A 230,686-nucleotide genomic window follows, 5' to 3' on the forward strand; every position below is an offset into this window, starting at 1 on the left:
AGCGCTATCACTCTTTATCAGTCGGCTTATTTTTTTTAGGCTATCTTTTTGCAAAAAGGGTTGAAAAACCTGTCCCCAGCCTGTAAGTGGATATTTCTTTTGTAAGTATCCATCATCTAAAGTATAATCTGCAACAGTCGAATCGCCGATTAAATAAACCTTAACCGGCCTGGGTTTGGTGATGAAAGACATCAGCAAAAAACCAGTAGCTACAACTGCGATAATAATTTTATGGTGTTTCATTTTTCTGATCGATTATTTAATTGGCTCCACCCTAAACCAATCGTATTCGGCGATTCCCGAATCGTTTGTCTGTGTATCGCGTACAGCAAACAAGCCTAATTTTGCCCCAATCCATTGCCCGGCTGTAGCCTGAAACTCGTCGCCAATTGGATGAAAGCTAATGCCATCTTCGCTGTAGCTAAACCGGCATTTGGCTCCGTTAACAACCTGTACCCTTAACTGCACTGATGCTGATCCGACAGTTGTCGGATTGAGTTTGGCAATTTCCTTTTCATTTTCGGGCTTGCCTTTATCTGCACTCGGGCAAACACCATACATCAGGTACAAGCCATCCTTTTTACGCTTAACGCTAATCTGGGCATAACTTCTCCCCATAATTACCAGGCCGGTGCTTTCATTTTCCAGCTTAGGGTTGGGCTTAAAATTAAGTTTCGTGGTTACCCTAAACTCATCGGCAGGAAACTTCTGCATCAATAAATTGGGTACATCCCAAAGATTTTTAGCCTCATCAGGTATTTTAGATGTATATAATTTTAAAACTCCTTTGCCGGCATCGGTAAACCACCAGGTGGGTTGCGGGTTTGCCTGCCACTGCCATTGTAAGCCTAAATCAACTGTTCCAAATTCATCACTTTCAGCCGGATTTTCGATCGGATATACTTTACCCACATTCGGTTTTTTATAAACTGAAACCGGCTCGCCAATACCATCACCACCTTTATCCACACCAATTACCGGCCAGTTATTAATCCATTTCATGGGCTGTAAGTGCACCACACGGCCATAGGCATCCTTATCCTGAAAGTGTAAAAACCAATCTTCACCGCTTTGTGTATTTACCCATGCACCCTGGTGCGGACCATTAACGGTCGATTTACCCTGATCCATGGCTACTTTTCTTTCGTAAGGTCCGTAAATATTTTTACTCCGCAAGATCAACTGCCAGCCTGTAGAAACACCCCCGGCAGGTGCGAAAAGATAGTAATAACCATTACGTTTATAAAATTTTGGGCCTTCAATAGTCGGATCGAGTTCATGTCCGTCGTAAACAATACGGCCTTTGGCCACTACTTTCAGCCCATCACTGCTTAACGGCATAATGGCCAAAACGCTTTTAATTCCAGACCGGCTGCCTGCATAAGCATAAGCGAGATAAGTTTTTCCGTCTTCATCCCAAAAAGGGCAGGGATCTATTAAACCCTTGCCAGCAGCAACCAATTGTGGTGCAGACCAATCGCCCGTAATCATTTTGGCTTTGGTTACATAAATCCCGAAATCTGGATCGGGGTAATAAATGTAAAATTCGTCATTGTGGTAACGGATAGCAGGTGCCCAAACGCCATTGCCGTGCTGTGTTTTTTCAAAATGATCAAAAGGAAGCTGGCACTTTAAGGCATGGCCAATAATTTTCCAGTTCACCAGATCTTTAGAATGCAAAATCGGTAAGCCCGGAACAGCATCAAAGCTGGAGGCAATCATATAAAAATCGTCGCCTACGCGAATAGCATCCGGATCGGAATAATCGGCATTCACAACCGGATTTTTATAAGTTCCGTTGCCCTGATCCGACACCCAAACTTTAGAAACATATTTATTCGACGGATTTTGTTGCGCAAATGTGCCAGCAACAAAACCTATAATAAGGATCGAACTAAGGAGGTATTTCATTTTACAACGCTGTTTTTCGTAATATTTGGCTAACAATGGCTTACTAACAAGATTAAGCCTTTTTTTATTCCAAGGCAAACAGATATTGTGCAATCGTTCCCGACATCGTTTGCATCTTTTAATTTCGCTAAAACTTCTTTCTGATGGATATTAATGTTTAAAATTGTTCATCATATATTTTAAAACACGGCTGCGTGATGAAGTTCATACTTTTGCGTGGCCGATTTTATTTTATTCCTAACCAAATCGATATGAAAACAATTGCCTTATTCTTTTTAATGGTTATTGCCCTGAAGGCGCACGCGGCAGAGATTAAACCCGATTTTATTGTTGCGGCCGATGGAAGCGGGAATTTTAAAACGGTACAGGAAGCCATCCATGCAGTACCCGATTTCAGAAATAAAACCACTGTAATTTTCATTAAAAAAGGTACTTACAAAGAAAAGCTGATTTTAGCTGCATCAAAGAAAAATGTAAAACTGATTGGTGAAAGCCTTAACGAAACCATTTTAACTTACGATGACTATGCGCAAAAGAAAAATACCTTTGGCGAAGAAAAGGGTACTTCAGGTTCATCCAGCTTTTACATTTACGGCGAAAGCTTTTCGGCAGAAAACATCACTTTCGAAAATTCATCGGGTCCGGTTGGACAGGCCGTAGCGGTTTGGGCAGGTGGCGATAAATCGGTTTTCACGAACTGCAGGCTTTTGGGCTTTCAGGATACACTTTATACCTATGGCGGCAATAACCGCCAGTATTATAAAAACTGCTACATTGAAGGTACTGTCGATTTCATTTTTGGTGCAGCAACCGCCTGGTTCGAAAACTGTACGCTTTATTGCAAAAAGGCAGGTTACATTACAGCAGCATCAACCACCGATACGACCAAATTTGGTTATGTTTTTAACAAGTGTACTGTTAAAGGCGATGCCCAGGTAAATAGCTTCTATTTGGGCAGACCCTGGCGACCTTATGCAAAAGTGGCTTATTTAAACTGCACACTGCCCGATTTGATCCGCCCCGAAGGCTGGAACAATTGGGGCAAAACAAGTAACGAACAAACTGCCTACTATGCTGAATACAAAAGTGTTGGAAAGGGCGCAAATCCAAATGGGAGAGCCAAATGGTCGCACCAATTAACGGATATTGAGTATAGTGTCTATATTTTGGAAAACGTTTTCCGAGGCTGGCTTCCCGAGGGCAAATAAATCAACTAAACAACTGATAATCAAAATACAAGCACCTTAAACAAGGTGCTTTTTGCGTTTGTTTTCCGGCAACGTTTGCATAGATTTCTCTTCTGTTTTAGGCGCAAACAACGTACACTTGTTATACGATTAACCAAATATAATTTAACAGCATCAACAATGAAACATATAGCAGGTAGTTTCTATCGGACAAAAATAGCGCTCACATGTATTTTAATATCGGCTGCATGTTCGGCTATTGCTCAACAAAATCAAGCATTGCCCGTTATTCAGCAGGTTAAATTTAAAAACGATACCACCAGCATTACCAGCTTTGGGGCTAAAGGCGACGGACTTTTTTTAAATACCCAGAGCATTAACAAAACCATTGAGGCTGTAAGTCAAAAAGGTGGTGGTGTAGTGCTCATCCCATCTGGCCTATGGTTAACCGGACCAATTGAATTAAAAAGCAATGTAAACCTACACTTAAAACGCGATGCCATTCTGCAGTTTACTGCCGATTTTAACCAATATAAACTGGTTAAGGGAAACTGGGAAGGACAACCAGCCTGGCGTAACCAAAGCCCTATTTCTGGTGTTAATTTACAAAATATAGCCATTACTGGCGCAGGTATTATTGATGGAAACGGTGGCGCATGGCGCATGGTAAAAAAAGATAAACTCACCGAAACCCAGTGGAAAACGTTAGTAGCGTCTGGCGGTGTGGTAAGGGCCGATGGCAAAATGTGGTACCCATCAGAAAAAACGGTTAAAGGCTCGAACACCAAAAATGCCGGCGTAATTGAAGCGGGTAAAACTGCTGCCGATTACGAAGATATTAAAGATTTTCTTCGACCTAACCTGGTGGTATTAACCGGTTGCAAAAAAGTGCTTTTAGAAGGCGTGACCTTTCAAAACTCACCAGCCTGGAACCTGCACCCCTTGCTTTGCGAAGACCTGACTTTGAGAAACCTACAGGTTAAAAACCCATGGTTTGCACAAAACGGCGATGGTGTTGATGTAGAGTCGTGCAAAAATGTATTGATTGAGGGCAGCACTTTTGATGTAGGCGATGATGGTATCTGCATTAAATCTGGCAGGGACGAAGCTGGCCGCAAACGTGGCGTACCTACAGAAAATGTAATTATCAGAAACAATGTGGTTTACCACGCGCATGGTGGTTTCGTTATCGGAAGCGAAATGAGCGGCGGGACCAAAAATATTTGGGTGTACAATTGTTCTTTCATTGGCACCGATATTGGTCTGCGTTTTAAAACCACACGTGGCCGCGGTGGTGTGGTCGAAAATATTTATGTGAACAACATTAACATGATTGATATCCCCGGTGAAGCCATTTTATTCGACATGTATTATGCAGCTGTTGATCCGGTTCCTTTGGCAGGCGAAAAACGCGAAGCCATTAAAACCGTTACGGTTCCCGTTACCGAAGCAACTCCTCAATTTAAAAATTTCTACATTAAAGATGTAGTAGCCAATGGTGCCGAAAAAGCAATCTTTTTCAGGGGTTTACCCGAAATGAACATCAAGGATATTCACCTCGAAAATGTAACCATTCAATCTAAAAAAGGCATCGAAATTATTGAAGCATCGAATATTTTCCTTAAAAATGTTAAGGTCATTACCAACGATACCAATCCGGTAGTGCACGTACAAAACGGTAGCAACATCAATATCAACGGGCTTCAGTATAAAAATGGTGCTGAACTTCTTTTCGACATTAGCGGCGAAAAAACAAAAGCCCTGAAAATAACAGGAACCGATGTTTCAAAAGCAAAAAAAACATCAGCTTTTGGCACCGAAGTAAATCAATCTGTATTGGAGATTTCAAAATAATTAAGATGAAGCAATCAATCATATACCTTACAGCAACCTTAGCGTTCCTCATTGTTTTCGTACAAAATGGGTTAGCACAAAAGAAATTATCTGAACAGCTAACCTTAACTGCAATGGAAAAACTGTTTCAGGATACCACCTTGCTTAAAGGCGCAAAAGGCCCAAAATGGACCTACGATATGGGTGTAGTTTTAGAAGGTGCAGCAGCAGTTTGGCGCAATACCAGTGATGGAAAATATTTTAAATATGTGCAAAGCTCGATGGATGCCTATCTCGATAAAGAAGGCAACATTAGCACCTATAAAGCTGAAGATTTTAATATCGACAACGTTAAAAACGGTCGGTCGCTGTTGTTACTATACAAAGTTACCGGACAACAGAAATATCTGTTAGCAGCAACCAAACTTTATGATCAGTTGCAGAAACAACCACGCACCAAAGCAGGTGGTTTTTGGCACAAGAAAATTTATCCGAACCAAATGTGGCTCGATGGATTGTACATGGGCGAGCCATTTTATGCAGAGTACGCCAAACTGATGAAAAAAGATGCTGCGTTTGACGATATCGCGACGCAATTTATTCTAATGGAAAAAAACTCGCGTGACAATAAAACAGGTTTATTGTATCATGGCTACGACGAAAGCAGGGCTGAGCAATGGGCCGATAAGACAACTGGTCGTTCACCCAATTTTTGGGCCAGGGCTATGGGCTGGTACATTATGGCATTGGTTGATGTTTTGGATAATTTCCCTGCTAATCACCCTAAAAGAGCTGAGCTGTTAGCAATTTTAAACCGTACAGCGACAGCGGCTGTAAAATACCAGGATCCTAAATCGGGGGTTTGGTTTGATATTTTGGATATGCCCACCAGAAAAGGAAATTACCTGGAAAGCTCGGCCTCAAGCATGTTTGTGTATGGCCTGGCCAAAGGCGTGCGTAAAGGTTGGTTAGCCCCATCTTTTATGGCAGCCGCCAATAAAGGCTATACTGGGTTAAAGAAAGAATTTGTTGAACCTGCAGGCAACGAAAGGATCAATCTAACCAAAACCGTTTCAGTTTCGGGTCTGGGTGGCAAACCCAAATACCGTGATGGCAGTTTTGAATATTACATTAGCGAAAAAGTAATCACCAACGATCCGAAAGGAGTTGGCGCTTTCATCTGCGCCTCGACTGAAATGGAAATTGCAGCGTTGCCTAAAACCGGCAAGGGCTTAACCGTAACTGTCGATAATTTCTTCAACAACGAATACACGACCGGGCCGACGGGCGACAAAATTCCTTTCCATTATGTTTGGGAAGAAGACGACAACAACGGATTCTCGCTATTCGGTAAAATATTTAACGATGCAGGTGCTAAAACTACTACGCTTAAAGCTGCACCAACAACTGCAAATTTAAAGGGAAGCAACATTTATATTATTGTAGATCCGGATACCGAAAAAGAAACGGCCAATCCGAATTACATGAATGCCGATCATGCTAAACAAATAGCGGACTGGGTTAAAGCAGGTGGAGTGTTAGTATTGTTATTAAATGATGTGGGTAATTGCGAAATCAGCAAGTTCAATGTACTGCCAGAAACTTTCGGGCTTAAATTCAATGAAGATAGCCGCAATAAAGTGCAAGGTGCAAACTTTGAACAGGGGCGGTAAAAATCCCTTCAGGAAATACAATTTTTAAAACCGCTAAAAAAGTTTACATCAAAGAAATTTCGACCATTGTGACCAAAGCACCTGCCGTTTCAGCTTTAACCGATAATGGCGATGTACTGATTGCAACGGCTAAATATGGCAAAGGAACCGTTTTTGCAGTCGGCGACCCCTGGTTTTACAACGAATACATTGATGGCAGAAAGTTACCTGCAGATTTTGAAAACTTTAAAGCAACAAACGATCTGGTAAACTGGCTGACTAAGCAGATTCTAGGCAAGAAATAAATGATGGTTGGTGAGGATACCAACCTATAGGTTAAATGGTTCGTGCGGACACGAACCATGGCGCATGGAAAAGAAAAATAATCTGTGTTACTACGTGCCTCTGCGGCAATAAAAACTAACAAGCAAACGATGAAAATAAAAATAGTATTAACCCTGATTTGTAGCACACTGATGCTGTCGTGTTTTGCACAGCAGCCTACAGATTCGACCGCTGAAAAAATGCTGGTTTATCAGCTAGGTAATGGTGGCTGGCCAAAGCAACTGGAAGATAAAAGTGTGGTTAACTATGGTGCAACTTTAACACCTGAGCTTTTGGCCAGGATAAAAGCCACTAAAGATTTACACGCCACATTCGATAACAAAGCCACCAGCAGGGAGGTAGTTTATTTAGTTAAAGCTTATAAAAAAACACAGAACGCAAGCTATTTAAAAGCGGCTGAAAAAGGAATTGATTATATCCTGGAAGCACAGTATGCCAATGGCGGCTGGCCGCAATACTATCCAGATAAAGCGCTTTACCGCTCAGAGATCACCTATAACGATGATGCCATGATTAATGTACTCGATATCCTCGAAGACATTGTAACTAAAAAGAATGATTTTGAAGTCGTGAATACCGCGTATATTCCAAAAGCGGAAAAAGCGGTTTCAAAAGGTATAACCTGCATTTTAAAAACACAGGCAAAACAGAATGGCGTTTTAACCATTTGGGCTGCACAATACGATAAAGACAGCCTGTTGCCAGCAAAAGCACGGAATTTTGAGCCTGCATCTTTAAGCACAAGCGAATCGATGGGCATCACCCGTTTTTTAATGCGTTTTAAAAATCCTTCGCCCGAAATTAAAGCAGCCATAACCGCAGCCTACAATTGGTTTAATACCTACAAAATTACAGGGTTTCGCTTTGAGAGGGGCACAGACCCAAAAACCAAAGAAAAAAGTGCAGCGCTGGTTGCCGATCAGTCATCAGTGGTTTGGGCGCGTTTTTACGACCTCGATAAAAACATCCCGATTTTCGGCGACAGGGACAACAGCATTAAGTTAAAACTGGAAGAACTGATTCCGGAACGTAGAAATGGTTATGCCTGGTACGGTAGCTGGGCCCAAAAATTTATAGAAAAAGATTACTCGAAGTGGCTAGCCACAAACGGTAAATAAAATAATGGTTTAACACGTCATTGCGGCGAACAAAGCAAATGACAGAAAAGACACAGCAATGGTTTTAAACAAAGAAAATTTAAACAGCATCAGCAGCGAAAAGGTTACCAAACCAAACGCTGAAATTTTGGCATTACCAGAAAAAGTAATCCAGTTTGGAACAGGCGTTTTACTGCGTGGTTTACCCGATTATTTCATCGATAAGGCCAATCATCAGGGCATTTTTAATGGTCGCGTGCTGGTCGTTAAATCAACCTCAAAAGGTGGCGCAGATGCTTTCTCGCAACAGGATAACCTGTATACCCTGTGTGTTAAAGGTATTGAAGATGGTGATAACGTTGAAGAAAATACCATCAATTCATCCATCAGTCGTGTACTATCGGCTGCACAGGATTGGGCTGAAATTTTAAAAGCGGCACACCAGCCCGAAATGCAAGTGGTAATTTCGAATACCACCGAAGTAGGTATTGTAAAAAGCGAAGATAAAATTACCGATAACCCACCACAATCTTACCCCGGCAAACTGCTTGCCTTTTTGCACGAACGTTACAACGCCTTTAACGGTTCGGCAGAAAGCGGAATGGTGATTGTACCAACTGAACTCATTAGCGATAATGCTGATAAACTAAAAGAGATTGTACTGAACCTGGCCATCCAGAATAAACTGGGCTGGGATTTCGAAAACTGGTTAAAAACCGCCAATCATTTCTGCAAAACTCTGGTCGATCGTATTGTACCCGGAAAACTACCGGCAGCCGAGCAAAAAGCCATTGAAAACGAATTAGGCTACGAAGATGAATTGATGATCATGGCAGAGCCTTTCAGACTTTGGGCCATCGAATCATCGAGCGAAAAGGTTAAAGAAATCCTATCGTTTGCCAAAGCCGATAAAGGCATTTTCATTGTTCCATCAATCGATAAATTTAAAGAATTAAAACTCCGATTATTGAACGGCACCCACACCATTAGCTGTGGACTAGCCATTTTAGCCGGCTTTAATACGGTAAAAGAGGCCATGGCCAACGAAGAGTTTTCGGCCCACGTACTAAAACTGATGCAGGATGAAATTGCCCCGGTTGTGGTAAACGAAGACATTACTTACGAAGAAGCCCTTGCTTTTGCAAAAAGTGTAATCGACCGTTTCAGTAACCCGGCATTAGAGCACAAGTGGCAGGCCATTACCTTAAACTACACTTCAAAATTGCAGATGCGTAACATGCCTTTAATCAGAAGGTACTACGCTTTAAAAAACGAGGTGCCTCAGCTTACCGCGCTGGGTGTGGCGGCCTATATCCTTTTCATGAATGTAGCTAAAGATGGCGATGCTTTCGTTGCAAAATTAAACGGAAAAACTTACCCTATTGATGATGAATTTGCCGGAATTTTATACGAATACTGGAAAAATCCTGAAACTGTGGTAGACAATACCCTTGGCGACAGACGCCTTTGGGATAAAAACTTAAACAATTACCCCGGCTTTAACGCGGCCGTAAAATCGTACGTTGATTTATTACAAAATAAAGGTGCAAAAGAAACTTTAGGTAACTTGCATTCAGAAAGAACAATATAAAATGGTTACGAGAATTTTAAAAATCCATCCTAACGATAATGTATTGGTTGCGCTTCAAAACCTGGCAAAAGGCGAAACCGTTATCCACGATGGGCAGGACTATATTTTACAGGATGACATTCCGGCCAAGCATAAATTTTTTATGCAGGATATGAACCAGGGCGACCACATTATTATGTACGGTGTATTGGTTGGAAAGGCACAGCATTTCATCCTAAAAGGTGGCTTAATGGATACCGAAAATACCAAACATGCGTCTGATCCTTTCGAATTCCGTCCATACCATTACGAATGGCAGGCACCTGATGTTTCTAAATTTGAAGGCCGTACATTTAATGGTTATATCCGCAGCGATGGCCGTGTGGGAACAGCCAATTACTGGTTGTTCATCCCGACTGTTTTTTGCGAAAACCGTAACCTCGATGTAATTCGCGAAGCCTTGCATAACGAACTGGGTTATGCTGTAACCGACAAATACAAATCGTACGCACACCAGCTGGTAGAAGCTTATAAAAACGGCGAGATTTTAGCAGAGGCTGATCCGGCATCCATCGGGCAGGCCAATCCATCAGCCAACCGTGTTTTTAAAAATGTTGATGGTATAAAGTTCTTAAATCACCAGGGCGGTTGTGGCGGTACCCGTCAGGATGCTGCTGTTTTGAGCAAGTTATTGGCGGCCTATGCTGATCACCCTAATGTGGCCGGTGTTACCGTTTTGAGCCTGGGCTGCCAGAATCTGCAGGTGCACGATTTTATGGAAGACCTGAAACACCGCAGCCCTAATTTCGATAAACCCTTGTTTGTTTTCGAACAGCAACAATCACAAAGTGAAGAACAACTGGTTAAAGAAGCCATTAGAAAAACTTTTATCGGTTTAACCGAAATCAATAAAATAGAACGCCAGCCAGCGCCATTAAACAAATTGGTATTAGGCGTTAAATGTGGCGGTAGCGATGGTTTTAGTGGAATCAGCGCCAATCCTGCGGTGGGTTATACTTCCGATTTATTAGTGGCCTTAGGCGGAACAGTTCTGCTCGCCGAGTTCCCTGAACTATGCGGCGCAGAACAACAACTAATTGACCGTACTAAAGACGAAACTGCTGCACGCAAGTTTATCCAGTTAATGACGGCTTACAACCAATCGGCTGAAAACGTTGGTTCTGGCTTTTTCATGAACCCCTCACCAGGCAACATTAAAGATGGTTTAATTACCGATGCGATAAAAAGCACTGGCGCAGCAAAAAAAGGCGGTACATCGCCGGTTGAAGATGTTTTGGATTATACCGAACCTGCAACCAAACCAGGCCTCAATTTAGTTTGTACACCTGGTAACGATGTTGAAGCCACTACCGGTAAAGCGGCATCGGGCGCAACCCTTATTTTATTTACCACCGGCCTGGGTACGCCTACCGGAAATCCTGTTTGCCCAACCATTAAAGTATCGACCAACAATGCCCTAACCAAACGTATGGGCGATATTATCGATATCAATTGCGGTCCGGTTATCGAAGGCGAAAAAACCATCGAACAAATGGGCGAGGATATTTTGGAATACTGCATTAAAGCCGCAAGTGGCGAGGTTATTCCAAAGGCCGTCTTATTAAATCAAGACGATTTTATTCCTTGGAAACGCGGTGTGAGCCTTTAATTATCAGCCGTGATCAGTGTCCGCACTGACCAGAAGGATTAAACTTAATCCTAATTCCGGCTTGTGGAGACACAAGCCGGTAGAAACAGAATATTAACCAGATATGACCAGAACAACTTTCATATCGTACATCTAACCATAGCATGAAACCTTTTTTAGACGAAAATTTTCTTTTGGAAAGCAAAACTGCAGAGAAACTTTACCACAATTTTGCCAAACCATTACCCATTATAGATTACCACAATCACCTCATCCCGGAGCAAATTGCCAACAACACACAGTTTGCCAACATAAGCCAGGTTTGGCTGGCCGGCGACCATTACAAATGGCGGGCCATGCGTGCCAATGGCGTTGATGAAAAATACATCACCGGCGCAGGTTCTGATTTTGAGAAATTTGAGAAATGGGCAGAAACTGTTCCTTACACTTTGCGTAACCCTTTATACCACTGGACGCATTTAGAACTTCAGCGTTATTTCGGTATTACCGATTTACTTTCGGGCAAAACCGCACAGAAAATTTACGAGGAATGCTCGGCTAAGCTACAAACTCCCGAATATTCGGTACGTGGCTTATTGGCAAAAATGAATGTAGAATCGGTTTGTACCACCGACGATCCTTTAGATAGCCTGAACTTTCACCAGCAATTGACCAGAGAAGGTGCAAACTTAAAAATGTTACCCGCTTTCCGTCCTGATAAGGCCATGAACAGCGATGATATTGAAGGTTTAAACGAATACATTGATAAACTGGAAAGTGTAGTGGATAAAACCATTAGCAGTTTTCAGGATTATATCGATGCGTTGAAAAGCCGTCACGATTATTTTGCAGTTAATGGCTGTTCGGTATCTGATCATGGTTTAGAGCAAATTTATGCCGAAGATTATACCGAAGCCGAAATCAGCGCTATTTTTGATAAAATCCGTAGTAAAAAAGGAATTTCTTACGAAGAGAACCTGAAATTTAAATCAGCAATGCTGGTTTATTTTGCCGAATGGGACCACGAAAAAGGCTGGGTACAGCAATACCATTTGGGTGCACTACGCAACAACAATGCCCGCATGTTAAGACAATTAGGTCCTGATACCGGCTGGGATTCAATTGGCGATTTTAGCCAGGCGCGTATGCTTTCTAAATTCTTAAACCGTTTAGACAATCAGGATAAACTGGCCAAAACTATCATCTATAATCTTAACCCTGCAGATAACGAATTAATCGCCACCATGATTGGCAATTTTAACGATGGCTCGGTAGCAGGTAAAGTACAGTTTGGATCGGCATGGTGGTTTTTAGATCAAAAAGACGGTATGATTAAACAATTAAATGCACTATCGAACATGGGACTTTTAAGCCGCCTGGTGGGTATGCTTACCGATTCGCGCAGTTTCCTTTCTTTCCCACGTCACGAATATTTCAGAAGGATTGTTTGTAACCTGTTTGGGACCGACATTGAAAATGGCGAATTGCCTAACGACCTGGAGTGGGTCGGTAAAATTGTGCAGGATATTTCGTACTTTAACGCAAAAAATTACTTTAAATTTTAACCAAAATCAGGCTTTAACGAAGAATTTCATTGGATTCAACGCATTTCAAACGTTTTACTTCTATTTTCATACCGTTGCAGAAAACAGCATGAAAAAAGCCGATTATCTACAAAAATGAGTACCCAAATATTCGATTCATCAAAAAAAGGAAAAAAAGTTTTAAGCTTTGGTGAAATACTTTTACGCATCTGTCCAGATATGGATGGCCAATGGTTAAAAGAAAACAAACTGCCGTTTTATGTTGGAGGCGCCGAACTAAATGTAGCTACCGCCTTAGCCTTATGGAATGTACCTTCGGCTTACTTGTCGGCTGTGCCCGATAATTCGGTAACCCGCGAAATTGTTGAATATCTTAATGTCCGCAATATCGATACTACGCCAATGGTTTACGATGGCGAGCGTTTGGGCCTCTACTATTTGCCAAAAGGAAAAGACCTTAAAAATGCTGGTGTAATTTACGATCGGGCCAATTCGGCCTATGCTGGTTTAAAAGTTGGACAGATTAATTGGGACGAAGTTTTTGAGGATGTAGCCTGGTTCCATTTCAGCGCCATCTGCCCTGCCATTAACCAAAATATTGCCGATGTATGCCTGGAAGCACTTAAAGCCGCCAGCGCAAAAAACATTACCATCTCTTTAGATTTAAATTATCGCGCCAAACTTTGGAAATACGGTAAGGAGCCGATCGATATTTTACCTGAGCTGGCTAAATATTGTACCCTAATTATGGGCAATGTTTGGGCTGCCAATAAGATGCTGGGCACGGCACTCCACCCCGATTTGCTGCCAACCGAAGGTTATGCAAAAGAAACGTTACTGCAACAAGCAACTGATACTTCTAAAGAAATATTAAGTTTGTTCCCTGCATGTAAAGCCGTAGCCAATACCTTCAGGTTCGATCATGGCAAAGGCATCCGCTATTATACCGCCATTTATACCAACAACGAACTCACCGTTTCAGAAGAATATGTTTCTGAAGAAATTTTAGACAAAGTGGGAAGCGGCGATTGCTTTATGGGCGGATTGATTTATGGTTTCTACAACGGTTTACCAGCTAAAGAAACCTTAAATTTTGCTACCGCAGCCGCATACGATAAATTATACATTGCAAGTGATGCCACAACCAGCACCGTGGCCGATATAGAACAAAGAATTATATAACCATGATCAGTAACAAGCACAAAATTTTAGATGCCATTTTAGAGCAGGGCATGCTACCCCTTTTTTATCAGGATAGCGAAGCAGGAAGTGTAGAAATATTGCGTACCCTGTATAAAGCAGGTGTTCGTGTTTTCGAATACACCAACCGTGGTAAATCAGCCTTGCCTAATTTTAAAAAGCTAAAAGAAATCCGCGATGCAGAAATGCCCGATCTTTATCTGGGTATTGGTACCATTAAAACCCCTGCTGATGCAAATGCTTTTATTGAGGCCGGAACCGATTTTATTGTTGCACCGATTATCAATCCGGCTGTTGCCGAAATTGCGAACAAAATAGGCATGCTGTGGATTCCGGGTTGTATGACCCCAACCGAAATTAGCGTGGCGCAAGAGCACAAAGCTATGCTCATTAAAATCTTCCCAGCTAATATTTTAGGCCCCGAATTTATTTCTTCAATTAAAGATTTATTTGCCGGCCAGCTATTTATGCCAACCGGAGGTGTAGAAATTGATGCCGATAACTTAAAAACCTGGTTTAAAGCTGGTGTTTGTGCCGTTGGTATGGGCAGTAAACTAATCAGTAAAGATGTGATGAGCAAGGGTCTTTACGATGAACTGTACGAAAATACCCAACTGGCACTCGACCTCATTAAACAAAGTAAATAACCCCAATCCCTAACCACACACAACCGAAATGAGCCAAACCAAAATGAGCAAATACAGATGGACGATATGTACACTGTTATTTGTTGCAACCACCATTAACTATTTAGATCGACAGGTACTCTCACTTACATGGAAAGATTATTTTGTTCCCGAATTTCATTGGACAGATAGCGACTATGGAACCATTACGGCGCTGTTCTCTCTTTTTTATGCTGGATCAATGTTGGTTGCAGGACGTTTTGTTGACTGGATGGATACCAAAAAAGGTTTCCTTTGGGCCATCGGAATCTGGTCGGTAGGTGCATGTATCCACGCCTTTTGTGGTATTGCTACTTCAGGGATTATTACCGGTACCTGGGCCATGAGTTTTGCAGGAGCAAAGCAGGCACTTTCTACCGTGGGTAATACGACCTTAATTCTATCAACCAGCCTTTCGTTATTTATTTTTGCCCGTTTTGTACTGGCCCTGGGTGAGGCAGGAAACTTTCCGGCAGCCATTAAAGCTACCGCCGAATATTTCCCTAAAAAAGACCGTGCCTTTGCCACCAGTATTTTCAATGCGGGTGCAACTGTTGGTGCTTTGGCAGCTCCTGTAACCATTCCTTACATTGCCGAGGCTTATGGCTGGGAGATGTCGTTCATTATCATTGGTGCCTTAGGTTTTATCTGGATGTTCTTCTGGATTTTACTTTATGGCAAACCAGAAAACCACCCACGTGTAAGCAAAACTGAGCTGGCTTATATCCAGCAGGATATTGTAGCGCATGAGCAAGTGAGCGAAACGGTTACTGCTGCATCGCCAACAAAAAGGCTATCATTTACCGATTGCCTTAAGTTTAAACAAACCTGGGCCTTTGCCTTTGGTAAGTTTATGACTGATGGTGTTTGGTGGTTCTACCTATTCTGGTCGCCGGCTTACCTGAAAGATATTTACAAAATGAGCGGTACCGAAAGTGCTTTCCCACTGTTTATATTGTACGTAATTACGTTGCTATCGATTATTGGAGGCTGGTTACCATCTTATTTTATCGGCAAGAAAAACATGAACCCTTACGATGGAAGGATGAAATCGATGTTGATTTTTGCCTTCTTCCCGCTATTGGCCTTACTGGCTCAACCTTTAGGACATTACACCTACTGGTTACCGGTAATTATCATTGGTATTGCAGGTGCCGCACACCAGGCCTGGTCTGCAAATATATTTACTACCGTAAGTGATATGTTTCCTCGTCAGGCCATTGCTACGGTAACCGGAATTGGCGGTATGGCCGGAGGTTTAGGCTCATTTTTTATCAACAAGGGCTCAGGAGTACTGTTTACCTATGCTGGCGATACCCAAATGACTTTTATGGGTTTCCAGGGTAAAGAGGCCGGTTATTTTATCGTTTTCTCTTTCTGTGCTATAGCTTATTTAATTGGATGGACAGTGATGAAAGCACTTGTTCCAAAATATAAAGTGATAGAAGTTAAATAATTCAAACCAATAGATTTAGGCACCACAAAAAGTGCCTAAATCTTTAATGTTTTTTTTAAAAACGTTAATCTATACTTAAACTATAGACTAACAATTATAAACCCTAACAACCAAACCAAAATTGAGTACACCGCTAAACCTCGAAAGTATTTTCGTTGAAGAGAGCCAGATTCCAGATGAATTTAGGCTCAAGGAAGAAATCAATCAGAAAGAATTCCTTTCCAATGGTGAAATGAAACCCTGGAACGGACCTTTTAACGAAGTTTTTTCTCCCGTATGTATTAAAACTCCTGAAGGTTTAAAACGAAAACGGATTGGAAGTTTCCCGGTATGTACCGAAAAGGAATCGACAGAAGCTTTGGATGCTGCAGTTGCTGCTTACGATAACGGTCGCGGCCAGTGGCCAACCATGAGCGTTGCTGATCGTATTGCCTGCGTAGAAAACTTTACCCACAAAATGATCGAGCAAAAAGAAATTGTTGCCAAACTGATTATGTGGGAAATTGGTAAATCGTATGCCGACTCGGTAAAAGAGTTCGACCGTACGGTTGAATATATCTATGCTACCATTGATGCGCTAAAAGATATCGACAGACAATCTTCGCGTTTCGAAATAGAGCAGGGTATTGTGGCCCAGGTGCGCCGTTCGCCACTGGGGGTAGTACTTTGTATGGGGCCGTTTAATTATCCTTTAAACGAAACCTTTACCACTTTAATTCCGGCTTTGATTATGGGCAACACGCTTTTATTCAAACCACCTAAACACGGTACATTATTGCACTACCCTTTATTAGAGGCGTTCCGCTCTAGTTTTCCGAAGGGAGTAGTAAACACCATTTACGGCCGCGGTAATACCATTGTTCCGGGTTTAATGAAATCGGGAAAAATTAATGTGCTAACGCTGATCGGTTCGAGCAAGGTGGCCAACGAGCTGAAAAAACTACACCCTAAAGTAAACCGCTTAAGGGCCATTTTAGGGCTTGACGCCAAGAATGCGGCTATTATTACCAAAGATGCAGATCTTGATCTGGCAGTTTCTGAAACAGTATTGGGTTCGCTTTCTTTTAATGGACAGCGTTGTACTGCCATTAAAATTGTTTACGTGCACCGCAGCCTGGCGCAGGAATTCTTAAAACGTTTATCGGCAGAAGTAGAGAAACTAAAGTTTGGTATGCCCTGGGAAAAAGGCGTAAACCTTACCCCACTACCAGAATTAAATAAACCCGAATATTTAAAAGATTGCATTGATGATGCTGCTGAACACGGTGCAAAGGTAATTAACAAAAACGGTGGACAAACCCTCGAAACTTTTGTTTACCCTGCCATTGTTTATCCGGTTAACAGCAACATGAAACTTTACCGCGAAGAGCAGTTTGGCCCGATTGTACCTGTAGTGCCTTTTGATGATTTAGAAGAACCAATCGAGTACTTAATCGGTTCGCCACACGGCCAACAGGTCAGTATTTTCAGTAACAATGCGGCAGTTATTTCTTCGCTAATCGATCCATTGGTTAACCAGGTGAGTCGTGTTAATATCAACTGTCAATGTCAGCGTGGTCCGGATGCATTTCCGTTTACCGGCCGTAAAGATAGTGCCGAAGGTACCCTCTCGGTAGTAGATGCGTTACGTTCGTTCTCAATCAGATCACTTGTAGCCACTAAATTTACCGATAGCAATAAAAAACTATTAAACGAGATTGTTAAAGGAGATGATTCGAACTTCCTGAGTACGAAATACATTTTCTAGTTTGATAGCAAAAAACGCAAATCCATTGATTTGCGTTTTTTTATCCTGTCATTCTGCAAAAAGACGATCGTCATTCCAGTGCATACGGGAACCAAGTAGTGCTCAGCGAAGCTAATCTTAAAACTTATGCATTACGATTCCCAATCAAGTTGGGAATGACGGATTGCCTATACCGTTATTGCAATAGCGAATTCCATGGGGGCTGTCAGTAATTATTATAATAATAGCCAATATCATCTACCAACTGGTTGTAAATCGGCTTGGTAAACTCCAAAAATAAGGTACTTGGTGGTGGTGGAAGCATCTCCCTGCGTTTTGTCATGGCCAGTTGCTGCTTGCTCAACGCACGGTCATCGCCTTTATAACTCGCCCAACTATCTCTCCAAATATAAGTTCCCGGAAATTTTTGCTGACGCACCAGTTTTTTAGTGCTCCAGTCCATAATACTCATATCCAGCAAGCCTGAAGAAGAAATATTCTTTTCAAAAATACTCAGAGTAGCCTTAACCGTACCATAAATGGGTTTTCTTTCGCGGGTTTCGCCAATTACTACACTATCGCGTTTGAGCCTTTCAACCCGCTCTTTTACATAAGTTTGTCCAACCACAAAATCATCGAAATTTAAGTTCAATACCTGATCGGGAACAATTTTTTGATCAGTAGCCTGCTGCTCGCCATAAAAAATCACAAACTTATTCCGCGAATATTGACCAATAAACTGATCAATTTGCCGCTGAAAATAATCGGCACTTAATTTATACATGCTGCTGTTTACAATAATCGGTTGTACAACCACCCGGGTTACCGCAGCCCAGTAGGCATCTTCCATTTTAGCTTTCGCATCCTTGTAATTCGGTTGCAGGTTCAGTGTTTTTTCGAACTCGTAATAAGCCTTTTTTGCTGCTAAACGGTTATTTTCCCTTAAGTAACCCAACCCTGAGTTGTATCTCGCCCCGGCAGCCATGTATTTACTATCTGCAAGCTCATTTATATATTTCGATGGGCTGGGCACTATTGCCAAACAAGCCGGACAGCTGTTAATATCATCTGCCAGCTGGTTTATTTTCTGGTAATCGTACATAATCGATTCCCATCTGAACAAGTCGTTCGATAATTTAGCTTCATCAATTTTCCGCAAATGGCTCTGTAAAGCCAGATCATAAGCAGTTTTAAGCACCTGCATAGCTTCGGTGTTTTTGGGCGAGTTTTGCAACCTGCTAACCGCCTTACTTACCGACGCATCGTAGTCGCCTTTTTGCAGCGCATTCTTTCCTGTGGTACATCCTCCAATAATTATTAAGGATAAATAAATAAAATACCGTAATCTTGAAACGTTTTCCATGGCAGAGGTTTTTGCGTTAATAAACAAATATACTTTTGTAAGGCAATAATTTCCCTATTTATTTAGAAGACGATTGATCATGAAGATTAGTTACAAACAATTTGAACTAGAATTAAAACACCCGTTCTCGATTTCCAAATTTACCCGCACCAGCACGCCTTTAATGTTGCTTAAAATAACTTACGAGGGAATTACAGGTTATGGAGAGGCCTCAATGGTGCCTTACATGGGCGAAAGTTACGAAACGGCCGCAAGCTTTTTAAAACAGGTAGATTTAAGCGCTTTTAAGCACCCTTTCAATTTTGGGGAAATTATTGCCTACCTCGATAGCATTGCACTCGGACAGCCAGCTATAAAAGCAGCCATAGATATTGCATTGAACGATATACAGGGGAAAATTTTAAATAAACCCTGTTACGAAATTTATGGAGCAAACCCAGACCAAATGCCTGTTACCTCTTATACCGTTGGTATTGATACCCCCGAAGTCATCCGCGAAAAACTGAAAGATGCCAGTGCTTTTAAGGTGATAAAAGTTAAACTGGGGAGGGATAACGATCAGGAGATTATCGAAACAATCCGCAGTATGACCAATGTTCCGTTGTATGTAGATGCCAACCAGGGATGGAAAGACCGCATTAAAGCCATCGATCTGATTTACTGGCTGCATAACAATGGTGTGGTTCTAATTGAGCAGCCTATGGATAAAAATGATCTAGCTGGTAACGCCTGGTTAACCGAGCGCAGCCCGATTCCGCTACTGGCCGATGAAGCTGTACAGCGCTTAGCCGATATGGACAGACTGAAAGGAGTTTACCACGGCATTAATGTAAAACTGATGAAAAGCTGTGGCATGTACGAAGGGCATCAGATGATTTTGAAGGCCCGTGCTTTTGGAATGAGGGTTTTAATTGGCTGCATGAGCGAAACCAGCTGCGCAACATTAGCTGCAGCTGCGTTAGCGCCATTGTGCAACTGGGCAGATTTAGATGGTCCATGGTTAACCAAAAACAATCCTTTTACCGCTCCGGCTTTCGAAAATGGCAGGTATATTTTAAAAGATTTACCCGGATTAGGACTTGAAGGTGTTAATGAGCTTATGTGGAATGAATAGCCAAAATGCACATTCCCTCATTCAATCATTCAAAACTCAATCCTTTTATAATTTAGGATCTTTTTCCTTAAAGCTTTTCCTAATGTCTTTGGTTAGCTGATACTTGAAATAAAACAAGCAGCAAGTTACGCCCACTAAAAATCCTGCAGGAAGATATTTCGCGTTGTTGTAACACCAAACCAATCCAAAAATAGAAAGGATAATGGCCAGGTTGTAGAAGATATTTAAAGCAAATTTTTTACCCACAGATAGAGGATTTTGTTTGTAAGAGATTTATGTACAAAGCACCAATTAGCAATAACCAATTTTCAAACCCTATCCGGTGCCAATAACATTTACGCAATCGGTAAAGTTTGAAAATTGATATTTGTTTATATTTAACTTACTCCAATTGACAATTGTACTTTGGTTATTGTTTTTTGATAATTGGTTATTCTAATAAACCGGCATATTCGGATCGTAAGCCTCTTGCCAGGCTAAAATCCCACCTTTTAAATTGTAAAGGTTATCTAATCCGTATTGTTGTTCTAACTGCATTACAGCTGCTGCACTTCTTTTACCACTACGGCACTGAATAATTACTGGTTTATCTTTCGCAACCTTATCAGCCTCAATTAAAATTCCACCTAACGGAATATTTTCACCGTTCAGATTAGAAACTTCATATTCGAATGTTTCACGAACATCAATTAATTGAAAATCTTCATTGTTGTCGATTTTCTCTTTTAGTTCTTGTACCGATATTTCTTTCATTTTATTAAATGTATTTATGCAAATATAAGAAAATCAGCCTTACTGCCTCCATCAAAAAAATGCCATAAAATTTTGCTAAAAACTGTAACAACTTAAACCCTTAGGCGTTTAATTATAAATAGTTACAAATGGACAAACTGAACCGTTTCTTTTGGTTTTGCTCTGGCGCTCATATCCCGACACTGGAAAAATATCCTTCAGAACAAAATAAATATACCGGCATTGGTGCCACCATCTTTTTTACAGGCTTATTTGCAGCCCTTTCTGGCGGTTATGCCATGTATTTTGTATTTAAAGGCGATGACCTGGCGGTAATTTTCGCCATCATTTTTGGCTTTTTGTGGGGTGCTGCCATTTTTAATATGGACCGTTACATCGTATCCAGCATCAATAAAAGCGCAAGTACCAATAAGCAGCTGCTACAAGCAACGCCGCGTATTTTACTCGCCATTATGATCGGGATGGTAATTTCGAGACCAATTGAGCTTAAAATTTTTGATAAAGAGATTAAAGAACGGTTAAAAGTGAGCTACCTTAATGGTCAGCGCGCTAAAATAGATACGCTGAATAAAGCTTTCGAGAAAAAATACCAGGTAGAATTTGGCCGTTTAAACCAGCAAAAAGCTACCCGCGATTCGCTCGAAAAAGGCATCAAATCCGACCGGCAGAAACTTAACTTCGAAATATTCGGGAATAAAACTACCGAAACATCTGGTGTAATGGGTTATGGTCCTTATGCCAAACGCAAGGAAGCCGAAATTGCACAACGCACAGCAGAGCTCGATTCGCTCAAAGCAACCATTAACAAATCGGAAACTTTTGTTGATAAACGCAAAGAATTTGATGGCCTGTTTACTGAAAAACTATATACCAAAAAGCAATTAGACAGCCTCGCCAATATTGCAGGTTTTGCCGACCGTAACTGGGCGCTTGGCCAGCTCAAATTTAACGTAGATGGCAGCCGCGACAATAACACCGCCATTGCAGTAACTTTTATTGGCCTGCTGTTTATCTTCTTCGAATGTTTGCCTGTATTTGTTAAACTGATGAGCGCCCGTGGCCCTTACGATTATGCCATTGCCGACGGAGATGAGGTTTCGATTTACCATTCTAAAAAAGATAAAGATTTTCATTTCGAAGTCGCAGATAATATTCACGAAACCCGGGTCGATTCAGAATCATCCAAACGAAAGGAAATTATTAAAGGAAAAGCCTACCGGGACCTGGAAAAACACGACTGGGACAGCTAGGTTTGAGAGAAGATGGAATAGGAAAGGTGAAAGGTTGGTTAATGGCCCATAGTTGATGGCTTATAGACAATGGTCAGTTCCCGATCTAACTATTAACCAATAGCCAAAAAGGCTACCTTAAAAATCTTCCATTTTTATTAAATTGCCCTCATAATTCCCTTTTTATGAAGAATTTTCTAGGTACCGCAATCGGGAGCCTGCTCTCACTTGCGGCTTTTGCCCAAAACGAAATCAGTTATGCAGTTTCATTTCCAAATGCCATCCACCACGAGGCAGAAATCAGCATGCTTATTCCCAATGTTCCTGCAGGCACGTTAAAGGTGCGCATGAGCCGCTCTTCGCCGGGGCGCTATGCCACACACGAGTTTGGCAAAAACATATACCATTTAAAGGCTTTTGATGGCGCAGGAAAAGCCTTAACGATTAACCAGCCAGCAGGTGATGTATACGAAATCCCCAGCCAAGGTAACAGCGTTAAAATAACCTATACCCTTTTCGGCAATTGGATTGACGGCACCTATGCCGGTTTCGACGAAACCCATGCCCACATGAATATTCCGGCAACCTTTGCTTTCCCCATTGGGATGGACAACCGCCCCAGAAAGGTAAAGTTTAACTACGCCGGTAAACAAAACTGGAAAGTGGCCACCCAGCTTAAACCTGAAGCCGATGGAAGTTATTTTGCACCCAATCTGCAATATTTTATGGATAGCCCTATTGAAATTGCAGACTATAAAACCGCAAGCTGGCAGGTTAAAAATACTGACGGCAAAGTGCAAACCATCCATCTCATTTCACATTCAAACGATGATCAGCAAGCGATCGACAATTATGCAGGAATGCTTAAAAAAATGGTCGATGAGCATTTAGCAGTATGGGGCGAGTTTCCAACCTACGACTTTGGTCATTATTACTTTTTAGAAGATGTTTACCCCGATAATGCAGGAGATGGGATGGAGCACCGGAATTCGACATCCATTGTGCAACGCACCCCCAAAATTGAAGGGTACGAATCCAATTTGCTGGGCACATTTTCGCACGAATTTTTCCACAGCTGGAACGTGGAGCGCTTACGCCCCAAAACCTTAGAACCCTTTAATTTCGAACATGCCAATATGAGCAACGAACTTTGGCTGGCCGAAGGTTTTACCCAGTATTATGGCAACCTGCTGTTAACCCGTGCAGGTTTAAAAACAGAAGATAATGCCATCCAGACTTTTAACGGTTTGGCAAACGCGGTGCTGCTTTCGCCAGGGGCACTCAACTTTTCGCCCATTGAAGCCAGCAGGTACGCGGTATTTGCCGATGCCGGTGTAGCGATAGATCAAACCAACAAAGCCAATATTTTTACTTCCTATTATACTTACGGGGCTGCTACGGCCCTCGCTTTAGACCTCCGTTTAAGAGCCGAATTTAAGCTTACGCTCGATGACTACATGCGGGCACTGTGGAAAGCTTACGGAAAGCCGGAAATTGCTTACACTGTTCCTGATTTAGAAAAAACTTTGGCAAGCTTAACCAAAAACCCAGCCTTTGCTTCCAGTTTCTTTAAAAAGTACATATATGGCACCGAAAAAAATGATTATGCGCAATTGTTACTAAATGCCGGACTGGTACTGCGTAAGGCAAACCCAGGGCAGGCATATACTGGTTTTGGAAATATTGGCTCAATAGACGACAAAATTATTTTATCGCAAACCCTTGTAGGAACTCCAGCGTATAAAGCAGGTCTGGATATTGGTGATATTTTATTAACAATAGATGGAAAAAAAGTGAAGAACGGCCCTGAGGTAATTAAAATTATTGACGATCATAAGCCAGGCGACACAGTCGATATCACTTATCTTTATCGTGGTGTAGAAAAAACAACAAAATTGACCTTAACCGAAAATCCAACCTTAGAAATTGTTAGCATTGAAAAAGCTGGAGGAACCTTAACGCCTGCCATGCAAAATTTCAGAACGAATTGGTTAGGCTCACAAGTTAAATCGAAAACAACTAATTAAACATAAAAAAATGAAGAAAATCGCCCTTTTTGCCTTAGTCGGAATGGCAGGTTTGCAGCTTAAAGCGCAAAACATCGATAAAATTATTACCCGAGAATATACCGACCACCTGATTAAAACTTTAAGTGCCGATGATATGCAGGGAAGGGCTACCTTTACCCCTGGTATTGATAAGGCCGCTACATTTATCGAATCGGAATTCAAAAAAATTGGTTTAAAACCTTTAGAAGGCGAAAAAACTTTTCGCCAAACATTCAATAAATACCGCATAACTAACCAAAACACCAGTGTTAAAATTGATGGGCAGGAGATAGCTTCAGAAAATCTGATTATTTCTGGCGTAGCAACAGAAAACGTTAACCTCGATAAATCGAATGCCACTGTGGTTAAATTAGACCCTGAAAAACCTTTTGTAGCTCAGCTTAGGGCAATGACAGAAGCAGGCAAAAATCAGATTGTTTTGGTTGATAGCAAATTCGTCGATTTGTTTAAGCGTTACAGAAATTATTTTAGCAAACCTGCAACTGTTGATGAAAAAGACATAAAAGCCACTACCAGTGCGGTACAGGTTTTTGTTTTGGGCAAAGATGCAGCAAGCGATTTTTCTGCAACGATTAAAAGCAAAGTAGATAAAATGCCATTGTTTAATGTTGCCGGTGTAATTCCAGGAAAATCAAAAGCTAAAGAAATTGTAGTGTTCTCGGGCCATTACGATCACCTGGGCTTTCTTAAGCCAGTAGATGGCGATAGTATTGCCAACGGAGCAGATGATGATGCCTCGGGCACAACAGCAATGATTGCCCTCGCCAAATACTATAAAGCACAAAAAAACAACGAACGCACACTGATTTTTGTAGCTTTTACTGCTGAAGAAATTGGCGGCTTTGGTGCAAAATATTTCTCAGAAAAATTAAATCCAGACGATGTTGTGGCTATGTTTAACATCGAAATGATTGGAAAAGACTCTAAATTTGGTAAAAACACCGCGTTTATTACAGGTTACGAAAGATCGGATTTTGGCAAAATTTTACAGAAAAACCTGGCCGGGACCGAATTTACTTTTCACCCGGATCCATATCCTGAGCAGAATTTATTTTACAGAAGCGACAACGCTACGCTAGCGGCTTTGGGCGTTCCGGCACATACCATCAGCACCGATAAAATTGATATCGATAAATTGTACCACTCAGTTAAAGATGAATACAGCTCTTTAGATGTAGAAAATATTTTATCAACCATCAAAGCAATTGCGAAGAGTGCAACCAGCATTGTAAATGGAACTGATACACCGACAAGGATACCGAAGCTGAAGCAGTAAGACGAGTTGAACAGACCTCTCAGGCCTTACAGGACCGCCACCCTGAATTTATTTCAGGGTCTCAATAGCACAGGAGGGATGCTGAAATAAATTCAGCATGACGATGGTGATAAAAAACGCGATAGGTAGAACAACTGCCTAAAACAAAAAAGGCTTCCGATTTACATCAGAAGCCTTTTTTTGTTCTTTTATTATTTACTCAAATACATTGATTTGTCTTTGTAAAGCTTGCGGAAGTAAGGATCTTCCAGATCTTTAATGAAGCGGATCGCCTCACCAGTCGATTTCATTTCAGGGCCTAGCTCTTTAGGTACCTCCGGGAATTTCTCGTAAGAGAAAACCGGCTCTTTAATGGCATAACCTTTCAATTTACGTACAATGGTAAAATCTTTCAGTTTTGCTACACCCAGCATAATTTTCGCTGCAATGTTGATGTAAGGCACATCGTATGCTTTCGCAATAAACGGAACCGTACGCGATGCCCTTGGGTTCGCCTCGATTACATATACCTTCTCATCTTTAATGGCAAACTGAATGTTTAGTAAACCACGCACATCTAAAGCTTTTGCAATTTTAACCGAGTATTCTTCCATTGCTTTAGTTACCGTTTCTGATAAGCTAAAAGTTGGCAATACGGCAAATGAATCGCCAGAGTGGATACCTGCAGGCTCGATGTGCTCCATCATACCTACAATGTGAACATCCTCACCATCCGAAATCGAATCCGATTCTGCTTCTTCTGCTCTATCTAAAAAATGATCGATCAATACACGGTTGCCCGGTAAATCGCCCAACAATTTCACTACTGCTTTCTCCAGGTCTTCATCGTTAATTACGATACTCATACCTTGTCCACCCAGTACATAACTCGGACGAACCAACACCGGATAACCTACCTCATTGGCTACAACGATAGCCTCTTCAGCATTTTCAGCAACTCCGTATTTTGGATAAGGGATATTTAACTCTTTTAACAGATCAGAGAAACGACCGCGATCTTCAGCGATATCCATGTTCTCGAAAGAAGTTCCGATAATTTTGATACCTTTTTCAGTTAACTTTTCAGCCATTTTCAAGGCTGTTTGTCCACCAAGCTGAACAATTACACCTACCGGTTTCTCTAACTCGATAATTTCGCGCACATGTTCCCAGAAAACAGGTTCGAAGTAAAGTTTATCGGCCATGTTAAAGTCGGTAGAAACCGTTTCAGGGTTACAGTTAACCATGATGGCTTCGAAACCTGATTCTTTTGCAGCCAGTAAACCGTGTACACAAGAGTAATCGAACTCAATACCCTGACCAATACGGTTAGGACCTGAACCCAATACGATTACTTTTTTACGGTCTGAGGAAACAGATTCGTTTTCCTCTTCAAAAGTTGAATAGTAATATGGTGTTTGCGCCGGGAATTCCGCAGCACAGGTATCAACCATTTTATATACCCTGCGAATGCCTAGCTCTTTTCTACGATCGTAAACTTCATCTTCGGTTACGTTACCCAATAACCAGGCAATCTGCACATCCGAAAATCCTTTTTGTTTTAAGGTAAAGAAGAAATCGCGCGGGATATTATTTAATGAATATCTTTTTAACTCAGTTTCTAAAGCTACAAGCTCCTGAATCTGGTTTAAGAACCATTTATCGATTTTGGTTACCTTACGGATCGACTCCAAAGGAACACCCATCGCCATGGCATCTTTTATTAAGAACAGACGGTTCCATGAAGCATGCTCCAAACCATCCATAATTTCTTCAATATTACGTACTTGTCTGCCATCAGCACCTAAGCCCGAGCGGCCAATTTCCAAACTCTGACAAGCTTTTTGTAAAGCTTCGATGAAAGTACGACCAATTGCCATTACTTCACCTACCGATTTCATTTGTAAACCAAGCTCTTTATTGGCTCCTTTAAATTTATCGAAGTTCCAGCGTGGTACTTTTACGATCACGTAATCTAAAGTAGGTTCGAAATATGCAGAAGTGGTTTTGGTAATCTGGTTTTCAATTTCATCCAGATTGTAACCGATAGCCAGTTTAGCGGCAATTTTTGCAATCGGGTAACCAGTTGCTTTACTTGCCAAAGCTGATGAACGTGATACACGTGGGTTAATTTCGATTGCGATGATTTCGTCATCAGCCGGGTTAACCGAGAACTGAACGTTACAACCGCCGGCAAAGTTTCCGATGGCACGCATCATTTTAATCGCCTGGTTACGCATTTCCTGGTAACAACGGTCAGATAAAGTCATGGCCGGAGCAACAGTAATCGAATCACCAGTGTGGATACCCATCGGGTCGAAGTTTTCGATCGAGCAGATAATGATTACGTTATCGTTGCTATCTCTTAACAACTCTAACTCATACTCTTTCCAGCCTAAAACTGCTTTCTCTACCAAAACCTCGTGTGTTGGCGAAGCTTCTAAACCACGTTTAAGTGCAGCATCGAATTCTTCTTTTCTGTGCACAAAACCACCACCAGAACCACCTAAGGTATATGATGGGCGGATTACCAATGGAAAACCAATTTCCTGAGCGGCTTCTTTACCTTCTAAGAATGAGTTGGCAATTTTCGATTGAGCAACACCTACGCCTATATCAACCATTAACTGGCGGAAGGCTTCGCGGTTTTCTGTTTTCTCGATTGCATCAACATCAACCCCTACAACTTTAACACCGTATCTTTCCCAAACACCGCGTTCTTCTGCTTCTTTACAAAGATTAAGTGCTGTTTGGCCTCCCATAGTTGGTAGCACGGCATCAATTTTAGGTAAACTTGCATCAGCAATATGCTCTTGCAAAATCTCTTCGATCGAATCAACTGTTAACGGACGAAGGTAAACATGGTCGCCGATAACTTTATCCGTCATAATAGTAGCCGGATTAGAGTTGATAATTGATACGGTAATCCCTTCTTCTTTTAAAGATAGGGCCGCTTGAGAACCCGAGTAATCAAATTCACAGGCTTGGCCAATAATAATTGGTCCAGATCCGATAATTAGTACTGAGCGAATGGAAGTGTCTTTAGGCATGATAAAGCTTAAACAATAATTAAAATTCTAAAGTATTGGTTCATTTAAGAACCTTAGAAAGCAACGAGATTTAGTGCTATTGCGAAGAAAAATCCCAACTGTTCTGTCGGGATGCAAAGATACATCTTTAGCGCGATTTTAAGCTGATTTTTTTAAAATAAAAAAGAGGCCTTTATTCGGCCTCTTTTTTATCTTTTCTTTTGTTAAAACACCTACTGTTGTAATTTAATTTCGCCTAAATCTGTAGTAGCACTATCTTTCACTGCCACCTTTTCAATAACAGCATCTTTGTACGGCGCGTTGGCCTGTATCCAAACTGTATAAACGCCTTCTTTAAGGTTAGAAAAGGTGAAAACTCCCTGGCTCAACTGTGCCTTTAAGGTATCGGTTCCGGCTACAAGTGAAACAGAAGCAGCAGCATCTGAAGGAGTGATTTTACCAATAATTCCGCCTAACTTAATATTTGTATAGGCGATTGCCCCCAGGGCAAAAACAATGAGCAGCGCTAATATTGCACATAACTTTTTCATTGGTTTAGTTTTTAATTTTCAACTGTCTAAAATAAATAACACCAATTAGTACAAATAGTTTTAAATAATGAACAGCCAAAATTCAAAACGTACTAATAATTATACACAATAGTAGTGCCGAAATATACAATTGTAATCTGAATGTTAATAAGTGTTAAAATAACACTAAGAAACTGCCCTCAGAAGTCAGAATTAAGTCACGAAGTTGTGATGTTCGCAATATTGGCAATAATGTTGTAATAAGCAGAACATATATGCGTTTTGTATATACTTTAGACAATGATCTAAAGCTTCCTCCGCGGATTAGTTACCCGCCATGAGGATTTCTTCATAAATAGTTTGTTTGGTTTATTATCCGGTTAGAGGAGCCCTCCTCAACCGGATTTTTTCTTTTAAGGCATTTTCTTTTACATTTGAACCTTGTCAGAATACATTTACGTGAATAAAAATATTAAAAAGATCGCCGTTGTTGGTCCCGAGAGTACAGGTAAATCAACACTGTCTCAATTATTGGCCAGGTACTATAAAGTTTCGTGGGTACCTGAGTACGCCCGCTATTATTGCGAAAACCTGGTTACAGATTATACCTTACAGGATGAGGAGAACATGTTTTATGGTCAGGTGGCACTCGAAGATGCTATCCTTGCCGTAACAGAAAGTGATTTTATTATTTGCGATACCACTTTTATAACGGTTAAAATATGGAGCGATGAAGTGCTGGGCAAAACCCCGCAATCGGTTTTGGATACCCTACCCAAAAGGCCCTACGATTTATATCTGTTAATGGATATTGATTTGCCCTGGCAAGATGATCCGCTGCGCGATTTCCCCAACCAACGCGAATACTTTATGGAAGTATGGCATAAAGAACTAAAAGCACTCGATGCAAATTATGTAGTAATTAGTGGCCTGGGCGATGATAGGGTGGCCAATGCTAAAAAAGCAGTTGACGATTTTTTAGCTGGATCAGCATAATAAATTTTCGAATATTGCGATTACGCCGTCAATTTTTTGAACTTTTAGCCCCATAATATCACAATATCCGCCCGAATTGCCAAATATTCCCTACATTTGCACCATCATTAGGGGTGCCTTGTTTAAATAAACACAAAAACAGGCTGAGAACATACCCATTGACTTGAATAACCAAATCAAAATATTCAATTTTCAAAAACTGAACATTGAAATTTGATTATTGGAATTTTAAAGTCATGCACCTGATCCGGGTAATGCCGGCGTAGGGATTGGAGTTATGGAAGTTTAACTAAAAATCGGGGAAACCCCTTTTTCCGGTTGGTTTAACTAAAAACAAGAACATTGAAAAATTTACTATTTGCAGCGCTTGTTGCAATATTGCCTTTCTTTGCATCGGCACAACTTGCTGTTACCGGCAAGGTAACGGACCAAAACCGTAATGCCCTACCTGGGGCCACCGTTAAAATAAAAAATAAGAAAACCATTGTATTGAGCGATGCAGGCGGAAACTTCACCCTATCAAACCTCGCTGATGGAAAATATACCTTTGTAGTGAGTTATGTTGGGTACAAAACTGAAGAAAAAACAGTAACCCTTTCGCAAAACAGTACGATAGATTTCTCTTTAACCGCGCAGAATTTTCTGGCCGATGAAGTGATTGTAAGGGCAACAAGGGCCACCGAAAAATCGGCAACTACTTATAAGAACATTGGCAAAGAAGAAATCCAGCAAAATAACTTTGGCCAGGATTTACCTTTTATTTTACAGAATACTCCAGGTGTGGTAGTTAATTCGGATGCAGGTGCTGGCGTTGGTTATACCGGAATCCGCATACGGGGAAGCGACAATAGCCGCATTAACGTAACGGTTAACGGTATTCCAATTAACGATAGCGAAAGTCAGGGAACATTTTACGTAAACATGCCCGATTTTGCTTCATCAGTTGATAATGTTCAGATTCAGCGAGGAGTAGGTACTTCGACCAATGGAGCCGGTGCTTTTGGTGCCAGCTTAAACATCCAGACTACCGCCAGCGAAACCGAACCTTATGCAGAAGTAAATAGCACTTATGGTAGTTTTGACACCTGGAAAAACACCGTAAAAGTTGGAACAGGCTTAATTAACAACCGTTTTAGTTTCGATGGCCGTTTATCGAGAATCAGTTCTGATGGCTATGTAGATCGTGGTTCATCTTTACTTAAATCTTATTTCCTTTCAGGTGCATACCATGGCAACAAGGATTTATTGCGCGTAAATGTTTTCTCTGGTAACGAAAAAACTTATCAGTCGTGGAATGGCATTCCGCAATCGCGTTTAGAAAATGATGTGGCTGGCATGAATGCCTATATAGCCCGGAATGAGCTTAGCGCGGAAGACGCAGCTAACCTGTTAAACTCAGGAAGAAGATATAACAGTTTCTTATACAATAACCAAACTGATAATTATGTTCAAAACCATTATCAGTTAATTTATGCGAGACAGTTCTCTGATCAGTTCTCTTTTAACGGAGCGCTACACTATACCCAGGGCTCAGGCTACTACGAAGAATACCGTGTGCAGGATCAACTAAAAAATTACGGCTTAAATCCGGTTGTTATTGCCGGTGGTACGCCAATTACCAAAACAGATTTGATTCGCCGCCGCTGGTTAGATAACGACTTTTATGGCGTTACCTATGCGTTTAACTATGTTCCGCAAAAGAACCTCAACTTTACGCTTGGTGGTGCATATAACGAATATAAAGGTGCACACTTTGGACAGGTTATCTGGGCACAATATGCCTCAAACGGCAATATAGACAGGCATTATTATGATAACGATGGCTTTAAAACAGACTTCAACACCTATGCTAAGGTTAACTACAGCCCTATAGAATCGTTAAGCTTGTTTGCTGATTTACAATACCGCCGCGTTTATTACGATATCGCCGGAACTGAAAACAAATTGAATTCACTCGCCATAAATAAAACTTTAAATTTCTTTAATCCTAAGTTTGGCGCTACTTACTTCATCAATCCCGAAAGTAATGTATATGCCTCATTCAGCGTGGCTAACAAAGAACCTAACCGTGATGATTATACCGATGCTTCGGTAGCAGGTATTTCGCCTAAACCAGAACGCTTAAGTGATATAGAATTGGGATACAGATATAAAGACGACAAATTAAACATCGGCGCAAATGCTTATGGTATGTTCTATAAAAACCAGTTGGTGGTTACCGGCCAAATAAATGATGTTGGAGCCAGTTATCGCCAGAATGTTGATAAAAGTTACCGTTTGGGTATAGAGCTGGATGGTGCCTACACCATCAGTAAACAGTTTATATTAAACGCCAACGCTGCATTAAGCCGCAACAAAATCAAGAATTTTACGGAGTATTATGATGATTACGATAATGGCGGCAAGGTAGTAAACAACTACGAACTTCCCGATATTTCGTACTCACCGCGTGCCGTACTTTTTGGCGAACTGGTCTACAAGCCGGTTAGTGGTTTTGCGGTAGCCTTACAAAGCAAATATGTAAGCAAGCAGTATTTAGATAACACCCAAAATAACGATCGTACAATAAATGGTTATTGGGTAAGTAATGCACGTTTAGGTTACGATTTCAAATTTGCCGGGGTTAAGAACATTAATCTGGGTTTATTGGTCAATAATATTTTTGATAAACGCTACGAGAACAATGGTTATACTTATGGCTACCAATTGGGCGGCAGCAGGGTTACCGAAAACTTCTTTTATCCACAGGCAGGAACCAACTTTTTATTAAGCCTGAATGTGAAGTTTTAAGAAAGCCCGAAAGCTGAAAGGCTAAAGCATAAAGACCAAAGTATAAAATCGCCATTGAGGACAAACGCTCAATGGCGATTTTGTTTATATTGCAACCCCGATCCAGAACAATAGTTTAACATGAAATACATCGAAAAGCTCCACTACATCACACACGACATTCCACACCTCTCGCACATAGAGCAGGCACAACTGGCATGCGAAGCAGGAGCAAAGTGGATACAGTACCGTTGCTTGAGCAAAACCGATGAAGCACTTTTGGCCGATATAAATACCATTGCCGAAACCTGCGATGATTGGGGTACTACACTAATCGTTACCAATCACATTCATTTAAATGGCAAGGCCGATATACAGGGCTTTCATATTGAGGATATGGATGCAGATTTCGCTGCTATCCGCAACCAGATTGGCAACGATATTACGCTGGGTGGATCGGCAAATGCGATAGAAAACTTAATTCGTTTAGCTAAGCAGGGCGTAGATTATGCGGGCTTCGGGCCATTTGCTACAACCGAAACCAAGCCAAACAATTTGCCTCTGTTAGGAGTAGAAGGTTATTACAAAGCAGTGCAAGAACTTAAAGCGGCAAACATTCAACTACCCGTTTTGGCGGTAGGCGGCATTAAAATTTACGATGCTGAAGCCTTAATGCAAACCGGTGTTTATGGTATTGCCGTTTCCGGAGCGATAAATTTTGCCGATGATTTTATAGAAGCTTATCAGGATTTTTACACTTCAATTAAAGAAAATGCTGTGAATTAGCTACTTGTAATTTGAATACGCGTTAGATATTTTTTAGTTTTGGGATAAACCGAAACCAATATGTCAGAAAACGCTCTTCAAAACAATGCCCACTGGGGTGTTTTAAAAAAAATCTCTTTTAGGTTCTTCTCCATTTTATTGCCGCTGTTTATTTTCCTGAACAATAACGGGGCTTTTCCTTTTATATCAGGCCTGCTGCAATTGCCAGCGCTGGTCCTTCACAAGTTTATCCCGTGGTTTTCTGAACATGTTATTCATTATAAGTACGATTTTAAAATTTATACCAATGGCAGCGGCGATACATCCTACGATTGGATATTGCTGCTTTTTATATTTCTTGTTTCACTAACGGGCTGTATCATTTGGTCTCTTTTCGACCGCAAGCGCAAGAGTTATAATGCTGCTTATTATTGGCTGGTAGTCCTGATCAGGTTTTACCTGGCTTTTACCCTCGTGCTATACGGCTTAATCAAAGTCATTAAACTCCAGTTTCCCGATCCTTCTTTAAACCGTCTGCTCCAACCTTTTGGCGATGCATCGCCTATGGGCCTGGCATGGACTTTCCTTGGGTTCTCCAAAGGCTACAATATTTTCATGGGCATTATAGAAGTTTCTGCAGTGTTACTCTTATTTCGCCGAACCATAATTGTAGGCGCTTTTCTATCACTTGCAGCAACTGCTCATGTAATGTCGATGAATTACTTCTTCGATGTGCCCGTAAAATTACTCTCTACAGCCCTTGTTGTGATGAGCCTTTTTATATTGGCACCTCATTTCTTAAAATTATACCGTTTCTTTATTCAATATGAAAGTGCGCAATTAGATAAGATGTACAAGCCAGTTTTTAAAAAGCGATGGCTCTACTTTTCGGCTTATGGCATAAAATACCTGTACATAACAGTTTCCTTTGGTACTTTATTGTATACGTTTAACCAGCAAAGAAAAACTTACGGCGGCGATGCACCCAAACCATTTTTATATGGCATTTACAATGTAGAAAGCATGAGGCTTAAAGGCAAAACACTTCAACCTTTAACTACCGATAGCACCCGGTGGAAACAAATGGTGATTAACTATTCTGGTTATGCCCGTATAAAAACAATGAACGACAGTACCTTTAACTTCTCAACAGTGTTTAATACAAAAAAGCGGGAGCTCACATTAGGCTCGGTAGATAAGGAGTCCGCTCAATATATTTTAACTTACCAGCTTATTGGAAAAGACAAACTGATTATTTCTGGCCTAAAAGGCAAAGATTCTATCACAGTTAGTTTTAAAAAGAAGGATCTGAAAGATTTTAGGTTAATTAACAGGGGCTTTCGCTGGGTAAATGAATATCCTTACAACCGTTAACCATTTTACATCTGGTTGATTCTTCGTACACCATACTTAATGTGATTTTTTTATATTCGCAACATGTCATCACATCACATTGTAAAAGAGAAACAAGAACCAGCTTTGTATATCGACGAGCTTGGCAATTTTAACGAAGAGTTTTTAGGACAGCTTTTGGAATGGAGCCCAACACTTTTGGTTAATGGCAACAACTACGACAAAATAGTCTCATTAGGCCTGAAGGTAGATGTTTTGGTAAACGGCACCAATCACGACGTTCAGGAAGATACCAAAGTTGTTCAGGGCCCGGTTGATGCATTAATGGTAGCTATCAACTTCTTATTTGAAGAAAAATATCCGGCAGTTAACGTGATTGCCCAAAAGTTCGACTTAGAAAAATTCGCAGGATTTGAAGATAAAATTAACCTGGTAGTATTTACAGAAAGAGCTAAACACTATCCTATTAAATCGGGCTTTTCTGTTTGGAAACCTGCTGGCAGCGAATTCTTAATTCACGGTAACCGTTACCTGGAGGTAACCAACCTGATGCAAACCGAAGAAGAAGTTTTCGAAGTGGTGAACGATGGCTTTGTAGAATTTACCTTTTCTGGACAACCTATTTTTATTAGCGAACCGATATGATTACCCTTAGAAAAGCAAAAGAACAGGATATAGAAATCATCAGGGATATTGCCGCAGCAACCTGGCCATCAACCTATCTGGATATTATTGGTCAGGCTCAGATTGATTATATGTTAGATAAAATGTACAACCAGGGCGAGCTGCTGAAACAATTGATGGAAGGCCATATTTTTTTGATTGCCGAAGAAGGCGAAAATCAATATGGTTTTGCGGGCTATTCCATTATCGGCCACGAAGAACGTATTTACAAATTACACAAACTATATGTGCTGCCATCAGCTCATGGTAAAGGCGTAGGTAAGATTTTGATTAACGAGGTTTTTAATCAGATAAAAGATGCCGGAGGAACGGCTTTACAGCTTAATGTTAACAAACACAATAAGGCTAAAGACTTTTACTTAAAAGGGGGCTTTACCATTAAAGAATCTGTAAAACTCGATATTGGCGAGGGGTATGTTATGGACGATTATGTAATGGAATATAAATTCTAAATTACTATCTCGGATAGCCGTAAGCAACATAAATACTTTTATACGCCTTTCATGAAAATGAGGGGCGTTTTCAATTAAATTAAAACGAGTTCATTCTCCACTTCCATTAATGCATAGTTTTAAGAAAAAATAATTATTAAATTGGCTCTATAATTTAAATCATGAAATATATATTATCGCTCCTACTAATTTTCGTAACGTTTACTACATTTTCGCAAATACCAAAACCTTTAAAAGACACTTATGTAAATGATTTTGCAAAAGTGCTTTCTAAGTCGGAAATTAAAAAATTAAACGATACCATTAAACAAATCGAAAAAAAATCAGGTGTACAACTTGCACTTGTTATTGTAAATAAAATACCAAAGGAATACGATATTGAAGAATATTCGTTAATTATTGCCCGCAGATGGAAAGTTGGCAATAAAGAGGATGGTTTAGTTTACGTTGCCGCAGTAAAGCAACGAAAGCAACGACTCGAAGTAGCCTATAACCTTGAAACTATTTTTAATGCTGAAACCAGTCAGGATGCACTAGCTAAAACAAAGGCACATTTTCGTCTAAAAGATTATGGAAAGGGCCTCTTTGCATTGGTGTCCGATATTGCTTTTAAACTTGATAGTGCAGGCTATGGCGAACCGCCCGCAGTACAATCTCTTGTGGCTGTTGATAAACAGGAAGCCAAAACTGTTAGCCATCAAAAATCTGACCACAGCTTATCATTGCTTGGTTTTTTTGGGATTGCATTTGCAACAATCGTAGTGATGCTCATTATCAGACTTTTTAGACGAAGACCAAGCGGCCCTCCGCAGGTAGGAGGTGATTATGGAGGCTATAATAACGGTTATGATGGTGGCTACAATGGCGGTCGCAGAAGCGGCATGGGCTCCTTTTTTGCGGGCGCAGCAACTGGTTATTTCGCGAATAGTTTTTTAAACAGGAATAGATATCACAATAATGTTCCCCTCCTCAACAAACACAACAGGAAGAACGTCCAAGCAACGAAAGTAATTTCGGCGATTGGGGATCATCCCGTGATAATTCATCGAACGGTAACAGTTCTTCAAGTGGTGGATTTTCAGGCGGAGGGCTAGCTCAGACTGGTAAAGAACAGCCAATATTATACGCACGATTTATCGCCGTTCACCAAAATGAACGGCGTTTATTTTTATCAATAATTTCTTTTTGCAAAATAGGTGGGTTAATTCTTCATCCTTCCCTGTTCTGCTTCTGTACCAGTAGTGCGGCGGCGTGCAGGCTTGATTTCATTTTTACCAAAACGATAAGTAAAGCTGATCCGTCCAACACGGGTTTCGTTTTTTTGATGCACAGTATAGGTCAAACCTGGATATGCGCTCGATAAGTTATTTTCCGACATATTGAATATATCAGACAGCGCCAGTTTTAAACTTGCCTTTTTGTTAAACAGCGTTTTGCTTAAACCTGCATCGATAGAATAACGGGCTTTTAAGCTAAGGGTACCATAATCAAGAGGCGATTCGTAGTTCCCATTTAGCTCTGCCGTAAAGCCGTTTACAATAGTAAAGGTTTGCTGCGATTTAAACTGGAAAGATGTTTTTCCTGTTTTCAGAGCGCTTCCCGCTAAATCCGGAGCTTCGAAACTCAGATAAAAAACATTCAAATTATTATTGGTTTGCCACCATTTGGTAATCTGAACTGGCACATTTAAGTTGGCATTGTAACTGATATTGGTAGCGATATTGGCATTGGTTTGATAAAGTGCTTTATTTACAGCATCTGGTAAAATCACTTCAGCAATTACATCATTTACCCGGCTATAGCCGATAGATAATATATATTTCTGCAACAGGGTATAGCTGAGTTCAAAATTATGCGTATACTGAGGATTTAAAAAAGGATTTCCTTTGCTGTAAGTATATTGATCGAGATAATAAATAAAAGGGTTTAAAGCATCATAACTCGGCCGGTCTATCCTTCTGCTGTACGAAAAACCCAGCTGATTGTTTTTAGAAAGGTTTTGTTGCACAAATAGTGTTGGGAAAAAATCCCAGTAATTTCGTTTTACCACTGTATTGGTTGTTACTAAATTTCCTTTCGAATTGGTTTGTTCCATCCTTAAACCAATCTGTACACTGGTATTTTTAAACTGCTTGTTTAAGTTGGTATAAGCGGCGTTTACATTTTCATCGTAAATAAACTGATTACTGCGGCGTACATCGTTTTGCCAAACATTATTCACAAATTCCTCAGCCTGCAAGTCATTGTCGGTTTTAACCCAACTACTCTTAACACCAGCTTCGAGTTTAACCGTTTTACTTAACGATACATTATAATCAACCTTAAAGGCTTTAATATCTATAATTGATGGGGTGTTGTTTCTAATGTAACTGATGGGGCGAATCCGGTTTCCATTAGCAAATAAATAATCGTTTGCGTAATCAGAACCATCGTTCCCATTGTATTTAGAATAATCTACATCCGCCGAAATTTCTGAACCAGCAGTATCTAAAACAGATTTATAGTTTAAATTGTAAGAAACGTTGTTGTACTTATTTGTTTGCAGACTGTTTGAAATCAATGTAGAATCAATTTTTTGAAAAGACGGACCGATTAAGGTATTGTTTCCTGCAGCTTCGGTGCCATGGTTAAAATAACCGTTTACCAGTAAACCAATAGTATTTTTCTTATCGATAAAATAATCTAAACCTGCCTTAAAATTATTGTTATACTGTTTCCTGTTACTCTCGCCAACCTGCATAAAGTAAGTATCTGGCGTTCCGTTCGAAATCCGGTCGATTGCGATCAGGTTATCACGCTCAAACTTACCATAGTTATAATTACCAAAAAGATTTAGCTTCTGCGTACGGTGATTCAGGTTTAAACCTGCATTTGCCCTCAGGTTTTTACCATAACCCAGCGAACCATTTACACTACCATTCGTTCCACCGTTTTTATTCTTTTTGGTTTTAATATTAATAATTCCTGAATTACCCGATGCATCGTATTTGGAAGATGGATTGGTAATCAGCTCGATACTTTCTATGTCGGAGCTCTGCATGTTACGCAGCAAGTTGGCTACATCGGCACTGCTCATGTAGGTTTGTTTTCCATCCAGCTGAATCAGTACGCCTTGTTTACCCATCATCGAAATTTTATCATTCTGATCGACCGTTACACCCGGTGCTTTCTGTAAAACCTCTAATGCCGAAGAACCCGTCATGATAGAACTGTTAGAAACATTCATCACAATTTTATCCATCTTTCTTTCAATCAGCGGCTTGGTAACGGCTACGTTTACCTCCTTTAAATTCTGTGCAGTCGCAACCAGCTGAGCTGTGCCGAAATCAATTTTCTGATTGTCTTCAGCTACCGTAACGGTTTTACTTTTAAAGGTTTTATACCCCATGTTGCTGGCTTTGTAAAAGTAACTTCCTTTGCCCGGTACTATAAAGCCAAACGTACCATTTGGATCGGTAAAGGCTGTTTTAACGATACTCGAATCTGCTGCTTTGAAGAGCACTACGGTAACATAATCTGCCGGTTTATTGTTTTCATCCAGAATTACCCCGCTAATATTGGGCTTAGCTGTTGTTTGGGCAAAAAGCTGTGTAGTGGTAAAAAAGAAACTAAGGATGAATGATATTTTGTATAAATTTTTCATTGGTCTGGTTTAAGTATTTTAAAAAAATCGGGCAAAAAAATTTCCATAACGCCTGTACAGGCATTTTCCATTTATTGCAAATCATTTTAAAGTTTAGTTCGGAAACGAAAGGTTTCCATGATTTTGTTATAGATAAGACGACCGTTTTTTTAAAAGGTTACAGGAAATTTGAAAAAGTCTTTAGTCCTAAGTCTGGAGTCGGCACTTCGATGACTAAAATTTTGGTGCATAGAAAAATAAGCATACTACAGTTAACCGATTAACCAGTTTAAACAATTAATACAAATAACCAATTTGCAATTACTAATGACCAGTGAACAAATGAACCAAAAAAAAGCCGCAGAACAACAAGTTTGCACCTGTTGTTCTATGGCCTTTGAATCTCTTAATGAGAAATATTATTTTACCCCCAACACATCAACACCCTGTTCAAAAATAACATCAACCGGGATATTCTTTTTGGTTAAACGATCTAGGTCTGTTTGCAATTCCGGATGGATAATGGCTTTTTCTTTTTGTGCCTTTTCTACTGCAACTTTATCGCCATTGCCCTGAAGCGTAATGATGAATGCACTTAACTCGTTCATGGCAGATGCAAATTTGTCGAAATTTACTTTGTAAGTTCCTTTAGCCGTACGCTCAAAGGCACCTTTTTCCTGAAAGTAATTAAAGCATTGCATATTGGCTTTACCGTGCGCTTCCGAAACGCCAAAGCGTACCGAGCGTAAAATACCAGCCATAAAAGTGGTGTAATAATCTTTTATATCGCCCTGTAATTCACCTTTTTTAAGCAGGCCTGTTACCATATACAAACCTAAAATATCGGCTTTACCTTCTTCCAGCCAGCTGTATTGTTCTTTTAAAGCCGCACGAACGAAGCCTTTACCGGTTATTGTTTTCTTAATACCTAAACCATGCGCAACTTCGTGGAACATTACATTGGCAAAAAAGGCATCGAACTTAATGTATTTTTGTTGCTCGGCATCAATCAGTTCTTTCGAAATAGGGACCAGTATTTTGTCGAATTTTGCCTGCATTGCATTTTTCAGCTGCGAGCGACGGGTGCCTTTTTCCTGCTGTATTTTCTCGTCGTTGGGTAAGTTAACAGCAATTGTTTTCGATCCGGCATTGCAATCGCCGGCATAATAAACCACATCGTATGCATTTAATTCAGAATCCGTTCCCGGTGTTTCGGTTTTGTATTTTGCTTCAACAGGTAAATTTTTCTGCAATTCGGGCAGCATTTTTACATACTTGGCTAAACGCTTGCTCCACTCTTTATCCTTAATCAGAACATAAGCCTCGTAACTGGTGCGCGCATTGAAAAGTTTATCTTCATAATTCTCAATCGGGCCAATAATGATATCCAAACCATTGGTTTTCATATCCAACCAGGCATAATCACTAGCTGTAAAATTATCGGTTACCAAGGCATCAGCCCTTAAATTCAGATATTTTTTTAGGCCGGCATCTTCAGCTATTAAGGCTGCCTGTTTCAATAACGAACTTACTTTCTGCAACTCAGCGGCAAATAAAACATGGTAAGGCACGGTAGATAATTTGCCCGTGCTATCTTTCCTGATAACCGAATAAGCGCCAAACTTATCAGCCAGATCAGATTTTTCTACTGCTTCTTTGGTAATACCATAAGGGTAGAACGTTGCACCTTCAGGCTTTACGCCAACTCCCTGTACAAAAGGCTTATCATTATTTAACCTATCCCACGGACCGTAGTTGATGTTTACAAAATCGCGTGTTTTTTCATCTTTGATGGTAGCCAAAAGACTATCGCGTTGCGGGTATACCTGTTTCCAATACAACTCGTCCATGATTTCTGCCGACTGAATAAGTAGCGGCAATATTTTACGGTCGTTAACGCTTAGCTGGTTAATGTTGGTGGTTAGTTTTACCTTTTCGTAAATCGGCAAACGATCGGCCACATAACTGGTCAGGCTGTCTTTTTGTACAGCTCCGTTTTTATCATCAGCAGGTTTAGAGCCCCCACCGCAAGCAGACAACGCAGCTACAGAAACAGCCAAAACCGGCAAAAGTATAGTTGATTTGTATAAATTCTTCATATTAAAGTATATCGCCGCTAAATTAGTAATTTTTGAAAGCTTTGTATAAAGTTTGATGCATTGGGCGAAGTTTAGCCTAACTTTGTAACTTCATTCTTTTAATCAACATGCCTATGCTGTTTTCTAATTTATACAAAACCTCTATCATAACTGCTTTTTCTCTAACAATGGTTTTAGCCTCATGTACCACGAGCAAGTATGCGGCAACCGAAAAAATTTATAAGGACAAAGCAAAAGGTTTTGCAGAAATTATTGGCACTGTACCTCCAACAGGGCAACTTTATGATTCATTAAATGCAACAAACCAACAGTGGATTGGTTCTGTAAATTTTGGGATACGTAAACCCAATTTTGTAGTGATACACCATACCGCGCAAGATAGCCTGGCACAAACAGTTAAAACCTTTTTTTCAACAAAAGCCGGCACCAGTGCGCACTATGTTGTTAGCCGCGATGGCAAAGTAGTACACATGGTAAACGATTATTTGCGTGCCAACCATGCCGGTATAAGCAAATGGGGCAAAGATACCGATCTGAATTCTTCTTCTATTGGTATCGAACTGGATAATAATGGTTTAACCGATCCATGGCCCGATGCACAAATTAACAGCCTCCTTAAACTATTGGCTACTTTAAAGAAAACTTACGGTATCCCGACTGCCAATTTTATTGGTCATGCCGATATTGCGCCAAAGCGTAAAAATGATCCTAAAAACTTCCCCTGGAAAAAACTGGCCGATAAGGGCTTTGGCTACTGGTACGATGATGTGTTGAAAAACCCACCTACCGATTTTAATACCGAAATGGCTTTAAAATATATCGGTTATGATACCAGCAACCTGCCTGCTGCAATTACCGCTTTCAAAATCCACTTCATTCAAACCGATATTACATCGACACTTACACCTGTAGATATTTTGGTGCTTTATAATGTGTATACGAAATACTAAAAGATGGGAAAAGGATGATGGAAGATGTAAGAGGGGGAATTCATATCATACACTGTTAACCAGTTTAAACAATTAACCGATTAACCCCTATTAACAAGAAAGCACAGACAAACCACGTTAATCCGTGTTCATCTGTGCCTATCTGTGGTTAAAATAGCTAAAACTAATTTGGTTTCTTAAACGTATCTTTTAACGTAACCGTACGGTTAAATACCAGTTTATCGGCTGTCGAATCTTTATCCAAACAGAAATAACCTTTACGGATAAACTGATAACGGCTTTCTAAATTGGCATCGGCCAAAGCTGGTTCAATGTAAGCGTTTGGCAATACCGTTAAGCTCTCGGGATTTAAATAATCTTTAAAGTCGCCTTCTTCTGCATCAGGTGTTTCTGAAGTAAATAAACGCTCATACAAGCGGATTTCAGCAGTTTTGGCATGTTGTGCACTTACCCAGTGTATGGTTCCTTTCACATTTATTCCGCTGGTATCATTTCCGCTCTTCGATTCAGGAATATAAGTACAACGAATTTCGGTAACGTTACCGTTTTCATCTTTCACAAAATCCTCACATTTTACAATGTAAGCAAATTTTAAACGTACCATTGCGCCAGGCGCCAAACGGAACCATTTTTTAGCTGGCACCTCCATAAAATCTTCACGCTCTATCCAAAGTTCGTTGCTGAAAGGAATTACACGGGTACCACCGCCATCTTCTGCTTCCGGGTTATTTTCGCCAATTAAATCTTCCGAATTTTTATCATAATTGGTAATAACCAGTTTAATCGGATCTAAAACCGCCATTACACGGTTAGCGCTTTTATTCAGGTCTTCACGAATACAGAATTCAAGCAAACTCAACTCAATTAAATTTTCGCGTTTAGCAATACCAATACGTTCGCAAAACTCGCGAACACTCTTTGGCGTAAAACCTCTTCTGCGCAAACCCGAAATGGTTGGCATGCGCGGATCGTCCCAACCGTTAACCAAATTTTCGTTAACCAGTTGCAGCAGCTTACGCTTACTCATTACTGTTGAAGTAAGGTTTAAACGTGCAAACTCATATTGTTTGGAAGGGAAAATCTCTAATTTTTCGATAAGCCAATCGTACAGTTCGCGGTGCGAAACATACTCGAGGGTACAAATCGAATGGGTAATGTTTTCAATACTATCGCTTTGCCCGTGTGCAAAATCGTACATAGGGTAAATACACCATTTATTACCGGTACGGTGGTGCTCAGCATGTTTAATGCGATAAATAATCGGATCGCGCATTAACATATTCGGGCTTGCCATATCAATTTTTGCCCTTAAAATATAAGCACCATCAGCAAACTCGCCATTTTTCATTTTCGTAAAAATGGCCAGATTTTCTTCAACACTGCGATTGCGGTATGGGCTATCCTGTCCGGGTTCAGTTGGCGTACCTTTTAGGGACGCAATTTCATCAGCAGAACTTTCATCAACGTAAGCTAAACCTTTTTCAATCAACTTAACGGCAAAACCGTATAACTCATCAAAATAATCCGATGCATACAATTCGTTTTTCCAGTTAAAACCCAGCCATTTAATATCTTCCTGCTGGCTGTTTACGTATTCTGTTTTCTCCGTAACCGGATTGGTATCATCAAAACGCAGGTTGGTATACCCGCCATATTTTTGTGTTAGTCCGAAATTTAAGCATATCGCTTTCGCGTGGCCGATGTGTAAATAACCATTTGGTTCTGGCGGGAAACGCGTAACCAGGGTTTCATACTTACCACTATTTAAGTCGTTCTCAACAATTTCTTCAATAAAGTTCAATGACTTCTCTTCACTCATAAAAACCTGTAAATTAGGAATGCAAATGTAAAAAGATTGAGCGGATTTATACAATGATTAAAGGTTTATTAGCCCACAGTTGTTAGTTAATAGCGCATAAACCTATTACTTACAGATTAAAAGCTAAACAGAGAATTATTTCAGCCCTGCTTACAGCTGTAAACCATTGCGATAACTAATAGACTAGAAACATTTTCTGCAAAGGTCTTATTGCACAATTGCTTAATAAATTCAATACATTTACAACAACTTAATATTCATTATGAGCAAAGTATTAAACCGGCCAATTCGTGTTTTGGTGGCTAAAGTTGGGTTAGATGGCCACGACAGAGGCGCAAAAGTGATTGCAACCTCTTTAAGGGATGCAGGAATGGAGGTGATTTATACAGGCCTTCGTCAAACCCCCGAAATGGTGGTCAACACTGCATTACAGGAAGATGTTGATGCCATTGGTATTTCTATCTTATCGGGTGCCCATATGACAGTTTTTCCTAAGATTATTCAGCTGATGAAAGAAAAACAGTTAGACGATGTGTTGTTAACAGGCGGAGGAATTATTCCAGAAGCCGACCGTTTAAAACTGGCTGATATGGGTGTGGGTTCGCTATTTCCGCCAGGCACAACAATGGTCAGCATTGTGACATATATACAGGATTGGGTTACAGAAAACAGAAATTTTTAAGCTATGGCATACCAGAATTTAATCTCAGAAATAAAAGAACAGGTTTTATACATTACCATTAACCGCGAAAAGGCACTAAATGCGTTAAACAAAGATACTTTAGCCGAACTGGCAGATGTAGTTGCATTTGCAGATCGAACAACAGAAGTAAGAGGTGTGATTATTACCGGTGCCGGCGAAAAGGCATTTGTTGCGGGTGCCGACATTAAAGAGTTTTCTGATTATGATGGCGAACAGGGTGAAGCACTGGCAAAGCAAGGGCAAGATGCTGTTTTTAATGCAATAGAAAATTCTACTAAACCATTTATTGCGGCCATTAATGGTTTTGCGCTGGGCGGCGGATTAGAACTGGCCATGGCGTGCCACATGCGCATAGCTTCCGAAAACGCAAAACTGGGGCTACCCGAAGTTACCTTAGGACTAATACCGGGTTATGGTGGCACACAACGCCTTACACAACTGGTTGGAAAAGGTAAAGCCATAGAAATGATTATTACAGCCAATATGGTTACAGCTACCGATGCATTGCAGTTTGGATTGGTAAATTATGTGGTGCCACAAAGTGAGCTAATCTCTAAAGCAGAAGAAATTTTCAACGCCGTTAAGCAGCGTGCGCCACTAGCGGTTTCTGCCGCTATTAAATCGGTTGTTGCAGCTGTAAACAATAATGATGGGTATGCTACAGAGATTAAAGCGTTTGGAAAATGCTTCGAAACAGCCGATTTTAAAGAAGGAGTAGCTGCATTTGTAGAAAAAAGAAAGGCCGTTTTTAGAGGCGAATAGCCAATTGTAGTATTAATTCGAACTCAATACAACAAAATATTGCAAAAGTTTTTCAATTTAATTTTTTTAAGTAGTTATGCGCTATCTAAATTGTTAATCCAGAGCGCTCCAATAATTAATTGGTTGATTATTTGAAGCTCTTTTTAGCATAAAGAATGCTATTAAAGAAAAATAAAATACTTATAGTAGATAATGAGATAAATATCGGGTTACTGGTTTCAACATTTTTAACCAAAAATGGCTTCGAAGTTTCGAGTACAGGATCCGGTGCAACAGCGCTCTCTGTTTTAAAGGAACAGGCCTTCGATTTGGTATTGTGCGATTACCGGGGCTGGAAGATATTGACGGGAGAGAGATTTTAATAAAAATAAAAGAAAACTACCCAGCCACCAGTGTAACCATTATTACTGGTAACTCGGGTATTAATATTGACGAACTAAATTAAAATTAGGTAAAACAAAACCTGCCAATTTCACATTTAAAGAATACCAAGCATTTAAATTATGTCAGTATTCTCATATAAGCAACGTAACAACATTAACCTTGTTATCATTATTGCCCTCGGGATATTAATTGCCTACTCATTACAAAGTATTTTCAGTGCCATTTTAAGTACACTTGTGCTTTACACCATTATGCGCCCTGCCTATATCCACCTGGCAGAGAGGAAAGGATGGAACAAAAGACTGGTTGCCATTTCGCTAATAGCCATTAGCATAATTTTAATTGTACTGCCATTTTACGCCTTAAGCAGCATGGTAATCAGTAAAATTTCAGAGTTGAGAAATAATGAAATTTTTTTCAAAAACCTGCTCGTTAAATTACAACATCTTATTCCCATAAAAATTAACCAGGATTTAATTCAGGAAGGTATGAACAGGCTGGGCAACTGGGCTACGCAATTATTCCCATCTCTGATTTCGAGTGCAGTAAATATTATTTTAAGTCTGCTGGTGATGTACTTTTTACTCTACTTTATGCTTATTGAGCGCAAAAAATTCGAATTTTCGTTAATTAAATACGCACCGTTCAGAGAACAAAATGCCCTACGCTTTGGTGATGAAATGAGGAACACAACCTATGCCAATGTTTTGGGACAGGGCTTAATTTGTCTGGTTCAAGGCTCATTGGTTAGTCTTTCTTTTCTTATTTTAGGATATAAAGACCCGCTTTTTTGGGGCATAATTACTACTTTTATATCGTTTGTACCGGTTTTGGGACCACCAGTAGTTTTTGTTCCGGCGGCCATTTTGCAGATTGCAAATGGCAATAATTTTGCCGGCTGGGCCATGCTTGTTTTTGGTTTTGTGGTTATTATCAATATCGATAATGTACTGCGCTTTATCATTGCAAAAAAAATTGGCAATATCCACCCAATAATTACTGTAATTGGCGTAATTATTGGTATCCCTTTATTCGGTATATTGGGTCTTGTTTTTGGCCCTTTACTACTATCTTATTTTATACTGCTTGTTAAAATTTACGAAACGAGTACGCTCGCATCAGAGAGATTGGAAAGAATTAAAACAAATAATGAGCATATGGAGTTATAATATAGCTTAACAATAAAATAATGTAGTAGTTTTATATTGTACTTAATTGTTAAACCTTAAAATAGATTAATTATGAATGATAACTCAAAAGTTGTAGTTGCGCTTTTAGCAGGATTAGCTGCAGGTGCAGCGCTAGGAATTTTATTCGCACCAGATAAAGGCGAAGAAACGCGCGACAAATTAAGCCAATCGTTAAAAGATTTAGGCGATTCGATTAAAGATAAAGCTGCTGATGAAATTAATAACCTGGCTAGCTTAAAAGATAAAGTAGTAAGCTCTATCAAAACCAAATTAAGAAGCGTAGAAGAAGAGTATAGCGACGACGTAGAACACGCTTAAGAAATAAACAGGTATAGCCGGGCATTTGCCCCTGTTAAATCTCATCTGAATTATGCAGGAAGAAAATAAAGACAAAAGTATAGAAGATCTGGTAGATGATGCCAAAGGCTTTTTAGAAGCCCGGGTAGAGTACACCAGGCTTTATCTTATAGAAAAAGTATCCAAGGTTTTTGCAGATCTGGTAACAAGCACTGTTGTTATCGTTTGCTTTGTATTGGCCTTTTTGTTCGGTTCTGTTACGCTTGGGCTTTACCTGGGTGAGGTTTTACACAATTATGCCGCTGGCTTTGGCTGTGTATCCTTACTTTACATCTTAATTGCGGTAATTGTATATTTCACAAAAGATAAATACATCGAAAAAGCAATCATCAATATTGCCATAAGAAAGTATTTCGATAAACTAGCAGATAAGGAGGAAGTAGATGAGAAGCTATAAAACCATCAGAAACCTCGAAGACCTGCAGGCTAAAAAACTTGAGCTAAAAGTGGAATATACCCTGAAGCAAAAAATGCTAAAGACAGATGCTAAAGCGTACTTTCACCAATTTACTTTAGGCGCGCTGATTAAAAGATATGCTACACCCAGCAATTTGTTCAAGGCCGATGAAAAGCTGAACATCAGTAGCACAGCCATGTCTTTGCTTTTACCTATGATTATGAATAAAACCATCTTTAGAGGTGCTGGTTTTTTAACTAAAGCAGCTGTAGGATTGGTTTCCGGAAAACTGGGAAAATCGCTTGATGCGGAACACCTTTCTGCCATTTTTAATTCAGTAAAAGGCTGGTTCAGTAAAAAGAAAGAGAAAAAAGAAAAGAAGTTTGTCGATTATGGCATCCCGCCAGATAGTGAAACTTATTAGTTCAATAGTTCATTAAGTCATTAGTGAACCAGGAGCAAAACCATTTAAACAAAAAGCCACAGATTTTAAAATCTGTGGCTTTTTGTATTTAATATCCCTTGTCCTAACGGCTATCAATTAATGAACCAACGAACTATAAATCCGTTTTAATCTTAAGTTCTTTCAATTGCTTATCATCAATTGTACTTGGGCTATCAATCATCACATCGCGCCCTGAATTATTTTTAGGAAAAGCAATTACATCACGGATAGAATCTAAACCTGCAAAAATTGAGGTTAAGCGGTCGAAACCAAAAGCAATACCACCATGCGGAGGTGCACCAAATTCGAAAGCATCCATTAAGAAACCAAATTGCTTTTGTGCTTCTTCTGCACTAAAACCTAAATGTTTAAACATTAAAGCCTGCAATTCGCGGTCGTGAATCCGGATAGAGCCACCGCCAACTTCGGTACCGTTAATTACCATATCGTAAGCATTGGCACGTACATTTTTAGGATCAGTATCTAATAATGTAATATCTTCTGGCTTTGGAGAAGTGAAAGGGTGGTGCATGGCATGGTAACGTTCAGTTTCCTCATCCCACTCTAAAAGCGGGAAATCCAATACCCAAAGGGCAGAAAATGTATTTTTGTCGCGCAAACCTAAACGGTTACCCATTTCTAAACGAAGCTCGTTTAATTGCTTACGTACTTTATCAGTCGAACCTGCTAAAATTAACAATAAATCACCTTTTTCAGTTTCAAAAGCTTCGCTCCATTGTTTAAGATCTGCTTCATTAAAGAATTTATCAACCGACGATTTAATGGTTCCATCGTCGTTATGGCGGGCATAAATTAAACCTGTAGCGCCTATTTGCGGACGTTTAATGAAATCTGTTAGTTCATCCAACTGCTTACGTGTGTAGCTTGCAGCACCTTTTGCATTGATACCCACTACCAGTTCAGCGTTATCAAAAACAGGGAAACCTTTACCTTTAACCAGGTCGTTTAACTCTACAAACTGCATAGCAAAACGGGTATCCGGCTTATCCGATCCGTATAAACGCATGGCATCTGCATATTGCATACGCGGTACTTCCGGTAAATCGTAATTACGCACTTCTTTAAACAAAGTACGGATTAAGCCTTCGAAAGTGTTTAATATATCTTCTTGTTCGATGAACGACATTTCGCAGTCAATCTGGGTAAACTCAGGCTGACGGTCTGCTCTCAAATCTTCATCTCTGAAACATTTTACAATCTGGAAATAACGGTCGAAACCAGAAACCATTAGCAATTGCTTAAAAGTTTGGGGCGATTGAGGCAGAGCATAAAACTCGCCCTCGTTCATACGGCTAGGCACAACGAAATCTCTTGCACCTTCTGGTGTCGACTTAATTAAAACCGGTGTTTCTACCTCGATAAAATCTAAGGCATCTAAGTAACGACGTACCGATTGCGCCATTTTATGACGTAAAACCAGGTTATTACGAACCGGATTACGACGTAAATCCAGGTAGCGGTATTTCATGCGCAACTCATCACCACCATCGGTTTCATCATCAATTAAAAATGGAGGTAGTTTAGCTGCATTTAATATTTCTAATGCCGTAATTTTAATCTCCACATCACCCGTTGGCATTTTTGGATTTTTATTGCTTCGCTCTACTACGGTACCAATGGCTTTAATTACAAACTCGCGACCAAGGCTACGTGCTTTTTCGCAAAGTTCGCGGTTATCGTCCATGTTAAAAACCAATTGGGTAATGCCATAACGATCGCGGATGTCGATAAAAGTCATACCGCCCAAATCTCTCGATTTCTGTACCCAACCACATAAGGCTACACTTTCACCTAAGTTATTCAGGTTTAATGCACCACAAGTTACTGTTCTTAACATATGTTTATCTAAATTGAGCGGCAAAAATACCGATTTTGTTTTAAAGTTTCGAGTAGAAGATTTTATGTTTTTCCTATTAAACAGAAACATCTATAATTGAGATTTCTTTTTGGGTAAGGAATCTACAACAGTGATCTTTTTGAAAAGCATAAATGAAAACAATCTATCATCATGGCTTGGAATACGATAAACACCCTTAGCTTTTAAAATGTATGCAGAAATTGCAGCCATATCCCAGCCATCTACTATATTAGCAGGCCATTTTACATTTAAAAGGCTTTCAAAGCCTCTTTTTATACCATAGGCCCTAACCGTTGCTATATCTTTTTTTACATTTTCTTCTATCGAAGAATTACCCCAGGCCCACAACCATGTATTTGATTTTAACGAAACAGATCCTACTTCCTCATAATCAATAATAACTTTCTGTACACTTTTATCACTAAATATGAGTTTACCGGTCAGTTGGTCGTAATCCCATCGTTCATATTGACCAATTTTATATTTCTCCTGGCAATAGGCTTGCTGTTTTTTTAGGTACTCGCATGAAATTCTGGAGAGCTCTTCAAATGAAACTGTATCTAACACCTCGATCTTTCTCGAAGATTTACTATTGCAACTTGCCAAGTAGACTGCAAGTACTAAACCGTATAACCTTAGTATTCTTATCATTCAAAATGAGCGCTAATACTTTTCTTCTAAAGTAATTTCAACTGCAATTACTTTCCACTCTCCTCTAATATTTTTCCAATGCACCGTTTCTTCAGTTTGGATGGTTTGCTTTTTAGAGAAAAGCAGCAAATTAGGCTTAATAATAATCGATTTCCTGGCAATTTTCTCTGTAAAAACATCGTCCTCGAAAGTAGATTTAATGCGGTAGTAACTGGTTTCGAAACTTTTGATTCCTTTAAAATCCTTTCTTAAATCAATCGAATAATCGCGTTTATTAAGTGCTGCACCACCGGCTGGTGTAAAGGAAAAGCCATCGTCGAGCATAGCAATATATGCATCGGCATCTCTGTTAATCAAAGCCTGGTTTGCTTTTTTATGTATCTCGTTTATTGCTGAAATGATTAAATCGGTTTCCATGGCATGAAGTTAAGCGTTTGTTGCAGGGTTTTCAAATTAATGATGAGCAGTTGGTCAATTTTCCACAAAACAGCACCATCTGCTTAAAGATTTAGTTTTTTGCACCAGCCTACGTTAAGTAAACCCGATTGAACGGACGCCAACTTCTTCAAATTGGCTGGAGGAAAAGCGGGGCTGAAAATGCCAAAAGCACAGAACCGTTCGTTTTCTACCGAATGAGATAAAAAATTTAAATTTTGACAGGCTAATCTTAAAACAGAATTAACATAATTTTAAACTTTTTTATACCTTGATGCAACGTTTTAAAATCTCTCCTGTCTTATAATCAGAATATTCAAAATTTTGGAAGCCGTATACATCGATAAAAACCTAGAGCTAGTAAAAGAATGCATGCAGGGCAGCCGCGCAGCACAGTTTGAATTGTACAAGCTGTATGCCAGGGCGATGTATAACGTGGCATTGCGCATTTTAAATTACGAAGAAGAGGCTGAAGATGTTTTACAGGAAGCATTTTTAGATGCTTTTACCAGAATTGTTGATTTTAGGCAGGAAACCACATTCGGACTTTGGTTAAAGCAGATTGTGATTAACAAATCCATCAATTATCTGCGTAAACGCAAGATGGAATTTGTAAGTACCGACGAAATATCGGAAGTACCTGACGAAGATAGTTTTGATGACAGTGAAGTGCGGTTGCAGGCCGAAGAGATAAGGCAGGCCATTACCGAGTTGCCAGATGGTTATAGGGTAGTGTTAAGTTTATACCTTTTAGAGGGCTACGACCATGAAGAAATTGCACACATTTTAAAAATAAGTGAAAACACCAGCCGCACACAATATATGCGTGCCAAAAAGAAGTTAAAAAGTATTTTAGAACTGAAAGGGATGAGAGATGAATAATAGTAGATTAGAAACCTTTGTAAAAGAAAACCGCAAAGCATTCGATGTAATGGAACCATCGGCAGCGCTTTGGGCCAAAATTGAAAAGGAATTAGACACCAAAAAGAAAAAAAAACCAGTAAAACTGTATTTATGGATGAGTGCAGCGGCAGCTATTGTAGTAGTTATTGGTTTAGCTTTGTTGTACACCGTAAAAATGCAAAACAACGGTTTAGAAATAGCTGATGTTAGCGCTTCGTACGCTAAAAAAGAAGTTCATTTTGCAGGTTTAATTACCGAAAAGAGAGACAGTTTGGCCATTTTCGCTTCGGCCAACCCCGAATTGTATAAAAAATTTACCGCTGATTTGAGAAAGCTTGATGAAGATTACGAAAGGCTAAAATCGGAACTACCAACATCGCCCAACCAAACTTTTGTGGTAAAAGCAATGGTAAAAAACCGCGAAATACAGTTGCAACTTTTAAAACAACAATTACTAATTATAAATCAGGTTGACGATTACAAAAGGGTTAATCAGATATAGAAAGACCAGAGGTTAAAGACCAAAGCTGATAAAAGGTCGGAAGTCGGGAAGTCAGAGGTCCGAAGATAGTTAACTATATAAAACATTAAAATTATCCGCTCGGGAAAAGAACAGTGACGTAATACGCTCACCACATTGAATTGCTTATGCCAGCCGGCAGGTTTTAAGCCATTTAATGTTTAACAATTAACAACATGAAAACAATAAAAATACTTTTGGCCTTTATGGCTTTAATAGCCGTAAAAGCCAATGCTCAGGAGGCAACAGTTAATAGCCCATCAGAAAAAGCGGTTGTAGAAATTTTAGAAAAATCTACTACCCTGGCTGTGGTAAATAATACCAAATACGTTCAAACCGGTAGTGACGCTGAACGTTCCAAATCTTTCAGCAAGAGTTTCAGTGTTGATAACAACGATAAAGTTAACCTCAACAACCAATACGGATCGATTGTGATTAAAACCTGGGACAAAAAAGAAGTTAAGGTTGATATCGACATTAAGGCCTACAGCAATTCGGATAATGATGCCCAAAAGCTAATTGACGGTGTAAGTATTGAGGCCAATAAAACAGGTGATGTGGTATCGATAAAAACCAATTTTGCCGATCGTGGTGGCAATAATTTTATGGGCAGGATAACAAAAAACGGAGTTACTAAACGCCGAGAGCTTAAAATTTCCTACATCATTTATATGCCTGCAGTTAACCCACTTACGGTAATGCAACAGTACGGCAACGTAAATATGGACGATTTTTCTGGTCCAACTTCTTTAAAAGTACAATACGGAAGCTTAACGGCGGGTAACTTAAGCAATGCCAATAACTACATCAATGTGCAATATGGCAAATGTACCATTCAGGACATCAATGCTGCTGTGGTGAAACATAGCTACAACGGGCCTGTAAGCATTGGTAGCGTGGGCACATTAGAACTAGCTGCCGAATATGTAGCCGTTAATGTAAATACCATTCGTAAATCGGCCGATATTAAGGTAGAATATGGAGGTGGTTTAACCGTTGGCAACATTGGCGGTAATTTATTGCTTAATACCGAGTATGCCAAGGTTGACATAAACAGTGTAAAAGGAAATACCGTAATTAAACAAGGTTATGGCAGTTTAAACCTGGCCAGTGTAGGTAAACTTAATTTAAAAACCGAGTATACCAATGTAACGCTGGGCGCATTAAATGGCGATGCATTAATAGATATGGAGTATAACAAGCTAAGTGTGGCCGAAATTACCCCAGCTTGCCACAACTTTACTTTTACCGGCGAATATGTAAGCACTGCATTAGGGTTTAACGATAGATATAATGCAAACTTTAATCTCTCAACATCGTATGCAGGCTTTAAATATGGCTCAAACGTTTCGTCAAGTAAAGTTAGCGATGACGATGAAACCAAAAAATACACAGGCAAAATTGGTTCTGGCGGTGGTGCTACTGTAAACATTAAATCAGAATACGGATCGATCACCTTTAAATAAGAATTTTAGAGACCAAATAAACTATAGTCCTGTCTATTTTATAGGCAGGACTTTTTTATTTACCACTGTCCGATAACGGATATTAAAATGTTCGATTATGAACACCTCCGTAGTTTGTAAGTGCCAATAGATCAATCCAGATAGCCTTTTTCAGTTGGTATAAAAATTGAAAGCCCAAAATCACCGAGATTAAACTAAACAAACTATGAAAAAAATTCTTTTACTGCTTCTATTGCCTTTAACGCTACTCGCGCAATCGAACAAACTAACAAAAGCTGATAAAATTTATGGCTTATCGAAATTTTGGCAGGAGGTAAATTACAATTTTGTTTACCTAAATAAAGTTGACCGTGTTAAATGGGATAGCACTTATAAAGCCTTAATTACCACTATACCAGAAACCAAAACCGATTATGCGTACTACCAGGAAATGCAAAGGTTTTGTGCGATGTTGAAGGACGGACATACCAACATTTACATGCCAGCTGGTAAAGATTTTGAGCCTATGAACACCATGTTCGGCGACTATCGTTTTTTCATCGAAAACGTAGAGAATAAGGCAATTATTACACGTGTTAATTTCAGCAAAAAAGACGAAATTCCTGTCGGAAGTGAAGTTATAGCTGTTAATGGCAAACCCACACCTCAATATATAGCCGAGCATGTTGCTCCATATATTTCATCCTCTACCGATTATGTTTTGCACGATTGGAGCACAAGCAAACTGCTTCAGGGAATTGAAGGAAGCCAGTTTGAAATCAAAATTAAAAAACCGAAAGGTCAAATTGTAACCCTAAACTTAAGCCACAAGCGTACTGAGGAAAAAGAGGTTTTCCCTGCTTTTCCACCAGAATCGGCTTTGCTTGATTTTAAATGGTACCCAAACCATGTGGCCTATGTTGCACTTAACTCTTTTGGCGACGAAAAAATAGATTCTCTTTTTACCACTAAACTGCCAGAGCTGTATAAAGCCAAAGCCATAATTGTTGATTTAAGGAATAATGGAGGCGGAAGTACCGGAATTGGTAGTTATATATTGAAATATTTAACCAACGACAGCCTACTTTATGGATCGCGCTATGCTACCCGGCAACTAACTTCCGCTTTTAAAGCCTGGGGGAAATATACTGCTGCAAAGGATACAGCAAACAGTGAATGGAATAAAAAAGCCCTTTTAACTTATCAGGATAATTATTTTTACAATTTAGATTACTACCCGCTGAAAAATAAACTTTCCGAAAAGCGGATTGTGGTACCTACGGTTTTATTAATTGGCCACAACACTGCCTCAGCAGCAGAAGACTTTTTGATTTACGCAGATAACCAAAAACACATGACCAAAATTGGCAGAAACTCTTTTGGAAGCACTGGCCAGCCTTATCTTTTCGACCTTCCAGGTGGAGGAAGCGCAAGAGTTTGCACCAAAAAGGACACTTACCCGGATGGGCGTGAATTTGTTGGTTACGGTGTAAAACCTGATATCGAAGTAATACCAACCGTAAAAGATTTTATGGCCAACAAGGATGCAACACTAAACACGGCAATTGATTACCTCAATAAAAAGATAAAATAGTCAATCCATTAAGTCTCGTCTAAATTTGGCGAGACTTTTTATATTTAGCCTCGCTATGAAGTTTTATCTTTTCACATTGCTTTTAATTGCAGGCTATGCAAAAGCTCAGGAAACGCCTACTGTAAAATGGGCTACGCAAGAAACTTTCTTTGAAGACTTAACGGGGAAAGATTTACCAGATTTTAAAGGACAAACCACCAGTAAAAAAACGTTTGGTAAAGCTGATTTAAAAAACCAGATAGTAGTGATTAATTTCTGGTTTGAAAAATGCCCGCCCTGCCTGGCCGAAATGCCCGAATTAAATAAACTGGCTACCGAATACCGAAAAAAAGGCATCCGCTTTATTGGCATAACCCACGATACACCAATGCGCGCAAAACTTTTTCAAAAACGCAATGGCTACCAATATGAAATTGTTTCGTTAACGCAGGATGAAATCAGAAAGCTGAATATTAACCATGGCTTCCCTTCCAACATTCTGGTTGGGCGCGATGGTAAAATCATTTACGCTACGGCCAACATTTCTTTCACTGATACAACATATAAAGCCAAATCGGTTTTATTTGAACAAAAACTGAGAACAGAGGTGGATAAAAATTCGATATCATTTAGAAATATCCCGAAGAAATAGATTAACCATAAAAGAGATATGCTTATCTTAGTTTTAAGGCAGGCATATTTTGGCCGACACTTAATAAACAGCTAAAAACCAGGCAATGAAATCTATTAACAGCAAAAACATCTACCTCACTTTAATTACATTAATTGTTTGGTTTTCGCTTGCGCTACAATTTAATTTAAGCTTAGAGCTTTATAAGGGAGCTGTTTGGCCAACCCTTAAGATACTTTTATCTTTCTTTACTGTTTTAACCAATCTTTGCGTAGCCATCTGCTTAGTCTCATTACTGTTGTTTAAGCATACTGCCCTAGGGCATTTTTTTTCAAAGCCCTCTACACAAACAGCTATTGCGGTGTATATATTTTTAGTGGCTTTGGTATATAATATAGCCTTACGTGGTTTAGATCAACCAACGGGCTGGCATAGCCTCAGTAACGAATTGTTGCACGTTATTAATCCATTGCTATTTTTAATTTATTGGATTGCTTTTGTAGATAAAACCAAACTCGAGTACAAACAAACCATTGGCTGGCTGGTTTATCCGCTGCTGTATGTTATTTTTATTGTGATAAGAGGCTATTTAATCAGTCAATACCCTTATCCATTTATTAATGTGGCAAAAATTGGTTACCCCAAAGCTATTTTAAATACCATCATTATTCTGGTTGTATTTTGGATTTTATCTTTAATTTTCGTGTTTACCGGAAAGAAAACTGCTAAAGCTTAAAGCACATACTCATCGTTTATTGGCTTAACGGGCTCCGGAATTTCTTCTTCTTCAAGCATCTGCAAAAGGTTTATTTCTATGGTCCGCGTAATCTGATTAAGCGGTACCCCAGCCGAATTGTTTTCGAAAGGATTAACCAGACTCATGCCATTGATTTGTGTAGATACAAATACAAAACCAATTAACCAGCCCAAAAATATAGCTGCAGGCCCTGCATCCTGACTAATAACCAGGGTAAAGGTTACCACAAACAGCCAAATAAATACCTTGGTTAAATAACTATAGGTGGTTGGAAAAATGGTGTTCTTAATCCTTTCGCTCATCCCCATTGAATCGGAAAAGCGGGTTAGCATTTCATTAATTTCGATAAACCTGAAACCATCAATAGCACCAGTCTTAGAAAGTCTCTGCAAATCTCTCGATTGGATATTCAAAAGAGCATTATGTTTGTTGTTATGCTTTTCCATTTCCAATAAATCTGCTTCAGATAAATATTTGGTGTAAATTTCATCAACAGTACCCCTTAAATTGGCTTTTAAGGCATATAAAAAAGCGATGTGCCTGCAAACCATTCGTTTTACACCTTCGTCGTCATTATCTGCGTAATTAATCAATGCCCGGGCAAAAGAACGCGAATCGTTAACCAATGCGCCCCACACTTTTCGGGCTTCCCACCACCTATCGTATGCCTGGTTATTGTTAAAACCAATAAAAAAGGCAATTGCCGTACCTAAAACCGTTGGAATTATGGATGGAATAGAAAAATGGTGTGCGATTAAATATTCGCGCACGAAGTAAGCTGCTGTACAGGAGGCGATCATAATAAGATCAACCTGCCATGTATTTCTCAAAATTCTACTTAACCTGATATTCTGTACTAAAAGCATATATTCTAAATGGAAAATGAAAATACAAAACTAAAGGCAAAATGTTTCATTATAAACAAATTTAATAGCAGACAGTACAGGTTGCCGATTGCTATTCAAATGTTTATATTGGGAAACCAAATATTCCCGAATTTTTATGAGCGACGCTTTACCTAAGAACAACATTTTTAAAGTTATTGGTGCATCATCACTGGGCACACTGATTGAATGGTACGATTTTTACATTTTTGGCAGCTTAGCCGTAATTATTGGCCACCAGTTATTTCCTGAAGATGCAGGTGCATCGGCTCTGATTAATACACTCGCCATATTTGCCGCTGGCTTTATTGTACGCCCGTTTGGCGCGCTTGTTTTTGGTCGCCTGGGCGATTTAATTGGCCGGAAATATACTTTTCTTTTAACACTGGTGTTAATGGGAGGATCGACCTTTTTTATTGGCCTCATTCCTTCTTATAAAAGCATTGGCTATGCCGCGCCTATCCTGGTGCTCATATTAAGGCTAATTCAGGGTTTGGCGCTAGGTGGCGAATACGGAGGTGCCGCAACCTATGTTGCAGAGCATGCCCCTAAAAATAAACGAGGCTTTTTTACAAGCTGGATTCAAACCACCGCAACATTAGGACTTTTCCTTTCGCTGGGTATTATTGTAATTACCAAAAACATTTTAGGCTCCGAAACTTTTGGCGACTGGGGCTGGCGGATTCCTTTTCTGCTATCGATTGTGCTGGTTGTGGTATCCATTTATATCCGCATGAAAATGCACGAATCGCCCATGTTTTCGAAACTGAAAGCGGAAGGGAATGTTTCAAAAAATCCGTTAAAAGAAAGTTTCAGCAATAAGGCAAACTTTAAAATGGTATTACTGGCATTATTTGGGGCAACTATGGGTCAGGGTGTAATTTGGTATACAGGCCAGTTTTATGCACAATCTTTTTTAGAAAACACCTGTAAGCTGGATTTTAACGATTCGAGATATATTTTACTTTGGGGTATTGCTTTCGCCACCCCATTTTTTGTAGTATTTGGAGCCTGGAGCGATAAGGTGGGCAGAAAATGGATTATGCTTACAGGCATGTTGCTCGGCATTATTTTCTATCGCCCTATTTATCAGATCTTTCTAGATGATACAGATTATACCAAAATTGAACAAGCTGACATTTTATCTTCAACGGCTGCTCCGGCAAGCGCCGTATTGATCCAAAATTCGACTGATAGTTTAAGAACAATAGTAACCAAAGTTGTGCTTAAAAACGGAGCCACTTTTAACCGCGTGCAAACCGATACCGTTACTTTAAGCAATGGCATTTTATCCGCAAAAGAAATCATTAAAGATAAGGTACTGGCAGAGCCCGTATTCTGGAAGTTTGTAGGTTTAATCTTTTTTCAGATTCTGTTGGTTACCATGGTTTACGGGCCGATTGCAGCATTTTTAGTAGAGCTTTTCCCAACCAAGATCAGATATACCTCTATGTCGTTACCGTACCATATTGGCAATGGTGTTTTTGGCGGACTTGTTCCATTTATTGCCACCCTGATCGCCAGTTTTTCGGGATCGACACCACTATCTGGCTTGTGGTATCCGATTGGTATTGCTACGTTGAGTCTGGTTATCGGCACGATTTATTTATCGAACAAAAGAGACGAAAACATTAACGATTAGCAATTAAGAAAATGAATATACTGAAGAAATTTTTAGGCTTAATTTGGATGGTTTTAGGACCGTTGGCCATGACATTTTTGTTTTTACAAGCCATAGATAAAGTAGGTTTAACCCATACCGATATCGAACGTACCAATACCATTTTACAGTGGGGAATTATCCTGTTTATTTTCCTGCCGATAAGCCTTGGACTAATGATTTTTGGCTTCTACGCCTGGAAAGGCGAATACGATAAATTGCCGGAGAACTCGGAAGATGTGTAGCTATTATTTTTCCATTTTCACCGCAGAGACACGAAGGACACAAAGTATAGCTTAAGGATAATCACTATTCGCCGCTCGCGCGCGCTTCTAACGCGTGCGGAAATAACACGTCGTATTTTTTACGACGATAAAGACATATTTTGCCACGGAAACACGGAATACATAGAAAAAAATCCCCGCTAATCTGTGTGGCTAACGAAAGCTACTCGCAAAAAATTAAAGTACCCGCAGCAACAAACCTTTCAGGTATTCGCCTTCCGGGAAAGAAATCCTAACCGGGTGATCTTCCGGCTGACAGAATTGTTTAATAATCTGTACTTCCTTTCCTGCATCGAGCGCTGCCCAAGCAATAATTTGTTTAAAGGTTTCGATATCAACCGCGCCAGAGCAAGAGAAAGTAGCTAAAAGGCCACCCTTTTCTAACAGCAACATGCCTAAACGATTCAAGTCTTTGTAAGCTCTGGCCGCCCGGTCCAAGGCCGAACGAGAGGGAGCATATTTTGGCGGATCGAGCACGATCACATCAAACAGTTCGCCCGATTCTTTAAAAGCCCTTAATTGTTTATTAACATCCGATTGAATGGCAGTAACTTTAGCCTCGTCGAATCGATTAAGGGCTACGTTTTGTTTAAGCGTTTCTACCGCCAGTCCCGAACTATCTACACTGGTAATACTCACAGCACCGTTAGCTAAACTATTTAAGCTAAAACCACCGCTATAGCTAAAGCAATCTAATATCTTTTTACCCTTAGTATAACTGGCTAAAATGCTTCTATTGTCTCGCTGATCACAATAAAAGCCCGATTTTTGTCCTTCTGCGATATTAATGTGGTAGGTGATCCCATTTTCTTTAACCGCTAAAAACTCTGGTGGATTTTCACCCCAAAGCAAGCCATTTTCAACAGGCAAGCCTTCGTGGGTACGGGCAGTAGCATCACTTTTATCAAAAATACCTTTAGGCTGTAGTTCAGTTTTTAAGATTTCTACTATTTCGGCTTTTACCTTTTCAATACCCGAACTTAAAATCTGTAGCGAGAGAAAATCGGCATACTGATCGACAATTAAACCGGGCAGGAAATCGGCTTCGCTAAAAACCAGTCGACAGGTATTGGTTTGCTCACCCAAAATAAATTGGCGCGAAGCAATGGCTTGTTTTAACCGGTTTTGGTACCAGCTAAAATTAATTGTCTGGCTTTCATCCCATTCCAGCAAACGAACGGCCACGCGAGAGTTGCTGTTATAATAACCATAGGCCAGAAATTCCTGATCAAAGGCATATACTTTTACCACATCACCATCTTCAGGTTTTCCCTTAACTTTTTCCAGTGCACCAGAAAATACCCATGGATGTCTTTGTAATGCTGCTTTTTCTTTGCCTTTTTTTAACGTGATTTCTACCATGCTGCAAAGGTAATTAAAAGCGGGCGAATGTTAAATGCAATATGGAAGATGTAAGATTTACCCAATTACAAAAATCGATTCCCGATTGCTTTCTGCATCTTAACCAACTCAGTATCTAAAATTTTGGTTTCGAATTCAGTCACTGGCCTTTTAGCTTCAATCATCGAGATCAACAATTCGGTGGCTACCTGACCCATTTCAAAGGCAGGTTGTTTTACAGATGTTAATGAAGGTGAAAACAGTTCGACCAGGTTTGAGTTGGTAAAACCTGAAATGGCAATATTATGGGCCACCTCCGGGTTGGTTTTCTTCAGCGCCATAATGCAACCTGTAGTTAAACGGTCGCTCGAAATAAAAATCCCATCAGGTTTAAGCGGCAAAAGTTCTTTAACAGCCTGCTCTAGCTCGGCACTATGCATGCCACCATGCTGGCAATACTTAACCAGTTCGGATTTAAATTCAATATGATATTTAGCCAGCGCAGCTTTATAACCTTCCAACCGCTCTTTTGTGATCGACAGGTTTTCTGAATTGGTTAAATGTGCGATGGTTCTTTTTCCGGATAAAATAAGATGCTCGGTAGCATCGAAAGAGCCCTTAAAGTTATTAGCGATTACCTTGTGGGTTTCAAAATCTTCGGGCACCCGGTCAAAAAAAACAATTGGTAAGCCCTTGCTGTATAAATCGCGCAGGTAATCAATATCCTGTGTTTCAGACGACAACGCAATTAAAAGCCCATCGATTGAACGCGAGGCCAAATGCTCTACGTTGAGTTTTTCTTGTTTATAAGATTCGTGGCTTTGTGAAATAATTACATGATAATCTTTATCGTAAGCAATAGATTCGATGCCGTTAATTACCTGCGAAAAGAAATTATTGGCAATTTCGCTCACAATAATGCCAATAGAATAACTGCGGCGTTCTTTAAGACTACGGGCAATAGGATTCGCCCTGTAGTTTACCTTCTCGGCATAAGCCAGAACCAGTTTTTTAGTCTCTTCACTAATTTCGTAACGGTCTCTTAAAGCCCTCGAAACTGTCGATGTAGACAGTCCTAATGCTTTAGCAATATCTTTTATGGTAGATGTTTCAAATCTCATGGCATGTACTTGCGTACAAGTTACAAAAAATATCGCTGATGGCTATTCTACCAAGTATTTTAATAAACGTCGTTTTAACGTTTTTGGGAACGTTTGCACACTTTTTTGGTTAAATTCGGTTTCAAACGGTTTTTAGTTTGTAAAATTGTTACATCAACGTAACCAAATATAAACAAAGCATAACATCCCGAAATTAGAATTATATTCTACATGCAAGCGATTGCAACACATTAAAAAACCAAATCATTTCAAATAATTAAATAACTATGAGCAGAGTTTTACTCTTTTTAGCACTTCTCTCTTTTTTTGGATTATCTGTGGCCCAGGCACAAAACAGGCAATTAACAGGAACCGTAAAGGATAAATCGGATGGGCAGCCCCTGATTGGTGTTAGTGTATCCGTAAAAGATTTGAAAACCGGAGCCAGTACAGATGCCAATGGCGCTTATAAAATTACCATTCCAGGTAAAGGAGCTGTCGTAACCTTCACTTATGTGGGTTACAAAACCAGAACTGTAACGGTTGGTGAGCAGAACAAACTAGACGTTACGCTGGAAGAAGATGCCAACACCTTGCAAGAGGTTACTGTAAACATTGGTTATGGTTCAGTGCGTAAAGAAGCTTTAACCGGTTCGGTTTCTTCTGTTACCGGAAAAGACATTGACCAGTTTCCCGTGAGTACAGCAGCACAGGCATTGGCCGGAAAGCTGGCCGGTGTATCGGTTACCACCACTGAAGGAAGCCCCGGCGCCGAAATCGTGATCAAAGTACGTGGCGGGAGCTCACTTACCGGCGATAACTCTCCGCTTTATATCGTAGATGGAATTCAGGTAGAAAATGCCTTATCTATTTTATCGCCAAACGAAATCCAATCTATTGATGTGCTAAAAGATGTGGCATCAACCTCCATTTATGGTAGCCGAGGCGCCAACGGAGTAGTGATTATCACTACCAAAAGTGGCAAAAAAGGTCGCCCTATTGTATCCTTTGATGCTTATGCAGGTGCCAGGCAGATTGTAAACGAGTTGGATGTAATGAACCCTTACGAGTTTGTTAAATACCAGTACGAACTGTATAACAACAACACCAACCAGGATGTTAAAGATACCTTTACCAAAAAATACGGCACTTTCGAAGATCTTGATATTTACAAAAATATTCCCAATATCGACTGGCAGGATAAGGTTTTTGGTCGCCAGGCCTGGAGCAATACGGAAGTGTTAAACCTGGCTGGCGGAACCGCTAAAACCACCTATAATGTTTCGGTAAACAATACCAAAGAAGATGGTATTATGTTAAACTCGGGCTTTAGAAGAACTTTTGCTTCGATGCGTTTAGACCATAAATTTTCGGATAAATTCAGGGTTGGCCTGAATGCCCGTTACAGCCGTCAACGTGTTGATGGAGTAGGAACAACTTCTACCGGTTCACAAGGCACCAACCGTTTAAGAAATTCTGTACGTTACCAGCCTTATTCAGGTGGATCTGATTCTGGAGATTTATTTGATGCCGATTATTTAACAACAGGATTAACCAACCCGATTACTTTAGCCAACCAGGAGCTGAAATACGACTACCGCAATGATTTAATCACCAGTGGTTATGTACAATATTCAATCCTTAAAAATTTAACGGTTAAAAGTACAGTAGGTTACAACAGAACCAACAGGCATGTAAATGTTTTTAATGGCCCTGTAAGTAATGTGGCCCGTAACAATGCAGGCTTACCTGCCATACAGCTCGATACGGTTTCTCAAAAATCATTCATCAATACCAACACCATTAATTACAAACCCAATTTGGGCAAAGATCACAGCTTAGATTTATTGGTGGGGCAGGAAATCAACATGGTTGATATCGATTCGAGAAGTACCGTACTTAAATTTTTACCAATCGATATCTCAGCAGAAGATGCCTTCATAAGCTCAGCTCCTGCAAATACCATTCAGGATCGGCCTACTTCTTTAATTTCAGGAACCAGACAGTTTTCGATATTCAGCAGGGCTTCTTATGGCTTTAAAAATAAATACCTGGCTACCGTAAATTTCAGAACCGATGCTTCATCACTATTCGCAGCAGGTAAACAATGGGGTTATTTCCCATCTGCACAAGTGGCCTGGAGGGTAACGGAAGAAAAATTTGTGAAAGACCTGAACCTGGACTGGTTAGATAATTTTAAAGTTAGAATGAGTTATGGTGCCGCCGGAAACAACCGTATTGGTCAGGATTTGTTCAGAACCTTGTTTTATCTCAGCTCAACAACTGGCGGTTATGCCGAAACAGATGGGTCGGTTTCAACAGGCTTGATTTCGGGTACAGCTACAGGCAATATCCTGTCTAACCCGAACATTACCTGGGAAACTAATATTTCTAAAAACCTGGGTATTGATATCGACTTATTCAAAAACAAACTTTCACTTAATTTAGATTATTACGATAACCGCACCAAAAACCTACTTTTAAATGCTAACGTGCCGCAAACTACGGGCTATTCTACCCAACAGCAAAACGTGGGTAAAACCCAAAATACAGGTTTCGAGCTGCAGTTAAACTACCAGGCTGTTAAAACCAAAAACTTTAGCTACAACACCAGCTTCAACATTTCGTTTAACAAGAATAAAATTGTCGAATTGCAAAACGGCGTAAGTTCTTACATCACCCAATCGGGTTGGGTTAACAGCTTAGGCGATTTTAAAGTGGAAGTAGGTCAGCCGGTAGGTCAGTTTTATGGTTTCATATCTGACGGGCGCTACACCGTTGATGATTTTACCTATGTACAAAATGCCACAACCGGAGCTTACACTTACACACTTAAGCCTACCGTAGCCAATAGCAGGGTATTATTGGGCAACCGTGATCCACAACCAGGAGATATGAAAGTTCAGAAACTTTCTTCTTCATCGAGCATGATGATTGGAGACGACGACAGAACTGTACTGGGTACCGCACAACCGAAATTCACAGGCGGTTTTAACAACCAGTTTGCCTATAAAAACTTCGATTTAACCGTATTCGTAAACTTTAGCTATGGCAGCAAGGTTTATAATGCCAACAAATTAGAATTTACATCACAATACAACGTAAAAGACAACAATTTACTTGCAGTAATGAACGACAGGTGGCAGAATTTTGATGCCAACGGCGTAAAGGTAACCGACCCAACCTTATTAACAGCCATGAACGCCAATACAACATTATGGACACCCACCGGAGGAAACTACGCCTTAACCTCTTATGCGGTTGAAAGCGGCTCTTTTTTAAGAATCAGCAATGTAACACTAGGCTATAGCTTACCACAAAGTATAATCAAGAAAACCGGCTTTATTTCAAAACTAAGGGTATACGGAACGGTTAACAATTTATACACGATAACAGGCTATACCGGTTACGATCCGGAAGCCAATACACGCCGTTCAAATCCGCTTACTCCAGGTATCGATTATGCAGCCTACCCACGGAGCAGGTATATCCTTGCTGGTATTAACATGGTATTTTAACCTCAACATTAAAGAAAATGAACAATAAATTGATAAAATCGGCTTTAATGGTAATTGCTGTTGGAGCATTGAGTATAACAACTTCCTGCAAAAAATATTTAGACGTACAATCACCATCAACTTCATCACCTGATGTAGTTTTCGAAAGTACAGCAAATACAAATGCGGCCATTATAGCAGTATACAACCGCTTATGTGGCGATAATGGTTATGGCAGTCGTATTTCGACCTTATTTGGCCTAACCGCCGATGATTTTAAAACCTCTGGAAGTTATAGTTCTTCCGATCGTCGGGGAATTAGTATGTACGGCGCAAGTTCGGATAATACCGATCTGATTAACCCATTTTTACAATTGTATGCCGGCGTAGAGCGCGCCAATATCTGCATCAAATTTATTCCGGCATCTAAACTTTATGCAAATGGTTCTGATGACGAAAAAGCCACTATGAAACGCTACTACGGCGAAGCTCTGGCTTTAAGAGCGCAGTTTCTTTACGAACTGATCCGCAACTGGGGAGATGTTCCGGCCTCATTTGTACCATCGGCCGATGCTGAAACATTATATGGCCCAAATGTAGATCGCAATAAAACCTACGATCAGATAATTGCCGATTTAAAAATGGCCGAAGATTTAGTGCCATGGAGAAGTGGCATTGCCGAATATGGTAGTTTCCGTTTTACAAAAGGAGCTATTAAAGGTTTAAGGGCGCGTATTGCGTTGGCAAGAGGAGGTTACTCCTTAAGATCGGCAAGCCATACCATGGAGCGCAGCTCGGACTATTTAACCTATTACAAAATTGCGTTGGATGAGTGCCTGGATTTAATGAACCACCGTTCGGAGCATAACATCAATCCTGTTTACGAAAACGTATTTAAAACCTTGCATACCACTACCCGTTACGATGATGCCCACGAACTGATGTTCGAGGTGGCCGCTTTCGGCGGTAATGCGGCTACAGATAGTAAGCTGGGGTATTATAACGGTATCCGATTTAACTCGGCCTCTACTTTCGGCTCGGGAGGTGGCGGTATGAATGCTATTCCAACTTATTTTTATGAGTTCGATGTTACGAAAGATTGCCGCAGGGATGTAACCATTGGTGTTTTCGAAATTACGGCAACTTCGAAAAAAATCATCAATACTTTGTTTAACATGACGGATGGAAAATTCCGTAAATCGTGGACAACCTTTAACGGATCATCAGCCGCGCAGAACTTTTCGATCAACTGGCCAATTTTACGCTTTGCCGATGTATTGCTGATGTACGCCGAAGCAGATAATGAAATTAATGGCGCACCATCTGCAGCAGCTGTTAACGCCTTGCAGGAAGTACAAAAAAGGGCTTATGCAGGTTTCGAAAGTCAAATTCCGGTAATACCAACCGATAAAGCAGGCTTTTTTAATGCAATTGTTAAAGAACGTTTGCTGGAGTTTGGTGGGGAGGGCATCCGCAAATACGATTTAATTCGCTGGAATTTATTGGGCAGCAAATTTGACGAAACACGTACCAAAATCCGTGCTTTAATTGCCGGCACGGGCGATTATGCCAGTGTACCCAATTACATTTATGCTAAAGAAGGCAATTATTTACTGGGAACCAGTGTAAACGAAGTGGCAACGCTCGATCTTTACGGTGGCGTTCCGAACAACGTATTTGCTTCGCCGGGTTTAAATACTTCTTCGGCCCCAACGGGTTATACCACCAAAAACTGGAGAAAAGCGGTAACAGAAGAAAATTCGATCACCAGTACATCAACCGGTATTGCCTTTTACTTCGAAGCAAACAAAAAGGAGCTTTTCCCATATCCAAAAACTACTTTAATTGAAAATCCAAGCATGGTTCAAAACTTTGGCTATTAATACAGGTATTATGAAAAAAATTATAGATCAACTGGGGTTTAAACTAATTATTTTATCGCTGATGGTGCTGGCCATTTCTTCTTGTAAAAAAGAAGGCGATGTACCCACTGACCCAGCCAGGATATTTAAACCTAGCGATGTTAAAATTGCTGCGGGCGAAACTTCGGCCAAATTAACCTGGACTTTACCGCTATTGTCGACAGGGAAAGCACTGAAATACAGCATTGACTTTTCAACCGATTCATTATTCGCAACGGTGAACTACACTACTACCGCCGATACGGCTGGCGTAACTGTAACCGAGGATAATCTGGCTGTTAGAACAAAATACTATGCGAGGGTGAAAGCCAATGCTACCGAAACTCAACCAGAATCGAAATACGTGCGCAGCAGTGCCTTTCAGTTAACCGGCATTCAATTGTTTTCTGCGATAAGGGATAACGAAATTAAAGAAAACAGCATTACACTACGTTATACACCAACAGTTGGTCTTACCTCCATTGTGTTAACACCAGCAACAGGTACAGCAATTACCACTACACTGAGCACAACCGATGCAACTGCCGGCTTAAAAGCGATAACCGGATTAACAGCAGGCATGAAATACACCGCCGAACTTTTTGCTGGGACGAAGAGTAAAGGTATTACCACTTTTACTACACTTGCCCCAACTACCTACACAGTAAAATTAAATCCAGGCGATGATTTGGCAGCAGCCATAGCAAATGCAGCTAACGGTGCTATTATAGGTTTAAATCCGGGCACGTACAACCTGCCTACAGCAACTGCAACATTTATTACCCAAAAAACCATAACCATAAAGTCGACATCAGGCAACCCAACAGATACCAAGGTAAATTATAGGGAAATTGATTTAGAAGGTACTGGCGCTGGTGTAACACTATCAGGCATTGAGTTCGACGGAACAGCTTCGGCTTCGCTTTATTTCATCAACTTTATTGGCTCACAGGCTTCAAACGGTGCAGCAGCAACCTTTACCAACGTGGTTGTTGATAATTGTATTGCACATGGTTCTACTACTTCGTTTTTACGTGGCGACAGGGGAACGGCAGCGCGCGATTTCAAAATAACGGCGATTACCGTTAATAATTCTATTGTTTACGATATGGGAGCTAATGGTTCGTCGGCATATTACACCTTCCATGTAAACAAAATGCAGTTCAATACACTAACGGTATCGAAATCTACATTTTATAATGCAGGTCCGGGTTTGGTTACCGCCAGCACTACCTATACAGGCGATGTGACCCCAACGGTTGCCATCAGCAACTCTACCTTTAATAGTTTTGGTGGAAATGCGAAATACGCTTTACTAGATGCGAGTGCAAACCCAATTAACTTCACCATTCTCAACAGTATTATGGCTAATACACCCAGATCAGGTACGGTTAACGCTGCCGCCATCAGAGGTACAGGTGCGGGCAGTGCCCTAAAAATTTCGAACAGCAATTACTTTAATTTATTTAGCGCGTTAACCGGCGGTACCGCTTTAACTTTTGGTACCACAACATTAGCCAGTAACCAAAGCATCAATACCGGCTGGACGGCAACCACAACTGATTTTACCCTCCAGGCGAGTTCTGTTTTAAGAACTGCCGGAAGTACAGGCGGGGCAATTGGCGATCCACGCTGGACATATTAATTATTTTTAAAGGGCAGGCTTAGATCTGCCCTTTTTTATTGAAATTTATAGCATAGCACTATACCGGTCAAAATGACGAAACCAACCCTGATCCATTTAGCTTATACCATCCTTTTTTGCATCGGCTTAATCCCTCAAACCTATGCGCAAGACCCCAAATACCCGACTACCCTTACCGTTTCGAAAGATGGCAGCGGCAATTATAACACCATACAGGAAGCTGTAAACTCAGTGCGCGATTTAGGCGAACAGGAAGTTAAAATTTATATCAAAAATGGCATTTACAAAGAAAAGCTGATTATTCCTTCCTGGAAAATAAAAATTGCCATTATAGGCGAAAGTAACGAAAACACCATCATCACAAATGATGACTACTCTGGAAAAGACTATCCGGCAGGCAAAGATGCTTTTGGCAATACCAAATTCAGCACTTATACTTCATTTACAGTGTTGGTTCAGGGCAATGATGTAAAGCTCGAAAATTTAACCATCATAAACGCAGCAGGCCGCGTTGGGCAGGCTGTTGCACTATATGTAGAAGGCGATCGTTTTGTAGCCAAAAACTGCAGGCTTTCAGGGAATCAGGATACGCTTTATGCCGCTATCGAGAATAGCCGCCAATACTACCAAAACTGCTACATAGAAGGCACTACCGATTTTATTTTTGGCAAAGCAACCGTTGTTTTTGAGCACTGCACCATTAAAAGCTTAACCGATTCTTATGTTACCGCAGCCTCTACTTCAGCAAACCAGCCCTTTGGGTTTGTGTTTATGCATTGTAAACTCATTGCTGATTCGGCTGTAACAAAAGCTTATCTTGGCCGGCCATGGCGACCTTACGCTAAAACCGTTTTTATGCATTGCGATTTAGGTAAACACATTCTCCCTGTTGGCTGGAACCCATGGAAAGGCGACAAGATGTTTCCCGATAAAGAGAAAACTGTGTTTTACGCAGAATACCAAAATATCGGTGCAGGAGCATCACCCAAAACACGCTTAGCCTGGACAACACAGCTTAGCGATAAAGCCGCAAAAAATTATACCCTTAAAAATATCCTGGGCGGAACCGACAAATGGAACCCCACAGTTAATTAGTGAATTATCAATATGAAAAATAAGTTTTACCTGGCATTTGCACTGGCCGCATTAACGGCTACCTTATCATTTACTTTCATTCAAAAGAAAACTACGCTGTACATTATAGGCGATTCTACCGCAGCCAATAAAGATCCTAAAACTTATCCCGAAACCGGTTGGGGCATGGCATTACAATCATTTTTTAAGCCAGATGTTACCGTTGATAACCGCGCACTGAATGGAAGAAGCACTAAATCTTTCCGTGCAGAGAAACGTTGGGACCCTATTTTAGCACAACTGAACCCTGGCGATTACGTTCTTATAGAATTTGGGCACAACGACGAAAAGGTAGATAAACCCACTGTAGGTGTTTCGCTGGCCGATTTTAAAACCAACCTGATTAACTACGTCAAAGAAACCCGAAGCAAAAAAGCTTTACCGGTACTGCTTACACCCATTTCGAGAAGAAGTTTTAAAAACGGGGTTTTAATCGATTCGCACGGCGATTACCCACGCATCACGCGCCAGGTAGCCGACTCGCTGCAAGTGCCATTAATTGATATGCTGGTTAAAACCGAGAGCTTGTTAAACCGTTTAGGCGAGGAACCTTCAATCAAACTATTTAACCATGTCGATTCAGGAAACGTGAATTATCCAAACGGGAAGAAAGACAATACGCATTTAAGTCCGGAGGGAGCCAAACAAGTTGCTGCTTTAGTGGTAAAAGGTATAAAAGAATTAAAATTAGACCTGGCCAAAAAACTGAAATAAGCCATAAAAGGAATTTTAAGTAGCTAAAATTGGTAATCGCAGCGTTAAAATAAAAGATCGGTACGAAGCGCTAAAAATATAATGGCTAATATTGCAGCAATGAATACCGGTTTATACAATCCTTTCCAAAACTTCGATTTTTTATACAAAATCTGCTTTTTAAGCGGCAAAACCTTTAACACACCAGTTGTACAGGTGCCATTAATTCCAAAATGGTTACTGGCGCAGGCAGGTTTAAGCGGCGAAGAGCAAATTCAGTTTTTGGATGAGAGCATCCGTTCATACAATACACTTGTTATTCCGGTTAACAGTGAGTTAAACGAACAGTTTTTAAACCCGCTTGAGGATAAAATAGAAGTAGCCTTTGCAAAAGGTTATGCTGCTGTTTCGGCACTGCCGGAGCTGGATTTATTTAACTGGATTGGCAAGTTTTTATATGGCTTTGTTTACATCGAAATGCATGCTGCACTGCGTAAGGAGATGACTGCCGATGGCTTAAACATGTCGCAATCTTTAATGATGAAATTTGCCAACCTGAATTTCATGATGCAGAATTTGTATACCAGTCTGGAATTTGAAGATTTTACACCCTGGTCTATCACTGTGGTTAAACTCGAAAACGAAGAAACCCCATTCAGTTTCCGCGACGAGATCAATACCCTTACTTTTTCAATAAAGATGAAAGATTTCGGGATTATTGCCTGCTTGCAGGATAATGGTACCAACAAACGTTACCACCAGGAAATTGTAAATGAGATAGCCGGAAAAAGCTTAACAGCCGAACAGTTTGAAGAGGTTACAGCGCGTTTTTATTATTCTGCCTATCTGTTTAACCGCTTGCCCGAATATACTTTTATGCCGGTTGATGGCACCACTTATATTGAAGCCATGCCTTTACGCGGCAACATGAGCAAACCTTTGTTTGATGTTTGGCAACACAAGGTTTATGCGCAGGTTTTAGAAAACTTCTGGAAACCCTGGGGTTATGTAGTGTTCGAAATTATTAAAAACCCCGAACAGCCGATGAGCTTTTTCGAAAAGCCTTGTTTGCCTAATGCAGGGTAGATAACTTCTATTTTTTACCGCAAAGCGCGCAAAGAAGAAACGCCATTTTCTCTGTGTAAAACTCAGTGATCTCTGTGGTTAAAATATCCCAGCAATTCCATCACCCATTTTAAATCTTCCGTCTTTTATTTTCCCGCTGATTAAACAGATAAGCGCAGAATCAAAGCCATTTTTCTCTGTGTAAAACTCCGTTATCTCGGTTGGTTAAAATTCCTCCGGAAATCTCACATCATCCATCTTCCGTCTCTTTACCTCGATCCGGTTAGCAGCGTAAAGAAGTTCTGTAATATACCCGGCACAAAAATAATGGTAAAAATTAAGCCGGTTAAAGCACCGAAAAAGTGTGCATCGTGATTAATACCATCGCGCGAGTTTTTAGAGGCATACGCACAATAAATGAGGTAAATAATGCCAAATATCCATGCCGGAATTCCGAAAGGAATAAACATGATATAAATTTTAGATACCGGGTTAAACAATATAAAGCTGAATAAAACAGCACTGATAGCACCAGAAGCCCCCAAGCTATTATAGTTAAAATGATCTTTGTGCTTAAAAATGGTAGGCAAATCACTTAAAATCAGTGCCAGAAAGTACAACAAGCCAAATTTAAAGCTGCCCAATAGCTGTTCTAATGTAAAAGCAAATGCCACAAAGGTGAACATGTTAAAAAACAGGTGCATCCAATCTGCATGTATAAGGCCGCTGGTAATTACCGTCCACACTTTATGCCCTTTTGATACACTGTACGGATGGAGCATAAACTTGCCGTAAATGCTATGGTCGTAAAAGGCGTAAAGGCTCGTAATAATCGTAAAAACAAAAATTAACGAGGCAACGGGTGCTATATTGAAATATTCCATCGGGTTATTTTAAATCTAATTGAACAGCTGTAACTAAACGGGCTACAGGATATCTGTTATGTGTTTTTTCGTAATAATCAGAATTTTTATACACAAAGTCAAGTTGTGCAGCACCATTCTTTGCAAAATCAGCATCAGCAGCTTTTTTCGCTTCGAGCTGTGCTTTCAACTCCGGGTTTTTCTTCAATAGTTCAGCTGCAGTATCTTCAAAAACATAAGCCGAGTAATGTTCTTTCATATCCAGAATCGAATCGAAAAAATTCCAGTTAAAATAAGAATCAATTGCTTGCGGCTCGAGGGTTTCTACAATATAGCGGTTGCAAGGCTGGTTTACATAAACCACAAAATCGCCGGCATAATACTGCAGGTTTTGTTTCACAGGGTTTAGTTTTACCGCCGAATGGAGGTAGTGCCCTTCATAAGGCCTGGTGCTGGTTTTAAAATCACCGATGTAATAACTTTCAACCTCAATTTTCTGATCGGCTTTTATCTCTTTTAATTTTACTCCGTTTAGCTTCAACAAATTAATTACCCTATCCCAGGCTTTAGGGATAATATAGGCAATTGGTTTCTGTACGGTAATGGCTGGTTCAAACTTATTCCATTCCTTAATCGGTTTGGTGTAGGGTTTACTGCGGTCGTAATATAAACGATCGGCACCACTAACCGCACTTGGTTTTTGGCCAGCTTCAAAACCTTTAAAATTCAGTTCGTTTACTTCGCTTTTATTCAGTTTCCAATCCAACGGAAACGCTTGTTGAGCCGCTACAAAAGCATCTGCCTTTTGCTTGTTTTCGCCAATAATCCGGGCATCACGTGCTACAATATCAACATAAGCCTGTAAAAGTTTATAAGTGGCATCAACCCTTAAATCGTACGATTTTAACATGTGTGTTTCGGGCATAAAGCCAATGGTATTGTGCAGGGTAGTATAACCTGTTGAATACCGTGGCGACTCGATAAAGCCTGTAATTCCACTTTCAGGTGTTTCGCCAATCGAGTTTACATAAGGAATCATCGGATAACCCTGTTGCTCCATCGCGGCATATAAACCTGGCACTAAAGTTTGTGTTAAATAATTGGACAAAATACCGTTCAACTTATCCTTTTGAGTTGGAATAAGGGTCATTACATATTGATAATCGGCTCCGTTGCTCGTATGTGTATCAACAAAAATTTCGGGCTGCCAGGTATTAAAAATCAATTGAAAAGCCGCCGAATTTTTAGAGTCTGTTTTGATGAAATCCCTGTTCAAATCGAGATTTTTACCATTGCCCCTAAACCCATAAGCCACAGGGCCGTTCTGGTTAGCCCTCGAGGTACCAGTGCGGTTAAAACTACCGTCGATGTTATAAAGCGGAATGATACAGATCACCACATCTTTTGGCAGTTTCTTTCCCTTAATCAGATCGCGCGCCAGCATCATAGAGGCATCTATTCCCTCCGGTTCGCCCGGGTGAATGCCGTTATTGATCAGCAAAATGCGTTTATTGCTTTTCCGGATGGCAACAGGATCGAAAACTTTATCCTTCGATAAAACCAGCAGGTGCAAGGGTTTGCCAAAATCGGTGCTTCCATAGCTGAGCAGCTTAGCTTCAGGGCTGCCCTTAATCAGGTTTTGATAGTATGCAATGGCAGCAGTATAAGTTGTGGTTTCGGTTTTACCACTCAGCTCGAAGGGTGTTTTTTGTGCCCATGCCTTTACTGCAATTAATAAAAAGCAAAACACAAAGCATTTTTTCATCAGGATATATTTTGTTTATCTTAAAACCAGGGGAGCAAACACATTTACTAAAGTGTTTTACGATAAGATTTAATCTTCCCGAAGAAATACTTGAAGCCTATGGTATAAGCGTTATAAACATCGGGAGAATAATTTTTAAACTTGATACTCGGATCATTATAACCATCAAGCCCTTCGCCAAAAGTAAAGTTACTTTGTGCATTGATATTAATTACATAACGCATGTAACCATAACCATCCTCAATGTAATAGTTAAACCCGAAATTAATGGGTACTAACAGGTTTAGGCTCTTATCCTCACCCGGAAAAGGTCCATAACCAGGATTAGAGGCAGCCCAGCTTGGTTTATATCTTACAACATCAGTTATCTTATTGTTAATTACTCCTATGCCTGTACCTAAATACAAACCTCTGATATTATATAAAAACTCACTTTTATCGTAATTAACAACCTCGCCCAACATTAACTTGGCATTGGCCGAAATTGAAGTGTATTGGTTGATGAACTGACGGTTATGCGGATCGTTAACAATATCACCACCCTGAACCCTGCCGTATTGTGCTTCTAAACCCAATGTTACAAATGGGGTAACATGAAAATCGAGTACGCCGTAAGTGGTATAACCATAACTTCCTTCGTACACATCAGTATAAGAGCGGTTGATACCAGCGCCTAAACCATATGAAAATTTGAAATAATTGGATTGGGCAAAAGAAAAACTTCCGATAAAAACAAGAAGAACGGTTAGGTAAGTAACTTTCAAGAGGTTCGAAATCATATTGTTTTTTTACAAAAATAATATGATTATTGAATATCTATAACTTTTACCTTTGAATTATGAGTAATTACAACAACTTTAACAAATCTTTAGAACAAAGATTTATCAAATATGCCAAAATAGATACACAATCCGATCCAGCTTCACCAACCTGCCCATCTACCTTAAAACAAAAAAACTTAGGTCAGGAGTTGGTTAATGAACTACTCGAAATTGGCGTTTCTGATGCAGAAATGGACGATAACGGCTATGTATACGGAACCATTCCTTCAAATACGGATAAAAAACTACCGGTTATTTTCTTTTGCTCGCACATGGATACTTCGCCCGATTGTAGCGGAGAAAACGTGAAACCGATTATTCATGATAAATATCAAGGGCAAGACCTCGTTTTACCCGATGACAACAAAATCATGATCAGAATGTCTGATCATAAAGACTTAAAACACCAGATTGGCAACGATATTATCACTGCCAGCGGCACTACTTTATTGGGCGCCGACAACAAAGCCGGCCTGGCAGAAATTATGGAAGCAGCCGCTTTTTTAATGAAAAATCCGGAGGTAAAGCACGGCACAATTAAGGTTCTTTTCACCCCCGATGAGGAAATAGGCCGTGGCGTTGACAAGGTTGACCTGAAAAAGTTAGGCGCTGATTTTGGTTATACCATTGATGGCGAAACGCTGGGCTCTATTGAAGATGAAACCTTTTCGGCTGATGGAGCCAGGCTTACCGTTTATGGCGTAAGCACCCATCCCGGTTTTGCAAAAGGAAAAATGGAAAGTGCAATAAAAATCCTGGCCGAAATTTTAGACAGCCTTCCCAAAGATACCCTTACGCCCGAAGCTACGCATCAAAAAGATGGTTTTATTCATCCCGTAAGCATTAGCGGCCAGGTAGAAGAAGCAGAAGCGCAATTTATTATCCGCGATTTTACCGACGAAAAACTGGCACAACACGGAACTTTTTTAGCGCAAACCGTAGAAAAGGTAATGGCAAAATACCCCAACTCAACCTACAAACTGGAAATTAAAGCACAATACCGCAACATGAAACAGGTTTTAGATCAGCATCCTAAAATTGTGCAGTATGGTATCGAAGCTATTGAGAGGGCTGGGGTAGTGGCCAAACAACAGAGTATCCGTGGTGGTACCGATGGTTCGCGGCTTTCGTATATGGGTTTGCCTTGTCCCAATATTTTTGCCGGCGAACATGCTTTCCACAGCAAACAAGAGTGGGTAAGTGTTCAGGATATGGAAAAAGCAGTACAAACAATCATCAACATAGCCTCCATTTGGGAAGAAAAAGGATAATATTGAGTTGGGCTCTGGAGTTTCAACAGACTCCAAACCCTCAACTCCAAACTAATAAGCAGCTTGCCCAATAGCCAGGCTGCTTATTTTGCCTTCCTTATTTATTTCGAACTTAAAACAAGTGGTAAAGCTTCCCCACTGATCGGAGTGGAAATGCCCGTATACGTGTAAACCGTTATTTTCAACCTTATCAATATGGGTAAAGCGTTCGTGGCCCAGTGCTTTTTTAAAGAAATTGTTAAACTTCATCTGGTTACCGTCATCGTAAAAAGCAACATCAGAGGCAAACAAGGGGAACCAGATTTTCTCATCTCCTTTTTGTAAAGCCATTATTGCAGCTTTTACCTTTGGGTTCGATAATTTTGTTAAATCTACCGACATAGCGTTATGGTTTTAATGTTGAGCAGAACAATGTTTATTAACCAGCATTAAATGCGTTGGTTAATACCCAAAATTATAAAAAAGAAATTTTCAAAACACAGCTTATTTATTAATTTAGATTCAAATGATAACTCTCGAGAACGAATACGTAAAAGTTGGCTTATCGGCCAAAGGTGCCGAATTGCAAGGCTTGTACAGTAAAGAAACCAATATTGAATACCTGTGGAATGCCGATGCAAAATATTGGGGCAAACATAGCCCGGTATTATTTCCGATTGTTGGCTCGTTAAAAAACAATAGCTTTAATTATAAGGGAAAAAATTACGAGTTACCTCGCCATGGTTTTGCACGAGATTATGTTTTTGAAATTGAAAAAACCACCGAAACAGAGGCCGTTTTTACTTTAACACAAAATGAAGCAACCTTAAAAGTTTATCCTTTTAACTTTGAACTGAAACTGAAATACAGGTTAATAGACAGAAAACTGAACTTAACCTACGAGGTAATTAATACAGGCGCCGAAGAACTGCTTTTCTCAATTGGGGCACATCCCGCTTTTGCAGTCCCCAATACTCCAAATACCACTTACGAAGATTATTACCTGGCCTTTAATGCGGATGAGCGTCTAACCTCCTGGAAACTGGAAGATGGCCTGGTTGCCAATGAGACAGAAAACATTGAACTGGGCGGGCATAAATTAAACCTCACGCACAACTTGTTTTACAACGACGCACTGGTTTTTAAAACCTTACAGAGCAACTGTATTAGTTTACTGAACACTAAAAACGATTTTGGGCTGCATTTCCATTTCGAAGACTTTCCGTTCTTCGGTATTTGGGCTGCTATTGATGCGCCTTTTATTTGCCTGGAGCCCTGGTGCGGCGTAGCCGATGGTGTAAACCACGATCAGCACCTGGAACGGAAAGAAGGGATAATCAGATTGGATGCCGGTAAAAACTGGGAGCGCTTTTGGGAAGTGGAGTGTTTTTAAAGGATTTTCATTTCTTAATCTAGTTTAAGAAAAATGTGAGCCGCAGGTATTAATTTGCTGTTTAAATAATTATCCCACGAAATGAAAAACAGTGCACATTTTCCTCAATTATTTCTTCGCCTGGCCCTGGGCATAGGTTTTATTTTACCCGTTATGGACCGCTTTGGCTGGTTAGGCGCACCGGGCAGCCCAACTGTTGGCTGGGGCAACTGGAGCATATTTTTAGATTACACCAATTCATTAATGCCATTTTTAAGCAGGTCATTAGCTAACATTATGGCTATTATTGCTACAGCCGGCGAATTGGTTTTTGCCGTTTTGCTCCTTATTGGCTACAAAATAAGGCTTGCAGCAATAGGTAGCTTTCTGCTTACTCTGATCTTTGCACTATCTATGTTAATATTTGCAAATTACAGGGCACCGTTTAATTATTCTGTGTTTGTAGTGAGTACATCGAGCTTACTGCTGGCCACAATACCTGATTATAAATGGGCTATAGAAGCTAACAATAAAATTAAGCAGAACCAATTTAGTAATTAGCCGATCAAATAAAGCGCTTCCTGGTTTTGAAAAAGCACCCCCGGTGTAGTAAAAACCCTTACACGCTAAAGGGTATTTTTACCTTTTAGTTTGTTCGTAACATGTTGATAACTATATTTATATCGTTAAAATTAAATCAACGGGACGATTTAGATTAAAACAACAAAGGTCTTTCAGCAATGGAAGACTTTTTTATTTTAAAAAACACGCTCCAGAGAGCGTGTTCATTTAACGGTATTTTGCGGGACGATTGAGAAGTAATTTAAAATATTTGTTTAATACCCTCACACAAATATCAAAAAGATAAGCGAGCTATTTCCATTCAGTTTTATTCATCTGAAAAATAGCACCTTACAAAAAATCAGCCGTTTAAATGAACAAAGCATGTTTTAATGAATAAATGATTTTCCACGATAGAATAAGGTGCATCACCTGGTCAAAAAACACCCTTACATTTGTCTCAACTGCCCCCATTTTAAACCAGTAAAGTCTGTAATTTAGTATCAACAAAACGAAAAACATTATGGCAGCAATGCACCCTTATTTAAACTTCGATGGCAAGGCCGAAGAAGCTTTTAACCACTACAAATCTGTTTTTGGTGGTGAGTTTACCTTTTTTGCGAGAATGGGCGATGCACCTGAAAGCGACAAACTATCTGAGGCAGAAAAAAACCGTGTAATGCATGTGGCACTGCCGATTAACGGGCACACCATTTTAATGGCTTCTGATTGCGTACCATCTGCAGGCCATGTACTTACAGAAGGAAACAACATGTACATTAATTTACAGGCCGAAAGCCGCGATGATGCCGACAGGTTGTTTAATGGTCTTTCAGCAGGTGGAACCATTGAAATGCCAATGGCTGATATGTTCTGGGGCGATTACTTTGGCAGTTTTAAAGACAGGTTCGGTATCCAGTGGATGGTTAACTTTACCACCAACGGTTAAAAAATATGACTAGTCCTGAGAAATATAAGCGGGACTAGTCAATTTTACTCAATTCTGTTACCAAATCTTGAAAGCCAGGGCGCTTTGCCACATCCGGCACCAAACAGGCATCCCTCAGTGCAGCTATACTTTCTAAAACTTTTCTGGTAATAGATTGCCTGTGCAACGCCAGTAAATCATCGAGCAGGTAACCATAGGCCAACACTTCAATGCGTTCTAATGCAAAAACCAGTTCTGCGCTAAGCTGATTATAAAAACTGGCTGCACCAAAATCACCGAATAAAGCACTTCCTTCATCATCAATCAAGGTGTTGTGCGCGTATAAATCGCCATGCATAATCCCTGCGCTGTGTAACTGATTGGCCAGCGAAGCAATTATTCTTGCAATACCTAAAACCTGTTTTTCAGTCAGTACCCGATCAGCAGGAAAAACATCGCGTGTACAACTCTCTAAACTTGGCGGATTGCCCAGGTTATAAAAATGATGCGGGATAAGTTCCATCACCAAACCTTTTTTATCTTCAGGGTGCAATGCAATCTGCCCAATCAGGTTAACCAGCCCGGGGTGAAAACCCGCAGCAATATAAGCCATCATTTCATCTTCCGGCAACCCATCGCTGGTTACATCTCCTTTAAAAATCTTAACCGCTACCTCCTGTATTTCATCACTAATGGTGCGGTTGGCTTTCGAAATCACACCCGATGCGCCTTCGCCCAATACATGGCTGATTTCCAGATCATGCCAGTTGATGGCCGAAAGTTTTTCAACAGCAGGGGTTTTACTAAAATTATTACCAGAAAAGGCAATCCACGCTAACTTAGGCATGGTGGCTATCCATTGTGGCAACTCATGCAGCTTATTTGCCGCAATACGCAACAAACCCAGGTTTTTACATCGGCTAAGCGTTTCAGGCAAAGCCACAAGTCGGTTTCCTGCCAGCATAAGTTTTTCCATGCGTGGGCAAAAGCCAATTTCATCAGGTAAGGTGGCGATGTTGTTATTGGTTAAAATCAGCCAACGGAGATTAGGGTTTAATGCCTTGGCTGGCACTGTTTCGATCTGATTAGACTTAAAACCTACAATTTCGAGCTGAGGGCAATCGGCCAGTACCTCAGGCAGCACCTTAAAATGATTTTCAGAACAAAAGAAAATCCGTAATTTCTTTAAGCGGCCAAAATCTTCGGGCAAGGCAAACAGCTTATTAAACGAAAGATCCAGTACCTCCAGTGTATCGGCAAGGTCGAATATGGCTAAAGGGAAGTGGGTCAGGTTTTCAGTTAATTTTAACGATACCGATCCATTAAGTTCACCGCTTTGCAGTTGTAATAAGGTTTGCCCCATAATGTACTTCGATTTTAATTACACGCGAAGATACCGCTATATAAGGAAATGAACACTAAACAGCGGAAACTATATTAAAATAAAAGAAAATAGATTTTATCTATGTTTATTTTCTTCAAACAATAAATTCAAACTGATAATACAATCATAAGAAGCTCATCATAAGTTTCATCGGCCCAACTCCGATTTATTTTTTATTTGCATTAGTAAATTATAGCGCTATATTTACAAAAAACTTTAGGGGTGCCTAGTGCTGAGAAATACCCTTTGAACCTGATGTAGTTAGTACTGCCGAAGGGAAAAGTGAGTGCAACATCTGTTGCCGTCTTTTCGTACCCTGTTAGGGGCAATCTCTATAGTTTTTCCAATTTTTTTAAACATGGAAGTAACTATAAACAATCAAAACCATTTTCTTGGCGAAGCCTGTTCTATTGAACGCATGCTTAATTATCTGGCAGTTTCAGCAACCAATGGTCTGGCCATTGCCGTTAACCAAACTATCGTGCCGAAATCGAGCTGGCCTGTGCATGCCTTACAGCCTGGCGATCAGATTATACTCATTAAAGCCACTCAGGGCGGATAAAATCGACGAATGATTGGATTTAAATGAGTTAATTGAAGATACAGTCCAATTAATCCTTCATTCATTCGTCAATTCTGTCATTCAATCACTCAATTATTCCCCATTCAATCATTCAGTCACTCTTCTAATATGAAACAAGAAAAAACCCCTAACGCCGAAGCAATCAGCCGCAGCCCGTTTCCGGCATCTACCAAAATATTTGTGCCCGGCAAAATCCACAATATACATGTGGCCATGCGCGAAATCCGCTTAACCGACACTAAAATCCATAATGGATTTGGTTTAACCGAGCCAAACCCGCCGGTAACGGTGTACGATACCAGTGGCCCTTATACCGATCCTAACGCGGCTATTGATGTAAGGAAAGGTTTGCCACGCCTGCGCGAGCAATGGGTAAAAGACCGCCTGGATGTAACGCAGCTCGATCAGCTATCATCGGCATATGGACAGCAGCGCCTGGCCGATAGTAAACTCGATATTTTAAGGTTTAACCATATCAATAAACCTTATCAGGCAAAGGCAGGCGCCAATGTATCGCAAATGCATTACGCCAAAAAAGGCATTATAACTGCCGAAATGGAATATATTGCCATCCGCGAAAACCAGCAGATCGATATTTTAAACGAACAGCTTGGCAACCAGCACGAGGTAATGAACCACCAGCACCAGGGCAACAGCTTTGGCGCCAATACCCCAAAAGGCTACATTACCCCCGAATTTGTACGGGCAGAAGTGGCCGCAGGCCGTGCGGTAATTCCATGTAACATTAATCACCCCGAACTGGAACCGATGATTATCGGCCGTAATTTCCTGGTAAAGATCAATGCCAATATTGGTAACTCTGCAGTTACCTCAACCATTGAAGAAGAGGTAGAAAAGGCCGTTTGGGCATGTAGGTGGGGCGCCGATACAATTATGGATTTATCGACAGGAAAAAACATACACGAAACCCGCGAATGGATTATCCGCAATTCGCCGGTGCCTATTGGTACCGTTCCTATTTATCAGGCATTAGAAAAAGTAAACGGGAAAGCAGAAGACCTTACCTGGGAAATCTTCCGCGACACGCTTATTGAGCAGGCAGAGCAGGGGGTAGATTATTTTACCATCCATGCCGGCGTATTGCTTCGTTATGTGCCATTAACAGCCAAAAGGATTACCGGTATTGTTTCGCGTGGCGGATCGATCATGGCCAAATGGTGTTTGGCACACCACAAGGAAAACTTCCTTTACACCCATTTCGAAGAAATCTGCGAAATTATGAAAGCTTACGATGTGGCGTTCTCATTAGGCGATGGTTTAAGACCGGGCTGTATTGCCGATGCAAATGATGAAGCGCAGTTTTCGGAACTCGAAACTTTGGGAGAACTAACCAAAATTGCCTGGAAACACGATGTACAAACCATTATTGAAGGTCCCGGGCACGTACCCATGCACCTGATTAAGGCCAACATGGAAAAACAACTCGAACACTGCTCGGAAGCGCCTTTTTACACCTTAGGCCCCTTAACTACAGATATTGCACCGGGTTACGATCACATTACTTCGGCCATTGGCGCCGCCATGATTGGTTGGTTTGGAACCGCTATGCTTTGCTATGTAACCCCTAAAGAACATTTGGGCCTACCGAACAAAAAAGATGTGAAAGACGGGGTAATTACCTATAAAATTGCTGCCCATGCGGCTGATTTGGCCAAAGGCCACCCGGGCGCGCAATACCGCGACAACGCTTTAAGTAAAGCACGTTTCGAATTTAGATGGGAAGACCAGTTTAACCTTTCACTTGATCCTGATACCGCTAAGGAATTTCACGATGAAACCCTGCCGGCCGAAGGCGCTAAGATTGCCCACTTCTGTTCTATGTGCGGACCAAATTTCTGCTCTATGAAAATCACACAAGATGTGCGCGAATATGCCGCACAACAAGGGCTGGAGACCGCAGATGCACTGACCAAAGGAATGCAGGAAAAATCGAAAGAGTTTACCCAAAAAGGAAGCGAAATATATTCATAAAACACAATGGAACTGATTGTAATTGCGCATCCAAAGATTTTAAAAAATGAAACCTTATTGGTAAACCAGCTTTTTGAGGCTGGTTTACCTGTTTTTCATTTGCGCAAACCAGAAGCAGATGAGGCGGCGCACGGGAAATTTATGGATGGTATTTTACCCGAATACCATAACCGCATTGCCTTACATCATTTCCATTCCTTGGCAGGCGATTATAACATTAACAGAATACACCATACCGAACGTTTTAGAAAGAACAGTACTTTTGGTGATTTTACCCAGCCTTACACTTTCAGTACCTCGATACACAAAATGGCAGAAATTGATCAAATTGACCAATACCATTACAGTTTCTTTGGTCCGGTTTTCAATAGTCTTTCCAAACCGGGTTATGCGGGTATTGCCCATAACGGATTTAGCATAGATAGGCCCAAAACCACTAAACTGATTGCGCTTGGCGGTATTGAGATAAACAACATAGACCAGGTAAAAGCCATGAACTTTGATGGAATTGCCCTTTTAGGCAGTATCTGGAACGATCCGGCACAGGCTTTAAACAACTTTAAAAAAATACAGGAAAAATGCCAGCACCTTTTAACCTTACAGCAATGATCCACCCCCTACAATATATCTCACAAGCACCCAAAACCGGTACCCATTTAGATGCCATTGAGCAGGTACTCCAGGCAGGAGGAAAATGGATCCAGCTTCGCATTAAAAACCTACCCGAAGCCGAAATACTGCCTTTTGCTTTATCGGCACAGGAATTATGCAAGCGTTACGACGCAAAATTAATTGTGAATGATTACCCGCACCTGGCCAAAGCTGCCGGTGCCTTTGGTGTTCATTTAGGCCTGCAGGATATGCCTGTACCCCAGGCCCGGCAAATTATCAACCCCGATCAGATTATTGGCGGCACCGCCAACACTTTCGAACATATTCTACAACGCGTGGCCGAAGGAGTTGATTACATTGGCCTTGGCCCTTTCAGGTTTACTCGCACCAAAGAAAACCTGAGCCCCATAGTTGGCCTCGAAGGTTACCAGAAACTAATGGAGAAGGTAAAGAAAGCAGGCATTACCACACCAATTATTGCCATCGGCGGAATTGAAGCCGAAGATATTGAGGCCATTCTCGAAACAGGTGTATATGGTATTGCAGTATCGGCAGTATTGACCAACCAAACCCAAACATCGGCTGTATTAGCTGATATGAACAGCAAATTAGCCTTGAACTCTTTTTAAAAAATTATGTTAAAAATAGCAGATCAAACCTTTAGCTCGCGTCTTTTTACCGGAACCGGAAAATTCAGTTCGGCAAAAGAAATGGAAAGTGCCTTAATTGCTTCGGCCTCCGAACTGGTTACTGTGGCGCTTAAACGCGTTGATTTAAAAACCAAAGATGATGACATTTTGCATCACCTAAAATACCCACACATTAACTTACTGCCCAACACCTCGGGGGTACGCAATGCCAAAGAGGCCATTTTTGCCGCACAACTGGCACGCGAAGCTTTGGAAACCAACTGGATTAAACTCGAAATTCATCCCGATCCCAAATATTTAATGCCCGATCCCATTGAAACGCTGAAAGCTACCGAAGAGCTGGTTAAAATGGGTTTTGTGGTGCTGCCTTATATCCATGCCGACCCGGTTTTATGTAAACGTTTGGAAGATGTAGGCACAGCAGCTGTAATGCCGCTCGGGTCGCCAATTGGCAGTAACAAAGGACTAAAAACCATCGATTTTTTAGAAATCATCATCAGCCAGAGCCGGGTACCCGTAATTGTTGATGCCGGAATAGGTGCCCCATCTGATGCCGCCAAAGCCATGGAAATTGGTGCCGATGCCGTGCTGGTGAATACCGCCATAGCCATTTCTAAAAACCCAATCAATATGGCAGTAGCTTTTAAACTGGCTGTGGAAGCCGGCAGAATGGCCTTCGAAGCTAAACTTGGCGCGCAGCAACATTATGCCGCAGCCAGCAGTCCACTAACCGCATTTTTAGATGATGAGTTTTAATTCCCTATTCGAATCGTATAACTGGGACGATACCAAAGCCAGTATTTACGACAAAACAGCGGCCGACGTTGAGAATGCCCTTGTCACGCAGCAAAGAAGCCTTGAAGACTTTAAGGCACTCATTTCGCCTGCTGCTTTGCCCTACCTCGAAGATATGGCGCAGATTAGTCAGCGGCTAACCTTAGATCGTTTTGGCCGTACCATACAGATGTATATTCCGCTGTATCTATCCAACGAATGCAACAATATTTGTACCTATTGCGGTTTCAGTTACGACAATAAGGTAAGACGCAGAACGCTTAACCCGATGGAAATTATGCAGGAAGTTGCCGTAATTAAAGGTATGGGTTACGATCACGTGTTGCTGGTTACAGGCGAAGCCAACCAAAGTGTGCATACCGATTACTTTAAAAAAGTGCTCGATCTGATCAGCCCGCATTTCTCGCACATTTCGATGGAAGTGCAGCCCCTTGATGTGGCCGATTACGAAACGCTTATTCCGCACGGCTTAAATACCGTACTGGTTTATCAGGAAACCTACCACCAGGACGACTACCGCAAGCATCACCCGAAAGGTAAAAAATCGAACTTTTTATACCGTTTGGAAACACCAGATCGTTTGGGGCAGGCAGGCATCCATAAAATCGGGCTAGGGGTTTTAATCGGCCTGGAAGACTGGCGTACCGATTCGTTTTTTACGGCGCTGCACCTTTCTTACCTCGAAAAGCAATACTGGCAAAGCAAATTCAGCATTTCTTTCCCCCGTTTACGTCCGTTTAGCGGAGGTTTAGAACCCAAAGTAGCCATGAACGATAAGGAACTGGTTCAACTGATTTGTGCCTACCGTTTATTTAACAGCGAAGTAGAGCTTTCCATTTCTACCCGCGAAACCATGGCCTTCAGAAACCAGGTAATCAAACTTGGCATCACCGCCATCAGTGCAGGTTCAAAAACCAATCCGGGTGGTTATCAGGTAGAGCCGCAATCGTTAGAGCAGTTTGAAATATCAGACGAGCGTTCGTCACAGGAAATTGCGGCCATGATCAGAAAACAGGGCTACGAACCCATTTGGAAAGACTGGGATATGAGTTTGATCAACAAATCATGTTAATAAAAGAAGAACAACAACGCTACCAGCGGCAAATGCTATTGCCCGAATTTGGGCTTGAAGGGCAGGAAAAACTGAAAGCCGCCAAAGTACTGGTTATCGGCGCCGGCGGATTGGGTTGCCCCGTACTGCAATACCTGGCAGCGGCGGGCGTAGGCGAAATAGGTATTGTAGATGATGATGTGGTAGAGTTGAGTAACCTGCACCGGCAAATCCTATTTAATGCTGCCGATATTGGCCTGTCAAAAGCCACTGTGGCCTGCGCAAAACTAAAACTGCTAAATCCCCATCTTAGCCTAAACAGCTACGTACAAAGATTCGATGCCACCTGCGCCAAAGATATTTGCAGTCCTTACAATCTGGTAGTAGATTGTTCTGATAATTTCGATACCCGTTACCTTGTTAACGATACCTGTGTGGCCTTGGGCAAAACCCTTGTATTTGGATCAATATTAAGATTTGAAGGACAAATTGCCGTTTTTAACCATAACGGCGGGGTAAATTACAGGGATTTATACCCCGAGCCACCCAGCGAAGATATTAGCTGTGCCGATGGTGGGGTAATAGGCACCCTACCCGGCCTCATTGGTTTATACATGGCCAACGAAACCATTAAACTTATTTGTGAAGTAGGCCAAACCCTGGCCGACAAACTCATGAGTGTTGATCTGTTAAACAATACCAGCTACGTGTTTAGCATTAAAGCCGATACAACGGCAACAAACAATAAGCCTACTCAAATAAAAAACGAACCGCCCATAAAAGAAATAGACCGTCAAACCTTAACGACCTGGCTGGAAACAAAACCCAAAGAGGTTTGCTTAATCGATGTACGCGAAGCCTACGAGCACGAAGAACACAACATTGGAGGGATGCATATTTCCCTATACGATTTAAACAACGCTATCGACCGTATTCCGGCTGGCAGGCAGGTGGTATGTTACTGCCAAACAGGCCAAAAGAGTAAAATGGCGGCTAAGTTGCTCCAACCGTATTATAACGGTGAAGTGTATAGCTTGAAAGGTGGAGTTTAAGTTAAATCCATATGCTGATCCGATGTAAAATATAGACAGGGTGACGATAGAGAGGTGATCACTTTCCTAATCCGTCATTCCGCGTAGGGCGCAGAAAACCCAATCCGTCATGCTGAATTTATTTCAGCATCTCTCCATTGCGCAGCTTAGTTAAGAAGAGCCCCTGAAACACTCGTCCGATCAGGCGGGCGGAAGTCAAAGTGACGTATAGTGAAGGCCTGCGGCAGCGGTAAATACCGCACTTTCGTTCGGTTTTAGAAATACCATCTGCTTAGCAGAAGTAACTTTACCAAAGCCGGCAACAACCTTTACACTTGTTTTATCGTTATCGAGCCCGATATGAAACGAGGCACCCAATACCTTGATGCTAACTGCGCCCGAACTAACAATAAATGGGTGTTTATGGTCTTTGGCCACCTTAAAAAAAGCCCCCCTTTTACTAAGGTTACAGCCCTTACCTGATGCGCAAAACGCTGCGGATAGCGAAACGTTGAATGAGCTGCAAGGTACACTACACTTCCATCAGCCAGCTTTACCGAATCGGTAGCAGCCGCTGTACTGAGTGTAACTTCTTTCGGGTTAATTTTAGCATTTAACAAAATCCCTGCACCCACGATAAGCACAACCAGCGCAGCCGCAGCGTACTTGATGTAGCTCGTCCACGATTTGGCAAAATGGGCCTGTTTTTTAATCTGGGTATATATGCCTGCAGAAACCGCTGCTTTTTTACCCATCTGCTCCCCATCCCATTCGGCACGCTGGTATTCTTCGCTAAAGAAATGATCGAGCAATCTTCTTTCTGCTTCAGTAATGGTTCCCTTTTCTTCTTTTTCTACCAGGTACTCCAGGTAGTGCATTTCTTTTTCGATCATAGTACTAATATTCGTGTATAAGTACCAAATGAGTCAAAATAGTACTATTGCTGCCTGTTATTAAATCGTTAAGCTATGTTTAAGCAGTATTAACAGGTAAATGCCAAAAGGCATAATAAGTCCCGATGTTTCGTTGGTATGAAACCTCAATTGCTTTAAAGCTGATGTAAGCTGGTTTTTAACCGTTTGTTTAGAGAGGTTAAGTACTTTGGCAATTTCATCAATATCCATCTCCTGTATTTTGCTCATTACCAAAATCTCTTTCCTTTTTTCGGGCAGGCGCTGCAGCAGTCCGTACAGCTGATCCATCAGTTCCGTTTCGAGTGTACCCACATTATCGATCAGGTAATTTTCAAAATTATCTTCCATAATGGTGGTATCCGTCTTTTTCCGCCGATATTCTTTTAAAATCTGGTTTTTAGCGGCCCTAAACAGGTAATTTTCTATCGAAACAATGTTTACTTCGGTCTTGCGCGCCCACAGATCAGTAAAAATATCCTGCACAAAATTCTGCGAAAGAGACTCATCCCTGGTCATCCGAAAACAGAATGCATACAGTTTCTCCCAATGGCGGATATAGATGTATTCAAATTCTTTCAAGCAGATCATAGGGGATGATTAATTTTTAAGCCTAAGAAATGAAAAAGATGTGGCCTGAATTTTACTTGAAGGTTATGTTTTAATTAAATTTTGGCGTTTAGCCGGCATGTTCCGAGAGAGAAAGCTAGCCGAGCCAGCTTTTTTTAAGCTACCCAACCGAAAAGTAAATGCCCAAACAGGCTTTTGAACTAAATAGTCGATTTTCAGGCAATTATACCCGATTTTCTACCTTTTATTTAAGGATTTTCATCTTTTTTTAAAGTAGAATATAGCAGTTTTGATTTAACCAAACCCATATCCTTTCCGGCTTCGGGGAAGATATGAAAACCTTATAGGCAGGCTGTCCCCAAAAGCAGGCTTATAAAACAAATTAACCAAAACGATTAATTATGAAAAAACCACTACTTCACAAACATGGCTTTCTGAAGGTTTACCAGGCTTCGATCCCAATTCCTTTCGGCTGTTTGTTACCAGGCGTACTGTTGCCCCTGCAACCTTACCACCGAACGTACCTAACAGCACTATTATGCGGTGATGCCAAAATCCTAATGTTTCCAGTTCAAGGCCAAAATTTACAACCGAATTAAGCAAGCCCCCAAATTTTAAAGGTAAAAACAGTTAAACAGTTTACCCGGTGCATAACACCATGAAGAGCAGCTACAAGCCCTTTTCATGCTGTTGATGTAATAGCCACAATAGTGGCCCGGTAATTTATTGCCCTGCCGAAAGGTGTGGGTGGATCTGTATTGCTGTTTTTAAATAGACAAGCCAACAAACATGATATAAAATGAACAAAAAAAATCAAGCATTGGATCCATACCTAAACCCGTTTCAACCGGTATGTTTATTTAAAAACATCCCCAAAAAAATGGGTTTATTTTTAGTGCTATCCACCATGATTAACTGTGCAGTTAACCTTAAATCGTACGGAAAAAGCGCAGTTAACCCGGTTGGCATCTGCTTTCAGGATACCACCAAAAAAGCAAAACAGCCAGCTGCCATCGATTCGGTGGTATTGGTAAGCTATGTATCCAAAAGAAATACAGATACCGTAAAACTCAATCAGGTAAGCAAATATCCTTTTATCTCCCTGCAACAAGCCTTAAAAAGCAATACTAAAGGCTTGTATGTGCAGGAAATTACCGGCGAGCCGGGCAGTGCCAACCAATCGATGCTGTTACGAGGCTTAAGCCGTCCTTTACTTTCTAAAACCAATGTTGCAGAATCGCAGCCTGCTGTTTTTATTAACGGTATTCCTTTAATCGGCGATAATCCTTTTGTTTATAATGTACAGGAATACGATTTTTCGCCAATAGGGCCCGCCACCAATCTGTTATCTGCCATCGATCTCGATAACATCCAATCTATAAACGTAATCAGTAATTTGGCAGCCGTTTCTATTTATGGTCCGCGCGCTGCCAATGGCGCCATCTTAATTACCACCAAAAATGCACATCAGGGCAACCGCGAAATTTCGGTAAACAGCTATTTCGGTTTTGCCAGTAAAAACAAGGTAACCACCACCAATGGCCGCGACGAAAGCCTGTTGCGTAGTATTTTTTACAATAAGTATGCTAAGCCCGAAGATTTCGACAAATACCCGGCTTACCTGGCCGATGCCACTAACGAAAACTATTACGGCCGTTCAGACTGGACCGACCTGTACTACAAAAACGCAGCACTGCATACCATCAATGCCAGCATAACCGGTGGAACCTCGCGATCTAACTTCAGATTTTTTGCCGGCAATACTTCTAACGCAGGCAATGCCGACGATACGCGCCTGAACCGCTACAATGCAGCTTTCTTTATCAATGTACTGCCGCTGAAATGGCTCACCATCTCAACCATGGTTAATGCTACCCGCCTTAACCGCGACCGCAACCGCTCATTGCGCGATCGTTTTGCAGAAATGCAATACGTACCCGACCTCATTAGCCCCATAGCTCCAAATAAAACCATTTATGGCAATTACCTAAGCGAGTACGAAAACAAAACCATCGATAACAATATCAACAATGTAATACAAGGCTCGTTCTCGGCCAATGCCAGGTACATGAACTTCGATTTCATTAGCCGCGTATCGTTTGATTACAATGAGGGCATGCGCGATTTATTTTACCCCACCACTTTAATGGATGGAAACAACTACGTATCTAATTTTTATGCCTACAACCAGCGTTTAAACATCGATAACTCCATTGCTTACAATTTTAAAGTAAACAAAGCCCACGTATTTAAGGCATTGTTCGGCCATACGCTTTCGCGCGATGTAAATAAATACAACTACCTGCAGGGCTATAAAGGTACCAGCGATTATATACGGATTAACAGTGTAGATGGCGATGTTAATGAGAAAGACTATTTACAACCTCAGGGCTTTTTCACCAAAAAATTTACCGATAAACAAAAAATCAACATTAGCTCTTTATACGGCAGTTTTGATTATACCCTGAACAACGAGTTTTTTGCTACCCTGGTAGCCCGTACCGATGGCGCCTCGAACATGCAGGCCAATAACAGGTGGTTCTTTTCGCCATCGGTAAACACCAAATGGGACATTACTAAATACCTTAAAAGCGCTGTACTGAATAACTTAAGCTTAAACGCCTCGTATGGCCGTTTAGGTACGCTTAACATTACCGATATGTATGGTGCAGGCCCGCAATATGTAAGCGATCTGGGTTGGAGCTCCAATAAATCAGTAGGTTCTTATGGTGGTATTGGTACACTTTCTCGCCCGTACAGCTCGGGCTGGATTGGTTACGATATTCCATGGGCCTATGTACAGGCACTTGAACTAGGCGCCGATGCCGCTTTCTTAAACAACAGGTTGCAAACCCGCCTGTCTTTCTATTCTAAAACCAACAAACGCATGCTTTTAGGCGTGCCGGTAAATGCCGAATCGGGCTACACCAAAGAGTACAAAAGCGGCATGGATGTAAACAATAAAGGCATAGAACTGGCACTTTCGGCCGAAATCATTAAGCCTAAAGCCAGTACGCTGGGCTGGAATGCCGATTTCAATATTGCTTTTAACCAAAATACATTAAAAGCCCTGCCCAACAACCTGAACGAGATTACCATTGGCACACAAAAACTTACTGTAGGCAAACCGGTCGATCAGATTCTGGTACTGCAAAGTCAGGGCGTTTACCAAACCGATGTAGATGTACCTGTAAATCCAGCCAACTTCCAGATCATGACCTACAAAGGCCTGAAACTGCATGGTGGCGATCCGAAATGGAAAGACCAGAATGGCGATTACATCATCGATGAAAACGATAAGGTAGCCATGGGCGGTTATATGCCCCGCATTGTCGGCAATTTTAGCAGCACACTGAGCTACAAGGGCTTTAACCTCGATTTCAACATCTACTTCGCCTTAAAACGAAGCATCATTAACCAATCGGCAGCCAACCAGCTCGATTTCATCAACAAAACCGGCAATAACAACATCAACTCGGTAAACGAAATCACTTTCTGGCAAAAAGGCATTAATGTGGCCGATTACCCAATTTACAATCCATGGAGTGCTGTGCAATCGTACCGTACCGATCAGGATATTTTTATCGAAAATGGTTCTTATGCCAAGTTAAGGTCTGTTTCTCTGGGTTACGACATCTCGAGCTTCAGGTATTTTAACAAAACCTTCCGGAAAATTTATGTGTACGCCTCAGCACTTAACCTGTACACCTTAAAAAGTTATACCGGCGGCGATCCGGAACTGGTGAGCTATACCGGCGAAGATACCGGTTATGGCTTGCCAATACCGAGAACATTCACACTAGGTTTAAAAATTGATTTATAAGCACATCCACATGTATAACAAAATAAAACCATCCAGAAACGTAATCAAAAAGATAGGGATGTTTATGCTATTCGGTACGGTATTGCTATCGGGCTGTAACAAAGAACTCGATATCGATTCTACCCACCTGGTAAACGAAAGCAACAACTGGAAAAGTTTAGCCGATGCCCGCTCGGCCCTGCTGGGTTCGTACGGCTTACTCAGGGCTGCACTGGCCGATAATAATGCCCACTGGCTGTATGGCGATGTGCGCATGGGCGATTTTAAAGCCACCTCCCGCCTGGATTTAAAGGCTATTGCCGAAAACAACTTAAATGCACCTTATCCGGTAGTAAAATCATTAAGCAACTGGCGTAAATTCTATGCCGTAATTAACAGCTGTACGGTTTTTATTGATCGTGCCGGCGAAATTTTAAAAAACGACAAGCAATACACCGAAGAAAATTACAAGATTGATGTTGCTCAAATGCGGGCACTCAGGGCCTTTACCTACTTTTACATGGTCAGGATCTGGGGCGATATCCCGCTGATTACGGCCTCTACCGACGGTAATTTTATCGAACGGCCTAAAGTAGCATCAGAAATTGTATTGCAGTTTGCCACCAGCGAATTGCTGGCCGTTGTTAATGCTTTGCCTTACCGCTATGGTGCATTGCAAAACGGTTTCAACCAGCAAACCTATTACGGTAAGGTTGCCCCGTACTGGGATGGTATCTTACTGAACCGCATTTCGGCCTATTCCATTCTGGCACATATTGCAGCCTGGCAGGGAAAATACCTCGATGCCGTTGCCTACTCGAAATTTGTAATGACCAACTTTGGTTTAAGTGGTGCCATTTATACCACCACACAAAACCTCACCAAGGTAGATGGCCTGTTTTATGGCAATAACGCCTCGCAACTGGTAGGCTTTCCGTTTAACTACAATACTGCCGAAATGAGCGCTGTAGGCCATATCGAAGATCTGGCGCTGGCAGCTCCCATCATTTCAAAAGCTGTACCGCAAATTAAAATGCCTGATGATGTAATTGCAAGCATATTTAACGAAGCAAACGACCTCAGGTTCAGGTTCGATCCCCTTACCGGTTTACCCGTATCCGATTATTTCAGCGGTTATGGTACTTCAAACACCGTATTCAGCAAAGTAAAATGTATCCGCAATGCCTCTACCGACGGTACACTGGCCATTTACAGCTCAGCTTTAATTTTTACCCGGATAGAAGAAATTACACTGCTTTATGCCGAATCGCTGGCTGCTATAGGCAGTATGGAAGATGCTACAGATGCTTTGGACATTGTACGCAACAGTCGTGGTATTGGCCTGTACAAGGGTACAAATGCCGGATTGATTGATGCCATTTTTGCCGAACGCCGGAGGGAGTTAATGGGCGAAGGCTGGCGCTGGTACGATCTGGTACGCTACAACAAACTAAAAAACAACGACCCAAAATTTACCGACCTGATTAAAAAAGGCGGCATTTACTGGCCTATTGATGAAGAAGTGCTAAGCACCAATGCAAAAATTACTCAAAACGAATATTGGAGGTAACGATGATAAAAAGTATTAAAAATATAGCCTGCTGTATGGCCATAGCCCTGTTTGCCCTTGCCTGCAAAAAAGACAATGGCGCCTACAACTATGAAAACGAAGCCAATGTATTTGATGGCAATGCTTATGCCTACCTTAAATCGCAAACCGGTAAATACGATTCGCTGCTTAAAGTATGCGAGCGGGTAAGCTGGGCAAAAGATACCTTAAGCAACAGTAAAGCCATTACCGTGTTTTCGCTTACCAACCGCAATTTTTCAGTGGCACTAAACGCCCTGAACAACCTCAGGTTAAGCCAGAATAAAAAAGCATTGGGTATTGCCAATCTGGATGCTGGCCAGCTGGGTATTTTATTAGACCGCTACATTGTAAGCACAAAAATAACCACCGATAGCCTGCACTTTGCTGATGGAGCCTTTTTAACCAGCACCCATTTTAAATATGGCATGAATGCGCAGGAGCTGAACTCGAATGCCAGCGGTTATGTTTTTGGTGGTCCAAAAGGGGTGGTTTACAGCGACATTAAAAACTCGCAGTATACCAAAGAATGGAAATCGGCCACTACCCAGGCGGTAAATATTGAAACCAACAATGCCATTATCCACGTGCTTTCGGCTTCGCACGAATTTGGTTTCGGCGAATTCCTCATCCGATTAAATAAATAAATCATTCAGTTATATGATACCAAGAAATAAATCAATTGCCTTATTTTTTGTAGCCATTGGCGCATTGGCCATACTGGGCTGCAAAAAATTATTGCCGAGCGATACCGATGCCTTTAATAAGGATGCCGGATTTAAACAAACCGTTTACAAACCCATACTGGGCCGTACCACTTTAATGGGCGATAATTTTAATATCGAAAGCTCATCCTTACCACTCACCTTCAAAATCGTGGCCATGCGCAATAGCGATGGCATTACCAGCCCGAGTTGTTAAAACCCTTTCCTGTACTGGTGTGGAAAAAAGCCTACGATGGGAGCGAGAAATCGATTCAGGAAATTGAAGCCAAACGCAGCACCGAGCAGCATACCCTGTTTGAAGTAGGCGAGCACTCGGGCGAGTTTATCATGTGGGCAGAGGCCAAAAGCAATATTGTAAAAGCATTGCCCGATTCGGGCTATGTTTTCGACGTAGAAGTATCGAACAATGGCGGCCGTAAATATTTCAATAACCTGGTATTGCAGCCGCAAAGAGAGCTGCCTTACGAGCCCAACCGCATTAATCCGCTAACCGGGGCCAATACAGGCGGCACCATTACCCCAACATTACTGAACGGTATAGTGGGCGATAAATCCGGACAGCCTTTATCCAGCAGCGATGTAACCATCCTGTTTAATAAAGTGGGCGAAGGCAATTCCATTTCATTTAAGTTTTTAGATACCCTGCTCAAACCCATCGACCCCGCCAAATTTAAACTCACCAATTGGACAAAACTGGTACATGGCTTTAACATGAAAATGAGCACTACGGCTGTAAAGTACGATGCCGCTTATCCCATCCCACTTGTAACCATCCCAACGCCTTACACCAACGCTAACGGTACTCGAGCCCGCGTGGCTTTCGCTTACGATCGCATTGGTTTTGGTGGCTTCAGGGTAGAGGCCAACCTGGGTTTAGACTTTGCCATTTTCGAAAAGGGCGATTGGGAAGTCATTTTCTGGTTTAATAAAGATAACCCGCGGTTTACCAACGACTAATCCCCAGAAAAATAAGTTGAACATGAGTTTTTACAATACAGATATGACTAAAAAATACATCCTAAATTTATTGTTTTTGGTAACGCTGGCAGTATGGGGGGCACAGTATCGGCCCAAACCCTCATCAGCGTAAAGGGTAAGGTGGTAGATAAAAGTGATGGAAACGGCATACCAGCCGTAACCATTATGGCCAGTACCACTACCCGGGCAATAGGAATGACCAGAGATGATGGTTCATTTACGGTAAGCGTACCCGATAACGCAACACTAACCTTCAAATACCTCAATTATAAAAATGTTACGGTAAAGTTAAATGGCAAAAACGACCTCAAGGTTGTAATGGCCGAAGACCGTACCTCATTGGAAGACATTGTGGTAGTGGGTTACGCCCAAAAAACAAAAGAAACCGTAATGGGGCGGTAACCTCATTAAAAGGCAAAGATATCCAGGATGTGCCTGTAAGTAACGTAGCCGAATTGTTTCAGGCCAAAGTACCGGGCTTAAACATCCAGATCAATACAGGTAGTCCGGGTGCGGCACCAACCATTAATATGCGTGGTTTATCCGGCATCAGCGTAACCGGTTCGGGCGATAATGCCTTTTTAACTCCAACCTCACCCTTGTTCGTAATTGATGGGGTACCGGTTGATTTAAATACCGATTACCAGTATGGCTTTTCGAGCAACGGCCCGGGCATTAGTCCCTTATCATTAATCCCACCCGAGGATATTGAAGAAATCAACTTCTTAAAAGATGCCAGTGCAACAGCCCTTTATGGTGCACAGGGTGCTTATGGGGTAATTTTAATCAATACCCGCAGAGGTAAATCGAAAACCCCGATTATTCAGTACTCAACCAACTTTTTCTTCAACACCCCGCCTAAACTGCGTCAGGTAATTGGTGGTGCTGCCGAAAGTAATTTAAGGCTTTGGGAAATTTACACTTATGGAACCAATATATATTCGGCGCGCCAAAGTATCGACAACACACCCATGCTGGCCGATAGTTTAAATGCCTTTTACAACAACTCTACCGATTGGCAAAGCATTTTTTACCGCTCTACCTATAACCAGCAGCACAATGTAAATGCAAGCGGTGGCGACGATTCTTTTAACTATAAAATTAACGTGGGTTATTACAATGAAAAGGGGATTCAGGAAAATACCGGTTTTACCCGCTACTCGCTGAGCATGAATACCCGTTACAAACCCAGTCCTAAATTTAATGTAAACCTTATCCTATCAAGCAGTTTGGGTAACACCCAAAAAGGGAGTGGTAATGGTTTACTGCAAACCGGAGTAGCCTCAGGTGCAGGCTCTTCATCTTTATTGCCCGGCCCCAGTTTAATTAACAGCAGTGCAGCTTTGGGTGCTTTAATTGTTGATAACGACAATAAAGCTGGCAACATTAAAACCAGCGTAGAGGCCCGTTACGAATTTCTTACCGGTTTGGCGCTCTCTAACATCACCAGTTACGATTACTCGATGGGAACCACCGAAACCTTTAACCCCGCCATATTAAATAACAATGTGGCAGGTGTTTACTCGTACAACGATAAGCGCAGCACCTTATACAACAGGGCCATGTTAAGCTTTAACAAATCCTTTCAAAAAGATGTGCATAACCTGGGTGCCTACGTTTTCTCTGAGGTGTATGTGCGCAATTTCCAAGCACATGCCATTAAGCAAAATCAGTATACCAACGATCAGTACCAGGGGCCCTTCGGCACTGCAGCAGCAAGCTCGGGTGGCGGGGTGTTAGATAACTACTCCGATTCGAGAGCAGCATCGCTCGCCGGAAGTTTATCTTACAACTACAAAACCAAATACCTCATCGAGGCTACTTTCCGTTTAGATGGTACTTCGAGTACAGGTTTAAATGCACCATGGGCTAAAAACCCATCGCTGGCTGTAAAATGGAATTTCAACAAAGAAAACTTCCTGGCCAACTCCAAATGGCTCGATGTAGGTATGCTCCGCCTATCGTGGGGTAGAAACATTGCCCCGGTGGGTAGCGTATTCGACGCCAATGGTACTTATGATTATTATGGCAATTACAACGGTATTCCAACTACGGCTATCGATTTTAACAACCTGCCCAACATTAAATTATTGCCCACCTCTACTACCCAGTACAATGCGGGTTTAGATTTAAACCTCTTTAAAAACCGCATTACCCTAACCTTCGATACTTATTACAAAATGGTTGATAACCAGCTTTGGCAAAAGAACATTACTACACACAATGCCTTTACCAAACTTAAAACCAACGAGGTTAGCAACGTAAACATCGGTTATGAACTGGCTCTAAGTTTCAGGCCATTGCCGGCTACCAGCAAGGTAAACTGGACCCTGAGCATTAACGGCGCTTACAATAAGGAAAAAATTACCGCCCTTCCTGATGCTACCCGTCAGATCTTAATTGAGGGAGGCGCTACCGGACAAGCCATATTGTACCGCCTGGGCCGCAACTCTTTAACCAATATCCTTTACAATTTTAAAGGTGTATTTGCTACCAATGATGACGTGCCAGTTAACCCGGCCAATGGTACCCGTTACCATACTTTTAACGGTGCTGTACCCGTGTATTTCAAGGCAGGCGATCCGTATTATGCCGATATCAATGGCGATTACGTACTCGACTCGAAAGATATGGTGGGGGCCGGCAACTCCCAGCCATTAATTAACGGTGGTATCAGCAACTTCGTATCGTACCAGGGCTTTTCGCTTAACGTAATTATGGCTTATACCTGGCACCGCGATATCCTGAACAACCCGCTGGCTTCGGGCTTTCAGAACTTTGCTTCGCCTTTTTCGGCCAATAACCTGGTACCCATAAGCGAATACAATATATGGCGCCAGTCGGGCGATATTGCAAATTATCCTAATCCCTACGATTATTTGCGGTACGGAAACTATGGGGCGACCGATAAATCGACACAGTTTTTGCCTTTCCGTTATAACCAAACCCTGTTTCAGGAAGATGGTTCGTACCTAAAACTGGCTACGGTAACACTGGGTTACAACTTTAAGCCACAGTTAACCAAACGTCTGGGCATTACCAGCTTAAGGGTATTTGCTACAGCCAACAACATCCACACTTTTAGTTTTTACTCGGGTGCCGATCCCGAAACTGTGAGTTCGCTGGGCCGGGATAGCTCTGGTGGTTACCCCGTACGCAGAACCTATGCTTTGGGCTTAAACATTCAATTATAAACAGGAACACGATGAAAAAAACAATATATCTATTAGCAGCACTGCTGCTGTTGAGTGTAAACTTTAGCTGTAAAAAGTTCTTAAACGTAGAGCCGCTCAGTAAACTATCGGGCAACAATTACTGGAAAAACGAAGCCGATGTACAAAGCTACGATTTGGGCTTGTACCGCTTGTTTAGAGAAGCATCGATGAAAAATGTACTTTTCGAAATCGGCGATACCCGGTGCGGATGGGCAAGGTCTTCTGTCAAAAATTATCCGGGCCGGATTGATTTTGACTACATGGCCACCAACAACCTTAAAATGGCCATTGCGGCCCGTGCCGACCGTTCATTACCCGGTTACGAAGCCAATGCCATTAACGAATGGTTTCAGCTAAGATCGAGATATGATCTGATCCAGCAATGGACTCCCTTTTACAAAGTGATCCAGGCGGCTAACATTATGGTAAAAGAGGTAGCAGAAATGCCAGACAACATCCTTACCTCGGAGAAAAAGAAACAATATATTGCCGAGGCTGTTTTTATGCGCTGCATATCTTATTTCTTCCTAACCAGGTTATTTGGCGATGTACCCTATTATACCGAAGCCTATAACCAGGAAGCTTTGCCGCGCACCAACATGGTTACGGTTTTTAAAAATTGCCTTGCCGATTTAGGTGCCGTAAAAAACGATTTGCCCTGGACCTACAGCGATCCCACTTTTAGAGGCATCAGGGCCATGCGTGGTGGAGCCATTGATTTAATGATGCACATGAACATGTGGTGTGCCGGTTTTGATGCCGCCAATTCAGCCAGCTATTACGATGCAGTAGACCAACTCGGTAACGAACTGCAGGATATAGGTGTAGATCAGCAAAAAGCCTATCGCTTAATCCCGATTGAACAAACTTACCTCATCATGTTTGGTAAATCGCAGGAAGGTCTTTTCGAGGTTCAACTGAGCGATAATACCGGCGAATCGGTTGCCGATGCGAGGTATAAATATTCCTTCTCGGTAGTGCATATTCCTTTCTTCCCCAGCGACAGGCCTTATTCGGAAATGGCTTATAAAAGCGATTACATGAAAAGGATTTATCCTGAAGATGGTACCGATAAAAGAAAAACAATCTGGTTTGATGAGAATATTTACGACGAAACAGGCTTGTGGCAGTTCTACAAATTTTTTAACAGGGCAGCACTTGTTCAGTCTCTTGATGATAACCCCATTATTTTCCGTTTGGCCGATGCCATTTTACTGCACGCCGAAGCACTGGCCGAACTGGGCAGGGATGGCGAGGCAGCAACCTTGCTCAACGTAATCAGGGCCCGTGCCGGTGCCGATCTCTTTCCGGCAAACCCGGGCGAAGGGAAAATTAAAGATGCCATCTTTTTAGAAAGAGGGAAGGAACTCATGGGCGAAGGGCACCACTTTTACGATTTGGTACGCACCAGAAGAATTCTCGACCCTAAGTTTACACCTAACCCACTTTCGTTTTCAGCGTTTCAGGCGGGTGCATGGACCTGGCCAATCGACCCCAGTGCAACCCTTAACAACCCCTACATGACTTTGAACAATTACTGGCGTTAACCCATTAAAGCACAACTTAAACATGAATAAGTTTAACAAAAACACACTATTGCTGAGCCTGGTACTTGTACTTACCGGATTAGCCTTTAGCTGCAAAAAATACGAACACTACATTGATGGGGGCGTAAAAGAAGCCAAATTTGAGGGTACCATTTTGCAGTACCTACAGGCCAAACCCCTGCATTTCGATACGCTAACCCAGGTAATTAAACTGGCCGGCATGGAAAGTACTTTTAGCGGCGATAACATTACCTTTTTTGCTCCTACTGATCCAACCATTAACCGCGCTATCCGTACACTGAACAAAGAGCTCCGCTCAACCGGTAAAGATACCGTAAACAAACTTTCGGATATTAAACCCGCGGTATGGAAAACAGCACTTTCGCTTTATGTCTTTAAAGGCACCAACCGTCTTAAAGATTACAGTCAGGTTGATACGCTGGCCCTGAACACCTACAAAGGGCAGGGTTATCTTTCGTACAACGGTGCGCCCTTGAACATTGGCGTGGTGTATAACGATGCCGTAACCAATGCTGGTACTGCCAACGAGGTTAGGGTAAAATATGCAGGCTACAGGCAACTGATGATTTCGTATATCCCCGATCTCTCGCGCCCGCAAGCCTTCTGGATCAACGCACCAGTAGCTTCATCTGATATCAACCCCACAAACGGGATTGTGCACGCACTTAAAATGGAAAAGCACTCCTTTGGCTTTAACAGCGCCTATTTTAATTCGATAGCAATAGAAAATGGAATTGGGAATTAATAAAAACAGCATTATGTTAAGAAATAAACAAATTTTTAAAAATACCCATCTGGTCTGCCTGCTGCTGCTGGCACTTTCCTTCGCATCATGTAAAAAGGAAAATCCCATTAGCGAAGATCCCTATGCAGGAGGTAAAGTAGCGCTGGGTATTAAATTCGCTTCTGATGTAGCCGACACCGAACAGGTAAACGGGGCAACCCAAATTACCTTCGAGGTAACCGGACTCATACCTTTTAAAGACAAGGTTAAGTTTTACATTAACGATACCGAAGCCAGCATTACCAAAATAACCGACAAAGCCATTACCGTACTTTTTCCGGCGGGTGCCAGCACAGGCGGAACTACACTGATTGTAGGCGACCAGATCTTTTTTGGCCCGGCTTACCGCGTAGAAGGCAAGGTTGAGATTGATGCCACTTTTGCTTCAAATACCAGTTTCGCCAGCATCAGGCAGGTTTTACCCTTAGCCAATGGCAACCTGGTAATGGTGGGTTCCTTTAGCAATTACATGGCTGCAGCCACGATCAAAAAGCCCATCAACAACATCGTATTAACTGATGCAAACGGTTTTATTACTTCTGGTTTTTCAACAGGTAAAGGTGCAAATGGCCCCATATCTTCTATCCTCAGGTTGGCAAGTGGACAGTTTATCGTAGGCGGTACACTCACTACTTACAACAACGTTATCGGCATGAACAGCGTAACCCGCTTAAACAGTAATGGTTCTGTCGATTCAACGGTAGTAGAAGTAGTAGGTAAAACCTCCGACCATTCTTACGATACCGTAGCCACCTTTAATGGCGGCGTAAATGGTGTAGTAAACAAAGTTTTCAATTACAACAACAGCATTTATGTGGTAGGCAGCTTTACTAACTATGCCGAATTTTTCTACGAGCGTTCTACACGCGACAATAAAGTAGTGGGCTATACCAAACTCAACAACTTGTTAAAAATGAACATGAATGGTAAAATGGATTCGAGTTATAATTTTAATGTAGCTACCAATTTGCCTTTGGTTGCCGGCAATGGCCCCGTTAGTGATGCATTAATGCAAAGCGACGGCAAAATTATCCTCGTGGGTTCATTTACCACCTATCAGGGTTTAAACAGCAACCGCATTACGCGCATTGGCACCAATGGACTTATAGATCCAACTTACCCTTCGGGCACTGGTGCCGACGATGCCATCAATGCCCTTACCTACAGTGCAACCTCCGGCAAATACCTGGTTGCTGGTGCATTTAGCAATTATAACGGATTTGCCTCCAAAGGCCTGGTGATGTTAAATACCGATGGCACGGTGGACAAAAGCCTGGTGCTTAAAACCATTGAAGGCGGGAACATCAGTAAAGCCTTTCAGTTAAAAAGCGGTAAAATACTCGTATTCGGTTCATTTAAAAAGTACGACGGAATTATCCGACAAGGCTTTATGGTATTAAACCCCAATGGAAGCCTGGCCGCCGGATACAACAATACCGGTAAATTTCAGGGCATTGTAAACGATGTTTACGAAAGCACCGACATTTTTGGTAACCCTACCGCACTTATTGCAGGTACTATTTCTCTTTTCGATAACCAGCAGGTAGCCGGTGCAGTACGCATCTCGTTCAAACCATAATCACGTTGTTAACCAAATAGCTTACAATGAAAAATAAAATAAAAAAGCCGGCATTTAGCTACCCACTGGCAGCCCTTTTAATAGTGGCCTTAGTGGCAGTTTTTTCTTGCAATAAAGAACTGGCCGATAAAAAAGACTTCTCTAACAATACCGGCGGCGAGGTAGCGGATGCCCAAAAGCAAAAAGTATTGTACATAATTGTTGATGGTGCACGTGGCGAATCTATTTTCAAATCGCCTACGCCCAACCTCTCGCGCATGATTAAGACTGGCATGTTTACCATCAATTCCGTATCGGATGAAAATGGCTTAAATTCCACTTCATGGGCAGATATGCTTACGGGCTATGATAAAACCAAGCATAAGGTGATTAGCGAAGATTTTGCGAACAACAAACTCACTGATTACCCTATGTTTTTTAAACGTGTTAAAGATAACACTGCGTTAAGAACAGCTGCATTTAGCATTTCGCAAAGCTTAAGCAGTAAGCTCATTAGCAATGCCGATGTAAACAGCACTTTTGCTACCGATGAGGCCGTAAAAACAGCCACCTTAACCGAGCTGGCCAATAACGATGCCGCAGTGGTACTGGCCGAGTTTCAGGGTGTAGATAAAGCCGGTGCACAATATGGCTACGATGCCAGCGTGCCTCAGTATGCCGCAGCCATCACCAATATTGACACCTATATTGGTGAGCTAAATAATGCCATTAAGGCCCGCGCCAGTTTTAGCAAAGAAAACTGGCTTATTGTTATTGCCTCCAACAAAGGCGGAAATTATCCGGTTATTCCTGCTTTAATGGATCAAACCCTGTACAGTAAGCCCTTGTTAAACAGCTTTGTGATTCTGTATAATCCTATTTTCAAATCGACCATTTACAACAAACCTACCAACCTAAATTCCCTTCCCTATTATGGAAGTTATGGTAAACTAAGTGGCGATACGCTTGCCAGCGTTGATGCAGTCAAATCGAACGCATACAATTTTGGTACCACCGGAGAATATACTGTAGAATTTAAGTTAAAAGTGCAGGCTTTCGGCACACTCAATGCACCCATTTTCTTTAAAACATCGAGCCCTGCCAACGCTACTACCGGCTGGTGGATTATCCACAACGGATCGAACGGTACCTGGCGCCTGGGTGGTCTGGCTTCGGCAGCAATAGCTACCCCTACAACCAAAGCTATGGAAGTTAATACCTGGTACAATATTGGGTTTAAGGTCTATTTCGTGGGTACAGTCAGGTATGTGCAGCTCTACCAGGATGGCGATCCGGTTGGGCCAGCTACAGTAATAACCGGTAGAAATGCGAACAACAGCGAGCCTTTAGTGGCAGGCTACCGTTCTGGTTATGGTAATAGTGCAACACAGTTTATAACCGACGTCAGGATTTTTAATGCGGCTGTTCCCGATGCTATCATTAAAGATTTTGCCTGTCAGGTAGATTTAGATAGCCGACATCCAAACTATAATAACCTAATCGGTTATTGGCCATCCCTAAATGGTGCCGGCACTTTAGTAAAAGATTACAGTAAATCGAAAAACGATTTTGTTTTTCAGAAAAGCCCGCAGTGGATAAACTTCGAAGATTACGACAGTAAATTTTGCATCAAACCAACCCCCGAACTTTATCAAAAAGTTCCAAGGGGTATTGATATACCGAGGTTTATTCTGGGTTGGCTAAACATCAATGCAACTGGCTTTAACCTCGATGGGAAAGTTTGGACGCCTATTTACAATAATATTTTAAAATAACCAAGGCCATGAAAAGTAAACATATAACAGTTTTAACTTCTGCTTGTGCTGCGCTTTTGCTGCTTACACAGGCCTGCAAAAAAGATTACGGCTACGCTTTCGAAGATGGCTATAGTAAAACAGAGGTAATAGATACCTTTGGCAATCAGGAACTCGATACTTCCAAATACAAGATAGACCGCTCGCAGTTTAATCTGGCCAGGGTTTTCCCGGGTTTGGTATCCATTACCGAGCTGCGGCTAAAAAACACCAAAGTAACACTCGATTTCGATTTTGTATACGCAAACAATGCCAATTTAAGAATTTCAGTACCGCCGCAAGGCTGGTTTAGCACGGGGATGTACGCTCCCGCTGGCGAGCTGATTCAGGTCGATGTTCCTTCCGGAGAATATGGTATGACTGCGCAGATTGGTGCCTGGGATGATGACCTGACCAGCCTGCAAACCAAACTCAGGGCACCGGTTATTTACAGCCGCCATACCCTGGCACCGGGCAAAAACCTTATCCGTAACCTGTATGGTGGTCAGGTTTACATTATCCCACCAAGGGCACTGGGCCGCAAGGTAGAATTCACTTTTACCGGAACGGTTAAATCGCCCGATTTTGTACTGGGCCAAACTACCGATGAGGAATGGAAGGCCATGATTGCCAAAACTACCGTGCCCTTTTTCGAGCTGCGTGGCAAGCGGATCATTTTTACTTTACCGCTATCGCGTTTAGCCAAATTCCCGATTGCCAGCCCAACCGCTTTAATGCAAACCTGGGATGAGCAGATTCTGCACTGCTACTGGGAATGGTATGGCTTATCAGAAAATGCCGCCGATGCCCGCGACTTAAACCCAATGTTGCCATGGCGCATTGTACACGATATTCAACCATCAGTGGGTGCACAACATAGCGGCTACCCGGTAGTAGCGATGGCCAACGACAACTATTTTCAGCAGGCGGTAACCCTGAGTGGCGTTATTGGCCAAAACTGGGGTACTTACCACGAGCTTGGGCACAATATGCAGATGAACAATACCTGGAACTTTGATGGCAATGGAGAAGTATCAAACAACATTTTCTCGCTCAAAGTAACCAAATACCATGGCTACAAACACAGCAATTACAAGCGGTTAATGACTGCTGCGCTGGCTTTTGTGAGTCCTACCGGCACCAAATCTTACGCCAATGCATCAGAAGATGCCAAATTGGGCATGTTTATCCAGTTAATGGAGCGCTACGGTTTTGAGTTTATTACCTACTTAACCACCGAAGCACGCCATGCCCGGTTTACCTCATCGAGCAACCAGGATAAGATCGATTTCTTTTACGAACGTTTATCCGAATTTACCAAAACCGATATGGAGCCTTTTTTAACCAAATGGGGCATTACGGTAAGTGCCGTTTCCAAAGCTAAAATTTTAGCCAAATATCCCTTGTTAACAGAGGCGGTTTGGTTATCAGATCCAAGTTAATTCATCCAAAAAACATAAAATAAACCAACAATGAAGAATTATCCGTTTAGTTTAAAAAAATACAGTACGCTTGCTATTCTGCTGCTGTGTGCCGTTATTTTTGGTTGTAAAAAATATTACGATCCACCGGCCGTTTTCGAGAAACAGGAAATTGTTTCGGTAAAGAAAAGAAAGGTTTTGCTAATTGGTATCGATGGCACAACCGGCGAAGACATGAAAAAAATTATGCCGCCTGTTATCGCTTCCATACTACCCAACAGTAAGTATTCGTGGCAGAGCAGGAGCGATGCACCTGTGAGCGATGCAGGTACCTGGAAAAATATCATGACAGGTATTGCCACCATCCACAAAATACAGGACAGCACTTTTATCGTACCCGAAAGTGCCAGCGAACACGATGCTGTTGTAGAATATCCATCGTTAATTGAACGCTTGCAGGCCACCCCAAAAATGCGTTATTCGGTAGCCATTTCACCATGGAAAACCCTGGTAGATCGTTTGCTGCTTTATGCCGATGAGCCAATTGCTGTAAACAACGATGCTGCCGCAGCCGATACCGCCGTGAAGAAAATTGGCATCAACAAAGCCGATTTGATTGTGGTAAATTTTAACCAGGTAAACCAGGCCGGATTGAAATACGGTTACTCGGCCGATGTGCCCGAATATAAAGCTGCCGTAACACAGGTTGATACCTATATTGGCAAATTACTGGAAGCTGTTAAAGCCCGTAAAACCTATAACAATGAAGAGTGGCTGGTGGTTATTACTTCTAACCACGGCGGCTATAACAAAGGCTTTACCAGCCAAACCGAACGCGAGCGCAACTCGTTTAACATTTATTATCACCCCGCTTTTAAGAAAGTAGAAATTGATAATGTGCCTTTAACCGATGGCTTTTTATTTCCGGCGGCTAAAGCCGTTACAGACGTAAAAGCAGTACTGGCTTCTGCCAATGCAGCGCTTTACGATATAGGAACTACGGGCGATAAAACCATGCAGCTAAAAGTGCAAGTAAAATCAACAGGTGGTGCAAATGCCCATGCGGTAATCCTGTCTAAATTAAATACTTCTTATGGCACGGTAAATGGCTGGGAATTTATGGTAGAACTGAGTGCAACAGCAACTCGTAGATTCAGGGTAGTAATGGGTTATAACAGTTCTACACTAATTTATGTATATGCACCCGCTAATTTCGATCTCAATAAGTGGTATGCCGTTACGTTAAAAATTTATACAGATGCCGGCAAAAGAATGGCGGTCCTTTATGTAGATGGGGTACCTGGAGCCGCGGTAGATATTACCGGCCGTAATATTGGTACAGTACCTTATGATTTGATTCTAGGTAACATTAACTCGGCTGTAAGCACCTCTTCTTATGCCGTAAACGATATTGCCATTTACAATAAAGCGCTTTCAGATGATGAAATTAAAAACTTTACCTGCAGTGATGGGATAAAAACCACCGATGCCAGCTATGCAAGTTTAATTGGCTATTGGCCATGTAAACAGGTAAATGGCACCAAATTGCTCAATCAGACTCCTGCAGCTGTAGGCAAAGACCTGATTTTAGGAGGCAACGGCGGCTCATGGACAGCCTTCGAGAAATCAATCTGTAATGCAACTGCTCCATCAGGCAATACCATTATGGCAGTGTCCAATTCAGATATCGCTTCGCAGATTATCTATTGGTTTGGGGTAAACATAAACGACTCCTGGAAACTGAACGGAAAATCGTGGTTGAAACTGTATGAGGTAGAGTTTTATAAATAATAGCGCGAACAACGATTAGAAATAGATTTCAAATCAAAAACTAAGTGGTGAATCGTCCCTTCTTTGGGTAAACCGGTTCACCACTACTAAAAAATATATAGATGAAACACAAATACTATATTATAATCCTGGGTATTGCTTTGTGCTTTGCTGCCTGTAAAAAGTTTGCAAACGAAGCTTTTAACAATACAACTACCCAAAAGGAAACCTTAGCCGTAAAAGTGATTAATGACGATGACCAGTTGCCTGTGGCAGGAGTTAAAGTTATTATCAGTCGCCAAACCGAGGCATCGGGGGTATATACGCAGGTAGATACCATCCGAACAGATAAAGATGGTCAAATAAGCACCAAATTACCCTATCCCAATAATATTAAAGTTGAAGTAGATACCACATATTATCACAAAGGTGAGCAAGCGCTTTATTTTAACAGTGCTGCAAATGTGGTTTTGCATACTACACCTAAGTATGGTATGGCGCCATTAAACATAGCCGTTAAAGACGAGCTTAATGCTGGTATTTCCAATTTCCCCATGTTAATTGATACCAAAGCACCCGGAGCCGACACTTATACTTCCACCGGAGGTTTGGAACATGCAGGCACTAACGGACAGTTGATCGTTTCGTTACCTTATCCAAATGCGGTAAGGGTAATCGTGGGCGATACCATGAAGTACTTTCCTGACACCCTAAAAACAGCACTTAAAAATGTAAGGGGGGAGACTGTTAATTTAACTGCAAAGCTTAAACCAACAACTGTACCTTTAGAGGTTACGGTGTTAGATAAAGACAATAGCACATTGTTGCCCGGTATTGATATTGTTGTACTCCAAAAATTAACCGGTGAAACTGATTTCAAAGCTATTGGCCTGACAGGCACAACGGGCAGTAATGGAAAATTAATTTTGAATGCTCCTTATGAGGGTGAGGTAAAAATTAAAACAACCGATCCAGCGTTCTTCTCCCCCGATTCTGCAATTACGCGCATGGCCTATGCCCAAAACCGGAGCATAACTTTGCGATCTAAAAAACTTACCCCAAAAGCACCTGTGGATGTGCTGGTCTACGATCAGTCAAACAATCAGATTTTACCCGGCGTAACGGTTAACGTAAGTTCAAAAATCACGGGCGAAACTGCATTTAAATTAGATACAACAGCCGTTACCGACGAGAACGGAAAGCTGAGTGTCCGCGTCCGTTTTTCGGGTGATATGAAATTTGAAGTGCTTAACGATACCTATTTTGCTTCCAATGCCATTACTGCAACAAACACCGGTTCGGCAGCTAAACAGGTTAGTTTACCCTTAACCGTTAAAACCGCCGCATATCCGGAGCCTGTACTTACAACTTTGATGGTGAGTTCGCTTACATTAAACAACGGAATTACTTTAAATGCTCCAACCGATGTAGCCAACGATAAGCGGGGCAACATTTACATTTGCGATCAGAATAACAACCGCATAATACGCGTAAGCAGAAATGGGAATACCACTGTTTTAGCCGGAAGTGCTACAGCAAGTAGCGTTGACGGGACCGGAACAGCGGCTACATTTAACAAACCAAAAGGTATGGTAATTAACCAGGCTGGAACCGAGTTGTATGTAACCGAATATTCGGGCAATAAAGTAAGAAAAATAACCATTAATCCAACCAACATGACCGCCGTTGTAACTACCATTGCAGGTAGCGGGGCAGCAGGTACTGCAGATGCAGTTGGAACAGCAGCTACATTTACTAATCCTAGCGGGATTGATTTAGATGAGGCAGGTGGTGCATTATACCTGTCAGATTTATCGGCCAGCACATCAGTCGGCAGGATTCGCAAAATAGCATTAAGTACCAATACCGTTAGCACACTTGGTACAGCAACCATATATGCGCCAAATGCAATTGCGCTAAATCCTAGTAAAACATCACTTTACTTAGGTTCATTCGGAAATACCTTTGGATCTACTGAAAGTTATCTCTTCAGAGTTACGGTTTCATCAGGTGCCAGAACCGTATTAAAACAAACAAAAACCACCAATTTTAACGACCCTTCCGGAATATTCATTAGTCCTGCCGGAGTAATTTTTGTTTGTAGTGAGAAAGCACATTCTATAGCAAGAGTAACAAGTGAAGTAACTACGAATTCAATATTCGGTTTACTAGCCGGATCAGGTACTGATGATAGTATAACAGGCGTTAATGCAGTTACAGGTACTGCAGGAAATGTTGATGGCCCCGCTGCCATTGCCAGATTTAACCTGCCCTGGGCTATAAAATACAATGCACATGCAGGTAGTTTCCTCATCGCGGATCAGGGAAACAACAAAATCCGGATAATGAAATCCAGCACCATTAATTAGAAACTAAAGAATGAGCCCCTAGTGGCTTCTAAACAAATTGCAAAAGAGGCTGTTCTCCAGTAAAAGATGATGTGCCCCAAAAAGTTTTTGTCTAACTTTTGGGGTTCACTTCAAGAGAGCAGCCTCTTTTTTTTGAACGGTGTTAAGATTTCTCCTTTTCTATCAAGAGAAAAGTAAGAGCCCGCGGCGGTGAGCGGAGGAAAGCCTGTGCCTACACTAGCTAAAGCATTAAGATTCCCGCATACGCGGGAATTACGATTAGCGAATGGGAAAGACGATTGCGGGGTAAAGGTGGTGCGCTCCTTTGATCCGGACACCCCTTGCATAGCCGTCACCCCTGAACTTGTTTCAGGATCTCTTCTTAAGTAAGACAAACAATTGAGAGATGCTGAAATAAATTCAGCATGACGGATTGGGTTTTTCTGCACCCTACTACCCAAACCTACTCCTTCCCCTTCTGATTACTCAAATAAACCTTAGGTGTATAACCAAACTGTTTCTTATACTCACGGCTAAAATACTTCGGATCGTTAAAGCCTACCAAATGCGCCACTTCCGAAACATTATAAACCCTGCCTTCCAATAAAACTGCGGCCTTTTTTAAGCGGATCGATTTCACAAAATCGTTAACCGATAAATCGGTAATGGCCCTTATTTTCTTATACAACACCGGCTGACTCATACCTATTTCGCGGGCCAGTTCCTGCACGCCAAAATGCTGATCGCTTAAGCGCTCTTCAATGCATTTGGTAATCTTAAGCATAAATTTATGGTCAACCACATTAATGGTGACATCCTGCGGATCCAGATTAGCCTGCTCGCCAAACTTGCGGCGCATGTTAGCCCGCGACTGCAGCAAATTGCGCACATTCAGCAACATCAGTTCAATACTGAAAGGTTTGGTAATGTAGCTGTCGGCTCCGGTTTCGAGCCCATCTACCTGCTGCGATTGCGACACCCGGGCGGTTAACAAAATCACGGGGATATGTGCCGTACGCTCGTCGGTTTTAAGCTTGCGGCATAAATCAAGTCCGTTCATTACCGGCATCATTACATCGCAAATCACCAGATCAGGTAACTGCTCGCTGGCCAGCTCCCAACCCAGCTGTCCGTTTTCGGCTTCTAAAATCTGGTAGTTTAGCCCCACAGTATTACGCAGCAACTGTCTGATTTCTGGATTATCTTCTACCAGTAAAATCGTCTCCTTAAAAGTCTGTTTCGGGCTCAATGTACCCACTGCAACATCGGGCACCGGCATAGGTACCACATAGGTAGTGCTTTCCTGTCCGTCGGCAGCCGGTTCATAAGGCTCAAGCTGCTCCACCCAGCTACCGTCTTTTTTCAAAATTACCGTAAAACAGGTATTACCAGCCTGTGCATCACTTTCCGGAATGCTGGCCATTAACAGCTCGCCGTTATGCGCGGTTACAATGCTCTTAGATAAGGCCAGGCCAATACCCGAACCAATGTGTACAAAACCCGGACTATTTACCTGGAAAAAATCGCTAAAAAGTTTGCTGGTACTGCTTTCCGGAATCCCGATTCCATTATCGCGTACCTCAATCTGTACTTCATTTTTGCTTTCTTTAATGCTTACACTAATGGAGCCCTTATCGCGGGTAAATTTAAAGGCATTCGAAAGCAGGTTAAAACACACTTTCTCCATCTGTAATTTATCAAACCAGATGGCTATTGGTTGCCCATCCGATTCGAAATGATATGCAATATTGCGGCTTTCGGCCAGCTGTTCAAAAGCATTGAAAATTTCGCGTAAAAACAGTACCACGTCCTGTTGCTGTGGTTGCAGTTTCAGGTTGCCTGTTTCTGTTTTCCTGAAATCCATCAGTTCGGTTACCAGTTGCATTAAACGATCGGCATTGCGCTTAATCGGCAAAATCTGGTTATTAATCACCGGCAGGTCTTTAGTGCTCTTAAGCAGGTTTTCCAGCGGACCTAATATCAGTGTAAGCGGCGTTCTGATTTCGTGCGACACATGCGTAAAAAACCTGAGCTTTACCCGCTGTACATCCTCTGTTCTTTTTAACAATGCCCGCACAAAGAGGTAACGCACAATGAGAAAAAGCATGGCCAAAAACAGCAAAAGGTAAAACAAATAAGCCCACCAGCTGGCCCAAAAGGCTGGCCGCACCCTAATTTGAATGGTAGCCACCTCAGCTCCCGGAATGCCATCGTTATTGGTACCCCTAACCATAAAACGGTAATTACCGGCAGGTAAATTGGTGTAGCTGGCACTGGGTGTGGCCATATCGTTCCACCCACGATCAAAACCTTCTAAAAAATAGGCGTATTTGTTCTTATCGGGTTTTACAAAGTTAAGCAGCGCAAACTCGATGGTAAAATTATTCTGGTCGTGGTTAAAAGTAAGCCTTTGGCCCGTATTAATTTCTTCGGCCAGTTTTCCATCCTTTTCGCTTACATACTGGTTAAACAATTTCAGGCCCGTAAAAATCAGTGGCGAAGCATAGTTGTTCAGCTCAATTTCGCGGGGATAAAAAGAAGTGAGGCCATTTATACCGCCCATAAATATCTCGCCCCGGCTATCGATAAAATAAGACCGTGCATTAAACTCATTACCCGCCAACCCGTCGCTTTTGGTATAATTCCTAAACCTGCCCGTTGCGGGGTTCAGTTCAGAAAGGCCATTGGCTGTACTTAGCCATAAATTATGGCTGGCATCTTCAACTATCCCCAGTACATTGTTGTTAATCAGCCCGTTCTTTTCCTGAAAGGTTTTAAATGTTTTGGTTTTAGGGTTATAAATGCTCAAGCCACCAAAGTAAGTTCCGATCAGCATTTCGCCCGCACTGTTTTCGGTAATGCAGTTAATGTAATCAGATTGCAGTTTATTGCTTTTGCCCTCGTTTTTATGGAAAACCGTCAGTACCCCTGTTTTAATGTTGTACTGGTACAGGCCGGTGTTGGTACAAATCCAAAGGTCGCCGCGACTGTCTTCAAATATATTGAGGATAATTTTTTTGAGCAGGTAACGGTTTAAAATACTCTTGGTAGTATGTGTTGGGTATTTGCCGCTTTTTCTGGTCAGGGTCGATAATCCGTTTTGCGAACCAATCCAGATGGTACCGCGCCGGTCTACTTCGAGCGCCAGAATTTCGGCAGTACCCACTGCCCCTAACGCATCGCGTACATTTTTAATGTGCTGCGCCTTACCCGTTTTTGGATCAAAAATGTTCAGTCCTCCGCGGTGTGCACCGATAATAATTTTATCGCTGTTGGGGCCTTCCTTCTTCATGATCTTAATCAGGTTCGAACTGATGCTCAGCGAATCGGTAGAATTACTTTTATAGTTCTTAAAAGTCTTGGTTTTGCGGTTGTAATAATTCAGTCCGCCACCCTCAGTAGCTATCCACAGGTTGTGCTGGGCGTCTTCGAGTACCGAGCTCAGCACATTGCCACTAATGCTGGGCATAAACCTGCTGTTGCGGTAAACTTTAAACCGGGTAGCAATGGGCGATACCATATTAACCCCGCCAAAGTAAGTCCCAATCCAAACGTTCTGATTTTTATCGGCAAAAATGTTATGAATAGAATTGTGGCTAATGGTACTCGCAATTTCCGGATCGTGCTGATAACTGGTAAAAGTTTCCTCCTCAGGATTCAGGATACTCAGGCCATCTTGTGTGCCTACCCACAAAAGCCCTTATGCTCCATAATTTCCCTAATGTCGCTATGGATAATCGAATTAGGGTTTCGATTGTCGTGTTGAAAAACCCGCAGGCTGTTATGCAACACATCAAACTTACACAGGCCGTTGCTGGTACCCATCCAAATATTCCCTTTTACATCGGCTGCTATAATTGTAATATAATTAGAAGGCAGAGGAGATGGAAAGCTTACTTTTTTATATTGAAACTTGCCATTACGCAGGCTCGCCAGCACTATTCCGTTTCCCGTTCCTATCCAAAGATTACCGTTTTTATCCTGGCAGATGCTGTAAATACTGTTTACCGGATCGCCAGCCTTTGTACTGAAACGAAAAGTTTTGAATTGGTTTTGCTCGCGGTTTACCAGTAAATTTAATCCGTTTAAAGTGCCTACCCAGACATTTTTATCCCGATCCTGGTAAATGGCCTCCACATTGTTGCTGCTCAGGCCTTTGATCCGCAAAAAGGAATCGTTCGGGGTTTGGTACCGGTTTAATCCACTGGTGGTACCTACCCACAGCACCCCTTTGGCATCGGTTAACAGCGAAGTAACTTCTCCGCCCGAAATACTGGCTGGGTTTTTAACTTCGTTTTTATAAATTTTAAAGCGATAGCCATCGTAACGGTTAAGGCCCTGGCGCGTGCCAAACCACATAAAACCCGTACTATCCTGGGCAATGGCCATTACCGAATTTTGCGACAGGCCATTTTCGACTGTGAGGTTTGAAAAAGAAACAGCAAGCTGGCCCCTTGCCGAAAAAAAAGTAAGGGAAATTAACAGGCCAAGCAACAGCCTAACAGGCTTATCACATCTCATATTCAATTTTGTAGGTTCAAGTTAGTTAGCTATCCAATAAATATAGGAAGATGATTGCTTTCCTGAGTGTTATCGAAGGATTTTAGCACGATATTACGGATTTTTCTACCCTTTCTTTTAGAATCTTCGTCTTTTTTTCATGGATAATACACCAAATTTGATCAATACAAATGGTTGCAACTTATTGGCCAGTGGCTTAGCCTGCCAAAAACAACGCAGCCATACCAAACAAGAAAAGAGTTAGTTGATCAATAGCCGGGATAAGTGGGCCACCCGTTGTGCCCACTTATAAGCCGGCAACTTAGCCCCCTTACACCATCATTTAACCAGGATGGTCATTTTCCATTCTAAATAACCCTCAGCATATGCCGTCCCAAAACACAAATAATTCTCTTTCAAATCCTTTAAAAAACGCTGTCGACATCAGAATGCTCGAACCTATTATTTTTTATTCGGGTAAGCACGATGAACTGCAAATCCATTTAAAAGAAGCCCTTAATGGCGAACTGATTATTAAATCGTTAAACACGGCCATGCTCGAAATTAAGGCCGTAATGATGGCCGATACTGATGCCCCCTAAACTGGAAACAGAATAAAGAATGCCTGAAAATCGTATTTGATGGAGAATTGAAACCTGTTGAAGGGAATACGAATAGTGTGATAAAGGTGGTGTTTTAAGATTAGCGCATGGGTAGTCCCGTTATCGTCACCCTGAACTCGTTTCAGGGTCTCTCTTTAACTAACGCAAACAATTGAGAGATGCTGAAATAAATTCAGCATTACTGTATAGAATAAGATTGCGACCTACAGGTGCGGGAATGACGATCACCTCGCAGTTCCGACTAACCCAGGAGAGATACTTCGCTGCGCTCAACATGACAAAGCGAGAAAGGAATGACGATCCAGGTATATCCAAAACGTTACCAAAGCACCCATCACTTTAGAATTTTCTACCCCATCCCTTAGGATTTTCGTCTTTTTTGAACCTGCAAAAGCACAATTTTGCCAGAACCAATATAAAAAGCCTGCACCCCGGGCTTAACATTAATTAAAATATACCTAAACTATGAAGAGAATACTGTTCAGCATCTGTTTACTGGCTTCGGTGGCAATGGCCCCTGCCCAGCAAGCTGCTGATGAGAAGGAAGCGATGAGAAGCCTGATTGATAAGCAGTTTAAATTTGCGCAAAAACAATATCAGCTTCTGGCTAAAAACACGCCCGACAACCGCATGCCGAAAACTTTTTATGCCAAAAGTAACCGGCTCGAAACCAGCGATACACAATGGTGGTGCAGTGGCTTTTATCCAGGCTCACTCCTTTACATTTACGAATACACCAACGACCAGGCAACCCTGAAAGAAGCCGAAAAACGCCTCGCCATACTCGAAAAAGAAAAGCACTATACCGGAAATCACGATTTAGGTTTTATGATGTTCTGCAGCTTTGGCAATGCTTACCGTATTACCGGCAAGGCCGAGTACAAACCTACTATCGATACAGCAGCAGCTTCACTGGTTACACGTTACCGCCCTCAGGCAAAAGTGATCCAGTCGTGGAATAGCAATAAACAATGGAAAGGTCCTGTAATTATCGATAACCTGATGAACCTAGAGCTCCTGGCCTGGGTAACAGATCATGGCGGCGATCCGAAATACAAGGAAATTGCCATTCACCATGCCGATACTTCGTTGAAAAACCATTTCCGCTCCGATTACAGTTCATACCATGTGGTTGATTACGACATGACCACCGGTAAAGTATTGAAAAAAGGAACTGCCCAGGGTGCATCAGACGAGTCGGCCTGGAGCCGTGGGCAGGGTTGGGCCCTGTATGGTTACGCCATGATGTACCGTTTTACCAAAAACAAACGCTATTTAGAGCAGGCCAAAAACATTGCCCGTTTCATTATCAATAACCCCAATATGCCTGCTGATCAGGTTCCTTACTGGGATTTTAACGCTCCGGGAATCCCGAATACTTATCGCGATGCCTCGGCCGCAGCCGTTATTGCCTCGGCTTTATTAGAACTGGGTCAGTACAGCAGCAAAAGCGAGCAAAAATTATTTGTGGGCGAAGCACGCAAAATGATTGTTTCACTTTCTTCGGAAGCTTACAGTGCCAAACCGGGCCAAAATGGGGGGTTCCTGCTTATGCACAGCACCGGGGCACTGCCGCTTAAATCAGAAATCGATGTGCCATTAAGCTACGCCGATTATTACTATCTTGAGGCGCTGATGCGCTATAAAAACTGGTATTTATAACCCACAATATGGAAAGAAGAAAATTTATAGGAGCCTTATCCTTAACCGGAGTATTCGGAATAGTTAATCCTAAAACAGTACTCTCGGCTACAGCCAAGGAGACTCCCGCACGCTTAAAAAACGACCGCGAATACTGGTACAAACTTTTATATAAAATTGCCAGTCCGGTGGTTTCCAATCTGGCCAACGGAACCCTGGTTAAAAACATGCCTTTAATTACCGCGCCCAAATTCGATTCGCGCTCTCCTACAGTATCGTACCTCGAAGCAGTAGGCCGTACTTACGCGGGTATTGCACCCTGGCTGGCCCTGCCCGACGATGAAACTGCAGAAGGTATTTTAAGGAAAAAACTACGTTTGCAGGCCGTTCAGGGTTTAGATAATTGCTTTGCGCCCAACAGTCCCGATAAACTGAATTTTACTAAAGATTATCAGCCCATTGTAGATGCAGCCTATCTGGCTCAAACCTTTTTAAGGGCACCAAAAGCCATATGGGAACCATTAAAAGCCGAAACTAAGCAGGCCATTGTGGCCGCTTTTAAATCGTTGCGTAACCGCAAACCTTTTAAAAATAACTGGTTACTGTTTGGTTCTATTACGGAAGCCTTTTTACTCTCTATTGGCGAGCAACACGATGAAGCCCGTCTGAACGAAGGCGTAGATGCGCTTACCGGCTGGTACAAAGGCGATGGTTGGTATGGCGATGGGCCAAACCTGACTTTTGATTATTATAACTCTTTCGTAATTCACCCGATGATGGTTGATACTTTGGCCATTATGCTGGATAACAAACTGGTAAAACAAGAGCGTTACGACCTAGCTTTAAAACGCATGCAGCGTTATGTGGTAGGGCAGGAGCGGATGATTTCGCCCGAAGGCACTTACCCCCCATTGGCCGTTCCATTACTTACCGCACAGGGGCTTTCCAGGCTTTAAGTCAGGTTGCTTTAATGCATAAACTACCCGATACCATTAAACCGGCACAGGTACGTTCGGCACTAACCAAAGTGAAACAGAATTTATACGATATACCTGGTACATTCGATGCCAAAGGCTGGTTACAACTGGGCTTCTGTGGTCACGACCCTGAGATTGCCGACTACTATACCTCTACAGGTAGTTTGTATATGGCTACGCTCTCGTTCCTGCCGTTGGGATTACCGGCCAGCGATGAGTTTTGGGCTGCACCCGCGGCAGACTGGACCGCAAAAAAGGCCTGGGCAGCAAAACCCTTCCCGAAAGATTATCATGTAGATTATTAAAATATACAAGTTATTGCAATAAGGTTAGTTCATCCTTTTACGGAAAGAACTAACCTTATGTGTTTTAGCAGGCTTCAATCGCCGCTCATTAACGATGGTGCCCACATCGGCGCCACCCTGAACTTCCGTCCGGTCGGTCGGACGGGTGTTTTTAGGCTCTTTTCTTAACTAATGTACATTTGAGAGATGCTGAAATAAATTCAGCATGACGGATTGGGTTTCTCTGCACCCTGCTATCCGGCATAGGAGATCACAGCCAGAAACCCTTCGGGAAAGCTCACACCTCTACAATCAACTCCTTATTACTCTTAAGTTGTTTATAGATTTGTTTTGTGTCAGACATTTATATTCGTGCAATTAGTAATTCCAATTTAAACAACTGATATTACAGGTATATTTTGTTTTAATGGGTTTGCCCAAAATTTGAGGTGCCTCCCAGCACTCCATGGTTAACAGCTTCCTTTTGACTAACTGTTTACAAGTAATGGAAAGATTTTCTTCCGGAAATATTACGTCTTTTACCTGTCCGTTCTCGTTTATACTCAAAATCATCTTTAATCGGGTAGGCAAACGCCCAACCTTTGGTTCGTCCGTACATTCCCAAAGTATTGGTGTTATTTCATCAGAAAAGTATTTCATTAGCAGTACATTTTTACCTTCCTTATATACAGGGAAGGCTTCTTTTAATGGTTGAGAAATTGACTGTAAGCATAAATGAGTTATTTCAGAACTTTCCAATTGCAAACGGGCCAACGCTACCAATACATTTGCAGAAAGTATCCCCTTAAAATGCTTTGTAAAATAAGTCGTATCTGAATTAATCTGAGTAAAATTAAAAGTAAGACTATCTAAACGTTTCTTTTTCGGAGGGTAGATATGAACTTTAGCACACTTTTTAACAAGTGTTGATGTAGCAGATATCAAAGCTCCTTTGATAAAATCAGGGGTAGCAATAACTTTGTAACCAGTATTTACATCATACCCCGTCAAATCAAGATTGATTATTTGGGTTTTGTACTCATCTATCAAATCATTAAGGTTTTCACTGGCAAAGAATATAGAATCGGCTTGCCTTGAAAGTGCTTCTACACCATAATCGCGAATCTCTGTTAATTGTTTTTTATTTAATGCTACAAAACTTTCATTCGATTGTTCTAAGGAAGCTTGTATTTTCCGGAATGATTGCACTATAGGTGAAGTACAGTTTATAATCAAAAAGCATAATAATATTAGTACGACGAATGATGAGCGTTTCATTTTTTGAAGGTATATAATATCCACAAGAGTAGCAACAGTCCAATTGGCTACTTCTTTAATGAATTACAAAGTCTTTTGAATTGATCAAAGAAAAGATAAATAATAAAAAAGGGCATGTCTCAGTGTTACTTTATCCCATATAAAAAAAGGAAACATCTTTTCACTAATGTTTCCTTCTGTTTATAAAGTACGCCATTTTGTAACCGTTTCTCCCCTTACCCCATTCGGTAAAAGAATTCATCGGCTACAATTTTACCATCTTTTACTTCGTAAACAGCTATTTCGCTCATTTTCATCCGGCCATGTTCCTTATAAGTGGCATCGATATCCATTACGATCGAAAAATGATGTTCGGCAACTATAGGGTCGGTGCAGGTAGCGCTGTGGATTTCCTGTACGCTTTCTTCCCAACGCAGGGTTTTATCCTTTACAGCGGCTTTACCTTCGGTAAGTTCCATGGGCGAACCTTTGGGCTCGCGGCTTACAATATCATCGGCGTAAAGTTCGTCGATGGCCTGATCGTTTTTACCTTCACGGCATAGCTGTACCAGTTGGTCAGCAACTTCTTGTGTGGTCATAATTTTATGTTTTTGGATATTATTCAGACAGTTGAGGCCGGCAAATTGTTTCGCCACAGCAGCAAGCTTAAAAACCAATAATAGCAGGTGTTTGCAATAAATAAGATATAAATTGTACCTTTAGATAACATCGTATGAGGTAAAATGGAGCATGGAAAATGGATATGATCTCCTAAAGGCTTATGAACCATTGCCTATCAACCATACCTCCCAAATGAACCATTGAACTAATAAACCAGTGAACCCTTTAAGCCTGATTTCGGATATAAAACGCGGGGATGAAGATGCCTTTGAGCAAGCCTATAAAAAATGGCGAAGCAAAGGCTATTATTATTTCTTACGCCGTACCGCCTCGGCAGAGGATGCAAAAGATTTACTGCAAACCACCTTTTTAAAACTCTGGCAGTATCGTAGCACTTTAAACAGTGATTATTCGCTCGATCAGCAGTTGTTTCACATTGCCCGTACCGTGTTGATTGATTACATTAGAAAAGCCAATAAACAAAAGGCCAGCCAGGTGAGTATCGAAACCACTGGCGAGGCACAGGGCGAACCCAATTACCAATCGATGGAGTTTGATACGAAGCGCCGCATGCTGCAAATTCTGAATGAAATGCCCGAACTGCGCAAAAAGGTATTTGAGCTGCATAAGCTGGAAGGCTACAGTTACAAAGAGGTAGCGGCCAAATTGGGGATTACAGAAAAAGCGGTAGATAACCATTTGGCCAAAGCGCTTAGAAAGCTTCGCAGCGATTTCCCGCTTCCCCTGTTTCTGCTTATTTTAATGTTAAAATAATTTTTTTCAAAAAAAAGAACAAACCGCGGAGGACTTTCTGCTTTTGCTGCGTATTACCCTATAACAAATTGATATAATGCCCGTAACTGAAGAACTTATAGCGAAATTTTTCATGGAGCAGTGCAGCCCTGCAGAAGCGCAGGCTGTTGCAGGCTACTTAAATGCCCATCCGGCCGTACTGGATAAGTATTTAAACGTAAGCGAATGGAATGCAGCAATAACACATAACGATAAAACAGAATCTTTTTGGGAAGAGATATGGCAGGAAATTAAGTTGCATACCATTACGCAAAGGAGCAGGAGACTTTCGGTTTTAAAGTACGGCATTGCTGCTACTGTTGTTGCAGCCCTGGTTGTTTTTGCCGCGGCATATTTTACACGCGATACCTTAATACGGCAGTCGCAGCAACAGGTAGTGGCTACCTTTGTGCATAAAACAATAAACAACAGCAGCTCTAAAGTTAAAGTAGTTAAAATGCCCGATGGCTCGATTATAGAATTGGCGGCAGGGGCAAAAATAGCATACGATGAACCCTTTCAGCACAATAAACGCGATATTTTACTGGAGGGCGAGGCCTTATTCAGGGTAGCAAAAGATAAAACGAAACCCTTTACCGTGTACAGCGGTCAGCTGGCTACTACCGCATTGGGCACCCGCTTTAAGGTAATTGCAGTACCAACCGCTCCCAAAACGATAGTAGAACTGTTTGAAGGAAAAGTAGTTGTAAAACAGCATGGAAAGGCTGAAACCAACAAACGGAGCTATTATTTATATCCGGGCGATAAGCTTACCTATAACAAATTAAAGACTTCGTTTGATTTAAGCCGTAAGCAGGCGAAAATGACTAAACAACAGCAACACCTGCTTGTATTTGATAAAGTGAACCTATCGGATGTTTTCGATCAGTTGGCCAGTACCTATAACGTACACATACAGTACGCCAACGACGATTTTGAAAAGATGTATTACATTGGCAGTTTTGATCAGTCTGATTCCATACAGCATATTCTGGAGAATATTGTGAAAGTGAACGGGCTTAAACTGATTAGGCCAAACGATAACGAATATATTATTACCCGGTGATAAAAAATAGCGGGGAGACTATGCATGGTTTCTCTGCGCAATTTTAACGTATAATAACCAAAATTGATTATGAGAAACTGTTACACTTACTAACCACCAAACTGCCCTACAGGCCAACAGCACTCCACCATGCTTTAAACCGGGCAAGGGGCTTATCGTACTGATTGAAGATCAGACTATGCCCAAAATGCCATATCACCAATATCCCGCAGCAATACTGCGCAGGATTTGTATTGCCTAAAAAACCAAATAACTAAAATATGAAAATAAACTACTCCAAAATTAAACATCCGCTCATTGCAGGGGCCATTTTACTGCTCTGTTTGTTAATAGGCCACCCTGTTATTGCACAGCAAACCACTACGGTAAAAGGTTTGGTTACCGACGAGAAGAACCTTCCGCTACCCGGCGTATCCGTTTCGGCCAAAAACCTGAATGGCGGAGCTTTACTCAATACACAGACCGATCCGGATGGTATTTTTCAGTTTAAAGCACTGCCTGCAGGCTCGTACAGCTTCATTATCCGCTCGGTAGGTTACGAAACCCAAACCATGAGCGGCTACAGCCTTAAAGCCGGAGAGCAGATTACCATTACCGTTAAACTGAAAGAAGAAAACAGCGCACTGCAGGATGTGGTAGTAGTGGGCTTTGGCACACAGAAAAAAGTAAATTTAACCGGAGCCGTGGCTACCGTTAAAATGGACGAGATATTGGGCGAACGCCCGGTAACCAGTACCTCGCAAATTTTGCAGGGTGCATCGCCAGGTTTACAGGTAACCACCAACAGCGGTCAGCCAGGGGTTAGAAGCAATTTAAACATCAGGGGTTTTACCTCAATTAACGGCGGTTCGCCTTTGGTATTGGTTGATAATGTGGCTATGGATATGGATGATATTAATCCGAAAGACATTGCTTCTGTAACCGTACTCAAAGATGCATCAGCATCATCTATTTATGGAGCGCGTGCAGCATTTGGGGTAATATTAATTACCACCAAGCAAGGCGGCCGCAACCAACCCATTAAATTCGAATATTCGGGTAACCTGGCCAATACCAAGCCGAGCACTTTACCAAAAAAAACAACCGTAAGCGAGTTTGTACAGGCGCTTAGCGATTTTGGTACCACCTCTTACTGGGCAGGGCAAAATGTAGCTACCTGGCAGGGTTTATTGCAACAATATCAGCAAAACCCCGGTCAGTTTCCGTCATCGGGTATTGCCACGCAAGGTGGTATTCAGTACCCTTTGGCACAGAGCGATTTGTACCAGTCTTTTATGCCGGGCGGCTTTGAGCAGCTTCACAACCTCTCGTTTAGCGGAGGCTCTGAAAAATCGAATTTCAGGGTATCAACCGGTTACACCAACCAGGATGGGATTATAGCCACCAAATCAGATGCTTTTACCCGCTATAACCTGAACGCCTACCTGAATACCAACCTCACTTCGAAATTAATTGCCAGCATTAATGTGCTTTATTATAACTCGGTTAGAAACACACCCAGAGATTACAATGGCCTTTTTTATAATGCCATTACTTTTGGTCCTTATGCGCCAACAGGTTACGGCATTGCGCCAAACGGCACATCGTTACCCTACAATACCCCAAATAACATTTTAGATAAAGAGCCTTACAACATTAACAAAGACAACAACTTAAGGTTATTTGGCAAATTACAGTACAACATTGCCACCGGCCTGAAACTGAACGCCGAATACACGTTTAACCAGGTTAATACCAACCGCACCATACAAACTACCGTAAACCAATACATTAACCCGCTAAACTTTACCGTATCGCCCATTAGTGTAAACTCCAGCTATAACCGCTACAACAATGGAGTAAACTACAATGCAGTAAACGTTTACGCCAATTACAGTACCGTATTAGGGCAAAAGCACAACCTGGATGCGGTACTGGGTACCAACCAAGAGAAAAACACCGAAAACAGCTTTGAGGTTAACAGGTTAGGGGTAATCAGCCAGAGCTCGCCATCCATTTCGGGCAGTACAGGCAACATTACCAGTGCCGATGCTTTTTCTTCGTTTGCCGTTTCCGGTTATTTTGGCCGCATAAACTACAATTACGATGGCCGTTATTTGTTTGAAGCCACAGGGCGTTACGATGGTTCTTCGCGCTTTCCTTCAGGTAGCCGCTTTGGCTTTTTCCCTTCGTTCTCTGCCGGCTGGAACATCATGGGCGAATCGTTTATGAAAAACATTAAAACAACGGTTACAGCCCTGAAAATAAGGGCGTCGTACGGGGAGATTGGCAACCAGGTAGTACTAAAATCAAATGGCGATCAGAATTATTACCCTTACATCCCCGCTTCTTCGCCAACTAACTCTACCTGGATTGATCCGATAACCGGTGTACTGCGGGTTACTGTACCGCCACCTGCACTGGTAAGTGCCAGCTTTACCTGGGAGCGCGTGCAAACCTCAAACATCGGCCTCGATTTTGGTTTCCTTAACAATCGCTTAACCGGATCGTTCGATGCCTATATCCGCAAAACACTCGGTATGTTGGCACCAAGCAACGAACTCTCGGCTATACTGGGTACTGCTGCGCCTTTACAAAACGTAGCCGATTTAAAAGTAAAAGGCTGGGAACTTAACCTAGGCTGGAACGATAAGATAAACGAATTCAAATATTCGGTTAACTTTAATGTATCTAATAACCAGGCCTACATTACCAATTACAATAACCCGAGCGGTTTACTGAATTTTAATGCCGATGGAACCATCTCCAATTATTTTATTGGGCAGAAAATTGGCGACATATGGGGCTACGTTACCCAGGGCTACTTCGGAACAGGCGATTTTGCTGCCGGAACGCTTAATGCCAACCTGCAAAACGGAACACTGCAGCCGGGCATAGCGCCTTACCGTGGAGTGAATCAAAACCCGGGCGACATTCGCTTTGTTGATTTAAATAACGATGGCACCATTTTTACAGGTAACAATACCCTGGCCAACCCTGGCGACCGCAGCATTATCGGTAACAGCAACCGCAGGTTCCAGTTTGGCTTTAATGGTAATGCTGCTTACAAAAATTTCGACTTCTCTTTCTTCGTTAACGGCGTGGGCAAACGCGACATCTGGATCAGCAACCAGGTTTATTTCCCTTACCTGGATCAGTTTAGCGGTATTTATGCCCATCAGCTCGATTACTGGACACCTACCAATACCAATGCTTTTTACCCAAGATCATATTCAAACGCATCGGGCAATACCGGCACCAGCCGCATGGTACAAACCAAATATTTATCGAACGGTGCTTATATCCGCTTAAAAAATGTTTCGTTAGGCTATACACTACCAGCCAAATGGTTAAAGGATAAGATGAAGGCCAGAATCTTCTTCTCGGGCGAGAACCTGATTACGCTCGATCACCTGCCCGAAGGACTGGATGCTGAAGCAACTAACCTGGGCAGCGGCGGTATTTATCCCTTTATTAAAAAATACAGTTTTGGTGCCAACATTAGCTTCTAATGTCGGTAAAAACGAATAAACAAGGTACAAACCTTAAAGAAAAATTTATGAAAACCCCTATCATATCCCTAACCAATATTAAGCACCTGATGTTATGCGGCATTTTGGCTGCAATAATGGGCTGCAATAAGTTAGCGCTTAAACCCGAAGGTCAGCTAACCCTCGAGAATACCCTATCTGATTACAATGGCTTTTTAACCTATTCATGGCAGTTTTACAACGCCTTTAATGGCTATACCAACGATATGCTGGAAGACGAGCTAAACAGCGATATGTTTGCACGGGCAAATCCGAACGGGCAGTCGCAATGGATCTGGCAACAGGTTACCATTCCTTCATCTTCCGATTCGTACTCCAGGCCTTATGCCAATATCCGCACCATTAATCTGATGCTGGATAATATTGATCAATCTACACTAAATGCAGCAGATAAAGATCACTGGCGTTGTATTGGCTATTTTTTCAGGGCTTACAACTACATTACCCTCCTTAACCTGTATGGCGATGTGCCTTACACCGAACATGCTTTAAACGATAAATCCGAAGAATTGAGCATGCCACGTACCACACGGGATGTAGTAGCGGCCAACATTTTAAAAGACCTGCAATACGCCGAGGCAAACTTAAAAAACGGCGACGGCGATAATACCATTACAGTGCATGCCGTTAGGGCACTCCTTTCGCGCTTTGGCTTAAGAGAAGGTACCTGGCGCAAATACCACGGTTTAAGTGGCGCCAACACCTATTTACAGGCCAGTGTAGATGCTTCTACCAAACTGATGGTTACTTACCCAACACTAAACACCAACTACGACCTCGATTTTAACAGCGTATCGTTAGCAGGAGCGCCTGGAATCATCTTGTACAAAGCCTATGTAGCCAATCAGATTACCCACAGCCAATCTACCCAAACCCGCAATTCATCGGGCCGTTACGACCTGACTAAAGCTGCTGCTGATATGTTTTTAATGAAAGATGGCGAAACCCGTTTTACAAGCCAACTGTTTCAGGGAGATAAATCGCCCTTTACCGAATTCAGGAATAGAGACAGACGTTTGTATTATTGCGTGCCACCGCCCTTTAATGTAAATACCAATCCGCCCAGCCTTACCTTTACCTATACCACCAACCCGGTTGATACCTCGTACTTTGGTTTAATGCAGGCCATTTCGGATGGTACGCACAAAACATTGCCAACCCGCAACTGGAATGGCTTTGTGGTAAGACAGGAACCACACTATGTAGATTTCCCGAACGGCCAGCCTTACTCGGTTACCTATACAGGTTACAGGTTTTATAAATATTACAACCAGCAGGTACAGGATGCCCAGGGGCAAGACATTAGTGATTGTCCGCTGTTTAGAATGGGCGAGGTTTTGGCCAACCATGCCGAAGCTACTTACGAACTGGGCACTTTTAGCCAGGCCGTAGCAGATGCCACCATAAATAAACTGAGGGCAAGGGGAGCAGTAGCCGCCTTAAATTTAAGCGCAATAGCAGTCGATCCAACCCGCGACCAAAGTATAAACCCTATTTTGTGGGAGATTAGGCGCGAAAGGGCAGTAGAACTGGTGGGCGAAGGCTTTAGGTTTGACGACCTGCGCAGGTGGAAAAAAATGGAATATGCCATGAAAGAAAAACTAGGCCGTTACCTCACTAAAGGTGTAGATGTACCAACCAATAGCATTATACCAATCCAGAACGGGGCATCGGCAGGCTACATTTCTTATTTAGGAGTACCTCCGGGCACTTTTCCCGATTATTATTACCTTTATCCCATTCCATCTAATCAAATAGTGCTTAATCCTAAAATTGTACAAAACCCCGGCTGGAAATAACAGTTTAAATACTTAACCCAACAATAGGAGCTTGCTAAAGGCTCCTGTTGTTTGAATTACCTCAAACCAATATAATCCCGATCCTCCCTTATGAAAAGCAGCAAAAGAAACATCCTCAGGTATACCCTCCTAATTTTGTGGTGCACCATATCAGTTTCAGCAGTAAATGCCCAGCAAAAACCAAACATCATCTATGTTTTGGTTGATGATTTGGGCTATGGCGATTTGGGTGTGCTTTTTCAGAACCAGAAAGATAAAAACCTGCCGGCATTGGTTACGCCTAACCTCGATGCCATGGCACGGGCAGGAGCGGTGCTTAGTCAACAATATGCCAATGCACCGGTTTGTGCACCTTCGCGGGCTTCGCTGCTTACAGGGGTAAACCAGGGCAATGCCCACATCAGGGATAACCAGTTTGATAAGGCCCTCGAAAATAACCACACCATGGCCACCGTACTCAAAGATGCAGGTTATGCCACCGTTGCTATTGGGAAATGGGGTTTGCAGGGAACTGATGAAAAGCAGCGCCCCAACTGGCCTGCCCATCCGTTAAAAAGAGGTTTCGACCAGTACTATGGTTATATGCGCCATGCCGATGGCCACGAGCACTACCCTGTTGAAGGTGTTTATCGGGGTAAAAAAGAAGTCTGGAATAACTACACCGAGGTATCGGCAGATTTGCAGAAATGCTACACCACCGACCTTTGGACAGCAAAAGCCAAAGATTATATTATCGGCTTCGAAAAGCAGCATCAGGCTAAGCAACCTTTTTTTATGTACCTGGCTTACGATGCGCCACATGCCGTGTTAGAACTGCCCACACAAAGCTACCCCAAAGGAGGAGGCCTGAATGGCGGTTTGCAATGGCTTAACCAGAAAGGGAATATGATTAATTCGGCTTCGGGTACGGTCGATAGCTATACCCATCCCGATTATGCTAATGCCACTTACGATGATGACCGCGATCCGGGTACCCCAAATAAGCCCTGGCCAGATACCTATAAAAGATATGCAACGGCTGTAAGGCGATTGGACGATGCAATAGGTGATATCCGTGCCTTACTATCAGACCTTAAAATCGCCGACAATACCATTATCGTGTTTACCTCTGATAATGGCCCATCGATAGAATCGTACCTGCCTAAGCAATATGTGCCTAACCACCCTACTTTTTTTGAGAGCTACGGCCCTTTTGATGGCATAAAACGCGATTGCTGGGAAGGTGGTTTGCGTATGCCTTCGGTTATTGCCTGGCCTAAACGTATCCCAGCGGGTAAGGTGGTGAATATCCCCTCTATGCTATCAGATTGGTTACCTACTTTTGCAGATGCTGCAGGAGCGCCCATTCCGGCGCGCGTTACCGGTGTATCGCTGGTGCCATCTTTAACCAATGCGGGCAAACAAATAGCAGGCAACGTATATGTAGAGTATTTCGAGTCGGGCAGCACCCCTGCATTTAGTCAGTTCGAAGCTAACCATGCCAGCCGCAAACGCAACCAGATGCAGATGGTAAGAATTGGCGATTTAGTAGGTGTACGCTACAACATTAAATCGGCAGCCGATGATTTTGAAATCTACAATGTGGTTAAAGACCCTAAACAGACCAATAACCTGGCTAAAAATACAGATTTAAGCGGGCTACAGAACCAGTTCCGTAACAGGGCACTACAATTGCGGATGATGGATCAGGAAGCGAAACGCCCTTATGATAGTATTGCCATTCCGGGTGTACAAATGCCTAAAAGTACCAAACCAGGTTTAAAATGGTCGTTCTTCCCGGGCAACTTCCACTATGTATCGGTTTCAAACCAATCGAAACCCGCAGCAAGCGGAGTAGTTCAATCGCTGGCTACCGTTACGGCTAAAAATAAAGGAATGATTCAATATCAAACCCTGTTTAAGATCGATAAAAAAGGCACTTACACCTTTAGGTTAAGTACAGCAGGCAAAGCTTTTGTAAAGCTCCACCAGATTAACCTGCTGGATGCCGATTTTGGTTATACCAGCGGTAAGGAAATCGAAAAAACAGTTAGCCTTGAAGCAGGTTATCATCCGCTTAGCATTTATGCCTTAAAAGGCACCAATAATAGCCTCAAATTAGAGTTTAAAGGCGAAGATGGCGTATGGCATAGTTTGAGCGGAGAGAACGCAGTGTACTAGGCTAAGGGATGGAAAAGGGAAGATGGATGATGGGGCTTTGAACTATTGGCCATTAACCATGAGCCATTAACTATCAAACATCCCCACTAATGAACCAACTTTGTAACATTTCCTTCGGTGAAGCTCAACTATATCAATTTATCTTAACTTTAATGAACTGATAAAATTTTAAGATGACAACAAGAAGATTTTTTTTACAAAAAGGAATATTAGGCATAACTGCAGCAACACTAATCAACATCCCCTCTGTTTTCGCTGAACCCGATAGCCACAGTGCGGCTGGGGAAGACAGTTTTAAATTAGCTATTGCGGGCTATAGCTTTCTGAATTTTAACCTGGAAGAATCGCTTAAGATGATGAAAAAGGTTGATGTGCGATACCTCTGTATTAAAGATTTTCATTTGCCTTTTAAAAGTACAGCAGCAGAAATTGCAGCCTTTCACGCTAAACTTAAAGACAATAACGTGGTAGGATATGCCGTTGGGCCCATATACACCAAGAACAAAGAAGAGATTGATAATGCATTCGATTATGCCAAACGGGTAGGTGTCGATTTGCTGATCGGAATTCCGGCCCATGCCGACCTGGAATATGTTGCCCAAAAGACAAAAGAATACAATATTCGCTATGCCATTCATAACCATGGTCCCCAGGATAAACTATATCCCAATGCAGAAAGCATTTATAACCTGATTAAAAACCTCGATCAACGTGTGGGGATCTGCTTTGATATGGGGCATAACAAAAGAGACGGGCGGGATTCGGTTGCAGACCTTCAGAAGTTCTCGAAACGGATTTTTGATATGCATTTAAAGAATGTAACCGCAGCCACAAACGAAGGTACTACTTGCGAACTCGGTCGCGGTGTAATTGATATCCCCGCCTTTGTAAGAATGCTGAGAAAAGTTAATTATAAAGGTTCATGTAGTTTAGAATACGAAAAAGACATGAAAGACCCATTAGCAGGAATAGCTGAATCTGTGGGTTATTTTAAGGGGGTTTGCGATGCTACACGCTAGTGGGGTTTGTAAAGTATACCATTATAAACATTCCTAACTAACTGTACTCGGCTTATGAAAGCTCTCGTAAACACTATCTTAATTCTAATTATCTCTTTTGGTAATGCCCTAAGTGACGTTCCTAAAAACAAGTTACAATCTGGATGGTACCTGATAACGGATAATAAAACTTCTACTTCAATTAAATTGAATAAATCTGATAAAGTCTATATGATTGAAAAGGAGATATTTATATCGGTAAAAAGTATAGCACATATGGAGGTCGCCATGGAAAGATATGGCAACAGGAATAATCCAATATTAAACTTCACCTTAGATAGTGATGCAAGTTCAAAACTTGGATCATTATCCTCGGGTTTTAATACGAATAGGCAAATGGGACTTATAATAAATAACAAACTTATTCAAGTCGTAACCATCTTTGGTGAATTTTCAGGAAACAAAATAAGCCTGGCAGGGAAGTTTACAAAAGAAGAATTGCTAAAGCTTAAAACATCAATTGAAGATGAAAAGCACTAGTCACCAATTGTCCGTAGAGTTCCACAGGAGTTCTACGGATTAACTAATAGATACGAGTCTCTGGCCTGATTGAGATACTATTGAAGGTGATAATCGCCAAGTGCATATATTTTCCAGTTTGATTAACATCGTTTGGCACTTACCTATTATTTAGCGATTTAATCTTTGAGGGATCTATTTCAAATATTTTAGGATCTACAGGTTGTTCTTTTACAGATATAATGTCGTAGGTTTTAACTGATAAGATATTCTTATACGAACTGTCAAAATGAACTGCTTTAAAACTTAAGTAGAGTGTTCCACATTCATTTACAACTTTATTAAAGTACCCAAGATTCCAGTTCTTGAAATGTTCTTTCTTGACATTTAAATAACCCCTTGAAAATATGAAACTAAAATCTGAGTATGTAACAGAATCATTTTCTGCATAACTGGTGTTGAGATCAATGCGTTCGCATTGCTTTGAAAGTACCTGATTGTTTATTTTGGTTACTTTGAAACGCTCCAGTTTTTCGATTGGAAAATTTAAACTCATTTGATACAGTGTATCTGAGTTGTTAAAAAGTAATAGCCTTAAAGGCTTATCTTCAAAATAATAATCTTTAACCAAATGGAACTTTTCCGATCCTTCTGAGTGTACACCAACATAATTTCCATGAGCATAGAAGACTTTTACCGTATCGTCCACATTCAATAAGCTATCTCTGTTTTTTAAAATTTCGTGGTAAGTTATTATTCCTTCGAATTCTTTAATATCCTGCTTCTGAATGTGTGCCTTACCGTATTTACATCCAGAGAATGAAATAAAAACTGTAAGCGAAAAGAGTAAAAATGAGAAGGTTTTAATCATATTACTAAATAACATAAAACTCTCTGTATTTCCCTTTAAAGGTTTCTAAATAATCTTTTTATGTATATGAACCAACTGTCCGTAGAGTTCCGTAGGAGTTCTACGGATTAGCTAATAGATACGAGTCTCTGACTCGATTGAGCTGCTACTGTGCTGGCGAATTGTGTTAGCCTAAAAGCCTTAAAACTAAATAAGCCTATCTTTCGATAAGCTTATTCCTCTGTAGCCCGAGCAGAATCGAACTGCTATCTAAAGTTTAGGAAACTTCTATTCTATCCGTTGAACTACGGGGCCAGTACTGTTATTGAACAACGGCGCAAATATAATAAAACTTTTTACCTGACATGGGTATATTTCAAAATGTTTGGCGGCATTGAAGACTCAAACTTATTGGAGCTTTTCTGCTTTGGCACTGATAAATCCCCCTCAAAATGCCTTCCTAATTCCTGTTTAATACAAAGCTGAGATTCTATGTTGGTACGGCTTTATGGTTAACGACAAGATTTATCGTCATTTCGAGCGAAGTGCAACGGATTCGAGAACCAAGCAGTGCTCAGCGAAGCTAAATCTATTTTAAAGATCTCTCCGTTTCGCTGCGCTCCAGTCGAGATAACGGCTATCATAATGAAATATACGGATACCGAACTTATCTAATTACGCTACCTTCCTGAAACTTTTCGGCTGGTGCTACGAAAGTTAACTTACCTTCGGCATTTTCGGCCATTAAGATCATGCCCTGCGATAAAATCCCTTTAATTTCGCGTGGTGCCAGGTTAACAATCATGCTTACCTGCTTACCAACAATATCTTCGGGTTTATAATATTCAGCTATGCCCGATACAACTATACGTTCGTCAATACCAGTATTAACAGTCAGCTTTAACAGCTTTTTGGTTTTTTCTACCTTTTCGGCGGCTACAATAGTGGCTACACGGATATCCATAGCAGAGAAATCATCGAACTGGATATTCTCTTTAGCTGGTACCGCAACAGCCGTAGCCGCAGCATTGCTGGCTTTACTCTGGTTTAACTTCTCGATCTGGAAATCGATAGCTGCATCTTCTATTTTATCGAACAATAAAATAGCCTCGCCAATTTCATGACCGCGTTTAAGCAAAGTAACTGATCCGGCATCTTCCCAGTCGTGGCCACCGTTTTTAAGCATTCTCATTAGCTTTTCGGCTGTAAAAGGTAAGAACGGCTCGATTAAAATCTGGATATTGGAAGCAATTTGCAAGGCAATATTCAAAATCGTCCTAACCCGATCTTCGTCGGTTTTAATCAGTTTCCAGGGCTCGGTTTCGGCCAGGTATTTATTACCTAAACGGGCTACGTTCATCACTTCGGCTAAAGCCTCTCTGAAACGGTAATTTTCGATAGAAGCCGATATTTTAGCCGGATAACCTGCCAATTCATCAATAACCGCCTGATCTACTGGTGTAATTTCCATGCAGGTAGGTACTGAACCTCCAAAATACTTATGAGTGAGTACCACTACACGGTTTACAAAGTTACCCAGTATGGCTACCAGTTCGTTGTTGTTTCTGGCCTGAAAATCTTTCCAGGTAAAATCGTTATCCTTCGTTTCGGGTGCAGTAGCGGTTAATACGTAACGCAAAACATCCTGCTGCCCTTCAAACTCTCTTAAATATTCGTTTAACCATACCGCCCAGTTTTTAGAAGTCGATATTTTTTGGCCTTCGAGGTTTAAAAACTCGTTAGCTGGTACATTATCAGCCAGGGTATATTCGCCATGGGCCATTAACATCGCCGGGAAAATAATACAGTGGAAAACGATATTATCTTTACCGATAAAGTGTACCAGTTTGGTTTCATCACTTTTCCAGTATTCTTCCCAACCGCATTTATCGTTTTCGTAGCTGCTAATGTAGTATTCTTCTGCTTTAGGATTCCAAACATCCAGTTTGGCATAGTTACAAAGCTCTTTAGTGGCCGAAATATAACCTATCGGGGCATCGAACCATACATAAAGCACTTTACCTTCAGCATCGCGCAATGGAACACGTACGCCCCACTCTAAATCGCGGGTCATGGCTCTCGGCTGTAAGCCTGCATTCAACCAGCTTTGACATTGTCCGTAAACATTCGGACGCCATTCTTTATGGCTTTCTATATACGTTCTTAAGCGTTCTTCGTACTGATCTAAGGGCAGAAACCAGTTTTTGGTTTCCTTTAAAATGGGTTTATCGCCCGAAAGGGTCGATTTAGGATTAATTAAATCGGTAGCATTAAGCGTAGAACCACAGTTTTCGCACTGATCGCCATAAGCATTTTCGTTACCGCACTTAGGGCAGGTACCGGTAATGTAACGGTCGGCCAAAAACTGCTTTGCGGTAGCATCGTAATATTGCTCGGTAATTTCTTCAGTAAAAACTCCTTTTTTGTAAAGCGTTTCGAAGAAATCGGCCGCAGTTTGATGGTGCGTAAGAGATGAGGTACGGTGGTAAATATCGAAAGAAACACCGAACTCCTTAAACGAATCGCCAATAATTTTGTGATACTTATCTACTACTTCCTGAGGGGTAATACCTTCTCTTTTGGCCTTTAAAGTAATGGGTACGCCGTTTTCGTCAGATCCACAAATGAACTTTACATCGCGTTTATTCGACCGCAGGTAACGGGCATAAATATCGGCCGGAATGTAAACACCGGCAAGGTGCCCAATATGAACCGGTCCATTAGTGTATGGAAGTGCCGCGGTTACGGTATATCTTTTTATTTTACTATTATCCAAAACAATTTTTATTAATTTGGCAAAGATAAGTGTTTTGAAGATGATTAAGCAGCCCCCGTATTTAAAAAAAGGAGATAAGATTGCCTTGGTTTGTCCGGCAAAGAAATTACCCAAACCAATTGACCATGCCATAGCGCTTTTAGAAAGCTGGGGACTGGAAGTTATTTTGGGCGACAGCGTATATGCCAGCCATCACCAGTTTGCCGGTACAGACAAATTAAGGGCTAAAGATATTCAGCGTTTTTTAGACGATCCATCCATCAAAGCCATTATTGCAGGCCGTGGTGGTTATGGTACCATCCGGATTATCGATGAACTTGATTTTAGCACTTTTGATCAGCACCCGAAATGGGTTGTTGGTTTTAGCGATATTACGGTACTGCTTTCGCACCTGATTGCCCAAAGCAATACGCAATGTATCCATGCTCAAATGCCTTATACTTTTGATGATTCGACAGAAGCGGCATTACTTGCTTTGCAGAATTCTTTATTTGGAGGGAAACAACAATATACCTATCAAAGCACCTTTAAAAACAGGGCAGGAGTAGCTGACGGTATTTTAATTGGCGGTAATTTAACCTTACTGGCCATGATGCAGGGTTCGGTTTCAGAAATGGATTATGGTGGCAAAATCCTTTTCCTTGAAGATATAGGGGAACACGAATACAGCATCGACCGGATGTTGCGCATGCTGAAAAGGGCAGGTAAACTGAAAAACCTGAAAGGTTTGATTGTAGGGGCCTTTAACGAAATCGCAGAGGAAAAGATCTCGTTCGGACAAACAGCCGATGAGGTAATATGGGATATTGTAAAGGAATACGATTACCCGGTTTGCTTTAATTTCCCAACTGGGCACATTAATAATAACCTCAGTATGGTTTTAGGAGCAGAGGTAGAACTAAAAGCAGAAACAAACAACGTTCAATTTACATATTTATAAGATGGCTATTTTAGATAATTTAGGAAAGTACAGAAACACGGGAATTTTACTTTTACGCCTTGGTATCGGGGTGATGTTTATTATACACGGTTTTCCGAAACTGGCCGGCGGACCAGATGGTTGGACAGGCTTAGGCGGCAGCATGAAGGTTATCGGGATTAATTTCTTACCTATATTCTGGGGCTTTATGGCAGCAGCTACCGAAACCTTTGGTGGTTTTCTGCTGATAGTAGGGTTGTTTTATCGCCCGGCCTGTATTTTACTGGTATTTACGATGATTATAGCCGCTCTGGTTCATTTTGGTAAAGGCGACGGTTTGGGAGGCGCCAGCCACGCCATAGAAATGGGCATTGTATTTTTCAGTCTTATTTTTATTGGTCCGGGCAAGTATAGTGTGGATAAGAAATAGTTGGGTTATAGTCCAGCATGCATTATAAAAAAGGGTTCGGAGATTAATTTTTCCGAACCCTTTTTTATAAGGATATTAGCTTAAAATGTGTTTACCAATGGGTTGGTGTTTAACTCGCCTATAGGAATGGGGAAAGTATAACGCTGATCGGCAAGGGAATTGAGGTACCAGCTCCAAATGATGGAAGTGGTGCAGCTTTCCTCGCTAAATCATTATACCTGAAACCTTCAGCCAAAAGCTCAATTCTTCTTTCTTTTAAAATTGCTGCTTCCAATGCCGCTGGCGTCACTAATACACCATATACAAAACCGGCATCAGAACGTGTACGAACGGCTTGCAATAAAGCTTTCGAACGTATCAGGTTACCTCCTGGGGCTAATGCTTCTGCTTCGGCAACGTTTAACAATACTTCGGCATAGCGGATAATTGGAACAAAATCAGTAAATGGCGATACCGCACCATATTTAATTGGGTAAGAATGCAATACACCAGAAATGGTTGCATCTTGTGTTAAAAGCGATTTTCTGGCATCAGAGGTTGGCCATGCCACATCGGCATAAATACCAGCTCCGGTTTTGTTTAATGAATACTCCAGATTTCCGTTTCCAGCCCAGCTATAGTAATAACCAAGTTGATTTTGTGTACCAGGGGCATTGGTATCGGCCATCGGGAACGAGAATATCGATTCGGAAGTAGTAAACGGTGCCTGAAAAACACTAACAACACTTGGCTGCAAGGCATGGGCCGTCCTGGCCGAATTGGTAAAAGGCGCAATTTGCGGAACCAGTTTATTACCTTCTTCTAATACCTTAGCATAGTTACCCATGGCTAAATACACGCGGGTTTTTAGGGCAATAGCACTATTTTTGTGTGCACGCGTAGTGCGCAATAATGGAGTGCTGTACGTATCAGGTAAGCCTGTCTCAGCTTCATCAAGATCCTTAATGATTTGCGCGTAAATTGCTGCAACAGTACTGCTTTTAAGTGCATTATTGGCCAATGATGTTTCTGGTGTTAAACGAAGCGGCAAACCTCTTGAAGTGCCATTATCAGCGATATAAGGTTTTGCAAAAATTTGTATCAGCGCGAAATAGTTTAACGCCCTAACAAATTTAGCCTCGCCGGCATAGTTCGCATTTATTGCCGGAGTTAAAACCGTACTATTTTTAGCCAGCCCATCCAGAAAAAGGTTTGCCCTGTTAATGGTTAAATAGGCCTGCGAAAAGAAACTCGCCACATAGGTATTGGTTGAGTTATTGGTACCCTGATAAACATCATAACCTGTAACGCCATTACCGGTCCTGTTTACAAATTCCTCTGCCCTGATATCGTTGTAGATCAGATAACGGCCACCAAACAAAGAACCAGATTTAGATGATACATATAAGCCGTTTACCTGTCCTAAAATCCGGGTAGGGTTGGCAAATGCTTCCTGATCGGGAAGGGTAAGTTCGGGAGTCTTTTCTAAAAATTCTTTCTTGCAGGAAGCTATACTTCCAACTAAGGGAATTGCAAGTATAGCTGCTGTAGCCAACTTCAATTTATATGTTTTGATATGAAATAATTTCATGGATATGATTATTAATATTATAAACCTAAACTAATACCAAATGTAAACGACCTGCCCTGAGGGATAGAGTTACGCTCTACACCACTTGCCAAGTTGCTGTTACCATTGGTTGATATTTCCGGATCCACACCAGTATAGTTGGTAATCAGGAATGCATTATTTACAGATGCGTAAACGCGCACACTGTTTATACCTGATTTACCAAAAACACTTTTTGGAATGCGGTAACCCAAAGTTGCTGCCTGTAAACGTAAGAAATCGCCCTTCTCTACGTTCGCATCAATAGCAAATGAAGATCCGTTTGAAACGTTATCGCCATAAACTACCCTTGGAATATTGGTTTGCTGACCTGGGGTTGTCCAGGCGTTTAAAACTTCTGTTGAGTTGTTCCAAACACGTTGATCTAACAAACCGGCTCGAGAACCGTTGTAGATGTAGTTTCCACCAGAGAAAGTAAACATGAAGTTTAAATCGAAATTACCATAGTTTAAAGTGTTATTGAAACCGCCATACCATTTAGGTAAAGTTCCGCCAATTACCTGAGCATCGCCAGCCGGAGATGGTGCAGCCGTTCCATCCAGGTAAGTCCAGGCATTAGCTCCACCAAAATGTTGGTATTGAACTTCACGTCCGGCAGCATTAATGTAAATTCTGCGTCCGTTTGCCGGATTTACACCATTTGTTTTAACGGCATAAATACTACCGATTGATTCGCCAACCCTTGTAACACTTGCAGATTCTAAACCTCCCGTTGTACCAATAATTTGCGATACATTAGGATCTAAAGCAGTTACTTCGTTTTTAATTGTGGTAAAATTTAAATTGGCTGTCCACGAAAACTTTTCTGTCTTAACAGGTGTACCACCTAATGCAAACTCAAAGCCTTTATTGTACATCGAGCCAACATTGGCAAGAATAGTTCCGGCCGGATCGTTCGGAATACCTTTCGATAAAGCCTGAGGTACGTTCAACAATAAGTTATTGATGTCTTTCTTGAAATAATCGGCCTCAAAAGTTAATCGGTTATTGAACAAGGCAAGGTTTAAACCAAAATCAAGCTGGTTACTGGTTTCCCATTTCAGCTCTTTGTTACCCGCCTGACCAAAAATCCATGCAAAAGGCGTTACACCGTAAAGTCCTGGACTGTAAGTAGTATATTCGCTGTATGCAGGTACATTTGCGTTACCTACGCGACCGTAACTTGCCCTGATTCTTAACGAATTTACAGTTTTACCTAGTGCCGAGTTTTTAAAGAAATCTTCTTCTGAGATGGTCCATCCTACAGATCCGCCACCAAAGTTACCCCATTTATTATCAGAAGATAATGCTGAGTTTCCGTCTCTTCTGAAGTTACCACTGATATAATATTTTCCTTTGTAGTTATAACTTGCACTTGCCAGGTAAGCCTGAAATGCAATTTCGTTGATACTGTTACCGCCAGGTACGTTTGTGGTAAATGTACCCTGAAACTGATCGAAGAAAGTAGGATCACCCAATCCCTGACGGATAGCACCCCAGTTTTCTGTCCTGGTATTTTGAACGTCGCTACCGATAGTCAGGTTTAAATTGTGTACACCGTCAAATGATTTTTGGTATTGTAAAGCGTTAATCCAGTTCCAGTTATTTCTACGGGCAGTATTGTTATAGGCATAACCATTAAACGAATATCCATCCCCCTGAAGTGGATTCCAGAACTGAATATTTTCGGTATTGGCTCTTTCCCACGAGAAATTAGACCTGAAGTTTAAACCATCAATAATTTTAAAATCTGCTCCTAAATTAGTTAAGAACCTGTTATTTTCCGAGCTGTTAACATCTTTGTCAATCAGCACTGTTGGGTGTGCCCAGGTACTGGTAATCAGGTTGGCTGCATTACCTACGTTATTGGCCGAGATGTTATAACCACCTGCAGCATTATAAACCGGTACGTTTGGAGCAATGGCAATAGCAATACGCCCCAAACCTGATGAGTTAAAGGCGGCGCCAGGAGCTGAGCCGCTATTAGGCGCCCTGTTTATACTGTTGTTGTAGTTAACGTTCATGCTTAAGCTTAACCAATCGGTAGCTTTATGCGTAGCGTTTATACGGGCAGAATATCTTTTGAAAGTATTATTTTTAAGAAAACCATCCTGATCAGAAAGCCCTCCTGATAAATAATAAGTTGTTTTTGCTGTACCACCGCTTAAAGTTACGTTATGGTTTTGCGATTGTGCCGTTCTGTAAACCTCATCGTACCATTTGGTATCAACTAACGATCCATCAGCATTATAACTTGGAAAGAAACTTTTGTTATTCGCATCTCTTTGCGATGCCGGTACTGCGTTAGGATTTAGTACCAGGGCATTTGCAATGGCTGTATTCTTGCTATCCATGTATTGTTGCGCATTTAATAGATCAGGCAGGCGTACAGCGTTATTCACGCCATACCATCCATCATAAGTAATTTTAGCATCACCGCTTTTTCCTTTCTTGGTGGTAATTACCAATACACCCGCTGCAGCTCTCGAACCATAAAGTGCCGTAGAAGCCGCATCTTTTAAGATATCGATCGTTTCAATATCTGCCGGATTGATATCGCCAAGTGGGTTGTTGGTAGCAGAGTTTGCAGATGCATCGCTGGTTGGAAAAGGAATACCATCTACCACAACTAATGGGAATGAGCTTAATGAGATCGAACTCACACCCCTTACCCGAATAACCGGTGGGTTATTTAGCAAACCATTGGGTTGAATAATACTTACCCCTGCAGCTTGTCCGGTTAAACCCTGAACAAAACTTTGAACAGGTTTATCCTTCAAATCTTCGCCCTTCACGCTTGCAGCAGAACCAGTAAAGTCTCTCTTTTTAGTTACCCCGTAACCGGTAACCACCACATCGGATAATGTTTTAGAATCGCTTACTAAAGCAACATTAATTGTGCTTCCTGCACCAACGGCTTTAGATTGGCTTAAGTAGCCGATAAATGAAAACTCAAGTGCTGTAGCTTTGCCCGAAACACGAATGCTATACTTGCCATCGGCGCCGGTTATCGTTCCACCTGCTGCACCCTTAATTTTAACACTTACGCCTGGTAGGGGAAACCCATCTTCCTGACCCGTAACTGTCCCTGTGATTGTTCGATCTTGCGCTATTGCAGTACCTGCAATAAATAGCAATATGAACAAACTTTGTAGAAGTTTTTTCATAAGAAATTTTAGTTTAGTTAATGATAGTTTTAAAAATTTTTAGTTTTTGTTATCTGTTTTTTGAGTGAAAAATGTTTCTTAAACGACTATTAACTATTATTACAAGCATATAATTTATAAGCTATAAAAATTAATATAATACATACTTAAAATGTCTGTTTTACATTTAATAGTCGAATTATTAATTGTTAATAAAAAGAGTACGGATCTTCTCTGGCCGCAATTGGGCTAATAGTTGTTCTATATTGCGTTATTGCTCCGGTTGCAACAAACAACAAAACGAACAACTCCGGTTGGAGTCTTTTCATGAATTAGTTTAGTTTCAGGTTAATAAGCTGTCAATATAAAACTAAGTATTGTGTAATGCAAATTTTACATGCAAAAAAATGTTACCTAAAATTTCACAAAAACCATAGCTGCGGGATAAAAACTATAGTAAAATATGCCATAATGAGCACCAAACAAAGAAAAAGACCAGAAAACTACGGAATTAAAGAAATTAATTCAAACAAATAAGATACAAATACATTAAAATAGGATTAGAGACAGATTCGACACAAAAAATGATGAGCCGACAGCCAGCTTCATATAATAGATAGTGTTGTAGAGAACAACCACCTCCATAAAAACAAAAAAGGGGCCATAAAAATGGCCCCTTGAATAAAATATTATTATAAATCTTAAGGATTCTGTGCGCTTGGTGGAATTGCAGGATTTGCATTCAACTCATCACGTGGGATTAAGAATAAAAATTTAACGTCGCCTGCTGGTATAGTTAAAAGATTTGCTACTGATGTACCAACATAGTTGGGAACATTGGTTATAGTTCTATCTAAAGGTAAGTTTAGACGTTTTAAATCTAAATATCTAAAACCTTCACCCCAAAGTTCTACTCTACGATTTACCATGATCTCATCAACAAGTGCAGTCCCCGTTTTGGTGCTTTGAACTGCAGCTAGATCTCTTTTCGAAACCAAAGCGAATAAAGCTGCTTGTGCCAATCCATCCTGACTACTTCTTGCATAAGCTTCGGCAAGAATCAAATGCATCTCGGCACTTCTCATCCATGGCGTATCACCTAAAGAAGGATCACCAACTGTTTTAACCGAGAACTTTCTACTCATATAAGGTCTTCTGGTAAATGCAGTAGTAGGCAATGGAAAATTGGCTGCCGTTGGAGCTGGTTCCCACATTTTCTTTCTCACATCAGTTGCAGAAATTAAATTATATAAGTTCGAGTTAATCATTTTTGGTGTACCGCGCATATAAGTGGAGTTTGCATTGTATGCAATTTGCGCGTAGAATGATCCAAATGTATCTCCTTGCTCAGTGGTAGGCATTGCACACCACATAAATTCAGATAACCCGTTATTGTTAAAACCACTTTGGTAATCGGCCTGACTCATTAATGGGTATTTACCACCATCAATCACATCCTTCGCATATTTGATCGCATTTGGATAATCTTGCATAGTTAGGGCAACTCTTGCTCTCAAGCCCTTGGCTACCCAAACATCAGCATGCGTTTTGTTTGCTTTGGTAGTCGAGTTTAATGCAATTGCTTTATCCAAATCAGCAATTATCTGATTATAAACATCTTCAACAGTTGCACGTGGCTTAATAATATCGGCAGTAGTTAACACTAAAGGCACGCCCAATTGAACATTCGGCTTTGCTGCAGCATTGTACCTTGTTCCGTAAAATTGAACCAAATACGAGTAGGCATAAGCTCTTATGGTTAAAGCTTCTGCCTTCAATCTACTCTTCTCTGAATCTAATCCTGTTACAGTTGGTAAATCGATATTATCCAACACATAATTAGCATTATTAATCATCCGGTAAAACGTGCGGTAATAGTACAAGTTACTTGCATGGGTATCAGTACGTGGCGCTACATAGTTACCCTCACCTGTTGAGGTAAACCATGTGGCTGCTGCCTGATGCAAATCTTCTCCCATAAAATCAATGCCTAATAAAATACCACCAACACCGGGCTTGCCTTGTGCATTTGAGGTAGTAGTAGTAGTTCTTGTATTCATGTAGGCATAAACACCATTGATTACAGCACTTGCGTTTGTTGTTGAGGTGAATACCTCTTCCAAAGCAATCTGATCGGTTGGTTTGGTTTCAAGGTATTCTTTTTTACAGCCTGGAGCTATTAAAGCTACCACTAAGCTGGTTAATATTAAAAGCTTTTTCATATCTCTTTCTACACTAATTTTAAAGATTATAACGTTAAGTTAATACCCACACTAAAGTTTCTACTTTGTGGATAAGTATTAGCATTTGTACCGTCAAAAGATTCAGAAGGATTTAGTCCTTTTCTTTTTGAATGCAGGTATAAATTTTCGCCAGTTGCAAAAATACGCGCACTTGGCACTTTAATTTTGTTTAACCAGGCTTTAGGCAGACTGTAAGATAGATTAACGTTACGTAAACTCCAGTAAGAAGCATCAATTAACCATCTGTTAGATGTAGCATTAGTATTTGCTGTAGCGCCAAAATCAGCTCTTGGTGTATTTGAGGTATTGTTTGCTGGAGTCCAGGAATTTAATATATCCTGATGTAATGCACCACCATAAGAGCCAGTACTCATTAAGCCCTGATAAATTGAATCATAAGCCTTGCCGCCAATTTGGTAATTTATCATGAACGAGAATGACAAGTCTTTATAAGTGAATGTATTTACAAAAGAGCCCATCAAGTCTGGAATTGCTGTACCTGAATAATCAAATTTCGCAAACGACTGATTGGTTACATATTGAACACCGTTTACCGTACGCATGTTTGCAGCAAGTGTACCATCAGCAGGGAGATATAGCGCTGAACCATCTGAAGGATCTACTCCAGCGTATTGTCTTAACCAGTAATCGTAAATACCATGGCCTACTTCTCTTCTTTTGGTTCCACTAATAATGAATGGCGTCTCATCCGGAAGTTTTGTGATTTTATTTTTCAAAATACTCCAGTTGGTAATTAAACCCCAGGTAAAATCCTGTTCACGAATAATGTCGCTACCTAATTGAAGCTCAACACCTCTGTTATACATTGCACCTATATTACGGTAAACACTGGTAACAGCTGCCGATAAAGGCTGAGGAACACTGAAAATTAAATCATCTACCTGTTTGTTGTAGTACTCTAATTCACCATATAATCTTCTGCCAAAGAATGAGAATGAAATTCCTGTATTTAGCGTGTTTTGTTTTTCCCAGGTTAGATTAGGTGTAGCAATAGAAGCCAATAAAACACCACCTTCAGTATTACTGTTCGAACCTAAGTCAAAAAAGGCTCTATCACCATAATACCTGTTATTTCCACTACCGTCAAGTAAAGCATTATTACCCACCTGACCGTAAGACACTTTTAACCTTAAATCGTCTAACCAGCTTACATCCTTTAGGAAGTTTTCTTTCTTAATCGCCCAGGTAGCACCAGCTGAGAAAAATGTTCCCCACCTTTGTTCAGCAGAAAATCTTGAGGAACCATCACGTCTTAACGACCCGTCAATAAAGTATTTATCGTCGTAATTGTAACTAACTTTAGATAGATATGACTCAATACGGTCGTTATCTTCTCTACCAGAAGAACTAGTCGCCGTAACAAAGTTTGCAAACTCAGTGTTACCACGAGCAACCATATTTGACCTGTCAGCCTGAAATATTCTATATTTAAAATAGTAATTTTCGTGACCTGCTAATACTGAGATCGTATGTTTATCAATTGTTTTATTATAACTTAAGATTTGATTGAAAGTGTATGACTTGGTTACAGCATTACTTTGGGATTTTGTTCCGTTTGCACCTGCACCATCACCAACAATTGGATTTTGAAATTGATCAATATTGTTGTTTCTCAAATCCATGCTAATTGTTGGAGTGAAAGTAAAATCTTTTAAGAATTTCACCTCAACATAACTTCTCGCACTTAATTGACTTCTTTTGTAAGAATTATCATTAAGCATCGTTTCGTACACAACGTTGCGGCCGGGAGAAGCTCCAGAAGGGCGGTTTATAGCACCAGGGAAGGTACCATAATCATACCATTGTTCGCCTGTAAGTGAGTTCTGTATTGGATCCCCAGCTGCATTGAAAGCATGTATAGGGTAGATTGGGCCAATTCCTCTTGCAAATGAAAATGGATTGACGAAACTTGCGCCGTTACCTGTAGAAGCATCACTCGCTGTATTGGCATCAGACATTGCGCCTGACAAATTCAAGCCTGTTTTTAACCATGATCTAAGCTTGGTATTTACATTTACACGTGCATTAAAACGCTCAAAATCAGACTTTAAAATAAAACCACTATCTTTTAAATAGCCTAAAGATACGAAGTAATCTGTTTTTTCACTTCTACCAGATGTGCTAATATTCGCATCGGTTCTTTTTCCAGTACGCTCTAACGGTTTATACCAATCAAAATCATTATACAACAAAGACGCATTAGGATTAAGCATACCATCAGTGCCTACAATCTGACCCCCTGGAACATTGAACGGATTATAAATCAAGTTCGTATAAACATCCGCAGAAGCTTTTGTTGAAGCTGCTGCGTCAGTTAACACTGGGGAAGCAGAAAACATCAGGTTATTTTTAATCGCTTGCCAAACTGCTGGATAATACTGAAAAGCATCTAAGCGGTCATATTCAGGAATTCCACGGGTAGACCATCCTTGACTGAAATTAACGTTGATTGCTGGTTCTGCCGATTTACCTCTTTTAGTGGTAACGATAATTACTCCATTAGCTCCTCTTGAACCATAAAGCGCTGAAGAAGACGCATCCTTTAATACCGAAATACTCTCAACATCATTCTGATTGATATCTCCAATACTACCATCATATACTGCACCATCTAAAACAATAAGCGGACTGTTTGAAGATGAATAAGAACCAAAACCCCGAATACGAATAGCAGAACTATTACCTGGCTGGCCATTAGAAGCCAAAACAGATATACCCGGAGCCGATCCTTGTAAGGATGCTGTAATATTGGTTACGGTTCTCTTTTCAAGGTCTTTTGAACTAATACTTGAAACGGAACCCGTAATCGATTCTTTTTTCTGAGTACCATACGCAACCACAACAACATCAGTTAGGGTCTTAGCGTCAGGAGCTAATCCAACATTTAACGTGTTAGAAGAAGTAAGATTAATTGTTTTAGTTGTGAATCCAATATATGAAAATTGGATGGATGTAACAGCAGTAGTTACCTTAATGGTAAACCTACCATCTCCGCCTGTTACGGCAACGGCCTGTGATCCCAGGGCTTTAACACTTACACCAGGAAGTGGAATATTATCTTCCGTTGATGTTACTGTTCCATTAATTGTTCGCTCTTGTGCCATTGCACTAAATGCAACAAGCATCAATACGAACAAACTTTGTAAAAGTTTTTTCATAAAAAAAAGGTTAGTTAATAATTCGCAATATAGAATTTATTATTTTGTAATACAAATCTTACAATAAAGCGGCAATATATCATGACATCCAGGTGATAGACCAAAAAATTAAAGCATAAAAAGCAATGGCTCTCAACCATTGCGCTCACTTTATAAAAAATACGCTTATGTTAATAAACCCAAATAATTTTTTGTTTTATTCCTGGCTTCTGGGCAAAATCTATTCAGGCTTTCACAGAAAATACAGAAGCATAATTTGTACCATTATAACTTGACGGTATCCAAGCTATATCGAATCCCTTCTCTGCAATATCAATCATCATATCGAATATAATAGCTTTTTAGCTGCCTTGGTTTTCTGGGCATATGAAAAAGGGATTTGTGCTCCCAATCAAAGTTAGCATATTTTTGCAACCAATTACGAACAGTACTTTCGCCCTGTATACCGTATTTAATTCTAGCTTGCGATAAACTCAATTCGCCATTTTCAACTTCGCTAACGACTTGAAGTTTAAAGCGTAAGATGTAATCTTTCTGACTACGTCTTGAATAATTTGTTTTTTGTCCATGAGGATACTTCTTTTTTGTATCGCTATACTAAGACTAGACAGACTAAACACAAAAAAGGGGTATCTAAAAAGACACCCCTTTTTTTAAATCTAATATATGCAGATTATCTGGCAGCTTTGTAAGTCCATTTTTCGTAGAAGAATGTTCTATCTACTCCATTCTGAACCATGATATAGCTTACTTGCAGTACTTTCGTATCTCCATTAACAGTAAACTTATTAACACCAGCCGGATTTAATCTTGCCGATCTACCACTTGAATTAGTTCCCTGTCCAAAATAATTGGTTACACTAACTACATTACCCGCATCATCCATGTTAAAAATTGGACTAAAGTTTCCATAACTAGATGTTGAGGTTCCATTTTTTATTGGATGGGCATAATTATTAGCTGCATAACGACCATCATATTCTGTTACCGAACTTGCACCAGTAGTACGCAATTCTTGTTCGATTGGATAGTATCCTACCAATGCTGCCGATGTAGCATCAACCATCGGAGAAGTTTGATCAAGGGTATAAATACCATCATACTTATTTTTAGCTCCCAATGCCACCACTATGGTTCCAAAATTACCGCTAATAACGCCAGTTGAAGCAGAGCTTATTTTAAAGCCCAATGCATAAGCAGCATTCAAATCGAATTGATCTGGCTTAACATTGATTGTGAAGCTTGCTGTTCTCTGTCCTTTCGGGATAACCAAATTTAACGATGTTAATGAATAAAGGGTGGTTGGCAATGGGGTATACGCTTTCGTATTATCACTATTATATTTTGTAATTGCATCTGGTGCTAAATCAACCTTAACAGCTATGTCTTCAGGAGCTACGTCAACACCTGAATAGGCTACTTCTACAACAGCACTTCCTGTAGGTTTAATATCAAAATTCTTAATATACAAAGGATATGTACTTGAAGTACCCGAAGCAATATGATCTGGGTTTAAAAATTCAATAATATTCTTCGTTGCTCCAGGAGCATCTGGCCCTATTATAGAATCATCTTTTAAACAAGAGCTGAATCCAGCTACTATTAGTCCTAAGACGAATAAATTTATAATTTTTTTCATGACTTAATTTTATGAATGTTTGAAATAACAATTATTTAGCCCAAAATATCTTACTTGAATATTTATTTATTGCTGGCACATTCGCTGCATTATACTTGAATTCATTCGCAGGATATTGAATTCTTGTTGGTAATTTATCGGCTGCTGTTGATTCGGAAACGATAGAAACGAAGGTATCGTTTTTAGCAGTTCCGGCTAAAATTTTCGGATAACCAGTTCTTCTATATTCATTCCATGCTTCATTTCCGAATACCATATTGAAAGCCACGTATTTTTGCGTAATAATTGCTTCTAATTTTTGGTCATCAGTTAAAGCCAAATCAAAATTAGCTAAAGCGCTGCCTGCATTATTAAGAAGATATTTAGCAGGATCTCCTTGACTTGCAACAGGCACTGTAATATCCGTTCCAAGATTGTACGTTGAAGGAACAGTACCTGTATTATCCTTATATAGATATTTAAATGAAGATGCTATTCCGTTAATAAAGTTATTTTTAGCCGTTCCTGCCACCAAACCTTTAACATTTGCTTCAGCCTGTAAAAAATAACTATCTGCTGCCAACATAATAGGCTGCCCAGCATCTGGTCCTTTTAAAATACCAACTTTAGCTGCAGAAGTTGCTGAAGGACTTGCTGTTGCGCTAACAAACCAAGAACTTGGTGCTTGCCCTCTACCCGCGTCTGAATTCTGATACCCTAACTGATTTGTTGGGGTTGCAGTACCAGAAATGTAAACAGCCTTTGCTCTTGCAGCATCCTGAAGCTTAATACCATTATAAAATGTCATAATATAAGCACTTGGGGCATACTGACTAGCAGCTCCAACCGCAGTTCCTGAAGCACTATAGGCCCAGGCGTTCCACATAGGGTTTTGTTTATTATCAGTTTTAGCATAAACCGGCTGAACAATAGCGTCTTCAGTTAAGAATCCAACCGAACTATCGAAAGTAGTGTTGGTGAAGGTTACTTTTCCCTGTCCTCTAAGAACCAATCTTAATTTAAGTGTCTGAGCAAAAGCGGCCCATCTTCCTAAATTACCATTAAACAATGGATCGGCCTTTATAAATAGGTTAGAGCCTAGCCCGGTTCCTGTTGCTTTAAATGTAGCAATTGATTGATCCAGTAAGTCTACTAAATTTTTATAAATGTCTGTAGCTTTATCGTACTTAGGCTGGAGCTTCGTGTCTCCTTGCAAAGCCTCTGTATAAGGTATATCATTATACGTATCTACTAGTAATGCGTAATTATAAGCTTTAAGCGCTTTAGCTGCAGCATTAAATTCTTTGAAGGTTGCATTTCCTTCAGAATTGCTAATCACGTACTGAACATCAGTTAAAACATCGTAAGTAGTTGCCCAAAGGCCGGCGAAATCGCCTGTATTCCAATTGTAAGAAATAATACCTCCCCAGCCACTTACTCCGCCTCCATTTGTGAAATATCCTACCTGCTGAGCACCCATGCTGTTATAAGCAGACATACTGTTAGCTGTTGCAACGATAGCGTTTGGCAAAACCAAATCTACAGAAGCTACGGTAACTGAATTGGGATTGGTGTTGATATCCAAATCTTTTTTACAAGAATAGATAGAAACCAACATTGAAAATCCGAATATATATTTAAAAATTCTTTTCATGTCTTTATTATTATAGGGTTAATGTTAATGTAGCTCCATAATACCTTGATGGTGGAGTTTGATTTAAATTGGTTAAACCAATCGCATTACCACTGCTTGATCCATTACCATCACTATATTCTGGATCTGTATACACGTTAGTTTTAGGCAGGAAGATAAATAAATTTCTACCTTGAACACTAATCCTAGCGCCTTTAACTACTTTAGATTTTGCTAAGAAAGCTGCTGGTACATCATATGATAAAGCTAACTCTCTAATTTTCCAGAAAGCACCAGAAGTTACGTAGTTTTCGTTGATACCTGTTCTTGGTCCTGCAATAGTCCAATAACCTGGTCCACCATCACGAACAGTAATATTGGTGTTGGCAACATAGGTGTTGGTTGTTGGATCTAAATAAGACGAGTTAGGTATTACAAAACGATCACGGTTGTAAGCGGCAGAATTAATACCAGCACCACTGAAATCGAATGTACTACCAGCAGCGTTATAAATAACGTTACCACCACGATATTCACCAGATCCATATAAGTTAAATCCTTTATAGTGAACATTCACGTTAACGCCTAAAATATGTTTAGCATTTGCCTGTCCCAGAATACTAATACCTGTTGTTGCAGAAGGGTAACCAGTAATTCTATCTACAATGATTCTTCCCTGACTATCGCGTACGTGGGTTGTACCTTGAATAACTGGAAATTGTTGCCCAGCTATTGCATAAGAACCAACTGTACCGCCGTAAGCCCCAAGAGTTAACTGACTTAAATCAGCACTGATATAATCAACAGTGTTGTCATAGTAAGCGTAATTTGTACCTAAAGTAATTTCCCAGTCTTCAGTTTTAAAAGGCACAACATTTAAGCTTGTTTCCCAGCCTTTACTTGTTGTTTGTCCTGCATTTACTAAATAACTTGTGTAGCCAGTTGTGCTAGATACCCCAGTTGGAACTGTTTGATCTTTTGTTTTGGTATTATAATAAGTAGCGGTTAAGTTAACGCGGCTTTTGAAGAAACTAGCTTCAACACCATACTCGAAACCAGATGTTATCTCAGGCTTTAGATCCTTAGAAATCAACGTGTTTCCAACAGACAAACCACCCTGGCCATTATATGGATAACCAGCACCTTGGCCGAATGTTGGAACTAAGCTGTAAGCGCCGATATTCACTTGACCAACTTTTGACCAACCACCTCTTAATTTGATGAAATCAATTTCTTTGATATCTTTAATTGCTTCGATTGCATCAGAAGCGACGAAAGATAACGTTGCGCTAGGGTAGAAGAACGAACGGTTTTCAGGAGCTAACACTGAAACCCAATCATTACGACCAGTTAAACTTAAGAACAAGTAATCTTTAAAACCAATATCTAATTTTCCGGTTAAACCATAAGAGCGGGTTAACGAATTACCCTCTGAGGCTGTCGGATTATTAGTACTGTTACCAAGATTGAATACACCAGCAGTTACTAAACCGTTTACAGAAGCAGTAGCAGATTTAGATTGATTTTGAATTAATTGACCCAAGACAGTTAAATCGAACTTGAAGTCTTCAACTTTTTTCTGTGCATGCCCAATGAAATCAGTTACAATATTAGTAGTGTAATTTAGATTATCAGAAACACCACCTAAGATATCTTGCTGCTTGTATTCGCTAGAACCCGAGATAGATTTAGTATAATCGCTGTATTTGAAAATATCTGAATAATTTTTAGATGATTGATTTTGCGTAGTTAAACCTACACGACCAGTAAAATCTAACCATTCTAATGGTTTATATTTCAATTCGGCATTACCCAAGAAATAATCATTTCTTACCTGCTGTCTGTAGTTATCAGCAAGAAAGTAAGGGTTATTGTAATAAGCGTTATAGTAACCATTAGGGTTAGCATAAGGATTATTTCTCCAATCTTTATAATCAGTAATCAATGCCTGAGAAGGCGCATTTAGCAAAACATTATAAATACTACCTGTTTGTGTTGTTAAATCCTGTCTATTTTGGATATAATTAGCAGAATAGTTGAAGGTGATTTTGTCAGAAACCACTCTTGTTCCACCAATTTTCACCGTAGCTCTATTATACTTATCGCCAGGAGTTGTTCCTGAAGCTCTCATATACTGGGCAGAAGCATATAAACTTCCTTTGTCATTACCAGATGATACAGAAAAATCAGTAAAATTGGTTACACCATTATCCCAGAAATCATCTTTACTGTTTGTGTAAGAATAAGGAACCATTTGAATTGAACCATCTGCTAATGGACGGCCAATTGGTCTTACAACTCCATCAAAACGCGGACCATATTGTTGATTTTCGTAGGGAAGATAAATCTGCAAATCGTTATCAGATCCAGATCCAAATTCTTTTTGCAACTTAGGAAAAAATGCAACTTGCTCTAATGTTGTAGTGTTACCAATTTTGATATCAAAAGAACCATCCTTTTTTCCTTTTTTAGTAGTAATGATTAATGCACCATTTGATGCGGCAGAACCGTATAGAGCTGCTGCACTACTACCATTTAAAACTGTAAGATTTTCAACATCGTCAGGATTAATGTTGCTTAAAATTGTGTTTGGCACAATTACATTATCAACAACAATCAAGGCCTGGTTGTTTCCTGTTAATGAACGCATACCCCTCAATACAACGCGATAATTGGGATTAACCCCACTACCAACACCTTGAATATTCAATCCGGCAACCTTACCAACAAGGCCCGAAACAAGGTTAGTTGGTTTAGCCTGCGTGATTGAAGCATTGCTCAATGTTGTTTGTGCAGCACCAAGTTCTTTTTTACGAGCTGTTAAACCAGCTCCGGTTACCACAACCTCACTTAGTGATTTAGAATCTGCTTCCAAAACCACATTAACCGTAGATGATCCGCCGATTGTTCTGTTTTGAGGCGCATAACCGATAAAAGAGAATGTTAACACTGTAGATCCAGATGGAACACGAACGGCATATTTACCGCTGGCATCTGTAACGGCGCCACTTTGGGTGCCTTGTACCTTAACACTTACACCAGGGATTGGCAATTTGTCATCCGCAGAAGTAACTGTACCAGTTACGGTTCTTTCCTGTGCAAACGCAGAGAATGCGCACAGCACAAGAATGAACAAACTTTGTAGAAGTTTTTTCATAATTTGAAAATAGGTTAGTTAATGATTATTTAAGTGCTAAAATAGAGTTAGTTATGATTAACACCAAATTTATTTTAACAATTTTTAACACTTATACACAATAATTGTCATAAAGTGCTCTAGGGTTGTCAAAACGCACTTAATAATCAGACAACTAGTCTGTTAGTTTGAAAAATTCGCATGATTAGATAGACACATTTCATCCTTATTGTTAATTAATCTCTTAACATTCAGCCCATTTTTTAGTCTATTTAACATGCAGTTTATATTAGCTTTTTATGATTAAACAAAACAGCCTCCTGAAAATAAATCCAGGAGGCTGCATCTTTTAATTTTCAATAAGCTTAGTGATCGTCGCCTACAAATTTGGTTCTGTGGTATCCTTTAAGGTGATAAACCGTTCCGGCATCGTCAGAAAATTCAACATCCAATGTAATGGCATCGGTTGGCGCTTTTGATGATGGGCCTACAGCACCACCTGGTGTTATTTTACCGTTTGTTACAGTAAAGGTTATCCCTCCTGGATAGTTGCCTGCGTTAGCAATTTTTGCACCGCTAAGGGTTTTGTTATCCACATTTACATTTACTTTTCCAAAAACGGTATTATTTGCATTTCCCCAGAAATTCGTTAGGTTTAACCACATCTGGCTCGATGAATTATCGGCTGTATTATAGGTAGAAATACCATAATAATCTCCGGCGCCGTCAATCTGCACCCACCACTCGCCAGACAGGTCCTGTACAGCTGTACCACCTACCGGCTCCTCTTTTTTACAAGCAGAAATGCTTAGTACAAAAAGTATTAGTATATAAAAATATTTTTTCATCGTTCTATTATTTATTGTTTAACAAAGGTTCTAACGGCAGTACCATAGCCAGGGTTTTCAACCGCCCATGAATAAGTGCCCGAGCTTAAGTCTTTACTCTCGGTATTAGAGCCCCATGGCCCGCTATCCGTATTCTGCTGTGGAATATCAATTACACTCCCTGTAGGATTGATGGCAATTACATTAACTGTTGTACCTGTTGCAGCCCCCCCGGATTATTAACCAAATAAGCGCCTGGAGCCAGCTTTGTCCATTTTGAAATTGCTCCGGTAGCTGCCCTTAAGTAGTTACCGGAAAAATCGTTGGCTAAGGCATCAGCCTTGGTATCGTACACAACAACTGATCTTGTTGTTGTTGCGGCAAAACCATCTGTATTTGTGGCTGAATAGGTGATCAAATAAACACCTGCGGTAGCTGTATTTGGTAGCCCTGTTACCTTGACCTCTATGGTGCTTGTACCTGCAGCCGCTGTAGCACCAGCATCAGTATATGCTGCCCCTTTTGCTACCGCTACATATTTATCCCCTTTCATCGTGATTATTGGATACACCGTTACTTTGGAAATACCGACATAACCTTCCGGATAATCAAACGACTCTTTTTTGCAAGAGCTATAAGTCATGCCTATAACCCCCAATATGATTATTGTTAAATATCTTTTCATCTTTTATCAATTAAATACTATTTACCCCACCAAACCTTAGTTGTAATTGGCACTTCTGCAGGCGTATTGCTGTTTCTATCTCTTGATGACGCAGGAAATACTAAACGTTTAGGGAACAAACCTGAAGTTACCCCGTTTTTCGAATACACCCACTGGCCGGGAATATAGTTATCGTCAGTAGAATACACCGCACTTATTTTAGGATAACCGGTACGTTCCTGCTCAAAGAAACCTTCTAAACTATGCGAGCCAGCGAAAGAGGACCATTTCTGCACAATAATTTTCTCAAGCTTTTGGTCAAAGGTACCCGTATACACCAGGTAAGGTACCGGAACTGCACTTACAGCAAGTCCAACCTGCGTAAAAGCAGATTTAACGCCATTTTGGTACATTGCAGCAGCACCTGTCCCTCCATAATAACGTTCAAGCGCTTCTGCCTGCATAAAGTATGATTCTGCAGCTGATATAAACCATACCGGATCTTTAGCAGTTTGGGCAAAAACAGTTGCTCCTGCGTAAGTAGGTTGTTCAACTGCTGTTGCTGTATAATCCCCTTGATTCATCGGTACAGGAGTAAGTGTTCCATAATAATATTTCGCTCTTGGATCATTATTAACAGCTAACCAACTGGTAAATGTTTTACTTGCCCTTAGGTTAGTAGTGGTATTTAAACGGCGAACATTATACTCGTAAAAAGGATTACTGTTATTTGGTGCATCTTCAAATGTGGCAATGCCTGCACTTGTAGTTAAAAAATTTGCCCCATCAGTATATAACTTCATAATTCCAGCCTGTGCTTCTGCCGGCTTGGCATTTACCATTCTTAAATACATTTTTAACTTTAGTGTATTGGCAAACTTGGTCCAAAGATCCATGTCTCCGCCAAAAAGAAAATCAGTTTTTTTCTGATCCTTGTTTAAATCAATACTTGTATAATCTTTAGCAAGGGCTGCATTTATTTCGGCAAGCAGGCCAACATAAATGGTATAACCATCGTCAAATTTGGGCTGTAAATTATCAAGCCCTTTTAATGCTTCCGTATAGGGAACTTTATCATATAAATCAACCAATACCTGGTAGGTATAAGCTTTCATTACAGTGGCCATTAAATTATAACGCCAATCGCTTCTAGCTACCGCAAGGTTTATAGCCAGTTGATAATCTGCCAGCGCGCCAGAAAACAGCTCGTTGTAACTGCCATTAAAATCGTTACGGGTCAGGGCATAAGCATCAATCGTTTTGTATTGATTTGAAGCGTTAGCCTGAGTATAGTATTGGGCCCAAATACCGCCAATAATCGTTAGTTCACCGCCAACACGTCCGGCTGTAGAAGCGACAGCAGACGGGAATAATACTTCTGGGGTGGTCGTCTCAATTAAGGGATTGTTTGGACTTACGTTGATATCTAATGTTTTCTTACATCCAAAAGCAAGAAACACCGTTGCTGATAAAATCAGCATTTTATATTTTATTTGATTATTTTTCATTGTGAGATAGATTAAAATGAAACTTTTAACGATGCGCCGAAGAACCTAACCGGGGGTGCGGTTCTAAACTCGCCAAATTCACTTCCTAAATCATTTCCAAAGTTAGAAACCTCAGGATCGATAGTATTGTTGTTTTTCGCTAACCAGGTAACCAGGTTTCTTCCAAAAACAGAAACACTTGCCCGTTGTGCACCTATTTTGCCAACAATGGATTTTGGCAGGTTATAACTTAAAGTCGCTTCTCTTAATTTTAAGAAAGATCTATCTAAAATACGATTAGTATATGCATCTGCCTTATTTGATGTGTGATAATAAAAATCATCAGTATTGGCTTCTGTTATTGGCGTGGTATTTTCTACATAAGTACCGTTGGCCAGTTTTTGAACTGAATTAGGTACAATGAACGGACGGCGGTCATTATAAGTTGTTTTGGCATCAGCACCTACAAAGTTTAACAAATCGGCTGTTCCTGAATAAAACACACCACCTTTATGCCAGTCTAGTGTAAATGACAGTGAAAAATCTTTATAACGGAACTGATTGCTCAATCCCATTACAAAATCCGGAACAGTAGAGCCAAAGCTTACATTTTCAGAAGAATATACTGGGTATCCATTCGCATCAACAATAACCTGTCCGCTTGGGCTATAGGTGCGGGTAGGCGCTTCGATAATACCTAATGGCTGACCAACGCGGGCCACAAACTGTGCGTCATAAGCCGAATTTAAAACCACTTTATCTAATCCAATTGGCAATTCGGTTACTTTACTGTTTTCTTTGGTGAAGGTATAATTTAAATTCCAGTCAATATCTGTAGTTTTAATAGGTTTGATGTTTACAGCCAATTCAATTCCTTTATTGCGAACAGAACCGAAGTTAACAATGTACGATGAGTAACCAGTAGATGGATCGATTGGCAAAGGAATAATCTGATCTTTTCTCAACTTATTGTAATAAGTTGCATCAATACCAATTCGGTCTTGTAAAAATCTGATTTCAGCACCTAGTTCTACCTCTTTAACTCGCTCTGGTTTAAAGTTATTGCTATTTAACTGGTTAGAGATTGAATAACCTGCAACACCGAATATAGGAAAGGTTAATGTTCCAAAGCCTAGCGGCGATGATGTACTCGTTGCTGTGTTAAACACGCGATAAGGGTCTGTATCACTACCCGTTTCCCCATAACTCGCCCTGAACTTTAAAAAGCTAATTGGCGTTTTAGATAAATCCATTGCTTGTGAGGCGATGAAAGCCAAACTCGAAGCAGGGTAGAAATAGTTGTTATTATTTTGTGGAAGTGTTGATGACCAATCGTTTCTACCAGTTAAAGTTAAATACAAATATTTGTTATAACCTAAAGTTGCTGAAGCATAGGCACCAAATAAACGACGGTGAGATTCTGCACTTGTTGAGGTAGGCTTATTGGCTGAGTTATTGATCTGATAAAAACCTGGGATCGCCAGATCTTCAATACCTGTGGTTAAAATTCTAGAACCACGATCGTTATAGTTAACACCTATTAAACCATCTAAATCAAAATGGCTATTTAGTTCTTTATTAAAAAGTGCATTTAATTTCGAGTCGTACTCAAAAGTTTTTACAGAGCCGTCTATTACATCACCAACATCAGCAGCCCTTGAAGATCCTTCAATATTTCCACCAGCATTGTAACTGCCTACGCTTGGCGCATTTTTATTGTGCCAGATTTTACTAATGGCATTATCAATGTCGGCACCTTGCTGAAACTGAAAGCTTAACCAGCCAGTAGCTTTATAGTTTAAATTAATATTTCCGTACACACGATCACTCTTATACCTACTTCCATTTTCATAAATAGAATAATATGGGTTTTCGGCATATGGCGTGAAATAATTGTCTACGTTAAAGAACTTGTTTTTGTAATCCTGAAGATCTTTAATTGGAATATCTCCCGGAATCTGAAGAATATCTTCGTAAAATGACGAACCGATACCTGAATTAGCACCACCCTGATTGATAAACTTAGTCGTTTTACCCACATAGTTTAAAGATGCATCGGCAGAAAACTTTCCGTACTTGGTAGACCCTTTTAAGGTAAAGTTATTTCTTTTATACGAATCGTTATCAGATGGCAGATAACCATTGCTGTAAATATTACCATAAGAAAAATAAGCAGTACTGTTGTCATTTCCTCCGCTTAGGGCAATATTATTATTTAGCTCGATACCAGTTGTTAGAGCATCTCTCACATTGTTTTTGATAAATGAAAAAGGCTTTAACAATTGAGAGTTATCTACAATTGCGCCCCACGATCTTAATTGACCATCGTATTTTGGACCCCAGTTACCATTTTCTGAAGGAATGTAAGTACCATCCCAACCTTGGCCAAACTGATCCTGAAGCTTGTATACTGAAGCGACGTTGGTTAATGTGGTGGCTGTAGAAAGGTCTACTTTTAATTTACCGGCTGCACCTTTTTTAGTGGTAACGATTAAAACACCATTCGAACCACGCGAGCCATATAAGGCTGTTGCTGCCGATCCTTTTAAAATACTGATGCTTTCAATGTTATTCGGATCGATGTCGTTGGCGTTGTTACCAAAGTCATAGTTGTTATCCGAACCTGCAGTTGAATTATCCAAAGGCACACCATCAACAACATATAAAGGCTGATTGCTTCCTGTTATTGAGGAATATCCCCTTAAAATAACTTTGGTTGATCCACCCGGCGCACCAGAAGTATTGGAAATGTTTACCCCTGCTACTTTTCCTTGCAAACCACCAAATAAACTTGCCGGTGCAGAAGCGTTAACCTCTGCCGACTTTAAAGTGCTTTGAGAATAACCTAATGTTTTTGTAGCCTTGTTAACACCCAACGCCGTTACAACAACCTCGCCTAAAGCCTTAGAATCGGTAGTTAAAACGACATTAATTACGTTTGAGCTTCCGATTGGCCTGTTTTGTGAGGCAAATCCAATTGAAGAGAACTCAAGTACTTTAGCTGATGAAGACACTTTGATGGAGAATTTTCCATTCGAATCGGTAGAGGTACCACCAGCGGCACCCTGGATTTTTACGCTTACTCCAGGAATTGGCAGTTTGTCGTCTGCAGACGTAACTGTTCCTGTGATTGTTCGATCCTGTGCCATTGCGTTTACCGCAAAAAGCATGAGAATGAACAAACTCTGTAGAAGTTTTTTCATAGTAGAAATAGGTTAGTTAATGTGTAAAATAATACACTAAATTAGAGTTAGTTAGCTCCGTAAGCAAATTATTTTTAACATTTTTTAACTAATCCTGTCCTAAATACACCCCAAGGCCGATTTTACAAGCGTAACTTTTTCGTTAACTAAAAAATTAGGGGTCAGTTTTGATTTAAAGGATATGTTAATAGCTACAGAAAATAACGTTACCAAAAAGTGTTTTTCCACCTTCCCAAAAGTTTCTGAAAAGGGGGTCGTTAGCTAGGTAAACCACCTGCCCGCGACCGAAATCCTGCACGCCGATAAGCAGCCCGCTTTTGAGCTCTTCTTTTGCTTTTTTCCCAACAACTCCTGCCATTAAGCTTTTTTCGTTAACCAGTCCCACATTCCACCCCTTTACAAAGGGCTCGTAGATTTTTCGATCGGTTTTTAGGCTGTAGTAGCTTCTTCCAAGCCCATATGAGAAAGGATGACTGGCATCGAGATTAATCTTATAAACCGCACCTGGTATAGTTGTTTCAAAATCATCCCGGTCTTTATCTTTAAAAAGAAGTTTGTTGGCTTCCTGCTTTTCGTCTTTCTTAACTCCCACTTCCTTCTTTTTAATGTCAAAGCCCTTTTTATCCAAAAAACTTTCAATGGCATCTTCCATCAAAATCAATTTACCACCTTTATCTAACCAGGCTGTTAAACCATCTCCTATAAAGGAGTCGTAACTGCCATCGGGCAAGATGAGTGTATTTACCTTATTAATATCCAGACTGTTAATATCTTTAGCATTAATAATACTGGGTGAGAGGTTTAAATCGTGCTCAATATAAAACCAAACTTCTCCAAAAGCCAATGAAGAGACTTCCATGCCCGATACAATTGCAATTTTAGGTTGTTTTAACAAAGGATAAACATTTGAGCCAAAATCTTTGCCTTTTTCCACAAAGCCACTGCTAACAGCCAAAATCGGTTTGTCTAAAGTTTTGGCAACTAAAGTAACTTTATCTTTCAGGCCTTTGGTTATTCTTTCATTTTCGGCCCTGAGCACAATTAAGGTCCCGGCCGGATAATCTTTTCCATTTACCGAAAAAGGCTGATCTGCCTGTCTTACTTTAATATTTGCCTTTTGCAAAGCGATTAACACCTGTGCATCTTCGCTGGTGCCCCAGCTAAACAACCAGGCCAAAGGCTTATCCAATTCATTACTTGCTATTTTAGTTTCTTCGGGTGCAGAGAACTTACCTTTTATACTTTCCTTGCTTGCGTAAGCTTTTAACCCGAACACATAGGGTAGCGCCCAGGCTGTAATATCGTAGGTATTCGAATCGGTTACAAAAGTATGCGGCTCTAAAAGCACATTGGCCAGCACCGCGCGCGATTGCTGAACATTAACAACTAGATCGTTACGCCCTAGGGTAAAATTTTCTTCCTTTTGGGTGTCGTAATCGAAAGCCCGGCCTTGTTTATCTCCTCCAAAAGCAAATTCGATCTTATTTTTAGTCAGTAGCTCGGCAAGTTTATTTAAACGCGACAGATTGCCTGCCTTAATGATATAGCTTTTATAAATACCTGGTGCATTAACCAATCCTTGCTGAAAGTATTGCTTATACTCCTCTAAAAGTTTGTTGTGGTTTAATGCTGTAACTTCAACTGTCGACATCCCCGTTGTAAAATGGTGGGCAATGCGGTCTTTTAAGGTTAGCGTATCGCCATCGTTGGTTACCACCGATAAACCCGCCCTGATACCTCCTTGCTCATAAGTCATTCCAATCGATCCATTATATAGCGGATAAGTATCGCCATAAGAAGGGTAAAGCAAATCGAAACGTTCTTTGGTGAAATATTGCCAGCCTTCTGCATCGAAATACTTGGCATTATTTTTCCCTACCACTACCTGAAAACTTTTTTGCCATGGCGTAATATCCTGGTGCACAGGCTCTGCGGCCGGTGCAAAATAATAAGGCTCATTGTAGCTTTGCTCATGAAAATCGACATGAACCTGTGGCATCCACTGGTTGTATAAGGCTAATCTTTGCTGACTCTCTATTTGAGTTTGCCAGGCCCAATCGCGGTTTAAATCAAAATAGTAATGATTTGGTCTACCCCCCGGCCAAGGTTCAATATGCTCACGCGAGGCTGGATCAGAATTGGGTGTTTTTCCGACCACACTGTTAAAATAATTTACGTAACGGTCACGACCATCCGGATTTAAACAGGGATCAATCACCACCACAGTATTTTTCAGCCATTCGGTAGCAGGTTTGTTGGTGCCCGATACCAGTGTATACAGCATCTTCATTGATGTTTCGGTAGAGCTCGCCTCGTTACCATGTACATTATAACTCAACCAAAGTATAGCTGGTTGGCTGGATAAATCAACATTATTATTGGTTCCGGCTGTCAGTTTTAAGTTATTATTTCTGATTTGTTCCAACCGGTTTATATTTTCAGGTGTTGAAACAATGGCGACAAGCAGGGGCCTGCCTTCATTTGTTTTGCCGTATTCGATTAGTTTAGTATTTTTCGGAGAAGCTGCAACAGTTTGCCTGAAATAGTCGGCTACCTTATGGTGTGGGGTAAAATGCGAACCTAGTTCGTAACCTAGAAAATCATCTGGAGTTTTAAGCTGGGCCCGTACTAATAAAACAGAACTCAGCGAGATCAGGAAGAACGTTAACAGTCTTTTCATGCGAAAATAATTTTACCTAATGTACTAATTTTGTTTTTTGTTGTTGCTAAAGCTTAATTTTACATCACATTTTTTACGACCACATGATCACAACCGAAAAGCTATACGACCACTACCTTAAAAACCCTGTTATTTCTACCGATACGAGAAACATTACTCCCGGTTGTATATTTTTTGCGTTGAAAGGTGATCTTTTTAATGCAAACGAATTTGCGCATCAAGCCATAGAAAAGGGAGCAGCTTACGCAGTAATTGATGAGGAAAAATATGCAGGTAATGCAAAATGCTTACTGGTAGATGACGTTTTAGGCGCTTTACAGGATTTGGCCTGCCATCACCGCCAGCAACTTAACATCCCCGTTATCGGCTTAACCGGCAGTAATGGCAAAACCACCAGTAAAGAACTAGTAAACGCGGTTTTGGCTGAACGTTATAAAACTTTTGCCACTTTTGGCAACCTCAATAATCACATTGGTGTTCCTTTGTCTATCTTATCTATTGCTGCTGATGTACAGATTGCTGTGATAGAAATGGGCGCTAACCACCAGAAAGAAATTGAACTGCTTTGCACCATTGCCAAACCCACTCATGGCATCATAACCAATGTTGGGATGGCACATTTAGATGGCTTTGGTGGTTTTGAGGGAGTAAAAAAAGGAAAAGCCGAGCTTTATGCTTACTTGAAAGCGAACAATGGTTACACTTTCATCAACCGGAATAATCCCTATCTGCTCGAAATGAGTGCTAATGCAGGCCTAAATAAGCTTATTTATTATGGAACCGAAAATGGTAATACCATTAAAGGAGCGCTAAAAAGCAGTGATCCTTTTATTGAGGTAGCATGGACAAACCACGAAGCTGAATCGTCGGTTAAAACCAATTTAACGGGCAGTTACAATTTCGAGAACATACTTGCAGCCATCTGTATTGGCGATTTCTTTGACATGAATCCTGAAGAAATTAACACAGGTTTAGCCAACTACCAACCTAAAAACAACCGTTCGCAATTAACAAAAACGGAAAAAAACACCGTAATCTGCGATTTTTACAATGCAAACCCAAGCAGTATGACTGCTGCTTTAAATAATATTGCTGTTTTATCGGCTGCAAAAAAAACCGCTATTTTAGGGGATATGTTTGAGCTTGGCCCCGAATCTCCGGCCCAGCATCAACTAATTGTTAGCCAGGCACAAGAAAGCGGATTAGACCAGGTGATTTTTATCGGTAAATACTTCTACGCATTTAAAGATGAGGTTAATGCGCTGTTTTTCGAAACACCATCAGAAGCCGCAGATTACTTGCAGCAAAACCCTATTCAGGATCATTTGCTATTGCTAAAAGGATCGAGGGGAATGAAACTGGAAAATTTGTTGCAATATATTTAGCGATTCCTTGTGCATAGCACTATTCGCTTTGCTTCCTGTTATTGCGCTTGCTCAATGGCAAGGCCCACATCGCTCACTTCAAGCAGTGGGTTATCGCGCATGTTCTGCTCAATTTCAATATCGAATTTCCCGTTGCGGGGAAAATGATAGTTGGTAAGCATGGGCAGGGTATAGCTAAACAGATTACCTGATCCGCTTCCCAACCATTCGCCATCATTTTTGGCTAACTTATATTGGTAGCGTCTGGTTACCATTTGTTTCCCGTCTTTAAAGTGTGCCAGGATAAAAATATTGGCATACTTATAATCAGCAGTATGCCTTAATTTGAAGTAAATATTATAACCTTTGGTATAATCCTTAATCTCAAATGGTGTAGAAATGTGGTTACGGTAAGTCCATCGCCGATCGGCCAATTCAACATTACTGTCGATAACACTACTACTGGTACAGCTAGCCAATAACGATACCATTACACAAAAACCGAAAACCAGCAGGTTTATTTTATTCGGCAGCAGGTTTATTTTCTGAACCATTGTTATTGTTTCGGCGATTATTATTTTTCCTACGGTTATTTCTGCTTTTATTTTTGCTCTGTTCTGTCTTTTCACCCTGCACAGCACTTCCTTCGGCTTTAACAACGGGCTTCTGCCCCTGAGGCTGTTGCGGTTGTTTAGGTTTATTGCTTTGAGGTTTAGGTCCGTTAACATGCGCAGGTTTTGGTACGGCCTGCTGCTGACCTTTTGGTCCAGCGTTTTGTTGCTGTTTCTGGTTTTGCTGTGGTTTTCCGCCCTGTTGTGATTTCTGACCACCCTGCTGAGGTTGAGGCTTACTGTTTGGCTGAGCATTTTTCTCGCCGGCAGGTACTCTGTCACGGTTATTTTTCTGGTTATTGCGGTTGTTTTTCTGATTATTGTTTCGGTTCTGGTTGTTTTTACCCCGCGAACGCTCGTCTAAACGGGTTAAACTATCCTGACCAACTACATTTTCATAATCGAAAGATTTTTCTACCACTACCGGAGCTGCAATCTGAACAGCGTCTTCTTTCAGGTTCGGCGCTTTTTTGCCGGCCTTGTTCATAGCCATGATTTCTTTTACACGAGTAGCTTTAACCGGAATCCAGTTTTCATCGCCCTGGTAACTAAACCACATTATTTTTTTAAAAATATCGGTTTTCTGATGGCGGGCATAACCTGCTTCAGTATCTAAATTCTCAATTCTATCCGGAATATCTTTTAAGGCATCTAAATAGGTATCGAGCTCGTAGTTTAAACAACATTTTAACTTACCACACTGGCCGGCAAGCTTTAAGGTATTAAGCGAAAGGTTTTGGTAACGTGCCGCAGCGGTAGAAACCGTTTTAAAATTGGTTAACCAGGTAGAGCAGCAAAGTTCGCGGCCACAAGAACCTATCCCACCTAAACGGCCAGCTTCCTGGCGCATTCCAATCTGGCGCATTTCGATACGGATACGGAAACTTTCGGCCATTTTCTTAATTAGCTCACGAAAATCCACACGGCCATCGGCAGTATAAAAAAACGTTGCCTTGGTTTTATCAGCCTGATAGTCTACATCGCTAATTTTCATTTGCAAACGAAGATCTAACGCCAGTTTACGGGCTTTGTGCATGGTTTCCCATTCCATTCCCTTTGCGGCATTCCATTTTTCTACATCTGCTTCGGTAGCCTTACGGTAAATTTTCTTAACTACCTGATCGATTGAAGTTTTGCGCCGCTTCATCTGTATGCGTACGAGTTCGCCGGTAAGCGAAACATGCCCTACATCGAAACCTCCGGTTGGTCCTTCAACGGCAACCAGTTCGCCAATTTCAAGGTAAATATTATCGCTGTTTAAGAAAAATTCTTTACGAGAGCCTTTAAATTTGATTTCGGTAACCTGAAAAGGTTTATAATTAGCAGGCATATCCAAATTAGATAGCCAATCGTGTACTTCCATTGTTTGGCAACCACCGGTGCCGCATGAGCCATTACTCTTGCATCCATTAGGGGTGCAACCACCACCTGTTGAACAACTTCCACATCCCATATTAATTGTATATATATTGAGTCCCCGCGGGAGCGTTTTAAACTTGATAATTTTTACCAGTTGTAAAGATACATCTAAAAACAGAATTTTAGGGTTTGCATTTCTTTCAATGTGGTAATGTGCCTTTTCCAATTCGCCAATTATAGCCTCGGCCATAGGCAAGGTAAGTACGTGCATACTTAATTTTTTTGCCGTTTCGAAGGTTAAGGGAGGTAATTTCACCAGTTCTTCGGCCCCACTTAAAATTAAACAACACTCGCGTAAATAATTTACCCCGTACTTTAAAAAATTCTTTTGGTTTTCGCGGCCCCATTTGGCTGCCTCATCTGTAAAGTTAATCAGATCAGGCACTTTATTACCAAAACCCATTCTTAACCAGGCGGTAAATGTACCCGAGCTATCGTTCTGCGTATCGGCTGCCAGTGCCTTGGCCTCAATTAAATTCCCATCGGCCAAAAAAGAATAATCAGTAGCCTGATGTTCGGTTAAACCGCTGGTATTTAGCAAATATCCGGTAACTTCTTCTGAGGTAAGTTTGGGTATTTTAACGATCTGTGTTCTCGATAAAATGGTTGTTAAAATCTGGTCCTGACTTTGGGCAATCAGAATGAAAAGCGTATTTGCAGGTGGTTCTTCAATCAGTTTTAACAAAGCATTGCCTGCTTTATCCAGATACTCGGGCAACCACATAATTAGAACTTTAGTTTCGGCCTCAAAAGCTTTAAAACTCAGTTTTTTAATAATATCGTGGCATTCGGCAATGTTAATGTTGGCTTGTTTATTGGCGGCATCCAGTTTGGAACGCCAGATATCCATATCAAAATAAGGATCGCCTAAAACCATGTTTCGCCATTCATCCAATACATCAACAGCAGTTTTTACACTGGCCGAGGCAAAGAAGGGATAAGAAAAATGAAGATCGGGGTGAATTAACCGCTCGTATTTTCTACAACTCGAGCATTCGCCGCAACTATCGTTTTCTCTTTTATCCAAACAATTGATGTATTGCGCATAGGCAATTGCCAGTGGCACAGCGCCAGAACCCGCAGGTGACAAAAAAAGCTGCGCATGGCTAATGCGGTTTTCCTTAACCGTTTGCACCAATTGTTGCTTTACTCTTTCCTGTCCTATGATTTCTTTAAACTGCATTTGGTGCAAAATAAGAAATAGATATGAGATTCTTACATTAGTAGGCTTCATCTTCTTTTACCGCCATTCTTTTTTAGATTGTAAAGACATTCAAATCTGCTGTTGTAACAATATCAGTTCAACATTGGCGAAAAGTGTTTTTTGCATATTTTCAAAACCGCTTTCAAATTTAATTTTAGATTAATTTCTTATCTGTTAGCAGATTATCCTATTTGTTAGGACAGATTAATATATTTACCCAACTAACGATAAACTAAATGACTTTCTCTAAATACATACTGCTGCTCGGCCTGAGCATTTATTCCGTTTTCGGCTATGGCCAGGGTAAGACCGTTAAAATTATTGTGCTTAACCAAAAAGGGCAGGGTATAGAAAATGCCACCGTGCAACTTCTTGCCGCACCGAACCAAGCTTTAGTTAAGGCAGCAATAACCGATAAGAACGGCATTGCTAATTTTACCGAGCCAGCAGCCGGAGCATATGTTTTTAGCGCAAGTGCAATTGGGCATAGCATACAAAAAACTGTTTCGCTTTTATCGCCCTTTACCAATAAAAACATCACCATCAACTTACCGGCGGCCGAAAAAAGCCTGGGCGATGTAATCGTGCAGGGTAAAAAGCAGTTTATACAGCATGTTCAGGGAAAAACCATAGTAAATGTCGATGCCGCTGTTACCAACACAGGCACAACAGTGTTGGAAGTATTGGAGAAATCGCCGGGCGTTATTGTAGATAAAAACGGAGGGGTTAGCCTGCAAGGCAAAGCAGGCGTACTGGTACTGATTGACGATAAGCAAACCTTTTTATCGGGAACTGAGCTGAGCAATTTACTGGGAAGCATGAGTTCTTCACAGGTAAACCAGATCGAACTGATTACCAACCCTCAGCAAAATATGATGCCAGTGGAAACGCCGGAATTATTAACATTAAAACCAAAAAGAACAGACAGGAAGGCTTTAACGGCTCCATAATTACCGCTTTCGGACAAGGAAAATACTATAAAAACAACAATAGTTTATTGCTTAATTACCGCAAAGGCCGCATCAATACCTTTGCCAATTACGGTGTTAACTTAAGTAAGAACTTTACCGATATTTATGCCTATCGTCAATATTTTGGGACAAATGTTTCGGTTAGCCCATTTTTAGATCAGTCCTCTTCTTTCCAGTCAAAAAACAGTGGCCATTTGTTAAAAACAGGGCTCGATTACTATGTTTCTGATAAAACAACCATTGGCTTAACCTTAACGGGCAATTTAGGCAAACGCAATGGCCGGAGTGAGGCTATCGCCACCTGGAAAGGTAATTCGGGCAATATAGACTCAGCCATCGGCACTTACAGCACAACCAATTTCAAACTCAAAAACGGCGCTGTTAATGTAAATTTAAGACAGATTTTAAGCAAAACACAAGATCTTGCCATTGATTTAGATGCCTTAAAATATGATATAACTAACGATCAGGTTTTCACCAATAAATTACTGGCTGCCGGCGGATACGTTAAGGGCTCGGTGGCGCAGATCCCATCAACCCTGAAAATATTATCGGCAAAAGCCGATTACACTATCCGTTTCGGCAAAAACCATAAGCTCGAATCGGGTTTTAAATCATCCAGCATCAGTACCGATAACATTGCTGCCTATCAGCTTTTTAATGGGAGCAACCTTTCGGAAGACCTAAACAAAAGCAATCATTTTTTATACAAAGAAGATATCAATGCGCTGTACAGCAGTTTTGAAAGTAAGTTTGGAAAATTTAATGCACAGACTGGCATACGCTACGAAAACACCCATTACGATGCCAACCAACTGGGCAACAGCATTCGCAGGGATTCTGCATTTTCTAAAAATTACAGCAACCTTTTCCCATCGGGCTATATCAGTTATGCAGCAGATACTGCCAACACTTTTAGCTTAACTGCAGGCCGCAGGATCGATCGGCCGGCCTATCAGAAATTAAATCCTTTTGTTTTCATTATCAATAAATACACTTACCAGCGTGGTAACCCCTTCTTTTTACCTCAGTACAGCTGGAATTTGGAATTAACGCATCAGTTTAAGCAACTTTTAACCACAACCTTATCTTATAGCGTAATCAAAAATTATTTCTCGCAGCTTTTCCTGTCAGAAGGAACCGATATTTTAGTGTACACAGAGGGCAATGTTGGCAGGATGCACAATTTAGGCTTATCTGTTTCTTTGCAGGTTTCGCCATTTAGCTGGTGGTCGTTAAATGCGCAAAGTACTTTTAATTATAAGCAGTTAAAGGGCTATCAAAATGTCAATTATGCTTCGTCGGTTAACCAGTTGCAATCGAGTATAAATAATCAGTTTACCATAAACAAAGGTTTGAGCGCCGAAATTTCTGGTTTTTATATTACCAGGGCGCGCAACGACCTTCAGGAATTATTATATCCAACAGGGCAACTATCGGCAGGCCTGTCGCAAAGCTTATTTAAAGGGAAGGGGAGCTTAAAACTTAGTGCCAGAGATATTTTTTACACTCAGGCCATGGAAGGCTTAACCGATTTTCCCGCAGCAAGCGAATATTTTATCCTCACCAGAGATAGCCGGGTAGTTAATCTGGCCTTTACTTACCGTTTTGGCAAACCTTTAAAAGCCTCTAAAAGATCGGCCGGCGGCGCAGCCGATGAAATTAACAGGGCAGGGACTTAGTTGGGAGGTTAGGAGTTTTCAGTTGGCAATTTTCAATTTCATCAAATAGTCACAGTTAAACAGTTAACCAATAAAAAAGCAGATTAAACGATATTTATATGAAAGTTTGCCACCTTGGGTGGCACCAAATCAAAGTAAAAAAGCTAACCGGTAAACTAGCTTAGCGCCCCAAAACCCATTTCGCAAAAAACACTACCTTTGGACTTTTAAATTTTACAGGCGAGCGTAATACGCTACGCCAAACACCTAACGCCAAGCAAGATTATGGCCCGAATTTTAGCTTTTGATTACGGTACCAAACGTATCGGCATTGCAGTAACCGATCCTTTGCAGATTATTGCTACCGGCCTGGATACCATCCACCCAAAAGATGTGATTGAGTACGTTAAAAAATATATGCTTACCGAACAGGTTGAAGCCTTTGTAATTGGCGATCCGAAACAAATGGACGGATCTCCTTCTGATTCGGCGCAACATGTAAAGGGCTTTGCTACCTTGTTAAAAAAATCATTTCCCGATATCCCAAGGCATTGGGTTGATGAGCGCTTTACCTCTAAAATGGCACATCAAGCCATTATGCAAAGCGGCCTGAAAAAGCAAGACCGTCGCGATAAAGAAAGGGTAGATACCATTGCCGCAACCATTATTCTACAATATTTTATGGAAACCAACCGTTTATAACCAACAAATGAGCCTGATAAACGACGATTTACAAGATTTACTAATTGCCTACTGCGAACCTGAGAGCGAGCTATTACAGCACATAGACCGCGAAACAAATCTTAAAGTTTTAATGCCCCGCATGCTTTCTGGCCATTACCAGGGAAGGGTTTTGAGTATGCTCAGCAAAATGGTTTCGCCTAAACGGATTTTGGAAATCGGCACTTTTACTGGTTACGCCACTTTGTGTTTAGCCGAAGGATTAACAAAAGATGGCATACTTTATACTTTGGATGTTAATGAGGAACTGGAAGACATGGTGCGTGGCAATTTTGCAAAATCGGCATTTAACCACCAGATTAAGTACATCCTGGGCGATGCCAATTCTACTATAAATGATTTAGACGAAATTTTCGACATTGTTTTTATCGATGCCGACAAGAAAAATAATGGTACTTATTACGATTTGATTTTTGACCGTGTACGCCCCGGAGGAATAATCATTGTGGATAATGTGCTATGGAGTGGAAAAGTACTTCAGGAGAAACAAGACAAAGACACCAGAAATATTACTAGTTTTAATGATAAAATAGCTGATGATAAGCGGGTTGAAAAATTAATATTACCCGTTAGGGATGGTTTGTTTGTGATCAGAAAGACAATTTAACATATAAAAAGATTAACCGGTTAATTGTTTAAACCAGTTAATCGTGCAGTTAACAGATTTAAACAATTTATACAGTTAACCATGAAAAAAATCTTTACTTTTTGCCTGTTCCTTTTAACAGGAATTGCCGTAAAAGCACAAGATACAGACGAGTATATTGCAGAGCATGTAGAATATGCACAGGATTTAATGCGCGATCACAAAATTCCGGCGAGTATTATTCTTGCGGTTGCCATACACGAATCGGCTTCGGGCAATAGCAGAATTGCACAGCACCTCAACAACCACTTTGGTGTGAAAGGTCCAAACAATAATGCCGAAATCCGTTCTTCATACCGCGATTATTTAAACGCCGACGAATCTTACAGCCATTTTGTAGAGATCATGGAAACACGCGAGCCTTTTAACAACCTTTTCGCTAAATACGATCAATACGATTACAAAGGCTGGGCCTACGGCATAAGGCGTTGTGGTTATGCCCACAGCAGGAGCTGGGCTTCTCAGGTAATCGGCCTGATTAAAAAATATGAGCTGTACCAGTACGATGAACGCCCCGAAGGTTATGAAGAGCCTGTTTATGCCAGCCCTGTACGCAGTCGAAAAAGAAGCACAGCAAGATCAAAAACATACACGGTTAGAACAGGCGATAACCTGAGCATAATAGCCAAAAAGAAAGGCACTACGGTTAAGGCACTGATGCAAAAAAACGGCATAAAAAAAGCAAACTTAAAACCTGGACAGAAGTTGAAGTTTTGAGCCAGTTGGCAGTTTTCAATTTTCAGTTAACCAATTAGGCGATTTAAACAATTAACCCATAAACATCCCCATGCGTTCAGCTAATCATCTCATCATTATTGCGGCAATCCTTGTTTTTTTAAGCTCGTGCGGCACCAGAAAATTTTCGAAAAACAATAAGCAGATCGAAAAAGAAGCCAACAAAGCGAACAACAACAATTACAAGAGCTACAATACCTTAAGTTATATTGATGAGTTTAAGGGGTAGCTGTTGAAGAAATGAACGCCAGCGGCATTCCTGCCAGTATTACACTGGCACAAGGCATTCTTGAATCAGGTAGTGGAAACAGCGACCTGGCCAAATATGCCAACAATCACTTCGGCATTAAATGTACATCAGAATGGAAGGGGAAAAATTATTTTCGCGATGATGACCAGAAAAACGACTGCTTCAGGGTTTATAAAGATGCCCGCGAATCTTTTAGAGACCATTCAGAATTTCTGAAACGCAAGCGGTATAGCTTCCTTTTTCAATTGGATAAAAACGACTATAAAAGCTGGGCACAAGGTTTAAAAACAGCTGGTTATGCCACTAATCCCAAATATCCTGATCTGCTAATTAACACCATCGAAAAATACCAGCTTTATCAGTACGACCAACCAGAGAGCGAAAAGCAGAAGATTGCCCGCGAAGACCGTGTTTTTTCGGAAATTAACCAAAATATCCCCAAAGAAAAAGCCAAATTTACACCAGTTGAAACACCTCCAACAGGTGCCAAACCTATTTTAGCCGACGGAACTTATACTGTTGTAAAAGGCGATACTTTGTATAATATTGCAAAACGTTTTAACTTAACCGTCGATCAGTTGAAAATGCTGAACGAAATGAGTGCCGATGGCATTAAACTGGGTCAGGTGCTTAAGGTTAAATAATGTTAAGTACAAACCCGGCCTGCCAGATATTTGTAGTTTTGTAATCTGATGAGATTTTTTGTTATCCTTATTCTGGCTTTCGGCTTCAGTACCACATTATATGCACAAACTAAACCTGTGCAGGGCATTGTTATTGATAAAGAAACCAAACAGCGCCTGGCAAAAGTTTACATCTATAATATCCGCACAGGTGATGGGCTGTACAACAACACCAAGGGCGAGTTTAGCACTTTTGCTATCCCGGGCGATACACTGGTTGCAGCTTTATCGGGCTATGCCGTAGATACCATAGTGTTTAAAGGCCAAACAGCAGCGTACTTTCAGCTTAAATCGCTGGGTATCCGTTTACGTGATGTGGTTATCCAGCAGAAACGCCTTACTCCACAGCAGTTGTACGAAAAAAACGTGCAGGAATACCGCTACCAAACCATGAAGGGCAGCAGCAAAGATTTGTTAAACCTGGGTAATGGCGGCGTAGGCTTAGGTATCGATGCCATTTACAACCTGTTGAGCAGACAGGGTAGAAATGCACGGCATTTGCAAAAAATCCTCGAAAAAGATTACCGCGAAGATTTGATCGATTACCGTTTTAATGCCAATTTGGTACGTCAGGTATTGGGTATTAAAGATGATGAGCTTACCGATTTTATGCAGCAATACCGCCCAACTTACCAATTTGTACTCGATGCGGATGATTATGCCTTTAATATGTTTATCCGCAATGCCTACAAAAGCTACCGGATAAACCCCAAAGCATTGCAATTACCTCCACTACCTAAAATAACCATCGAGAAGCTGTGAAAGCACCCATCTTCATCGTTAAAAAGCTGCCGGCCGCCGGCATGGCCCTGTTTCCATTCATACTGGTTAAATCAGCAAGACTTAAAAACGATGCAGAACTTATTAACCACGAAAAAATCCACCTGCGCCAGCAACTCGAATTGCTTATTTTACCTTTTTATATTTTTTATCTGCTCAACTATTTCATCAACCTGATAAAGTACCGCAACCACCATTTGGCCTACCGCAACATCATTTTTGAAAAAGAAGCTTACCACCATGAGCACAATATGCAATACCTCAAAAATGGCAGTTGGTACGGTTGGTTTAAAAAGATATGAAACCGCTGTTTTACTGGCAAATGCAATTGTCATCCTGACAATCATTTTGTTAAATGCTTTTTATCTCTAAAAATTTTGTTTTTCTTTGTAAGTAATGAAGAACTTTTTAGCTGCCATAGCCCTTATTCTAAGTCTCTGCTCTACAAAATTATATGCTCAGGAAATTGATACGATTCCGATCAATACCAAAGACCTGAACATAAAATTAAAACGCAGTCCGCTGCCAAGCAGACAAGGGCCGCTAAATTTCGAACCTGTAAAAATTAAACCGCTTGTTGTAAACGCCAAAATAAGTTATTGGAAAACCAGAACAAACATTGGCATTAACATTAACCAGGCGCAGTTTAGCGATAACTGGAAAGGTGGAGGTACAAACTCTATCGCAGTGGGTGGTTTGCTTAACTGGAAAGCCGAATACAATAAAAACAGCTATAGCTACGTAAGTGAGGTAGTTTTGCAATACGGTAAGATTAAAAACAAAGACCAGCTGCAAAAGAAAACCAACGACCGTATTTTCTGGGATAATAAAGCTTCGTTCCAATTATCTAAAAGCTGGTATTTCTTCGGGTCGGTGAGTTTCGAATCGCAGTTTGATAGCGGCTACAGGTACTATAGAGACGGTAATGGCGACGAGCAACAAGTGTTGATTTCGAGGTTTATGGCCCCAGGTTATTTAACCGAATCGATCGGTTTTGAGTACAAACCTGTAAAATATTTCTCTACCCGTATTGGTACTGGTACTGCAAGGCAGACTTTTGTACTCGATACAGCCGTTTACGATAAAAAACCAAATGTTTACGGAGTAGATAAAGGCAAAAAATTCCGCAACGAACTCGCTTTCCAGGTAGTAAGTGCTTTTGATAAGGATATTTTTACCAACACCAACCTTAAGGCCCGTTACCTGATGTTTGTTCCATACGAAAACATTGCCTGGTCGCGAATTGACCACCGCCTGGATGTTGTACTTACTGCAAAAATTAACCGTTTTATGAACACCAGCTTAACCGGTGTAGTATTATTTGATAAAGATACCGACGTAAATATTCAAGCCAGCCAAACTCTGGCGCTGGGCTTTGCCTTTACCTTTCCGAGGTAGTGGTACATAAATTAACAAAAAGGCCACAGTTTAAGCTGTGGCCTTTTTGTTAGCACATTTTTTTTTTAAGCTCCGCCGCCAACTTTACCAATTTCCCAGTAAGGCATGGTAATCATCTGGCTAAAGCGTACACCCCGTTGTTTAAGGTATTTTTTAAATTGTTGTACCGATTTTGCTCTCCCGGTGAGGTAAAAAGTAGCATCTTGCCACATCTCCCAGCATAAGGGATGCATATTATCCATCCAGTTAATGGCATTTTTTGCCGGAGCATTTAAATCTGAAGGAACAACATCAATCAACAGGTTAATGTGATCAACTGAATCGAAATTTTCTTCCTGTAACTCCAATATTCCAAAATACTCCACATCTTCATCAGCCGCCTTTTTTCCAAGCGATTCGTACAAACCAAGACTTGTTTCATCACCAAAAAAGAAATGCTGATTGGAAGCTTCATTATACTTTACTCTTGCACGATCAACAATCAGCTTCAATCTATCGCCTTTTTGGATATTTACCGCCAGGCTATGGCCTGGCCCCTGCCTGTTCAGGTAAAAAATAACCTCACAAGTGCCGTTTCTCTCATCAAAGCCCGATAAAGTATAATGTCTGTATTCGTTGGCGTTAACCCTTAGCAGTACCTCGTTACCTGGTATAAATTTGGCATCAAAAAATTCTCCTTCAAAGGTAATGCACTTTAAGTTGCTGCTTAACATTTTGATTTCTACAACTTCTACTTGATATATTTTATTGCTGATCACTTTTTCCATTGTGTTGGCCAGCCATGAAGGTAATTTAGGCATCGTATTAATTTGTTTAGTAACTTTGAACAAAAGTAGCTGTCTAACAAACGGATCTTTTTATACCAAAAGGATTAAAGTTTATATCACAAGGATTTTATGGCCTTAAATATTTATGATGGCGACGAGAGATACTATGTTGTAGGGAACAAACTCGACAATAACGCCCTTAATCAAGCCCTTGTAACCGAGCGAAGGGATAAATATAGCTTTCCGTTTGGCGACGCAGAGATTGTGGAGATTGCTTTTTCGGGAATTTATATTGTTTATGGCGATATGCTGGTAAAGAAGAGCCGCCTGCGCATTAAGTCTTTTGATGAGCCCGATATGGTTGAGCTCCATTTTTCGATTATGGGAGGAGGAATTATGGAAAATTATCTCACCAACAAGCGCCTGGATATTAAAGCCAATCAACATAACATTATTTACAGCCCTGATTTTGATGGAATGGCCGAGTTTACGGTAGGCGGCCCACATAAATTTTTTGAAGTAAACTTCGAACGGTCGCGCTTTATTGATTTAACGAGCGAAAGCAGTACCTTATTAAGAAATTTTGCCGAAAATATCATGAATAACCGTTCGGTAGAAATTTCATCAGAGAATCTGCCCATCAGCCTGGCTATGCACAGCTGTATTAACGATATTATGAACTGCCATTTTACAGGTGGATTAAAATTGTTGTTCCTTCAATCTAAATGTTTGGAGCTTTTGGCGCTACAGGCGCAGGCTTTTGAAGAGGCGGCGAGGAAAACGGAGCGTCCGACATTAAAATCAGCTTACGATAAAGAACGAATTTATTATGCAAGAGAATACTTGTTAGCCAATGCCTGCAAACCACCTTCTTTAACCGAATTGGCAAAAGTAGCGGGCATAAACGAGTTTAAACTAAAACAGGGCTTTAAGGAAACATTTGGTAACTCTGTTTTTGCTTATCTAAGCGATTATAGATTAATGAAAGCAAAAGAGCTTTTGGCCGATAAGCAAGTCGACATCAAAAATATTTCTGACGATTTGGGTTACTCGTCTGTACAACATTTTAACAAGGCATTTACCCGGAAATTTGGCTTAAGTCCGGGCAAAGCGCGATAATATTTGCCATGGGTTTAAACCCATGGCAAATAAATCTTTTAACCTTTTTTCCGTTTTTTCTTCAGGTCTAAATAATCAACGTAATACAAAACCTTAACCGATAAGCTGTTATTTTGAGGCGCATTTAAAATCCCGCTTAGGTTTTTGTTGTAGCGCTGTGTATAAAAAGTATCGTAAGTTTCAGCCGCATCTTTATACGAAACAGAAAGTGTACTTCCCGGCGCAAATTGCCAGGTATAAATTAAATCGATATTAAAAACATTGTAATTCCGGTCCATTCCGGTTAATAGCGCTCCCTGATAATCGGTTAAGTTACCATCGGGCTTTAGCAGGTAAAATTCCTTATTCCTTCTATCGCTCCAGTAATGCCGCAACACCACAGTAATCCCCATTAGGTTGGTAAAAGTATATTTGGCATCGAACGAGTTTTCTACCGTTCTGCGATCATACCTTGAAAAAATGGACTGATTACCTTGTGTGGTTACCCAGTTAACATAGTTGTAATTTGGGTTAAAGTTTAAATCCAATCCAAATGCAACTTTATCGTTAAGCCTTAGGTTTTGAAAAAAGTAAAAGTTATACATTTTTCCTTTGAATAGCTGTTGTTCAAAAAAGCGGATATTTCCACCAAAATTATAAGCTTTAGCGCGGTTGGGGTTGATGTACAGGCTTACACCATAATTTTCGGGGGCGTGGTAAACCTGCCCGGTCCTTGCTTCGTAAAAATCGTTGCTTTTCCTGTCCCAGCTTACATCGAATTCTGCCGACCACTGGTTTTTAAACTGAACCCAATACCCTCCGTTAAAACCAATTTTTTGATAAGCTGCCGGAATTGCCCTGCGCGAATAGTTTAAATTAAGCCAGCTTTCAAACTGGTTATACCATTTGCTGGGTTTGTATATGTTGTAGCCAATGCCTATCCGCTGATCTAAGAAGTTGTTATTGGTAAAGAAACCCATATCCGATGGATCGAATTTATTATCGGCATATACCTGGTTGTAGCTCCAGGTAAAATTGCCACTTTGTTTTCCGAAACGAAGTGTATAACTATAACCAGTACTACTTTCTTCGCCACGTAAATAGCTCATTTTAGCCCCGCCATTAACAAAATACTTATTGCCTTTATTGTTTAAATTGAAAAGCAGCGCACTAACATTGGCATCATAGGCAGTACCTTGTCGCAGTACATTGGTATTGATAAAGGTAGCCGAACTGTTGTTTTTTAACGATTGGTCGAAAACCAGAATGTTGTAATTGGTTAAGGGCTGTGTTTCTACCATCCTAAGGTTACCTTGCACATCCTCTACTTCGGTTTCCATGCTGTTGGTAATGGCATTAAAAATACCAATACCCAAACCCTTTGCCGTACGCCCCGAAATTTTGGTTGCATTTAAAACCTTAGCCTCTGTTTGGTCTTTCACAATTTTATCATTACCAACCCCGCTGTAATTGTAATAGGCTGGTATGGAGCCAATCCGTTTCGAATAAAATAAATCGCCCTTGTTAAACAATTCAGTTCCTTCTGTAAAAAATTGCCTGTTTTCGTTAAATTTTACTTCGAAAGGAGTAAGGTTAAGAATCCGGTTATCTGATTGCACCTGACCAAAATCGGGCACCAGTGTCATATCTAAGGTAAAACTGTTGTTAATACCATATTTTACGTCCATACCGCCATTAAAACGCGAAGTTGTGTTTTTAACTCCAGGTTGATTTATAGGGTAGTGGTTTACATAGGCGGATAGATATGGCGAAAAGGAAAGTCTTAAGGGTGGTTTAATGTCTTTTATGCCTGTCCAAAGCCCCTCCTGATTGATAAAACCATTTACCTTAGGGTCAACAAAATTCCAGAAGGTTTGTGTATTGCTGCGCTGTATCCTGCGGCTAAAATTTAATCCCCAGTTTTGTACATCCTTGCTTGAAAAGCGCAGGGCAGAGTAAGGAATTTTCATTTCGCAGGTCCAGCCTTTATCGTCGATTTTAACTGCACTTTCCCAAACCGCATTCCAGTTTTCATCTTCATTGCCCACCTGCGAGTATTTGGCATCAAACTGTACCCCAGCAGCGGTAACAAAAAAACCATTGCCATTCATCTTATCGTAAAAGGGATCGACAATGATGGAAATAAAATCGGCATTCCCAATGTTATCTCTCGAAACCAACTCATGCGAAACACTATCCGGACTATCGTACATCCGCGCATAAACATAAATGGCTACATCATCATAAAGCACCTTCATTTCTGTACGTCTATCGGCAGTTTCTACCTTCCCCGGGTGAGGCCTGATTTGAAAAAAATCGGTAGCAAGCGGAACATCTTTCCAGCATTCATCATCTAAAACACCATCAATTTTAGGACTTTGAAGGGTTCTTTTTGCTTCTAAATGCTTTTGCTTGGTAATATCCTGAGCCTTGCAAAAAGCACATATCAATAGTAGAACCGGGAGGATGCAGCGCTTCATTCGTTTAAGTTAATCGGGTATAAGACCAACTCTCCAACAAAATGTTGCACCAAAACAGAAATATAATCGCCCGGCCATAAAGTTTTGACTTTGAGTTGCTAAGATTTACAATCAAAATTTGATACATTTGCCTTTTATTAAAAACAAGTAGCTTTTTGCCATCCGGCACTAAGCCTTTAGCTTAAAAAAGATGTTTGATAATTTACAGGACAAGCTAGACAGAGCATTTAAAGTATTAAAAGGACAAGGCAGCATTACGGAAATCAACGTGGCAGAAACCATGAAAGAGATTCGTAAAGCATTATTAGATGCCGACGTTAACTATAAAACCGCAAAAGCATTTACTGATGATGTAAGGCAAAAAGCTTTAGGGCAAAATGTACTTACAGCGGTTTCGCCAGGCCAGTTGCTTACCAAGATCATGAACGATGAGCTTGCAGCCTTAATGGGCGGCGAGGTTACCGAACTAGATACTAAAGCAAACCCAACTATTATTTTAATTGCAGGTTTAAACGGTGCGGGTAAAACCACATTTGCCGGTAAACTTGCCTTGCATTTAAAAGGTAAAGGCAAAAAGCCTTTATTGGTTGCAGGCGATATGTACCGCCCTGCTGCTGTTGATCAGTTAGAGGTTTTAGGTACTACGGTTGGCGTATCTGTTTATGCCAACCGTGCATCAAACGATCCTGTGGGCATTGCTTTAGAAGGTATTGCACATGGTAAACAAAATGGAAATAATGTAATCATTATCGATACCGCCGGCCGTTTAGCGATCGACGAATCGTTGATGAACGAAATATCTGAGGTTAAGGCTAAAACCAATCCACACGAGATTTTATTCGTAGTAGATGCAATGACTGGTCAAGATGCGGTAAATACAGCTAAAGTATTTAACGACCGCTTAGACTTTACTGGTGTTGTTTTAACCAAATTAGATGGTGATACCCGTGGTGGTGCGGCCCTTTCAATTAAATCGGTAGTAAACAAACCGATTAAATTTATTGGTACCGGCGAGAAAATGGAAGCACTTGATGTTTTCTATCCTGATCGTATGGCTTCGCGTATTTTGGGTATGGGTGATGTGGTTTCCCTTGTTGAACGTGCTCAAATGCAGTTTGACGAGAAAGAGGCGGCAGAACTTCAGAAAAAAATCCGTAAGAATAAATTCGATTTCAACGATTTCTATAACCAGATTCAGCAAATCAAGAAAATGGGTAACATGAAAGATTTGATGGGCATGATTCCAGGGGTTGGCAAAATGATGAAAAATGTAGATATACAGGATGATGCATTTAAATCAATCGAAGCTATTATTAACTCGATGACCCCATTCGAAAAAGAAAACCCTGACGCCATTCAGCAAAGCCGCCGTTTACGCATTGCAAAAGGTTCGGGCAGCAAAGTAGAAGAAGTTACCAAGCTGATTAAACAGTTTGAAGATATGCGCAAAATGATGAAGCAGTTTTCGAACCCCGCAGCAGCGGCAGCCATGATGAAAGGTATGCCTAAAATGCCATTTGGTAGATAGGAGATAGGTTTAAGGTGTAAAGCCAATAGACAGAAAATATAGTCCCGATCAGAAATGGTCGGGATTTTTTATTTTAAAGGATTTAGAGATCGGCTTAAATATTTTCTTTTAGCTAAACAATTACTATCTTAGTCGATATTGATTATCCATTTCCGGATAAACAACACATCCCACTTTATTTTATTAAAAAGAATTGAATGCTTGTAAAAACATACGGGAGTGCTGTTTATGGCGTAAATGCACTTACCATAACCATCGAAGTGAATATCAGTGCCTGCACCAAATACTACATGGTAGGCCTGCCCGATAATGTAGTAAAAGAAAGCTTGAGGCGTGTGGCCAGTGCCATTACGGTATCGGGATTCCGCATGCCCAAATAAAAAATTGTAGTTAACCTGGCACCCGCCGACTTAAAAAAAGAAGGCTCCTCTTACGATTTGCCTATTGCCATTGGCATTTTAGCCACTTCAAGGCAGATTCCACATGATGAATTAGAAAACTATTTCATTATGGGCGAACTTTCTTTAGATGGCTTCATTCAACCCATAAGATGGGCTTTACCCATTGCCATACAGGCACAACAAGATGGCTTTGCAGGTTTTATCCTGTCTAAACAGAATGTGCGCGAAGCCGGCATTGTTAACGATTTAATTGCCTATGGCGTAGATAACCTGGCCCAGGTTGACGCGTTTTTCAATAAACACGAAGCTTTAGAACAAGTTAAAATTGATACCAAAGCAGAATTTTTAAAGAACATCAACCAATACGAACACGATTTTGCCGATGTTAAAGGACAGGAAAACATTAAGCGCGCACTCGAAATTGCTGCCGCCGGCGGGCACAATGTTATTTTAATTGGTCCGCCGGGTACTGGTAAAACAATGCTTGCCAAACGCCTGCCTACTATTTTACCCCCCGTTAAATTTATGGAATGAGTTTATAATAATTCCAGAAAGAAAAACGATATTCCAGAGATAACTGAGGTAGGTTTGATTTGTTGAGGTGCCTGTGTACTTGATTTAGTGTAATTATTGAAAAACGAGTGAATACTGAGAAACCACGAGATGTTATTTTTTCAACCAGGCAACTTGTTGGTCTGGTGTGTGTGGTGAGGCTAAAATTTCTCCATAGAGATCTGGTCTTCTAGCATTTTTATATCGAAAGCCACCTGACATTTCTAATCCATCCTTACACAGTTCAGCAACGATAAATTCATTTTCCATTGTTCTGCATTCAGCTACAATTTCTCCGAAAGGATTTATGATCATCGAGCAGCCATTTTTTAATTGGTCATCATCCATGCCTATCGGATTACAAAAAACCGCATAAATTCCATTATCATAAGCGCGCGCAGGAAGCCATTTCATCAGCCAGTTTCGCCCTTTATCACCATCAAATTCCGATCTTAGTACGGCAGCATTTTTGTCTTTTTCTTTCCAAAGCTCCGCATCTACAAACCCTGCACCAGGGCGAGGAGATGGTGTACACATCGTTACATGAGGCATAAAGATTATTTCTGCACCAAGTAATGCCGTTGCCCTTACATTTTCTATTACGTTATTGTCATAGCATATCAAAATTCCACATTTCCAACCCTTAATTTCAAAGATTGTATAGGATGTACCTGGCAATAAGTTAGAATTGATGAAAGGATGAAGTTTACGGTGTTTAGCAATAAGTCCGGTCTCATTGACGCAAACATACGCTTTGAACATATTTTCATATTCATCCTTTTCAAAAAGGCCGGCTAGAATTGTAATTTTATACTTATTTGCCATGTCAATCAGAGCGGTTACCGAAGGGCCGTTTGGTATCACCTCTGATAAGGTAAGCATTTCACTCCGGCTAAGTTTTCTTGCAAATGAATAGCCCGTCACAGAGCATTCATGAAAAGCAATAACCTCGACCCCAGATCTTGATGCTTGGCTGACAATTTCTTCTATTACAGAAAGGTTATAAACCTTGTCGCCGCTGGCATTCTCGAATTGGACAGCTGCTACTTTTAAATTTCCCATATCTTTTTTCTACAAATTTATATCTTACACCATTACCGGTATTGGATGTTTCCGACAAAGTGCGTTAACCTCTAAAGCTAAAAAGATTCATTGCCAATGGATCAAAAGATGCTAGATATTTTAATGGTGAGGTGCTTGTAATTTCTTTAAATTTGTTATTAAGATGGGCCTGATCATAAAATCCTGCTTCAATTGCCGCCTGTACAGGAGTATAGATGTGGTTGGGGTCTCTCAAAATTTTTAAATAATGATTTATACGCAAGATCCCATTTAATTTCTTTGGGGAAATTCCTATAAAACGATCAAACCTCCGCTCCAATAACCGTTCACTTACAAACAAGCCTCGCAGTAGCTCTTGGATGCTGATTTTGCCATGGCTCTGGTTCATATGATATAGGCTTTCTCTTAGCAATTCATCGGTTGGAGGCAAAGTTGATAAAAGATTAAAGAAGAATCTTTCCAGCTCTTTTATGATTTCACCCTCATCGTTTAACCCTCTGATAGCCATTTGCAGGAAAGAAGCACTTAGACCGAACAAAGCACTTAAAGGTAGGATGCAATTTTTCAACCTGTCAGGCTTTATCCCACTTAAAAAAGCGAGCGCATAAGGCTGTAGAACAATAACTATCATTCCACAGGCTGGTGGCGGAGGGATAATTATTGGATGTTCCATCAAACCATAAGCAATCAATTCCCCCTTTTGAAGTTTTTGATTATGAAGGAATGGAAGCCGGGAATACGATAGTGGTACAACGATGCCTGGATTGCCATCCGAAAAAAATCTCATCACAGAGTTGCTTGTCGAAGGGTAATAGATCAAAAAATGTTTTATGATGACCTTAAGACCATCTGATGGAACTATCTGCATAATGTAATAGACTTAATTTTCATTACCAAGGTTGCAAAAGCTCTAATGCGCATAGTAATTTGTAAAATTCAACAAAACCTCGCCTAAGTTATAGTGAGCCCGTAATTTACTATTAAACGGTGGAATAATGATAACGATTATAACATCGAATCTATCTTTTCCATTATTGGTTTGTTTTCTTCTAATTCCCAACTACAAATTGTAGCTCCATCAACTCCCAGAATTTTTCCAAATTGTTTTTGGCTAAGCCCATTAATGTTTCTATGCGCTTTTAGTTTCCCTGAAGGAGAAGTCAAATCAACCTCAAACGGCATGTAACCCAAAAAATTTATAATGCACGGAAAAAATTGAATTTGAGGAGTACTCCGGTTTCTTTCCCAATTTGTAATGCAGTCTTCAGTAACTCCACAAATTCTTGCCACGTCTTTTTGAAGCAGCTTTAGTTCCATTCTTTTCTTTCTTATATGATCACCGATCGATACTGGATTTTCTGGATAGGAAATAGGCATTGGTTTTCCGGTTTGGCTTTCAAAACGCAAACAAGGCAACGCAGGAATGTCCATGTGGTTTTTACAATCACCCTGAAAAGGACTGTGTTTGCGCACCCGGAGTAGTTCAAAAATACCTAAGCAAAATTTCAGGGCCGCTTTTAGACCGCATTGATCTTCATGTTGATGTTACTCCTGTAAATTTTACCGAGCTGGCCTCTAAAGAAGAGACAGAAAAGAGTGGTGAGATCAGCACGCGGGTTATCCGTGCACGCGAAATACAGGATCGCCGCTTTGAAGATAAGGAGGATTTACATTACAACGCACAAATGAGCCCTAAAATGGTTCGCAAAGTATGCCGGACCAGTAACGAAGAAAACGCACTATTAAAATCAGCAGTGGAAAGATTGGGTTTATCTGCGCGGGCCTACGACAGGATTTTGAAAGTAGCCCGAACAATTGCCGATTTGGATGGGAGCGAAAACGTAGAGCTGGAACACCTCGCAGAATCGATTAATTACCGCAGTTTGGACAGAGATGGCTGGGCGGGGTAACGCATACAAATTACCATATATTTTAGCCGTATGGAACAAATAGCTAAAATTACAGCTCTTTGAAGAACCCTATATGGTCTATGTATCTATATGGCTTAACAAAACAACGTCTTTTAACATGAGAATATCCACCGTATAGTTTAAAAACTAAATAAGAAGAAATGATTACCACAAAAGCCTACTTAAGATCACTAACCTACAATGTGATTGGTGCAGCAATTGAAATTCATAAGTCCCTTGGCTCTGGCTTGCTAGAAAGTGTTTACCATGAAACATGAACTTTCACTTAGGGGTATTAACTTTATAACCGAAGTGTCTACACCTGTGTGCTATAAAAACATTGCTGTGGCAACAACGCTACGCTGTGACTTACTCGTTGAAAATTGCCTCGCTGTTGAGATAAAGGCTACAAAGAATATCAAACCTATTATTGAGGCACAGATATTAACCTACATGAAGTTACTTGAAGCTCCGCAGGGATTGATAATAAACTTCAACTGCATAAACATTTTAATGATGGACAAAAAACATTTGTCAATGATTTTTATCGATATTTAGAGGAATAAGCTCAGCGAATACCGCGCGCAATGTTTAACTATGAACAAGCTCATTTATTTATTCTTTATTCTCTTTAACAGCAACTTGTTTGCACAAAAAGTATTTCACCTGGTCAATTCCAAAGATACATGGCAATATATCCATCCTTTTAGAGATAAAAGTTATGTGATAGCCATACAATACGAGCTGGACGAAAAAGGCAAAGACCTAGGAGTGAGAAATTCGAATATTTACTTTGGTAAAACTGGCATAAAAACTGACAATGTATTTTGGAAAGAAAAAATTGATCTGCGTTTGATTAAAGACAATATCTCCTACGAAGATTATAATAATGATGGCATTAAAGACCTACTTATTTTTTCAGATACCGGAGGTCGTGGTGGCAATGCCTTTTATTATTTATTTCTTATAAATTCTAAAAACAGAAAAATCAATAAGGTTAAACATTTCGAAAATATTGTAAATCCCGAATACAATCGCAAACACAAAGTGATCGTTTCTTATGGCCTATCGGGTACAAACCATTATAGCATTTATAAAATTTCGAGAGATAACAAAGCTTATGAGATCGGAAAAAGTTTTGAAGATACTTTTGAAAGCGATCCAACTGAATTAGACCGGAGAATTAAAAAGATTTTAAAAAACACTGTCCATTAATTACGATTATTCCAAAAATAATAGGCACTTGCTCTCTTTCTTTCGGCAACTCGCCACCAACCACTCAAAAACAAAGCAAACAACTTACCATCAACGCATTAAACTTCAAACAAACGTTTCAAATCACCCTGATTCAATAGGCCTATCACCCTCTTTGGCATAGTCATTGTCAAAGCACTGTTACATTTATTACCTATTTAAAAACTAAAGAGTGAAAGAGATGAAAAAGACAGTTCAGATTTTCAGCATGCTTTTAATAGCATTAACAGTGATGGTTTCGTGTAAAAAAGATACCGATCCCGCCGATCGTGATTTCTTTGTGGGCACTTATAAAGGCTCAGTTTCTTACCGTAGTGGCGAATCAACCATTACCAGTAGCGACGGCAAAGTAACCGTAAGTAAAGTTGGCGAAACCTATAATTTTTACTTTGGCAACAACATTCCTGATATTACAGGTGTAAAATTCGAAAAGAAAGGCGATAACAGTTATGTGAGCATCGGTTCGGGCTTAACAGGCATTAGTATTGATGCCAGCAACCTAACCATTAGGGTAGCTAAAGATAGTCAAATCTGGACGGCAGATTGCACCAGATAATTTTTCAAATAAATAAAGACCCGGTTAATCATCGGGCTTTATTTATTTCCATTGCTTTGTTATGCAAATCAAAAAATAAAACGAGTTTGAAGCTTATTTAGCTAAATTTATAGCATGAGTTTTGAATTAAGAACACACCTCGAAGAAATCGTTCCACTCAGTGATCAGGAGTTCGAACATATAGCCGCACATTTCAAACCTAAAAACCTTAAAAAACATCAGTATCTCATTCAGGAAGATGAGTTTGTAACCAATATCTATTTTGTAGTTAAGGGCTTGTTAAAAGCCTCCTTTACAGATGTAAACGCCAAAGAGTATATCATGCAGTTTGCCATGGAGAACTGGTGGCTTTCAGATTTTCGTGCCTTTTACGGCAATTTTAAATCCATTACCAATATCAGCTGCCTTGAAAATTCAGAGTTACTTTATATCTCCAAAGAAAATTTGGACAAATTGTGTAAGGAGAGCCATAAAATGGAGCACTTTTTCAGGGTAAAAGGCAATTTTGGTTATGTGGCTTTACAACAAAGAATTTTATCACTACTTACAACAAATCCCAAAGAGCGTTTCGAACAACTGACACAGCAATATCCACAACTAATGCAACGGGTTTCTAAAACAATACTTGCAGCGTATTTGGGTATTTCGAGAGAAACGCTTAGCAGGCTTTCTGCAAAAGTGTGATTTAACGCACATTAAATCTGTGATTGAAGTCCTTTGTTAGCGAAAAGGATAGGCCTAATTTTGTAATACACTTAGCATAAAGATATGAATAAGAAAGTTTTATTCGTGCTTACGAGCCACGACGAATTAGGAAACACAGGTTTAAAAACAGGCTTTTGGTCAGAAGAATTAGCTGCACCTTATTATGCCTTAACCGATAAAGGTATCGATATTGTACTGACATCGCCAAAAGGTGGCCAGCCACCAATAGATCCAAAAAGTGAGGATCCAACTTTCCAAACCGATACCACACGAAGAATGGACAAGGACACTGTTCTTTTAGATAAATTAAAAAATACCATCCCATTGGCCAAAGTAAATATGGATTATTATGATGCTGTGTTTTATCCAGGTGGCCACGGACCATTGTGGGATTTAGCAGAGAGCACAACTTCGCAGCAACTCATTACCCGTTTTTATACTGCCAATAAACCTGTTGCATTTGTATGCCACGCCCCAGGCGTACTTAAAGACGTAAAAGTAAATGGTGAGTATTTGGTAAAGGGTAAAAATGTAACCGGCTTTACCAATACCGAAGAAGAAGCTGTTCAATTAACAAACATAGTACCTTTTCTGGTAGAAGATATGCTGGTAAAAAATGGCGGAAATTATAGCAAAACTGCAGATTGGAATCCTTACGCTGTGGTTGATGGGTTGTTAATAACCGGACAAAACCCTGCCTCATCTGAAAAAGTTGCAGAAGAGCTCTTAAAACTCATTGCCTGATTTTAAAATTTTAATACTGGCTGGCAATGTCGGCCAGTATTAATATGAAAACTTAAAGCTCGTCTTCGTCCTCATCTTCCTCTTCAGGCACATAATTTTCAATCGCCTGGCCAATGGCATTCACTTCTTCATCCTCCTCAAAAATGGGCAATTCTGTTTTGTAATCCATTTTTAACCAGATAGATGATGTATCTTTTTGAATCTGAATGTACTCTTTTCCATCTTTAAAAATGGTGTATGAATCGTTCCCTTCCGGAAAAACTGAATAGTTGACTGGGCCGATTTCGATGTCGAAAGGTTCTTGCATTGTTTTCTTTTTTGTGTAAAGATAAACATCTTTTTGTTGAGGTAATGACAGGCAAAATACATTATACTTTACCTTTATAAATAAAAATTTAACCATGGATTTTTCTAAGGCAGATAATAAAGTTGCTCGTAAATTATTTGAAGTGGCTTTACAGCGTGAATTGATAAAAGGGATGAACGAGTTTTCTGAGATCCTAATAGAGTGGAAAGCGCAAAAAACTGAAGAAAATAAAGATGCCTATTACAAAATTTTTATTGCTGTGAAAGATTTTGATAAACATATCGCCAGAAGATATGATGGCTTGAAAAACTCATGGTTTTTTCAGACTGTTGTAGCTATGCTTTTAGACAAAACAATTACAACATCTGATTTAGAGCCCTTTTCTGAAGAAGCAAAAAGTGAAATATTAAGAGCCCTTGAGCTAAGGTATAATGATGAGTTATAATTAAAAAATTACTTCTTATAGTTTAAAAATTGGGGTAATTGTACTACTTTACGCCAAACTAACTATTTATAGTACGGATTAGAAGATGAAGTTAACGTTTTGGGGTGCAGCACAACAGGTAACCGGTAGCATGCACCTGCTCGAAGTTGGGCATTATAAAATACTGATAGATTGCGGATTGGATTATGAGAAGGAAACCTACCAGGAAGAAAACCAACAATTCCCCTTTGATCCGGCCAGCATAAACCTAGTTGTTTTAACCCATGCCCACATCGACCATTCCGGTAATTTACCCACTTTGGTTCGTTTGGGATTTGATGGGCAGGTGCTTTGTACCTCGCCAACTGCCGATTTAACTGCAATTTTGCTGTTCGATTCCGTAGAACTTTTTTTACGCAAGCAAAGCCGTAAACCACGCACTAAAAGAGGCAATTTTAGTGGACCGAAACCTTTGTATCTGCACAAACATGTAATGGATACCATTGATCGGTTTGTAACCATTGCATTTAATAAACCATTTAAAATAAACGGCGATATCAGTCTCACTTTTATCCCTGTTGGTCACTTGCTGGGTGCCGCTGCTGCTGTATTAACCATTAATGAAAACGGGGAGGAAAAGAAAATAGCTTTTACCGGCGATATTGGTCGCGAAAACTATCCGGTGTTGGTAAATCCAGAACCACTACCAGAGGTTGATTATTTAGTAAGCGAAGCTACTTACGGCGGCCGTTTGCACACCAAAGACCAAACACTGGAAGAAAGATTGGTACAGGAAATTACCGAAGCCTGTATTAAAAGCCCGGGCAGATTAATTATCCCTGCTTTTAGCATCGGCCGAACACAGTCGCTTGTTTTTGCACTGAACCAGATTTTCACCAAAAAACTGCTGCCGCCCATCCAGATTTTTGTAGATAGCCCCATGGCCATACAAGCTACTGATGTTTACCGCAAGCACCACAACCTGGTTAGCCAGGAAGCCAAAGACTTTTACCAAACCATGGGCGATGAATTCGAATTTGAGCATTTGGCTTACGTTCAAACCATGAAAGAGAGTAAAGATGTTTCTAACTATTTCGATCCCTGCATTATCATTTCATCAGCCGGTATGTTGGAGGGTGGTAGGATACAAGACCACCTGTATTACAACATCCAGAATTATTACTGCACTATTCTTTTTATTGGCTATTGTGCTAAAGGTACTTTGGGATATAAATTATTAAGCGGAGCACCAATTGTACGCATTAAAGACCGCGAAATGATGGTTTATGCCACGATCCGCCAAACAGATCTGCTAAGCGGCCACGGTGACCACAACGATCTCATAAAAACAGTTAAACAAACAGGCCATCCTAAAAAGGTATTTCTGGTTCATGGTGAAGATAGAAGCCTGCAAAGTTTATCCTTAGCGCTGCAGGAAGATGATTTTAATGTTGAAATACCTGAAAGAGGAGAGGTTTTTGAACTGTAGTTGATAGTCCATGGTCTTATAGTTTATAGCCTAATACACAATAGCTATTAACAATTAACCATCAACAAATATTGAGAATAGCACATTAAGATTTTACCGGCTTTGGTCATTGAAAATTGATAATTGGTTATTCCATTCTACCTCTTACATCTTTCATCAATTATTACCCTCTTATTTGCCCATCGCCTCTTACCACCCACTTATAGCTGGTAAGTTCTTCTAAGCCCATTGGACCGCGGGCGTGAAGTTTTTGTGTACTAATGCCAATTTCGGCTCCCAGACCAAATTGTGCACCATCGGTAAAGCCTGTTGAAGCATTGGCATAAACCGCAGCAGCATCTACCTCATTTAAAAACCGGGCAATATTAGCCGCATCTTCAGAAATAATGGCCTCGCTATGTTTCGAACTGTAAGTGGCAATATGGTTCAATGCCTCATTCAGATTGTTTACCATTTTAACCGCTAGTTTTAACGATAAAAACTCTGTGCCAAAATGTTCGGGCGTGGCCTGGTTTAACAATGAAGCCGGGTAAGTAGCTTGCAAAGCTGCGTAGCTTTTTTCATCGGCAAACAGTTCTACATTTCCATCTGCCAAAGGAGATAAAAGAGCAGACAGGTCATTCAGTCTGTTTTCGTTAATCAGCACGCAATCCAGCGAATTACACACACTTACCCTACGCGTTTTCGCATTAAAAATTATGGCTTTGCCTTTCCCCAAATCGCCCGATTCGTCAAAATAGGTGTGTACAATCCCTGCACCAGTTTCAATTACCGGAATTTTACTGTTTTCGCGCACGTAATTAATCAGTGATTGACTTCCCCGCGGAATCAATACATCCACAAAACCCCGTGCATTCAATAAAGCTTCGGTTGCAGTACGTTCTGCAGGTAAAAGGGTGAGTACATCACGGCTAATGGCGTGATCATCTAGTACACCGTGAATGATTTTGGTAATGGCCAGATTTGAAAGTTCAGCATCGCTACCGCCTTTTAGCACCGCTACGTTACCGGTTTTAAAGCATAGCGAAAATACATCGGCAGTAACATTCGGGCGGGCTTCATAAATTACGCCAACAACTCCCAATGGCACACTAACCTTTTGGATATGCAGTTGGTTATCTAATATTTTATCAGAAAGAACCTTTCCCAGCGGACTATTTAAGCCGGCAACATTTTTAAGATCGTTTGCAATATCCGCAATGCGTTCTTTACTTAGCTTCAATCGGTCGTATTTGGGGTCTTCTATGGGCATTCTAGCTAAATCCTTAGCGTTTTCAGTAAGAATTTTATCAGCATTGACCACCAAAGCAGCAGCCACATCTGTTAAAACCGTGTTGATGGTTTCTTTAGCCAGGCTAACCATGGTTCGGCTGGCCTGCTGTGCCTTTTCGAAGTATTGTTTGTAATTCATTTTCTTTTATTTTAAGATCTGTCATGCTGAATTTATTTCAGCATGTCTGAAACAAGTTCAGGATGACGACCTATCCTAAATAGCCGAGTAAAAGTAATCGTAGTGTACCAGTGCTTTTTGTTTTTTCTGTCCAATGCGCTCACGGGCCTTATCCGATCCGTATTCTGCAATGCCTAAGCCAATTAAATTATTTTGTTCGTCAACAATTTTAATGATATCTCCTTTTAAAAAGTCGGTTTGTATTTCAATAATCCCAACGGGTAATAAGCTGGTGGCCTTACCGGAGGTTAATACCATTTTTGCACCATCGTTTAGTTTTACGACACCTGTTGCTGCCGTTTCTGAATGAGCAATCCATTTTTTCTTGCCCGATTTACTTTTCTCGGGTACAAAGCGAGTATGCACCAGCTCGTTATTGAGCAAACTGGTTAATACATGATCTTTAGTGCCGTTAGCAATATGAACCGTAATACCCAATTTAGCTACCTTTTGGGCCATTGTCGATTTGGTAATCATACCACCACGCCCAAATTGAGATTTACCGGTTTGGATAAAAGAAGCCAGATTAGCAACCGAGCCATTAATTTCCTGAATAACCTCCGAACCTTCAATTTTGGGTCGCCGTTGTAGATCCCGTTAACATTCGATAAAATAATCAAAGCATCGGCATTTAACATTGAGGCAATTAAGCCTGCCAGTTCATCATTGTCGGTAAACATCAACTCGGTAACCGATACCACATCATTTTCATTCACCACCGGAATCACTTCGTTCTGCAATAAAATCTGCAGGCAGTTTTTCATGTTTAAATAATGCGCTCTGTCGCGAAAATCTTCTTTAGTTACGAGCACCTGCGCGCATTTTATCGCATGTTCGGCAAAGAAATTAGAATAGGTGTTAATCAGTTTTACCTGACCAATGGCAGCCAGCAATTGCCGGGTGGTTACTGCATCCTGTTTTTCAGCAACCTTAATTAAACTTCTACCTGATGCAACTGCGCCTGAAGATACCAAAATTACTTCGATACCGCGTTTTTTAATCTCTGCAAGTTGATTTACCAGATGCTGAATCCGGTTTTCATCGGGCAGTCCGTTTTCCTGAGTAATTACATTCGAACCTACTTTTACAACAATTTTTTTATACCCGGATTTCATTTTATGCTAAAAACAATTTGATGTGGCAATTTAACACGTTTTTTTCTAATAAAGGGCAATATCTATAGGCTTAATGGATTTTTATGAAAATGATAATTAGTTTGGCATTAAGTCTTTTACGTTAGGTGTTGATTAACCAATTTTCAGTTAACAGATTGTTGTAAGCAGTTAACCGGTTTAGACAATTAACCGCTTAACCACCTCTCCACTAATGAACTATTAAACTAAATTATTAAATTGCATTAAACCTAAAATCGAATCATAATGAAACGTATCTTACCAGGGCTAATGTTGCTTAGCGCAATTATGGCGTGTAACCACCCTCAAAAAAAAGAAATGAAAGCGATTAAATGGCCAGATGCCAAAGCTCCTGTGGCCGAAATTATACCTCACCAAAGAACTGTACATGGCGATACTGTAGTAGACAACTACTACTGGATGATTGACTATTTTAAAAAAGGTCCGGATAGTACAAAGGTTGTGAATTACCTGAAAGCCGAAAATGCTTACCTCGATACGATGATGAAAAGTACGGATAAGTTTCAGGCTGATCTTTTTAAGGAAATGAAAGGCCGGATTAAAGAAAAAGATGAATCAGTACCTGTTTTCAAAAACGGCTATTTTTATTACTCGCGTACCGAGGATGGCCAGCAGTATTATAAATATTGCCGCAAAAAAAGGAGTTTAACCGCACCAGAAGAGGTATTACTGGATGTAGATAACCTGGCAAAAGGGCATGCTTATTACAGTGCAACTGGTTTTAGTGTAAGTCCTGATAATAAATTGCTGGCTTTTGGGGTAGACCAGGTATCGCGCCGCCAGTACACCATTAATATTAAAAATTTAGAAACAGGTGAAATATTAAAAGATGCCATCCCCAATACAGAAGGTGGGGTTGCCTGGGCAAATGATAACAAAACATTCTTTTACACTTCGAAGAATCCGGTTACTTTACTGAGCGAGAAAATTAAAAAACATGTGCTCGGTACCGATGCCAAAGCTGATGCGGTGGTTTACAATGAGCAAGATAACACCAATTATATCGGTGTAGGTAAGTCGAAAAACGGCAGGTTTATCTTCATTGTTTCGCAGGGAACATTAACCGCCGAATATAAGATGATTGATGCCGACCATCCTGAGACGCCGTTTAAAGTTTTTGCAGCCCGCTCAAAAGATGTCTTGTACGATGTAATGCCCGTTGATGATAAGTTTTTGATTCTGACTAACTGGAATGCCAAAAACTTCCGATTAATGGAATGCCCATTAGATAAAACCGCAAAAGAAAACTGGAAAGAGGTAGTTCCACACCGTGCCGATGTATTGTTAGAAGGAGCGGAGGAATTTAAAGACTATACTGTTTTAACTGAACGCAAAAATGGCCTAACCGAACTGCGTGTATTGAAAAAAGACGGTAGCGACTATTACATTAAATTTGACGAACCTGTTTATGATGCCGGGGTAGGTGCAAATCCTGAATACAACAGCACTGCTTTGCGTTATAACTATACTTCGTTAACCACACCCAATTCGGTTTACGATTACAACCTGATCAAAAAAGATCAGAAACTAATGAAACAACAGGAGGTTGTAGGCGGTTACAACCCCAAAGATTATGTAACAGAACGTGTTTTTGCTACAGCTAAAGATGGCATCAAAGTTCCAATTGCTTTAGTCTATAAAAAAGGTTTTGAGAAAAACGGAAATTCGCCACTGCTACTTTATGGCTACGGCTCTTATGGATCAAATTCTGATGTTTACTTTTCATCGCCACGTTTAAGTTTGCTTAACCGGGGCTTTGTATTTGCCATTGCCAATATCCGCGGCGGACAGGAAATGGGTCGCCAGTGGTACGAAGACGGTAAACTGATGAAGAAGAAAAATACCTTTACCGATTTTATTGCAGCTGGAGAGTACCTGATTGAGCAAAAATATACCTCAAAAGGTCATTTGTATGCGCATGGCGGCAGTGCTGGCGGCTTATTAATGGGCGCCGTGGTTAATATTGCGCCCGATTTATGGAATGGTGTAATTGCCGATGTGCCTTTTGTTGATGTGATTAACACTATGCTGGATGAAAGCATTCCACTAACCACCAACGAATTCGACGAGTGGGGCAATCCAAAACAAAAAGCGGCTTACGATTACATGAAAAGCTACTCGCCCTACGAAAACGTAGAGAAAAAAGCTTATCCGAACATCCTGGTTACCACAGGGCTGCACGATAGTCAGGTGCAGTATTTTGAGCCAGCCAAATGGGTAGCCAAATTAAGGGCAACCAAAACCGATAAAAATGTTTTATTGCTAAAAACCAATATGGAATTTGGCCACGGCGGCGCATCGGGCCGTTTCGATTACCTTAAAGATGTTTCGTTAAGATGGGCATTTTTATTTGCGCTGGAGGGAATAGAAAAATAAATTTTATCAGGATCGTCATTTCGAACGGAGTGAAACGAAGTCGAGAAATCTTTGAGCATAAATCTAAAAAGATCTCTCCACTGCGGTCGAGATGACGTACCTTTCCAGATCATAAATTACAAACCTACAATGAATACCAAACTAAAAACACTCCAGACCATTCACCTGGCATTATGCTCGGGCGTTTTCTTATTCGCCCTGGTAACTATTTTTCTTAACCGCGAAATCATCTTTTTCGATGCTAACCCAAAAACCACTTCGCCGTTTAACCCGATATTTCCGATCATGGGATTAATCACCATTTCCGCAAGCATCTTCTTTTTCAGGAATTTAATGGCAAAAATAGATAAAACGGCCCCTGTTGATACCAAAATTAACATGTACCAAAGTGCTTTCATTATTAGTTCGGCACTCTTAGAAGGCGGTGCATTGTTTAACATCGTTGGTTTTTTCATCACCCACAACTCGTTCTTTTTAATTTTTGGTGTAGCTAATTTTATTTTTTTAGCACTTAAAAGGCCAACTAAAGATAAATTGATTTCTGCCTTACAATTGCAATACCCGGATACAGAGGCTTTGTAAGCAATTAGCCTTATCTTTGCACCTCAATGGAATACAATGTTCATACTTTACCCAATGGCATCCGCTTATTGCATGTGCCATCGGCTTCAGCCATATCGCATGCCTGCATCATTATCAATACCGGTTCGCGCGATGAACCCGATCAGAAAGCAGGCTTGGCACATTTTATCGAGCACCTAATTTTTAAGCGCACCGAAAAACGCAGTACCAACCAAATTTTAAACCGCCTGGAAAGCATTGGTGCCGATTTAAACGCATATACTACCAAAGAATATACCTGTGTACATGCTTCTTTTTTAAATCCTTATTTAGACCGCACTTTAGAACTCTTTAACGATATCATCTTTCACTCTACTTTCCCCGAAGATGAAATGGATAAAGAAAAAAGTGTGATTTTGGATGAAATTGCCTCGTACCTCGATCAGCCCGAAGAAGCCATTAATGATGATTTTGAGGATATGCTGTTTGCAGGTCACCCGCTGGGAAACAATATTTTGGGCACAACCGAATCCGTTCAGCAATTTACGCGAGAGGATGTAATCAATTTCAGGAAAGCCAATTACCGCACCAACCAAATTGTGGTAGCTGTTTTGGGCAACTATTCCCTAAAAAACATTGTAAATAAAGGAAGCAAACATTTTGCTGATGTTGAGGAGAATGCGCCCGATCAGCAAAGAGCAAAACCACGCATTCTGGTACAAAGCAGCACAACCATTTACAAGCCGATTATGCAGGCACACTGTATTTTAGGCACGCAGGCCTATACCACACATCAATCGGAAAAAGTACCTTTAATGTTATTGAACAACTATTTTGGCGGCAATGGCATGAGCTCGGTTTTAAACCTGCAAATCAGAGAAAAATACGGTATTGCCTATACCATTGAATCTAATTTTTCGCCATTAAGCGATACCGGCATTTTTTCGATTTATTTCGGAACAGATAAAGAAAAACAGGCAAAAGCACTTTCGCTTATATTTAAAGAAATTAAAAAATTAAAAGATAACCCCTTAAATGAACTGCAGCTGCAAAAGGCTAAAAACAAATTTATTGGACAGATAGCGCTCGGCGAAGAAAATAGGATTGGTTTAATTATATCAATGGCCAAAAGCCTCATCGACCATAACAAAATTGATTCGCTCGAAACCGTTTTTGAAAAAATTAATGCCGTTACCACCAATCAGATGGCGCAGGTAGTAAACGAAGTGCTCGATATCGACCGGTTGAATATCTTTACATTCTCGCCAATAGCAGAATAATTGTTAAATTTGCATTAAATTAACCACAGATCAATAAACACAGATAGGCTTAAGAAACTTATCCGGATCACAGAACCTGTGGGAACAAAATAGAATACAATGAAATTACCAATAGTAGCTTACGGAGATCCTGTTCTAAAAAAGATAGGAACCGAAATAGATAAAGATTACCCTGAATTAAAACAATTGATTAGCGACATGTTCGACACCATGTATTATGCAAATGGTGTAGGCCTGGCAGCGCCACAAATTGGTTTACCCATCCGTTTATTCATTGTTGATACTGGCGATGACGAAGATGGAACAAAAGGCTATAAAAGAGTATTTATAAACCCTGAGATTTTAGAAGAAACCGGCGAGCCCTGGAGTTTTAATGAAGGTTGTCTAAGCATTCCCGATATCAGGGAAAACATTTTACGCAAGCCGAACATCAAAGTTAGTTTTTTCGATGAAAACTGGGTAGAGCATACCGAAGATGTTGATGGATTAGCCGCCCGCGTAATACAACACGAATACGACCACATTGAAGGAAAATTATTTACCGATAAGGTGAGTGTACTCCGCAAAACAATGCTTAAAAGTAAACTGGATGCTATTTCAAAAGGAAATATCAAAACCGATTATAAAATGAAGTTTCCGAACAAAAGCAAGAAAAGATAGGTTCTGATGGAAGATGTAAGAGGGAAAATGGAAACGTTTTCCTTTTTTATTGCGTTCCGTTTTCCTAAACTTGTTTCAGGATCCTTATTGCTTTTGAAAATCTCCTGACAATCTACGATAGGTTGCGCATTTAGGAGAGTATAAATTAAAAATCATTCTTCCAGCCTTTTCCTTGAAAAACAGACTGAGATTCAACTTTAAATACAACATTTAAAGCTCTACGGCATTCTTCGCAATCAGATTTAAAGCCAACCGAAACTATCAAATAGCAAAAACCAAGCATTCCTAATGGAATTAGTGATCCAAAAGCAAGATTAGGGTCTTTGGCATTTATAGCACCAAAAAGAAACATTATACAGAAAATTGAAGTAAATGAACACCAAATGATTAAAAATACTTTTACGAATGGGGCTAAATTCAAACTAACTTCTATTTTACTGCCACTGCCATCCTCAAAAATTTCTCCAGAAATACCTGCCTGAAAAGAGTTTCGATAAGACAAATTCCTCTGTATATTAAATTTACCCTGAAAAACATGACCTTTAAAAGGTGCAGTATTTTGGTTTCGGGAAAAGAAACCGGTAGAAATATTTTGACCATTTGATAGGGATTCCGACAAATTATTCCAAGCGCTATTGGCCGAAATATTAGTGTTTAACACGAACGCTTGGGACGGGAAAAACTTCATGTTAAGCCAAACTAATTCGTCCTGCTCTTATCCCCATCAAAGATTTGCTGCATCAACTTACCCCAGGCAAAAGGATTTAACAATGGATTGGTTTGAACCATGTTTTTGTTAATCATCCTATCGAAATTATAGCGATAATTCTGGCTACCAATTTCCTGTCCGTCGCGTGGTAAGGTTTGGATTAAACCATTAATTGACGAGCGCGAAAGGTTCTTTTTGGCGATAGCCATGTCATCATCAGCCAGTTTCATCGATAGAAACTCGCGGGTAAATTCTTCGGTGGTTGCCCACGGAAATACCCTCACCGATGGCAAATCGATCACATTCGATTTCAACTTAACCATAATGGTGTATTTATTATCAGGTGTACCTTCGGGTATTATGGTTGAAAATTTCTTATAACCAATGGCGGTAAACAAAATGGTATCGCCAGGATTTACAATAAAAGTAAAGTATCCCCTGTAATCGGCGGCAACCCTTTTGCTTTTGGCCGAAAGGTTGGTAATCGTAACATAAGGGATCACATTTGAACTATCAATATCGGTAATAATCCCCGAAAACTGGATGAGTTTATCCTGTGCCGGCTTTTGTTGTGCAAAAGCGGTGACAGAAAAAATTAGGCAGATTAGGGCAACACAATATCTCATTAAGACAAAAGTAATTTTATTAATAAAACTTCCTTGTTAAATAGTGTTAAAGCTATTCTTGCTCGGCCATGTTTACAGCAACTACCGAAGTAATTTCTGGCACAGCCTTCATAATAGCCTGTTCAATACCCGATTTCATGGTCATGAAACTCATTGGGCACGAACCGCAGTTGCCTAAAAGCTTAAGCTTTACCGTTCCTTCAGCTGTAATTTCTTCAACAGAAACATCCCCTCCGTCAGCCTTTAAATAAGGTCTGATAGTTTCCAATGCCTGTTCTACTTGCTCTGTTAAATTCATTATGTATCTTTTAATTTATAAAAATAGTAATTTTTTAGCAATTCACCATTTGTGCGTTGTTGATGGAGATTTGCTGTGCAATTTTACTTGCAATATCGCCGAATATTCCGTCCAGCAAAGGGTTTTGGTTTAATGCTACCGGTTTACCCCTATCGCCAGCCTCCGAAATGCTCTGTACAATTGGGATTTCACCCAAAAACGGCACATCGAAACGCTCGGCCAGCTTGGTTCCGCCACCTTTTCCGAAGATATAATATTTGTTTTCCGGCAGTTCTTCTGGTGTAAAATACGACATGTTTTCTATAACTCCCAAAATCGGAATATTAATTCCTGGCATCCTGAACATGGCCAAACCTTTATGTGTATCGGCCAGTGCTACTTGTTGTGGCGTAGTTACCACAACAGCGCCAGAAATTGGGAAGCTTTGCGTAATGGTAATGTGTATATCGCCTGTACCCGGAGGAAGATCGACAATTAAATAATCGAGCTCGCCCCAGTTGGTATCGTTAAACAATTGTTTTACAGCATTCGAAGCCATTGGCCCACGCCATGGCACCGGCTGACCGGGATCGGCAAAAAAGCCGAGCGATAGCAATTTAATGCCATACTTTTCGATAGGTAAAATTTTAGTCTTCCCATCGGCTGTTTCTTCGGCACCAGGTTTAGCATCTACCAGATCGAACATGGTTGGTACCGATGGGCCGTAAATATCAGCATCAATTAAACCCACTTTAGCACCATCCTTAGCCAAAACAACAGCCAGATTGCTTGATACAGTCGATTTTCCAACCCCACCTTTCCCCGATGAAACCAAAATGATATTCTTGATGTTATCTAACGAGGATGAATTGGTTGGCTGGGTAACCCTCGAGGTTACATTAATGATAACTTCTACCGTTGGCGATACAAAATGCTTAACAGCATTGGTACAGGCATTTTTTAGCATATCCTTCATAGGACATGCTGGGGTGGTAAGCTCTAAGGTAAAACTAACCTGGTTATCGGTAATCTGTAAATCCTTAATCATGTTTAAGGTTACCAAATCTTTTTTAAGATCGGGATCTTCGACATTTTTAAGCGCATCTAAAACTTGTTGCGGGCTAATCTGCATTGTATAAATTTAAATTCAAAATTAACAAAACATAGCCATAAATACTTTTATTTAGGCTTTTAAACTGTAATTTTAACACGAAATAAACATTTAATTGTTACGTTTAAGCAATTAACCATTTTAACGACTATATGCGCATACCAAAAATTAAGATCCCTAAAAAATATTTAAAAATCGGAGCCTGGGTTTTAGGTGTGTTTATGGTTATTTGCATTGCGCTTGGCGCCGTAGCCTATAGCAAAAGAGAAGCACTGCTTAAAAAAATGGTGGCCAAGGCCATTGCCAAAGCCGATAAAGATTATGGTTTGGAGGTTAAAATTGGTTCTGCTGGCTTTACCGGCTTAAGTACTGTAAAAATGACCGCTATTTCCGTTGTCCCCAAAGAAAGAGACACCCTTTCTAACATTGGCGAGCTGAGTGTATCGGTAAAACTTTTCCCGCTTATATTCGGTCATGTTAAGCTTTCGGAAGTAAAATTAAACCAGGGCTTTGTAAGCATTGTGCTAAAAGATTCGACCACCAACATCGATTTCATTTTAAAAAGAAAGAAAAAAGACAGCACTGCAACTAAAAACAAGGTCAACCTTTCAGAAATAGCCAGCAACATTTTAAATCAGGTTTTGTACAAAATACCTGATGATATGGATGTGAAAAACATGGTTTTTAAACTGAACGACCATGACACAGCCAAATTAACCTTTGACACTGAAGCCGTTATTGATGGGGGAGACCTGAAATCAAGCATTAATGTAAATAATGGCGAATCGATGTGGCATGTTAACGGCTACGTTAACCCAGGCAGCAAAGAATTAAGCTTTATGGCTTATGCTGATGGAAAAAAACTTGAACTGCCATACCTGAACAATAAATTACACGCCAAATTAAGCTTTGATACTCTGCAAACTGAGCTTAAAAACGCCAAATATAGTGGCGATGATTATAAAATTTCGGGCTCATGGTCTGTTAAAAACATGCTCGTTAATCAGCCGCGAATTGCCTCGAACGATATTGTGGTACAAAGTGCCAAATTGGATGCTGACATTTTAGTGGGTCCAAATTATATTGCATTGGATAGTACATCAACTGCTTATTTAAAAAATGCGCAGATCCACCCTTATATCAAATACACACTGGGTAAAAACAAAATTTACGAGCTTAAATTAAATGCCGAGGAGCAGGATGCACAAGCCGTTTTGAATGCTTTTCCACAAGGCTTGTTCGAATCATTAGAAGGTTTGAGGGTTCAGGGCAAGGTAAAATATAACCTCAATTTTTATCTCGACACCAAAATTCCAGACAGCGTTCGTTTTAGTTCTACACTTACCCCAGTCGATTTTAAGATTGTGCAATGGGGCAAAACCAACTTGCAAAAAATCAACGGCCCCTTCGTTTACACGCCTTACGAATATGGAAAACCAATGCGCGACATCACCATTGGTCCGGCAAATCCCAATTTCACCCCACTTTCGGCCATATCGAAAAACTTCATCAATGCGGTATTAACCGCCGAAGATCCTTCGTTTTTTACACACAACGGCTTTGTTGAAGAGTCTATCCGTAAATCGATCGCTGTAAATTTTAAAGAAAAGAAGTTTAAGCGCGGTGGCAGCACCATCAGCATGCAGCTGGTTAAAAATGTGTATTTAAGCCGTCAAAAAACATTGGCCCGTAAAGCTGAAGAAATTTTAATTGTTTGGCTTATTGAGCATAACCATTTGGTAAGCAAGCAACGCATGTTGGAGGTTTATTTCAACATTATGGAGCTTGGCCAGAATATTTACGGAATAGGTGAGGCCTCGAGATATTATTTTGGCAAACAGCCAGCTGACTTAACCATTGGCGATGGCTTATTTTTAGCCAGTATTGTACCTAAACCGAAGGCTTCGATGTATAAATTTATGGCCGATGGAAGCTTGAAACCTTACATGTTTAACTACTTCAGGTTTATGGGTAATATTATGGCCCGAAGGGGCCTGACTGCGAGCGATACATCTGGTTATGGTTTCTACAATGTACGCTTAAGAGAAGGCTTGCGTCAATATCTGGCACCTGATACCGCCGTAATCGACACCACAGCTTTCGATGATGACGAGGATGGATTACCTCCGGTAATTATGCAGGACAAAAACAAAAGCTTGTTCGACCGTATTTTTGGTGGCGGATCTAAAAAAGATACAACTACCGTTAAGCCCGTTGCCGGACCGGATACTGCCAAATCAAAAAAGCAGTTGAGACAGGAACGTCGGGAAGAACGAAGAAGACAAAAGGAATTGGAGAAAAGTCAGGGGCAGTAGTTTTGAGCTGGGAGTTTGGAGGCTGGAGTTGAGTTACCGGTTCACAGCTTACAATTGGCAGTTGCTCAAATAATTAACCGGTTAGCCGATTTATACGACCAACCATTTCTGCTAACAATCGAACAGTAAAGCAATGACCTGCAATAACATTACAGCCTTCCAACATTAAAACACTTTTCAAACAACAACAAAGCAGTATGCACAAAATAAAAGTAGAGGATAAAGAATTCGAGATTTTTTTAGAAAATGACACCATAAACAAAAGGATTCGCTTGCTGGGCATCCAGATGAATGTAGATTACGAAGGAAAATGCCCTTTATTTATTGGGGTATTAAACGGTAGCTTTTTATTTATGGCCGATCTGATTAAAGAAATTACTGTTCCCTGCGAAATTGCTTTTATGCGTGTAGCCTCATACCAAGGCACATCAAGCTCTGGTAAGGTGAAAGAACTAATTGGATTACCGGAAGATATTTCAGGCCGTGATGTGATTATTGTAGAAGATATTGTAGATACGGGTCTAACCTTAACCCACATTTTAAAAACCATTAAAGAAAAGAAACCCGCATCGGTAAAAGTAAGTACGCTTTTACTTAAACCAAGTGCATTGCAGTACGAAATAGAAGCACTTGAATATGTGGGCTTTGAGATACCCAACGAGTTTGTTGTTGGCTACGGACTGGATTATAACGGACTTGGCAGAAACCTGAACGATATTTACCGGGCTACCGAGGTATAATTTTTAGATTGTATTAATTTATTTTTCGCACCTTTGCGCAATAATTCGCACTACAATGACCATACACAAAGAAGGCTACACCACTATCGCCATAAGCATATTGTTTATTTTTGTTATCAACGCAATTGTTGATTATAAATACCATGACATAACCTGGTTACGCTGGTTTGTTTACATTTTTTCTGCCGCCTTGTTTATCATTGTTCTGCAGTTTTTCCGTAATCCCAGCCGCAGCTTTTCATCAGGCGAAAACCTGGTTATTTGCCCGGCAGATGGTAAAGTTGTAGTAATTGAAGAGACGGAAGAAGGCGAATATTTTAAAGATAAACGTTTACAGGTGTCAATCTTTATGTCGCCAATTAATGTGCACATTAACCGTAACCCTATCTCGGGTGTGGTTAAATTCTTTAAATATCACCCGGGCAAATACCTTGCAGCCTGGAACCCAAAATCTTCTACAGAGAATGAGCGTACAACTACGGTTGTAGAACATAAAAACGGTACTCCGGTATTGTTCCGTCAAATTGCGGGTGCATTAGCACGCCGGATTGTATGGTACGTAAAAGAAGGCGACCAAGTGGTACAAACAGAACAATTTGGTTTTATTAAATTTGGCTCGCGAGTTGATGTGTTTCTTCCAGTAGGCACTAAAGTTAATGTAGAGCTTAACCAGGTGGTTAAAGGGGGAATAACAACCCTGGCTACTTTAAGCTAAACCATAAACTTATAACGCATTAAAAAGCCGGTTCAGGATTTGCTGAACCGGCTTTTTTGTATCCTTTTTTATTTTGCTTACCGGTTTGAAACCCAGGCTTTGCCTTGTAAACCTGATAGTAGCAAAAAGCCCGCAGCGCAGCGAGGACTTGGAGCGAATAGCAGGAACAAACTTCAATAGCAGCACTCTCCTTGCTTTTCTAATAACTTTATGCTTTACTTATTATTGTAAACATTATGGCTCGTGAAGACACTTTCCATGACAAAGATTTTGTGTTGGTCACGATTTGTAATCGCGACCTGAGGATTTTTAATCCGTCGTATCGTTGCCAACCTCCGTATTATCGCCCTGCGAAACCACCCTGTCACTAATCAACCGTTGCGTAGGGTAGGCGAAATCAGATTTATTGCGCATTACGATATCCATTATCTCGAGGTTAATTTCCTGCCTGATTTGAAGGAATTCGGAGTAATTGAGCTCCGTTACAAAGTAATTTACCTCTACGTTTAAACCTGAGTCGCCAAAGCTTTTAAAAGAGGCATTTCCATCGTCGCTGGTGCCCTTATGGCTGTTAATATAACTTTCTATTTCGGTAATGATTTTCCGCAGCGATGTTGAGTTGGTTTCGTACGTAAGGCCAATAATAAAAGATACCTTACGCGAGTTCCGCAACGATAAATTTTCCAGCACACCATCAATCATCCCGCGATTGGGAATGGTTGCCATCGTTTTTTCTGACGTTCTGATCCTCGTGCTTCTAAACCCCACTTTTTCTACCGTTCCTTCTACACCATCAACTTTTACAAGGTCTCCAACCGTAAAAGGTTTATCCAAAAAGATAGTAAACGATCCGATAAGGTTCTCTAAACTTTCTTTTGCAGCCAGTGCAATCGCGATACCGCCAATACCTAAACCAGTAATCAGGGTAAGCACATTTACTTCGAAAACGAAGCCAAGCAGGGTAAAAAAGCCGATAAAAATAACAATGGTTTTAAAAAGCTCTTTCAGGAAAGGCACCAACTGGTCGTCGGCTTTATCTTCGGTTAACGATGCTTTGTAGAGCAATACGTGACTGATAAAATCGATTATCCTTAAAATGATCCAGAAAATGGAAAGGATAATCATAAAAAGGAATATCCTGTCTATACAATCACCGATGGTTACCGGAATCTGCTCTTTAACCTTGCCAATGAGTTTACTGTAATGGAATACTGTTACTTCTAAAGGGTGTTTTAACTGATTAATAGAAAGGTAAAGTGTAGTTAAGAGGATAAAAACCTCAATAGGCCTGATGAGCAGAGCCACAAAAGCATCGTTGTGCGATTGGCTTGAAAAGCTACGGAAAAGCTTAAACAGCAAGCGACTTAATAGCCTCGAAACGATCCTTTTAAATATTAAACCTAAAAAAAGTATGCCGCCAAAAAGGAAGTAGGCCTTTACGGTATTGCCCCAAAAAACCTGGTCGAAAAAAGCTGAATCTAACATTTAACAAAGGTATAAACAAAAAAACCTCCACGAAATTAATCGTGAAGGCTGTATCTTATAATAAAGAATATTATTTTCTCAAAGATTTGATACGAGCAGCTTTACCAGTTAAAGCACGTAAATAGAACAATTTAGCTCTACGCACTTTACCATAGCTATTCACTTCTACTTTCTCGATGTTCGGAGAATTAAAAGGGAAAATACGCTCAACGCCAACGCCGTTGCTCATTTTACGTACGGTGAAGGTTTCGTTAGCACCTGCACTGTTACGTTGTATTACAACACCTTGGTAAATTTGAACACGTTCTTTATTACCTTCGCGAATTTTATAGTGTACGCTCACTGTATCGCCAGACTTGAACGCAGGAAAATCTTTTTTCGCGATGGCCTGCTCTTCAACAAATTTTACTAAATCCATGATTTTAAGCTATTAAACCAACTTTCTTTACCTTGAAAATCGGATTGCAATATTAGGGATTTTTTTTGATATAAAAAAACCTATTTTAATTTTTTCCACAATCTTTATGAAATCCACATTCGATTGTGTTAAATGCTTCTATTCCAAAAGGTCCGGAGAGCGCTTATTCGCCAGCCTTTTACAAAATATAACACCAAAATATTATAAACTAATCGATACTTCAGACTAATTTTACTACGTACAAATAAGCTTGCTGAGAATATTACTTATAGAGTCCATAACCTAATACACCAATTTTTTCTGCTTCATCAGAATAAGTTACAAAATTAAACTTATCGCCAGATTTGCTCCAGATATTTTTACTTATTGGTTGCCCATTTATAGTTTGCTTGGTTAATTTAGCACTATATCCGTTATTTTTTAGTTCAATTTCGATAAAAGGAGTATTAATCGCGCCTGAAAAAATACAAATAACACTACTAATTTTATTGTTTTTGCCATAAGAGATCTCGATCAGATCGATTTTCGAACTGAAGGCATATATTTCTTTAATATCATCTTCTCCTTCTTCTACATCTCCTTTTTCAAAGCCCTTGCCTTTCATAAAAGCGTTGATGTTATCCTTGGTTGTTTTATTAAAAATGTCCTGTATAAGCACCAGTTTATTATTATCCGTTTTTAATTGTCCAAAGGCAAAAGATCCATACAATAAAAAAAGCGCTAGTGTTAAAGTTTTCATATACATTTAATTAAGTGTTACACATGATTATTTTGTAATTTCTTTTCCCGTTTTATCAAACGATCCCCATCTGCCATTTAATCTAAAAATAGCTGCTCCATTTTTAAATTCGCCTACTGCATCGTACTTAATGGGGATAACTTCCTCACCGGTTCGGTTTATAAACCCTTCTCTTCCATTAAGCCCGGCTTTGGCCAAACCATCCACAAAATCAGCTATGAACCGATACTTGAAAGGAATAATTTCGTTTCCGTTTTTATCAATGGCGCCATAGAGTTTATTCTTTTCAACAGGAGCAACCCCATCCGAAAAATCTTTTGCATAATCGTATTTAAACCTGGTAATTTCTTTGCCTGTTTTATCAATAAAACCCCATTTATCTTTCAGTTTAACACTGGCAAAGCCATTTTTAAAGTTATTTCCATCTTCATATTTTAAAGTTGTAATTTCTCTCCCTGTATTATCTATAAATCCATACTTTTCGTTTAATCTAACCTTGGCAATACCTTCATGAAAATCAAAAGCAACATCGTATTTTAAGGATGTGATTTCCTTACCGTTTTTATCTATGTAGCCCGATTTTTTACCATTTTCAACTGGTGTAAAGCCTTCTTTGAAGTAAGTTCCGTAATCATACTTGAAAGCGATTATTGTTTTGCCAGCCTTGTCTATAAAGCCAAATTTTCCATTAATTAAGGCACCGATTAAGCCTTCGGATAAACCACGAACCTCATCGTAAATAATAGGAATTACAACCTTTCCGGTTTCATCAATAAAGCCATATTTGGCATTCAGCTTAACCTTTATTATGCCGTCTTCAAAATTATATCCAGCATCATCGTATTTAAAAGGAACTACCTCTTTCCCGCTTTTGTCTATAAATCCATATTTCCCACTGGCGTTTCGCTTGGGTACTATATTTTGGGCATTGGCCACAATAACCAATACGCTTAAAAATACTGTTGTAAATAATTGTCTCATGTTTATCTGATTAAGATTTAATTGCAACCAAGATACATGAAGGACTAACAGGTTTAAATACCCAATAAAGGGTATATCACAAAGAGAAATGGCATTAAAATTTAGGTCGGAATATTAATCTGAATAATGGTGCCTTCATTTTTAACACTGTTAATTTCGAAGTTGCCATCATAATAGTGAATCCGTTTTTCGATATTCTCCAACCCGAAACCTTTGTTGATCTGCTGCATATTAAAACCAATTCCGTCATCTACAAACTGAAAATGATAGTGCCTGCTATATTGGTAAAATTCGAGGGTAATTAGAGCACTCTGACCGTGTTTTATCGCATTATTGATAATTTCGAGCGAAATCAGGTATAAATCGTAAACCCAGGGCTCATGTACTTTCTCTGGAAAATCATAACAAAAAAGCTCAATTTTGGTATCTGTTAAACCTGCATTTAAGGTTTTGAGTTGGCTTTGTAAACTGGCCACCAGTGCGCCGTCATCAAGTGCTTTTGGAAGGATTTTATGCGAAATATCTCTGATATCTTCGGCCAGCTCGCCAATGGTTTGTTTGGCCAGTTTGGTATTCTCCATATCAAAAAGATGCATGATGTAAGCAATTTTACTGCCCACTCTATCATGAATAATATTGGCAATATTTCTGCGCTCACGCAACTGAACTTCACTGATCGTTTTTAGGGAGCTCTCTTTTTCGAAAATAATTTCCTGCATCAGCTCATTGTTCTTCAAAAAGATATCAATGTAATTTCTGGATAGTACATAGCCAAACAAAAACACCTCGTAAAGACTGATAAACAACATCCAGTTACCACCCATTGCGTATGGAATAATTTCGAAAGTTTTTAAAATGAGGCTGGCGCCCCAAATAAGCTGTGGCAAAAAGGCAAACAAAGCATAAATACCCTGCATTCTTTCGATTTTTACATGCGATAGTGCCGAAATGAACAGTAAAACAATTGAAGCCAGAAATACGATATAACCCAGTATAAAAAAATAGTGGAATTCAACATCCGGGTAAAGCACAAGCAGCGAAATTGAAATCAAAATCAGCGAAAAATTAATACAATTGAACGCAATTACAATTTTATGCTTAATGGGTTGATTTTTCCGCAATTTTAAAAAATGGTCTAGAAAAAAACTGAGTGCGATATACCAAAGCGCCCCAACGTAAACCCTACCTTCGCTAAAGAACCGAAACTGCGGAAACATAATGTACTTGGCAAAATTGGTGGTAATGGCAGCATAACAGGCCGTGAGTATAGAATAGGCTATGTAGTAGAGGTACGACCGGTTTTTGGTCATGAAAAACAAGATTCCATTAATCATGAGCAGCAAAAAAACAATGCCTAGAAAAAAAGAGGTTAGGGCTATTTTGCGCGATGACCTGGCTTCCAGATCAGTCTGGCTCTCTAAACTATAAGCGAAATCTAGATAAGAGGTCACTTTTTTTACCCTTACCCAAATTGTTTTCTCCTCATTAGGCTGCAAATTAAGCTCAAATGCCAGTGTTTCGATAAAAGGGCTTTGGCTGGCTGTTCTATCGCCAATGGTTTTGGTTGCCGCAGCATCGTAAAGCGTAAGGCTATCGATATGGTTGTTATTAAAACACAACCAGGTTTTTATCCATTGTGACGCACTTTTATTTTTAAGCACAAACCTGCACCATACTGCTGCGTTTTTATTGTAACCGATATTAACCGTTTGGTGCGGCTTAAAAGGGTAAAGTTGCTGCGACTGAAGATTACCCTGACTCCAGGCAGAACTTGTATCTACAGCGTAACCAGATGAGATAGAGAGTTGTTTATTGAGGTTTTGTGCGCATGAGCAATAAGAGCATAGCAGAAGGCTAAGAAAGTAGATTATTCTCATGAGCAAATTTGATGAGCGAACTGCTGTTGCTGATTTCCAGTTTCCGGTGGATATTTTTCCGGTGGGTGGTAACAGTTGTTATACTGATAAACAGCACATCAGCAATTTCTTTACTTGTAAGTCCTTTAATAATTAATTTAATAATTTCTTTCTCCTGTTTAGAGATCCTGAATTTATTGATAATCGGATTATCAATAGTGCTGTACACACTATTTCCGTTCTTATAATTCTTATTGGTATAAAACTCCTTGTTTTTACCTGATTCTATGATCTCAATCAGCTCTTCGGCCGGTGTTTCTTTCTTCAGAAAAGCATCAACGCCCAGTTTTTTCGCCTTTTGAATTAGAAAATCTTCATAATAAGCTGTTAGGATAATCGTTTTCGTATTTTTTAACTGAGATTTTAGTTCCTCCAGCAGCAAAAAACCATCACTATGGTTAATGTTTAAATCACATATAAAAACATCGGCAGTGTGTTGCATTAAATGTTGCCTGCAGGAGTGCACATCGCTAAATTTGAAAATGCAATAGTCGTTTCCGGTATTTTTAAGCAATTCTGAAATGCCATTTAAAAAAAGTAAATGGTCATCGCAAATAACGATCTGTTTTGGCATAAAAGGAGGTTGAACGCAAGTCTCCTAAAATACCACATCGCCCGCTTATTTACAACAAATTCTCTGTTTTCCGTTCGCACTGCTTAATCCAAAAGATAGAAATCCACTTTTGAAATATAACCGGCTTTCTATCTGCTAAAATAGTAGGACACAAGGAAGTACGAAATACCCACTAAAGGGTATTTTTCCCGCGTAGAAATATCGCTCTACTTATTCAAGCAAATCGGGGCGACGTATTTTAGTTCGTTCAAGGGCTTGTTCGTGCCTCCATTCGTTTACCTTCGCTTCGTGTCCGCTTAACAAAACATCGGGCACTTTATGTCCGCGCCAATCGGCCGGGCGGGTGTATACGGGGGCATCAAGTAATTCTCCCTGAAAACTATCGGATAAGGCCGATGTTTCATCGTTTAATACGCCAGGAATTAAGCGTACGACGGCATCTACTACAATGGCTGCAGGAAGCTCACCGCCACTTAAAACATAATCGCCAACAGAGATTTCTCTGGTTACAAATATATCTCTGATACGCTGATCTATGCCTTTATAATGCCCGCACAGGATAATGATGTTTTTCTTAATGGAAAGCTCGTTAGCCGTGCTTTGATTTAAGGTAACACCATCGGGGCTCATGAAAATAATTTCATCGTACTCGCGCTCTGCCTGAAGTTTTTCAATACAGGCAGCAAAAGGTTCAATACTCATAACCATACCACTTCCACCACCATACTGATAGTCATCTACACTTTTTTGCTTATTGGTAGCATAATCACGTAAGTTATGTACCACAATTTCGGCAATCCCTTTTTTCTGTGCGCGGTGCAGTATAGAATGGGCAAAAGGACTTTCCAATAGGGCGGGTAAAACAGTTATAATATCGAAACGCATAGCGCAAAGGTAAGTCTTTAGTCTGAAGTCTTTAAACCAAAGTAGATTTTTACCTGATCCCTTTTACTACTTTCAGTTCCGGCCCTTTATCATTGATAATAATCTGCGTTTTTGGAAAAAGCTTAAATATCCGCTTTTCTTCTTCTTCGGTTATATTACCGTGCAACTTGAGTGTTAAAATACTGATCTCGGCCAGCTGATCCGGTATTTTAATCTGGTTTTTAAAGCTGAGTTCGAGCACACGCAGATTTTTAGCAGCATACACTTCGTTGGGTATCTCTGTAATGTTATAAACGCTCAGCGCATCAGATTTGCTCATGGTAGCTCCGCCTTCTACTGATGAGCTAATTGCCCAGCCAATTTCTGGCTTTAATGAAAAATCATTTTTGTTTTGCCTAAGGCCTACAAACCCCGCCCAGAACTCCATGTTGTATGTCTTCCTGGTTACTTTATCTTCTAATATAAACGGAACCTTTACCAGCTCCGGTGCCAGGCCACCAATATCAGAAATGGGCTTGAAATTGGTTTTTAATCCCTTTTTATTGTAAGGAAAAAGTTTTGTAATCCAGCCATCTATAGTGTTAACGGTACCATAAGCTTTGGTGGTATGCACTTTAATCATATTCATCCAAAACTCGTTATTCGGCTTGCCTTTTTTGGCCTGGATAATTTCTTTTACAATGGGTTCGAGTTCTGTTGTCCACCAGCTTAAATCGTACTGTTTAATAAATTTTATTTTTTGGAGCACTTTTTCCCAGTCCTCCACAGTTCCTTCTATCGTTACCCTGGGGATACCGCAGCTAATCAAAATAACCTGGTATACAAAATATGATCTCATTCCTTCCATCAAGGTAATTTCTGATGCAATTTTAGTGGTAGGAGTGGTGGTGCTAAAATCTGCTGTTAGATTTTTAACAAACTTCTTTCCGGTAAACAGACTTATTTGCTGATTAAACTGTGGAAAAAGTGCTTCCCAGTTGCTATTTGCGTTACCTAGCTTGATATCATTAGCCATTACGGTTAGCACTTTACGCCCTTCAAAATTAACCAGTTTACGCCTTAAAGCCTCCCTGTTGTTATCGATATGCCTTGCAAACCCTTGACTGATGAGTAACCAAATCATATCAGGCGATAAAACTACAGGCCTGTGATCTTTATAAGCGTTAAAAAAGCCGGTTAAAAAGGGATGATCCTGATAAAAGACAAGACTATCGGGCAATGGAGACATTTTTTCGAACGCACTGCGATATAAATCCGGCAAATCTTTTGCGGCGGTTTCTTTTAGTAATTTTTCTGGAGGAGATAGTTTTTCAATTTCTACAACAGTGGCTTTCTGGGCATTTACGGCTGTGCCAAATACTGTAAAGAGTAAAAATGAGAGGTATAATTTTCTGATCATAACAGCGGATTTAAAGTTATGATGCAGATTACGGCAATTTCCATAAAGGAAACGGTTAATTAGCTGTTTTTAAACTGTCCATTGATCGTGAATAACGGCAACCAGATAATAGGCATTGTTATATTTTTTAAAAACAAATCGCAAGCTGGTCCAATCGAGGCCTCTGTATTTTTCATCAAAGCCTTTAAAATAATACTCTGTAAAATGAAGTTGAGGGTAGGTATCCTTCAGGTTATCAATCGAATTGCCCTTACCTATAACCATATCGAAACTTTTCTGCGGGGCATGCAAATAGCCTGCGTTGTAAATAAATTTGTCGATATAGGTTTTGACCCTGATTTTAATGGGCTCGCCGCTTCCGTCAACGTGGCCCCAGGTTAAAATCCAGTTCCGGCTTATGGCTTCAAGAAAGTCTTTGGCCAGCACTTGTTTGTGGGTTGGGTCGATAAAGCCATATGGAGAGAAACGCACGCCATCTATGGGATGAAAAAGTGCGGCAAAAGCATCGTAATCTTTGGCTTGCAAAGCGGTTAATGCTTTTAAACCCACGGCTTCAATTGAATCCCGCTGACTTGCCTCATTCGCTTTTGCAGTATGTGCGGTTTTATTTTCTTTACGGTTGCAGCCTAAAATGAGTAGTACAGCAATTATTAAAACAGACAAACACCTCATAAGAGGTAAAACGAAAATTCTGCTTAAAAAGTTTCGGTCTTGCTTATTTCTCTAAATAAACATCAAGCAAGCCTTCAGGTAAATCGAGTGTTAAAATCTTTTCCTCATCATCAATTTCAACGATAAAATCTTCATTTAAAGGGAAAAGAATTTCTGTCTCCTGATAAAGCACGGTAGCTACAAACTGTTGAGGGTATTCATTAACCTCCAAAATCTCACCCAGTTCGCCAAGGGCTTCATCAATAGCCATAAAGCCTTTTAAATCGGTATAAAAGAATTCGTTTTCATCGCGCTCAGGCATCTGCGCAATTGGTAGATATAATTTCTTTTTTAGCAGCGGCTGAGCTTTATCAATGTGATCAACATCATCGAAGTTAAAATAACCTGTTTTATTGGCCTGCAGCTTTGCCGATGCCACGAAGTAAGGCACCAGTTTGCCGTTCATATCAGCAAAAACCACATCAAAATCGAGCTGTTCGTATTCGTCGAATTCGAAAAATACCTGAACTTCTCCTTTTAAACCTCTTGTTTTTGTAACGTAACCAACGTAAAATGCTTCTTCGTGTTTCATAATCACCCTAAATCCCCTAAAGGGGACTTATTAACACCCCCCTTTAGGGGAAAGGGGTATTAATAAAAATAGCGTTCCGAATCCGGAACGCTATTTTTTGAAACGGAATAATTAAATTATTCTGCTCCTTCTTCTTTAGTAGCTTCTGCTGCAGGAGCTTCTTCAGTTGCTTCAGCCTCAACAGCTGGAGCTTCTTCTTCAACAACCTCTTCTGCAACTGGTGCATTTTTAGCTGCGATTGCTGCTGCTTTTTCTTCTTTTTTCTTAGCTTCTGCTGCTAATGCTGCTTTACGCGCATCTGCTTTAGAAGTAGCTAAACCTTCTGTTTTACCAGAGATTTTACCAGCTTTAGCATCTAACCATGCTGCAAATTTTTCGTCAGCTTGTTCTTGAGTTAAAGCACCTTTTTTAACACCACCTTCTAAGTGTTTTTTGTATAAAACACCTTTGTAAGAAAGGATTGCACGAGCTGTATCAGTTGGTTCTGCACCACTGTTTACCCAAGCTAAAGTTTTTTCGAAGTTAATTTCGATAGTAGCAGGATTAGTGTTTGGGTTGTATGAACCTAAACGCTCAATAAATTTACCATCACGTGGAGAGCGAGAATCTGCTACCACAACGTGGAAAAAAGGTTTACCTTTTTTACCGAATCTTTGCAATCTGATTTTAGTTGCCATTTCTTTTTGTATTTATGTATTCAACATAGTTCCCGGAGCTGCATGCTGCGGGGCTGCAAAGATAACTAAAATACTGTAAATTAAAAACATACTTTAATTTATTTGTTTTCTGGATATTTACGATCAAAATATTTGCTGATACAAAATGAAAAGAATTGCGATTGATATGGACGAGGTAATTGCCGACGCCCTCGGAAAATTTATTAAACTGTATAACCGCGATTACAACGTACCGCTCGATTTGAAAATAGCTGCTGGAAATGAAATTTACCATCATGTTCCGCATGAAGTTAACCAAAAATGGTTCGAGTACATTAACGAACCTGGCTTTTTTCGCGATATGGAAGTAATTGCCGATAGCCAGCGGGTAATTAAGGCCCTGCAAGAAAAATACGATGTCTATATTGTTTCGGCGGCTATGGAATTCCGCAATTCGCTGGTTGATAAATACGACTGGATGGCCGAGCATTTCCCCTTTATTGATTGGCAGCACCTTATGTTCTGTGGAAACAAAATTGTGGAGGTAGATATCCTGATCGACGACCGCATTAAAAATTTTGTAGGCTTTAAAGGCCGGCCGCTTTTGTTCACCTCGCCACACAATTTACTCATTACCCAATATGAGCGCGTAAACACTTGGGAAGAGGTGGCGGGTTTATTACTTTAAGCTATATCAAAAACCGTCATTTCGATTACGGCAGGAAATCTCGTTCTAGATTTCGCTATGCGATAGTCGAAACGACGACATAATTGAAAGGCTATCCAATCAGTATAATCATTTAATCTGTGTAATCCTTTTTAAAAGTTAAACTCACCAACAAAGTTGCCCTTACTATCGTTTGCAGCTAAGGGCATTACAATTACCTTGCGTTGCTGTTTACCAGTTGCATACTGGGTATAAATCTCAGCGGTTACAGTTGTTGGTCCGCTAATGTTAATCTGCCTGTCGCCAAAATAATTTACCTCGATTTTATATTTCCCTTTGGGCGCTTTTTTAATCATAAACTGCTCTGGGCCATAACCCGCTGTAAAATCGTTACTAATCCTGCCACCGATTTTTGTCCTTGAGTTACCATAATAACCCTTTTCGCCCATCGGATCAGTAAGCCATAAATCGATATCTGTATCGTTTTTATTCCAGTTTAATACCACGCGCACATCCACAGGTAAAGGCTGGATTAATCGTTTATCAATATCTTTAGTGCTTAATTTATTGCTATGGCGGGCAATTAAATTGTTGATTTCAGCAATTACAATTTCCTCAATCCCCTGATCCCTGCTGGCAATCTGGCTATTGTAACTTTGTGTTAATACTTTGTATAAATTATCTAAAGCCTTTTGATACTGACCAATATCTGCCAATGCTAAAGCATAATCGCGGTAACTCTGTGCGTCCATTGGCCGCCATTGTAAAACTTTTTGGGTAATAAAAATCTCCTCATTATAATTACCTGTTTGTTTGAGTTTATAAGCCAAGGTTTTATATAGATCGGAATTTTCGAGGTCTAAATCGGCAATGTTGCTTAAAATAGTTAAAGCCCGTACACTATCTTTTTGCTGGTAAAACCAGTTGGCTACGTCAAAATAAAACATGGGTGTAGACACATAATCTGGTCGCATTTTTAAATAAGCCTGATAAGCGCTGTCCGGTTTTCCTACTATATTTTTCATGTAGGCTTTATCGCTCTTAAATTCTGGTATAACAATAGTTGGCCGTTTATCTCTCCCCACTGTGCTTGTATTTTGCACACTTAGGCCAGCAACCTTACCCTGCAGAAAACCACCAATTTCTTTCGCTTTTAACTGCGTTAAAGCAGCGCCTGTTATGGCTCTTTTTGCCTGTGCACCATAACCCACAACCACTACTTCATTTAATTCATTTGTCCGTTCAGCCGCTTTTCTTGCTGCACCAACAGGAGGGGCAACGCGCACTTCTTGTGCCCTGATTGCCTCGTTCCTCCTTGAGGTAGCAGCCAGTTCATTTACTACAATATCGGCAGTAGGATCACCTTGTATATCAGCTTGTCCCGGATCAGGGTAACCTTCTTTTTTCTTCTCAATTTCCTGGTTAAACTCCGTATTCCACCAGGTTTTTAATTCTTTTGTCATCGCTACAGCTGCGTTAAGCAAATCCGTTTTACGTTCCAGAATTGCTGTTCTACGCTGTTTTAAAACTGCCTCGTATTCTTGCCTCAATTCTGCTGGCGGCACAATATCATAGCGCAGGTAATCATCGAGGTTTTCGAGCACAATTAAACTGGTATTCCGCGTAACAATGCCAAACTGTTTACTTAAAACGCTTATGTCGTCTTTGTTGGCTTCGTATTGGATATCCATTTCAGCAATTTTCTTCTGTGCCCAAACCCTGCTCACATTGATGCTGTTAAAAGTATGTTCTGTGCCATTTAAACGAACCTCTTGCTCAGACACCACTGAATTGCCGTAACCAAACTGCAGTACAAATGCAGTGTTGATCCCGTTTAATATTCCCGCCAAAGAAAAGTTTCCGCCTACGTTAACATGTACCGAGGGATAGGTTTGACGCACATCCGATCCATTTTTAATCCCTAAAAACTGTAGGTTCTGCTCGTTAAGCTGTTTAAAGGCATCATTAACCGCAATGGCATTGAGGTTTATAAACTGTCCTCCCGTTTTCTGACTGATGTATTTCAAAGTACTATAATCCGCTTTTAAGGCTGTATTTATAGTATGTACGGGTTTATTTATCGAAATTACATTTGGGCCAAAGGTTGAGAGGCCATCGCTAAACAACAGGTATTCATCGGCCTGAAAAGCGCGCGTGTTTACAGCACTAAAATTTGTACCACCATCGTAAACCAGATTTTCCAGTTTGTTTTTGAGTAAGCCCCAGTTCCCATTCGAAATGGTAAAGTTACCGGCCTGTTTAAAGCCATTGTTTAGCAAACCCAGTTGTATGGTTAAGTTTTGCTTTTTCTTGATAATCTGATCTAAAAGTTCCAGTTCCTTTTTAATACCACGCTGTAAACCGCTTAAAGAGGTATCCCAGATTAAACCAATCTGGTTAGACCATTGGCGTTGCCTGCTCTGTGTTTTCGGAAACACATTGACTAAAAAGTAGTATCCACTGGATGCTTTTTGCATCTGAACTTCCGGTAAATCGCTCCGCTTGGGTAAATTTATCGTTAAACCATATTTTGGCTGGTAGTTGTTTTTATTAATTTCGCCAACATAAGTGTTCCCATTGGCTTTTAAATTAAAGCTGCCTTCGGGTTGCTCGCTAAGATGAGGCTTTAAAACACTTTCAAAAACCGTAGTTTTTAGCGTAAAGTTTTCTACTGCCTGGTTATAGTTTAAAGGCAAATGGTAGCGTAGGGCGTTTCCATTATTAAAGCTAAGCTCTTCTTCATAACCAACAACAATGGTTCTGCTTCCGTTGGCAGGCAAGGGGTAAATCCTCGTCCTGAAATTATTGCCTTCTACTTTCTCCAAAAGACCCGGATCGACCCTACGACGCTCTATACTTTCAAAAACCTCAGTTGCCTTAGCTTTTTCAACTGGTACAGCCTCACGCATTTTCCCATTAATATCGAGTGCGTAACGACTAATGCTTACACCCTCGGGCATAGGAAAGGTTAATTCACCTTCCAGTATACGATTGCTGTTGTTATAAAACGTCATAGTCATTACCGTAGTGGCAATATTTCCGGTAATTTGCACATCGATATTTAGCTTTTTAAGCTTTACAGCTCGTTTTTGCGCTTCATTTTCTGTTTGCTCAATTTTGAGTACTGGCATTTGGGCCTGCACTAAAAATGCAATTGAAAGGAAAAAGAAGAGGAGAAGAGTTTTAGAAGGTTTCATAACTATCGGTTTTTTAATAGTGATGCGAAACCGGATGAGATTACATAAATTTATTTTTCTAAATGCAGAAACGGCTTAAAAAAGAGCGTTCAAAATTTTTGTAACATTTTAGCAGGATAATATTCTAATTATAAAAAACTGAAACTATGTTAGTAACCACAACGCCTACAGTTGAGGGCAGAAAAATTGTAAAATATATCGGCTTAGTAACCGGAGAGACCATTATTGGCGCAAATATTTTTAAAGATTTATTTGCAGGCATAACTGATATTGTAGGGGGGAGATCGAGCTCTTACGAACGTGTTTTAAGAGAAGGAAAAGATACTGCTGTTAACGAAATGCAACAATATGCGGCTGCACTTGGAGCGAATGCTATTGTTGGCGTAGATTTAGATTACGAAACAGTTGGTAGCGGAGGCAGTATGCTGATGGTAAGTGCCAACGGTACTGCTGTAATTTTAGAAGATTAAGATATTTGCTTATAGCGAAACTAAGCAAAAACAAGAAAGTCTTTCCGGTGCGGGAAAGACTTTTCTTTTATATCATATTTTTGATTAAAACGACAGTATGTCGATCATCTTTAACCATTTAGTACTTACCTTCTCAGCATCGATGTGTTTAATGGCATGATCAAATGGCGTAAAAGTAATTTCACGGTTCACCTGGCCAATCATTACACCACTTTCGCCTTTAATTAGTGCTTCTACCGCTGCAACGCCTAACTGGCTTGCTAAAACGCGGTCCATGCAGGTTGGTTTTCCTCCTCGTTGAATATGGCCTAAAATCGAAACCTTAGTATCATAATGCGGGTATTTGGCCTGCAAAATTTCAGCCACCTTAAAAGCTCCGCCCGTATCATCGCCTTCGGCAACAATAATAATCTTCGATGCTTTATCTTTCCGGCTATGTTCCAGTTTATGCAAAATATCATCGGCATTCATATTAGCCTCCGGAATCATAATGGCTTCTGCACCCACGCCAATACCACTTCTTAAAGCAATTAAACCCGAATCGCGTCCCATTACCTCAACAATAAAAAGGCGGTCATGCGACTCTGCAGTATCCCTGATCCGGTCAACCGCGTCAATTACAGTATTAATCGCCGAATCGTAACCAATGGTAAAATCAGTACCTGCCAAATCGTTATCAATGGTTCCTGGTAATCCTACCACCGGGAAATCGAATTCTTTTGAAAAAATATTCGCTCCGGTAAAAGTTCCGTCGCCACCAATCACAATCAGCGCATCGATCCCTTTGGCTTTTAAATTTTCGTAAGCCGTTTTTCGGCCTTCAACGGTTCTAAAAGCTTCGCTCCGTGCAGTTTTTAAGATTGTACCACCGCGTTGGATAATATTTGCCACAGATTTACGGTCCATGGCCATAAAATCGTTGTTGATCAATCCTTCGTACCCACGGATAAACCCGGTTACTTCAATATCATAATAAATAGAGGCCCTTACTACGGCCCTTATTGCAGCGTTCATACCCGGCGAATCACCACCTGAGGTTAAAACACCAATATTCTTAATTTTGCTCATTTGTTTATTTCTTAGCAAACTCTGATAATCCCTGATCCAGATATTGCAAATATTTGTCTATATCAAATTCGACACCAATAGGCGGCGAAACTAATTCCTTTTCATCGGTACCCAAAAGTACGTAATATGGTTGCGAAATGGTATTAAATCTTTCTGCTTGCAAGTGTTTAAATTTCTTTCCTACTGTATTTACTTTGGTACCCAGTATTTTAGAATCAAATTGTTCGGCAATTGGTAAATTGGTTTTATCGTCTGTATAGAGTGAAACAACAATATAATCTTCTTTTAACCTCTTAAGCACTCTCGGATCAGACCAAACCCTTGCTTCCATTTCGCGGCAATTTACACAACCATGGCCGGTAAAATCTAGAAATAACGGTTTTTTTACTTCCCTGGCATAAGCAAGCGCTTCTTCGTAATCAAAGAAACCATCAATATTATGTGGAATGTGTAAAAAGTCCGCATATTTTCTTTTGGGATGGTTTGAAGCTGTACTTTGACCAACTCCTGATCCGCTATCCTGGCCAATGACAAAATCCTGGGTAGATAAGGGAGGAACCAAAGCGCTAACTGCTTTTAATGGCGCGCCCCATAAACCAGGAATAAGATAAATGGCGAAAACAAAAGTAGCAGTGGCAATAAATAACCTTGGAACCGAAACATACGGAAGGTCACTATCGTGAGAAAACTTAATTTTTCCCAATAAATAAACGCCTAAAATTAAGGCTAAAACGATCCAGATGGCTAAGAAAATTTCGCGATCTAAGATACCCCAGTGATAAGCTAAATCGGCTGTTGAAAGGAATTTTAAAGATAAACCCAGCTCAAGGAAACCCAGAAAAACTTTGATCGAGTTTAACCATCCGCCTGATTTTGGCAAGCCTGTCATTAAGCTTGGGAAAATGGCAAACAGAGTAAAAATTACCGCTAATGATAACGAAAAGCCAAACATCACCACCACTGGCGTTAACAAATCTGTATTAATAGCCACTAAAGACGTTCCGATTAACGGCCCGGTACAAGAGAAAGAAACAACGGCTAAAGTTGCTGCCATAAAGAAGATTCCGCTCAGGCCTTTCGAATCTGATTTGGCATCGAGCTTATTAACAAAAGAGCTTGGCAGCGTAATTTCGAATGCGCCTAAAAAGGAAACACCGAAAACAATCAATATCAGGAAGATGAAAATATTAAAAAATCCATCGGTAGAGATCTCGTTTAATGCACTGGCACCCCAAATCAGCGTAATAATTACACCTAAACCAACGTAAATTACGATGATGGATAAGCCATAAATAATAGCACTTCTGATTCCTTTTGCCCTGCTTTCTGCACGTTTGGTAAAAAAACCAACCGTAAGCGGAACCATCGGAAATATACACGGAAGAAAAAAGGCTGCAATACCAGCCAACAGGCCTAAGCCAAAAGTTACCCATAAGGATTGTTTTGGTGCTGCATCTTTAGCAACAGCTGCAGCTTTATCTACTTTAACCGTATCCTTTTTAACCGAATCTTTTACCAGACTATTCGCAGCACTATCCTGTGCCGATCCTACTTCGGTAAAAACAATATCATCGGGTGGGGCAGTTGCTGTGGTATCTTGCGTTACAAGTGCGTAACTTTTAATGGCCGGTAGTGCAATAAACATCGCCGCCATTAATAACAATAATAGAACCTTTTTCATTTGTGCGCTTTGTGTGTGTTTGAATGAAGCCGTGAAATTAATAATAATTTTATTAACAGCTTTTTACCACACGTAGATTTTACTTTAAAAAGAAACAGTCCCGAGTTTGTCGGGACTGTTTGTAATTATTTTGTTGTCAACTATTTAACCGGAACGCTAAATTCAACCTCTTCTGGCGGAAGACATTGCTTATCGTTACAAACCATAAATTCTACTTTACCTTTTGCAATGGCTGTACCTTTATTTAGCTTAATTTTTTGCTGAAAAATAACAGACTTTTCGAAATAACTAACGTTCATTTTAAAAGTACTCTCGTATTTTACAATCGCCTTAGGCTCAACTGTTTTTCCAACCAGACTAAAATCTTTAGAAGGAGCAAAGGTAAAAGTAGTTTTTACCGGACCGCCGTCTTTAACGTTTTGAGAATAAATGTGCCATCTGTCTTCAATAGTGGCTTTTAAATATATTGTAGCTTCGTTATTTCCGGTTTTCTTTGCAAAATATGCCCAGGTAACCGGCTTTTCAATTTGCGCAAATGCACCAGCAATGGTAAAAAGTACCATTGAAAGTACCAGTGAGATTTTTTTCATTGTGTGTTTTATTTTGTGTGTGTAAATTCTATTTCTTTAAAATTGAAGCTTTTTAAGCCTTGTTCGGTCTCTACCCTTAATCTGCCGTTTTCTTCAACTCCGATTATGCTACCTTCAAAAATGGCTCCATTAATTTGATATAACGCCCTAACTCCAAAGTTATACAGTTTGCCAAGGTAATCATTTTGTAAAATACTATACTTTCCGGCTCTCAAAATTAAGTAGTATTTTTCCATAAATATGAATATTTTCTCCATAATATCCATTAAAAACATTTCCTTTTGTAAAATTTGAATGACTGAAGTGGCTCTTTGAGTGATATTTTCGGAAAATTCTTTCTGATTCACATTTAAACCAATGCCAATTACAGCCGATTTAATTACACTGCCTGTCAGTGTGTTTTCGATCAAAATTCCGCCAAGTTTTTTATCCCGGTAATATACGTCATTAGGCCATTTGATACTAAGCTCATCCGGAATAAAGTGGCTTAGTGCTTCGTTAACGGCCAAACTAACGGCCATATTCAGATAAAACTGCTTATCGAGGGGTAAAAATGAAGGCTTTAGGTAAATGCTGGTACTGATATTTTTTCCGGCCTGCGTTTGCCAAATGCTTTGCTGCTGCCCTCTTCCGGCAAACTGATTATCTGCCATAATTACAGTACCTTCGGCTAATGGCTCGGATTTTGACACCATTTCTTTTAAAAAGTTATTGGTAGAATCAACTTCTTTTAATTTGATTAAATTTTGACCAACAAATAGTGTCGAAAAAGTGTTATTTTGCAAGTGTTGAATTTATAATATTGTAATTCCAAAATTAAAGCATTTTAATGGTAAAAAAGAAAATAGTAGCCCTTTCTACATACCTTTCTGAGTTGGCTGTTCACGGCATACAAGAGAAAAAAGGAGAAGATATAGTGCGGTTAGATCTTAGAAATATCCATACATCGGTAGCTGATTATTTCATTATTGCCAGTGCCAACTCGGGCACGCAGGTAAAAGCTATTGCCGATAGTGTAGAAAAAGAAATATATAAAGCCACTCAGGTAGACCCCAGACACAAGGAGGGTTTCGAATCTGCCGATTGGATTATCCTGGATTATTTTGATGTGGTTGTGCACATTTTTAAGACGGAAAAACGCCATTTTTATGGCATAGAAGAACTTTGGGGGGATGCGGAAAGCACAAATTATCAAAGCGCGTAACCTTTAGAACCATTTTGACAAAGACAAATGAACGATAATCAAAATACCAACGAAAACAACAAACAGGGAAAAAGATTACCTAACATCCCGAAGAAACCCCAAAAAGGATCAAAATTTAACATTTTCTGGGTGTACGCAGCAATTATAATTGCCATTATTGCCGCCCAGTTCTTATTCACTACCGATAGTGGTAAAGAAGTTAAATACGATACTTTTGAAAGCCAGATGTTACTAACCGGCGACGTTGACCGGATTGTAGCTTACCAAACAGAAGACCTGGTTAAAGCTGAGGTTTACATTAAAAAAGACAGTTTAGATAAAAAACCACAATACAAAGCTTACAAAAATACAAGCTCTTTAAACATGTCGAGTGGCCCAACCGTGTACTTTACCTACGGTGGAAAATTTGCCGATTTAAGAGCTGCTTTAGCCGAATCGCAAAAAGCATTACCTGCAGGCAGAAAAGCAATTACCTTCAGTTCAGAAAATCGTAGCAATCCTTTAGCGAGCTGGTTTTTAAGTATTATTTTACCAGTATTACTTTTAATTGGTTTCTGGATTTTCATGATGCGCAGAATGGGTGGTGGTGCAGGCGGTGGCGGTCAGATTTTCAGTATCGGAAAATCTAAAGCAACCTTATTCGATAAAGAAAGTCAGGTAAACATTACGTTTAACGATGTTGCCGGTTTAGAAGAAGCTAAAACTGAGGTGATGGAAATTGTAGATTTCCTTAAAAACCCTAAAAAATATACCGATCTGGGTGGAAAAATCCCGAAAGGCGCTTTATTGGTAGGTTCGCCGGGTACCGGTAAAACCTTATTGGCTAAAGCTGTTGCCGGCGAAGCTCAGGTACCGTTTTTCTCTTTATCAGGATCTGATTTTGTTGAAATGTTTGTTGGGGTAGGTGCATCCCGTGTGCGCGACCTCTTTAAACAAGCAAAGGATAAATCACCTTGTATCATTTTCATTGATGAGATCGATGCAATTGGCCGTGCCCGTGGTAAAAACGGTGTAATGGGTGGTAACGATGAACGCGAAAATACCCTAAACCAGCTTCTGGTTGAAATGGATGGTTTTGGCACCAACACGCACGTGATTATTTTAGCCGCAACCAACCGTGCTGATGTTTTAGATAAAGCCTTATTAAGAGCTGGCCGTTTCGACAGACAAATTTATGTTGATCTACCGGATGTTATTGAGCGTAAACAAATTTTCGAAGTGCACATTACGCCTTTAAAGAAATCGGAAGAGTTAGATACTGAATTTTTAGCCAAACAAACGCCTGGTTTCTCAGGTGCAGATATTGCCAATGTTTGTAACGAAGCCGCTTTAATTGCAGCCCGAAAAAATAAATCGGCGGTTGATAAACAAGATTTCTTAGATGCTGTTGACCGGATTGTAGGTGGTTTAGAAAAGAAAAACAAAATTATTACCCCAAGCGAAAAACGTGCAATTGCAATCCACGAAGCAGGTCACGCAACGGTAAGCTGGTTATTAGAGCACGCTGCACCTTTGGTTAAAGTTACTATTGTTCCACGTGGACAGAGCTTAGGCGCAGCCTGGTACCTGCCTGAAGAGCGCTTAATTGTTCGCCCGCACCAAATGCTGGATGAAATGTGTGCTACAATGGGAGGCAGGGCTGCCGAAAAGGTAATGTTCGATACCATTTCTACAGGAGCGTTGAGCGATTTAGAGAAGGTAAACAAACAAGCGAGAGCAATGGTTACCATTTACGGCCTGAACGAAAAACTAGGAAACATTACCTATTACGATTCATCAGGTCAGAATGAATATAATTTCTCTAAACCTTATTCAGAAGATACTGCATTAACAATCGATAAAGAAATTTCTACACTGATTGAAGGTCAATACCAAAGAGCCATTAATTTGTTAGAAGAAAACAAAGATAAGCTGGTTCAATTGGCTGATATCTTAATTGAAAAAGAAGTATTGTTTAAAGATGATTTAGAAGAGATTTTCGGAAAACGCTTATTCGAAAATCAGGGAGAAAGCGGCACTCCAGGACATATTACTCCTGTAGAAGCATAAATAAACAATTTCAATTATTACATTTGCTACCCTGGTTATTCACCAGGGTAGCTTTTTTTTATATGAAGGATAATACAACAGCGAAAGAACAAATACTAAAAAAGATAAGAAAAGCACTGTTAGAAAAACGTGAAAATCCTTATCCCAATTTAGAAGAAAGTCAACTGTATAAAAAAAATACAGAGGAGCTGGAAGTGTTGTTTGCTGAACAACTTACAGCCATATCGGGTAATTTTATCTTCTGCGAAGATGGCATCGACTTCTTTGAAAACATGCTGCAGCTGGCTGATAAATTTAAATGGCGCAAAATATACTGCTGGGAGCCAGAATTGCAGCAGTTTTTAAGTAAATACGAATTTCCTTTTTATCAAACAGACAAAGATTTTGAACAGGCTGAGGTAGGCATTACCCTTTGCGAGGCACTAATTGCACGTAACGGAAGTGTAATGGTTACCAACCAGGGAGCCGCCGGCAGGAGACTAAGTATTTTTCCGCATCACCATATTGTAATTGCCAAAACCAGTCAGCTGGTTTTAGACCTTAAAGATGCTTTTGCTATACTAAAAAACAAATATGGCAATCAAATTCCGTCCATGATCAGCAACATTACTGGCCCAAGCAGAACTGCAGATATCGAAAAAACATTGGTTTTAGGTGCCCATGGTCCTAAAGAGCTTTTTGTATTTTTGATTGATGATTTTACCTGATCGCAATTAACTTAAAAACATAATGGCAGGAATAAGGTGATTAATCCTGCCATTTATAATATACTTTACAAAGATTATTAAATTTCTATCTACTGCTTTTATAATTTTTAACCACCAGTTCTCCGGCTGCATTTAAGCAGTATATATCTTCATCATAATTTATATATCTCCTTAAAAGCACTGGCTTTAATCCTTCATCTTCCAGTTTCCGGTGATCGAAAGCCACGTAAATTTCTACATTCCTGCGGTCTTTATCCAGCGTGATGGTTTTCCTGGTTTTAGTGTTGTAGATATCAACTTCCTGAATTCTCCTGTAATTATAACCCCAGCTAGAGTCTTCTCCAAAATCTTTACTTCTGCCAATCACAAAATAATCGTTCATTAAATGGAAGATCGTACTGATGCTTTTATCTTTAAAAAGCCGTTTTCCTTTGCTGTCAACCAGGTCAGCAATTTTTCTTGTCTTTCCATTGGTTAAAGTATTTTCCTCATTTAAAACCACAATACCCAGGTTTTTAGGGAAATTGTTTTTGTTATCGCTAAATGCTCCAAATGTGCTGTAATAATCCTTGCTTTTTAAAATCGTATCGCCATTTTCATTTAAAAAATAATTTAAACGGTTACCATTCATCGACATTGAGCCTGGGTAATCGGCAAAAAACAAAACATCTTTTGTGAGTTTAAGAGGAGCCTTTTTTGCGGGTTTTTCTGGTGTCTTACCTGCGGTTAAGGGTGTTTTCCCCATTGTTACATGCACTTCAGTAACTTTGCTCCTTTCTGCAACTTCGGCTCTTTGCTTTTTAAATGCAATCTCAGCCTCTGCCTTAAGCTTGGCATTTTTTATTTTCCCCAATTCAGATTGGGCCTTATCATCAGCAATTTTCTTTTTTCGGGCATCTTCATTTTCCTTGGCACAAGCAGGGCACATTAGTTTGCCTTCTGCGTTATTAGAGCCTTTTGGCGCAAACCTACAGTTATACCTGGAGTATTCACTTTTCGAAATATGTGATTGGGCATTTGCTGTATATGCGATAAACAGCAATACCATTAGGGACAGTAACTTTTTCATTTTTAGTTTGTTTATCCTGTAAAAATACAGCTAAGACCAGGTTAACCTAAATACCCATTACAAGGTATATTTAGTATTTATTTCGATAAAATCGATCGCCAGTACCAGTCGTTTATAAAAAAGCCATAACTTAACCCTTCAAGAAGTAGGAATACGGATTGACTTGATTGCTTGTAAGAACACAGGCTAAATTATTTACGGAATGGGATTTACTAAGCGTAAAAACATGGAGCACGAGTTAAATGTAAACAGAACACCAGGTTGATTAAAGTTTGCATTAAAAAAATAAACCGGTTAAAAATTAATTTATTTTCGATTACCGAATATAATTGATAGTTTTATACTACATACCGATTTAGTATGCGGTATTATAATTTATGAGCAAAGTAATAAATACGGTAATAGCCGGTACTGGAAGTTATATTCCGCAGAATATTATTTCTGGTAACGAATTCTTAAATGCTACGTTTTTTGAGAATGGAAGCCGACTGGAGAAGGAAAATGCTGAGATCATCGATAAATTCTCAGAAATTACAGAAATTGTAGAAAGACGGTATGCTTGCCCTGAGCAATTGAGCAACCATATCGGTGCTAAGGCAGCAGAAAAAGCGATCGAAAATGCCGGTATTGATAAGGAAACATTAGACTATATTATTTTTTGCCATAATTTCGGCGATATTCCTCTGGGTAGCAATCGCAGCGATATTTTGCCTTCACTGGCGTCAAAAGTTAAACAACAACTGGGCATACACAACCCCGATTGTGTGGCTTACGATATTATTTTTGGATGCCCTGGATGGGTTCAGGGAGCAATACAGGCAGATTACTACATTAAAAGTGGAGACGCCAAACGTGTAATGGTTATTGGTGCCGAAACACTGAGCCGCATTATCGATCCACACGACCGCGACAGTATGATCTTTTCTGATGGTGCAGGTGCTGTAATTTTCGAAGCCGAAGAGGCCGAAGAGAAGAAAGGGATACTGGCTCATAAAACAGAAACACATGCTGTAAACTATGGCAATTTATTAACCATGGGAAAAGGTTCTCACCCAGATGAAACAAGCGGCAATTATTACCTTAAAATGAATGGCAGGAAACTTTATGAGTTTGCGGTAGTTCAGGTACCCCAGGTAATTAAAAAAGCGATTGATAAAGCCGGATTGAGTGTAGAAGATATTAATATTGTATTTGTACACCAGGCAAATGGTAAAATGGATACCGCCATTATGAAACGCCTGTTTAAATTATATGGCAAAGATACCGTACCCGAAAATCTGGTGCCAATGACTATTTCGTGGCTCGGAAACAGTTCGGTAGCTACTGTACCAACCTTGTTAGACCTTGTTTTAAAAGAGCAGGTTGAAGGTTATAAGGTTAAAGCAGGCGATATTGCTGTTTTCGCTTCAGTTGGCGCTGGCATGCACATCAACGCGTTTATACACCGTTTTTAATTCGATAAGCGTTTTAATCCGGCTTTTGCCTGGCTTTCAATACTGTTTTCAAATTCATGGTTTTTCATGGAAATGGCTGTATTGAAAGCCTCTTTTGCTTTTGATACATTTTTTTTCTTTTCGTAAACTTTACCCATTTGCAGGGCTGCATTTGCTGCAAAATAATATTTCAGGTTTTTACCCTGATTAATAGTTGCCTGATAAGCAGTTAATGCCTGATCATCACGCCCAAGGTCATCGTTAATTCTACCCAAACGGTAATTAAACTCCGTTTTATCCCGGTCGCTTGCATAATCGGTGGTTTTCTTATCATCCAACACCTGTAGCGCCTTATTTAAATAGCCGCCATCGTACAATAACCTGGCCTTTAGCAAATCAACCAGCGGGGGAGTACCTGCTGCTTCATTTTTGGCCTGCTTATCTTTATCGTGATATAAATAACCCGAATTAAGCGCTTTGTTTGCATAGGCGGTATAGCCCGTTTTATCGCCTTTTAAGAGCGCAATCCAACCAAGGTGAATATTGGCGTCGCGAATATAATTTACGCCCTTATTCGTTTGCAAAAAGCGGTTAAAATAAGTCGCCGCATTGAGGTCTAATTTATTCAAGTGTGCAACACCTTCCAGATAATCGAGATAAGGGAAAGGCTGGTAAACACCTCCCTCAGGTTTTTTGGCTAAAATCTGAATGGCTTCTTCGTTATGACCCGTTTTAATGCTAACGTAACTCTGTAAATAGCTTTTTAATAAACTGGTATCAGCAATGCGTTCAGTATACTTCATCATTTTCGCATAAGCCGACGGGCTATGCGCAACATCTGTAAGTACGTAGGTATAGTAAAAAACCACTTCTTCATAAAATGGCTCGTATGAAGAACTTGATAAACTTTCGGCAAGCTTATCGAACATATTTAAGCCGTTTTGAAGGTTTCCTTTTATACCGAATGTAGCCAATGCGCTTTTCAGTGCACCATCAGGCAGATTGCCCAAAACCGCATTAACCAAACCTAAACCTTTTGCGTTTAGTGGAAAGTTTGGGAATTTTTTGCTGTTCTCCTGCAAAAGGCTGTTGGCTCTTTTAATTTCCATTGCGGCATTAAAAAATTCGCCAAAACGGCCATGAATTAACGCCCATTGTAAATTAATCTCAGCCTGGGCATAAAGATAATAGGGAGAGCTTTTATCATCATCCGAAATCTGGTCTAAACGGGTCGATTTATTTCCTTTTAGACGATCGAAATCGGCCTTGCTTTCAGATGTGATGATTGTAAAATAATCAATGTAGTTTTCAAGCAACGGAATGATCGAATTATTAGGCCTCTGCTTTTTTTCAGTAGCAATATAAGCGCGGGCATTACCCAGCTTTAATTCGAAAATGCTTTTATAAGCTTTTAAGCAATTGGCGTTGTAATCAAAGTTTGCAAATAATATAGACGGAAATATCAGAAGAGAGGCAAAGAAGGCGAAACGTAAGCTTTTAATCATGCTGAAAAATGGTATTTTCTTTTAGGTTGATGTCGCCCGAGCAACAGCTTTCACATTTAAACAAATATCTACATTTAACGTTAAAATGTGCGTGTTGTTTTGTTGCTAAACAAAAAACGTCCCGATTTAAGTCGGGACGTTTTTAATGCTTTTGCAATGCTGATTAAGCTTCTGCTACTTCGTGGGTTAATGCTTCATCAACCAAAATACGTCCGCAGTGTTCGCAAACGATGATTTTTTTACGTTGACGGATATCTAACTGACGCTGAGGCGGGATCTG

Annotated in this window: 191 protein-coding genes, 1 tRNA gene, 4 pseudogenes and 2 riboswitches (2 of these 198 cut by a window edge); of the genes and pseudogenes, 117 read left to right on the forward strand and 79 right to left on the reverse strand. The window is 40.5% G+C overall.

Features of this window, described 5'->3' with window-relative positions; all coding sequences use genetic code 11:
- Window positions 1-243, reverse strand: the start of a protein-coding gene (locus G7074_RS08485; protein ID WP_124561967.1) for a rhamnogalacturonan acetylesterase. 537 nt of this gene lie to the left of the window's left edge; the window shows 243 of its 780 coding nt (coding positions 1-243); the start codon lies at window positions 241-243; its stop codon lies off the left edge, out of view.
- A gap of 12 nt (window positions 244-255) precedes the next feature.
- A complete protein-coding gene (locus tag G7074_RS08490; protein WP_166207949.1) occupies window positions 256-1,911 on the reverse strand; it encodes a glycoside hydrolase 43 family protein in 1,656 nt (551 codons plus the stop codon).
- A 251-nt stretch (window positions 1,912-2,162) separates the two neighbouring features.
- Here G7074_RS08490 and G7074_RS08495 point away from each other — a divergent pair, with 251 nt between their 5' ends.
- From G7074_RS08495 to G7074_RS08545, 12 genes are all read left to right on the forward strand, one after another.
- Window positions 2,163-3,119 (forward strand): pectinesterase family protein, encoded by a 957-nt coding sequence (locus G7074_RS08495; protein ID WP_166207952.1) that lies wholly within the window; start codon window positions 2,163-2,165, stop codon window positions 3,117-3,119.
- A gap of 159 nt (window positions 3,120-3,278) precedes the next feature.
- A complete protein-coding gene (locus tag G7074_RS08500; protein WP_166207955.1) occupies window positions 3,279-4,952 on the forward strand; it encodes a glycoside hydrolase family 28 protein in 1,674 nt (557 codons plus the stop codon).
- A gap of 5 nt (window positions 4,953-4,957) precedes the next feature.
- Complete coding sequence (locus tag G7074_RS08505; RefSeq protein ID WP_370526610.1) at window positions 4,958-6,604, forward strand: glycoside hydrolase family 105 protein; 1,647 nt, start codon at window positions 4,958-4,960, stop codon at window positions 6,602-6,604.
- 68 nt (window positions 6,605-6,672) lie between these two features.
- On the forward strand, window positions 6,673-6,888 hold the full coding sequence (locus G7074_RS27890) for a hypothetical protein (RefSeq protein ID WP_370526611.1): 216 nt from the start codon (window positions 6,673-6,675) through the stop codon (window positions 6,886-6,888).
- Window positions 6,889-7,017: 129 nt separating this feature from the next.
- Window positions 7,018-8,046 (forward strand): pectate lyase, encoded by a 1,029-nt coding sequence (gene pelA / locus G7074_RS08510; RefSeq protein ID WP_124561962.1) that lies wholly within the window; start codon window positions 7,018-7,020, stop codon window positions 8,044-8,046.
- A 58-nt stretch (window positions 8,047-8,104) separates the two neighbouring features.
- A complete protein-coding gene (locus G7074_RS08515) occupies window positions 8,105-9,616 on the forward strand; it encodes a tagaturonate reductase (protein ID WP_124561961.1) in 1,512 nt (503 codons plus the stop codon).
- 1 nt (window position 9,617) lies between these two features.
- Complete coding sequence (locus G7074_RS08520; protein ID WP_124561960.1) at window positions 9,618-11,264, forward strand: UxaA family hydrolase; 1,647 nt, start codon at window positions 9,618-9,620, stop codon at window positions 11,262-11,264.
- Window positions 11,265-11,407: 143 nt separating this feature from the next.
- A complete protein-coding gene (gene uxaC, locus G7074_RS08525) occupies window positions 11,408-12,808 on the forward strand; it encodes a glucuronate isomerase (RefSeq protein WP_166207958.1) in 1,401 nt (466 codons plus the stop codon).
- A 114-nt stretch (window positions 12,809-12,922) separates the two neighbouring features.
- Entirely contained in the window at window positions 12,923-13,969 is a 1,047-nt protein-coding gene (locus G7074_RS08530; protein WP_124561958.1) for a sugar kinase, read from the forward strand.
- 2 nt (window positions 13,970-13,971) lie between these two features.
- The gene (locus tag G7074_RS08535; RefSeq protein ID WP_199748414.1) at window positions 13,972-14,634 is read left to right on the forward strand and encodes a bifunctional 4-hydroxy-2-oxoglutarate aldolase/2-dehydro-3-deoxy-phosphogluconate aldolase; all 663 of its coding nucleotides are present in this window, start codon (window positions 13,972-13,974) and stop codon (window positions 14,632-14,634) included.
- A 28-nt stretch (window positions 14,635-14,662) separates the two neighbouring features.
- Window positions 14,663-16,108, forward strand: coding sequence for an MFS transporter (locus G7074_RS08540; protein WP_124561957.1), 1,446 nt, complete (start codon window positions 14,663-14,665; stop codon window positions 16,106-16,108).
- Between the two features lie 121 nt (window positions 16,109-16,229).
- Complete coding sequence (locus G7074_RS08545; RefSeq protein ID WP_124561956.1) at window positions 16,230-17,855, forward strand: NADP-dependent glyceraldehyde-3-phosphate dehydrogenase; 1,626 nt, start codon at window positions 16,230-16,232, stop codon at window positions 17,853-17,855.
- A gap of 205 nt (window positions 17,856-18,060) precedes the next feature.
- Here the strand turns inward: G7074_RS08545 and G7074_RS08550 are convergent, their stop codons facing one another.
- A complete protein-coding gene (locus G7074_RS08550; protein WP_166207961.1) occupies window positions 18,061-19,197 on the reverse strand; it encodes a hypothetical protein in 1,137 nt (378 codons plus the stop codon).
- A gap of 79 nt (window positions 19,198-19,276) precedes the next feature.
- Between G7074_RS08550 and G7074_RS08555 the strand changes: the two genes are divergently transcribed.
- A complete protein-coding gene (locus tag G7074_RS08555; RefSeq protein WP_166207964.1) occupies window positions 19,277-20,311 on the forward strand; it encodes a dipeptide epimerase in 1,035 nt (344 codons plus the stop codon).
- 45 nt (window positions 20,312-20,356) lie between these two features.
- Here G7074_RS08555 and G7074_RS08560 read toward each other — a convergent pair whose 3' ends face one another.
- Both G7074_RS08560 and G7074_RS08565 read right to left on the reverse strand, forming a co-directional pair.
- A complete protein-coding gene (locus G7074_RS08560; protein WP_124561953.1) occupies window positions 20,357-20,557 on the reverse strand; it encodes a DUF6358 family protein in 201 nt (66 codons plus the stop codon).
- A gap of 189 nt (window positions 20,558-20,746) precedes the next feature.
- Window positions 20,747-21,064, reverse strand: coding sequence for a rhodanese-like domain-containing protein (locus G7074_RS08565; protein ID WP_124561952.1), 318 nt, complete (start codon window positions 21,062-21,064; stop codon window positions 20,747-20,749).
- Between the two features lie 128 nt (window positions 21,065-21,192).
- Here G7074_RS08565 and G7074_RS08570 point away from each other — a divergent pair, with 128 nt between their 5' ends.
- The 3 genes from G7074_RS08570 to G7074_RS08580 all read left to right on the forward strand — a co-directional run bounded on the left by G7074_RS08570 (window position 21,193) and on the right by G7074_RS08580 (window position 25,638).
- On the forward strand, window positions 21,193-22,314 hold the full coding sequence (locus tag G7074_RS08570; RefSeq protein WP_124561951.1) for a DUF4407 domain-containing protein: 1,122 nt from the start codon (window positions 21,193-21,195) through the stop codon (window positions 22,312-22,314).
- A 164-nt stretch (window positions 22,315-22,478) separates the two neighbouring features.
- Window positions 22,479-24,320, forward strand: a complete 1,842-nt coding sequence (locus G7074_RS08575) for a M61 family metallopeptidase (RefSeq protein WP_166207967.1) — start codon at window positions 22,479-22,481, stop codon at window positions 24,318-24,320.
- A 10-nt stretch (window positions 24,321-24,330) separates the two neighbouring features.
- Entirely contained in the window at window positions 24,331-25,638 is a 1,308-nt protein-coding gene (locus G7074_RS08580) for a M20/M25/M40 family metallo-hydrolase (RefSeq protein ID WP_166207970.1), read from the forward strand.
- A 191-nt stretch (window positions 25,639-25,829) separates the two neighbouring features.
- On the opposite strand, the gene carB is transcribed toward G7074_RS08580, so the two are convergent.
- Complete coding sequence (gene carB / locus G7074_RS08585; protein ID WP_124561948.1) at window positions 25,830-28,667, reverse strand: carbamoyl-phosphate synthase large subunit; 2,838 nt, start codon at window positions 28,665-28,667, stop codon at window positions 25,830-25,832.
- Window positions 28,668-28,879: 212 nt separating this feature from the next.
- Window positions 28,880-29,197, reverse strand: coding sequence for a carboxypeptidase regulatory-like domain-containing protein (locus G7074_RS08590; RefSeq protein ID WP_124561947.1), 318 nt, complete (start codon window positions 29,195-29,197; stop codon window positions 28,880-28,882).
- A gap of 438 nt (window positions 29,198-29,635) precedes the next feature.
- Here G7074_RS08590 and G7074_RS08595 point away from each other — a divergent pair, with 438 nt between their 5' ends.
- The 7 genes from G7074_RS08595 (at window position 29,636) to G7074_RS08625 (ending at window position 37,289) form a co-directional block, all read left to right on the forward strand.
- Entirely contained in the window at window positions 29,636-30,172 is a 537-nt protein-coding gene (locus G7074_RS08595; RefSeq protein WP_166212388.1) for an AAA family ATPase, read from the forward strand.
- 187 nt (window positions 30,173-30,359) lie between these two features.
- A riboswitch (TPP riboswitch) is annotated at window positions 30,360-30,458 on the forward strand.
- 56 nt (window positions 30,459-30,514) lie between these two features.
- A complete protein-coding gene (locus G7074_RS08600) occupies window positions 30,515-32,962 on the forward strand; it encodes a TonB-dependent receptor (protein ID WP_124561946.1) in 2,448 nt (815 codons plus the stop codon).
- Between the two features lie 120 nt (window positions 32,963-33,082).
- Window positions 33,083-33,727 (forward strand): thiamine phosphate synthase, encoded by a 645-nt coding sequence (locus tag G7074_RS08605; protein ID WP_166207973.1) that lies wholly within the window; start codon window positions 33,083-33,085, stop codon window positions 33,725-33,727.
- 60 nt (window positions 33,728-33,787) lie between these two features.
- The gene (locus G7074_RS08610) at window positions 33,788-35,080 is read left to right on the forward strand and encodes a hypothetical protein (protein ID WP_166207976.1); all 1,293 of its coding nucleotides are present in this window, start codon (window positions 33,788-33,790) and stop codon (window positions 35,078-35,080) included.
- Between the two features lie 63 nt (window positions 35,081-35,143).
- Complete coding sequence (locus G7074_RS08615) at window positions 35,144-35,704, forward strand: thiamine pyrophosphokinase (RefSeq protein ID WP_166207979.1); 561 nt, start codon at window positions 35,144-35,146, stop codon at window positions 35,702-35,704.
- Window positions 35,701-36,195, forward strand: coding sequence for a GNAT family N-acetyltransferase (locus tag G7074_RS08620; protein ID WP_124561942.1), 495 nt, complete (start codon window positions 35,701-35,703; stop codon window positions 36,193-36,195). Before G7074_RS08615 ends, G7074_RS08620 begins: the two co-directional genes overlap by 4 nt.
- A gap of 161 nt (window positions 36,196-36,356) precedes the next feature.
- Window positions 36,357-37,289, forward strand: a complete 933-nt coding sequence (locus G7074_RS08625; RefSeq protein ID WP_166207982.1) for a YgcG family protein — start codon at window positions 36,357-36,359, stop codon at window positions 37,287-37,289.
- Between the two features lie 107 nt (window positions 37,290-37,396).
- Here G7074_RS08625 and G7074_RS08630 read toward each other — a convergent pair whose 3' ends face one another.
- Both G7074_RS08630 and G7074_RS08635 read right to left on the reverse strand, forming a co-directional pair.
- Window positions 37,397-39,838 (reverse strand): outer membrane beta-barrel protein, encoded by a 2,442-nt coding sequence (locus tag G7074_RS08630; RefSeq protein ID WP_124561940.1) that lies wholly within the window; start codon window positions 39,836-39,838, stop codon window positions 37,397-37,399.
- A 398-nt stretch (window positions 39,839-40,236) separates the two neighbouring features.
- The gene (locus tag G7074_RS08635; RefSeq protein ID WP_166207985.1) at window positions 40,237-41,916 is read right to left on the reverse strand and encodes a Zn-dependent hydrolase; all 1,680 of its coding nucleotides are present in this window, start codon (window positions 41,914-41,916) and stop codon (window positions 40,237-40,239) included.
- A 167-nt stretch (window positions 41,917-42,083) separates the two neighbouring features.
- Here G7074_RS08635 and G7074_RS08640 point away from each other — a divergent pair, with 167 nt between their 5' ends.
- Window positions 42,084-42,866, forward strand: coding sequence for an N-acetylmuramoyl-L-alanine amidase (locus G7074_RS08640; protein ID WP_233603959.1), 783 nt, complete (start codon window positions 42,084-42,086; stop codon window positions 42,864-42,866).
- A gap of 163 nt (window positions 42,867-43,029) precedes the next feature.
- On the opposite strand, the gene G7074_RS08645 is transcribed toward G7074_RS08640, so the two are convergent.
- Window positions 43,030-44,685 carry a glutamine--tRNA ligase/YqeY domain fusion protein gene (locus G7074_RS08645; protein WP_124561937.1) on the reverse strand — a complete coding sequence of 552 codons (1,656 nt, stop codon included), beginning with the start codon at window positions 44,683-44,685 and terminating at the stop codon, window positions 43,030-43,032.
- A gap of 262 nt (window positions 44,686-44,947) precedes the next feature.
- On the opposite strand from G7074_RS08645, the gene G7074_RS08650 reads away from it, so the two are divergent.
- The 7 genes from G7074_RS08650 (at window position 44,948) to G7074_RS08680 (ending at window position 48,902) form a co-directional block, all read left to right on the forward strand.
- On the forward strand, window positions 44,948-45,367 hold the full coding sequence (locus G7074_RS08650; protein ID WP_124561936.1) for a cobalamin B12-binding domain-containing protein: 420 nt from the start codon (window positions 44,948-44,950) through the stop codon (window positions 45,365-45,367).
- 3 nt (window positions 45,368-45,370) lie between these two features.
- Window positions 45,371-46,150, forward strand: a complete 780-nt coding sequence (locus G7074_RS08655; protein ID WP_124561935.1) for an enoyl-CoA hydratase/isomerase family protein — start codon at window positions 45,371-45,373, stop codon at window positions 46,148-46,150.
- Between the two features lie 155 nt (window positions 46,151-46,305).
- Window positions 46,306-46,512 (forward strand): response regulator, encoded by a 207-nt coding sequence (locus G7074_RS08660; protein ID WP_240916504.1) that lies wholly within the window; start codon window positions 46,306-46,308, stop codon window positions 46,510-46,512.
- Window positions 46,513-46,653: 141 nt separating this feature from the next.
- Window positions 46,654-47,703 (forward strand): AI-2E family transporter, encoded by a 1,050-nt coding sequence (locus G7074_RS08665; protein ID WP_124561934.1) that lies wholly within the window; start codon window positions 46,654-46,656, stop codon window positions 47,701-47,703.
- Between the two features lie 72 nt (window positions 47,704-47,775).
- Window positions 47,776-48,042, forward strand: coding sequence for a YtxH domain-containing protein (locus G7074_RS08670; protein ID WP_039474732.1), 267 nt, complete (start codon window positions 47,776-47,778; stop codon window positions 48,040-48,042).
- 52 nt (window positions 48,043-48,094) lie between these two features.
- Window positions 48,095-48,478, forward strand: a complete 384-nt coding sequence (locus G7074_RS08675) for a phage holin family protein (RefSeq protein ID WP_124561933.1) — start codon at window positions 48,095-48,097, stop codon at window positions 48,476-48,478.
- The gene (locus G7074_RS08680) at window positions 48,465-48,902 is read left to right on the forward strand and encodes a hypothetical protein (RefSeq protein WP_124561932.1); all 438 of its coding nucleotides are present in this window, start codon (window positions 48,465-48,467) and stop codon (window positions 48,900-48,902) included. The genes G7074_RS08675 and G7074_RS08680 overlap by 14 nt, the downstream gene beginning before the upstream one ends.
- Before the next feature lie 133 nt (window positions 48,903-49,035).
- Here G7074_RS08680 and aspS read toward each other — a convergent pair whose 3' ends face one another.
- The 3 genes from aspS to G7074_RS08695 form a co-directional block, all read right to left on the reverse strand.
- Window positions 49,036-50,781 carry an aspartate--tRNA ligase gene (gene aspS, locus G7074_RS08685; RefSeq protein WP_124560942.1) on the reverse strand — a complete coding sequence of 582 codons (1,746 nt, stop codon included), beginning with the start codon at window positions 50,779-50,781 and terminating at the stop codon, window positions 49,036-49,038.
- A 90-nt stretch (window positions 50,782-50,871) separates the two neighbouring features.
- The gene (locus G7074_RS08690) at window positions 50,872-51,453 is read right to left on the reverse strand and encodes a DUF6882 domain-containing protein (RefSeq protein ID WP_124560943.1); all 582 of its coding nucleotides are present in this window, start codon (window positions 51,451-51,453) and stop codon (window positions 50,872-50,874) included.
- Between the two features lie 12 nt (window positions 51,454-51,465).
- On the reverse strand, window positions 51,466-51,870 hold the full coding sequence (locus tag G7074_RS08695; RefSeq protein ID WP_166207988.1) for a nuclear transport factor 2 family protein: 405 nt from the start codon (window positions 51,868-51,870) through the stop codon (window positions 51,466-51,468).
- 342 nt (window positions 51,871-52,212) lie between these two features.
- Between G7074_RS08695 and G7074_RS08700 the strand changes: the two genes are divergently transcribed.
- The 6 genes from G7074_RS08700 (at window position 52,213) to G7074_RS08725 (ending at window position 57,696) form a co-directional block, all read left to right on the forward strand.
- Complete coding sequence (locus tag G7074_RS08700; protein WP_199748371.1) at window positions 52,213-52,770, forward strand: RNA polymerase sigma factor; 558 nt, start codon at window positions 52,213-52,215, stop codon at window positions 52,768-52,770.
- Window positions 52,763-53,293: a hypothetical protein gene (locus G7074_RS08705; RefSeq protein ID WP_233603919.1), complete on the forward strand. Its 531-nt coding sequence runs from the start codon at window positions 52,763-52,765 to the stop codon at window positions 53,291-53,293. Before G7074_RS08700 ends, G7074_RS08705 begins: the two co-directional genes overlap by 8 nt.
- 194 nt (window positions 53,294-53,487) lie before the next feature.
- Entirely contained in the window at window positions 53,488-54,777 is a 1,290-nt protein-coding gene (locus tag G7074_RS08710; protein WP_233603920.1) for a hypothetical protein, read from the forward strand.
- A 205-nt stretch (window positions 54,778-54,982) separates the two neighbouring features.
- Window positions 54,983-56,350 carry a S41 family peptidase gene (locus tag G7074_RS08715; protein ID WP_124560946.1) on the forward strand — a complete coding sequence of 456 codons (1,368 nt, stop codon included), beginning with the start codon at window positions 54,983-54,985 and terminating at the stop codon, window positions 56,348-56,350.
- Window positions 56,351-56,405: 55 nt separating this feature from the next.
- Window positions 56,406-56,981: a peroxiredoxin gene (locus G7074_RS08720; protein WP_166207991.1), complete on the forward strand. Its 576-nt coding sequence runs from the start codon at window positions 56,406-56,408 to the stop codon at window positions 56,979-56,981.
- A gap of 85 nt (window positions 56,982-57,066) precedes the next feature.
- Window positions 57,067-57,696: a Pr6Pr family membrane protein gene (locus tag G7074_RS08725; protein ID WP_124560948.1), complete on the forward strand. Its 630-nt coding sequence runs from the start codon at window positions 57,067-57,069 to the stop codon at window positions 57,694-57,696.
- On the opposite strand, the gene G7074_RS08730 is transcribed toward G7074_RS08725, so the two are convergent.
- On the reverse strand, window positions 57,693-58,583 hold the full coding sequence (locus G7074_RS08730) for a bestrophin family protein (RefSeq protein ID WP_166207994.1): 891 nt from the start codon (window positions 58,581-58,583) through the stop codon (window positions 57,693-57,695). The two genes, G7074_RS08725 and G7074_RS08730, sit on opposite strands and share 4 nt — an antisense overlap.
- A 136-nt stretch (window positions 58,584-58,719) precedes the next feature.
- On the opposite strand from G7074_RS08730, the gene G7074_RS08735 reads away from it, so the two are divergent.
- On the forward strand, window positions 58,720-60,243 hold the full coding sequence (locus G7074_RS08735) for an MFS transporter (RefSeq protein ID WP_166207997.1): 1,524 nt from the start codon (window positions 58,720-58,722) through the stop codon (window positions 60,241-60,243).
- An 11-nt stretch (window positions 60,244-60,254) separates the two neighbouring features.
- Window positions 60,255-60,506, forward strand: a complete 252-nt coding sequence (locus G7074_RS08740; RefSeq protein ID WP_124560951.1) for a DUF6814 family protein — start codon at window positions 60,255-60,257, stop codon at window positions 60,504-60,506.
- Between the two features lie 216 nt (window positions 60,507-60,722).
- Here G7074_RS08740 and G7074_RS08745 read toward each other — a convergent pair whose 3' ends face one another.
- Both G7074_RS08745 and G7074_RS08750 read right to left on the reverse strand, forming a co-directional pair.
- Window positions 60,723-61,907, reverse strand: coding sequence for a class I SAM-dependent rRNA methyltransferase (locus G7074_RS08745; protein ID WP_166208000.1), 1,185 nt, complete (start codon window positions 61,905-61,907; stop codon window positions 60,723-60,725).
- Window positions 61,908-61,972: 65 nt separating this feature from the next.
- Entirely contained in the window at window positions 61,973-63,007 is a 1,035-nt protein-coding gene (locus G7074_RS08750) for a LacI family DNA-binding transcriptional regulator (RefSeq protein WP_124560953.1), read from the reverse strand.
- A 266-nt stretch (window positions 63,008-63,273) separates the two neighbouring features.
- Between G7074_RS08750 and G7074_RS08755 the strand changes: the two genes are divergently transcribed.
- From G7074_RS08755 to G7074_RS08780, 6 genes are all read left to right on the forward strand, one after another.
- Entirely contained in the window at window positions 63,274-66,504 is a 3,231-nt protein-coding gene (locus tag G7074_RS08755; protein ID WP_166208003.1) for a TonB-dependent receptor, read from the forward strand.
- A gap of 17 nt (window positions 66,505-66,521) precedes the next feature.
- The gene (locus G7074_RS08760; protein WP_166208006.1) at window positions 66,522-68,366 is read left to right on the forward strand and encodes a RagB/SusD family nutrient uptake outer membrane protein; all 1,845 of its coding nucleotides are present in this window, start codon (window positions 66,522-66,524) and stop codon (window positions 68,364-68,366) included.
- Between the two features lie 10 nt (window positions 68,367-68,376).
- Window positions 68,377-70,029, forward strand: coding sequence for a DUF4957 domain-containing protein (locus G7074_RS08765; RefSeq protein WP_166208009.1), 1,653 nt, complete (start codon window positions 68,377-68,379; stop codon window positions 70,027-70,029).
- 72 nt (window positions 70,030-70,101) lie between these two features.
- Entirely contained in the window at window positions 70,102-71,124 is a 1,023-nt protein-coding gene (locus tag G7074_RS08770; protein ID WP_166208012.1) for a pectinesterase family protein, read from the forward strand.
- Between the two features lie 12 nt (window positions 71,125-71,136).
- Complete coding sequence (locus G7074_RS08775) at window positions 71,137-71,877, forward strand: rhamnogalacturonan acetylesterase (protein WP_166208015.1); 741 nt, start codon at window positions 71,137-71,139, stop codon at window positions 71,875-71,877.
- A gap of 81 nt (window positions 71,878-71,958) precedes the next feature.
- A complete protein-coding gene (locus tag G7074_RS08780) occupies window positions 71,959-72,942 on the forward strand; it encodes a hypothetical protein (RefSeq protein ID WP_124560959.1) in 984 nt (327 codons plus the stop codon).
- A 248-nt stretch (window positions 72,943-73,190) separates the two neighbouring features.
- Here G7074_RS08780 and G7074_RS08785 read toward each other — a convergent pair whose 3' ends face one another.
- Genes G7074_RS08785 through G7074_RS08795 form a run of 3 tightly spaced genes read right to left on the reverse strand, consistent with a single transcriptional unit; the run spans window position 73,191 to window position 76,328 of the window.
- Complete coding sequence (locus tag G7074_RS08785; RefSeq protein WP_124560960.1) at window positions 73,191-73,805, reverse strand: rhomboid family intramembrane serine protease; 615 nt, start codon at window positions 73,803-73,805, stop codon at window positions 73,191-73,193.
- 4 nt (window positions 73,806-73,809) lie between these two features.
- On the reverse strand, window positions 73,810-75,549 hold the full coding sequence (locus tag G7074_RS08790) for a M14 family metallopeptidase (RefSeq protein WP_124560961.1): 1,740 nt from the start codon (window positions 75,547-75,549) through the stop codon (window positions 73,810-73,812).
- A gap of 47 nt (window positions 75,550-75,596) precedes the next feature.
- Entirely contained in the window at window positions 75,597-76,328 is a 732-nt protein-coding gene (locus G7074_RS08795; protein ID WP_240916505.1) for a hypothetical protein, read from the reverse strand.
- A 59-nt stretch (window positions 76,329-76,387) separates the two neighbouring features.
- Between G7074_RS08795 and pepT the strand changes: the two genes are divergently transcribed.
- Window positions 76,388-77,641, forward strand: coding sequence for a peptidase T (pepT, locus tag G7074_RS08800; RefSeq protein WP_166208018.1), 1,254 nt, complete (start codon window positions 76,388-76,390; stop codon window positions 77,639-77,641).
- A 51-nt stretch (window positions 77,642-77,692) separates the two neighbouring features.
- On the opposite strand, the gene G7074_RS08805 is transcribed toward pepT, so the two are convergent.
- The gene (locus G7074_RS08805; protein ID WP_124560963.1) at window positions 77,693-78,022 is read right to left on the reverse strand and encodes a hypothetical protein; all 330 of its coding nucleotides are present in this window, start codon (window positions 78,020-78,022) and stop codon (window positions 77,693-77,695) included.
- A 124-nt stretch (window positions 78,023-78,146) separates the two neighbouring features.
- Here G7074_RS08805 and G7074_RS08810 point away from each other — a divergent pair, with 124 nt between their 5' ends.
- The 3 genes from G7074_RS08810 to G7074_RS08820 all read left to right on the forward strand — a co-directional run bounded on the left by G7074_RS08810 (window position 78,147) and on the right by G7074_RS08820 (window position 80,502).
- Window positions 78,147-79,013, forward strand: coding sequence for an aldose 1-epimerase family protein (locus G7074_RS08810; RefSeq protein ID WP_124560964.1), 867 nt, complete (start codon window positions 78,147-78,149; stop codon window positions 79,011-79,013).
- A gap of 81 nt (window positions 79,014-79,094) precedes the next feature.
- A complete protein-coding gene (locus G7074_RS08815) occupies window positions 79,095-79,553 on the forward strand; it encodes a DoxX family protein (protein WP_124560965.1) in 459 nt (152 codons plus the stop codon).
- Between the two features lie 523 nt (window positions 79,554-80,076).
- The gene (locus tag G7074_RS08820; RefSeq protein WP_124560966.1) at window positions 80,077-80,502 is read left to right on the forward strand and encodes a VOC family protein; all 426 of its coding nucleotides are present in this window, start codon (window positions 80,077-80,079) and stop codon (window positions 80,500-80,502) included.
- A gap of 34 nt (window positions 80,503-80,536) precedes the next feature.
- On the opposite strand, the gene G7074_RS08825 is transcribed toward G7074_RS08820, so the two are convergent.
- Window positions 80,537-81,844 carry a leucine-rich repeat-containing protein kinase family protein gene (locus tag G7074_RS08825; protein WP_166208021.1) on the reverse strand — a complete coding sequence of 436 codons (1,308 nt, stop codon included), beginning with the start codon at window positions 81,842-81,844 and terminating at the stop codon, window positions 80,537-80,539.
- A 229-nt stretch (window positions 81,845-82,073) separates the two neighbouring features.
- Window positions 82,074-82,161, forward strand: a riboswitch (TPP riboswitch).
- 62 nt (window positions 82,162-82,223) lie between these two features.
- Here G7074_RS08825 and thiS point away from each other — a divergent pair.
- The 7 genes from thiS (at window position 82,224) to G7074_RS08860 (ending at window position 88,600) form a co-directional block, all read left to right on the forward strand.
- On the forward strand, window positions 82,224-82,427 hold the full coding sequence (gene thiS / locus G7074_RS08830) for a sulfur carrier protein ThiS (protein WP_166208024.1): 204 nt from the start codon (window positions 82,224-82,226) through the stop codon (window positions 82,425-82,427).
- Between the two features lie 129 nt (window positions 82,428-82,556).
- Window positions 82,557-84,440: a phosphomethylpyrimidine synthase ThiC gene (gene thiC / locus G7074_RS08835; RefSeq protein ID WP_166208027.1), complete on the forward strand. Its 1,884-nt coding sequence runs from the start codon at window positions 82,557-82,559 to the stop codon at window positions 84,438-84,440.
- Window positions 84,441-84,446: 6 nt separating this feature from the next.
- On the forward strand, window positions 84,447-85,049 hold the full coding sequence (locus G7074_RS08840) for a thiamine phosphate synthase (RefSeq protein ID WP_166208029.1): 603 nt from the start codon (window positions 84,447-84,449) through the stop codon (window positions 85,047-85,049).
- Complete coding sequence (locus G7074_RS08845) at window positions 85,019-85,681, forward strand: thiamine phosphate synthase (protein ID WP_240916506.1); 663 nt, start codon at window positions 85,019-85,021, stop codon at window positions 85,679-85,681. The genes G7074_RS08840 and G7074_RS08845 overlap by 31 nt, the downstream gene beginning before the upstream one ends.
- Before the next feature lie 6 nt (window positions 85,682-85,687).
- Window positions 85,688-86,458: a thiazole synthase gene (locus G7074_RS08850; protein ID WP_124560972.1), complete on the forward strand. Its 771-nt coding sequence runs from the start codon at window positions 85,688-85,690 to the stop codon at window positions 86,456-86,458.
- Window positions 86,445-87,569, forward strand: a complete 1,125-nt coding sequence (gene thiH, locus G7074_RS08855; RefSeq protein ID WP_124560973.1) for a 2-iminoacetate synthase ThiH — start codon at window positions 86,445-86,447, stop codon at window positions 87,567-87,569. Before G7074_RS08850 ends, thiH begins: the two co-directional genes overlap by 14 nt.
- On the forward strand, window positions 87,563-88,600 hold the full coding sequence (locus G7074_RS08860; RefSeq protein ID WP_124560974.1) for a HesA/MoeB/ThiF family protein: 1,038 nt from the start codon (window positions 87,563-87,565) through the stop codon (window positions 88,598-88,600). The genes thiH and G7074_RS08860 overlap by 7 nt, the downstream gene beginning before the upstream one ends.
- Before the next feature lie 195 nt (window positions 88,601-88,795).
- Here the strand turns inward: G7074_RS08860 and G7074_RS08865 are convergent, their stop codons facing one another.
- The 4 genes from G7074_RS08865 to G7074_RS08880 all read right to left on the reverse strand — a co-directional run bounded on the left by G7074_RS08865 (window position 88,796) and on the right by G7074_RS08880 (window position 90,663).
- Complete coding sequence (locus G7074_RS08865) at window positions 88,796-88,990, reverse strand: hypothetical protein (protein ID WP_240916552.1); 195 nt, start codon at window positions 88,988-88,990, stop codon at window positions 88,796-88,798.
- Window positions 88,909-89,472 (reverse strand): FecR domain-containing protein, encoded by a 564-nt coding sequence (locus tag G7074_RS08870; protein ID WP_166208036.1) that lies wholly within the window; start codon window positions 89,470-89,472, stop codon window positions 88,909-88,911. The genes G7074_RS08865 and G7074_RS08870 overlap by 82 nt, the downstream gene beginning before the upstream one ends.
- Window positions 89,473-89,532: 60 nt before the next feature.
- Window positions 89,533-90,081: an RNA polymerase sigma factor gene (locus tag G7074_RS08875; RefSeq protein WP_166208039.1), complete on the reverse strand. Its 549-nt coding sequence runs from the start codon at window positions 90,079-90,081 to the stop codon at window positions 89,533-89,535.
- A 378-nt stretch (window positions 90,082-90,459) separates the two neighbouring features.
- Window positions 90,460-90,663, reverse strand: coding sequence for a hypothetical protein (locus G7074_RS08880; RefSeq protein WP_124560977.1), 204 nt, complete (start codon window positions 90,661-90,663; stop codon window positions 90,460-90,462).
- A 277-nt stretch (window positions 90,664-90,940) separates the two neighbouring features.
- Between G7074_RS08880 and G7074_RS08885 the strand changes: the two genes are divergently transcribed.
- The 14 genes from G7074_RS08885 to G7074_RS08945 all read left to right on the forward strand — a co-directional run bounded on the left by G7074_RS08885 (window position 90,941) and on the right by G7074_RS08945 (window position 111,631).
- A complete protein-coding gene (locus tag G7074_RS08885; protein ID WP_166208042.1) occupies window positions 90,941-93,883 on the forward strand; it encodes a SusC/RagA family TonB-linked outer membrane protein in 2,943 nt (980 codons plus the stop codon).
- Window positions 93,884-93,893: 10 nt separating this feature from the next.
- Window positions 93,894-95,432, forward strand: a complete 1,539-nt coding sequence (locus G7074_RS08890) for a RagB/SusD family nutrient uptake outer membrane protein (protein WP_240916507.1) — start codon at window positions 93,894-93,896, stop codon at window positions 95,430-95,432.
- Between the two features lie 2 nt (window positions 95,433-95,434).
- Window positions 95,435-96,097, forward strand: a complete 663-nt coding sequence (locus G7074_RS08895) for a hypothetical protein (RefSeq protein ID WP_124560979.1) — start codon at window positions 95,435-95,437, stop codon at window positions 96,095-96,097.
- A gap of 13 nt (window positions 96,098-96,110) precedes the next feature.
- The gene (locus G7074_RS27090; protein WP_240916508.1) at window positions 96,111-96,371 is read left to right on the forward strand and encodes a hypothetical protein; all 261 of its coding nucleotides are present in this window, start codon (window positions 96,111-96,113) and stop codon (window positions 96,369-96,371) included.
- Window positions 96,365-97,132 (forward strand): DUF5007 domain-containing protein, encoded by a 768-nt coding sequence (locus G7074_RS08900; RefSeq protein ID WP_240916509.1) that lies wholly within the window; start codon window positions 96,365-96,367, stop codon window positions 97,130-97,132. Before G7074_RS27090 ends, G7074_RS08900 begins: the two co-directional genes overlap by 7 nt.
- 93 nt (window positions 97,133-97,225) lie before the next feature.
- Window positions 97,226-97,555, forward strand: coding sequence for a carboxypeptidase-like regulatory domain-containing protein (locus G7074_RS08905; protein ID WP_166208045.1), 330 nt, complete (start codon window positions 97,226-97,228; stop codon window positions 97,553-97,555).
- Window positions 97,556-97,575: 20 nt separating this feature from the next.
- Entirely contained in the window at window positions 97,576-100,347 is a 2,772-nt protein-coding gene (locus G7074_RS08910) for a SusC/RagA family TonB-linked outer membrane protein (protein WP_240916553.1), read from the forward strand.
- A gap of 11 nt (window positions 100,348-100,358) precedes the next feature.
- A complete protein-coding gene (locus G7074_RS08915; RefSeq protein WP_124560982.1) occupies window positions 100,359-101,915 on the forward strand; it encodes a RagB/SusD family nutrient uptake outer membrane protein in 1,557 nt (518 codons plus the stop codon).
- A 22-nt stretch (window positions 101,916-101,937) separates the two neighbouring features.
- Window positions 101,938-102,681 carry a fasciclin domain-containing protein gene (locus G7074_RS08920; protein WP_124560983.1) on the forward strand — a complete coding sequence of 248 codons (744 nt, stop codon included), beginning with the start codon at window positions 101,938-101,940 and terminating at the stop codon, window positions 102,679-102,681.
- A 13-nt stretch (window positions 102,682-102,694) separates the two neighbouring features.
- A complete protein-coding gene (locus G7074_RS08925; RefSeq protein WP_158674074.1) occupies window positions 102,695-104,299 on the forward strand; it encodes a DUF5008 domain-containing protein in 1,605 nt (534 codons plus the stop codon).
- A gap of 26 nt (window positions 104,300-104,325) precedes the next feature.
- Window positions 104,326-106,053 carry an alkaline phosphatase family protein gene (locus G7074_RS08930; RefSeq protein ID WP_124560985.1) on the forward strand — a complete coding sequence of 576 codons (1,728 nt, stop codon included), beginning with the start codon at window positions 104,326-104,328 and terminating at the stop codon, window positions 106,051-106,053.
- An 8-nt stretch (window positions 106,054-106,061) separates the two neighbouring features.
- Entirely contained in the window at window positions 106,062-107,513 is a 1,452-nt protein-coding gene (locus tag G7074_RS08935) for a M60 family metallopeptidase (protein WP_166208048.1), read from the forward strand.
- A 30-nt stretch (window positions 107,514-107,543) separates the two neighbouring features.
- Window positions 107,544-109,283 carry an alkaline phosphatase family protein gene (locus G7074_RS08940; RefSeq protein ID WP_124560987.1) on the forward strand — a complete coding sequence of 580 codons (1,740 nt, stop codon included), beginning with the start codon at window positions 107,544-107,546 and terminating at the stop codon, window positions 109,281-109,283.
- Window positions 109,284-109,384: 101 nt separating this feature from the next.
- The gene (locus G7074_RS08945; RefSeq protein WP_124560988.1) at window positions 109,385-111,631 is read left to right on the forward strand and encodes a hypothetical protein; all 2,247 of its coding nucleotides are present in this window, start codon (window positions 109,385-109,387) and stop codon (window positions 111,629-111,631) included.
- A gap of 442 nt (window positions 111,632-112,073) precedes the next feature.
- Here the strand turns inward: G7074_RS08945 and G7074_RS08950 are convergent, their stop codons facing one another.
- Window positions 112,074-115,304, reverse strand: coding sequence for a response regulator (locus G7074_RS08950; protein WP_166208051.1), 3,231 nt, complete (start codon window positions 115,302-115,304; stop codon window positions 112,074-112,076).
- Complete coding sequence (locus G7074_RS08955; protein WP_166208054.1) at window positions 115,295-116,131, reverse strand: two-component regulator propeller domain-containing protein; 837 nt, start codon at window positions 116,129-116,131, stop codon at window positions 115,295-115,297. Before G7074_RS08955 ends, G7074_RS08950 begins: the two co-directional genes overlap by 10 nt.
- A gap of 365 nt (window positions 116,132-116,496) precedes the next feature.
- On the opposite strand from G7074_RS08955, the gene G7074_RS08960 reads away from it, so the two are divergent.
- The 3 genes and pseudogenes from G7074_RS08960 (at window position 116,497) to G7074_RS08970 (ending at window position 119,656) form a co-directional block, all read left to right on the forward strand.
- The gene (locus tag G7074_RS08960; RefSeq protein WP_166208057.1) at window positions 116,497-116,712 is read left to right on the forward strand and encodes a hypothetical protein; all 216 of its coding nucleotides are present in this window, start codon (window positions 116,497-116,499) and stop codon (window positions 116,710-116,712) included.
- 486 nt (window positions 116,713-117,198) lie between these two features.
- Entirely contained in the window at window positions 117,199-118,395 is a 1,197-nt protein-coding gene (locus tag G7074_RS08965; RefSeq protein ID WP_124560991.1) for a glycoside hydrolase family 88 protein, read from the forward strand.
- A gap of 8 nt (window positions 118,396-118,403) precedes the next feature.
- Window positions 118,404-119,656: pseudogene (locus G7074_RS08970) on the forward strand (DUF2264 domain-containing protein).
- 357 nt (window positions 119,657-120,013) lie between these two features.
- Here G7074_RS08970 and G7074_RS08975 read toward each other — a convergent pair.
- Both G7074_RS08975 and G7074_RS08980 read right to left on the reverse strand, forming a co-directional pair.
- Window positions 120,014-120,913, reverse strand: a complete 900-nt coding sequence (locus tag G7074_RS08975) for a hypothetical protein (protein WP_124560993.1) — start codon at window positions 120,911-120,913, stop codon at window positions 120,014-120,016.
- 215 nt (window positions 120,914-121,128) lie between these two features.
- On the reverse strand, window positions 121,129-121,491 hold the full coding sequence (locus G7074_RS08980; RefSeq protein WP_124560994.1) for a nuclear transport factor 2 family protein: 363 nt from the start codon (window positions 121,489-121,491) through the stop codon (window positions 121,129-121,131).
- A 238-nt stretch (window positions 121,492-121,729) separates the two neighbouring features.
- Between G7074_RS08980 and G7074_RS08985 the strand changes: the two genes are divergently transcribed.
- The 7 genes from G7074_RS08985 (at window position 121,730) to G7074_RS09015 (ending at window position 132,398) form a co-directional block, all read left to right on the forward strand.
- The gene (locus G7074_RS08985) at window positions 121,730-122,287 is read left to right on the forward strand and encodes an RNA polymerase sigma factor (RefSeq protein ID WP_124560995.1); all 558 of its coding nucleotides are present in this window, start codon (window positions 121,730-121,732) and stop codon (window positions 122,285-122,287) included.
- Between the two features lie 76 nt (window positions 122,288-122,363).
- Entirely contained in the window at window positions 122,364-123,371 is a 1,008-nt protein-coding gene (locus tag G7074_RS08990) for a FecR family protein (RefSeq protein ID WP_166208060.1), read from the forward strand.
- Window positions 123,372-123,631: 260 nt separating this feature from the next.
- Window positions 123,632-126,862 carry a TonB-dependent receptor gene (locus G7074_RS08995; protein WP_166208063.1) on the forward strand — a complete coding sequence of 1,077 codons (3,231 nt, stop codon included), beginning with the start codon at window positions 123,632-123,634 and terminating at the stop codon, window positions 126,860-126,862.
- A 47-nt stretch (window positions 126,863-126,909) separates the two neighbouring features.
- Entirely contained in the window at window positions 126,910-128,700 is a 1,791-nt protein-coding gene (locus G7074_RS09000; RefSeq protein WP_158674075.1) for a RagB/SusD family nutrient uptake outer membrane protein, read from the forward strand.
- Between the two features lie 90 nt (window positions 128,701-128,790).
- Entirely contained in the window at window positions 128,791-130,860 is a 2,070-nt protein-coding gene (locus tag G7074_RS09005; RefSeq protein ID WP_166208067.1) for a sulfatase-like hydrolase/transferase, read from the forward strand.
- 173 nt (window positions 130,861-131,033) lie between these two features.
- Window positions 131,034-131,879 (forward strand): sugar phosphate isomerase/epimerase, encoded by an 846-nt coding sequence (locus tag G7074_RS09010; RefSeq protein ID WP_124561000.1) that lies wholly within the window; start codon window positions 131,034-131,036, stop codon window positions 131,877-131,879.
- Between the two features lie 54 nt (window positions 131,880-131,933).
- Window positions 131,934-132,398: a hypothetical protein gene (locus G7074_RS09015; RefSeq protein WP_124561001.1), complete on the forward strand. Its 465-nt coding sequence runs from the start codon at window positions 131,934-131,936 to the stop codon at window positions 132,396-132,398.
- Between the two features lie 139 nt (window positions 132,399-132,537).
- On the opposite strand, the gene G7074_RS09020 is transcribed toward G7074_RS09015, so the two are convergent.
- From G7074_RS09020 to metG, 3 genes are all read right to left on the reverse strand, one after another.
- On the reverse strand, window positions 132,538-133,248 hold the full coding sequence (locus tag G7074_RS09020) for a hypothetical protein (protein WP_124561002.1): 711 nt from the start codon (window positions 133,246-133,248) through the stop codon (window positions 132,538-132,540).
- Window positions 133,249-133,470: 222 nt separating this feature from the next.
- A tRNA-Arg gene (locus G7074_RS09025) sits at window positions 133,471-133,543 on the reverse strand.
- Window positions 133,544-133,894: 351 nt separating this feature from the next.
- A complete protein-coding gene (gene metG, locus G7074_RS09030) occupies window positions 133,895-136,003 on the reverse strand; it encodes a methionine--tRNA ligase (protein ID WP_166208070.1) in 2,109 nt (702 codons plus the stop codon).
- A 40-nt stretch (window positions 136,004-136,043) separates the two neighbouring features.
- On the opposite strand from metG, the gene G7074_RS09035 reads away from it, so the two are divergent.
- Both G7074_RS09035 and G7074_RS09040 read left to right on the forward strand, forming a co-directional pair.
- Complete coding sequence (locus G7074_RS09035) at window positions 136,044-136,943, forward strand: LD-carboxypeptidase (RefSeq protein ID WP_166208073.1); 900 nt, start codon at window positions 136,044-136,046, stop codon at window positions 136,941-136,943.
- A 1-nt stretch (window position 136,944) separates the two neighbouring features.
- Entirely contained in the window at window positions 136,945-137,352 is a 408-nt protein-coding gene (locus G7074_RS09040) for a DoxX family protein (RefSeq protein ID WP_124561010.1), read from the forward strand.
- A 118-nt stretch (window positions 137,353-137,470) separates the two neighbouring features.
- On the opposite strand, the gene G7074_RS09045 is transcribed toward G7074_RS09040, so the two are convergent.
- The 13 genes from G7074_RS09045 to G7074_RS09105 form a co-directional block, all read right to left on the reverse strand.
- Window positions 137,471-138,922 (reverse strand): RagB/SusD family nutrient uptake outer membrane protein, encoded by a 1,452-nt coding sequence (locus G7074_RS09045; protein ID WP_240916510.1) that lies wholly within the window; start codon window positions 138,920-138,922, stop codon window positions 137,471-137,473.
- Between the two features lie 17 nt (window positions 138,923-138,939).
- The gene (locus tag G7074_RS09050; protein WP_166208075.1) at window positions 138,940-142,107 is read right to left on the reverse strand and encodes a TonB-dependent receptor; all 3,168 of its coding nucleotides are present in this window, start codon (window positions 142,105-142,107) and stop codon (window positions 138,940-138,942) included.
- Window positions 142,108-142,787: 680 nt separating this feature from the next.
- Window positions 142,788-144,308, reverse strand: coding sequence for a RagB/SusD family nutrient uptake outer membrane protein (locus G7074_RS09055; protein WP_124561013.1), 1,521 nt, complete (start codon window positions 144,306-144,308; stop codon window positions 142,788-142,790).
- A 26-nt stretch (window positions 144,309-144,334) separates the two neighbouring features.
- On the reverse strand, window positions 144,335-147,508 hold the full coding sequence (locus G7074_RS09060; protein ID WP_124561014.1) for a TonB-dependent receptor: 3,174 nt from the start codon (window positions 147,506-147,508) through the stop codon (window positions 144,335-144,337).
- A 312-nt stretch (window positions 147,509-147,820) separates the two neighbouring features.
- Window positions 147,821-147,985, reverse strand: a complete 165-nt coding sequence (locus tag G7074_RS27895) for a hypothetical protein (protein WP_158674076.1) — start codon at window positions 147,983-147,985, stop codon at window positions 147,821-147,823.
- A gap of 196 nt (window positions 147,986-148,181) precedes the next feature.
- On the reverse strand, window positions 148,182-149,147 hold the full coding sequence (locus G7074_RS09070; protein ID WP_124561015.1) for a DUF1735 domain-containing protein: 966 nt from the start codon (window positions 149,145-149,147) through the stop codon (window positions 148,182-148,184).
- Window positions 149,148-149,178: 31 nt separating this feature from the next.
- Window positions 149,179-150,780 carry a SusD/RagB family nutrient-binding outer membrane lipoprotein gene (locus G7074_RS09075; protein WP_124561016.1) on the reverse strand — a complete coding sequence of 534 codons (1,602 nt, stop codon included), beginning with the start codon at window positions 150,778-150,780 and terminating at the stop codon, window positions 149,179-149,181.
- Between the two features lie 10 nt (window positions 150,781-150,790).
- Complete coding sequence (locus G7074_RS09080) at window positions 150,791-153,916, reverse strand: SusC/RagA family TonB-linked outer membrane protein (protein WP_124561017.1); 3,126 nt, start codon at window positions 153,914-153,916, stop codon at window positions 150,791-150,793.
- A gap of 344 nt (window positions 153,917-154,260) precedes the next feature.
- Window positions 154,261-154,743, reverse strand: coding sequence for a lipid-binding protein (locus G7074_RS09085; RefSeq protein WP_124561018.1), 483 nt, complete (start codon window positions 154,741-154,743; stop codon window positions 154,261-154,263).
- 178 nt (window positions 154,744-154,921) lie between these two features.
- Window positions 154,922-155,407, reverse strand: a complete 486-nt coding sequence (locus tag G7074_RS09090; protein WP_166208078.1) for an immunoglobulin-like domain-containing protein — start codon at window positions 155,405-155,407, stop codon at window positions 154,922-154,924.
- Between the two features lie 17 nt (window positions 155,408-155,424).
- Complete coding sequence (locus tag G7074_RS09095; protein ID WP_124561020.1) at window positions 155,425-156,894, reverse strand: SusD/RagB family nutrient-binding outer membrane lipoprotein; 1,470 nt, start codon at window positions 156,892-156,894, stop codon at window positions 155,425-155,427.
- Between the two features lie 11 nt (window positions 156,895-156,905).
- Window positions 156,906-160,076: a SusC/RagA family TonB-linked outer membrane protein gene (locus G7074_RS09100; RefSeq protein ID WP_124561021.1), complete on the reverse strand. Its 3,171-nt coding sequence runs from the start codon at window positions 160,074-160,076 to the stop codon at window positions 156,906-156,908.
- 184 nt (window positions 160,077-160,260) lie between these two features.
- Window positions 160,261-162,756 (reverse strand): M14 family metallopeptidase, encoded by a 2,496-nt coding sequence (locus G7074_RS09105; RefSeq protein ID WP_124561022.1) that lies wholly within the window; start codon window positions 162,754-162,756, stop codon window positions 160,261-160,263.
- Window positions 162,757-162,839: 83 nt separating this feature from the next.
- Between G7074_RS09105 and murF the strand changes: the two genes are divergently transcribed.
- A complete protein-coding gene (murF, locus tag G7074_RS09110) occupies window positions 162,840-164,141 on the forward strand; it encodes a UDP-N-acetylmuramoyl-tripeptide--D-alanyl-D-alanine ligase (protein ID WP_199748373.1) in 1,302 nt (433 codons plus the stop codon).
- Window positions 164,142-164,179: 38 nt separating this feature from the next.
- Here the strand turns inward: murF and G7074_RS09115 are convergent, their stop codons facing one another.
- Together G7074_RS09115 and ricT are read right to left on the reverse strand one after the other, a co-directional pair.
- Complete coding sequence (locus tag G7074_RS09115) at window positions 164,180-164,674, reverse strand: gliding motility lipoprotein GldH (RefSeq protein ID WP_124561023.1); 495 nt, start codon at window positions 164,672-164,674, stop codon at window positions 164,180-164,182.
- On the reverse strand, window positions 164,643-167,333 hold the full coding sequence (ricT, locus tag G7074_RS27900; RefSeq protein WP_370526615.1) for a regulatory iron-sulfur-containing complex subunit RicT: 2,691 nt from the start codon (window positions 167,331-167,333) through the stop codon (window positions 164,643-164,645). The genes G7074_RS09115 and ricT overlap by 32 nt, the downstream gene beginning before the upstream one ends.
- 257 nt (window positions 167,334-167,590) lie before the next feature.
- Here ricT and G7074_RS09130 point away from each other — a divergent pair, with 257 nt between their 5' ends.
- The 10 genes from G7074_RS09130 to G7074_RS09170 all read left to right on the forward strand — a co-directional run bounded on the left by G7074_RS09130 (window position 167,591) and on the right by G7074_RS09170 (window position 175,219).
- On the forward strand, window positions 167,591-168,304 hold the full coding sequence (locus G7074_RS09130) for a carboxypeptidase-like regulatory domain-containing protein (RefSeq protein WP_166208081.1): 714 nt from the start codon (window positions 167,591-167,593) through the stop codon (window positions 168,302-168,304).
- 47 nt (window positions 168,305-168,351) lie between these two features.
- Window positions 168,352-170,007 carry an outer membrane beta-barrel family protein gene (locus tag G7074_RS09135; protein WP_166208084.1) on the forward strand — a complete coding sequence of 552 codons (1,656 nt, stop codon included), beginning with the start codon at window positions 168,352-168,354 and terminating at the stop codon, window positions 170,005-170,007.
- 264 nt (window positions 170,008-170,271) lie between these two features.
- Window positions 170,272-170,688: a Holliday junction resolvase RuvX gene (gene ruvX / locus G7074_RS09140; RefSeq protein ID WP_124561027.1), complete on the forward strand. Its 417-nt coding sequence runs from the start codon at window positions 170,272-170,274 to the stop codon at window positions 170,686-170,688.
- A 7-nt stretch (window positions 170,689-170,695) separates the two neighbouring features.
- The gene (locus tag G7074_RS09145; RefSeq protein WP_124561028.1) at window positions 170,696-171,334 is read left to right on the forward strand and encodes an O-methyltransferase; all 639 of its coding nucleotides are present in this window, start codon (window positions 170,696-170,698) and stop codon (window positions 171,332-171,334) included.
- An 81-nt stretch (window positions 171,335-171,415) separates the two neighbouring features.
- Complete coding sequence (locus G7074_RS09150; protein ID WP_124561029.1) at window positions 171,416-172,090, forward strand: glucosaminidase domain-containing protein; 675 nt, start codon at window positions 171,416-171,418, stop codon at window positions 172,088-172,090.
- Window positions 172,091-172,160: 70 nt separating this feature from the next.
- Window positions 172,161-172,337 carry a hypothetical protein gene (locus G7074_RS27100; protein ID WP_240916511.1) on the forward strand — a complete coding sequence of 59 codons (177 nt, stop codon included), beginning with the start codon at window positions 172,161-172,163 and terminating at the stop codon, window positions 172,335-172,337.
- Between the two features lie 11 nt (window positions 172,338-172,348).
- Entirely contained in the window at window positions 172,349-173,002 is a 654-nt protein-coding gene (locus G7074_RS09155) for a glucosaminidase domain-containing protein (RefSeq protein ID WP_240916512.1), read from the forward strand.
- A gap of 48 nt (window positions 173,003-173,050) precedes the next feature.
- Entirely contained in the window at window positions 173,051-173,803 is a 753-nt protein-coding gene (locus G7074_RS09160) for a hypothetical protein (protein WP_124561031.1), read from the forward strand.
- Window positions 173,800-174,123, forward strand: a complete 324-nt coding sequence (locus tag G7074_RS09165) for a hypothetical protein (RefSeq protein ID WP_233603923.1) — start codon at window positions 173,800-173,802, stop codon at window positions 174,121-174,123. Before G7074_RS09160 ends, G7074_RS09165 begins: the two co-directional genes overlap by 4 nt.
- 94 nt (window positions 174,124-174,217) lie before the next feature.
- Window positions 174,218-175,219 (forward strand): DUF3078 domain-containing protein, encoded by a 1,002-nt coding sequence (locus G7074_RS09170; RefSeq protein ID WP_124561032.1) that lies wholly within the window; start codon window positions 174,218-174,220, stop codon window positions 175,217-175,219.
- Window positions 175,220-175,284: 65 nt separating this feature from the next.
- Here the strand turns inward: G7074_RS09170 and G7074_RS09175 are convergent, their stop codons facing one another.
- Entirely contained in the window at window positions 175,285-176,019 is a 735-nt protein-coding gene (locus tag G7074_RS09175) for a hypothetical protein (protein ID WP_166208086.1), read from the reverse strand.
- A gap of 96 nt (window positions 176,020-176,115) precedes the next feature.
- Here G7074_RS09175 and G7074_RS09180 point away from each other — a divergent pair, with 96 nt between their 5' ends.
- Complete coding sequence (locus G7074_RS09180; protein WP_124559010.1) at window positions 176,116-177,105, forward strand: AraC family transcriptional regulator; 990 nt, start codon at window positions 176,116-176,118, stop codon at window positions 177,103-177,105.
- Window positions 177,106-177,143: 38 nt separating this feature from the next.
- Here the strand turns inward: G7074_RS09180 and G7074_RS09185 are convergent, their stop codons facing one another.
- Window positions 177,144-179,564 (reverse strand): DUF5916 domain-containing protein, encoded by a 2,421-nt coding sequence (locus G7074_RS09185; RefSeq protein WP_166208089.1) that lies wholly within the window; start codon window positions 179,562-179,564, stop codon window positions 177,144-177,146.
- A gap of 190 nt (window positions 179,565-179,754) precedes the next feature.
- On the opposite strand from G7074_RS09185, the gene ffh reads away from it, so the two are divergent.
- Together ffh and G7074_RS09195 are read left to right on the forward strand one after the other, a co-directional pair.
- A complete protein-coding gene (ffh, locus tag G7074_RS09190; RefSeq protein ID WP_124559008.1) occupies window positions 179,755-181,092 on the forward strand; it encodes a signal recognition particle protein in 1,338 nt (445 codons plus the stop codon).
- Between the two features lie 197 nt (window positions 181,093-181,289).
- Window positions 181,290-182,024 (forward strand): annotated as a pseudogene (locus G7074_RS09195) (magnesium chelatase domain-containing protein); the annotation flags it as partial.
- Window positions 182,025-182,159: 135 nt separating this feature from the next.
- Here the strand turns inward: G7074_RS09195 and G7074_RS09200 are convergent.
- The 3 genes from G7074_RS09200 to G7074_RS09210 form a co-directional block, all read right to left on the reverse strand.
- On the reverse strand, window positions 182,160-183,107 hold the full coding sequence (locus G7074_RS09200; RefSeq protein WP_166208092.1) for a nitrilase family protein: 948 nt from the start codon (window positions 183,105-183,107) through the stop codon (window positions 182,160-182,162).
- 64 nt (window positions 183,108-183,171) lie between these two features.
- Complete coding sequence (locus tag G7074_RS09205) at window positions 183,172-183,975, reverse strand: helix-turn-helix domain-containing protein (RefSeq protein WP_124559006.1); 804 nt, start codon at window positions 183,973-183,975, stop codon at window positions 183,172-183,174.
- A 137-nt stretch (window positions 183,976-184,112) separates the two neighbouring features.
- Window positions 184,113-184,484: a helix-turn-helix transcriptional regulator gene (locus G7074_RS09210; RefSeq protein WP_233603821.1), complete on the reverse strand. Its 372-nt coding sequence runs from the start codon at window positions 184,482-184,484 to the stop codon at window positions 184,113-184,115.
- Window positions 184,485-184,531: 47 nt separating this feature from the next.
- Here G7074_RS09210 and G7074_RS09215 point away from each other — a divergent pair.
- From G7074_RS09215 to G7074_RS09240, 6 genes and pseudogenes are all read left to right on the forward strand, one after another.
- Window positions 184,532-185,017: pseudogene (locus G7074_RS09215) on the forward strand (ATP-binding protein); the annotation flags it as partial.
- 161 nt (window positions 185,018-185,178) lie between these two features.
- Window positions 185,179-185,575: pseudogene (locus tag G7074_RS09220) on the forward strand (GxxExxY protein).
- Window positions 185,576-185,614: 39 nt separating this feature from the next.
- A complete protein-coding gene (locus G7074_RS09225; RefSeq protein WP_124559005.1) occupies window positions 185,615-186,232 on the forward strand; it encodes a hypothetical protein in 618 nt (205 codons plus the stop codon).
- Window positions 186,233-186,452: 220 nt separating this feature from the next.
- Window positions 186,453-186,827, forward strand: a complete 375-nt coding sequence (locus tag G7074_RS09230) for a hypothetical protein (protein ID WP_039474169.1) — start codon at window positions 186,453-186,455, stop codon at window positions 186,825-186,827.
- A 114-nt stretch (window positions 186,828-186,941) separates the two neighbouring features.
- Window positions 186,942-187,511: a Crp/Fnr family transcriptional regulator gene (locus G7074_RS09235; protein WP_124559004.1), complete on the forward strand. Its 570-nt coding sequence runs from the start codon at window positions 186,942-186,944 to the stop codon at window positions 187,509-187,511.
- An 84-nt stretch (window positions 187,512-187,595) separates the two neighbouring features.
- Complete coding sequence (locus G7074_RS09240; RefSeq protein ID WP_124559003.1) at window positions 187,596-188,276, forward strand: type 1 glutamine amidotransferase domain-containing protein; 681 nt, start codon at window positions 187,596-187,598, stop codon at window positions 188,274-188,276.
- Window positions 188,277-188,328: 52 nt separating this feature from the next.
- Here the strand turns inward: G7074_RS09240 and G7074_RS09245 are convergent, their stop codons facing one another.
- The gene (locus tag G7074_RS09245; RefSeq protein WP_124559002.1) at window positions 188,329-188,583 is read right to left on the reverse strand and encodes a hypothetical protein; all 255 of its coding nucleotides are present in this window, start codon (window positions 188,581-188,583) and stop codon (window positions 188,329-188,331) included.
- Window positions 188,584-188,677: 94 nt separating this feature from the next.
- Between G7074_RS09245 and G7074_RS09250 the strand changes: the two genes are divergently transcribed.
- Together G7074_RS09250 and G7074_RS09255 are read left to right on the forward strand one after the other, a co-directional pair.
- Window positions 188,678-189,028, forward strand: a complete 351-nt coding sequence (locus G7074_RS09250; protein WP_124559001.1) for a hypothetical protein — start codon at window positions 188,678-188,680, stop codon at window positions 189,026-189,028.
- 85 nt (window positions 189,029-189,113) lie between these two features.
- Window positions 189,114-190,496, forward strand: coding sequence for an MBL fold metallo-hydrolase (locus G7074_RS09255; RefSeq protein WP_124559000.1), 1,383 nt, complete (start codon window positions 189,114-189,116; stop codon window positions 190,494-190,496).
- 163 nt (window positions 190,497-190,659) lie between these two features.
- Here G7074_RS09255 and G7074_RS09260 read toward each other — a convergent pair whose 3' ends face one another.
- The 3 genes from G7074_RS09260 to proB all read right to left on the reverse strand — a co-directional run bounded on the left by G7074_RS09260 (window position 190,660) and on the right by proB (window position 193,061).
- Window positions 190,660-191,907, reverse strand: a complete 1,248-nt coding sequence (locus G7074_RS09260) for a glutamate-5-semialdehyde dehydrogenase (protein ID WP_124558999.1) — start codon at window positions 191,905-191,907, stop codon at window positions 190,660-190,662.
- A 75-nt stretch (window positions 191,908-191,982) separates the two neighbouring features.
- Window positions 191,983-192,405 (reverse strand): PUA domain-containing protein, encoded by a 423-nt coding sequence (locus G7074_RS27105; RefSeq protein ID WP_240916513.1) that lies wholly within the window; start codon window positions 192,403-192,405, stop codon window positions 191,983-191,985.
- 14 nt (window positions 192,406-192,419) lie between these two features.
- Complete coding sequence (proB, locus tag G7074_RS27110; RefSeq protein WP_240916514.1) at window positions 192,420-193,061, reverse strand: glutamate 5-kinase; 642 nt, start codon at window positions 193,059-193,061, stop codon at window positions 192,420-192,422.
- Between the two features lie 264 nt (window positions 193,062-193,325).
- Here proB and G7074_RS09270 point away from each other — a divergent pair, with 264 nt between their 5' ends.
- The 4 genes from G7074_RS09270 (at window position 193,326) to def (ending at window position 197,977) form a co-directional block, all read left to right on the forward strand.
- Window positions 193,326-195,476 carry a S9 family peptidase gene (locus G7074_RS09270; protein WP_124558997.1) on the forward strand — a complete coding sequence of 717 codons (2,151 nt, stop codon included), beginning with the start codon at window positions 193,326-193,328 and terminating at the stop codon, window positions 195,474-195,476.
- Between the two features lie 129 nt (window positions 195,477-195,605).
- Complete coding sequence (locus G7074_RS09275) at window positions 195,606-196,058, forward strand: hypothetical protein (protein WP_124558996.1); 453 nt, start codon at window positions 195,606-195,608, stop codon at window positions 196,056-196,058.
- A 26-nt stretch (window positions 196,059-196,084) separates the two neighbouring features.
- The gene (locus G7074_RS09280) at window positions 196,085-197,317 is read left to right on the forward strand and encodes a pitrilysin family protein (protein ID WP_124558995.1); all 1,233 of its coding nucleotides are present in this window, start codon (window positions 196,085-196,087) and stop codon (window positions 197,315-197,317) included.
- Between the two features lie 99 nt (window positions 197,318-197,416).
- Window positions 197,417-197,977: a peptide deformylase gene (gene def / locus G7074_RS09285; RefSeq protein WP_124558994.1), complete on the forward strand. Its 561-nt coding sequence runs from the start codon at window positions 197,417-197,419 to the stop codon at window positions 197,975-197,977.
- Between the two features lie 145 nt (window positions 197,978-198,122).
- Here the strand turns inward: def and G7074_RS09290 are convergent, their stop codons facing one another.
- From G7074_RS09290 to G7074_RS09305, 4 genes are read right to left on the reverse strand one after another with little or no spacing between them, the layout of a single operon-like run.
- Window positions 198,123-198,665, reverse strand: coding sequence for a hypothetical protein (locus G7074_RS09290; protein WP_166208095.1), 543 nt, complete (start codon window positions 198,663-198,665; stop codon window positions 198,123-198,125).
- Window positions 198,666-198,676: 11 nt separating this feature from the next.
- Complete coding sequence (locus tag G7074_RS09295; protein WP_124558992.1) at window positions 198,677-199,312, reverse strand: hypothetical protein; 636 nt, start codon at window positions 199,310-199,312, stop codon at window positions 198,677-198,679.
- A gap of 52 nt (window positions 199,313-199,364) precedes the next feature.
- Window positions 199,365-199,610 (reverse strand): NifU family protein, encoded by a 246-nt coding sequence (locus tag G7074_RS09300; RefSeq protein ID WP_124558991.1) that lies wholly within the window; start codon window positions 199,608-199,610, stop codon window positions 199,365-199,367.
- Between the two features lie 34 nt (window positions 199,611-199,644).
- Window positions 199,645-200,721: an Mrp/NBP35 family ATP-binding protein gene (locus G7074_RS09305; protein WP_124558990.1), complete on the reverse strand. Its 1,077-nt coding sequence runs from the start codon at window positions 200,719-200,721 to the stop codon at window positions 199,645-199,647.
- A 131-nt stretch (window positions 200,722-200,852) separates the two neighbouring features.
- Between G7074_RS09305 and G7074_RS09310 the strand changes: the two genes are divergently transcribed.
- The 3 genes from G7074_RS09310 to G7074_RS09320 all read left to right on the forward strand — a co-directional run bounded on the left by G7074_RS09310 (window position 200,853) and on the right by G7074_RS09320 (window position 204,470).
- Complete coding sequence (locus G7074_RS09310) at window positions 200,853-203,015, forward strand: transglycosylase domain-containing protein (protein WP_166208097.1); 2,163 nt, start codon at window positions 200,853-200,855, stop codon at window positions 203,013-203,015.
- 197 nt (window positions 203,016-203,212) lie between these two features.
- Window positions 203,213-203,755 carry a hypoxanthine phosphoribosyltransferase gene (gene hpt, locus G7074_RS09315; RefSeq protein WP_124558988.1) on the forward strand — a complete coding sequence of 181 codons (543 nt, stop codon included), beginning with the start codon at window positions 203,213-203,215 and terminating at the stop codon, window positions 203,753-203,755.
- Between the two features lie 55 nt (window positions 203,756-203,810).
- Entirely contained in the window at window positions 203,811-204,470 is a 660-nt protein-coding gene (locus tag G7074_RS09320) for a phosphatidylserine decarboxylase family protein (RefSeq protein ID WP_124558987.1), read from the forward strand.
- 309 nt (window positions 204,471-204,779) lie between these two features.
- On the opposite strand, the gene G7074_RS09325 is transcribed toward G7074_RS09320, so the two are convergent.
- The 11 genes from G7074_RS09325 to G7074_RS09375 all read right to left on the reverse strand — a co-directional run bounded on the left by G7074_RS09325 (window position 204,780) and on the right by G7074_RS09375 (window position 214,787).
- Entirely contained in the window at window positions 204,780-205,955 is a 1,176-nt protein-coding gene (locus G7074_RS09325) for a mechanosensitive ion channel family protein (protein WP_124558986.1), read from the reverse strand.
- A gap of 70 nt (window positions 205,956-206,025) precedes the next feature.
- Entirely contained in the window at window positions 206,026-206,373 is a 348-nt protein-coding gene (gene rplS / locus G7074_RS09330; protein ID WP_039474107.1) for a 50S ribosomal protein L19, read from the reverse strand.
- 262 nt (window positions 206,374-206,635) lie between these two features.
- Entirely contained in the window at window positions 206,636-207,112 is a 477-nt protein-coding gene (locus G7074_RS09335) for a hypothetical protein (protein WP_124558985.1), read from the reverse strand.
- A gap of 27 nt (window positions 207,113-207,139) precedes the next feature.
- The gene (locus G7074_RS09340) at window positions 207,140-208,093 is read right to left on the reverse strand and encodes a WG repeat-containing protein (protein ID WP_166208100.1); all 954 of its coding nucleotides are present in this window, start codon (window positions 208,091-208,093) and stop codon (window positions 207,140-207,142) included.
- 101 nt (window positions 208,094-208,194) lie between these two features.
- A complete protein-coding gene (locus G7074_RS09345) occupies window positions 208,195-209,970 on the reverse strand; it encodes a 7TM diverse intracellular signaling domain-containing protein (RefSeq protein ID WP_124558983.1) in 1,776 nt (591 codons plus the stop codon).
- Window positions 209,948-210,583, reverse strand: coding sequence for a response regulator (locus G7074_RS09350; protein WP_124558982.1), 636 nt, complete (start codon window positions 210,581-210,583; stop codon window positions 209,948-209,950). Before G7074_RS09350 ends, G7074_RS09345 begins: the two co-directional genes overlap by 23 nt.
- A gap of 210 nt (window positions 210,584-210,793) precedes the next feature.
- Window positions 210,794-211,468 (reverse strand): tRNA (guanosine(37)-N1)-methyltransferase TrmD, encoded by a 675-nt coding sequence (gene trmD, locus G7074_RS09355; protein WP_124558981.1) that lies wholly within the window; start codon window positions 211,466-211,468, stop codon window positions 210,794-210,796.
- A 49-nt stretch (window positions 211,469-211,517) separates the two neighbouring features.
- Window positions 211,518-212,867 (reverse strand): DUF4419 domain-containing protein, encoded by a 1,350-nt coding sequence (locus tag G7074_RS09360; RefSeq protein ID WP_124558980.1) that lies wholly within the window; start codon window positions 212,865-212,867, stop codon window positions 211,518-211,520.
- A gap of 69 nt (window positions 212,868-212,936) precedes the next feature.
- A complete protein-coding gene (locus tag G7074_RS09365) occupies window positions 212,937-213,530 on the reverse strand; it encodes a hypothetical protein (protein WP_124558979.1) in 594 nt (197 codons plus the stop codon).
- 52 nt (window positions 213,531-213,582) lie between these two features.
- The gene (gene rimM, locus G7074_RS09370; protein ID WP_124558978.1) at window positions 213,583-214,110 is read right to left on the reverse strand and encodes a ribosome maturation factor RimM; all 528 of its coding nucleotides are present in this window, start codon (window positions 214,108-214,110) and stop codon (window positions 213,583-213,585) included.
- Window positions 214,111-214,226: 116 nt separating this feature from the next.
- Window positions 214,227-214,787, reverse strand: a complete 561-nt coding sequence (locus G7074_RS09375) for a 30S ribosomal protein S16 (RefSeq protein WP_124558977.1) — start codon at window positions 214,785-214,787, stop codon at window positions 214,227-214,229.
- A gap of 145 nt (window positions 214,788-214,932) precedes the next feature.
- Between G7074_RS09375 and G7074_RS09380 the strand changes: the two genes are divergently transcribed.
- Entirely contained in the window at window positions 214,933-215,454 is a 522-nt protein-coding gene (locus tag G7074_RS09380) for a 5'(3')-deoxyribonucleotidase (protein WP_166208103.1), read from the forward strand.
- 131 nt (window positions 215,455-215,585) lie between these two features.
- On the opposite strand, the gene G7074_RS09385 is transcribed toward G7074_RS09380, so the two are convergent.
- On the reverse strand, window positions 215,586-218,630 hold the full coding sequence (locus tag G7074_RS09385) for a VIT domain-containing protein (RefSeq protein ID WP_166208106.1): 3,045 nt from the start codon (window positions 218,628-218,630) through the stop codon (window positions 215,586-215,588).
- A 146-nt stretch (window positions 218,631-218,776) separates the two neighbouring features.
- Here G7074_RS09385 and G7074_RS09390 point away from each other — a divergent pair, with 146 nt between their 5' ends.
- The gene (locus G7074_RS09390) at window positions 218,777-219,100 is read left to right on the forward strand and encodes a heavy metal-binding domain-containing protein (protein ID WP_025141635.1); all 324 of its coding nucleotides are present in this window, start codon (window positions 218,777-218,779) and stop codon (window positions 219,098-219,100) included.
- Between the two features lie 84 nt (window positions 219,101-219,184).
- On the opposite strand, the gene pfkA is transcribed toward G7074_RS09390, so the two are convergent.
- The 4 genes from pfkA to G7074_RS09410 all read right to left on the reverse strand — a co-directional run bounded on the left by pfkA (window position 219,185) and on the right by G7074_RS09410 (window position 223,224).
- A complete protein-coding gene (gene pfkA, locus G7074_RS09395; protein ID WP_124558975.1) occupies window positions 219,185-220,168 on the reverse strand; it encodes a 6-phosphofructokinase in 984 nt (327 codons plus the stop codon).
- A 4-nt stretch (window positions 220,169-220,172) separates the two neighbouring features.
- On the reverse strand, window positions 220,173-221,849 hold the full coding sequence (locus G7074_RS09400) for a protein-disulfide reductase DsbD (RefSeq protein WP_124558974.1): 1,677 nt from the start codon (window positions 221,847-221,849) through the stop codon (window positions 220,173-220,175).
- A gap of 140 nt (window positions 221,850-221,989) precedes the next feature.
- Window positions 221,990-222,439: a protein-disulfide reductase DsbD domain-containing protein gene (locus tag G7074_RS09405; RefSeq protein ID WP_124558973.1), complete on the reverse strand. Its 450-nt coding sequence runs from the start codon at window positions 222,437-222,439 to the stop codon at window positions 221,990-221,992.
- Window positions 222,440-222,447: 8 nt separating this feature from the next.
- Entirely contained in the window at window positions 222,448-223,224 is a 777-nt protein-coding gene (locus G7074_RS09410) for a biotin--[acetyl-CoA-carboxylase] ligase (protein WP_166208109.1), read from the reverse strand.
- Window positions 223,225-223,268: 44 nt separating this feature from the next.
- On the opposite strand from G7074_RS09410, the gene rsfS reads away from it, so the two are divergent.
- From rsfS to G7074_RS09425, 3 genes are all read left to right on the forward strand, one after another.
- On the forward strand, window positions 223,269-223,643 hold the full coding sequence (gene rsfS, locus G7074_RS09415) for a ribosome silencing factor (RefSeq protein ID WP_039474075.1): 375 nt from the start codon (window positions 223,269-223,271) through the stop codon (window positions 223,641-223,643).
- A gap of 27 nt (window positions 223,644-223,670) precedes the next feature.
- On the forward strand, window positions 223,671-225,692 hold the full coding sequence (gene ftsH, locus G7074_RS09420; protein WP_124558971.1) for an ATP-dependent zinc metalloprotease FtsH: 2,022 nt from the start codon (window positions 223,671-223,673) through the stop codon (window positions 225,690-225,692).
- 62 nt (window positions 225,693-225,754) lie between these two features.
- Entirely contained in the window at window positions 225,755-226,399 is a 645-nt protein-coding gene (locus G7074_RS09425) for an LUD domain-containing protein (protein ID WP_124558970.1), read from the forward strand.
- Between the two features lie 85 nt (window positions 226,400-226,484).
- On the opposite strand, the gene G7074_RS09430 is transcribed toward G7074_RS09425, so the two are convergent.
- Window positions 226,485-227,468 carry a hypothetical protein gene (locus G7074_RS09430; RefSeq protein ID WP_166208112.1) on the reverse strand — a complete coding sequence of 328 codons (984 nt, stop codon included), beginning with the start codon at window positions 227,466-227,468 and terminating at the stop codon, window positions 226,485-226,487.
- Window positions 227,469-227,845: 377 nt separating this feature from the next.
- On the opposite strand from G7074_RS09430, the gene G7074_RS09435 reads away from it, so the two are divergent.
- Window positions 227,846-228,922, forward strand: coding sequence for a 3-oxoacyl-ACP synthase III family protein (locus tag G7074_RS09435; RefSeq protein ID WP_124558968.1), 1,077 nt, complete (start codon window positions 227,846-227,848; stop codon window positions 228,920-228,922).
- Here G7074_RS09435 and G7074_RS09440 read toward each other — a convergent pair.
- Both G7074_RS09440 and G7074_RS09445 read right to left on the reverse strand, forming a co-directional pair.
- Complete coding sequence (locus G7074_RS09440; protein ID WP_166208115.1) at window positions 228,919-230,406, reverse strand: tetratricopeptide repeat protein; 1,488 nt, start codon at window positions 230,404-230,406, stop codon at window positions 228,919-228,921. The genes G7074_RS09435 and G7074_RS09440 overlap by 4 nt on opposite strands.
- A 163-nt stretch (window positions 230,407-230,569) precedes the next feature.
- Window positions 230,570-230,686, reverse strand: partial view of a zinc ribbon domain-containing protein gene (locus G7074_RS09445; protein ID WP_124558966.1) — the 3' portion only. 627 nt of this gene lie beyond the right edge of the window; 117 of the gene's 744 nt are visible here — the last part of the coding sequence; its start codon lies off the right edge, out of view; it ends in the stop codon at window positions 230,570-230,572.

Source organism: Pedobacter sp. HDW13 (genome assembly GCF_011303555.1).
In the GTDB taxonomy this organism is placed as follows: domain Bacteria; phylum Bacteroidota; class Bacteroidia; order Sphingobacteriales; family Sphingobacteriaceae; genus Pedobacter.

Bases quoted from the DNA above. Each gene is read 5' to 3' on its own strand.
- G7074_RS08490 (WP_166207949.1), bottom strand. From the start codon at position 1,911: ATGAAATACCTCCTTAGTTCGATCCTTATTATAGGTTTTGTTGCTGGC.
- G7074_RS08495 (WP_166207952.1), top strand. From the start codon at position 2,163: ATGAAAACAATTGCCTTATTCTTTTTAATGGTTATTGCCCTGAAGGCG.
- G7074_RS08500 (WP_166207955.1), top strand. From the start codon at position 3,279: ATGAAACATATAGCAGGTAGTTTCTATCGGACAAAAATAGCGCTCACA.
- G7074_RS08505 (WP_370526610.1), top strand. From the start codon at position 4,958: ATGAAGCAATCAATCATATACCTTACAGCAACCTTAGCGTTCCTCATT.
- pelA (WP_124561962.1), top strand. From the start codon at position 7,018: ATGAAAATAAAAATAGTATTAACCCTGATTTGTAGCACACTGATGCTG.
- G7074_RS08515 (WP_124561961.1), top strand. From the start codon at position 8,105: ATGGTTTTAAACAAAGAAAATTTAAACAGCATCAGCAGCGAAAAGGTT.
- G7074_RS08520 (WP_124561960.1), top strand. From the start codon at position 9,618: ATGGTTACGAGAATTTTAAAAATCCATCCTAACGATAATGTATTGGTT.
- uxaC (WP_166207958.1), top strand. From the start codon at position 11,408: ATGAAACCTTTTTTAGACGAAAATTTTCTTTTGGAAAGCAAAACTGCA.
- G7074_RS08530 (WP_124561958.1), top strand. From the start codon at position 12,923: ATGAGTACCCAAATATTCGATTCATCAAAAAAAGGAAAAAAAGTTTTA.
- G7074_RS08535 (WP_199748414.1), top strand. From the start codon at position 13,972: ATGATCAGTAACAAGCACAAAATTTTAGATGCCATTTTAGAGCAGGGC.
- G7074_RS08540 (WP_124561957.1), top strand. From the start codon at position 14,663: ATGAGCCAAACCAAAATGAGCAAATACAGATGGACGATATGTACACTG.
- G7074_RS08550 (WP_166207961.1), bottom strand. From the start codon at position 19,197: ATGGAAAACGTTTCAAGATTACGGTATTTTATTTATTTATCCTTAATA.
- G7074_RS08555 (WP_166207964.1), top strand. From the start codon at position 19,277: ATGAAGATTAGTTACAAACAATTTGAACTAGAATTAAAACACCCGTTC.
- G7074_RS08565 (WP_124561952.1), bottom strand. From the start codon at position 21,064: ATGAAAGAAATATCGGTACAAGAACTAAAAGAGAAAATCGACAACAAT.
- G7074_RS08570 (WP_124561951.1), top strand. From the start codon at position 21,193: ATGGACAAACTGAACCGTTTCTTTTGGTTTTGCTCTGGCGCTCATATC.
- G7074_RS08575 (WP_166207967.1), top strand. From the start codon at position 22,479: ATGAAGAATTTTCTAGGTACCGCAATCGGGAGCCTGCTCTCACTTGCG.
- G7074_RS08580 (WP_166207970.1), top strand. From the start codon at position 24,331: ATGAAGAAAATCGCCCTTTTTGCCTTAGTCGGAATGGCAGGTTTGCAG.
- carB (WP_124561948.1), bottom strand. From the start codon at position 28,667: ATGCCTAAAGACACTTCCATTCGCTCAGTACTAATTATCGGATCTGGA.
- G7074_RS08590 (WP_124561947.1), bottom strand. From the start codon at position 29,197: ATGAAAAAGTTATGTGCAATATTAGCGCTGCTCATTGTTTTTGCCCTG.
- G7074_RS08605 (WP_166207973.1), top strand. From the start codon at position 33,083: ATGAAATACATCGAAAAGCTCCACTACATCACACACGACATTCCACAC.
- G7074_RS08610 (WP_166207976.1), top strand. From the start codon at position 33,788: ATGTCAGAAAACGCTCTTCAAAACAATGCCCACTGGGGTGTTTTAAAA.
- G7074_RS08615 (WP_166207979.1), top strand. From the start codon at position 35,144: ATGTCATCACATCACATTGTAAAAGAGAAACAAGAACCAGCTTTGTAT.
- G7074_RS08620 (WP_124561942.1), top strand. From the start codon at position 35,701: ATGATTACCCTTAGAAAAGCAAAAGAACAGGATATAGAAATCATCAGG.
- G7074_RS08625 (WP_166207982.1), top strand. From the start codon at position 36,357: ATGAAATATATATTATCGCTCCTACTAATTTTCGTAACGTTTACTACA.
- G7074_RS08630 (WP_124561940.1), bottom strand. From the start codon at position 39,838: ATGAAAAATTTATACAAAATATCATTCATCCTTAGTTTCTTTTTTACC.
- G7074_RS08635 (WP_166207985.1), bottom strand. From the start codon at position 41,916: ATGAAGAATTTATACAAATCAACTATACTTTTGCCGGTTTTGGCTGTT.
- G7074_RS08640 (WP_233603959.1), top strand. From the start codon at position 42,084: ATGGTTTTAGCCTCATGTACCACGAGCAAGTATGCGGCAACCGAAAAA.
- G7074_RS08645 (WP_124561937.1), bottom strand. From the start codon at position 44,685: ATGAGTGAAGAGAAGTCATTGAACTTTATTGAAGAAATTGTTGAGAAC.
- G7074_RS08650 (WP_124561936.1), top strand. From the start codon at position 44,948: ATGAGCAAAGTATTAAACCGGCCAATTCGTGTTTTGGTGGCTAAAGTT.
- G7074_RS08655 (WP_124561935.1), top strand. From the start codon at position 45,371: ATGGCATACCAGAATTTAATCTCAGAAATAAAAGAACAGGTTTTATAC.
- G7074_RS08660 (WP_240916504.1), top strand. From the start codon at position 46,306: ATGCTATTAAAGAAAAATAAAATACTTATAGTAGATAATGAGATAAAT.
- G7074_RS08665 (WP_124561934.1), top strand. From the start codon at position 46,654: ATGTCAGTATTCTCATATAAGCAACGTAACAACATTAACCTTGTTATC.
- G7074_RS08670 (WP_039474732.1), top strand. From the start codon at position 47,776: ATGAATGATAACTCAAAAGTTGTAGTTGCGCTTTTAGCAGGATTAGCT.
- G7074_RS08675 (WP_124561933.1), top strand. From the start codon at position 48,095: ATGCAGGAAGAAAATAAAGACAAAAGTATAGAAGATCTGGTAGATGAT.
- G7074_RS08680 (WP_124561932.1), top strand. From the start codon at position 48,465: ATGAGAAGCTATAAAACCATCAGAAACCTCGAAGACCTGCAGGCTAAA.
- aspS (WP_124560942.1), bottom strand. From the start codon at position 50,781: ATGTTAAGAACAGTAACTTGTGGTGCATTAAACCTGAATAACTTAGGT.
- G7074_RS08690 (WP_124560943.1), bottom strand. From the start codon at position 51,453: ATGATAAGAATACTAAGGTTATACGGTTTAGTACTTGCAGTCTACTTG.
- G7074_RS08695 (WP_166207988.1), bottom strand. From the start codon at position 51,870: ATGGAAACCGATTTAATCATTTCAGCAATAAACGAGATACATAAAAAA.
- G7074_RS08705 (WP_233603919.1), top strand. From the start codon at position 52,763: ATGAATAATAGTAGATTAGAAACCTTTGTAAAAGAAAACCGCAAAGCA.
- G7074_RS08710 (WP_233603920.1), top strand. From the start codon at position 53,488: ATGAAAACAATAAAAATACTTTTGGCCTTTATGGCTTTAATAGCCGTA.
- G7074_RS08715 (WP_124560946.1), top strand. From the start codon at position 54,983: ATGAAAAAAATTCTTTTACTGCTTCTATTGCCTTTAACGCTACTCGCG.
- G7074_RS08720 (WP_166207991.1), top strand. From the start codon at position 56,406: ATGAAGTTTTATCTTTTCACATTGCTTTTAATTGCAGGCTATGCAAAA.
- G7074_RS08725 (WP_124560948.1), top strand. From the start codon at position 57,067: ATGAAATCTATTAACAGCAAAAACATCTACCTCACTTTAATTACATTA.
- G7074_RS08730 (WP_166207994.1), bottom strand. From the start codon at position 58,583: ATGCTTTTAGTACAGAATATCAGGTTAAGTAGAATTTTGAGAAATACA.
- G7074_RS08735 (WP_166207997.1), top strand. From the start codon at position 58,720: ATGAGCGACGCTTTACCTAAGAACAACATTTTTAAAGTTATTGGTGCA.
- G7074_RS08740 (WP_124560951.1), top strand. From the start codon at position 60,255: ATGAATATACTGAAGAAATTTTTAGGCTTAATTTGGATGGTTTTAGGA.
- G7074_RS08745 (WP_166208000.1), bottom strand. From the start codon at position 61,907: ATGGTAGAAATCACGTTAAAAAAAGGCAAAGAAAAAGCAGCATTACAA.
- G7074_RS08750 (WP_124560953.1), bottom strand. From the start codon at position 63,007: ATGAGATTTGAAACATCTACCATAAAAGATATTGCTAAAGCATTAGGA.
- G7074_RS08755 (WP_166208003.1), top strand. From the start codon at position 63,274: ATGAGCAGAGTTTTACTCTTTTTAGCACTTCTCTCTTTTTTTGGATTA.
- G7074_RS08760 (WP_166208006.1), top strand. From the start codon at position 66,522: ATGAACAATAAATTGATAAAATCGGCTTTAATGGTAATTGCTGTTGGA.
- G7074_RS08765 (WP_166208009.1), top strand. From the start codon at position 68,377: ATGAAAAAAATTATAGATCAACTGGGGTTTAAACTAATTATTTTATCG.
- G7074_RS08770 (WP_166208012.1), top strand. From the start codon at position 70,102: ATGACGAAACCAACCCTGATCCATTTAGCTTATACCATCCTTTTTTGC.
- G7074_RS08775 (WP_166208015.1), top strand. From the start codon at position 71,137: ATGAAAAATAAGTTTTACCTGGCATTTGCACTGGCCGCATTAACGGCT.
- G7074_RS08780 (WP_124560959.1), top strand. From the start codon at position 71,959: ATGGCTAATATTGCAGCAATGAATACCGGTTTATACAATCCTTTCCAA.
- G7074_RS08785 (WP_124560960.1), bottom strand. From the start codon at position 73,805: ATGGAATATTTCAATATAGCACCCGTTGCCTCGTTAATTTTTGTTTTT.
- G7074_RS08790 (WP_124560961.1), bottom strand. From the start codon at position 75,549: ATGAAAAAATGCTTTGTGTTTTGCTTTTTATTAATTGCAGTAAAGGCA.
- G7074_RS08795 (WP_240916505.1), bottom strand. From the start codon at position 76,328: ATGATTTCGAACCTCTTGAAAGTTACTTACCTAACCGTTCTTCTTGTT.
- pepT (WP_166208018.1), top strand. From the start codon at position 76,388: ATGAGTAATTACAACAACTTTAACAAATCTTTAGAACAAAGATTTATC.
- G7074_RS08805 (WP_124560963.1), bottom strand. From the start codon at position 78,022: ATGTCGGTAGATTTAACAAAATTATCGAACCCAAAGGTAAAAGCTGCA.
- G7074_RS08810 (WP_124560964.1), top strand. From the start codon at position 78,147: ATGATAACTCTCGAGAACGAATACGTAAAAGTTGGCTTATCGGCCAAA.
- G7074_RS08815 (WP_124560965.1), top strand. From the start codon at position 79,095: ATGAAAAACAGTGCACATTTTCCTCAATTATTTCTTCGCCTGGCCCTG.
- G7074_RS08820 (WP_124560966.1), top strand. From the start codon at position 80,077: ATGGCAGCAATGCACCCTTATTTAAACTTCGATGGCAAGGCCGAAGAA.
- G7074_RS08825 (WP_166208021.1), bottom strand. From the start codon at position 81,844: ATGGGGCAAACCTTATTACAACTGCAAAGCGGTGAACTTAATGGATCG.
- thiS (WP_166208024.1), top strand. From the start codon at position 82,224: ATGGAAGTAACTATAAACAATCAAAACCATTTTCTTGGCGAAGCCTGT.
- thiC (WP_166208027.1), top strand. From the start codon at position 82,557: ATGAAACAAGAAAAAACCCCTAACGCCGAAGCAATCAGCCGCAGCCCG.
- G7074_RS08840 (WP_166208029.1), top strand. From the start codon at position 84,447: ATGGAACTGATTGTAATTGCGCATCCAAAGATTTTAAAAAATGAAACC.
- G7074_RS08845 (WP_240916506.1), top strand. From the start codon at position 85,019: ATGCCAGCACCTTTTAACCTTACAGCAATGATCCACCCCCTACAATAT.
- G7074_RS08850 (WP_124560972.1), top strand. From the start codon at position 85,688: ATGTTAAAAATAGCAGATCAAACCTTTAGCTCGCGTCTTTTTACCGGA.
- thiH (WP_124560973.1), top strand. From the start codon at position 86,445: ATGATGAGTTTTAATTCCCTATTCGAATCGTATAACTGGGACGATACC.
- G7074_RS08860 (WP_124560974.1), top strand. From the start codon at position 87,563: ATGTTAATAAAAGAAGAACAACAACGCTACCAGCGGCAAATGCTATTG.
- G7074_RS08870 (WP_166208036.1), bottom strand. From the start codon at position 89,472: ATGATCGAAAAAGAAATGCACTACCTGGAGTACCTGGTAGAAAAAGAA.
- G7074_RS08875 (WP_166208039.1), bottom strand. From the start codon at position 90,081: ATGATCTGCTTGAAAGAATTTGAATACATCTATATCCGCCATTGGGAG.
- G7074_RS08885 (WP_166208042.1), top strand. From the start codon at position 90,941: ATGGGTTTATTTTTAGTGCTATCCACCATGATTAACTGTGCAGTTAAC.
- G7074_RS08890 (WP_240916507.1), top strand. From the start codon at position 93,894: ATGTATAACAAAATAAAACCATCCAGAAACGTAATCAAAAAGATAGGG.
- G7074_RS08895 (WP_124560979.1), top strand. From the start codon at position 95,435: ATGATAAAAAGTATTAAAAATATAGCCTGCTGTATGGCCATAGCCCTG.
- G7074_RS27090 (WP_240916508.1), top strand. From the start codon at position 96,111: ATGATACCAAGAAATAAATCAATTGCCTTATTTTTTGTAGCCATTGGC.
- G7074_RS08905 (WP_166208045.1), top strand. From the start codon at position 97,226: ATGGGGGGCACAGTATCGGCCCAAACCCTCATCAGCGTAAAGGGTAAG.
- G7074_RS08915 (WP_124560982.1), top strand. From the start codon at position 100,359: ATGAAAAAAACAATATATCTATTAGCAGCACTGCTGCTGTTGAGTGTA.
- G7074_RS08920 (WP_124560983.1), top strand. From the start codon at position 101,938: ATGAATAAGTTTAACAAAAACACACTATTGCTGAGCCTGGTACTTGTA.
- G7074_RS08925 (WP_158674074.1), top strand. From the start codon at position 102,695: ATGTTAAGAAATAAACAAATTTTTAAAAATACCCATCTGGTCTGCCTG.
- G7074_RS08930 (WP_124560985.1), top strand. From the start codon at position 104,326: ATGAAAAATAAAATAAAAAAGCCGGCATTTAGCTACCCACTGGCAGCC.
- G7074_RS08935 (WP_166208048.1), top strand. From the start codon at position 106,062: ATGAAAAGTAAACATATAACAGTTTTAACTTCTGCTTGTGCTGCGCTT.
- G7074_RS08940 (WP_124560987.1), top strand. From the start codon at position 107,544: ATGAAGAATTATCCGTTTAGTTTAAAAAAATACAGTACGCTTGCTATT.
- G7074_RS08945 (WP_124560988.1), top strand. From the start codon at position 109,385: ATGAAACACAAATACTATATTATAATCCTGGGTATTGCTTTGTGCTTT.
- G7074_RS08955 (WP_166208054.1), bottom strand. From the start codon at position 116,131: ATGAGATGTGATAAGCCTGTTAGGCTGTTGCTTGGCCTGTTAATTTCC.
- G7074_RS08960 (WP_166208057.1), top strand. From the start codon at position 116,497: ATGCCGTCCCAAAACACAAATAATTCTCTTTCAAATCCTTTAAAAAAC.
- G7074_RS08965 (WP_124560991.1), top strand. From the start codon at position 117,199: ATGAAGAGAATACTGTTCAGCATCTGTTTACTGGCTTCGGTGGCAATG.
- G7074_RS08975 (WP_124560993.1), bottom strand. From the start codon at position 120,913: ATGAAACGCTCATCATTCGTCGTACTAATATTATTATGCTTTTTGATT.
- G7074_RS08980 (WP_124560994.1), bottom strand. From the start codon at position 121,491: ATGACCACACAAGAAGTTGCTGACCAACTGGTACAGCTATGCCGTGAA.
- G7074_RS08990 (WP_166208060.1), top strand. From the start codon at position 122,364: ATGCCCGTAACTGAAGAACTTATAGCGAAATTTTTCATGGAGCAGTGC.
- G7074_RS08995 (WP_166208063.1), top strand. From the start codon at position 123,632: ATGAAAATAAACTACTCCAAAATTAAACATCCGCTCATTGCAGGGGCC.
- G7074_RS09000 (WP_158674075.1), top strand. From the start codon at position 126,910: ATGAAAACCCCTATCATATCCCTAACCAATATTAAGCACCTGATGTTA.
- G7074_RS09005 (WP_166208067.1), top strand. From the start codon at position 128,791: ATGAAAAGCAGCAAAAGAAACATCCTCAGGTATACCCTCCTAATTTTG.
- G7074_RS09010 (WP_124561000.1), top strand. From the start codon at position 131,034: ATGACAACAAGAAGATTTTTTTTACAAAAAGGAATATTAGGCATAACT.
- G7074_RS09015 (WP_124561001.1), top strand. From the start codon at position 131,934: ATGAAAGCTCTCGTAAACACTATCTTAATTCTAATTATCTCTTTTGGT.
- G7074_RS09020 (WP_124561002.1), bottom strand. From the start codon at position 133,248: ATGATTAAAACCTTCTCATTTTTACTCTTTTCGCTTACAGTTTTTATT.
- G7074_RS09035 (WP_166208073.1), top strand. From the start codon at position 136,044: ATGATTAAGCAGCCCCCGTATTTAAAAAAAGGAGATAAGATTGCCTTG.
- G7074_RS09040 (WP_124561010.1), top strand. From the start codon at position 136,945: ATGGCTATTTTAGATAATTTAGGAAAGTACAGAAACACGGGAATTTTA.
- G7074_RS09045 (WP_240916510.1), bottom strand. From the start codon at position 138,922: ATGAAATTATTTCATATCAAAACATATAAATTGAAGTTGGCTACAGCA.
- G7074_RS09050 (WP_166208075.1), bottom strand. From the start codon at position 142,107: ATGAAAAAACTTCTACAAAGTTTGTTCATATTGCTATTTATTGCAGGT.
- G7074_RS09055 (WP_124561013.1), bottom strand. From the start codon at position 144,308: ATGAAAAAGCTTTTAATATTAACCAGCTTAGTGGTAGCTTTAATAGCT.
- G7074_RS09060 (WP_124561014.1), bottom strand. From the start codon at position 147,508: ATGAAAAAACTTTTACAAAGTTTGTTCGTATTGATGCTTGTTGCATTT.
- G7074_RS09070 (WP_124561015.1), bottom strand. From the start codon at position 149,147: ATGAAAAAAATTATAAATTTATTCGTCTTAGGACTAATAGTAGCTGGA.
- G7074_RS09075 (WP_124561016.1), bottom strand. From the start codon at position 150,780: ATGAAAAGAATTTTTAAATATATATTCGGATTTTCAATGTTGGTTTCT.
- G7074_RS09080 (WP_124561017.1), bottom strand. From the start codon at position 153,916: ATGAAAAAACTTCTACAAAGTTTGTTCATTCTTGTGCTGTGCGCATTC.
- G7074_RS09085 (WP_124561018.1), bottom strand. From the start codon at position 154,743: ATGAAAAAATATTTTTATATACTAATACTTTTTGTACTAAGCATTTCT.
- G7074_RS09090 (WP_166208078.1), bottom strand. From the start codon at position 155,407: ATGAAAAGATATTTAACAATAATCATATTGGGGGTTATAGGCATGACT.
- G7074_RS09095 (WP_124561020.1), bottom strand. From the start codon at position 156,894: ATGAAAAATAATCAAATAAAATATAAAATGCTGATTTTATCAGCAACG.
- G7074_RS09100 (WP_124561021.1), bottom strand. From the start codon at position 160,076: ATGAAAAAACTTCTACAGAGTTTGTTCATTCTCATGCTTTTTGCGGTA.
- G7074_RS09105 (WP_124561022.1), bottom strand. From the start codon at position 162,756: ATGAAAAGACTGTTAACGTTCTTCCTGATCTCGCTGAGTTCTGTTTTA.
- murF (WP_199748373.1), top strand. From the start codon at position 162,840: ATGATCACAACCGAAAAGCTATACGACCACTACCTTAAAAACCCTGTT.
- G7074_RS09115 (WP_124561023.1), bottom strand. From the start codon at position 164,674: ATGGTTCAGAAAATAAACCTGCTGCCGAATAAAATAAACCTGCTGGTT.
- ricT (WP_370526615.1), bottom strand. From the start codon at position 167,333: ATGCAGTTTAAAGAAATCATAGGACAGGAAAGAGTAAAGCAACAATTG.
- G7074_RS09130 (WP_166208081.1), top strand. From the start codon at position 167,591: ATGACTTTCTCTAAATACATACTGCTGCTCGGCCTGAGCATTTATTCC.
- ruvX (WP_124561027.1), top strand. From the start codon at position 170,272: ATGGCCCGAATTTTAGCTTTTGATTACGGTACCAAACGTATCGGCATT.
- G7074_RS09145 (WP_124561028.1), top strand. From the start codon at position 170,696: ATGAGCCTGATAAACGACGATTTACAAGATTTACTAATTGCCTACTGC.
- G7074_RS09150 (WP_124561029.1), top strand. From the start codon at position 171,416: ATGAAAAAAATCTTTACTTTTTGCCTGTTCCTTTTAACAGGAATTGCC.
- G7074_RS27100 (WP_240916511.1), top strand. From the start codon at position 172,161: ATGCGTTCAGCTAATCATCTCATCATTATTGCGGCAATCCTTGTTTTT.
- G7074_RS09155 (WP_240916512.1), top strand. From the start codon at position 172,349: ATGAACGCCAGCGGCATTCCTGCCAGTATTACACTGGCACAAGGCATT.
- G7074_RS09160 (WP_124561031.1), top strand. From the start codon at position 173,051: ATGAGATTTTTTGTTATCCTTATTCTGGCTTTCGGCTTCAGTACCACA.
- G7074_RS09170 (WP_124561032.1), top strand. From the start codon at position 174,218: ATGAAGAACTTTTTAGCTGCCATAGCCCTTATTCTAAGTCTCTGCTCT.
- G7074_RS09175 (WP_166208086.1), bottom strand. From the start codon at position 176,019: ATGCCTAAATTACCTTCATGGCTGGCCAACACAATGGAAAAAGTGATC.
- G7074_RS09180 (WP_124559010.1), top strand. From the start codon at position 176,116: ATGGCCTTAAATATTTATGATGGCGACGAGAGATACTATGTTGTAGGG.
- G7074_RS09185 (WP_166208089.1), bottom strand. From the start codon at position 179,564: ATGAAGCGCTGCATCCTCCCGGTTCTACTATTGATATGTGCTTTTTGC.
- ffh (WP_124559008.1), top strand. From the start codon at position 179,755: ATGTTTGATAATTTACAGGACAAGCTAGACAGAGCATTTAAAGTATTA.
- G7074_RS09200 (WP_166208092.1), bottom strand. From the start codon at position 183,107: ATGGGAAATTTAAAAGTAGCAGCTGTCCAATTCGAGAATGCCAGCGGC.
- G7074_RS09205 (WP_124559006.1), bottom strand. From the start codon at position 183,975: ATGCAGATAGTTCCATCAGATGGTCTTAAGGTCATCATAAAACATTTT.
- G7074_RS09210 (WP_233603821.1), bottom strand. From the start codon at position 184,484: ATGCCTATTTCCTATCCAGAAAATCCAGTATCGATCGGTGATCATATA.
- G7074_RS09225 (WP_124559005.1), top strand. From the start codon at position 185,615: ATGAACAAGCTCATTTATTTATTCTTTATTCTCTTTAACAGCAACTTG.
- G7074_RS09230 (WP_039474169.1), top strand. From the start codon at position 186,453: ATGAAAAAGACAGTTCAGATTTTCAGCATGCTTTTAATAGCATTAACA.
- G7074_RS09235 (WP_124559004.1), top strand. From the start codon at position 186,942: ATGAGTTTTGAATTAAGAACACACCTCGAAGAAATCGTTCCACTCAGT.
- G7074_RS09240 (WP_124559003.1), top strand. From the start codon at position 187,596: ATGAATAAGAAAGTTTTATTCGTGCTTACGAGCCACGACGAATTAGGA.
- G7074_RS09245 (WP_124559002.1), bottom strand. From the start codon at position 188,583: ATGCAAGAACCTTTCGACATCGAAATCGGCCCAGTCAACTATTCAGTT.
- G7074_RS09250 (WP_124559001.1), top strand. From the start codon at position 188,678: ATGGATTTTTCTAAGGCAGATAATAAAGTTGCTCGTAAATTATTTGAA.
- G7074_RS09255 (WP_124559000.1), top strand. From the start codon at position 189,114: ATGAAGTTAACGTTTTGGGGTGCAGCACAACAGGTAACCGGTAGCATG.
- G7074_RS09260 (WP_124558999.1), bottom strand. From the start codon at position 191,907: ATGAATTACAAACAATACTTCGAAAAGGCACAGCAGGCCAGCCGAACC.
- G7074_RS27105 (WP_240916513.1), bottom strand. From the start codon at position 192,405: ATGGCCCAAAAGGTAGCTAAATTGGGTATTACGGTTCATATTGCTAAC.
- proB (WP_240916514.1), bottom strand. From the start codon at position 193,061: ATGAAATCCGGGTATAAAAAAATTGTTGTAAAAGTAGGTTCGAATGTA.
- G7074_RS09270 (WP_124558997.1), top strand. From the start codon at position 193,326: ATGAAACGTATCTTACCAGGGCTAATGTTGCTTAGCGCAATTATGGCG.
- G7074_RS09275 (WP_124558996.1), top strand. From the start codon at position 195,606: ATGAATACCAAACTAAAAACACTCCAGACCATTCACCTGGCATTATGC.
- G7074_RS09280 (WP_124558995.1), top strand. From the start codon at position 196,085: ATGGAATACAATGTTCATACTTTACCCAATGGCATCCGCTTATTGCAT.
- def (WP_124558994.1), top strand. From the start codon at position 197,417: ATGAAATTACCAATAGTAGCTTACGGAGATCCTGTTCTAAAAAAGATA.
- G7074_RS09290 (WP_166208095.1), bottom strand. From the start codon at position 198,665: ATGAAGTTTTTCCCGTCCCAAGCGTTCGTGTTAAACACTAATATTTCG.
- G7074_RS09295 (WP_124558992.1), bottom strand. From the start codon at position 199,312: ATGAGATATTGTGTTGCCCTAATCTGCCTAATTTTTTCTGTCACCGCT.
- G7074_RS09300 (WP_124558991.1), bottom strand. From the start codon at position 199,610: ATGAATTTAACAGAGCAAGTAGAACAGGCATTGGAAACTATCAGACCT.
- G7074_RS09305 (WP_124558990.1), bottom strand. From the start codon at position 200,721: ATGCAGATTAGCCCGCAACAAGTTTTAGATGCGCTTAAAAATGTCGAA.
- G7074_RS09310 (WP_166208097.1), top strand. From the start codon at position 200,853: ATGCGCATACCAAAAATTAAGATCCCTAAAAAATATTTAAAAATCGGA.
- hpt (WP_124558988.1), top strand. From the start codon at position 203,213: ATGCACAAAATAAAAGTAGAGGATAAAGAATTCGAGATTTTTTTAGAA.
- G7074_RS09320 (WP_124558987.1), top strand. From the start codon at position 203,811: ATGACCATACACAAAGAAGGCTACACCACTATCGCCATAAGCATATTG.
- G7074_RS09325 (WP_124558986.1), bottom strand. From the start codon at position 205,955: ATGTTAGATTCAGCTTTTTTCGACCAGGTTTTTTGGGGCAATACCGTA.
- rplS (WP_039474107.1), bottom strand. From the start codon at position 206,373: ATGGATTTAGTAAAATTTGTTGAAGAGCAGGCCATCGCGAAAAAAGAT.
- G7074_RS09335 (WP_124558985.1), bottom strand. From the start codon at position 207,112: ATGAAAACTTTAACACTAGCGCTTTTTTTATTGTATGGATCTTTTGCC.
- G7074_RS09340 (WP_166208100.1), bottom strand. From the start codon at position 208,093: ATGAGACAATTATTTACAACAGTATTTTTAAGCGTATTGGTTATTGTG.
- G7074_RS09345 (WP_124558983.1), bottom strand. From the start codon at position 209,970: ATGAGAATAATCTACTTTCTTAGCCTTCTGCTATGCTCTTATTGCTCA.
- G7074_RS09350 (WP_124558982.1), bottom strand. From the start codon at position 210,583: ATGCCAAAACAGATCGTTATTTGCGATGACCATTTACTTTTTTTAAAT.
- trmD (WP_124558981.1), bottom strand. From the start codon at position 211,468: ATGCGTTTCGATATTATAACTGTTTTACCCGCCCTATTGGAAAGTCCT.
- G7074_RS09360 (WP_124558980.1), bottom strand. From the start codon at position 212,867: ATGATCAGAAAATTATACCTCTCATTTTTACTCTTTACAGTATTTGGC.
- rimM (WP_124558978.1), bottom strand. From the start codon at position 214,110: ATGAAACACGAAGAAGCATTTTACGTTGGTTACGTTACAAAAACAAGA.
- G7074_RS09375 (WP_124558977.1), bottom strand. From the start codon at position 214,787: ATGGCAACTAAAATCAGATTGCAAAGATTCGGTAAAAAAGGTAAACCT.
- G7074_RS09380 (WP_166208103.1), top strand. From the start codon at position 214,933: ATGAAAAGAATTGCGATTGATATGGACGAGGTAATTGCCGACGCCCTC.
- G7074_RS09385 (WP_166208106.1), bottom strand. From the start codon at position 218,630: ATGAAACCTTCTAAAACTCTTCTCCTCTTCTTTTTCCTTTCAATTGCA.
- G7074_RS09390 (WP_025141635.1), top strand. From the start codon at position 218,777: ATGTTAGTAACCACAACGCCTACAGTTGAGGGCAGAAAAATTGTAAAA.
- pfkA (WP_124558975.1), bottom strand. From the start codon at position 220,168: ATGAGCAAAATTAAGAATATTGGTGTTTTAACCTCAGGTGGTGATTCG.
- G7074_RS09400 (WP_124558974.1), bottom strand. From the start codon at position 221,849: ATGAAAAAGGTTCTATTATTGTTATTAATGGCGGCGATGTTTATTGCA.
- G7074_RS09405 (WP_124558973.1), bottom strand. From the start codon at position 222,439: ATGAAAAAAATCTCACTGGTACTTTCAATGGTACTTTTTACCATTGCT.
- rsfS (WP_039474075.1), top strand. From the start codon at position 223,269: ATGGTAAAAAAGAAAATAGTAGCCCTTTCTACATACCTTTCTGAGTTG.
- ftsH (WP_124558971.1), top strand. From the start codon at position 223,671: ATGAACGATAATCAAAATACCAACGAAAACAACAAACAGGGAAAAAGA.
- G7074_RS09425 (WP_124558970.1), top strand. From the start codon at position 225,755: ATGAAGGATAATACAACAGCGAAAGAACAAATACTAAAAAAGATAAGA.
- G7074_RS09430 (WP_166208112.1), bottom strand. From the start codon at position 227,468: ATGAAAAAGTTACTGTCCCTAATGGTATTGCTGTTTATCGCATATACA.
- G7074_RS09435 (WP_124558968.1), top strand. From the start codon at position 227,846: ATGAGCAAAGTAATAAATACGGTAATAGCCGGTACTGGAAGTTATATT.
- G7074_RS09440 (WP_166208115.1), bottom strand. From the start codon at position 230,406: ATGATTAAAAGCTTACGTTTCGCCTTCTTTGCCTCTCTTCTGATATTT.